This is a genomic window from Falsiroseomonas sp. HC035, assembly GCF_050563525.1.
Classification (GTDB): Bacteria; Pseudomonadota; Alphaproteobacteria; order Acetobacterales; family Acetobacteraceae; genus Falsiroseomonas.
Genome location: NZ_JBNXUN010000004.1, coordinates 1 through 226992 on the forward strand (window position 1 = coordinate 1; position 226992 = coordinate 226992).

The 226992-nt window shown below is 70.0% G+C and carries 203 protein-coding genes, 2 tRNA genes and 2 pseudogenes (1 of these 207 only partly in view); 113 read left to right on the plus strand and 94 right to left on the minus strand.

Annotated features, from left to right (window positions below):
• Positions 1–270: 270 nt before the first annotated feature.
• From ACLF3G_RS10330 to ACLF3G_RS10350, 5 genes and pseudogenes are all read right to left on the minus strand, one after another.
• Positions 271–532: pseudogene (locus tag ACLF3G_RS10330) on the minus strand (IS5/IS1182 family transposase); the annotation flags it as partial.
• A gap of 181 nt (positions 533–713) precedes the next feature.
• Positions 714–1367 (minus strand): hypothetical protein, encoded by a 654-nt coding sequence (locus ACLF3G_RS10335; protein ID WP_430669284.1) that lies wholly within the window; start codon positions 1365–1367, stop codon positions 714–716.
• A 2-nt stretch (positions 1368–1369) separates the two neighbouring features.
• Positions 1370–2530 (minus strand): toll/interleukin-1 receptor domain-containing protein, encoded by a 1161-nt coding sequence (locus ACLF3G_RS10340; protein ID WP_430669285.1) that lies wholly within the window; start codon positions 2528–2530, stop codon positions 1370–1372.
• 17 nt (positions 2531–2547) lie between these two features.
• Positions 2548–3045: a TIR domain-containing protein gene (locus tag ACLF3G_RS10345; RefSeq protein ID WP_430669286.1), complete on the minus strand. Its 498-nt coding sequence runs from the start codon at positions 3043–3045 to the stop codon at positions 2548–2550.
• A gap of 504 nt (positions 3046–3549) precedes the next feature.
• Positions 3550–4194, minus strand: coding sequence for a DUF2726 domain-containing protein (locus ACLF3G_RS10350; RefSeq protein ID WP_430669287.1), 645 nt, complete (start codon positions 4192–4194; stop codon positions 3550–3552).
• 362 nt (positions 4195–4556) lie between these two features.
• Between ACLF3G_RS10350 and ACLF3G_RS10355 the strand changes: the two genes are divergently transcribed.
• Complete coding sequence (locus ACLF3G_RS10355) at positions 4557–4844, plus strand: secondary thiamine-phosphate synthase enzyme YjbQ (protein ID WP_430669681.1); 288 nt, start codon at positions 4557–4559, stop codon at positions 4842–4844.
• A 9-nt stretch (positions 4845–4853) separates the two neighbouring features.
• On the opposite strand, the gene ACLF3G_RS10360 is transcribed toward ACLF3G_RS10355, so the two are convergent.
• Positions 4854–5078, minus strand: coding sequence for a hypothetical protein (locus ACLF3G_RS10360; protein ID WP_430669288.1), 225 nt, complete (start codon positions 5076–5078; stop codon positions 4854–4856).
• 647 nt (positions 5079–5725) lie between these two features.
• Positions 5726–5800, minus strand: a tRNA-Gly gene (locus tag ACLF3G_RS10365).
• A gap of 719 nt (positions 5801–6519) precedes the next feature.
• Between ACLF3G_RS10365 and ACLF3G_RS10370 the strand changes: the two genes are divergently transcribed.
• Complete coding sequence (locus tag ACLF3G_RS10370) at positions 6520–7215, plus strand: response regulator transcription factor (RefSeq protein WP_430669289.1); 696 nt, start codon at positions 6520–6522, stop codon at positions 7213–7215.
• Between the two features lie 105 nt (positions 7216–7320).
• Here the strand turns inward: ACLF3G_RS10370 and hflX are convergent, their stop codons facing one another.
• The gene (gene hflX / locus ACLF3G_RS10375; protein ID WP_430669290.1) at positions 7321–8673 is read right to left on the minus strand and encodes a GTPase HflX; all 1353 of its coding nucleotides are present in this window, start codon (positions 8671–8673) and stop codon (positions 7321–7323) included.
• 486 nt (positions 8674–9159) lie between these two features.
• Between hflX and ACLF3G_RS10380 the strand changes: the two genes are divergently transcribed.
• Positions 9160–10653 carry a hypothetical protein gene (locus ACLF3G_RS10380; RefSeq protein ID WP_430669291.1) on the plus strand — a complete coding sequence of 498 codons (1494 nt, stop codon included), beginning with the start codon at positions 9160–9162 and terminating at the stop codon, positions 10651–10653.
• 20 nt (positions 10654–10673) lie between these two features.
• Here ACLF3G_RS10380 and ACLF3G_RS10385 read toward each other — a convergent pair whose 3' ends face one another.
• Complete coding sequence (locus ACLF3G_RS10385; protein ID WP_430669292.1) at positions 10674–12680, minus strand: Calx-beta domain-containing protein; 2007 nt, start codon at positions 12678–12680, stop codon at positions 10674–10676.
• Positions 12681–12849: 169 nt separating this feature from the next.
• Positions 12850–14685, minus strand: a complete 1836-nt coding sequence (htpG, locus tag ACLF3G_RS10390; RefSeq protein WP_430669293.1) for a molecular chaperone HtpG — start codon at positions 14683–14685, stop codon at positions 12850–12852.
• Between the two features lie 71 nt (positions 14686–14756).
• Between htpG and ACLF3G_RS10395 the strand changes: the two genes are divergently transcribed.
• The 4 genes from ACLF3G_RS10395 (at position 14757) to ACLF3G_RS10410 (ending at position 17737) form a co-directional block, all read left to right on the plus strand.
• Entirely contained in the window at positions 14757–14960 is a 204-nt protein-coding gene (locus ACLF3G_RS10395) for a hypothetical protein (protein ID WP_430669294.1), read from the plus strand.
• Positions 14961–15024: 64 nt separating this feature from the next.
• On the plus strand, positions 15025–15432 hold the full coding sequence (locus ACLF3G_RS10400) for a hypothetical protein (RefSeq protein WP_430669295.1): 408 nt from the start codon (positions 15025–15027) through the stop codon (positions 15430–15432).
• A gap of 32 nt (positions 15433–15464) precedes the next feature.
• Positions 15465–16712, plus strand: coding sequence for a hypothetical protein (locus ACLF3G_RS10405; RefSeq protein ID WP_430669296.1), 1248 nt, complete (start codon positions 15465–15467; stop codon positions 16710–16712).
• A complete protein-coding gene (locus tag ACLF3G_RS10410) occupies positions 16712–17737 on the plus strand; it encodes a nucleotidyltransferase family protein (RefSeq protein WP_430669297.1) in 1026 nt (341 codons plus the stop codon). Before ACLF3G_RS10405 ends, ACLF3G_RS10410 begins: the two co-directional genes overlap by 1 nt.
• 30 nt (positions 17738–17767) lie before the next feature.
• Here ACLF3G_RS10410 and ACLF3G_RS10415 read toward each other — a convergent pair whose 3' ends face one another.
• From ACLF3G_RS10415 to ACLF3G_RS10425, 3 genes are read right to left on the minus strand one after another with little or no spacing between them, the layout of a single operon-like run.
• Complete coding sequence (locus tag ACLF3G_RS10415) at positions 17768–18130, minus strand: DUF6713 family protein (protein WP_430669298.1); 363 nt, start codon at positions 18128–18130, stop codon at positions 17768–17770.
• 9 nt (positions 18131–18139) lie between these two features.
• Positions 18140–21283, minus strand: coding sequence for an efflux RND transporter permease subunit (locus tag ACLF3G_RS10420; RefSeq protein WP_430669299.1), 3144 nt, complete (start codon positions 21281–21283; stop codon positions 18140–18142).
• A gap of 5 nt (positions 21284–21288) precedes the next feature.
• Positions 21289–22434: an efflux RND transporter periplasmic adaptor subunit gene (locus ACLF3G_RS10425; RefSeq protein WP_430669300.1), complete on the minus strand. Its 1146-nt coding sequence runs from the start codon at positions 22432–22434 to the stop codon at positions 21289–21291.
• Between the two features lie 110 nt (positions 22435–22544).
• On the opposite strand from ACLF3G_RS10425, the gene ACLF3G_RS10430 reads away from it, so the two are divergent.
• Together ACLF3G_RS10430 and ACLF3G_RS10435 are read left to right on the plus strand one after the other, a co-directional pair.
• Positions 22545–23138, plus strand: coding sequence for a TetR/AcrR family transcriptional regulator (locus tag ACLF3G_RS10430; RefSeq protein WP_430669301.1), 594 nt, complete (start codon positions 22545–22547; stop codon positions 23136–23138).
• Between the two features lie 18 nt (positions 23139–23156).
• A complete protein-coding gene (locus tag ACLF3G_RS10435; protein ID WP_430669302.1) occupies positions 23157–23579 on the plus strand; it encodes a hypothetical protein in 423 nt (140 codons plus the stop codon).
• A 6-nt stretch (positions 23580–23585) separates the two neighbouring features.
• Here ACLF3G_RS10435 and ACLF3G_RS10440 read toward each other — a convergent pair whose 3' ends face one another.
• The 4 genes from ACLF3G_RS10440 to ACLF3G_RS10455 all read right to left on the minus strand — a co-directional run bounded on the left by ACLF3G_RS10440 (position 23586) and on the right by ACLF3G_RS10455 (position 29018).
• Complete coding sequence (locus ACLF3G_RS10440) at positions 23586–24731, minus strand: glycosyltransferase (protein ID WP_430669303.1); 1146 nt, start codon at positions 24729–24731, stop codon at positions 23586–23588.
• A 61-nt stretch (positions 24732–24792) separates the two neighbouring features.
• Complete coding sequence (locus tag ACLF3G_RS10445; protein ID WP_430669304.1) at positions 24793–25695, minus strand: hypothetical protein; 903 nt, start codon at positions 25693–25695, stop codon at positions 24793–24795.
• 36 nt (positions 25696–25731) lie between these two features.
• The gene (locus tag ACLF3G_RS10450) at positions 25732–27765 is read right to left on the minus strand and encodes a GumC family protein (RefSeq protein WP_430669305.1); all 2034 of its coding nucleotides are present in this window, start codon (positions 27763–27765) and stop codon (positions 25732–25734) included.
• A complete protein-coding gene (locus ACLF3G_RS10455; protein ID WP_430669306.1) occupies positions 27762–29018 on the minus strand; it encodes an O-antigen ligase family protein in 1257 nt (418 codons plus the stop codon). The genes ACLF3G_RS10450 and ACLF3G_RS10455 overlap by 4 nt, the downstream gene beginning before the upstream one ends.
• A 281-nt stretch (positions 29019–29299) precedes the next feature.
• On the opposite strand from ACLF3G_RS10455, the gene ACLF3G_RS10460 reads away from it, so the two are divergent.
• The 11 genes from ACLF3G_RS10460 (at position 29300) to ACLF3G_RS10510 (ending at position 41602) form a co-directional block, all read left to right on the plus strand.
• The gene (locus ACLF3G_RS10460; protein ID WP_430669307.1) at positions 29300–30022 is read left to right on the plus strand and encodes a nucleotidyltransferase family protein; all 723 of its coding nucleotides are present in this window, start codon (positions 29300–29302) and stop codon (positions 30020–30022) included.
• A gap of 57 nt (positions 30023–30079) precedes the next feature.
• Positions 30080–31207, plus strand: a complete 1128-nt coding sequence (locus ACLF3G_RS10465) for a DegT/DnrJ/EryC1/StrS family aminotransferase (protein WP_430669308.1) — start codon at positions 30080–30082, stop codon at positions 31205–31207.
• Positions 31204–31944: a sugar transferase gene (locus ACLF3G_RS10470; RefSeq protein WP_430669309.1), complete on the plus strand. Its 741-nt coding sequence runs from the start codon at positions 31204–31206 to the stop codon at positions 31942–31944. Before ACLF3G_RS10465 ends, ACLF3G_RS10470 begins: the two co-directional genes overlap by 4 nt.
• Before the next feature lie 11 nt (positions 31945–31955).
• Entirely contained in the window at positions 31956–32990 is a 1035-nt protein-coding gene (locus ACLF3G_RS10475; protein WP_430669310.1) for an SDR family NAD(P)-dependent oxidoreductase, read from the plus strand.
• Between the two features lie 178 nt (positions 32991–33168).
• Positions 33169–34506, plus strand: a complete 1338-nt coding sequence (locus ACLF3G_RS10480) for a polysaccharide biosynthesis/export family protein (RefSeq protein ID WP_430669682.1) — start codon at positions 33169–33171, stop codon at positions 34504–34506.
• Positions 34507–34581: 75 nt separating this feature from the next.
• The gene (locus ACLF3G_RS10485; RefSeq protein ID WP_430669311.1) at positions 34582–35424 is read left to right on the plus strand and encodes an AAA family ATPase; all 843 of its coding nucleotides are present in this window, start codon (positions 34582–34584) and stop codon (positions 35422–35424) included.
• Complete coding sequence (locus ACLF3G_RS10490; RefSeq protein WP_430669312.1) at positions 35421–36794, plus strand: lipopolysaccharide biosynthesis protein; 1374 nt, start codon at positions 35421–35423, stop codon at positions 36792–36794. The genes ACLF3G_RS10485 and ACLF3G_RS10490 overlap by 4 nt, the downstream gene beginning before the upstream one ends.
• Positions 36791–38320: a hypothetical protein gene (locus ACLF3G_RS10495; RefSeq protein WP_430669313.1), complete on the plus strand. Its 1530-nt coding sequence runs from the start codon at positions 36791–36793 to the stop codon at positions 38318–38320. Before ACLF3G_RS10490 ends, ACLF3G_RS10495 begins: the two co-directional genes overlap by 4 nt.
• 327 nt (positions 38321–38647) lie before the next feature.
• Positions 38648–40702, plus strand: coding sequence for a glycosyltransferase family 2 protein (locus tag ACLF3G_RS10500; protein WP_430669314.1), 2055 nt, complete (start codon positions 38648–38650; stop codon positions 40700–40702).
• A gap of 271 nt (positions 40703–40973) precedes the next feature.
• Positions 40974–41153 carry a methyltransferase gene (locus tag ACLF3G_RS10505; protein WP_430669683.1) on the plus strand — a complete coding sequence of 60 codons (180 nt, stop codon included), beginning with the start codon at positions 40974–40976 and terminating at the stop codon, positions 41151–41153.
• The gene (locus ACLF3G_RS10510; protein ID WP_430669315.1) at positions 41153–41602 is read left to right on the plus strand and encodes a hypothetical protein; all 450 of its coding nucleotides are present in this window, start codon (positions 41153–41155) and stop codon (positions 41600–41602) included. The genes ACLF3G_RS10505 and ACLF3G_RS10510 overlap by 1 nt, the downstream gene beginning before the upstream one ends.
• Positions 41603–41738: 136 nt before the next feature.
• Here ACLF3G_RS10510 and ACLF3G_RS10515 read toward each other — a convergent pair whose 3' ends face one another.
• Together ACLF3G_RS10515 and ACLF3G_RS10520 are read right to left on the minus strand one after the other, a co-directional pair.
• The gene (locus tag ACLF3G_RS10515; protein ID WP_430669316.1) at positions 41739–42446 is read right to left on the minus strand and encodes a hypothetical protein; all 708 of its coding nucleotides are present in this window, start codon (positions 42444–42446) and stop codon (positions 41739–41741) included.
• Positions 42446–42658, minus strand: a complete 213-nt coding sequence (locus tag ACLF3G_RS10520; protein ID WP_430669317.1) for a hypothetical protein — start codon at positions 42656–42658, stop codon at positions 42446–42448. The genes ACLF3G_RS10515 and ACLF3G_RS10520 overlap by 1 nt, the downstream gene beginning before the upstream one ends.
• A 54-nt stretch (positions 42659–42712) precedes the next feature.
• Between ACLF3G_RS10520 and ACLF3G_RS10525 the strand changes: the two genes are divergently transcribed.
• From ACLF3G_RS10525 to ACLF3G_RS10535, 3 genes are read left to right on the plus strand one after another with little or no spacing between them, the layout of a single operon-like run.
• On the plus strand, positions 42713–43858 hold the full coding sequence (locus ACLF3G_RS10525; protein WP_430669318.1) for an efflux RND transporter periplasmic adaptor subunit: 1146 nt from the start codon (positions 42713–42715) through the stop codon (positions 43856–43858).
• Complete coding sequence (locus ACLF3G_RS10530; RefSeq protein WP_430669319.1) at positions 43855–44985, plus strand: ABC transporter permease; 1131 nt, start codon at positions 43855–43857, stop codon at positions 44983–44985. The genes ACLF3G_RS10525 and ACLF3G_RS10530 overlap by 4 nt, the downstream gene beginning before the upstream one ends.
• Positions 44985–45710, plus strand: a complete 726-nt coding sequence (locus tag ACLF3G_RS10535) for an ABC transporter ATP-binding protein (RefSeq protein ID WP_430669320.1) — start codon at positions 44985–44987, stop codon at positions 45708–45710. The genes ACLF3G_RS10530 and ACLF3G_RS10535 overlap by 1 nt, the downstream gene beginning before the upstream one ends.
• Positions 45711–45723: 13 nt before the next feature.
• Here the strand turns inward: ACLF3G_RS10535 and ACLF3G_RS10540 are convergent, their stop codons facing one another.
• Complete coding sequence (locus ACLF3G_RS10540) at positions 45724–46359, minus strand: MBL fold metallo-hydrolase (RefSeq protein ID WP_430669321.1); 636 nt, start codon at positions 46357–46359, stop codon at positions 45724–45726.
• 260 nt (positions 46360–46619) lie between these two features.
• Here ACLF3G_RS10540 and ACLF3G_RS10545 point away from each other — a divergent pair, with 260 nt between their 5' ends.
• Positions 46620–49343, plus strand: a complete 2724-nt coding sequence (locus tag ACLF3G_RS10545; protein WP_430669322.1) for an HAD-IC family P-type ATPase — start codon at positions 46620–46622, stop codon at positions 49341–49343.
• Here the strand turns inward: ACLF3G_RS10545 and ACLF3G_RS10550 are convergent.
• Entirely contained in the window at positions 49333–50373 is a 1041-nt protein-coding gene (locus tag ACLF3G_RS10550; RefSeq protein ID WP_430669323.1) for a 5-methyltetrahydropteroyltriglutamate--homocysteine methyltransferase, read from the minus strand. The genes ACLF3G_RS10545 and ACLF3G_RS10550 overlap by 11 nt on opposite strands.
• A 173-nt stretch (positions 50374–50546) precedes the next feature.
• On the opposite strand from ACLF3G_RS10550, the gene ACLF3G_RS10555 reads away from it, so the two are divergent.
• The 4 genes from ACLF3G_RS10555 (at position 50547) to ACLF3G_RS10570 (ending at position 54213) form a co-directional block, all read left to right on the plus strand.
• The gene (locus ACLF3G_RS10555; protein WP_430669324.1) at positions 50547–51233 is read left to right on the plus strand and encodes a polysaccharide deacetylase family protein; all 687 of its coding nucleotides are present in this window, start codon (positions 50547–50549) and stop codon (positions 51231–51233) included.
• Positions 51218–52204 carry a Bug family tripartite tricarboxylate transporter substrate binding protein gene (locus ACLF3G_RS10560; protein WP_430669325.1) on the plus strand — a complete coding sequence of 329 codons (987 nt, stop codon included), beginning with the start codon at positions 51218–51220 and terminating at the stop codon, positions 52202–52204. Before ACLF3G_RS10555 ends, ACLF3G_RS10560 begins: the two co-directional genes overlap by 16 nt.
• An 83-nt stretch (positions 52205–52287) precedes the next feature.
• Positions 52288–53193, plus strand: coding sequence for a dioxygenase (locus tag ACLF3G_RS10565; protein WP_430669326.1), 906 nt, complete (start codon positions 52288–52290; stop codon positions 53191–53193).
• A 60-nt stretch (positions 53194–53253) separates the two neighbouring features.
• Positions 53254–54213, plus strand: coding sequence for a tripartite tricarboxylate transporter substrate binding protein (locus ACLF3G_RS10570; protein ID WP_430669327.1), 960 nt, complete (start codon positions 53254–53256; stop codon positions 54211–54213).
• Between the two features lie 63 nt (positions 54214–54276).
• Here the strand turns inward: ACLF3G_RS10570 and ACLF3G_RS10575 are convergent, their stop codons facing one another.
• From ACLF3G_RS10575 to ACLF3G_RS10600, 6 genes are all read right to left on the minus strand, one after another.
• A complete protein-coding gene (locus ACLF3G_RS10575; RefSeq protein ID WP_430669328.1) occupies positions 54277–55128 on the minus strand; it encodes a hypothetical protein in 852 nt (283 codons plus the stop codon).
• Between the two features lie 86 nt (positions 55129–55214).
• A complete protein-coding gene (locus ACLF3G_RS10580; RefSeq protein ID WP_430669329.1) occupies positions 55215–56426 on the minus strand; it encodes a pyridoxal phosphate-dependent aminotransferase in 1212 nt (403 codons plus the stop codon).
• A gap of 1 nt (position 56427) precedes the next feature.
• Positions 56428–57429, minus strand: coding sequence for a Bug family tripartite tricarboxylate transporter substrate binding protein (locus ACLF3G_RS10585; RefSeq protein ID WP_430669330.1), 1002 nt, complete (start codon positions 57427–57429; stop codon positions 56428–56430).
• A gap of 12 nt (positions 57430–57441) precedes the next feature.
• The gene (locus ACLF3G_RS10590) at positions 57442–58425 is read right to left on the minus strand and encodes a Bug family tripartite tricarboxylate transporter substrate binding protein (RefSeq protein WP_430669331.1); all 984 of its coding nucleotides are present in this window, start codon (positions 58423–58425) and stop codon (positions 57442–57444) included.
• A 108-nt stretch (positions 58426–58533) separates the two neighbouring features.
• Complete coding sequence (locus tag ACLF3G_RS10595; protein ID WP_430669332.1) at positions 58534–60636, minus strand: hydantoinase/oxoprolinase family protein; 2103 nt, start codon at positions 60634–60636, stop codon at positions 58534–58536.
• Entirely contained in the window at positions 60633–62276 is a 1644-nt protein-coding gene (locus tag ACLF3G_RS10600) for a hydantoinase B/oxoprolinase family protein (protein ID WP_430669333.1), read from the minus strand. Before ACLF3G_RS10600 ends, ACLF3G_RS10595 begins: the two co-directional genes overlap by 4 nt.
• 91 nt (positions 62277–62367) lie before the next feature.
• Between ACLF3G_RS10600 and ACLF3G_RS10605 the strand changes: the two genes are divergently transcribed.
• Positions 62368–63258, plus strand: a complete 891-nt coding sequence (locus ACLF3G_RS10605; protein WP_430669334.1) for a LysR substrate-binding domain-containing protein — start codon at positions 62368–62370, stop codon at positions 63256–63258.
• Between the two features lie 97 nt (positions 63259–63355).
• Positions 63356–65029 (plus strand): hypothetical protein, encoded by a 1674-nt coding sequence (locus ACLF3G_RS10610; protein ID WP_430669335.1) that lies wholly within the window; start codon positions 63356–63358, stop codon positions 65027–65029.
• A 15-nt stretch (positions 65030–65044) separates the two neighbouring features.
• On the opposite strand, the gene ACLF3G_RS10615 is transcribed toward ACLF3G_RS10610, so the two are convergent.
• Positions 65045–65890 (minus strand): oxygenase MpaB family protein, encoded by an 846-nt coding sequence (locus ACLF3G_RS10615; RefSeq protein WP_430669336.1) that lies wholly within the window; start codon positions 65888–65890, stop codon positions 65045–65047.
• Between the two features lie 78 nt (positions 65891–65968).
• On the opposite strand from ACLF3G_RS10615, the gene ACLF3G_RS10620 reads away from it, so the two are divergent.
• From ACLF3G_RS10620 to infA, 3 genes are all read left to right on the plus strand, one after another.
• Positions 65969–67543, plus strand: coding sequence for a D-aminopeptidase (locus ACLF3G_RS10620; RefSeq protein ID WP_430669337.1), 1575 nt, complete (start codon positions 65969–65971; stop codon positions 67541–67543).
• A 224-nt stretch (positions 67544–67767) separates the two neighbouring features.
• Complete coding sequence (locus ACLF3G_RS10625) at positions 67768–68703, plus strand: SMP-30/gluconolactonase/LRE family protein (RefSeq protein WP_430669684.1); 936 nt, start codon at positions 67768–67770, stop codon at positions 68701–68703.
• A gap of 99 nt (positions 68704–68802) precedes the next feature.
• Positions 68803–69006, plus strand: coding sequence for a translation initiation factor IF-1 (gene infA, locus ACLF3G_RS10630; protein WP_430669685.1), 204 nt, complete (start codon positions 68803–68805; stop codon positions 69004–69006).
• A 149-nt stretch (positions 69007–69155) separates the two neighbouring features.
• Here the strand turns inward: infA and ACLF3G_RS10635 are convergent, their stop codons facing one another.
• The 3 genes from ACLF3G_RS10635 to ACLF3G_RS10645 all read right to left on the minus strand — a co-directional run bounded on the left by ACLF3G_RS10635 (position 69156) and on the right by ACLF3G_RS10645 (position 74310).
• Positions 69156–70886 (minus strand): ATP-binding protein, encoded by a 1731-nt coding sequence (locus tag ACLF3G_RS10635; RefSeq protein ID WP_430669338.1) that lies wholly within the window; start codon positions 70884–70886, stop codon positions 69156–69158.
• A complete protein-coding gene (locus tag ACLF3G_RS10640) occupies positions 70883–72397 on the minus strand; it encodes an ATPase domain-containing protein (protein WP_430669339.1) in 1515 nt (504 codons plus the stop codon). Before ACLF3G_RS10640 ends, ACLF3G_RS10635 begins: the two co-directional genes overlap by 4 nt.
• 293 nt (positions 72398–72690) lie before the next feature.
• Positions 72691–74310, minus strand: a complete 1620-nt coding sequence (locus tag ACLF3G_RS10645) for a peptide chain release factor 3 (RefSeq protein ID WP_430669340.1) — start codon at positions 74308–74310, stop codon at positions 72691–72693.
• Positions 74311–74517: 207 nt separating this feature from the next.
• Between ACLF3G_RS10645 and ACLF3G_RS10650 the strand changes: the two genes are divergently transcribed.
• Complete coding sequence (locus tag ACLF3G_RS10650) at positions 74518–74955, plus strand: DUF6481 family protein (protein ID WP_430669341.1); 438 nt, start codon at positions 74518–74520, stop codon at positions 74953–74955.
• 1 nt (position 74956) lies between these two features.
• Here the strand turns inward: ACLF3G_RS10650 and ACLF3G_RS10655 are convergent, their stop codons facing one another.
• From ACLF3G_RS10655 to ACLF3G_RS10680, 6 genes are all read right to left on the minus strand, one after another.
• Positions 74957–75697, minus strand: a complete 741-nt coding sequence (locus tag ACLF3G_RS10655) for a maleate cis-trans isomerase family protein (RefSeq protein WP_430669342.1) — start codon at positions 75695–75697, stop codon at positions 74957–74959.
• Positions 75694–76842 carry an FAD-dependent oxidoreductase gene (locus ACLF3G_RS10660; protein ID WP_430669343.1) on the minus strand — a complete coding sequence of 383 codons (1149 nt, stop codon included), beginning with the start codon at positions 76840–76842 and terminating at the stop codon, positions 75694–75696. The genes ACLF3G_RS10655 and ACLF3G_RS10660 overlap by 4 nt, the downstream gene beginning before the upstream one ends.
• The gene (locus ACLF3G_RS10665) at positions 76835–78094 is read right to left on the minus strand and encodes an MmgE/PrpD family protein (RefSeq protein WP_430669344.1); all 1260 of its coding nucleotides are present in this window, start codon (positions 78092–78094) and stop codon (positions 76835–76837) included. The genes ACLF3G_RS10660 and ACLF3G_RS10665 overlap by 8 nt, the downstream gene beginning before the upstream one ends.
• Entirely contained in the window at positions 78091–79068 is a 978-nt protein-coding gene (locus tag ACLF3G_RS10670) for a Bug family tripartite tricarboxylate transporter substrate binding protein (protein WP_430669345.1), read from the minus strand. The genes ACLF3G_RS10665 and ACLF3G_RS10670 overlap by 4 nt, the downstream gene beginning before the upstream one ends.
• A gap of 20 nt (positions 79069–79088) precedes the next feature.
• The gene (locus ACLF3G_RS10675) at positions 79089–79895 is read right to left on the minus strand and encodes an enoyl-CoA hydratase (protein ID WP_430669346.1); all 807 of its coding nucleotides are present in this window, start codon (positions 79893–79895) and stop codon (positions 79089–79091) included.
• Positions 79896–80032: 137 nt separating this feature from the next.
• Positions 80033–81250, minus strand: a complete 1218-nt coding sequence (locus ACLF3G_RS10680) for a CaiB/BaiF CoA transferase family protein (RefSeq protein ID WP_430669347.1) — start codon at positions 81248–81250, stop codon at positions 80033–80035.
• 114 nt (positions 81251–81364) lie between these two features.
• Here ACLF3G_RS10680 and ACLF3G_RS10685 point away from each other — a divergent pair, with 114 nt between their 5' ends.
• The 3 genes from ACLF3G_RS10685 to ACLF3G_RS10695 all read left to right on the plus strand — a co-directional run bounded on the left by ACLF3G_RS10685 (position 81365) and on the right by ACLF3G_RS10695 (position 85333).
• Complete coding sequence (locus tag ACLF3G_RS10685) at positions 81365–82087, plus strand: FCD domain-containing protein (protein ID WP_430669348.1); 723 nt, start codon at positions 81365–81367, stop codon at positions 82085–82087.
• Positions 82088–82180: 93 nt separating this feature from the next.
• On the plus strand, positions 82181–83203 hold the full coding sequence (locus ACLF3G_RS10690) for a TAXI family TRAP transporter solute-binding subunit (protein ID WP_430669349.1): 1023 nt from the start codon (positions 82181–82183) through the stop codon (positions 83201–83203).
• A gap of 99 nt (positions 83204–83302) precedes the next feature.
• Positions 83303–85333, plus strand: coding sequence for a TRAP transporter permease (locus ACLF3G_RS10695; RefSeq protein ID WP_430669350.1), 2031 nt, complete (start codon positions 83303–83305; stop codon positions 85331–85333).
• Between the two features lie 6 nt (positions 85334–85339).
• Here ACLF3G_RS10695 and ACLF3G_RS10700 read toward each other — a convergent pair whose 3' ends face one another.
• The 4 genes from ACLF3G_RS10700 to ACLF3G_RS10715 form a co-directional block, all read right to left on the minus strand.
• Complete coding sequence (locus ACLF3G_RS10700) at positions 85340–86098, minus strand: prephenate dehydrogenase/arogenate dehydrogenase family protein (RefSeq protein WP_430669351.1); 759 nt, start codon at positions 86096–86098, stop codon at positions 85340–85342.
• A gap of 178 nt (positions 86099–86276) precedes the next feature.
• Positions 86277–86432 carry a hypothetical protein gene (locus ACLF3G_RS10705; protein WP_430669352.1) on the minus strand — a complete coding sequence of 52 codons (156 nt, stop codon included), beginning with the start codon at positions 86430–86432 and terminating at the stop codon, positions 86277–86279.
• A gap of 146 nt (positions 86433–86578) precedes the next feature.
• Entirely contained in the window at positions 86579–87301 is a 723-nt protein-coding gene (locus ACLF3G_RS10710; RefSeq protein ID WP_430669353.1) for an SDR family oxidoreductase, read from the minus strand.
• The gene (locus ACLF3G_RS10715) at positions 87298–88143 is read right to left on the minus strand and encodes an alpha/beta hydrolase (RefSeq protein ID WP_430669354.1); all 846 of its coding nucleotides are present in this window, start codon (positions 88141–88143) and stop codon (positions 87298–87300) included. The genes ACLF3G_RS10710 and ACLF3G_RS10715 overlap by 4 nt, the downstream gene beginning before the upstream one ends.
• Positions 88144–88200: 57 nt before the next feature.
• Between ACLF3G_RS10715 and ACLF3G_RS10720 the strand changes: the two genes are divergently transcribed.
• Positions 88201–89916 (plus strand): cation:proton antiporter, encoded by a 1716-nt coding sequence (locus ACLF3G_RS10720; RefSeq protein ID WP_430669355.1) that lies wholly within the window; start codon positions 88201–88203, stop codon positions 89914–89916.
• Between the two features lie 96 nt (positions 89917–90012).
• On the opposite strand, the gene ACLF3G_RS10725 is transcribed toward ACLF3G_RS10720, so the two are convergent.
• Complete coding sequence (locus ACLF3G_RS10725) at positions 90013–90930, minus strand: hypothetical protein (RefSeq protein WP_430669356.1); 918 nt, start codon at positions 90928–90930, stop codon at positions 90013–90015.
• Positions 90931–90997: 67 nt separating this feature from the next.
• Between ACLF3G_RS10725 and ACLF3G_RS10730 the strand changes: the two genes are divergently transcribed.
• From ACLF3G_RS10730 to ACLF3G_RS10755, 6 genes are all read left to right on the plus strand, one after another.
• Positions 90998–91564, plus strand: a complete 567-nt coding sequence (locus tag ACLF3G_RS10730; protein ID WP_430669357.1) for a TetR/AcrR family transcriptional regulator — start codon at positions 90998–91000, stop codon at positions 91562–91564.
• Positions 91561–92601: an efflux RND transporter periplasmic adaptor subunit gene (locus ACLF3G_RS10735; protein WP_430669358.1), complete on the plus strand. Its 1041-nt coding sequence runs from the start codon at positions 91561–91563 to the stop codon at positions 92599–92601. Before ACLF3G_RS10730 ends, ACLF3G_RS10735 begins: the two co-directional genes overlap by 4 nt.
• Positions 92598–92756, plus strand: a complete 159-nt coding sequence (locus ACLF3G_RS10740; protein WP_430669359.1) for a hypothetical protein — start codon at positions 92598–92600, stop codon at positions 92754–92756. The genes ACLF3G_RS10735 and ACLF3G_RS10740 overlap by 4 nt, the downstream gene beginning before the upstream one ends.
• Positions 92749–93966, plus strand: a complete 1218-nt coding sequence (gene devC, locus ACLF3G_RS10745; protein ID WP_430669360.1) for an ABC transporter permease DevC — start codon at positions 92749–92751, stop codon at positions 93964–93966. The genes ACLF3G_RS10740 and devC overlap by 8 nt, the downstream gene beginning before the upstream one ends.
• Before the next feature lie 136 nt (positions 93967–94102).
• Entirely contained in the window at positions 94103–94792 is a 690-nt protein-coding gene (locus ACLF3G_RS10750) for an ATP-binding cassette domain-containing protein (RefSeq protein ID WP_430669361.1), read from the plus strand.
• Between the two features lie 14 nt (positions 94793–94806).
• Positions 94807–95856, plus strand: coding sequence for a maleylacetate reductase (locus ACLF3G_RS10755; RefSeq protein WP_430669362.1), 1050 nt, complete (start codon positions 94807–94809; stop codon positions 95854–95856).
• 4 nt (positions 95857–95860) lie between these two features.
• Here ACLF3G_RS10755 and ACLF3G_RS10760 read toward each other — a convergent pair whose 3' ends face one another.
• The 4 genes from ACLF3G_RS10760 to ACLF3G_RS10775 are packed head-to-tail and all read right to left on the minus strand — an operon-like array spanning position 95861 to position 100047.
• Positions 95861–96718, minus strand: coding sequence for a phosphotransferase family protein (locus tag ACLF3G_RS10760; protein WP_430669363.1), 858 nt, complete (start codon positions 96716–96718; stop codon positions 95861–95863).
• Positions 96718–97848 (minus strand): peptide chain release factor 2, encoded by a 1131-nt coding sequence (gene prfB / locus ACLF3G_RS10765; RefSeq protein ID WP_430669364.1) that lies wholly within the window; start codon positions 97846–97848, stop codon positions 96718–96720. The genes ACLF3G_RS10760 and prfB overlap by 1 nt, the downstream gene beginning before the upstream one ends.
• Positions 97849–97896: 48 nt before the next feature.
• Positions 97897–99072, minus strand: a complete 1176-nt coding sequence (gene coaBC, locus ACLF3G_RS10770) for a bifunctional phosphopantothenoylcysteine decarboxylase/phosphopantothenate--cysteine ligase CoaBC (RefSeq protein WP_430669365.1) — start codon at positions 99070–99072, stop codon at positions 97897–97899.
• A 33-nt stretch (positions 99073–99105) separates the two neighbouring features.
• Positions 99106–100047 carry an SMP-30/gluconolactonase/LRE family protein gene (locus ACLF3G_RS10775; protein WP_430669366.1) on the minus strand — a complete coding sequence of 314 codons (942 nt, stop codon included), beginning with the start codon at positions 100045–100047 and terminating at the stop codon, positions 99106–99108.
• Between the two features lie 87 nt (positions 100048–100134).
• Between ACLF3G_RS10775 and ACLF3G_RS10780 the strand changes: the two genes are divergently transcribed.
• From ACLF3G_RS10780 to ACLF3G_RS10815, 8 genes are read left to right on the plus strand one after another with little or no spacing between them, the layout of a single operon-like run.
• Positions 100135–101160, plus strand: coding sequence for an NAD-dependent epimerase/dehydratase family protein (locus tag ACLF3G_RS10780; protein WP_430669367.1), 1026 nt, complete (start codon positions 100135–100137; stop codon positions 101158–101160).
• The gene (locus ACLF3G_RS10785; protein ID WP_430669368.1) at positions 101147–101788 is read left to right on the plus strand and encodes a TetR family transcriptional regulator; all 642 of its coding nucleotides are present in this window, start codon (positions 101147–101149) and stop codon (positions 101786–101788) included. Before ACLF3G_RS10780 ends, ACLF3G_RS10785 begins: the two co-directional genes overlap by 14 nt.
• A gap of 56 nt (positions 101789–101844) precedes the next feature.
• Positions 101845–102885, plus strand: a complete 1041-nt coding sequence (locus ACLF3G_RS10790; protein WP_430669369.1) for a dihydrodipicolinate synthase family protein — start codon at positions 101845–101847, stop codon at positions 102883–102885.
• 14 nt (positions 102886–102899) lie between these two features.
• Positions 102900–104054: a Gfo/Idh/MocA family protein gene (locus ACLF3G_RS10795; protein ID WP_430669370.1), complete on the plus strand. Its 1155-nt coding sequence runs from the start codon at positions 102900–102902 to the stop codon at positions 104052–104054.
• Positions 104055–104057: 3 nt separating this feature from the next.
• Complete coding sequence (locus tag ACLF3G_RS10800; RefSeq protein WP_430669371.1) at positions 104058–105203, plus strand: dihydrodipicolinate synthase family protein; 1146 nt, start codon at positions 104058–104060, stop codon at positions 105201–105203.
• Positions 105203–106009: a sugar phosphate isomerase/epimerase family protein gene (locus ACLF3G_RS10805; RefSeq protein WP_430669372.1), complete on the plus strand. Its 807-nt coding sequence runs from the start codon at positions 105203–105205 to the stop codon at positions 106007–106009. Before ACLF3G_RS10800 ends, ACLF3G_RS10805 begins: the two co-directional genes overlap by 1 nt.
• Before the next feature lie 19 nt (positions 106010–106028).
• Complete coding sequence (locus ACLF3G_RS10810; RefSeq protein ID WP_430669373.1) at positions 106029–107012, plus strand: Bug family tripartite tricarboxylate transporter substrate binding protein; 984 nt, start codon at positions 106029–106031, stop codon at positions 107010–107012.
• A 57-nt stretch (positions 107013–107069) separates the two neighbouring features.
• Positions 107070–107636 (plus strand): DUF2585 domain-containing protein, encoded by a 567-nt coding sequence (locus tag ACLF3G_RS10815; protein WP_430669374.1) that lies wholly within the window; start codon positions 107070–107072, stop codon positions 107634–107636.
• Positions 107637–107642: 6 nt separating this feature from the next.
• On the opposite strand, the gene ACLF3G_RS10820 is transcribed toward ACLF3G_RS10815, so the two are convergent.
• Genes ACLF3G_RS10820 through ACLF3G_RS10830 form a run of 3 tightly spaced genes read right to left on the minus strand, consistent with a single transcriptional unit; the run spans position 107643 to position 111101 of the window.
• Positions 107643–108839: an amidohydrolase gene (locus tag ACLF3G_RS10820; protein ID WP_430669375.1), complete on the minus strand. Its 1197-nt coding sequence runs from the start codon at positions 108837–108839 to the stop codon at positions 107643–107645.
• Between the two features lie 22 nt (positions 108840–108861).
• Positions 108862–110289 carry a mandelate racemase gene (locus ACLF3G_RS10825; RefSeq protein ID WP_430669376.1) on the minus strand — a complete coding sequence of 476 codons (1428 nt, stop codon included), beginning with the start codon at positions 110287–110289 and terminating at the stop codon, positions 108862–108864.
• Positions 110286–111101 (minus strand): sugar phosphate isomerase/epimerase family protein, encoded by an 816-nt coding sequence (locus ACLF3G_RS10830; protein ID WP_430669377.1) that lies wholly within the window; start codon positions 111099–111101, stop codon positions 110286–110288. Before ACLF3G_RS10830 ends, ACLF3G_RS10825 begins: the two co-directional genes overlap by 4 nt.
• Positions 111102–111195: 94 nt before the next feature.
• On the opposite strand from ACLF3G_RS10830, the gene ACLF3G_RS10835 reads away from it, so the two are divergent.
• The 4 genes from ACLF3G_RS10835 to ACLF3G_RS10850 all read left to right on the plus strand — a co-directional run bounded on the left by ACLF3G_RS10835 (position 111196) and on the right by ACLF3G_RS10850 (position 115118).
• Positions 111196–112005, plus strand: a complete 810-nt coding sequence (locus tag ACLF3G_RS10835) for a GNAT family N-acetyltransferase (protein ID WP_430669378.1) — start codon at positions 111196–111198, stop codon at positions 112003–112005.
• A gap of 76 nt (positions 112006–112081) precedes the next feature.
• A complete protein-coding gene (locus ACLF3G_RS10840; RefSeq protein WP_430669379.1) occupies positions 112082–113089 on the plus strand; it encodes a Bug family tripartite tricarboxylate transporter substrate binding protein in 1008 nt (335 codons plus the stop codon).
• Positions 113086–113613 carry a tripartite tricarboxylate transporter TctB family protein gene (locus ACLF3G_RS10845; protein ID WP_430669380.1) on the plus strand — a complete coding sequence of 176 codons (528 nt, stop codon included), beginning with the start codon at positions 113086–113088 and terminating at the stop codon, positions 113611–113613. The genes ACLF3G_RS10840 and ACLF3G_RS10845 overlap by 4 nt, the downstream gene beginning before the upstream one ends.
• 14 nt (positions 113614–113627) lie before the next feature.
• Positions 113628–115118: a tripartite tricarboxylate transporter permease gene (locus ACLF3G_RS10850; RefSeq protein ID WP_430669381.1), complete on the plus strand. Its 1491-nt coding sequence runs from the start codon at positions 113628–113630 to the stop codon at positions 115116–115118.
• An 11-nt stretch (positions 115119–115129) separates the two neighbouring features.
• On the opposite strand, the gene ACLF3G_RS10855 is transcribed toward ACLF3G_RS10850, so the two are convergent.
• On the minus strand, positions 115130–116179 hold the full coding sequence (locus ACLF3G_RS10855; RefSeq protein ID WP_430669382.1) for a hypothetical protein: 1050 nt from the start codon (positions 116177–116179) through the stop codon (positions 115130–115132).
• Positions 116180–116321: 142 nt separating this feature from the next.
• On the opposite strand from ACLF3G_RS10855, the gene ACLF3G_RS10860 reads away from it, so the two are divergent.
• Positions 116322–117557, plus strand: coding sequence for an argininosuccinate synthase (locus ACLF3G_RS10860; protein WP_430669383.1), 1236 nt, complete (start codon positions 116322–116324; stop codon positions 117555–117557).
• A gap of 9 nt (positions 117558–117566) precedes the next feature.
• Here ACLF3G_RS10860 and ACLF3G_RS10865 read toward each other — a convergent pair whose 3' ends face one another.
• Positions 117567–119057, minus strand: a complete 1491-nt coding sequence (locus ACLF3G_RS10865; protein WP_430669384.1) for a phospholipase D-like domain-containing protein — start codon at positions 119055–119057, stop codon at positions 117567–117569.
• Between the two features lie 110 nt (positions 119058–119167).
• Positions 119168–120850 carry a stimulus-sensing domain-containing protein gene (locus ACLF3G_RS10870; protein WP_430669385.1) on the minus strand — a complete coding sequence of 561 codons (1683 nt, stop codon included), beginning with the start codon at positions 120848–120850 and terminating at the stop codon, positions 119168–119170.
• A 125-nt stretch (positions 120851–120975) separates the two neighbouring features.
• On the opposite strand from ACLF3G_RS10870, the gene ACLF3G_RS10875 reads away from it, so the two are divergent.
• The gene (locus tag ACLF3G_RS10875; RefSeq protein ID WP_430669386.1) at positions 120976–122595 is read left to right on the plus strand and encodes a long-chain-fatty-acid--CoA ligase; all 1620 of its coding nucleotides are present in this window, start codon (positions 120976–120978) and stop codon (positions 122593–122595) included.
• A 10-nt stretch (positions 122596–122605) separates the two neighbouring features.
• Positions 122606–123523: a patatin-like phospholipase family protein gene (locus ACLF3G_RS10880; RefSeq protein WP_430669387.1), complete on the plus strand. Its 918-nt coding sequence runs from the start codon at positions 122606–122608 to the stop codon at positions 123521–123523.
• A 2-nt stretch (positions 123524–123525) separates the two neighbouring features.
• Here ACLF3G_RS10880 and ACLF3G_RS10885 read toward each other — a convergent pair whose 3' ends face one another.
• Complete coding sequence (locus ACLF3G_RS10885) at positions 123526–124227, minus strand: response regulator transcription factor (protein ID WP_430669388.1); 702 nt, start codon at positions 124225–124227, stop codon at positions 123526–123528.
• 92 nt (positions 124228–124319) lie between these two features.
• On the opposite strand from ACLF3G_RS10885, the gene ACLF3G_RS10890 reads away from it, so the two are divergent.
• Positions 124320–125054, plus strand: coding sequence for a HugZ family protein (locus tag ACLF3G_RS10890; RefSeq protein ID WP_430669389.1), 735 nt, complete (start codon positions 124320–124322; stop codon positions 125052–125054).
• 126 nt (positions 125055–125180) lie between these two features.
• Complete coding sequence (locus ACLF3G_RS10895; RefSeq protein ID WP_430669390.1) at positions 125181–126776, plus strand: phosphoenolpyruvate carboxykinase; 1596 nt, start codon at positions 125181–125183, stop codon at positions 126774–126776.
• Between the two features lie 53 nt (positions 126777–126829).
• Here ACLF3G_RS10895 and ACLF3G_RS10900 read toward each other — a convergent pair whose 3' ends face one another.
• Positions 126830–128011: an oxygenase MpaB family protein gene (locus tag ACLF3G_RS10900; RefSeq protein ID WP_430669391.1), complete on the minus strand. Its 1182-nt coding sequence runs from the start codon at positions 128009–128011 to the stop codon at positions 126830–126832.
• Between the two features lie 116 nt (positions 128012–128127).
• On the opposite strand from ACLF3G_RS10900, the gene ACLF3G_RS10905 reads away from it, so the two are divergent.
• A complete protein-coding gene (locus tag ACLF3G_RS10905; RefSeq protein WP_430669392.1) occupies positions 128128–128895 on the plus strand; it encodes an SDR family oxidoreductase in 768 nt (255 codons plus the stop codon).
• An 82-nt stretch (positions 128896–128977) separates the two neighbouring features.
• Complete coding sequence (locus ACLF3G_RS10910; RefSeq protein ID WP_430669393.1) at positions 128978–129874, plus strand: class I SAM-dependent methyltransferase; 897 nt, start codon at positions 128978–128980, stop codon at positions 129872–129874.
• A gap of 15 nt (positions 129875–129889) precedes the next feature.
• On the opposite strand, the gene ACLF3G_RS10915 is transcribed toward ACLF3G_RS10910, so the two are convergent.
• Positions 129890–130321, minus strand: coding sequence for an Rrf2 family transcriptional regulator (locus ACLF3G_RS10915; protein ID WP_430669394.1), 432 nt, complete (start codon positions 130319–130321; stop codon positions 129890–129892).
• 83 nt (positions 130322–130404) lie between these two features.
• Between ACLF3G_RS10915 and ACLF3G_RS10920 the strand changes: the two genes are divergently transcribed.
• A complete protein-coding gene (locus tag ACLF3G_RS10920) occupies positions 130405–130557 on the plus strand; it encodes a hypothetical protein (protein ID WP_430669395.1) in 153 nt (50 codons plus the stop codon).
• Entirely contained in the window at positions 130554–130949 is a 396-nt protein-coding gene (locus tag ACLF3G_RS10925) for a group III truncated hemoglobin (protein WP_430669396.1), read from the plus strand. Before ACLF3G_RS10920 ends, ACLF3G_RS10925 begins: the two co-directional genes overlap by 4 nt.
• A gap of 3 nt (positions 130950–130952) precedes the next feature.
• Here ACLF3G_RS10925 and ACLF3G_RS10930 read toward each other — a convergent pair whose 3' ends face one another.
• The 3 genes from ACLF3G_RS10930 to ACLF3G_RS10940 all read right to left on the minus strand — a co-directional run bounded on the left by ACLF3G_RS10930 (position 130953) and on the right by ACLF3G_RS10940 (position 135355).
• Positions 130953–132158, minus strand: a complete 1206-nt coding sequence (locus ACLF3G_RS10930; RefSeq protein ID WP_430669397.1) for an MFS transporter — start codon at positions 132156–132158, stop codon at positions 130953–130955.
• Positions 132159–132273: 115 nt separating this feature from the next.
• Positions 132274–135090, minus strand: coding sequence for a DNA polymerase I (gene polA / locus ACLF3G_RS10935; RefSeq protein WP_430669686.1), 2817 nt, complete (start codon positions 135088–135090; stop codon positions 132274–132276).
• 28 nt (positions 135091–135118) lie between these two features.
• A complete protein-coding gene (locus ACLF3G_RS10940; RefSeq protein ID WP_430669398.1) occupies positions 135119–135355 on the minus strand; it encodes a zinc-finger domain-containing protein in 237 nt (78 codons plus the stop codon).
• Positions 135356–135441: 86 nt separating this feature from the next.
• Here ACLF3G_RS10940 and ACLF3G_RS10945 point away from each other — a divergent pair, with 86 nt between their 5' ends.
• Positions 135442–136437, plus strand: a complete 996-nt coding sequence (locus ACLF3G_RS10945; RefSeq protein ID WP_430669399.1) for an alpha/beta fold hydrolase — start codon at positions 135442–135444, stop codon at positions 136435–136437.
• A gap of 31 nt (positions 136438–136468) precedes the next feature.
• Positions 136469–137080: a glutathione S-transferase family protein gene (locus tag ACLF3G_RS10950; RefSeq protein ID WP_430669400.1), complete on the plus strand. Its 612-nt coding sequence runs from the start codon at positions 136469–136471 to the stop codon at positions 137078–137080.
• Here the strand turns inward: ACLF3G_RS10950 and ACLF3G_RS10955 are convergent.
• A complete protein-coding gene (locus tag ACLF3G_RS10955; protein ID WP_430669401.1) occupies positions 137067–138245 on the minus strand; it encodes an enolase C-terminal domain-like protein in 1179 nt (392 codons plus the stop codon). The genes ACLF3G_RS10950 and ACLF3G_RS10955 overlap by 14 nt on opposite strands.
• Positions 138246–138325: 80 nt before the next feature.
• Here ACLF3G_RS10955 and ACLF3G_RS10960 point away from each other — a divergent pair, with 80 nt between their 5' ends.
• Both ACLF3G_RS10960 and ACLF3G_RS10965 read left to right on the plus strand, forming a co-directional pair.
• Positions 138326–139102: an enoyl-CoA hydratase gene (locus tag ACLF3G_RS10960; protein WP_430669402.1), complete on the plus strand. Its 777-nt coding sequence runs from the start codon at positions 138326–138328 to the stop codon at positions 139100–139102.
• Positions 139103–139146: 44 nt separating this feature from the next.
• A complete protein-coding gene (locus ACLF3G_RS10965) occupies positions 139147–140118 on the plus strand; it encodes a Bug family tripartite tricarboxylate transporter substrate binding protein (RefSeq protein ID WP_430669403.1) in 972 nt (323 codons plus the stop codon).
• Positions 140119–140172: 54 nt separating this feature from the next.
• Here ACLF3G_RS10965 and ACLF3G_RS10970 read toward each other — a convergent pair whose 3' ends face one another.
• Genes ACLF3G_RS10970 through ACLF3G_RS10980 form a run of 3 tightly spaced genes read right to left on the minus strand, consistent with a single transcriptional unit; the run spans position 140173 to position 142312 of the window.
• On the minus strand, positions 140173–141153 hold the full coding sequence (locus ACLF3G_RS10970) for a hydroxyacid dehydrogenase (protein WP_430669404.1): 981 nt from the start codon (positions 141151–141153) through the stop codon (positions 140173–140175).
• Positions 141154–141163: 10 nt separating this feature from the next.
• Positions 141164–141757 carry a thiamine pyrophosphate-dependent enzyme gene (locus tag ACLF3G_RS10975; RefSeq protein WP_430669405.1) on the minus strand — a complete coding sequence of 198 codons (594 nt, stop codon included), beginning with the start codon at positions 141755–141757 and terminating at the stop codon, positions 141164–141166.
• Between the two features lie 3 nt (positions 141758–141760).
• A complete protein-coding gene (locus ACLF3G_RS10980; protein WP_430669406.1) occupies positions 141761–142312 on the minus strand; it encodes a thiamine pyrophosphate-binding protein in 552 nt (183 codons plus the stop codon).
• Between the two features lie 73 nt (positions 142313–142385).
• On the opposite strand from ACLF3G_RS10980, the gene ACLF3G_RS10985 reads away from it, so the two are divergent.
• Together ACLF3G_RS10985 and eutC are read left to right on the plus strand one after the other, a co-directional pair.
• Positions 142386–143747 (plus strand): ethanolamine ammonia-lyase subunit EutB, encoded by a 1362-nt coding sequence (locus tag ACLF3G_RS10985; RefSeq protein WP_430669407.1) that lies wholly within the window; start codon positions 142386–142388, stop codon positions 143745–143747.
• Positions 143744–144469 (plus strand): ethanolamine ammonia-lyase subunit EutC, encoded by a 726-nt coding sequence (eutC, locus tag ACLF3G_RS10990; protein WP_430669408.1) that lies wholly within the window; start codon positions 143744–143746, stop codon positions 144467–144469. Before ACLF3G_RS10985 ends, eutC begins: the two co-directional genes overlap by 4 nt.
• Positions 144470–144557: 88 nt before the next feature.
• On the opposite strand, the gene ACLF3G_RS10995 is transcribed toward eutC, so the two are convergent.
• Together ACLF3G_RS10995 and ACLF3G_RS11000 are read right to left on the minus strand one after the other, a co-directional pair.
• A complete protein-coding gene (locus tag ACLF3G_RS10995; protein ID WP_430669409.1) occupies positions 144558–145916 on the minus strand; it encodes an amidase in 1359 nt (452 codons plus the stop codon).
• A gap of 62 nt (positions 145917–145978) precedes the next feature.
• A complete protein-coding gene (locus tag ACLF3G_RS11000; RefSeq protein ID WP_430669410.1) occupies positions 145979–146131 on the minus strand; it encodes a hypothetical protein in 153 nt (50 codons plus the stop codon).
• Positions 146132–146280: 149 nt separating this feature from the next.
• Here ACLF3G_RS11000 and ACLF3G_RS11005 point away from each other — a divergent pair, with 149 nt between their 5' ends.
• The 17 genes from ACLF3G_RS11005 to ACLF3G_RS11085 all read left to right on the plus strand — a co-directional run bounded on the left by ACLF3G_RS11005 (position 146281) and on the right by ACLF3G_RS11085 (position 165019).
• Positions 146281–147288, plus strand: coding sequence for a TRAP transporter substrate-binding protein (locus ACLF3G_RS11005; protein WP_430669411.1), 1008 nt, complete (start codon positions 146281–146283; stop codon positions 147286–147288).
• A 75-nt stretch (positions 147289–147363) separates the two neighbouring features.
• Positions 147364–147879, plus strand: coding sequence for a TRAP transporter small permease (locus tag ACLF3G_RS11010; RefSeq protein WP_430669412.1), 516 nt, complete (start codon positions 147364–147366; stop codon positions 147877–147879).
• 6 nt (positions 147880–147885) lie between these two features.
• Complete coding sequence (locus ACLF3G_RS11015; RefSeq protein ID WP_430669413.1) at positions 147886–149184, plus strand: TRAP transporter large permease; 1299 nt, start codon at positions 147886–147888, stop codon at positions 149182–149184.
• 4 nt (positions 149185–149188) lie between these two features.
• Positions 149189–150055, plus strand: a complete 867-nt coding sequence (locus tag ACLF3G_RS11020) for an SMP-30/gluconolactonase/LRE family protein (protein WP_430669414.1) — start codon at positions 149189–149191, stop codon at positions 150053–150055.
• An 11-nt stretch (positions 150056–150066) separates the two neighbouring features.
• Positions 150067–150909 (plus strand): NAD-dependent epimerase/dehydratase family protein, encoded by an 843-nt coding sequence (locus tag ACLF3G_RS11025; protein WP_430669415.1) that lies wholly within the window; start codon positions 150067–150069, stop codon positions 150907–150909.
• A complete protein-coding gene (locus ACLF3G_RS11030; RefSeq protein ID WP_430669416.1) occupies positions 150906–151748 on the plus strand; it encodes an aldose epimerase in 843 nt (280 codons plus the stop codon). Before ACLF3G_RS11025 ends, ACLF3G_RS11030 begins: the two co-directional genes overlap by 4 nt.
• A gap of 41 nt (positions 151749–151789) precedes the next feature.
• Positions 151790–152941 (plus strand): FAD-dependent oxidoreductase, encoded by a 1152-nt coding sequence (locus tag ACLF3G_RS11035; protein ID WP_430669417.1) that lies wholly within the window; start codon positions 151790–151792, stop codon positions 152939–152941.
• A complete protein-coding gene (locus tag ACLF3G_RS11040; RefSeq protein ID WP_430669418.1) occupies positions 152938–154569 on the plus strand; it encodes an acyl-CoA dehydrogenase family protein in 1632 nt (543 codons plus the stop codon). Before ACLF3G_RS11035 ends, ACLF3G_RS11040 begins: the two co-directional genes overlap by 4 nt.
• A 57-nt stretch (positions 154570–154626) precedes the next feature.
• The gene (crtI, locus tag ACLF3G_RS11045) at positions 154627–156222 is read left to right on the plus strand and encodes a phytoene desaturase family protein (RefSeq protein ID WP_430669419.1); all 1596 of its coding nucleotides are present in this window, start codon (positions 154627–154629) and stop codon (positions 156220–156222) included.
• Positions 156223–156500: 278 nt separating this feature from the next.
• Positions 156501–158087 (plus strand): phytoene desaturase family protein, encoded by a 1587-nt coding sequence (locus ACLF3G_RS11050; RefSeq protein WP_430669420.1) that lies wholly within the window; start codon positions 156501–156503, stop codon positions 158085–158087.
• Between the two features lie 16 nt (positions 158088–158103).
• A complete protein-coding gene (locus ACLF3G_RS11055) occupies positions 158104–158922 on the plus strand; it encodes a lysophospholipid acyltransferase family protein (protein WP_430669687.1) in 819 nt (272 codons plus the stop codon).
• Between the two features lie 3 nt (positions 158923–158925).
• Positions 158926–160026 carry a glycosyltransferase gene (locus tag ACLF3G_RS11060; protein WP_430669421.1) on the plus strand — a complete coding sequence of 367 codons (1101 nt, stop codon included), beginning with the start codon at positions 158926–158928 and terminating at the stop codon, positions 160024–160026.
• Between the two features lie 33 nt (positions 160027–160059).
• Positions 160060–161670: a squalene/phytoene synthase family protein gene (locus ACLF3G_RS11065; RefSeq protein WP_430669422.1), complete on the plus strand. Its 1611-nt coding sequence runs from the start codon at positions 160060–160062 to the stop codon at positions 161668–161670.
• Positions 161667–162905, plus strand: coding sequence for a hydroxysqualene dehydroxylase (locus ACLF3G_RS11070; RefSeq protein ID WP_430669423.1), 1239 nt, complete (start codon positions 161667–161669; stop codon positions 162903–162905). Before ACLF3G_RS11065 ends, ACLF3G_RS11070 begins: the two co-directional genes overlap by 4 nt.
• Positions 162902–164248, plus strand: coding sequence for an aldehyde dehydrogenase family protein (locus ACLF3G_RS11075; protein WP_430669424.1), 1347 nt, complete (start codon positions 162902–162904; stop codon positions 164246–164248). The genes ACLF3G_RS11070 and ACLF3G_RS11075 overlap by 4 nt, the downstream gene beginning before the upstream one ends.
• An 18-nt stretch (positions 164249–164266) precedes the next feature.
• Entirely contained in the window at positions 164267–164908 is a 642-nt protein-coding gene (locus tag ACLF3G_RS11080) for a GNAT family N-acetyltransferase (RefSeq protein ID WP_430669425.1), read from the plus strand.
• 29 nt (positions 164909–164937) lie between these two features.
• Positions 164938–165019, plus strand: a tRNA-Leu gene (locus tag ACLF3G_RS11085).
• Positions 165020–165195: 176 nt separating this feature from the next.
• Here the strand turns inward: ACLF3G_RS11085 and ACLF3G_RS11090 are convergent.
• From ACLF3G_RS11090 to ACLF3G_RS11125, 8 genes are all read right to left on the minus strand, one after another.
• Positions 165196–166119, minus strand: a complete 924-nt coding sequence (locus ACLF3G_RS11090) for an SAM-dependent methyltransferase (protein WP_430669426.1) — start codon at positions 166117–166119, stop codon at positions 165196–165198.
• 11 nt (positions 166120–166130) lie between these two features.
• Positions 166131–166493, minus strand: a complete 363-nt coding sequence (locus ACLF3G_RS11095; RefSeq protein WP_430669427.1) for a DUF423 domain-containing protein — start codon at positions 166491–166493, stop codon at positions 166131–166133.
• A gap of 10 nt (positions 166494–166503) precedes the next feature.
• Positions 166504–167217 (minus strand): endonuclease V, encoded by a 714-nt coding sequence (locus tag ACLF3G_RS11100; protein ID WP_430669428.1) that lies wholly within the window; start codon positions 167215–167217, stop codon positions 166504–166506.
• Positions 167177–167941, minus strand: coding sequence for a vanadium-dependent haloperoxidase (locus tag ACLF3G_RS11105; protein WP_430669429.1), 765 nt, complete (start codon positions 167939–167941; stop codon positions 167177–167179). The genes ACLF3G_RS11100 and ACLF3G_RS11105 overlap by 41 nt, the downstream gene beginning before the upstream one ends.
• A gap of 125 nt (positions 167942–168066) precedes the next feature.
• Positions 168067–168444 carry a hypothetical protein gene (locus tag ACLF3G_RS11110; RefSeq protein WP_430669430.1) on the minus strand — a complete coding sequence of 126 codons (378 nt, stop codon included), beginning with the start codon at positions 168442–168444 and terminating at the stop codon, positions 168067–168069.
• A gap of 136 nt (positions 168445–168580) precedes the next feature.
• On the minus strand, positions 168581–169741 hold the full coding sequence (locus tag ACLF3G_RS11115) for a hypothetical protein (RefSeq protein ID WP_430669431.1): 1161 nt from the start codon (positions 169739–169741) through the stop codon (positions 168581–168583).
• Positions 169742–169803: 62 nt separating this feature from the next.
• A complete protein-coding gene (locus tag ACLF3G_RS11120; protein WP_430669432.1) occupies positions 169804–170790 on the minus strand; it encodes a metal ABC transporter solute-binding protein, Zn/Mn family in 987 nt (328 codons plus the stop codon).
• 73 nt (positions 170791–170863) lie between these two features.
• Positions 170864–171616 carry a hypothetical protein gene (locus tag ACLF3G_RS11125; protein ID WP_430669433.1) on the minus strand — a complete coding sequence of 251 codons (753 nt, stop codon included), beginning with the start codon at positions 171614–171616 and terminating at the stop codon, positions 170864–170866.
• A gap of 117 nt (positions 171617–171733) precedes the next feature.
• Between ACLF3G_RS11125 and pip the strand changes: the two genes are divergently transcribed.
• Positions 171734–172684 (plus strand): prolyl aminopeptidase, encoded by a 951-nt coding sequence (gene pip, locus ACLF3G_RS11130; protein ID WP_430669434.1) that lies wholly within the window; start codon positions 171734–171736, stop codon positions 172682–172684.
• A gap of 99 nt (positions 172685–172783) precedes the next feature.
• Here the strand turns inward: pip and ACLF3G_RS11135 are convergent, their stop codons facing one another.
• The gene (locus ACLF3G_RS11135) at positions 172784–173425 is read right to left on the minus strand and encodes an HAD-IA family hydrolase (RefSeq protein WP_430669435.1); all 642 of its coding nucleotides are present in this window, start codon (positions 173423–173425) and stop codon (positions 172784–172786) included.
• Positions 173422–175101 (minus strand): glycosyltransferase, encoded by a 1680-nt coding sequence (locus ACLF3G_RS11140; protein WP_430669436.1) that lies wholly within the window; start codon positions 175099–175101, stop codon positions 173422–173424. The genes ACLF3G_RS11135 and ACLF3G_RS11140 overlap by 4 nt, the downstream gene beginning before the upstream one ends.
• 150 nt (positions 175102–175251) lie before the next feature.
• On the opposite strand from ACLF3G_RS11140, the gene zapE reads away from it, so the two are divergent.
• The 8 genes and pseudogenes from zapE to ACLF3G_RS11180 all read left to right on the plus strand — a co-directional run bounded on the left by zapE (position 175252) and on the right by ACLF3G_RS11180 (position 185003).
• Positions 175252–176415 (plus strand): cell division protein ZapE, encoded by a 1164-nt coding sequence (gene zapE / locus ACLF3G_RS11145; RefSeq protein WP_430669437.1) that lies wholly within the window; start codon positions 175252–175254, stop codon positions 176413–176415.
• A 130-nt stretch (positions 176416–176545) separates the two neighbouring features.
• Complete coding sequence (locus tag ACLF3G_RS11150; RefSeq protein WP_430669438.1) at positions 176546–177031, plus strand: hypothetical protein; 486 nt, start codon at positions 176546–176548, stop codon at positions 177029–177031.
• A gap of 200 nt (positions 177032–177231) precedes the next feature.
• A complete protein-coding gene (gene mdh, locus ACLF3G_RS11155; protein WP_430669439.1) occupies positions 177232–178185 on the plus strand; it encodes a malate dehydrogenase in 954 nt (317 codons plus the stop codon).
• Between the two features lie 77 nt (positions 178186–178262).
• Positions 178263–179459 (plus strand): annotated as a pseudogene (sucC, locus tag ACLF3G_RS11160) (ADP-forming succinate--CoA ligase subunit beta); the annotation flags it as partial.
• Positions 179460–179463: 4 nt separating this feature from the next.
• Complete coding sequence (sucD, locus tag ACLF3G_RS11165) at positions 179464–180360, plus strand: succinate--CoA ligase subunit alpha (RefSeq protein WP_430669440.1); 897 nt, start codon at positions 179464–179466, stop codon at positions 180358–180360.
• Positions 180361–180494: 134 nt separating this feature from the next.
• Complete coding sequence (locus ACLF3G_RS11170; RefSeq protein WP_430669441.1) at positions 180495–183389, plus strand: 2-oxoglutarate dehydrogenase E1 component; 2895 nt, start codon at positions 180495–180497, stop codon at positions 183387–183389.
• A 29-nt stretch (positions 183390–183418) separates the two neighbouring features.
• Positions 183419–184660 (plus strand): 2-oxoglutarate dehydrogenase complex dihydrolipoyllysine-residue succinyltransferase, encoded by a 1242-nt coding sequence (gene odhB, locus ACLF3G_RS11175; protein WP_430669442.1) that lies wholly within the window; start codon positions 183419–183421, stop codon positions 184658–184660.
• A 22-nt stretch (positions 184661–184682) separates the two neighbouring features.
• The gene (locus ACLF3G_RS11180) at positions 184683–185003 is read left to right on the plus strand and encodes a hypothetical protein (RefSeq protein ID WP_430669443.1); all 321 of its coding nucleotides are present in this window, start codon (positions 184683–184685) and stop codon (positions 185001–185003) included.
• A 55-nt stretch (positions 185004–185058) separates the two neighbouring features.
• Here ACLF3G_RS11180 and ACLF3G_RS11185 read toward each other — a convergent pair whose 3' ends face one another.
• Positions 185059–186033 (minus strand): Bug family tripartite tricarboxylate transporter substrate binding protein, encoded by a 975-nt coding sequence (locus tag ACLF3G_RS11185; RefSeq protein WP_430669444.1) that lies wholly within the window; start codon positions 186031–186033, stop codon positions 185059–185061.
• A 51-nt stretch (positions 186034–186084) separates the two neighbouring features.
• Here ACLF3G_RS11185 and ACLF3G_RS11190 point away from each other — a divergent pair, with 51 nt between their 5' ends.
• Positions 186085–186531, plus strand: a complete 447-nt coding sequence (locus tag ACLF3G_RS11190; RefSeq protein WP_430669445.1) for a DUF3237 domain-containing protein — start codon at positions 186085–186087, stop codon at positions 186529–186531.
• 12 nt (positions 186532–186543) lie between these two features.
• On the opposite strand, the gene ACLF3G_RS11195 is transcribed toward ACLF3G_RS11190, so the two are convergent.
• Together ACLF3G_RS11195 and ACLF3G_RS11200 are read right to left on the minus strand one after the other, a co-directional pair.
• Complete coding sequence (locus ACLF3G_RS11195) at positions 186544–187758, minus strand: calcium-binding protein (protein WP_430669446.1); 1215 nt, start codon at positions 187756–187758, stop codon at positions 186544–186546.
• 102 nt (positions 187759–187860) lie between these two features.
• Positions 187861–188736: an AraC family transcriptional regulator gene (locus tag ACLF3G_RS11200; RefSeq protein ID WP_430669447.1), complete on the minus strand. Its 876-nt coding sequence runs from the start codon at positions 188734–188736 to the stop codon at positions 187861–187863.
• Positions 188737–188911: 175 nt separating this feature from the next.
• On the opposite strand from ACLF3G_RS11200, the gene lpdA reads away from it, so the two are divergent.
• The 4 genes from lpdA to ACLF3G_RS11220 all read left to right on the plus strand — a co-directional run bounded on the left by lpdA (position 188912) and on the right by ACLF3G_RS11220 (position 192508).
• Positions 188912–190303: a dihydrolipoyl dehydrogenase gene (gene lpdA, locus ACLF3G_RS11205; protein WP_430669448.1), complete on the plus strand. Its 1392-nt coding sequence runs from the start codon at positions 188912–188914 to the stop codon at positions 190301–190303.
• Between the two features lie 62 nt (positions 190304–190365).
• Entirely contained in the window at positions 190366–191538 is a 1173-nt protein-coding gene (locus ACLF3G_RS11210) for a DNA adenine methylase (RefSeq protein WP_430669449.1), read from the plus strand.
• 47 nt (positions 191539–191585) lie between these two features.
• On the plus strand, positions 191586–191879 hold the full coding sequence (locus ACLF3G_RS11215) for a hypothetical protein (protein ID WP_430669450.1): 294 nt from the start codon (positions 191586–191588) through the stop codon (positions 191877–191879).
• An 89-nt stretch (positions 191880–191968) separates the two neighbouring features.
• Complete coding sequence (locus tag ACLF3G_RS11220) at positions 191969–192508, plus strand: DUF4142 domain-containing protein (RefSeq protein ID WP_430669451.1); 540 nt, start codon at positions 191969–191971, stop codon at positions 192506–192508.
• A gap of 36 nt (positions 192509–192544) precedes the next feature.
• Here ACLF3G_RS11220 and ACLF3G_RS11225 read toward each other — a convergent pair whose 3' ends face one another.
• The 3 genes from ACLF3G_RS11225 to ACLF3G_RS11235 are packed head-to-tail and all read right to left on the minus strand — an operon-like array spanning position 192545 to position 195623.
• Entirely contained in the window at positions 192545–192916 is a 372-nt protein-coding gene (locus tag ACLF3G_RS11225) for a hypothetical protein (protein ID WP_430669452.1), read from the minus strand.
• 44 nt (positions 192917–192960) lie between these two features.
• On the minus strand, positions 192961–194124 hold the full coding sequence (locus ACLF3G_RS11230) for a pyridoxal phosphate-dependent aminotransferase (RefSeq protein WP_430669453.1): 1164 nt from the start codon (positions 194122–194124) through the stop codon (positions 192961–192963).
• Entirely contained in the window at positions 194124–195623 is a 1500-nt protein-coding gene (locus ACLF3G_RS11235; RefSeq protein WP_430669454.1) for a gamma-glutamyltransferase, read from the minus strand. The genes ACLF3G_RS11230 and ACLF3G_RS11235 overlap by 1 nt, the downstream gene beginning before the upstream one ends.
• Here ACLF3G_RS11235 and ACLF3G_RS11240 point away from each other — a divergent pair.
• The 5 genes from ACLF3G_RS11240 (at position 195589) to ACLF3G_RS11260 (ending at position 202367) form a co-directional block, all read left to right on the plus strand.
• Complete coding sequence (locus ACLF3G_RS11240) at positions 195589–196974, plus strand: M48 family metalloprotease (RefSeq protein WP_430669455.1); 1386 nt, start codon at positions 195589–195591, stop codon at positions 196972–196974. The two genes, ACLF3G_RS11235 and ACLF3G_RS11240, sit on opposite strands and share 35 nt — an antisense overlap.
• A gap of 8 nt (positions 196975–196982) precedes the next feature.
• A complete protein-coding gene (locus ACLF3G_RS11245) occupies positions 196983–197720 on the plus strand; it encodes a DsbA family protein (protein WP_430669456.1) in 738 nt (245 codons plus the stop codon).
• An 80-nt stretch (positions 197721–197800) separates the two neighbouring features.
• Positions 197801–198964, plus strand: coding sequence for an acetylornithine deacetylase (gene argE / locus ACLF3G_RS11250; RefSeq protein ID WP_430669457.1), 1164 nt, complete (start codon positions 197801–197803; stop codon positions 198962–198964).
• On the plus strand, positions 198961–199908 hold the full coding sequence (locus ACLF3G_RS11255) for a peptidase M14 (RefSeq protein ID WP_430669458.1): 948 nt from the start codon (positions 198961–198963) through the stop codon (positions 199906–199908). Before argE ends, ACLF3G_RS11255 begins: the two co-directional genes overlap by 4 nt.
• A gap of 227 nt (positions 199909–200135) precedes the next feature.
• Positions 200136–202367, plus strand: coding sequence for a hypothetical protein (locus ACLF3G_RS11260; RefSeq protein ID WP_430669459.1), 2232 nt, complete (start codon positions 200136–200138; stop codon positions 202365–202367).
• 17 nt (positions 202368–202384) lie between these two features.
• Here ACLF3G_RS11260 and ACLF3G_RS11265 read toward each other — a convergent pair whose 3' ends face one another.
• The 6 genes from ACLF3G_RS11265 to ACLF3G_RS11290 all read right to left on the minus strand — a co-directional run bounded on the left by ACLF3G_RS11265 (position 202385) and on the right by ACLF3G_RS11290 (position 209537).
• Positions 202385–202594: a hypothetical protein gene (locus tag ACLF3G_RS11265; protein WP_430669460.1), complete on the minus strand. Its 210-nt coding sequence runs from the start codon at positions 202592–202594 to the stop codon at positions 202385–202387.
• Positions 202595–202598: 4 nt separating this feature from the next.
• Positions 202599–203828 carry a multidrug effflux MFS transporter gene (locus ACLF3G_RS11270; protein WP_430669461.1) on the minus strand — a complete coding sequence of 410 codons (1230 nt, stop codon included), beginning with the start codon at positions 203826–203828 and terminating at the stop codon, positions 202599–202601.
• 66 nt (positions 203829–203894) lie between these two features.
• Positions 203895–205730 carry an ABC transporter ATP-binding protein/permease gene (locus ACLF3G_RS11275; RefSeq protein ID WP_430669462.1) on the minus strand — a complete coding sequence of 612 codons (1836 nt, stop codon included), beginning with the start codon at positions 205728–205730 and terminating at the stop codon, positions 203895–203897.
• A 51-nt stretch (positions 205731–205781) separates the two neighbouring features.
• A complete protein-coding gene (locus ACLF3G_RS11280) occupies positions 205782–207722 on the minus strand; it encodes an AsmA family protein (RefSeq protein WP_430669463.1) in 1941 nt (646 codons plus the stop codon).
• A 232-nt stretch (positions 207723–207954) separates the two neighbouring features.
• On the minus strand, positions 207955–208638 hold the full coding sequence (locus tag ACLF3G_RS11285) for a cysteine hydrolase family protein (RefSeq protein WP_430669464.1): 684 nt from the start codon (positions 208636–208638) through the stop codon (positions 207955–207957).
• Positions 208635–209537, minus strand: a complete 903-nt coding sequence (locus ACLF3G_RS11290) for a polysaccharide deacetylase family protein (protein WP_430669465.1) — start codon at positions 209535–209537, stop codon at positions 208635–208637. Before ACLF3G_RS11290 ends, ACLF3G_RS11285 begins: the two co-directional genes overlap by 4 nt.
• Before the next feature lie 70 nt (positions 209538–209607).
• Here ACLF3G_RS11290 and ACLF3G_RS11295 point away from each other — a divergent pair, with 70 nt between their 5' ends.
• A complete protein-coding gene (locus tag ACLF3G_RS11295; RefSeq protein ID WP_430669466.1) occupies positions 209608–210663 on the plus strand; it encodes a TRAP transporter substrate-binding protein in 1056 nt (351 codons plus the stop codon).
• 145 nt (positions 210664–210808) lie between these two features.
• On the opposite strand, the gene ACLF3G_RS11300 is transcribed toward ACLF3G_RS11295, so the two are convergent.
• Complete coding sequence (locus ACLF3G_RS11300; RefSeq protein ID WP_430669467.1) at positions 210809–212080, minus strand: hydantoinase/carbamoylase family amidase; 1272 nt, start codon at positions 212078–212080, stop codon at positions 210809–210811.
• A gap of 11 nt (positions 212081–212091) precedes the next feature.
• Here ACLF3G_RS11300 and ACLF3G_RS11305 point away from each other — a divergent pair, with 11 nt between their 5' ends.
• Positions 212092–213609, plus strand: a complete 1518-nt coding sequence (locus ACLF3G_RS11305) for an amidohydrolase family protein (RefSeq protein WP_430669468.1) — start codon at positions 212092–212094, stop codon at positions 213607–213609.
• Between the two features lie 44 nt (positions 213610–213653).
• Here ACLF3G_RS11305 and ACLF3G_RS11310 read toward each other — a convergent pair whose 3' ends face one another.
• The 3 genes from ACLF3G_RS11310 to ACLF3G_RS11320 form a co-directional block, all read right to left on the minus strand.
• Positions 213654–214964 (minus strand): TRAP transporter large permease, encoded by a 1311-nt coding sequence (locus ACLF3G_RS11310; protein WP_430669469.1) that lies wholly within the window; start codon positions 214962–214964, stop codon positions 213654–213656.
• Entirely contained in the window at positions 214961–215590 is a 630-nt protein-coding gene (locus ACLF3G_RS11315) for a TRAP transporter small permease subunit (protein ID WP_430669470.1), read from the minus strand. Before ACLF3G_RS11315 ends, ACLF3G_RS11310 begins: the two co-directional genes overlap by 4 nt.
• A gap of 61 nt (positions 215591–215651) precedes the next feature.
• Positions 215652–215774 carry a hypothetical protein gene (locus ACLF3G_RS11320; protein ID WP_430669471.1) on the minus strand — a complete coding sequence of 41 codons (123 nt, stop codon included), beginning with the start codon at positions 215772–215774 and terminating at the stop codon, positions 215652–215654.
• Between the two features lie 223 nt (positions 215775–215997).
• Between ACLF3G_RS11320 and ACLF3G_RS11325 the strand changes: the two genes are divergently transcribed.
• Entirely contained in the window at positions 215998–217044 is a 1047-nt protein-coding gene (locus ACLF3G_RS11325) for an Ldh family oxidoreductase (protein WP_430669472.1), read from the plus strand.
• On the opposite strand, the gene ACLF3G_RS11330 is transcribed toward ACLF3G_RS11325, so the two are convergent.
• On the minus strand, positions 217041–217670 hold the full coding sequence (locus tag ACLF3G_RS11330; protein WP_430669473.1) for a hypothetical protein: 630 nt from the start codon (positions 217668–217670) through the stop codon (positions 217041–217043). The two genes, ACLF3G_RS11325 and ACLF3G_RS11330, sit on opposite strands and share 4 nt — an antisense overlap.
• A 110-nt stretch (positions 217671–217780) precedes the next feature.
• On the opposite strand from ACLF3G_RS11330, the gene ACLF3G_RS11335 reads away from it, so the two are divergent.
• Positions 217781–218143 (plus strand): MmcQ/YjbR family DNA-binding protein, encoded by a 363-nt coding sequence (locus tag ACLF3G_RS11335; RefSeq protein ID WP_430669474.1) that lies wholly within the window; start codon positions 217781–217783, stop codon positions 218141–218143.
• Position 218144: 1 nt separating this feature from the next.
• On the opposite strand, the gene ACLF3G_RS11340 is transcribed toward ACLF3G_RS11335, so the two are convergent.
• Positions 218145–221147, minus strand: coding sequence for an ATP-binding protein (locus ACLF3G_RS11340; RefSeq protein WP_430669475.1), 3003 nt, complete (start codon positions 221145–221147; stop codon positions 218145–218147).
• A 223-nt stretch (positions 221148–221370) separates the two neighbouring features.
• On the opposite strand from ACLF3G_RS11340, the gene pgi reads away from it, so the two are divergent.
• Positions 221371–223005 (plus strand): glucose-6-phosphate isomerase, encoded by a 1635-nt coding sequence (gene pgi / locus ACLF3G_RS11345; RefSeq protein WP_430669476.1) that lies wholly within the window; start codon positions 221371–221373, stop codon positions 223003–223005.
• Between the two features lie 38 nt (positions 223006–223043).
• Here pgi and ACLF3G_RS11350 read toward each other — a convergent pair whose 3' ends face one another.
• Both ACLF3G_RS11350 and ACLF3G_RS11355 read right to left on the minus strand, forming a co-directional pair.
• Entirely contained in the window at positions 223044–223718 is a 675-nt protein-coding gene (locus ACLF3G_RS11350) for a flagellar hook assembly protein FlgD (RefSeq protein WP_430669477.1), read from the minus strand.
• A gap of 14 nt (positions 223719–223732) precedes the next feature.
• A complete protein-coding gene (locus tag ACLF3G_RS11355) occupies positions 223733–225478 on the minus strand; it encodes a flagellar hook-length control protein FliK (protein ID WP_430669478.1) in 1746 nt (581 codons plus the stop codon).
• 246 nt (positions 225479–225724) lie between these two features.
• On the opposite strand from ACLF3G_RS11355, the gene ACLF3G_RS11360 reads away from it, so the two are divergent.
• A protein-coding gene (locus ACLF3G_RS11360; protein WP_430669479.1) for a flagellar hook protein FlgE crosses the window boundary here: on the plus strand, positions 225725–226992 show its 5' portion. Its footprint extends 100 nt past the window's final position; only the first 1268 of its 1368 coding nucleotides appear in the window; it begins with the start codon at positions 225725–225727; the stop codon falls past the right edge of the window.

Here is a 226992-nt window from a genome sequence, read left to right on the forward strand (position 1 = left end):
GACAGTCGTGACGCCGGCAGCGCCTGGATTGGCCTCGGCCACCACGCGCGCTGATCCGACGCTAGTGAAAGCTTTGGCCAGGGCGTCTCGGAAGCAGCGCATGTTTGATTAGGGGCAGTACACGTGCATCAGCGAAATGGCAGCCGCAGAGGAGATCGAGCGCGTCTATCTCGGCACGCTGCTGCGCCTGACGCCTGACGCTGTTGGCGCCGGACCTCGTCGAGGCAATCGTCGATGGGCGGCAGCCAGGGCATCCATCCGCTGCAATCAGTCGAACACCGGGATGTGCGGCTTGATGCCTTGCTCCTCGACGAGCCAGCCGAGCTTCGCTGCCCAGCTATAGATGGTGTCGGCGAATAGGCATTCGGGCCAGAGGCCGAAGGTTTTGGCGGTGCGGGTCAGCATGGTCTGGGCCGCGCCGACCTCGGCCGGGCGCACCCCTGGCTTCGACGTCGATGATAACGGCGTGCGTGACGTCGATCAGGTAGTTGTCGCTGCAGGCGTAGTAGGCCAGCTCACCCGCCGCCGCCGTTTAGGGCGCGGTAGGGTCGGTGGACGAGAGTTTAGGATGGTCGGCGAATCGAAGATGCAGTACCGCGTCGCCCGTCGGCCAGACGCGCGCTCAAGCGGCGCCTAGCTCTTCATGCCGCCTGGTACGCGCGCGCCTGCGCCCGAACCTCTTCCTCGTGACGAAGAACCGAACTCGCGCCTGCTCAGGGTGCCTGCAGACTCCAGAGACGCTGCTCGGGCGCGTTAGGTTGGGCGGAAGGATGAGAATAGCGCCCTTCCTGCACTGGGACACCGAGGTGGCGGTGAAATAGGGCGACGTAGTCCAAGTCGCTCGACAGATCAGCCGGAGGGGACCCGATCCGCTCGGCGACCTTGAGTGTTGCTCCACCCGTCGAGATGACGGGAATGACGGCTGCATTCGGTTGTAGACGAGAGAACAATTCATACTCATCGACGATTCCGCCCATGCCGCCGATGAAGACAGCCGACGAGAAACGATGCTCGGTGAACATCCGCTTGCGCATCGCCAGCAGGCTATTCTCGCGGTCGCCTCCAACGTCATCGCTGAACGTGACGTTCTGGAACCGCTTATTGTCCTCCGGGAAGTCGTCCTTGAAGTGGCGTGATTGGTACAGGCGAACCCAGCCCCCGTAGTCAATCCCCATGTCGGCCGCAACCACCCAGATCATCGGCGTAATGGCAGGTTGGCCACCCCAGACGAGTAGGCGGCGGCCCAAGGTGACGTAAACGAGCGCCGCAACAGCGGCTTGAATCGCAACCGTGTCCGCAGTGGCGGCGTATTCAGGACCGCGCCTCGGGTCGGGCACGCCCGCCGACAGAAAGATCGCGTCCGCCATGCTCAACCCTCCCACGCAGCGAGCGCCCAGCCCGCCTCGGAAACCTTGACAGCGCGCACGACACTGATGTTTTCGTCAAGCCATTTCAGGTGCGCGCTCCATGCTTCGCGGATGCCAACATGGTCATAGACTAGGATCGGTCTTTCCCTCTGGTCGGCTCGCCGCGCCTTCTCCGCGACGTCGTTCAGGGTCTCCGCGGTCGGAACGCCGACCACGGGGTAGGCCCAGATCTTGCGATCATCGAGCAGGCGCACCGCCACCGCACGATGCGCGCCGATGCCCTCGACGTGAGCGCCGATGCGCTCGACATCCGCGCGCAGCTTGCCCGTGATCGACATATATCGAGAAGCGATGCTGCGACTGCGTAAGCTTTCGACTGCTAGCATGATCTGGTCGGCGGTCGCGGCGACGATCGGACCGTCCGGTCCTTCCAACTCCTCGGGATCGAGATAAATGGTCTCGGCCAAGTCGGTCAGCTTGCTCGGCGTGTGTTCGGGCCACACCACGCGCAGGACGTGAATCTCCTTTGCGCGCGCCCGCCCGATCTCTTGACGCGTCCATTTGCTTGCAAAGTAGGTCGGGGTGTCGAGCATGACCATGACATCGGAGTCGCACAATCGCTGCCACAAAACATCCTGGAACGGATCCCCCGGCCGGATGTCATGGGTGTCAAGGAACACGTCGAACCCCCGCCCTGTCATGAGGTCGTGGAGTTGCAGCGCCGCGGCCCGAGACTCGACGCGCCGGTAGCTCACGAATACGCGGCGCTGCCGTCGGAGCAGGCCCACGCATTCGAGCAAGGCGGCCGCTAGCTCCGTCATCTCGACATCATCAGCGCGACGACGCAGGCCGTTCAGCCCCGCGAGGAAGTCCGGCACCGATGTGGAGAAATCTGCCGAAGCCGCAATTGTCGGAATAACGGGCACGCTCGCGCGTATCAACTCCCGCGCCGCGCCGCTATCAACGATATGCGCGCCTCCGAAAAAGGCTGCCCCTGTGGCGGCGCGGATGTCGCGTCCGCAGAGCCCAGCGGCGTTACGCACTACGACGTCCTGCCCAACGGTGAGCCCGAATGCGCTCACCAACTCGGTGAGCGTTTGTGTCAGCCGGGCCCTCTCGTCGGGGGTCGCGTCCCCAAGGATCGCGAGTTCGTAAAGGCTCACCCCGCTGCTCCCTCGGTTCAGGCGGTTTTACGAATCCGGATCGCTTCCTCAATCCACGCTTCGATATTAGTAGCGATCGAGGCGTACACCGCTTTGCTGTCCGACCCAGACGGCGTCTTGAGCGGCGCGACGTCGGCGAGTGTGCGCTGGCTGTCCTTGAAGGTAACCTTCGTCAAAGGGTTCGGCCCCGCCATTGAGCTCTGGCCCTTCGAGTCCAGCAGCCTGTCGACGCGTATGGCGAGAACGCCCTTGCCGTCGTTCCAGCCCTTCGACAGTTCGTGAATGACCCATGGCCGACTCGCCGTTTGCGCCCCCACCAAGGTAATAACGCAGCTCTTGCCGTGCATGTTGTCGTCGATCCAGCGCTCGATGGCCGCGTCACCCTTTCGCTTGACCTCTTCCCACGCGTTCGCAGTGCAGAGCGATTGACCCTCCAGACTGCCCATGTTGCGGACCTGTTGCGTCCGCCAAAAGTCACCGTCGAAGTGGAAGCTGAAAAATACGCGCCGTGCCACCTTGTAGTCTCCTCTCTCGTCTAGCTGTGATTATGTGGTTAGCTCAAGTTCAAGTACCGCGACAGATCAGAAGATATCCCTGAAAGCGAGTGATTTTCTGAAAACTCTGCCCTGCATCGCACCGCAGTCACATGGACGCACCACAATCATGCCATCATACGGCTCCAGCGCAAAGCGGCCGGGGCATGCCGAGGGCAAGTCGAAGCCCAGCGGGTCAAAGAACATGCGCGCGTACCGGTCCGAGCCGTCGTACAGCCTTGCAACAAGCCGACTCTGGTCGGGCAAACTGCGTTGTGACGAGCACCTCGTGAAGAGGAACCAAGCACCTCAGCCGCCAGCGTCGCGAACGCGCAGACGAAAAAGCCCCAAGCATAAATTCTTAATCCCGCTCTTTCACATCCATCTGCATCAACTGCTCTATGGTGTTTAGTTCCGCATAAGTACTAGTTATGGAGCTGGGAGCTCAACCTAAAGTCAGCCTTGTTGACGCCGTACGAAGGCCCATTATTTTTGCTTCAGTGCGTTTGAAATCGTTCGAAACATGCCTTCATCTGTGCAATTGCCGTCAAATTCGATATATTTTATTCCAGCCCTCGTCACAGCTGCACATTTGATGGAGTCCCTCGACTCTGCATCGCCTTGATAATGGCCCGAACCTTGATATTCCACAACAATTACTGGCTTGCCATTGTCGTCGGCGATCAAGATATCGCACCTTTTACTGTTTATTGACTGGTGGGCGCGATTGCTGATCCATTCGCGATGGGAGTAGACTTTAAGAACTTCTCCCAGACTAACCTGGGGGAAAACGTGCCAGTTCTGTCGGCCCACGCTGCCTAACGCCCTTTTAGCCGCTCGAAACAATCTGAATTCCCCTCGGTTCATTACTGGCCTTGTCGAGAACTCGACATCCGGGTCGTGGACAGCTTTAATCTGGTTCTCGGGTTTTCTAATACTATTCTCCGCTCTTCGCTGCGCGGTTTCCTCCAGCTGTTGCAGTTCGTACTCAAGTTCGCGGACTCTAGCGCTGGCTGTCTGAAGGTTTGCCTCGGCTTTGGCCTTCAACTTCTGAGACTGCAAAAACTTCCAGCAAAACACTGCTGCAGCTAATGCTGAGCCCAGCAAAGGAAGTGATAGAAGCCAATCCATGATACAGCCCGAGCGTCCTTGTCGACATCGTGAGGAGTAGCAGCGTCGGTGACCTTCGGTTGCACTCCTCAGTGGAAAATGTCTTCAATTAGCTTTCATTAATGCAGTAGAGGATGGTGAACGCGAATGATGCCTTTCACGTCTAAAAAGCCCTTACTTCGGTCGACTACAGCAGTGCGCCGGCTCCGACGGCATCGCCCTTCGGGCCGCGCATTCAGTGGGCCGCGGCTGCATCGCATCGGGATCACGACGCGCGGGCGCGGTCTCGTGGCCATCACCGATCAGGTTACTGGGTGGACAAGGCAGCAAGGTAACGTCACCGGCCTGCTGACCCTCTGTGCCGGCAGGCCTCGGCATCGCTACTGGTCCAGGAAAATGCCTCACCGGACGTCCGGGCTGACCTGGAAGATTTCTTGCAACGCCTCGTGCCCGATGGTGGCAATGGCCGATACCGATACGGGGACGAGGGGCCTGATGACATGCTGGCCCATATCCGCGCGGAGCTGACGCAGACCCAGCTCTCGACCCCGGTTGCCGAGGGCCCGCCCGTGCTGGGGACTTGGCAGCGCATCTATCTCTGGGAGCACAGGACCAGGTCGCATCAGCGGGAAGTGGTCCTGCATCTGCTCGGAGAGCTGGCGCAGGAGTAAGGCGTGGCCTCAGGTGGGTTGCTTCGCCCTCGCGCGGGGTCGCCTTGTGGCGATGATCTCCACCAGCGTCACCGGCCGGAAATCCCAGGCATCGACACCGACATCGGTCTGCCGCGGCAGCGGTGCCAGGCGGCCATGGCTGTGGCTATGCAGGTTGCGCCAGCCGCGGCTCATGTTGCGCCAGGTGCGGAAAGGGTAGTGGCAGAGAACCAGACCGACGCCGTCCAATTCCATCTCGACATAGGGCCGGACGCTGGAACACCCAGCTTAAGCCATCGTTGTCGGTGGATTATTGTTGCCGGTGATGAGATGCTTGCGGCCATCAGTCGGCCGAGCAGATTCGCCATCGCGGCCGCCGGCACACCGAGGGCAAAATCGCCAAGGTGCCAGACGTCGTCCTCGGCTCTCACGGTCGCGTTCCAACGCTCAAGCATGGCCGCGTCCATCGCCGCTACCGATGTGAAGGGTCGGCGATAGAAGCTATGAGCCCCGGCATGACCAAAGTGGGTGTCGCTGGTGAAGTAGACCGCCATGGCGCCCTCCGATCTGGCCGCCTTACGGATGGCAATGGGCCAGGCTGCCACTGGACGGTTTTAGCCGGAAGGTTGGACTGGAGGTTTGCGCTTCCAGAACCGACCGGTAGGCGATCGGAAGTTCAAGCTATGCCCGCCAACTATCGAGCAATAGTTAGCATTTTCAGTCGGTTAAACCTTGTCGGAAAATCGGGCTACCCTCAAGGTTTGGAGAGACTGCGCCGTTCGGAGAGAGATTCCTGACCTTGTTCGGCCATCGCACCATCAAGGTCCGCCTGAAAAACCACAGGAAACCTGCGCCTCACGGCACTGGACATCGGGACGGAGAATGGTTGGGTTGAGGCCGACTGGAGCGGGCGAAGGGATTCGAACCCTCGACCCCAACCTTGGCAAGGTTGTGCTCTACCCCTGAGCTACGCCCGCGCTCCGGGGAGGTCTTTAGCACGATGCTTTTCGAATGCAAGAGCAGCTCCGACCTGAACTGTCCTGCGACCACAGGATCGCTCTGCTCATCAATAGGTAGTGGTGGCCGGAGGCTGGCGTGTCTGGGCCGAGCCCGTTGGCGGCTGCGTGAGGCTTGTGCCGGAATGGTGCCGCTGGCCCTGGGGGATCCCCTCGGGCCTGGCCCGCACATCGCCGATCGGCAAGGTCCACATGCATCCGGACGGCATTCTGCGGAGCGGGACGAGACTCGGCCCGCGGGGGAACGGTGGGTCTGGTGGCAGGATCGCCTCCGGCGCGGGAGGGCCAGAAGCCCTGGCGTGACTAGGACTGGTCGGCTGCCAGACTGCGGCGCGCGTCTGGGCCGGCGGACGTGAGCCGCATAACCGGCCAGGCCCATGGCAGCGCCCGGGTCTCCACGCCCAATCATGTCTCAAGGCCATTCGCACAGGTGCCTCAGCCACCTCGAGGGGGCAGGGCAGGGGAGGCGGTCCGTGAATGGCGCACCATCGGTCGCGCAAGGCATTGTGACAAAAATGTGAAGGACCACGAAGTCAATGGCATTGTGAGTCGGAAGTATAAGAGGGACAATAATTGGGCATTTCGACCAAATAATCATGCTGCAAACATAAAATAAATCGAAGTTTACTTCTGATCAGGGATCATCTCCTGATCGTCGCGCGTCCCTCGGGGGAGTGGTCATGCAGGAAAATGGCAAGGTTGCGCTGGTTGGAAGCTTTCCGCTGGTCCTGGAGGGGCTGAAGCACATTCTTGCTGAAGCCGGTTTCACTGTTTGTCTCTGCGCTAAAAACCTGGATGAAATTTCAGAGGAGGAAACCGAGTTCGAGGCAGATCTTCTGCTGGCAGCTCTGCCTGCCGGCGAGCTGCACGAGCATTCGGGCAAGTTGTTCAAGATCCGTGCCCGACATCCCAAGATAAAGTGTGTCTTCCTCGTTGATGCCATCGCGGAGGAGGACCCGATGCTCGCCTGGCCGCTGATCGACGGTCTCATCCTGCGCACCATCGAAGTGAAGGCTCTTACCAAAGCCATTGAGGTCGTCCTGCTGGGTGAACGGGTTGTCTCGGGAGCCTGTCGCGAGCCCAAGATTGCCGCACACCAGTTCGCCGCAGAACCGCAAGCCGGAAGCGCATTTCAACTGAGGCAGCCTTCACCGCGGGAGACGCAGCTCTCGCCCCGGGAAATGCAGGTGCTCTGCCACCTGAGCGGCGGCAACTCCAACAAGCTGATCGCGAGGCAGATCGGGATCAGCGAGGCGACGGTGAAAGCGCACATGAAAGCCATCCTGCGCAAGCTGAGCGCCAGGAACCGGACGGAGGCGGCAGTCTGGGCCAAGTCGCACGGACTGGCCGTGAACGGACATGTGGGCAGCGCCTGACGGACCGTGCATGGCGCCTTGCCCCTTCCGGCGCACTCGATCCGGCCCTGACGAGGCGCGACCCGGGCCGCCTGCCCGGTCAGTTGCCGCGGCGCACGGCAGGTCTCATGGGGCGGCGAGGCTCCGCCGCAGCCGCGCGATGGCGCCCGGCAGTCCGCGGATCGTCAGGACCCGCCCGGTCTCGTCATATTCCTCCGACAGCACGCGCACGCTTTCATACACTTCGCTGATCAGCCCTTGCCTCGCATAGGGCAGCACCAGCACATCCTCCACCATCGCCGCCTCGAAGAAGTCGATGATCGTGTCGCGCAGCGCGCTCACATCCTCGGCCGCGTGGGCCGAGAGCAGGATCGCGTCCGGATGCTTCCCGGCCAGAAGTGCGCGGCGCTCGGGATCGACCCGATCCATCTTGTTCAGCACCAGGCGTGACGGCACCGCATCGGCGCCGATCTCGCGCAGCACGCTGCGGCTGACCTCCAGCTGCGCCTCGTAGGTCGGGTCGGAGGCATCGACCACGAATAGCAGCAGGGATGCTTCCAGCGCCTCCGCCAGCGTCGAGCGAAAGGACGCGACCAGATCGTGCGGCAATTGCTTGATGAAGCCCACCGTGTCGGATACCAGCACGCGCGGTCGCGTCTCCGGCTGCAGGATCCGCACCGTGGTGTCGAGCGTGGCGAACAGCTTGTCCTCCACAAGCACCTCGCTGCCCGTCAGGGCCCGCATCAGCGACGACTTGCCCGCATTGGTGTAGCCGACCAGCGCCACCCGCAGCTGGTCGCGCCGCGCGGAGCGACGCTGGTCGCTGTCGCGCTGTACTGCTTCAAGCTGGTCCTTCAGCTCCGCCAGCCGGTCGCGGATCTTGCGGCGGTCGAGGTCCAGTGTGCTTTCGCCGGCACCTGGGCCCTGCCGCCGCTCGCCGCCGCCCGAGGATTCCCGCAGGCGAGGGGCGACGTATTTCAGCCGCGCCATCTCCACTTGCAGCCTGGCTTCGCGCGTGTTGGCGTGCCGGTGGAAGATCTCGACGATGACGCCGGTGCGGTCGAGCACTTGGGCGCCGGTGGCGCGTTCCAGGTTGCGGATCTGGCTCGGCGACAGCTCATGGTTGACGATGACGAACTCCGGCCTGGGTCCGGCTTCCGCCTCCGGCTCCGCCCTGGGTGCTGCCGCGCCGGCACCATCGAAGCGCTCTCGCGCCTTGGCTTTCGGCGGCGGCGCCATGGAACCGACGAGACCGGTGCCGCCCGTCAGCGCGGCGAGTTCGGCCAGCTTGCCGCTGCCGAGCAGGGAGCCGGCGCCCGTTCCCTCGCGCCGCTGCGCGACCGTTCCCACCACCTCGTAGCCCAGCGTCTTCACCAGGCGCCCCAGCTCTTCCAGGCTGGCTGCGTGCGCCACGTCATCGACCTCCGGCGTCTGGATGCCAACGAGGATGGCGCGGGGAATCGGCGGCTTGGTTTCCATGGCGCCGCACTAGCATAGATCGGGCGCGATCCCTGCGTCGCCTCATGTCGCGATCGTCCGGGACCGGCACGCCAGGTCTGTCATGTTGATGGCCGAACGCGGCGGTGGACATCATGAATGGCGGCCGCCAGGCGGGCCAGCCTGAGCGGGCACGCTGCTCGTCCTGCACCGGCCAGTGTCCACAGCCCGAGCTTGAACCACCATCTGCTGCGCTGCTGGCGCCCGGTATTTCGACATAGCCATCCTTTCTGCAATCGAGCAGCGATGGCTGGACATATGTTTAGTATGTCTAATTGAATTGCATTCTATATTGATCTCGCAGGGGTTACATAGATTTTTCTGGATTGCCGTGAATATGTGAGGTCGATACTGCTGGCTAATCGACCCACATGGAGGACTAAGAATACAATAACCGAACTGTTTCGAATGACCGAGGACTATGGCTATACTTCGCTTCGCCTGACCGACCTAGGTGCAGGCACAACCGTGGACGCCAGGGGCGCCACGTGGATCGTCGACAACAGCCGCAACGACAACCCGACTTCAGGCATGCAGGCCGACGAGGGCAGCGGTCCGATCAACCTCTATCCGTTTCGGGTTGATGGCGCGGGGCAGGGCCTTACGATCCTCGGCGGAACCTTCAACGGCCAGGTGCCGCAGAACTCCGACTGGGAGGACACGTACGTCAACTCCGCAGCGCTGCGCATCTCCTACGCCCCCGACGCCACCATCCAGGGCACACGGGTCGATGGCGCGTGGGACGCGCTGCGCGTTTCGGATGCCTCGCCCAACTTCACGATCAACCAGGCCTGGGTCAGCAACATCCGCGACGACGCCTTCGAGAACGACAGCGGCTACAGCGGGACCATCAAGGACAGCCTGTTCGACGGTGTCTTCGTCGGCGTCAGCCTTGGCGATGGCGACAAGATCGATGGATCGAGCAACACCGTGACCTTCGATGGCGTGCTGATGCGCAGCAAGGCTTATCTGTACCAGGGCGAGATGACGCACGGCTCGCCCATCAAGACCAATTCCGGCGCCTTCGACACGACGCCCCAGCTGCGCTTCATCGACACCGTGATGGCAATCGACACGCCGGATCACCGCGGCTGGACCCGGCTGGAAAACGCCTGGGAAGACTCCGTCGAATCGCGCGGCAACGTCTTCCTGAACCTTTCGGACACGCCGCTGCCGAGCGACTATCCGAGGCCGACCCAGGGCTGGACGATCCTGGAGGGCCAGGCAGCGCGGAACTACTGGGAACAGGCCCGGAGCGAATGGATCAGCGAATTCGGCGATGGCTCGGACGCCGATCCGGATGATGCGGCCCAGCCGATTCCGGAGGAAGCCGCGCCCGCCGACCCGGACCCGGTCGAGCCGATTGAGGAGGAAGCGGCGCCCGCCGATCCCGGCCCGACCGAGCCAACCCCCGTTACCTCGGCTCCCGTCACCCCGGCTCCCCTCCAGCCGGCGCCCGCGGACCGTGCGACCTTCTCCGGCACGGATTTCAAGGGGTCGAGCGGCGATGACGTCGTCATCGGCAACGACCTGGGCAACGTGATCCAGGGCCGCAACGGCAACGACACGATCAATGGCGGTGCCGGCGACGACATGATCGAGGCCGGCAACGGCGCGGATGTGGTGTGGGGTGGCGAAGGCCGGGACACCTTCTTCTTCGCCCGTGGCGGCGACATGGATGGCTCCGGCGTCGTCGACATCTTCATGGACTTCGAATCAGGCAGCGACGTCTTTGACCTCAGCCTGGTCGATGCCAATGGGCGCATGTCCGGGGACCAGGCCTTCGCCTTCATCGGCGAGGCGGCTTTCAAGGATGGAAACCCGGGGCAGCTTCGCGCCGCCTACGACCGCGCCGGAAATGTGACGGTTGTCGGGTTGAACACGGACCGTGACGCGGCGCCGGAGCACTGGTTCAAGGTTTCCGGCCAGCACGACTTCTCGGCCGCCGACTTCATCCTGTAACGGCCCCGGCCGACCGTCCTTCAGGCGATCAGGAAATCGCTGAATAGGTTACCTGGAGCGATCTCGATCAGGCGCCCATCCATCTTGTGGCTGGCGCCGAAATCGGCAACGTAGATATGGGTCGCGCCACTGCCGTCACTGGCTGGCGCGACCTCGATGTCCTTCACGCTCGTGCGGATGGTGCCTGCGGCCACATCCGTCTGCGTGTTCCGGTAGTCCTGAAGCAGGGTGAGCATTTCCACCGTGTCACCCTGCCGGTCCACCACCCAGATGTTCGAGCTGAACCCGCCGCCGACCAGGAACACGTCGTACTCCGGCACGTAGGCCAGCGCCTCGGGGTCGATGATGCGGCTGTCGCTGAAGGTGAAGGAATCGACCAGCGCTGCGGTCCTGCCGGCGTGATCGACGCTGACTTCCTGCAGCGTGCGCGACAGCCCATTGACGATGAAGAGATTATGCGTAACCGGATCGACCGCCACGTCCTCGGGGTCGTCGGCGCCCAAGCTCCCGGCGTTGAAGGACCAGATCCGTCGCGAGGGATCCGTCAGGTTGGTGACATGGATGGCTGAGTTGTCGTCATCCGATACGTACATCACGCCACGACCCGCATCGATCGCGAGGCCGGTGGGCTCGTCCGTATAGCGCGGGGTGTAACTTCTGAGTGGCGCACCGCCGTCCAGGTCAAAGCTGTAGATGCTGACGGGGTTGAATGTGGGCTCCTCCTCGATCTCCGCATCGGAGAGGATCAGCTTCCCAGTCAGGGAATTGTAGGCAATGCCGGAGGGGTCGGGGATGCCGTACTGCCAGAGGTTGTGGATGGCGACGACGGATGGCGCTGGATCCGTGAGGGTGAGGGAGGCCATCCCGTCCTCCACCGCCAGGGCCGTGCCAGTTCCCGCGATCGTCGCGGATTCGATGCGAAGGGAGAAGGTCTCGGCGGATTCCAGGATGCCATCGGCTGCCACGGTGACGCCGACATAAGCGGTCGTCGCGCCAGCGGCGATGGTGACCTGCAGGTTCGAGAAACCCGTGAAATCCGTGCCGGCCTGCGCGCTGCCGTTCACGGTGCTGACGGACAGCACGACATCCTGGTACCAGGGCTGCGACAGGGTCAGCGTGAAATACACCTGGCCCATGTCTTCCGTCTGCGGCCCCGGCACCGCCGCTGCGACCGATGCGGTCGGCGCGGTGAGGACCTGCATCTGGCCCGCGGTGACGGTGGTGCCGGAGGCGAAGGTGGTCAGCGTGATGGCTGCCTGCCCGCCAATGCCGTCCGGGTCCCATTTCAGCGCCGGCGTGCTGCCGGAGGTGAAGATGAATTGTCCATGACCCGAGGCCGTGGCGGCCGTGCCGGCCACGAAGTAGCCGGCGGCGAGCTGGCCGCCGCTGAGACCTGCACCCTCCGTCAATCCGAAGACGCCTGCATAGATGCCGATACGATCGATGGCTTCGAAGTCGTACACCACGTCGGCAAGGCCATTGTTCAGCCCGAGGACGAAGGTGTCCGAGCCGGCTCCGCCATACAGGTAGTCCCGGTCGGCGCCCCCGATCAGGATGTCGTCGCCGTCGAAGCCGTAAAGCGTGTCCACGCCGGCGCCACCGGACAGGACGTTGGATCCCGCGTTGCCCCTGAGCGCGTTGCCGAGCGCATTGCCGACGCCATCCAGGTCATCCGTGCCCAGAAGCTCCAGGCGTTCGACGAAGGCGCCGAGGCTGTAGCTGATCGAGGACTGCACGGTATCGATGCCGCCGCTGTCCACGCCGGGCGAATTTTCCTCGATCACCAGGTCGCCGACGCTGTCGACGACATAGACATCATTGCCAGACCCGCCCAGCATCGTATCCACGCCGGTGCCGCCGTCGAGGCGATCGTTGCCTCCACCACCACTCAGCAAATCGTTGCCACCGCGCCCGTAGAGCCGGTCGTTGCCGCCGAAGCCGGAGATCGAATCATAACCTCCGGTGCCCAGCAGGTCCTCCGCATTGGCGGTGCCGTTGATGATATTGGGCGTGCTGGCCATGCTCATTTCAGCCTCCGGCAGGTCGGGCTTGGCGATGGCCGTGCCTGCGCCGATCCGGTTGCATGAGACAGGCTCGACCGCCCATCTGCCAAGGGCGGATAGGTGCTACTTCCTTCGGGCTACGACCTGCTTCGACCTGTCGCAGCAGCCCGGCGCGTGGCGCCGGGCACCGTCGTCAGCCCGCTCCTGCAGCAAGGGCCGCTGCCACCTGGCGTGCAAAGCCGGCTGGGTCGCGCGGGCTGTCGCCGTCCTGCACCCTGGCCAGGTCGAGCAGCAGCCCGGCCTTCTCCTTCAGCGCGGTCTCCGTCGCCGCATGCTCAGCGAGGCTGCGGATCCAGGGGTGGCGCGGGTTGATCTCGAGGACCGGCAGGCCGGCGCCGGACTCGCGCCCGGCGCGCCGCAGCATGCGCTGCATCTGCAGGTCGGGGCCGTACTGCGCCGCGGCCAGCACCGCCGCGCTGTCCACCAGCCGATCCGTCGCGCGCACCTCCGACACGTCCTCGCGCAGCGCATCCTTCAGCAGGCCCAGCAGCATGGCGACATCCGCGGCCTCACCCTCCGGCGCCTGTCCCGCGACCTTCGAGAGATCGACGCTGCCCTGGGTGATGCTGCGGATCGGCGTGCCGTCGAACGCGCCCAGCCGCTCGGGCCAGAAGGCATCGATGCCGTCGGACAGCAGCAGGACCTCCACACCCTTCGCGCGGAAACCCTCGAGCTGCGGCGAGTTTGCCAGGGCCGCGGCATCGTCGCCGACCAGGACGTAGATCGCCTCCTGCCCCTCCTTCATCCGCGCCAGGTAGTCCGACAGGCTCGTCCAGCCCTCCACGGCGGAGGACCGGAAGCGCAGCAGCGCCGCGATGTCCTTCGCGTGCTCGCCATCCTCCCAGACGCCTTCCTTCAGCACCGCGCCGAAGGCGTCCCAGAACACAGCATAGCTCTCGGCGTCCTGGGCCTTGGCCTTCAACTCCGACAGCACGCGCGCGGTCACCGCCTTGCGGATGCGGGCCAGCAGCGGCGTCGCCTGCAGCATCTCCCGGCTTACGTTGAGCGGCAGGTCCTCGGTGTCGACCACGCCCTTCACGAAGCGCAGCCAGGGCGGCAGCAGGCTCGCCTCATCGGTGATGAACATGCGCCGGACATGCAGCCGCACGCGGCTTTCACGCTCGCCCTCCACCGCCTCGAACGGCTTCATGCCGGGGATGAACAGCAGCGCGGAGAAATCCAGGGCGCCCTCCGCGCGCCAGTGCAGCGTGGCCCAGGGCTTGTCGAAGGCGTGCGCGACGTGACGGTAGAATTCCTCGTACTGCGGCTCCGTCACCTCCGCCTTCGGCCGCCGCCACAACGCGGTTCCCTCATTCGCCGGCTCGTCCACGCCGTCGCGGGCGACGGTGATGGGGATGGTGATGTGGTCGGCCCATTTGCGGATGATGGCCTGCAGGCGATGCGCCTCCAGGAACTCCCCGGCATCCGGCTTCATGTGCAGCACGATGTCGGTGCCGGCCTCCGCACGGGCGCCGGGTGCCAGGGTGTATTCGCCCTTGCCCTCGGAGGCCCAGACCCAGGCTTCCTCGCGCCCCGCACGGCGCGAGGTGACCTCGATGCGGTCGGCGACCATGAAGGCGCTGTAGAAGCCGACGCCGAACTGGCCGATCAGGCTCGGCTTGTCGCCGGGTGGCGCCTCGGCAAGCGACTTCGCGAAAGCGAGGGTGCCGGACCGCGCAATGGTCCCGAGATGCTGGGCCAGATCGGCCTTGTCCATGCCGATGCCGGGGTCGGAGATGGTCAGCGTCCGCGCCGCCTGGTCCGGCACCACCCGCACGCGAACTTCGGCCGGCAGGCCCAGGTCGTTGTCGGACAGCGCCTCGAACCTGCGGCGGTCCACCGCATCGGCGGCATTGGCCACCAGTTCGCGCAGGAAGATTTCGCGCTCCGAATACAGCGCATGCACCACCAGATCGAGCAGGCGCCCCACCTCGGCGCCGAATTCATGCCGCTCCACCGTCTCGCTCACCGCTTGCTCCCTCGCTACCGGAACCGATGGCGCGATATGCGGGAGGCGAAAGCGGCATTCAACTGCCAGCCGTGACCGGCACCCCGCAAAGCTGGCGCATCGCCCCCCGGGCGGACGTCTCGGCACGCCTTTGGCAGGTGATCGCCCGCGCCGCCGCCTTCGGCGCCCTCCGGCACCGCAGGGATCGGCATTCTCTACCCCGCAGCCTCTGCGCCGGGAGGCAGGAGGCCGAGCGCATCGTCGCGGCCTTCGGCGGCGACCTGCGTACCGACTGACGCGTGCCGCTCCGAAGGAGTAGCCCCTTGTTGTCCTGGCTCCCGGGCTGACCTTTTGCGAGAGTTGAAACTGCCAACCGGCTTCACCCCTGGTGCGGAGTTCCTCATGAGCCACAGTCCTCACAGCGACGACAAGCAACCGGAGACAACCCCGGCTGGTGTCGATGAGGATCGTCGCGCCTTCCTCGACAAATGCGGCAAGTTCGCAGTGGTGACGCCCCCTGCGATCGCCCTGCTGCTGTCCACATCACTGACATCCAACGCCATTGCGGCAAGTGGTGGTGGTGGTGGTCGCGGCGGCGGGCTCGGCCTGCCTGGTGCCGTCGGCGGCGGCCGCGGCAATGGCAATGGCAACGGCAACGGCAACGGCAACCGGGGCAACGGGCACGGAAACAACAGTAACGGCAACGGTAACGGTAACGGTAACGGCAATGCTGGCAATGGCCGCGGCGCCGGCCGCGGCGGGACCTAGAGGGAGCCACCGCCGCGATCCTGGCCGATCCAATGGTCGATCACCAGCGGGAAACCGCCCGGAACTTGGGCGGGAGCGAAGCGGCGGAAGCGGTGGGCAATCCAGTGCTCGACGACGCACCTCCCGGCGTCGCTGCCTGGGCGCTGGACGACCGGCAGGGCGCGCCGCGACCCGGGCGCCTGGGACCTGGGCGCCTGGTCAGGGCCCCCGGAATGCGTTTCGGCGTCATGGCCGGGCGGAACATCCTGTTCAGCGCCGCGGATCAGAAGCTGTTCGAGATCAATGATGCTGCCGCCCATCTCTGGCGCTGCGTCGAGGATGGGCTGGGCCAGCAGGACATCCTGGATGAACTCGCCGCAGCGGGCCTGGAGCCCGGGGCGGCGCGGCGGCATCTCGACGCCGCGATCCACGAATGGACCAGGCTCGACTTCATCCGGCAGGTGCCCGAGCCCTCGCCCGGTCGGATGCGCTGCCAGGACCTGCTCGTGGCGGGCGTCGCGACCCGCATACGCCATGCACCCGCGCCCGGGCCGGATCTGGCGCCGATCTTCGCGCACCTCGAAGGTCCGGGCCCGGTGCCCGATGTGACCTTGGACGTCATCGGGCAGGACGGCGACGTGCAACTGTTCCGCGACGGAGACCTGCTGCTGTCCTGCCCGCGGGAGGAGGCGGCCACGGCGCTGAAGGCCCAGGTGATGAACGAGGTGCTTGGAAGGGGCACCTACGAACTCGCCCTTCATGCGGCGGCGCTGCTGCGAGGTGACCGGATGCTGCTGTTCAGCGGCAGGCCGGGCGCCGGCAAGACGACGCTTGCCCTGGCACTGGCCGGTCCAGGCTTCGGTTTCGCAGGCGACGACCTGGTCCTGCTGGCCGCGGATGGCCGGGCGACGGGCGTGCCCTTCGCCCCTGCGGTCAAGCCTGGCGCCTGGGACCTGCTCGCCGACCTCCGCCCCGACATCGGGGATGCCCCGGTGTTCCGGCGCCCGGACCGGAAGCGCGTGCGCTACCCCCTGCCGCAGGCGTTGGTGCCAGGCCGGCCCCACCCTGTCGGATGGCTCATGCAGCTCGATCGTCGGCCGGGGGCCAAGGCCGGCCTCACGCCGGTCGATTCACCCACCGGCCTGCGCTGGATGTTGCAGGACGCCTATGCGGAAGGCCGCGTGCTGACACCGGCCGGCTTCGAAGCGCTGCGCCTGGCCCTGCGACAGGCGCAATGCCACCGCCTGACCTACTCCCGCCTTGAGGATGCGGTGGAGCTGCTGCACGAGACCTGCCGCTGATGCGGGGCGGCAGCGCCCTGGAGGCCCTGGTCGCCTGCCTGCGTGGCACCCCCCCGGAGAACCCGGACTGGATGGCGGTGATCGCCCTGGCGAACCGGACGCTGCTGACGCCGGCGCTGCATGATGCGCTGCGCCGTGCCGGCCGCCTGGATGCGCTGCCGGAGGAGGGTCGCGCCTACCTGGCGTTCCTGCATGGACGCAACCTGAAGCGGAACCTCCGCCTGCGGGCGCAGTTGCGGGAGGCTCTGGCCGCGTTGAACCAGCAGGGCATCGAGCCGACGCTTCTGAAAGGCGCGATCCGGCTGTTCCGTGACGCGGAGGACAGCCTCGGCAACCGCATCACGCGCGATCTCGACCTGGCCGTCGAGGAGGCCGAAATCGAGGCGGCGCGGGCCTGCCTGCTGCGCCTCGGCTACCGCGACGCCATCGGCACGCGCGGAATGGAGCGGCCGCAGGATGTGGGCATGCTGGAGCTGCGGCACCGTCCCAGCAGCCTCAGCGCCGGCTATCTGCGGTGGCAGCACCAGGACCGGCCCCGGCTCGAGGACCGTGAAGGGGTCCGTGCCAGGGTCCCCTCGGCAACGTCCCGCGCGCTGCACTGGATCGTGCATGACCTGATCAAGGAGGGCGACTACTGGCGCGGGCGGATCGACCTTCGCCACCTGCATGACCTGGCCGAACTTGCCAGGACGGAACCCGACCTGGATTGGCGCCGCCTGCGCGACATGATGCCCGGCCGGCTTGGCCGCAACGTCGTCGAGACCCAGTTGCGAACGCTGCATGGGCTGTTCGGCACGAACATACCCACCGACCTGCGCGGCGGTGGCATCGCCCGCCTGCAGCACCAGCGGCGGATGTTCAGCGCGCGGCATCCGGTGGCGGGCGCGCCGTTGCGCCTCGCCGGCAACCTGGCCTGGGGCGTGCGGCAGCTCATCCTTGCCCGGCGCGCCAGGCAACACCTGCCCGCCGAGCTGATGCGCAAGGTGCTCAGGATCCTGGCCGGCGGCGCGGGCTCGAAGCTTTGAGAGGCGGCAGGGTGCGCAGGTCCGGTGGGCTCATGCCACGGCGCCGAGCACATAGGCCACGCCCAGAATCCCGGTCAGCAGGATCAGCCCCCAGGAGGAAGGGTTGTTGAACTCGTAGGCGGGATGCGTCCGGAAACCCCAGTGCAGGCCGACATGCGCCACGGCGAAGATGGCAAGCCCAAGCCGGAAGCCGTCCCGCGTCGCATCCGCCTCACCGTAGTGGAGGACGGCGAGGATCAGCGGTAGATGGCTCCAGATGAACAGCTGCGCGCCCACCCGGTCCGGCAGGAAGCGGGTCAGCGGCAGCACGCGCCATTCGTGCCGCTTCACCGCATCGAGTTCATGCGCCAGGAAGGCGGCCAGCAGGGCGTGGTAGAGAAGATCGAGGCTCATTGGAGGGCCTCACCCGGCCGACTGAGGCAGCGCCACGGCGAAGGCACTTGCCGGCCGGACCACCGCATCCGGCCCTGCGGGCAGGGCGGCAGCCACCGGCACCCGCCGCTGCATCAGCTGGAATATCGCCGGGGTGAACCAGAAGGCCAGCAGCGGCGAGAGCAGCACGCCGCCCGCGATCGCCATGGCGAAGGGCGGCCAGAAGCCGCCGCCGCCCAGGATCAGCGGCAGGAAGCCGCCGAAGGTGGTGATTGCCGTCGACAGGATGTGCCGGCCCGCGCCCACCACGACCTCGGCCATCGCCGCCTGGTCGCCCTGCGCCACGGCCTCATCCTCCTGCAAGGCGGAGATGACGATCAGCGCCGCGTTGATCGACACGCCGATGGATCCGATAAGACCTATGATCGCGTTGATGCCAAAGGGAAAGTTGAAGACCGCGAGCGCCAGCAGCGACAGCCCCGCCGACAGGCCCGCCACCATGAAGGCGATCAGCGTCAGGCGGAAGGAATTGAAGGTCAGCACCACCACCGCGATGGACAGCACCACGATCAGCCCGAGCGGCGCGATCAGCGCCTGCACCGTGGCAGCGCGCGCATCGGCGTCGCCGCCGGTTTCCATGCGTATGCCCTCGGGCATTTGGAAGCCTTCCGCCTCCAGGCTGCGCAGCACGGCGCCCAGCGCCTCCTGCGGCAATACGCCGGGCATCAGGAAGGCCTGCACGGTGTTCACCCGCTCGCCATTGCGGCGCGTCACCGCACTTTCCGCCGGCGCCAGCCGAAGCGTGCCGAGGGCCGAAAGTGCCACGCCGGGAAACAGCCCCTGCGCTGACAGCGTCGCGGCGGTCGGCGGCAGCATCGGCATGTCCGCGATGGCGGTCGGGTCGCCGCGCAGCCCCGCGCCGAGCCGGACGCGCACCGGCAATTCCTCCGTGCCCTCCAGCAGCGAGCCGCCGACCACACCCTCCAGCGCGGCTTCCAGCTGCCGTGCCACCTGCGCGAGGTCGAGGCCGAGCAGCCGCGCACGGCCCTCGTCGATGTCGAGCATCAGCTTCGGCGCGCCGCCGCCGATCGTCGTCCGCGCGACCGTCACCTGCGGCTGCGCCGCGACGCGGGCCCGCAGCGCGTCGCCCACCTCGCGCAGCGTGGCGATATCCTGCCCGACCAGGCGCAGCTCCACCGGCGCATCCACCGGCGGCCCCTGGACCAGGCCGCGCAGCAGCAGTTGCGCCTCCGCGAAAGCCGGCGGCAGGCTGGACTGCAACGCGCGGATCAGCCGGTCCGTCGCGGCGGGCGAGGCCGTGGTGATCAGCGCCTGCGCGAAGCCGGGCGCCTGGTCGCGGTTGCCGACGATGTTGTAGTAGAAGGCCGGCGCGGACCGGCCGAGCACCCAGGTGACGGAGGCGATGTCGGGTTCGGCGCGCAGCCTCTCGTCGATTTCGCGCACCGTCGCGGCGGTCTGTTCCAGGGCGGCGCCGACCGTCAGTTCCACATCGATGGTGAACTGGTCCCGGTCCACGCCCGGGAAGAACTGCGCCGTCAGCGTCGGCAGCGCGACGAAGCCGAGCACCGGCAGGACCAGGGAAAGCGCGATGGCGCGGATCGGGTTGGCAATCGCAAGCCGTACGCTGCCGCGGAACAGCCGCAGCAGCGGTCCCTCCCGCCGCGGTGTGCCATCCGCGCTGCGCAGCCACCAACCGGCGATCGCCGGCGTGATCGTCATCGCCACGACGAAGGACCAAGCCAGCATCACAACGACCGCGATGGCGATGGAGCCGACGAAATCGCCGGCTGGTCCCGGCAGCAGGATCAGCGGCAGAAAGGACAGGATGGTCGTCACCGTCGAGGCCAGCAGCGGCATGGCCAGCCGGCGGACGGAGGTTGCGACGGCGTCCATCCGCGCCAGGCCACGACGCAGCCGCGCCCCGATGTCATCCACCATCACGATGGCCGCGTCGACCAGCAGGCCGAGCGCCACGATCAGCCCGGTGACCGACATCTGGTGGATCGGCACGCCGAGCGCCTTCAGCGTGGCGATCGAGACCAGCGTGACGATGGGCAGCGCCAGAGCGACGATCAGCGCGGAACGCCAGCCAAGCGTCAGGAACAGCACCAGGACGACCAGGGCGACTCCCTGCGCCATGTTGATGGCGATCTCGCGCAGCCGCTCGGCCGTGTAGCGGCTCTGGTCGAAGACGATCTCGACGCCGAGGCCCATCGGCATCGCCGCGCCGTAGCGTTCCGCCGTCGCATGCATCCGCGCCATCCAGCGATCCACCTGCAGGCCTTCCTCGAGCTTCGCCGAGACCAGGATCGCGGGCTGTCCGCGATGGATCGCGGCTTCCGCCGCCGGCACGCGCGCACCGCGCGTCACGCTGGCGATGTCGCCCAGCAGCACCGCGCGCCCGGCCGCATCCTCCCGCACCACGACGCGGCGCAGGCGGTCGAGGCCGGTGATCTCCCCCGTGATGCCGAGCAGCAGGTCGCTGGAGGCGCCGCGCAGCCGGCCGGCCTGCATCTTCGCATCCGCGGCGCGGATCGCGGCGGAGATGGCATCCGCCGTCAGGCCAAGCGACGCGGCCTTCGCCGGATCGACGCTAACCAGCACCTCCTCCTCCGGCGCGCCGTGCAGGTCCACAAGTTTGGTGCCGGGCACGGCGCGCAGCGCGTCCGCCAGCGCCTCCGCCTCCCGCGCCGCGCGGGACAGCGAATGGCCGGTGGGTGCGACGATGGCGAAGATCGCGGCATAGCCGCCGGCGCCGTCGCTGTTGAATTCCGGTTCCTGGACACCCGGCGGAAAGTCGCGGCGCACATCGGCGAGCGCGTCGCGGATTTCCGCCCAGACCTGTTCGATGCGCGCGGCCGGCACTGTGTCCGCCAGGTCGACCAGTACCACGGAGACGCTGGTGGCGGAGGTCGAGGACAGCTCCGCGATCTCGGGGATCGTCCGCAGCCGCGTCTCGATCTTGGCGGTGACCAGCGCTTCCACCCGTCCCGGATCGGCGCCGGGGTAGACCGTGGTGATGGAGGCGAAGATGTTCGTGATCGTCGGGTCTTCCTGCCGCCCGATGGTCACGAAGGCCGAGACGCCGGAGACGATCAGGACGAACAGCGCCAGCACGACGAGGCGCGGCTGGCGAAAGAACAGGGTCTCCATCGCCGTCACTCCGCCAGCACCGCGACGACCTGGCCGGGAGCGACCCGGGCCGGTGCGCGGGAGACGATCCTGGCGCCCGGGGCCAGCACGCCGCGCAGGAAGACGCGGTCGCCCGCCATGTGGATGACCTCGACCGCCGCCGGCGCCACCGTCTCGCCGGCCGGGCCGCTGGCGATCGTCAGCACAGTCCAGCTGCCGCGGCCGCCTTCGCGCATGGCGGCCACCGGCGCCCAGAATCCGGGCTCCGCCACTTCCTCCTCCAGCAGCAGGCTGCCGGTCTGGCCGAAGGCGAGGCGCGCATCCTCCGGCAACGCGACCACGACGCCGCGGGTGCGGGTTGTGAGGTCAAGGTCCGACCGCAGGCGCAGGACCTGCCCTGCCATCCGTCGCCCCTCGATCTCCACCGCGACGCCGGCGCCGGGCGCGAGCTGGCCCGCGAGCCCGACCGGCAGCCCGACGCGGAGCTGCGGCGCCGCCTGTTCGAACAAGGTGAGGACCGGCGCGCCGGCTCCGATGTTCTGCCCAGGATCCACCAGCCGCCCGCCGACCACGGCATCGAAGGGGGCGGCGATGGTGGACTTGGCGATCTGGATATCGACGCCCGCGATCTGCGAATCCAGCGCCGCCATCCGCGCCGCCAGCCGCACCACGGCCAGCCGGGAATCGTCACGCGCGGATTCGGAGCGGAACCCGCTGCGGGCCAACTGCTCGTCCCGCGTCCGCGTCAGCCGCGCCAGTTCCACATCGGCGGCCAGCGCTGCGCGTTCGGCCAACAGGACGGCGCGCTGCGCCTCCAGCGCGGCGGTGTCCAGCCGGCCCAGCGGGGCGCCGCGACGCACCTCGTCCCCCTCCCGCGCCAGGATCTCCACGATGCGGCCGCTTAGCTCGAAGCCGAGGTCGATCCGGCCCGGCGCCTCGATCTGGCCGATGAAGCGGCGGGTGACCGCATAGCCCGCCTGTGGCGCCACCCGCGTGACCGCGACCGGCGTGAGCGGCGCCGCGGGCGGCGGGGGGACAGCGGCCGCGCGCTGCGCCAGCAGGTCGCCCCCGCCAATGACCGCGGCTGCCGAAAGGCCGAGGACGGCGCCGGTCAGGACGAGGCGCCGGATCACAAGACCGGTGTTGACAAGGCTGGTCCCGAGGCCCGGCATGGCGAAACTCCGACGACTATGTTAGAAGTTATAACATAAGTGGGGAGGTCGATGCCAATGGCAATTGCTGACCTGGCGTTATTCGCGGATGAGGATCAGGAGGGCGCCGCATGAAGAAAGCGCACTACCACCACGGCGACCTGCGGGCGGCCCTGATCGAAGCCGCGACGCTTCTGGTGGAGCAGAAGGGTCCGGACCGCCTGACGATGTCGGATGCCTCGCGCGCCGCCGGAGTCTCGACCGCCGCGCCCTACCGCTATTTCGCCGATGGTGACGCGCTGTTGGACGCCATCGCCTCGGAGGGCATGGAGCGTCACAAGGCGGCCATGCAGGAGGCCAGCGATGCGCATCCGCCGGGCAGCGAGGAAGCGGTCGCGGCGATTGGTGTGGCCTATATCCGGTTCGCGACGCGCGAGAGCGGCGTCTTCAAGCTGATGTTCAGCCTGACCCGCACCCATGGCCACAATCCGGGGCTGATGCAGAAGGGGCGGGAGACCTTCGGCGTGCTGCTGCGCCACCTGTCGCATCGCTACGGCGCGCCCATCGATGATCCTTCGATCCTCGACCGCGGCCTGAAGCTGTGGACCTTCGTGCACGGCCTGTCGTTCCTGCTGATCGACGACAAGGTCAGCGCGATGGACATCCCGCTCGACCTGCCCGCCATGGTCGCCGACGCCGCGCGCCGCTTCATGCGCGACCCCTGAGCGCGCCTAAGCCCAGGAATGGCCGCCCGCCAGCGCCGCACGACACAGCCACCAGGTCAGCGCGGCCATGCGGCGGCGGCGACCCAGGCTGCGGCCGTCGCCGCGAAGGGCGGCACCGCCCGGTCCGCGACCCAGCCCACCACCGGCACCGCCTGCATCGGATTGCGCGGGCGACACCACTGGCTGATCGAGGTGACATGCGAAGGAATTGGATTGGCTGACCGCCTGGCGGGGGCGATCGATGCGCGGCTCGCCGCCGGCAACGACGACTACGCGGCGCAACGGCGCGCCCGAAGGCAGCTTCCTCGGCTGGATGCGCCGCACCGGCCGGCTGGGCAGGCAGCACAAGGTGCCGCGCGTGATCGCGTATGCGGCGGGCTTGACCAAGCCGTGCGGGAACCGGCGGGGTTTACGCCTGCCGCGCTGAGCGGATCGCGGTAGCCAGTCTCAGCGGCCTGAAAGAACTTCTGCATAGAGGCCGGCGTAGCGATCGACGGTGCGATCGAGCGAGAACTCCCGCCGGACCAGCGCCGCGGCACACTGGCCCATCGCCAGCGCGGCCTCGCGGTTGTCCAGCAGTTCCAGGATCGCCGCCGCGAGTTGCCGTGGGTCGCCGGGCGGTACGAGCAGGCCGGTGTTGCCGTGGTCCACCACATCCGTGCATCCGGGCATCCGCGTCGCGACCAGGGGCAAGCCGGCCAGCGCCGCCTCCAGCAGGGCGCGCGGAACCCCTTCGCGGTATTGCGTGGGAAACGCGAACACATCCGCGAGGCCGAGCAGCCGGGGCACATCAGCTCGCCTTCCCGTCGCGATGACGTAGGGCGCATGCGCGTCGATCTCGGCCTGCGACACGGCAAGCCGTCCCTCGCCCTCGCGCGGTCCGACCAGGAGGAAGCGGACCTCCGGCCGGGTCGCGTGAACCAGCGCCGCCGCGTCCAGCAGGGTGGGGATGCCCTTCTGGCGGGTCAGGCGCGTGACGGTCATGACGACCGGCGACGTCCCAATGCCGAGATCCGCGCGCAGCGTGAGGCCGCAATCGCCGCATGCGGAAGCCGGCTCGGCGGCTGTGACATCGACGCCGGAGCCGGGGATCAGCCGGCTCCGCCCGGCACCGACCATGCCGCGACTTTCGAAATACGCCCGGTCCACGCTGTTCTGGAACACCGTCGCCGCCGTCCAGCGCGTGGCGATCTGGTTCAACGCGCAGTACACGGGGCGTAGTGCAAGCGCCACCGGGTTGTTCGACGAGTACAGCCAGCCCATGCCGTTGATGGTCCGGATGACCTTGGCGCGGGCCTGGCGGCGCGCGGCGAGGGGCACGAGGATGTTCGGCTTGGTGTCGAAGGACTGGATGACATCCGGCCGCACCTCCTCGAACAGATCCGCAAGGCTGGCAAGGCTCCGCAGATCCGCGAGCGGGTTGGCGGAGCGGTCGAAGCGGAAGCGGTGATAGGCGAGCCCGGCCCGGGCGAAGGGCTCCGGCCGCCCGGTTCCGGCCGCCGACACGTGGAAGCCGTTGCGGCGTAGGGCAAGGAGGAACGGGATGCGAAGCTCGTGATCCTCTCCCCCGACCAGCAGCAGGTGCGCGGTCATGGCCGCGGTTCCCGGTCAACGCTCTCGGGCAGGCCGCACGCGGGTCGGGCCGCGACGTGCATCAGCGCCCCGCGAGACGCGCGAAGTAGGCGGCGAACACGCCGCGCAGGTTCGGGTGCTCGCCGCCATCTGCCATGGAGAGACTGGGACAGGCGTGCCGCGGCTGCGAACCCCAAGTGTAGGTCATGTCGAAGGGCCGGCGTGCCGGCGGTACCAACTCGTCCCAGACCGCCAGCATCGATTCCATCTCCGCCTCCGTCGGCAGGCGCTGATAGCCAGGCTGGCTTGTGGTGCAGGTCTGCCCGAAGGCCTGGAAGACCGGCACGAGCCTCTCGGGCTCGACCCCGGCGGCAAGCGCCTGCGTGATCCGCGCGCGCATCGCAGGCAGGTCGCAGCCGCGCCCGATGTTCCGGCGGTTGCACGGGTAGGGATTGATGCCGATGTAGTCCGCCGCGTCCTTCAACTGCTCCAGCTCGCCCGGATACCTGTAGGTGTTCAGCACCACGATGAAGGTACGGGCGCCCGGATGCGCGGCGCGGATCAACTCGCTCCGCTCCGCGATGCGTCGCGGTGCCTCCGGGCATAGCGAGGGATGTGGTTCGTCGGCGATGAAATAGATTCCGCTGAACCTTGGATGGCGCCGCACCGAGGCGACGGCGGCCAGCACCGCGGCATCGTCCATGCGCCAGGTGCATTCATTGCGCCGCCCGTTGAAGCCGCTGCGCAGCCAGAGCACGCCCTTCATGCCGTTGGGAAGCCGATCCAGCCCCGACCTTGAGCTGACATCGGCCAGATTGAATCCGACGGCCAGCGCGGGCGGATAAGCCCCGCGAAGGCTGACAACATAATGCTGCGGCGTGGCGCTGGACTGCGCCGCAGCGGATCCTGCCACCAGCGCCAGGGCCATCGTCACGGCGAGGGCCAACCCATTTCGCACCGCACGGAATCCGACCCTGGGCTTCAAGATATTCCTCCTCCTGCCAACAATCCTGCGATGCATTCAGGCACCGGCGACGCCACGATCCGAAGCGTCGGAAAGCCGAGGTTGCCCGGTCTCTCCATTTTCCATGCCGGAGGGGTAGGTCGCGTAAAGCCTCAGGTCGACCTCCGTGAGCACACTGCTCACCGACGCGGACCTGGATGCGGGATGCGCCACCTTGCGGATCTCGCGCATCGCCGCACGCGCCGTCTCGACTTCCGTCCACCCCCATCGCAGCGTCAGGATCACGTGGTCCGCGAGCGCGACGAGGACCCGCGCTTCCGGGTTGCCGAGCAGCGGCGCACCGTCGATGACAATGCAGTCGTAGCGACGGCGCAACGCCTCCAGCAGCGCGCGCATCCCCTCATCCGCCATCAGCAGCAGCGGATCGACCGGGCCGGCCGACAGCGGCAGGTAGTCGATGCCGAACTCGCCGTTCCGATGTATCGCCGTCTCCGCGGGCACTCCCTTCAGGACCTCCAGCGCACCGGGTCCGGTCGCGCCGCCGAGCAGACGTCCGACTTCGGGTGATGGCAGGTCCAGGTCGATCACCAGGACGCGGCGCCGCAGCAGGGCGGCATAGGACGCGAAACTTACCGCCAGCGCGGTCTTGCCGTCCTGCTTCACGCTCGATGTGAACAGGATCACCTTGCCGCCGCGCTGGTCCGTCGGGAATCCCAGCACCGTCATCGTCACGGATCGGATCGCCCGGGTGTAGGGAGCGAAGGGTTCCAGCGCCAGGGTACGCAGGGGCACGAGCGTTCCCGTGCGACGAACCCGTGGAACCACGCCGATGCAGCGCGCTCCCAGGGCGGCTTCCGCCGTGCGTTCGGTGCGCAGCCGCCGGTCGATCCGCTCGAGCACGATGGCGAGCAGCCCGCCGCCAATGGCGCCCACGAGCAACGCTGGCGGCAGGAAGAAGATTGGATCGGGTGAGCTCGGCTGGCTCGGTGCATTGGCCAGCGAGACGATCTTCGCCTCGGGCAGGATCGTCCCGTCACGCAGCTCGGCCTCCTGCTTCAGAAGCGATTCGAAGCTCTCTGCCGCGGCCCCTGCCTCAAGCCGCAATTCGCGCAGCCGCGCCTCGGCACTCCGCGCACCCGCGCTTGCCTCCTGCAGGACCGCAAGCCGGCGAACCAGGTACTGCACGCGCGATTCAAGGATTGCGGAATCTTCATTTCCGGCCGGAACAGCAACGGCGGCCGGCTGCGTGCCGATCGGCAGCCGCGCGACGAAGGCGACCGGACCCTCCAGCGCGCCGAGTTGCCGGCTTGCCTGGAGGCCCGAGCTCGCGATCGCGAGCTGGCGGTTGGCTTCCGCGATCTGGGTATCGATCTGGTCCGCGCGGTCGGCGTCGGAGACACCATGCTCCACACGGAATTGCGCCAGCGTCGCAGCCGCCCGGCCCAGATCCGCGCGGGCGAGCACCATGCGACGCTGCACCGCTTCCCGCGCCTGCTCACGACTGGCCATCTGAAGCTGGAAGTTGTGTTCAAGGAACAGCGCCGCGCTACGATTGGCGATGGCCGCCGCGACGTTCGGATCCGTCCAGGTGAAGGTCACGGACAGGATGCGCGACTGCCGTTCCTTGAAGGACCGCAGCCCGCGCTCCAACTCCTTCAGGGTCGGCAGGCGCAGATCCTGCGCTGCATCAGTCGTGGCGGATGTGTCGGGCGTTGAACCGCGCAGCCAGGGATCCAGCGTCGCTGCCACCCTCTCCGCGAGATCCGTGAGGAGCGGCCGCGCGAAGCTCGCATCATCGGGCTGGATCGGATCCTCATCCAGGCTGGCATGCAAGCGCCTGATGTGGCTGGCCGTCGACAGAAGCTCTACCCAGGTCTGTACCGCGGCATCGTCGATGCGCGCCGCACGGGCCGCCACCTGTTCGTCAAGCACGATCTGGACCTTCGCCGTGTAGACCGGCGAAAACAGCGAACCGAGCGCCAGGCCCATCAGCGCCGCCATGGTCATGCAGGCGCCCACGACCCACCAGCGCCGGCGCAGGATGTTCAGGAGCAAGACGATTGGCGGGGAGGCGCCGAAGCCCTGGTTCATGTCGATACTTCCGTTCGCAGAGGCAGGAGCCGCAGACCCGATGCAGCGACGAGCCGATTGGCCTCCAGCAGGCAGGCCGCCACGCCAAACCAGAAAATCGGCTGGCGCACGACGTAGTGGAATAGTCCGAAAGCGGTCAGGGCACCGATCAGCGCCAGCATTCCGGCTAGACGGGTGCGCCAGGCGCCGAGTGCGGCGCTGCCAACCAGCCAGATGAAGGCCGCGAGTGCCACCAGGCCACCCTGGACGAAAAGATCGAGAAAGGTGTTATGGGCTTCGAACTTCTCAGGCGGCGGGCGCTTGTACGACTTGCTGGTCAGCTGCGGACCCGGGCCAAAGCCGATCAATCCGGACTGGTAGCCGCGGTCGAGCGCCTCGATCCACAGCTGCAGCCGCGTCTCGCCCTGCTCATTGTCATTGTACAGGCTCGCCGAGGTATCTTCGATGCGTTCCAGCGCTGCGGCTGCGAAGGGTGCGAAGGCCGCGGCTGCGAGCGGTATCGAGAGAAGCGCGAACAGCACGGTGGCGCCGCGCAGCACAAGGCCCGAGCGGAGGGTACGGAACCACACGAAGGCGGTGAGTGCGACCCAGGCGGAGGCGCCGATGAGAAGGGCGACCACATAGGAATCGCTCCGCGTCAGGACGCCGGCGAGGCCCGCCACCGCCGCACAGGCCAGGCCGCCAACGCGCTCCGTTGGCGATGGCGCGGTCTCCGCCAGATGAAGCGCCATGAAGGTGAGCACCACCACGAAGAAGCCGAGCTGGTTGGGGTTCTCCGACCACCCGCGAAAGCGGTCGTAGAACCAGTTGTCGACGCCAGGCACGAGGTTCAGTCCGAAGCCGCTCAGGAGCTGGATGATCACGATGCCCGTGCTCAGGCCTACGAAGATCCAGATGGCGCCTCTCCGCCGCCGTCCATCCTGCAGCTCCAGCATGAGCATGAGGCCGATCGCCATCATCAGCAGATAGGCGGTGATGTCGTGCAGCATGCCGCTGACGTCCTGGAACAGATCGCGCGCAAGGCCGCTCACGAGCGCCACCGAGAGTGCCAGTGCCAGGATCGTCCAGAATGTCACGAGACGTCCGAGGGCCTGATTGGCAGCAGGCCGCCCACCGACCAGTTGCGCCGTCGTCGCAAGCACGAGCCAGGCGCTCAGAAATAGCTCGCCCGGACCGAGCGGCAGCCCTGGCACGCGGAACTGCGTCGCGGTCGAGAGGGCAAGACCCAGGCCGAGCAGGATATCGCGGGGCAAGGCGGTCCTCTCCAAGGCGCTGCCGCAGGCATCGCAGACGAGCCAAGGGTCGCACCGCGGGCCCGCCTTCGTAAATCGCCTTCCGACCATCCTCTGGAGTAGGCAGCGGGGTACCCCTTCGGAGAAGGCGGCGATGTCTTGACGGCATCGGGCCGAAGGACGCTGGCCCAATGGGGGCATATCCTTCCTGACCGCTTACAGCGACCGCATTTGGCGCGAAGATCACGGTGTCGCCCGATATCGGCGGAACGCCACGAAACTCCCGTACGGAGCATGCAATAATGAAGGCGGTCATTCAATGCGGGGGCAAAGGTACGCGTCTCCGGCCCTACACGATGGTGCTGCCCAAGCCGCTGATGCCGGTGGGCGCCAAGCCGGTACTGGAGCTGCTGCTGAACTGGCTGCGTCGCAACAACATTCGCGACGTCTACATCACCACCGGCTACCTCGGGCACCTGATCAAGAGCTTCTGCCAGGATGGCGCGCAGTGGAACCTGCGGATCCGCTACACCGAGGAGAGGGAGCCCCTGGGGACCATCGGCCCGTTGTGCATGTTGAAGGAACAGCTCGACGAGCCCTTCATGGTGATCAACGGTGATGTGCTCACCAATCTCAGCCTCGCCAGCTTCGCTGATTGTCACCGTCGGCAGGGCAACATCGTTACGGTGGCGACGTCGCTGCGCCGGACGAAGACGGATTTCGGCGTCATCGAGCAGACCAACGGGCGGATCACCAGCTTCAAGGAAAAGCCAGTGCTGACCAACCTGGTCAGCATGGGCGTCTACTGCATGGAACCGCAGGCCCTGTCCTACATCCCCGACGGCGTGCCGTTCGGCTTCGACGACCTGATCCTGTGTCTGCTGGCCGAGCAGGTGCGGACCGGGACGTTCCTGCATGACGGGCTATGGCTCGATATCGGTCGCATCGAGGATTTCCAAACCGCACAGAACCTGGCCTGGGATGAACAGCCGCCAGCCTTCGAGGAAGTGGCGCTCGTCGCCTGACCCAGTCATCGCGGGTCCACGGCCCGGTACGGCCGAAATGCACGGGAGGATACGCAGGTGTTGCTTGTGGCCCAGCCGGAGCTTGGCGACGCGGAGAAGCGCGCGCTGTGCGAGACGATCGACAGTGGATGGATTACGATGGGTGCGCGCGTGCGGCGGTTCGAGGAGAACTTCGCGGCGCGGCACGGCGCCGCCGATGCGGTTGCCGTCGGCTCCTGTACCGCGGCACTGCACCTGATCCTGGCGGCGCTCGATATCGGGCCGGGCGATGAGGTCGTGGTGCCCTCCCTGACCTTCGTGGCCACCGCGAACAGCGTTCTCTACGTCGGCGCCACCCCGGTCTTCGCCGACATCACGGCGCTGGATCACCCGATCCTTTCCATCGCGGATGTCGAAGCCAAAATCACGCCACGCACGCGTGCTGTCATCCTGGTCCATTTCGCCGGCCGCCTGGCCGACCGGCAAGCCTGGCAGGACCTCGCGGCGCGCCACGGCGTTCACTTGGTCGAGGATGCGGCGCATGTCATCGGCATCGAGGGTGTCGGTACCTATGGCGCGGCCGCCGCTTTCAGCTTCTATGGCAACAAAAACATGACGACGGCCGAGGGCGGGATGATCCTGTCCCGTTCGCCGGAACTTCTGGAGCGCACGCGCCGGCTGCGAGGCCATGGCATGACTAGCGGCACCTTCGAGCGCCTGAATGCGCGCACGGCGGACTATGACGTGACGATGCTCGGCTTCAACTACCGGATGGACGAGCTTCGCGCTGCAATCGGCCTGGTCCAGCTGGAGCGACTCGATAGTTGGAACGCCAGGCGACGCGTGCTGCGTGATGCCTATGCTGCGGCGCTTGCACGGGATTGCCCGGAGATCCTCATGCCGTTCATGGATGACGGCGCCTCGGCGCACCACATCATGCCGGTCCTGCTTCCCAAGGGGCTGTCCCGGAAGACCGTCTCGATCTTCCTGCGCGAGGCCGGTGTGCAGACCACGGTCCACTACCCGCCGGTTCACCATCTGTCTTTCTATCTCGACCGTTTTCCTGGCGTGAGCCTGCCCATCACGGAGGAATTCTGCGACCGCGAGATCACGCTACCGCTGCATCCGGCCATGGAGATCACGGATGTCGCGACCGTCGTGACCGCACTGAGCAAGGCCATCCAGCTTCAGGGAGCGCTGACATGAGCATCCAGCCGTTCCAGACCAGGCGGCCGTCTCTAGGCAGCCGCGCTTTCGACGTCGTTGTCGCCAGTATCGGGCTGCTTTTCCTCAGCCCGTTGCTGCTGCTCGTGACTCTGGCGATCCTGATCGAGAGTGGACGTCCTGTCTTCTTCGCGCAGACGCGCCTGGGGCAGGATGGGCGTCATTTCCGCTTGTTCAAGTTCCGCAAGTTCAAGAAGTGCGCTGTCGAGGCTGGACGGCCGTTGACGGTACGGGGCGATGACCGGATGTCGCCGGTCGGGCGCATCCTCGAGGCCAAGAAGCTCGATGAGCTGCCGCAGCTCTACAACATCCTCAAGGGCGAGATGTCGATTGTCGGCCCGAGGCCGGAGAGTCTCGCCTTCGAGGACTGCTTCGACGATGCGCACCGCGCCGTGCTGGGCTACCGGCCCGGCATCTTCGGGCCGAGCCAGGTGGCGTTCCGGGACGAGGGCGCCCTCTATCCGCCGGGTGCGGAGCCGGCCCGGCTATATCGGCAGGTGCTGTTCCCGACCAAGGCGCGGCTTGACCTAGCCTATTACCCGAACCGCACGCTGCTGTCCGACATTGGATGGATCCTGTGCGGCGTTCTGGCCGTGGTGGGTCTGTACAAGACACAAGTCGGGCCCTCCATGCTTGCGGCCGGCCAATCCTCCGCCATGGGCGCGGCGGGATCGCGCAATGAGCTCGGCGGGGCACCCAGCTTCACCGTGCAGATCTAAGGAGCGTGGGCATGGACGAAGGCGCTGGGCGCATGGCCACCGGCTACCAAGGCATCAATGTCTTGGTCACCGGGGCGGACGGCTTCATCGGATCGCACCTCACCGAGCAACTCGTGCGCAGCGGCGCGAACGTCACGGCCCTTACTCTCTACAACTCCTTCGATTCCTTCGGGTGGCTCGACGATCTTCCGCCGGCAGTTCGTGAGAGCGTCCATGCTGTGCGCGGCGATGTACGGGATGCCGCGCTGATGCGGCGTCTCGCGGTGGGGAAGGACGTGGTGTTCCACCTAGCGGCGTTGATCGCCATTCCCTACTCCTACGCGGCGCCGCAATCCTACGTGGACACCAACGTGCTCGGCACGCTCAATGTTCTCGAAGCCGCGCGCAGCAACGATGTCCTGCGCGTCGTGCACACCTCGACGAGTGAGGTCTATGGCTCGGCGCTGGTCTCGCCCATCGCGGAATCGCATCGGCTCCAGGGCCAGTCGCCCTACTCGGCGTCCAAGATTGGCGCCGACATGATGGCGGAAGCGTTCGCGCGTTCCTTCGGCCTTCCGGTGGCGATCCTGCGGCCCTTCAACACCTTCGGCCCCCGCCAGAGCGAACGGGCGGTGATCGCGACGTTGTTGCGACAGGCGCTCGACCCGAAGGTTGCGACCATCCGTGTCGGCGACCTCTCGACAGTCAGGGACTTCACCTTCGTCGGCGACACGGTGGCCGCCTTCCTGGCGATCGGGGTCGCGCCACAGGTGGAGTTCGGCAGCGCCTACAATGCCGGAAGTGGTTCGGCGGTGACGATTGGCGAGATCGCGCAGCTGGTCATAGAGGTTACCGGAAGCGGCAAGCCGATCGAGACGGAGGCGGAGCGGATGCGCCCCGAGCGTTCCGAGGTGCGGGAGCTTCTTGCCGATGCGGGTCGCTTCTCGGCCGCCACGGGCTGGCATCCGCGGGTTGACCTGCGTGAGGGACTGACGCGGACGGCGGCGTGGTGGCGTCGGCGGCTGGAGGAGGGGCGGGTGCGCCGTGAACGCGACTACGTCACCTGACCGCGTGCGTGGCCAGGCCTTGCCCCAGACAGCGCCAAGGCAGGCGCGAGCCGGAGGTGGTGGAGTGTTTGCAGGACCAAGGTATTGGCACCGTGGGCTGCCTGGTGATGCGCCGCCATCCGCCCTGACTGGCGCCGGATTCCGGCGATTGATGTGGAGGGCGACCTGCGCCGCGGCGATGCTTTGCCTTGTGCATCTGCCGGCTCGGGCCGAGGTCTACCGGTTGCAGACTGGCGACGTGCTCGAAGTTTCTGTGGCAGGTTGGCCTGAACTGCTGCGGCGCGTCGCGGTGCAGCTTGATGGCAGCCTGCCGCTTCCCCTGGCAGGCCGCGTTGCCGCCGCCGGCGCGACGCTCGCCGAGGTCGAGTCGCGCATCCAGACAGCGATCGCCAGCCGCCCGCTACGGACCTACCTGGCGGATGGCCGGGAATTGCTGCGCTTCGTGGACCGGGAGCAGATCTCGGTGTCCATCGCGGAATACCGGCCAGTCTCGATCACCGGCAATGTCGCGCGCCCCGGCGAGCAGCCATTCCGCCCTGGCATGACGGTGCGCCACGTGATGGCGGCGGCCGGCGGGTTCACTCTGCTGCGGCCGGAGGTCGGCACGCATGGCGAGGCGGCGCAACTGCGCGGTGAATACGGCACGGTCTGGGTCACACTTGCGGCGGAAATGGCGCGCGTCTGGCGCATGAAGGCGGAACTGGGCGACGAGGTGGAATTCGACCGCTCCAGCCTGCCGCCCACGCCAGTCGCCGACCGTGTGCTGGAACAGTTGCTGACGCGCGAGGCCGAGTATCGAAGCAATCGCGCCGCCGATCACGAGCGGGAGAAGAGCTACCTCAGCAGTGCCGCAGCCGAAGCCGAGCGCCAGATCGAGTCGCTGACCGCGCAGCAGGCGCGGGAGGAGGAGGGCGTCGAGGCGGATACCTCTGAGTTACAGCGGACGACACAGCTGCTGGCCCGCGGCATGGTCACGCAATCCCGTGTCACGGATGCGCGGCGTGTCCTGCTGTTCTCATCGACTCGGGCCTTGCAGACCTCGGCGCAGCTGGTCTCCGTGCGGCGCCAGCGCGGAGAGCTGCTGCGGGAATTTGAGCGTGCCGACGACCGGCGCCGGATTCGCCTGCTGGCGGAGCTGCAGGAGGCGGTTCCGAAGGTGGCGACGGCCCGCGCCCGGCTGGAAAGCATTGAGGAAAGGCTGCGGTTGCTGGGTGTCGCGGTTCCAACCAGCGAGCCGGGTGAATTGACGATCACGCTGGTGCGGGCCGGCGTCGGCGGCGCTGCCCTGGTCAGGGCCGACTGGGAAACGGAGTTGCAGCCTGGTGACATCGTTGATCTCGGGCGAGGTGGCGGTGCGCCGCCGCTGGCTGGGATCCTGGCCGGCGCGCGGCCGGTGCCGGCGGCGGACAGCCCCACGCCGGAAGCCTCCGCGTCCCGCCCTGATTCGCCACGTCGGCCTGCCTCGGGCCTGGCCGAGTCCGAACGCGCCAGGCTTGCCGTCGGACGGCCGCAGTGAGCGCCCGGCGTTTTCGCATCGCATTTCCCTGCGGCATGGCTTGCCGCCCGGCCCGCATGCTGAGGAGGCGGAATCGTGGCCGGATTTCCTGACATCACCGACGAACATGTCGCGACCATCCCGCACCACCCCGTGCAGCAGGATGCCGCGAGGGACGCATGGCCCGTCGTGGTCGAGTTGTTCGGGCCGGCGGCGGCCGGCAAGACGACCTTCGCGCGGGCCCTGCACCGGGCTCTGGAAGCGGCGGGTCATCAGGCCGAGGTCGTTTCCAGTGCACGGCCCGCCGAACGCCCTGCGTCGCGACCGACATCTTCGCTCGACCGCATGCTGGTCGCGCCGATGAGCCGCGCTGCAAAAGTCTTCGGCGCGCTGGCGGAACTGCGTTGCCCCGATCCAGTCGGCGTGGAGCTGCTGGCGATGTTCCCGCCACGCTCGCGCATCGGGCATCTTCGCAGCCGTCGCTATCTCGCGCGCATGCACCAGACGCTTTCGGCGCGTCGTGCGCCCGGCCGCGTCGTCATCCTGGACCAGGGCTACCTGTCCGCCATCTGCTCCCTTGCGGCCCGCTCCGGGTGCGCCGGTCGTGCCGAGGGCGGGCTGGGCGCCGCGCTGGACCTGGTTCCGCCCGCCGACCTGGTGGTGTGGGTGGAAGCCCCGCGGGAGGTCGTACAGGCGCGGCTCCGCGAACGCCTGGCGCGGCAGTCGGCGGCCGAGCGGCTGTTCGAGCTGGACCTCGCCACGCTCATGGAGCAGGCGCGCCTGACGGACGCGTTGCGCCGCCTGATTGCGCGGCGTGGACGCGCGGTACTGCAGGTCGAGGGGCATCCCGGGCCTGGCCCCGACCAGGACGTGCTGCGCATCGCGGCGGCGGTGCGCGCACGCATCCGACCGGTCCCCGCCGAGGGAGCGCCAACGTGAGCGGGAAGCTGCTGGCGGGCCCGATGCTGCTGCGCCGGGGCATCCCGGACCGGCTCCTGCGCCTGTCCGCCTCCGGCCTCGCCAAGGCCAGTGGCGGATCGCTGGCCGTGCTCGTTGCCGGCGCGGGGCTGAGCTACGTCGCACAGGTCGTGACGGCACGGCTGATCGGGCCGGCGAGCTTTGGCGTCTATGCCTATGTCCTGGCCTGGACCACCCTGCTGGCCTACGCGGCGACGCTGGGCTTCCGTGTCTCGCTGTTGCGGCTGCTGCCAACCTATCGAGCGACCGGGAACTGGTCCCACGCCCGGGGCCTGGCCCGCTTCTCGGCTTGGGCCACGGCGGTTTCGGCCTGCTGCGTCACCGCGGCCGGACTCGCGCTGGTGCCGCTGCTGCTGGGCACCACATCGGAACAGGCGCGCACCTTCCTGATCGGCCTCTGCGTGGTGCCGCTGGTGGCGCTCCAGCTTATCCTGGCGACCTCCGTGCGTGCCTGGGGCGGTGTCGTCGAGGCGCTGGTCCCCGAGCGCATCCTGCGGGACGGCGTCGCGGTGGCGGTACTGGTCCTGGTGTTGGCGGCCGGCTGGATGGCGCCCGGCGCACCGGCCGCAGCGGTGGCCCTGCTGGCAGGCGGGGCCTGCGCCCTCATGGCCAGTTGGCTGATGCTGCGCCGCCGGCGGCCGGGCGAACTTGCCGCTGCCGCGCCGACGCTGACGCCGGGCGCGTGGTTGCGTCCGACGCTGCCGCTGACGGTGCTGATGCTGGCGGATGTGCTGATGGGCCGGGCCGGCACGATGGTCCTCGGGTCGATCGGCGCCATGCATGAGGCCGGGATCTTCACCGTCGCCTACAGCCTGTCGCTGCTGGCCGCGCTGCCCCGGATGGCAATCGCATCGGCCTTCGCGCCGACCGTGGCCGACCTGCATGCGCGGGGCGATCGGCCGCGCCTGCAGGCGCTTTGCACGCGGGCCGCACGGCTTTCGCTGGCGGCCACGCTGCTGGTCGCGCTGCCGCTGATCGCGGCGGCAGGGCCGCTGCTGTCGCTGTTCGGGCCTGCCTTCGCGCCTGGTGCGCCGGCCGTCGTCATCCTGGTCCTGGCCCAGCTCTTCGCCGCGGCCTGTGGACCGCAGCAGCACCTGCTGACGATGACCGGCCACGAGGTTGCGGCGGCCTCCAGCCTGGCCGCGGCGGTCGCGGCGGCGTTCCTGTTCGCCCTGCTGCTCGTCGGCCCGCTGGGTCTTCCTGGTGTTGCCCTGGCTTCGGCGGGAAGCCTGGTGGGGTGGAACCTGTTCATCCTGGTGTTCGCGTGGCGCCGGCTCGGCCTCAGGCCCGGGCTGGCCTTGCCCATGAGGAAGGCGGAGGTCAAGCGATGAACGTGCAGAGCGTCGTTACCGTGGCGGATGCGGCGGAGGACCCGATGACGGACGCGCCGGAGGTGCTTCCGCGGCCGCTCCGCGTGCTGCGCGCCGCGCTCGACCAGCGGGGCATCCGCTACTGCCATTGGAAGAGCAACATCCGCCTCGCACGGGCGCTGACCGGCATGGAAGACGTCGACCTGCTGGTGCATCGGGAGGATGCCGTGGCGTTCCAGGCGGCGCTGGCGGAGGCGGGCTTCCGGCGCACCGGATCGCGCGCCGGCCTCGGCCATCCCGGCGTCTTCCACGCCGTGGCGCTCGATGAAGCCAGCGCCAGCCTCATCCACCTGCACGCCTACCTGCAGATCGTCGGCGGCGACAGCCTGGTGAAGAGCTATCGCCTGCCGGTCGAGCCGATGCTGCTGACCGGATGTCGCCGGCTGCATGGCTGGCCGGTTCCGACGCCGGAGGCGGAACTCGCGGTCTTCGTGCTGCGCGTGGCGCTGAAGCATGCCGACCCGGTCGAGGCAGTCATGGCAAACCGCGGCTACGGCGCCACGGTGGAGGAACTGGCCTGGCTGCGCGACCAGGCCGACGAGCCGCGCGCCATCGCGCTGTTCGAGAGCCTGGTGCCGGGCGCCGGGCCGGAGCTGTTCGGGCGGCTCGTCGAGGCGATCGGTGACCGACATGCCCTCCCGCAGCGCATGCGCCTCGGATTGCACCTCGCCTGGTCCATGCGAGGCCTGCGCAGGCTCGGGCGCATCGCCGAGCTGCGGTCCCGCCTGCACCGGGTGGCGGCCGCCCTGGGTCGTCGCATCTCCGGGCGCCGGGACCTGGTTCTGGAAACCGGCGGCACCATCGTGGCACTGGTGGGCCCGAAGGCCACGGGAAAATCCACGCTGGGCGACGGCATCGCGGAGAGCCTGTTTGGGCAGCTCGACGTCATCCGGATCCATGCCGGCAAGCCACCGGCGACGCTGCTATCCGCGGCCCCGCGGACGCTGCTTCCCCTGGCTCGGCGGATGTTTCCGGGCGACCGGCCCAGCGCCTATGACAGTATCGAGAAGCGCCGCGGGCGAGGCCATTCGCTGCTCTACGTGCTGCGCATGACCCTGTTGGCCCATGACCGGCGCGCGCTGCTGCAACGCAGCCGGCGGGCCGCCGCCGCCGGCGCCATCGTGGTGAGCGACCGCTACCCCTCGGCCACCGAAGGTGCAATCGACAGCAGCTGCTTCGACGCGGCGACCATCGCCGCGTGCCAGTCGCCCCTCAAGCGCTGGCTGATGCGGCAGGAGCACAGGCTGCACGCCACGCTGCCGCGACCCGGCCTCGTGCTGCGCCTCGAGGCGCCGATGGAGACGGCGATCCGGCGCGACGCAGAGCGCTCGAAGCCCGAAGGGCCGGATGCCGCGGCGGTGGTCCGGCGCTGGCAATTGGAGACGCATGCGGAGTTTCCGGGAACCCCCGTGGTTCGCCTGCGCACCGACATGCCGCTCGAGGATTCGCTGCGCCGGGCGGTCACGGAGGTCTGGGCGCATCTCTAGCCGGCTGCCCCTGCGACGGGCGGTGGGGGCGATGCGTCGCCGCGGTGAAGTCCGGTCCTGCCGGTAAGGGTGCCATCCCCGGTGGTACAGCCCCTGGCGCAACATGCCGATAATCCGCATTTTGCCCCGGTCGCGAATTCCTGCTCTATACCCCAGCGTCGGGAGGCAACGCCTCGGTGACAACCAGATCATGCTGGAGTGGCTGCTAGGCTTGCACGATACACCCAACCTCCTCCACCCGGCGCCGATCGGGGGCGCCCTGGCACGGCGGCGCAACCTGCTGCCTGCGCCACCGGACACGGGGGCACGACGATGAGGCGCGGGCCGGTGCTGATCCGCTCCCTGCGCCTGGCGCCACCGCCCGAAGGCGCCTGGCACCGCATCTTCTTTGCGATGGAAGGACTGGAGGAAACCACGGTTCCCTATGTGACGCTGCACGATGCCGCCGGGGTCTCCCTGTGCGGCCACCTGTACCTGCACGCGCTGCCCTCGCGGGATGCTGGGCGGGAGGCGCGGGAGATGGTCTGGTATGTCCCTGGGGAAATCCGCGAGGCACGTCTTTCGGCCCTGGGTCCTACCGCTGGACTGCGTGCGGAGGCGTTCCTGTTGCAGCCGTTGGGCCGCGCCGCGGCCGCAATGCGGCTGTTGCGCCAGGCCCCGCGGCGCGATGTCGTGCGCCTGGCACGCATGGCGCTGACCCGCCCGCGCAACCTGCGCCGGGAAATGCGGCACGTGCTGGCGCTGACCACGAACAGTGCGCAGGTGTCCCGGCAATCCTACGCGACCTGGATCGCACTGTTCGACCAATGGTCCGCGGCGGATTTTCCGGCGAGCCCCGCGCCGCCGCGCATCGCCTACATCGTGCTGGCGCAGGATGCGCAGTCGCCTGCGCTGGCAGCGACGCTGGCGTCTCTCGCGGCGCAGCCGACGCGCCCGGACAGCGCAATCCTATATCCCGGCGCGCTGCTGCGGCCCGCCATCGCGCCGCTGGATGCCGACGTCATTGGCATCCTCCAGGCCGGTGAGGTGCTGCCGCCGCATGCGACGCAACTGTGCGGACAGAAGTTCGGCACAACGGAAATCGCGATCACCGACGAGGATGACGTGGCGCCGGACGGCACGCGCCATGCGCCACGGTTCAAGCCACGCCCGAATCTCGCGCTGATGCTGTCCGGTACCCTGTCGCGGGGCCTGTGGCTGGTTCGGCGCGACACACTGATGCGGCACGCGCCGGAGGTGGCGGAGACGGCGGAGGCGCTGCGCCTGGCCACCTGGCTCGCCCGCTACCGCGCCGACCCGCGGCCATTCAGCCGGCGAATTCCCTACATCCTGGCGCATCGTCGCCCCGATGCGGAGTCGGCGGCACCCGAGGCGCTGGCGGAGATTGTATCGCGGCACCTTCAGGGTGGCGGTCCCGCCATCACGCCCATCGCCGGCGTGCCGCTCAGGTTTCGGCTTGCGCCGGCCGCGCCTGAGAAACGCGTCACGGCCATAGTGCCGTCCACGCTGCGGGCGCACCATTCGCAGGCCTGCATCAGCGCCATCCTGGACGGGACGGATCATGCGGGCTTCGAGCTGCATGTGGTGGTGATGCAGCCCGGTCCGCTGGATGCCTGTCAGCGCGTGGCGGCGGAGGCGCTCGGCCGCCATCCGAATGCGAGGGTCAGTTGGCTCGAGGCGCCGGGCTTCAACTTCTCCACCGCCAACAATCATGTCGCGGCGCGAACGCAGGGCGACCACATCCTGCTGCTGAACGACGACGTCACCCCCATCCGGCGCGACTGGTTGCGCTGGATGTGCGCCTTCCTGCACGATCCGATGGTGGGGATGGTGGGTGCGCGGCTGCTGTATCCGGATGGCAGCGTGCAGCATGGCGGCATCATCATGGGTCTCTCGGGCCTGTGCGAACATGCGCATCGCCACCTGCCGGGAGATGAGCCCGGCTACATGTCGCGTGCTGTTCTGGCGCAGGAGCTTTCGGCCGTCACCGCCGCCTGCATGCTGGTGCGCCGCAGCCTGTTCGAGATGGTCGGCGGCCTCGACGAAAATTATCCTAGCGCCTTCAACGACGTGGATTTTGCGCTGCGGGTGGGCGAGACCGGGCATGGCATCGTCTACGCACCGCAGGCCGAATTGCATCATCATGAACTTCTGACCTACGGCAACCACTATTCGGGCGACCGCGCCGCCTTCCAGGCCGCGGAAAGCCGCAGGGTGCGGCAGCGTTGGGCAGCGGTTTGCGCGGAAGATCCGTTCCACAGCCCCAACCTCAGCCTGGCGCTCGGGCACGAATGGCGGCTCGCGTTTCCCCCGCGCGCCGAGGCGGAGTCGGCAGGGGGGCACCATGAAGGCACGAGCCCACTACCCGCTTCAGTTTCCTGACGCGCGTGGGATCCGGCGGAACCTGAAGGCTGTTCAGGTTTTGAATGGTGTCCTCAGGAAGCGTGACGCAGACTGACTTGAGACAGGGCCGGTTGGCGTGCACTCGCCCTGAAATCAGCCGAAGGTCAACGAGGTGACGGCCACCCGTAGACTCAACATTCCTGCGGACTATCCCTTCCAGACCTTGAACCGCGCGCTTTCTCCGCGTGACACCATGCATGCCGACAGTGATGCGCATTATCTTTCCGTCGGAATCTAGGCGATCTCAATTCTGGAACGCGCTCTCGGCGAAGCTGAACCTCAGAAAATCCTGGACCTGCCATGCGGCTTCGGGCGAGTCACACGAGTTCTGCGCGTGCGGTTTCCGCACGCGTCAATAACCGCATGCGATCTCGATCGCGAAGGGGTGGAATTTGCGCGGCGCAGTTCCAGGGCGATGCCGCGGTCTTAGTGAAGGATTTCAGCCAGCTTCAGCTGCGTGAGCAATACGACCTGATATGGGTGGGATCGCTCATCACCCATCTTCCTCCGCTGCAGACGCGGATGTTTCTTGCAGCGATGCGGCGGCACATGACGGACAATGCGAGGCTTGTCGTTTCATCCCACGGACCGAGCATCATCTCCCGCCTGCGTGCGCAAGGGTACGGGCTTGATACCGAAACAGCCACGGCGCTGATCGATGAGTTCGAGAAGACCGGCTTCGGCTATCGCGACTACCATACCGGCGGCGACGAGTATGGCGTAGCGCTGACGAACGAGCATTACGGCATATCGCTGACGGATGAAGCCTTGTTTCGCAACAACCTGCCGGAATGCGGCCTGCGCATAGTAAGCTACATCCCGCGCGTATGGGACGACCATCACGACATCGTCGTGACCAGGTTGAGCGAAGACGAATGACGTTCGCCCTGGCGGCCATGTCGCCGGGGCCTGGTCCGCACGAGCCGACCCGGCACATCGCAATGCTCTGGCCCCGTACAGGGTCCTGGCCTGCTGCCGGCTCGAGTCGACCGATCCATTGCAGATGAGCGGTCGCTCAGATGTTTGCGACCAGGATCTGTTGAACGCAAAGGCGCGCATCGGCGAGCGCATAATCCGTAGGCTGGCTCGTGGATATCGACGTCACCAGGTCCCGCAGCGGATTACCTGACCAAGCCGCCCGCAGCCGAAGGTCCGACGGAGATATGCGCCAGCGGTCAAGGAGGAAGGCGGGCGCAACATGGTGGGAGTCGAGGCTGTCAGGCTTCGGAGACTGCCGCCGCCGCGCAGGAAGAATCACGTCGCCCCACCAGGCAACAGGCACTTCCTCCACGCCCCCGACAGCGAGCGCATGGCCCGTCACGACCAGCCGGTCGTGCAGCCTGCGATAGGCGCCGGGACTCATCAACTGCCCGATCTCCACGCAGCCGAGGTAGCGCCCCTCGGCCCGTTCCATGCCCAGGTTGAGGAGCGGTACGCGAAGATCATGTGGTTCGGGGAGATGCCAGTTGTGTAGACGCACGGCCATCTCCGGGCATAGATCCTGGATCGGCCGCGTGGCATCGCGCACGGCCCGTAACTCCGCGACGGAAAACCGCGGGAGGCAGAGATGAATACGGAGTGGGCTGAGGCTGGAGGCCACGGCGCCTTGCGCGTCGGACGCGGCCCCGAGAAGCGCGAAGACACCTTGCTCCAGCCTCGGCAGATCGACCAGGTCCTCGAAAACGAGAAGGACGTCGAGGCCTCCTCGCGGCGCCGCAATCATCACCCGATGCCCTCCAGTTCCGCGGAGAATTCGGCCAGATGGCGCCACTCCGCAGGCACGGCAGGGCCGGCATCCTCCGGCAGGGAAAGGTTTGTTCCCCCGGTGGATGTGCAGTCGCGCCGTTCGCGCTGCAGCAGGCCTGACGGCGATCCTCGGTCGTCGGGGCGGGGTTGAGGGTTGCGGTACATCAACGACCAGGGCGCGGCCGTCATGCACGCTTTGCCCCTCAGCCGAACCGCTCCCTCCCTCCGGAAGCATGAACCTCGATGCGTCGCCGCACCGCCTTGCTGCTCGCCGCGCCGGTGCTGCTGGCTATTGCCGTCATCCTGCTGCGCCTGCAACCCATGGACGTGGAAATCGCGCCTGCCGAGACGAACATCCCCGTCACCATCTTCGGCCTTGGCACGGTCGAGGCGCAGACGTTGTCCCGCATCGGCTTCGAGGTGCCCGGCACGCTCACGGACCTTGCCGCGGACCACGGGGATGAAGTGCGCGCCGGCACGGTACTCGCGCGCCTGAACTCGGCCGGCCAGGAGGCCCGCGTCGCGCGCGCCGAGGCCGGTCTGCAATCGGCGCAGGCCGTCGCCGAACGCGCCGAGGCCCAGCGCGAACGTGCGGAAGCCGTGCAGGCGCAGCGGCAATCGACCGCGCGACGCCGCCGTGACCTGGCGCAACGCGGCGCCGGCAGCGCGGAAGCCGCGGAACTGGCGGAAACCGACGCCGTGCTGGCGGCGGCCGACCTGGCCGTGAATCGCGCCGATGCCGCCGTGGCCCGCGCCGCCATTGCCGACGCCCGGGCGAACCTGCTGGCGGAGCGCAACACGCTGGCCCGGCACAGCCTGCTCGCCCCCTATGACGCCCTGGTGGTCAGCCGCCAGCGCGAGCCGGGCACCGCGCTCAGCCCCGGCGAGGTCGTCTTCACGCTGATCCCGCCCGACAGCCTCTGGGCGCTCGCCCATGTGGATGAGGGGCGGGCAGGGGACCTCGCGGTGGGACAACCAGCGCAGGTTACGTTGCGCAGCCGCCCCGGCCAGCCCATGGCGGCGGAGGTGGTGCGGATCGGCCTGGAGGCCGACCGGGTGACGGAGGAGCGCCGGGTCTATCTGCGCTGCCGGTCCTGTCCCTCCCGCCCCATCCTGGGTGAACAGGTCGAGGCACTGATCGAGACAGGGCGCCTGCCGCGCGCGAGGCTGGTGCCGGAAAGCGCAGTGCATGGCTTCGACGGGGCCGGCGGCACCGTTTGGACGGTGGAGCATGGCCGCCTGGCGCAGCGCCACCTGCGCTTTGCCGCGCGCCTCGTGGATGCGCGCCTCGCCATCGTCGAGGGCCTGCCGGAGGGCGCCGAGGTCGCAACCCGCCCCACAGCGTCCTTCCGCATCGGCCGGGCGGCGCGCGCCCTGCCCGCGCCATGAACCTGGCTCTCGCCGACATCCGCCACGGCCTCGGCCGCTTCCTGCTGACCTGCGCCGGGGTCGGGCTGCTGATGGCGGTGGCGCTGTCCATGGTCGGCATCTACCAGGGGCTGGTGCGGGAAGCGCTGGCGCTGACGCGCAGTCTCGGCGCCGAGCTTTGGGTGGTGGAGGCCGGCACGCGCGGCCCCTTCGCAGAAGCCTCCCGCATCCCGGGCGATGTGCGGGAGATTGTGGCCCGCATCCCCGGAGTCGCCGCCGCCGGAAGCCTGGCGCTGCGAACGGTGGAGGCGGAGGGGCCGCGCGGTCGCCTGCGACTGCAGGTGGCGGGCTACGAGCCCGGTCGGCCCGGGGGGCCGGCCACGCTGGCTGCCGGCCGCGGCCTGGGCGGCGCACGGTTCGAACTTGTGGTGGACCAGCGCGCCGGATTGCCACTGGGCGCCACGGTGACACTGGGTCGCGATCGGTACCGCATCGTTGGCCTGACGCGCGGGCTGGTTGCCTCCGGCGGCGACCCGCTGGCTTTCGCCACGCTGCGCGACAGCCAGGACATGCAGTTCCGCCTGTCCCCGCCGGCGACCCGGCGCGCGACGGCGGCGGGCGCGCCACCGGCGGCGACCGACATCGTCAACGCGGTGATCGCCAGGCTGCACCCGGCTGCGGATGCGGATGCCGTGGCAGCGAATTTGCGCCGCTGGAAGCACCTGGCCGCGCTGACGGCGACGGAGCAGGAGGACCTGCTTACAAAATCCGTGGTGCAGCGCGCGCGGCTGCAGCTTGGCATGTTCACCGTGGTGCTGCTGTTCGTGTCCGGCGTGATCATCGCGCTGATCATCTACACGATGACTATGGACAAGCGGCGGGAGATCGCCACGCTGAAGCTGATCGGGGCGCCGGACCTGACGGTCGCCGGACTCGTCCTGCAGCAGGCGATGCTGCTGGGCGCCCTGGGATTCGCCGCGGCCGTGGCCCTGGTCTTCGCCGTGCGGGACAGCTTCCCTCGCGCGGTCGAACTGGGACCGGCGGAGATTGCCACGATGGCCGGCGTCATCGCGACCATCTGCCTGACGGCCAGCCTCGTTTCCATCCGCGCCGCCCTCCGGATTGACCCGCAGCAGGCACTCGGCTGATGCAGGCCACGCCGCCGCTGGTGCAGCTCGAGCGTGTGGCACGGACCTTCGGCCAGGGCGAGGCCGCCGTGCGCGCCCTGTCGGACGTCACGCTGGCGGTCCAGGGTGGGGAGGTCGTCGGGTTGCGCGGCCCGTCCGGCAGCGGCAAGTCGACGCTGCTCAACATCATCGCCTGTATCCTGGAGCCCAGCGCCGGTCGTCTCCTGCTGAGCGGCGAGACGGTATGGGATGGCGCCTACCGCGTGCCGGACCTGCGCCGGCTGCGACGGGACCGCATCGGCTTCATCTTCCAGTTCCACAACCTGCTGCCGTTCCTGAGCGCGGTGGACAATGTCGCGCTGGCGATGACGCTGGCCGGCACGAAGCGGCCCGAAGCACGGGCGCGGGCGCGCGCGCTGCTGGATGAATTGCAGGTTGGGCGGCGTGCCGATGCGATGCCGGCGAACCTTTCGGGTGGCGAGGCGCAGCGTGTCTCCATCGCGCGCGCGCTGGCCAACACGCCGCCGATCATCCTGGCGGACGAGCCGACCGCGGCGCTGGATTCGGAACGCGCCCGCGTGGTGATGGACCTGCTGCGCCAGGTGGCGCGCGAAAGGCGGGCCGCGGTGTTGGTCGTGACCCATGACGAAAAGATCTTCGACCGCTTCGACCGCATGGTCTCCCTGCGCGACGGCCGCATTGAGGAGGACACTGGCAGCGATGCCTTGACCCAGGCAGCACGTTGAGCATGCGGCCCGCTCAGTCCGCCGGCTTGCGCCACGGCGGAAAGCGATTGAGCGGGATCTTGAGGTAGGAGACTCCATTTGCCTCTGGCTCCGGCAACCGGCCGCCCCGCATGTTCACCTGCAACGCCTCCAGCATCAGTGCCGGAAGCGGCAGGCCAACATCGCGCTTACGCCGCCGGCGGAGGAACTCCGCCTCCGTCACGCCGTCATGGACGTGGATGCTGTGGCGCGCTGCCCGGCGTGAACAGGACCTCCGCCTCCATCCCGCCCACCTGGAACCGCTCGCCACCCGCGAACAGACGGTCCCACTGTGAACCGCCAGCGGGAAAATCCGGCAGGTTGTAGATCTCCTTCCAGATACGCTGCACCGTGATGACACCGGTTCCGATTGCAGTGGGGGCCCAAGCCGTTCCTTGAGATGTGGGGCAGCGGAAAGGTGGTCGGCATGCGGGTGGGTATCGAGGATCCATTCGACCTCCAGCGCCCGTTCGCGCACGAAGCCCAGCATCCGGTCGGCGCATTCGGTGGAGGTGGCGCGGGCATTGCGGTCGAAGTCCAGCACCGGGTCGATCACCGCGCAGCATCGCGTCTCCGGATCTGCGCAGACATGGGCGATACTGCTTGTCCCTTCATGGAAGAAGCCGGTCACCTCGGGCCGGTGCTGCTGCGTTATGCCGGTCGTCTCCGTACCCTTGCTGCTGCGCCGAAGCCGACGGTCGGGGGCGTCTTCTCAACACCCCGCACCCGCGGTGGTTCCAACGCCAGCCGGGGCGACCTGTACCAGCTTCCCTATCGCGGGTGTGCGGCTTCAGGGCGCGTGGCGGAGGCACCGCTTGAGGCAAGTCAACGCCGGTGTCGTGGCAGTCGGCCAGGCTGCCGGTCGGCCACAAGCCAGGGGAGAAGCCGCTCTTGTCCATCACCGCCGGCAACAAGCCACCCGGTTCCGCCGACGACACGCCCTGGCATGCCATCCCGGCCGAGGCGGCGCTGGCGCGCCTCAATTCCCGCCCCGAAGGCCTCGGCGCCGCGGAAGCCGCGCAGCGTCTGGCCGAGCACGGGCCGAACCGTTTGCCGGCCGGCGCCCCGCGCAGTGCCCTGCGCCGCTTCCTGGCGCAATTCTCCAACCTGCTGATCCACGTGTTGCTGGCCGCCGCGGCGGTGACGGCGCTGCTCGGGCACGCGCTGGATGCCGTAGTCATCCTCGGCGTCGTCCTGGTGAACGCCGTCGTCGGCTTCGTGCAGGAAGGCCGCGCGGAACAGGCGCTGGAGGCGATCCGCGGCATGCTGACGCCGCACGCCTCCGTGCTGCGCGACGGGCGGCGCCTGACCATCGACGCGGCGGAGGTGGTGCCCGGCGACCTCGTGCTGCTCGAAGCCGGGGACCGGGTGCCGGCCGACCTGCGCCTGATTCGGGCGCGCGGCCTGCGGATCGAGGAAGCCGCCCTGACCGGCGAATCCGTCCCGGTCGAGAAGTCGTTGGAGCCCGCAGCGGCCGGGGCGCCGGTTGGCGACCGCGGCTCGATGGCCTTCTCCGGCACGCTGGTCACAGCCGGAAGCGGCACCGGCCTGGTGGTGCGAACCGGCGCCGCGACGGAACTTGGCCGCATCAGCGGCATGATCGGCGACGTCGAGCAACTCGCCACGCCGCTGCTGCGCCAGATGGACGCCTTCGCGCGGCGCCTGACCTTCGTGATCCTGGGGCTATCGGGCCTGGTCTTCGCGATCGCCCTGCTGCTGCGCGGCTACGGCGCGGAGGACGCCTTCATGGCCGTGGTCGGCATCGCGGTGGCCGCCATTCCGGAGGGGCTGCCCGCCGTGCTGACCATCGCATTGGCCATGGGCGTGCGGCGCATGGCGGCGCGCAACGCCATCATCCGCCGCCTGCCCGCGGTGGAGACGCTGGGCGCCGTCTCCGTCATCTGTTCCGACAAGACCGGCACGTTGACCCGCAACGAAATGGCCGTCGCCGCCGTGGAAATCGCCGCCGGCCGCTTCGGCGTCTCCGGCGAAGGCTATGCGCCGCAGGGCGCGGTGACACGGGATGGCGAGGCTCCGGACTCGGAGACGGCGCCGGTCCTGGCGATGCTGGCCCGCGCCGCCGCGTTGTGCAACGACGCCGCGCTGCGCGATGACGCGGAAGCCGGCTGGCTGGTGGATGGCGACCCCATGGAAGGCGCGCTGCTCGCCTTCGCCGGCCGATCCGGCGAATCGCCGGAGGCGGTGCGCATCCGCCTGCCGCGCCGCGACGAGATTCCCTTCGACGCGCGCCACCGCTTCATGGCGACCCTGCATGGCGGGCACGGCCACGCCTTCGTCTGCGTGAAGGGCGCGCCGGAGCGGCTGCTGGAGATGTGCGACCGACAACAGGGCGCGGCGGGCACGGAGCCGCTGGCCCACGCCGCCTGGCAGGCGCGTGCGGAGGCGCTGGCGGCCGGCGGCATGCGCGTCATCGCGCTCGCCACCCGCGAGTTGCCGCACGGCATGGCGGAATTGCCGCCGGACGCCGTGGAACACGACCTGGTCCTGCTGGGCGTGCTCGGCCTGATCGACCCGCCGCGGGAGGAAGCGGTGGCGGCGGTGGCGGACTGCCAGGCCGCCGGCATCCGTGTGAAGATGATCACCGGCGACCATGCCGCGACGGCCGGCGCCATCGCCCACCAGGTCGGGCTGCGTGGCGCTGCCGCCGTGGTGACGGGGGCGGAGCTGGACGCGCTGGACGATGCGGCGTTGCGCGTCCGGGCGCGCGACAGCGACGTCTTCGCCCGCACCAGCCCCGAGCACAAGCTGCGCCTGGTCGAGGCCTTGCAGGCCGAGGGCGCGGTGGTGGCGATGACCGGCGACGGCGTGAACGACGCGCCGGCGCTGAAGCGCGCCGATGTCGGCGTCGCCATGGGTCGCAAGGGCACCGAGGCGGCCAAGGAAGCGGCCGAGATGGTGCTGGCCGACGACAACTTCGCCACCATCGCCGCCGCCGTGCGCGAGGGTCGCAACGTCTACGACAACGTCCAGAAGGTGATCGCCTGGACCCTGCCCACCAATGGCGGCGAGGCGCTGACCATCATCGCCGCCATCCTGCTCGGCCTGACGCTGCCGATGACGCCGGTGCAGATCCTGTGGATCAACATGGTGACCGCGACGACGCTCGGCCTCGTGCTCGCCTTCGAGCCGGCCGAGGCCGACATCATGCGCCGCCCGCCGCGGCCGCCGCGGGAGCCGTTGCTGTCCGGTTTCGTGGTGTGGCGCGTGGCCTTCGTCTCGGTGCTGTTCACCCTCGGCGCCTTCGGCATCTTCGCCTGGTCGGAGTGGCGCGGCCTGCCGGTCGAGGCGGCGCGCACGGCGGTGGTGAATGCCCTGGTGGTGATGGAGATCGCCTACCTGTTCAGCGTGCGCTTCCAGGCTAGCACGTCCTTCACCTGGCGTGGCGCGCTCGGAACCCGCGCGGTGCTGATCGGAGTCGGCGCCGTGGTGGCGCTGCAACTCGCCTTCACCTACGCGCCGCCGCTGCAACGGCTGTTCGCGACGCGGCCGCTCGACCCGGTGGCGGACGGCCTGCCGATCCTGGCGCTCGGCCTGCTGCTGATGCTGATCCTGGAAGCCGAGAAGGCGATCCGGCGACGCGGCTTCAGCCGGTAAGTTCGCGGCGGACGATGGCGGCGCCCTCCGCCAGCGCCTTCAGCTTGCCGAAGGCGCGCGCGCGCGGCATGTACTTCATGCCGCAATCCGGTGCCGCCACCAGACGTTCCGCCGGCACATGCCGAAGCCCGGCCCGGATCCGCGCCGCCACCGTCTCCGCCGTTTCCACTTCATGGCTGCCAAGGTCCAGCACGCCCAGCATGATGGTCTTGTTCGACAGGTCGGACAGGATGCCGAGGTCGAGCTTGGGCTGTGCCGCCTCGATCGAGATCTGGTCCGCGATCGAATCGGCCAGCTGTGGCAGGAAGGAATAGCCGGAGGGCTTGTCCTGCACGACCGCCGCGTAGCCGAAGCACAGGTGCACAACGGTCGGCCCGGACACGCCCTGGAGTGCGCGGTTGATCGCCCGCACGCCATAGCGCTTCGCCTGTTCAGGTCGCGCCTGCAGCCAGGGCTCGTCGATCTGGACCACATCGGCACCGGCCGCCCGCAGGTCGCGGGCTTCCTCCGCCACCACCTCGGCATAGGCCATCGCGACGGCCTCGTGGTCGAAGTAGTATTCATCCTTCGCCTGCATCGACAGGGTGAAGGGGCCGGGCAGGGTGATCTTGATGCGGCGATCGGTGTTGGCGCGCAGGAACTCCACGTCGCGCACCTCGACCGCATGCCGCCGGCGGATCGGGCCGATGATGCGCGGCACCTTGGTCATCCGGCCGGCGCGGCCCATCACTTCGGCAGGTGTGTCGACATCAACGCCGTCCAGCGCCAGGGCGAAGCGGTTGGAATAGCTTTCCCGCCGCATCTCGCCATCGGTGATGATGTCGATCCCGGCGCGTTCCATATCGCGGATGGCGATCAGCGTCGCATCGTCCTGCGCGCCTTCCAGCACGTCCTCGCCCACCCGCCAGATCTCGCGCATGCGCACGCGCGGCACGACATTCTTGGCCAGCACGGCGTGGTTCACCAACCAGTCGGGCTGCGGATAGCTGCCGACGACGGTGGTCGGCAGCAGGGTCGTGGTCTCGGCCATGGCGCGTTCATCCTTCCCGCTGCCAGCGGATATTGGGGGTCGGGCGGAGGATGGCGTGCCGGGCTGCACACTACAATAGCGGTAAAACAGATTGACAAGCGCATTTTATCGGGAAAATCTACGCCCGGGATGGAGCGGAACATGCGGGTTTGGGGCGATTGAGGCCGGGTGGCATGACAGCACCCGAGGTCACGCTTAGCTTCGACAACGGGCCCGAGCCCGAGGTGACGCCGCATGTCCTGGACGTGCTGGCGCGCCGCCGCATCCAGGCCAGCTTCTTCGTCATCGGCAGCAAGCTGGCCGACCCGGTCCGATACGCCTTGGCGGAGCGGGCCGGGGCGGAGGGCCACTGGATCGGCAACCATAGCTATACACACGCCGGGCCGCTGGGCGATCGCCGCGACCTTGGCCATGCCGAGTCGGAGATCGGCCGCACCCAGGCGCTGCTCGGCCCGCTGTCCCATCCGGACCGGCTGTTCCGCCCGGTGGGCGGCGGCGGCCGGCTCGGCCCGCATCTGCTGAGCGTGGAGGCACGCGACCACCTGCAGGCACATCGCCACACCGTGGTCTTGTGGTCGGCAGTGCCGGGCGACTGGCGCGACCCTGACGGCTGGCCGGACATCGCCCTGGCGCAGTGCCTGGCACAACCGCGTCCGCTGCTGGTGCTGCACGACCTGCCCGGCGGCGCGATGCGCCACCTCGACACTTTCCTGGGCCGTCTTGTGGAGGCCGGGGCCACGTTCCGGCAGGACTTTCCCGAGGACTGCGTGGCGATGCGCCGCGGCATCCCCACCTCACGCCTCCCGGCGACGACGATGCCGGATACGGCACAAGGAGACTTCGCATGGTCCGCAGCATGATCGACCGGCGTTCGCTGGCCCTCGGCACCCTGGCCGGCCTTGGCCTGGCCGCCGGCCCGGCGCGGGCGCAGGCCTGGCCGGCGCGGCCGCTGCGCCTGGTTGTGCCCTTCGCCGCCGGCACGACCACGGACCTGTTTGGCCGGGCGATCGCCAACCACCTGTCGCAGGTGCTCGGCCAGACCGTGGTGGTGGACAACCGCAGCGGCGCCGGCGGCAACATTGGTGTCGCCGCGGTCGCCCGGGAACGGCCTGATGGCTACAACATGGTGCTCGGCACCAGCGGCACGCACGGCGTCAATGCCAGCCTCTACCGCGACCAGGGCTACGACCCGGTGCGCGACTTCACCCCGGTGGTGCCCTTCGTCACCGCCCCGGTGGTGCTGGCGGTGCGGCCCGAACTCGGCGCGTCCGACTTCGCGGGCTTCCTGGAACTTGCCCGCCGGCGCGACCGGCCGCTGACCTTCGCCTCCGCCGGCAACGGCACCACCGGGCATTTGTCCCAGGCGCTGGTCGACCTGCGGGGCGGGGTAAAGACCGTGCACGTGCCGTATCGCAGCGGCGCGCAGGCGGTGACGGACCTGCTGTCCGGTCAGGTGGACGCCATGTTCTACCACTACCTGCCGCTGATGCAGCATGTGCAGGATGGCCGGCTGCGCGTGCTCGGCCTGACCGCGGCGCGGCGCACCACCACGCTGCCGGAGATCCCGACGATGCAGGAACTCGGCCTGCGCGATTTCGTGGTAGAGGGCTGGTGGGCGATCTATCTGCCGGCTGGCGCAGCGCGAGAGGTGGTGGACCGGATCAACGCCGCCACGAATGACTGGCTGCGGCGGCCGGAGTCGCTGGTGACGCTGCGCAACCAGGGGGTGGAGCCGCTGGGCGGCACGCCGGAAGATCTGGCCGAACGGACCCGGACCGAGGTCGCCAAGTGGCGCGACATCATCCGCGAGGCCGGCATCGAGCCCAACTGATCAGGCCCCAACTGATCTGGCCCCAACTGATCTGGCTTTGACCAACAGGATCAATCGATCGCCCGCACGGGCAGGAGGATGCGATGCAGGACCTCGACGTCAACGGGATCACCGACGCGGTCATCGAGCAGATGGCGACCACCCCCGACCCGCGCATGCGGGAGATCATGGAGGCGGCGGTGCGCCACCTGCACGCCTTTGCGCGCGAGGTGAACCTGACACCCGATGAATGGCTGAAGGGCATCGCCTTCATGACCGCCGTCGGCCAGGCCTGCACGCCCTACCGGCAGGAGTTCATCCTGCTGTCCGACGTGCTCGGCCTGTCCCGGCTGGTCAACGTGATGCACGACACCAAGGGCCGCGAGGCCACCGGCACCGAGACCAGCCTGCTCGGCCCGTTCTTCCGCGAGGACGCGCCCAAGGTCGAACTCGGCGGCAGCATCGCCCGCATCGCCGGCGGGCCGGAGATCCAGATCTACGGCCAGGTGACCGACACCGGCGGCCAGGGCGTGCCGGGGGCGGTGATCGATGTCTGGCAGACCGATGCGGAGGGCCAGTACGACCTGCAGGCGCATGATCCCTCCGTGATGGACATGCGCGGCCAGCTGCGCTGCGACGCGGATGGGCGCTTCCACTTCCGCACGGTCCGGCCAATCGGCTACTCGATCCCGATGGACGGTCCGGTGGGCGAGCTGGTGCGCCAGCAGAACCGGCACGGCTTCCGCCCGGCGCACATCCACATCCTGGTCGCCGCCCCCGGGCACCGGGAACTGGTGACGGCGCTATATTTCGGTGACGACGCGCATGTGGACAGCGACACGGTGTTCGGCGTCTCGCAATCCCTGGTGATCACGGCGCGCGACGACCTGCCGGATGCGCCCGTGAAGGGCCTGCCCGGCATCCGCTACGACTTCACCCTGTCGCGCGACGCCGACACGGAAGGCGGGCGGGTCGGGTCCGATCCGTCGAGGCTGATGCCCGCCGGCTGAGCTGCCGCACGCAACCAAGACACGCAAAGTGCCTGAACCAGACTGGGAGGACGACCAACGATGTTCCGACGTGCAATGATGGCCGCTGCGGCCGCGCTGACCCTGGCCGTCCCGGCTGCCGGGCAGGCGCAGGAAGCCTTCCCGACCCGCCCCGTCCAGGTCGTCCTGCCCTATCCGCCCGGCAATGCCATCGACCTGCTGGTTCGGGCGCTGGGCGCGGCGATGACGCCGCATCTCGGCCAGTCCGTGGTGGTGCTGAACCGCGATGGCGCGGCGGGCTCCGTCGGCTCGGCCTCCGTGGCGCGCTCGGCGCCGGATGGCTACACGCTGCTGTTCGTGCCGGCGCTGGTCGCCTCCGTCCTGCCGGTGATCCAGCCGACCTCCGGGTTGCAGGCCAATTCCTTCCGGCCGATCTGCCAGGTCTTCAACAACTCCATGGCGCTGATCGTGAAGCCGGACAGCCCGATCCGCACCCTGAGCGATCTGCAGGCGGCGGCCCGGGCCCGGCCGGGCCAGGTCACCTACGGCACGCTCGGCGTCACCTCCATCCCGCACCTCGCCATGGTGCAATGGGCGCAGACGGCGGGCGTCGAGGTGGAGCACGTGCCCTACCGAGCCGATGCCATGGTGATGACGGAAGTGCTGGCCGGCCGGATCGAGGTCGGCTCCATCGTGCTCGGCTCCGCCGCGGGGCGTGACGACCTGCGCGTGCTGGCCGTCTTCGACACGCAGCGCCACCCGGACTTCCCTAATGCCGCCACCGCCGTCGAACAGGGCTTCGATGTCTCGCCGGCCAGCTTCGGCGGGCTGTTCGCGCCGGCCGCCACGCCGCCGGATCGCATCGCGCGGATCGAGGCCGCCTGCGCCGCCGCCGCCGCGGGAGACAGCTACCGCGCCGCGGCCCGCACCGGCTCGCAGCCGACGAACTTCTACCTCGGCGCCGCCGACTTCACGCGCCGGGTGCAGACCGATGTGGAACAGAAGGCCGGGCTGCTGCGCGGCCTGACCATCAACCGGTAAAGCATTTCCAGGCCCGGCGTCCGCGCCGGGCGACTCGGAAAATGCGCCTCTACCGGGCGGCCATCAGCCGCCCGGCTCGAAGCCCTGCACACCGGAGCGGCTGGCCAGTTCCACGCTCTGCGCGAAGGCATCGCGCCGGGCGAGGTTGGTCGCCGCCAGACTGCGCAGGCGACCGACACCCTGTGGTGTCGTCGCCGGGATTTCGGCCTGCACGGTGAAGGCAGTGCCAAGCGCGTAGCCCGAGACGCCACCGCCCGCCTCAGCCAGCACGAAGCCGCCCGCCGCCCGGCGCAGGCTCACATCCCGCCCCGCCTCCAGCGTTGCGACCACCGGCGCCGTGCCATCCGGCCGGGCCCGTAGCGGCACGCTGGCCGAGGCGACCGCGCGCGTCGTCCCTGGCTGGGGCGCCCGCGCCGCGGCCAGCGCCGCCCGCGTGCCGGGTGCGGCGGCCTCGACCGCCTGTTCGATCCGCGCGCTGCGGGCGGCAATCTGCTCGCGCGTCTGGCGGGCCTGTTCGACATCCCGGCGCAGCCGTCCTTCCGCCGCGCCCAGTCGGCGCGGCAGCTCCTCGGCCGGGAAGGCGCCGGAGCCGGCCTCGGCCCGGATTACCCGCACTTCCGTCCAGCGGCAATACAGCAGCGCATCGAAGGCGATCTGCAACCGCTCCAGCGCCGCATTTTCGCGCGCCAGCTCCGCCGCCAGCTCTTCCGCGGAGGGCGTGCCGGCTCGGCGCGGCGGCGTGCCGAACAGGTCCCCGGCCGAGACGAACACCACCACCTGCGGACCGCAGCTATCCTGTGGATCGGCGGCAGCCGCGCGGGCCGGGCCAGCGGGCGCAAGCGCACCCGGGGCGGCGCAGCCGGCGCCGAGGGCCAGGATGGCGCCGCCGATGACGGCCAGTCTGAACGCGCCCAAGGCTATCTCCTGCCGATTTCCGGCAGGACCGTCGCACTGCCGGGCACAGGCGTCGAGGCCGGCCCGGTTTCACCCGCTTCACGCGCTCAGTGCAGCGCCTCGCAGAAGCCGCGGATGCGACGGCAGGCATCGTCGAGCAGCGCATCGGCGGCGGCGAAGCTGATGCGGAAATGGCCTGGGAACATGAACGCTGAACCCTGCACCGTCGCGACGCCGGCCTCCGACAGCAGTGCCAGCACGAAATCCCAATCATTCCCGATCCGCGTGCCGGCGGCGGTGGTGCGGCCGATGCAGGCGGTCATGTCCGGGAAGGCGTAGAAGGCGCCTTCCGGCAGGTGGCAGCGCAGATGCGGGGTCGCGTTCAGCGCCGCCACCACGCGGTCGCGCCGCGCCTCGTAGACCTGGCGCATCGCCTCCGTCGCCTCCTGCGGCCCCTCCAGCGCCGCCACCGCGGCGGCCTGGGCGATGGAACAGGTGTTGGAGGTGCTCTGGCCCTGCAGCTTGTCCATCGCCTTGATGATGTGGCGCGGCGCGCCGCCGAAGCCGATGCGCCAGCCGGTCATCGCATACGCCTTGGAACAGCCGTTCATCGTCAGCGTGCGGTCGCGTAGCCGCGGTTCCACCTGTGCGAAGGTGGCGAATTGGCGACCGTCGAAGATCAGCTTCTCGTAGATGTCGTCGGTCAGGATGTGGACCTGTGGATGGCGCAGCAGCACGTCGCACAGCCCGCGCAGTTCCTCCGCACTGTAGGTCGCGCCGGTTGGGTTCGACGGCGTGTTGACGATCAGCCACTTCGTGCGCGGCGTGATGGCCGCTTCCAATTGCTCCGGCGCCAGCTTGAAGCCCTGGTTCGGGCCGCAGGGCAGCAGCACCGGCGTGCCATCGGCCAGCCCGACGATATCCGGATAGGACACCCAGCAGGGCGTCGGGATGATGACCTCGTCGCCGGCATTGATGGTGGCGATCAGCGCATCGTAGATCACCTGCTTGCCGCCGGTGCCGACCAGGATTTCGTCCGGCGCGTAGTCCAGCCCGTTGTCGCGCTTGAATTTTACTGCCACGGCGCGGCGCAGGGCCAGCGTGCCGGAGATGTCGGTGTAGCGCGTCTGGTTGGCCTGGATGGCGGCGATGGCCGCGTCCTTGATGTGCTGCGGCGTGTCGAAATCCGGCTCGCCGGAGGAGATCGCCAGCACGTCGCGGCCCTCCGCCTTCAGCGCCTGGGCGCGCTGGCGCATGGCCGTGGTCAGCGACGGCTGGATGCGGTTCAGCCGGTCCGCGATGATCGAGGAAGCGCTCATCTCAGCGCGCCAGGCTCAGCCGCGCGCGGGCGACGATATCCTTGAATTTCGCGAACTCGCCGGCGACGAAGGCGGCCGTCGTGGCGGGCGTGCTGTCGCTGACGGCGTCGATGCCGGCGGTGGCCAGCCGCGCCTTCACATCGGGCATCGCCAGCACCTGGTTCGCAGTCGCGTTCAGCTTCTCCACCACCGCGGCCGGCATGCCCTTCGGGCCGAGCATGACGTTCCAGGTGCTCGCCGCGAAGCCGTCCAGCCCAGCTTCCTGCATCGTCGGCACGTCCGGGAACAATGGGTGGCGCTGCGCCGTGCCCATGCCGATGATGCGGAACAGCCCATCCCGCGCTGCCGCGGCCAGCGAACCCAAGGGCTCCCAGCCATACTGCACCTCGCCCTTGGTCAGCGCCTCCACCAGCGGGGCGCCGCCGCGATAGGGGATGTGCTCGGCGCGCAGCCCGCCGGCGGACAGGTTCATCAACTCCCCAGCCAAATGCCCGACGCTGCCCGACCCCGAACTGCCCCAGCTCGCCTGGCCGGGGTTGGCCCGCAGCGCCGCGATCAGCGATTGCGGATCGCGGTGCGGCGAGGCATTCGGCACCGCGAGCGCGATCGGCGCCCGCCCCAGCACCGCAATGGCGGTGAAGTCCGCGATCGGGTCATAGGGCGTGGTGTCCGGCTGCAAGGCAGGCACGGTGCCGTGCGTGGAGGGCGTGGCCAGCAGGATGGCGTGGCCATCCGCCGGCTGCCGCCGCACATGGTCGCTGCCGATGGTGCCACCGGCACCGGCACGATTTTCCACCACCATGCGCGCGCCGACGCCCAGCAGCGGGGCCATACGGTCCGCCACCAGCCGCGCCAGCAGATCCGCGGACCCGCCGGCGGGGAAGGGGATGGTGAAGCTGATCACCCGATCCGGCCAGCCGGCCCCCTGCGCCCAGGCTTGTGCCCCGACCTGCGCGAAGGGGGTGGCGGCCAGCCCGGCGAGGGCAAAGCGACGGGTGATCATGGCGGAAATCCTTCAGCCCAGGGTGATGTTCTGGCTGCGGATGATCTCGCCCCACTTGGCCAGCTCCTCCGTCCAGTAGCTGTCCAGCTCGGCCGGGGTGCTGCCGATCGGCTCGATCCCCAGCCCGATGATCTTGCGCCGCGTCTCCGCATCCGCCAGCGCCTTCTGCAAGGACGCCGAGAGCCGCGTGACGATGGGCGCCGGCGTGCCGGCCGGCAGCAGCATGATGACATCGGTCGAGGATGCGAAGCCCGGTACCCCGGCCTCCGCCAGTGTCGGCACGTCGGAGGCCAGCTGCGAACGCTCCGCCGTGCTGACGCCGAGCAGCTTCAGCTGGCCGGTCGGGCGGAAGGGCAGGGCGGTGACGAGATCGACGAAGGACATCGCGACCTCCCCGGCCAGCAGGCCCTGCGCCGAGGGGCCGCCGCCACGATACGGCACATGCAGCAGGCGGATGCCGGCCTTGGCCTGCAACAGCTCCGTCGCCAGGTGGCTGCTCGCGCCGATGCCGGCGGAGGAATAGGTCACCTCGCCCGGCTTCGACTTCGCGTAGGCGATCAGTTCCGCCACGTTGCTCACGGGTACCGAGGGATGCACGCACAGCGCCTGCGCGCTGCGCGCCACCAGGCTGAGCCCGGTGAAAGCGGCGCGGTTGTCGTAGGGCAGGCTGCGCATCAGGTGCGGCGCGATGGCGTAGGTGCTGTTGGTGCCGAGCAGGAAGGTGTAGCCATCGGGCCGCGCGCGGGCGACATGGCCATGGCCCACGGTGCCGGAGGCGCCGCCGCGATTCTCCACCACCACCGGCTGGCCGAGGTCGGCCGCCATGGTCTGCGCCAGCAGCCGGCCGAGGGTGTCGGTGGACCCACCCGCCGCCCAGGGGATCACCAGCGTGACCGGACGCGATGGGAACACGTCCTGCGCCGCCGCGATTCGCGACACCGTTGCAAAGGCGGGCAGCGCGAGGCCGGCTGCCAGAAGGGAACGACGCGTCGCCATGGTCCGGTCTCCGTTGTCGCCGCGTGCGGCGTTGATGTTGCCGTGCTGCCTGCGCAGTCCCTGTCGGTGGCGCTTCTTGGTGGCGCCACCTTGTTCAGTATTGCCCGCTCAGGGCAGTTCGACGACCAGATTTCGGAAGGCATCGACCGAAACCCGGGCATCCGGCCCGATGACGCAGGTGGATTCGCGTTCCTCCACCAGCGCCGGGCCGGTGAAGCTGGCGCCGGGGGCCAAGGCGTAGCGGTCATAGACCTGGCAGGGCAGCCACCCCGCGCCCTCGAACAGCACCTCCCGCACGCCACGCCGTGCCTGGGTGGCATCGGTGAAGGAGTCGGTGGCGGTGTTGGCGACCTCGGCGAGCTGGATGTCACGGCCAGGCGCGAGGCAGGCGACGCGCCAGGACAGCGCCTCGATCGGCAGGTCGGTCAACGCGCGGCCGAAGCGCTCCCGGTAGCTGGTGAAGAAGCTTTCCCGGATCGCCGGCAGGTCGGCGGCCGTGAGCTTCATCGCCGGCAGCTTCACGGGAATCTCGAAGCCCTGGCCGACATGGCGCATGTCGGCGGCGGGCAGGGCTGTGATGCGGTCCGGGTCGGCACCGGTCTCCAGCAGCAAGGCGCGGCCTTCCTCGGCCATCTGCGCCAGCAGGCCATTCACGTGGTTCCAGTCCAGCCGCTCCAGCCGCCCGACATGGCTGCGCACCAGGTCGGTCGCGGGCGGCGCCACCAGGAAGCCGAGCGCCGAGGCGACGCCAGCCCCCAGCGGCACCAGCATCCGCTTCATCTTCAACAATCGCGCCAGGTCGTAGGAGTGCACCGGCCCGGCGCCGCCAAAGGCGATCAGCGTGTAGCGGCGCGGATCGCGCCCCTTCTCCGCCAGGTGCATGCGTGTCGCCGCCGCCATCGTCTCGTCCACGATGCGGCGGATGCCGAGCGCCGCCATGTCATGCGTCACGCCGAGGTTCTGGGCGATGCCCGTCTCGATCGCGCGCCGTACCGCGCCGGGGTCCAGCGCCATCTCACCGCCGAGGAAGTACTTCGGATCCAGCCGGCCGAGTACCAGGTCGCCATCCGTCACGGTGGGTTCCGTGCCGCCGCGCCCGTAGCAGATCGGCCCCGGCTTCGCCCCCGCGCTGCGCGGCCCGACCTTCATCAGGCCGGAGGCCGAATCCACGCGGGAGATGCTGCCGCCACCGGCGCCGATCTCGATCATGTCCACCACCGAGACCTTCAGCGGCAGGCCGGAGCCCTTCTGGAAGCGCCGCACGCGGCCCGCCTCGAAGTCGAATTTGCGGTCCGGCGACGCGTTCTCCACCAGGCACATCTTCGCCGTGGTGCCGCCCATGTCGAAGGAGACGACGTGGTTCTCGCCCGTGAGGCGCGCCAGGAAGGACGCCGCCATGGCGCCCGCCGCGGGGCCGGATTCGATCAGGCGGATGGGAAATTCCTTGGCGTCCCGCACCGCCGCGATGCCGCCGCCAGACAGCATCACATGCAGCCGCCCGACGAAGCCGAGCGCGGCGAGATCCGCCTCCAGCTTGTCGAGGTAGCGGCGCATCAGCGGCTGGACATAGGCGTTGGCGCAGGCGGTGCTGGTACGCTCGAACTCGCGGATTTCCGGCGCAACGCGGGAAGACAGCGACAGAGGCAGGCCGGGGTACATCTCTGCCACGATCTCGCCGGCGCGCACCTCGTGCCGGTCCGCGTGGTAGGCGTGCAGGAAGGCGATCGCCAGCGCCTCGATTTTTTCGGCCTCGACCAGCCGCGTGACGGCTTCGCGCACCGCGTCCTCGTCCAGCGGCAGCAGCGTCGTACCATGCACGTCGATGCGTTCCGGAATCTCCAGCCTCCGGTGCCGCGGCACCAGCGTCGGTGGCGCTTCCAGGTACAGGTCGTACAGGTCGTAGCGCGTCTCCCGCCCGATCTCGATGACGTCCCGGAAGCCGGCGGTGGTCAGCAGGCCGACGGTGGCGCCGGTGCGCTCGATGATGGTGTTGGTCACCAGCGTGGTGCCGTGCACGATGCTGTGCAGGTCTGCGGGCTTCAGGCCCGTCTCATCCAGCAGGCGGACCACGCCGGCGATGATCGCCTCGCTGGGATCGTCCGGCGTGGTCAGCCGCTTGCCGGTGGCGACGAGCTTCCTTGCCGGATCATGCAGCACGAAGTCGGTGAAGGTGCCGCCGACATCGACCCCGATGCGTGCCGTGCCGCTCATGCCTCCACCCCGTAGTCGCGCAGCGCGGCTTCCGCCGTGACGTAGCCATCGCGAATATCCGCGCGCACGGCGTCCGGGTCGCGCAGCTTCGGGTCGCCGAAGCCGCCGCCGCCGGGATACAGCAGCGTCACGCGCCGCCCGGTCTCGACTCCGGTGCGCGATTTCGGATGCGGCCTGGTGCCGTCGTCGATCTCGATCACAGCCGGTGCGCCCGGGCCGCCGCCCAACAATCCCTGCGCCGGATGGTCGCGCCGGTCCGACAACAGCGAAAGTCGCACCGCCGCCGGCGTCCGTACCTCGATCTCGGCTTCCTGCCCCAGCCCGCCGCGGAACCGCCCGGCGCCGCCAGAATCGGCCCGAAGCTGCTTTCGCCAGACCAGCAGCGGCGCGACGCTCTCATACGCCTCGATGGAGCCCGCGCCGACATTGGTCGGGAAGGCCGTGGTCGGCAACCCGTCCCGATGCGGGCAGGCGCCCATGCCGCCGCTCGCGAACAGAACCTGGGAGAAGCGGTCGCCATTCTGGTCCAGGCCGGAGAACAGCGCGCGCATCGTCGGCGCCCCGCCGCATTCCGCCATGACGCGATCCGGCAGCACATCCGCCAGTGCCTTGTAGATGGCGCCCGCCAGAAGATGCCCGGTGAGCTGCCTCGCGCTGCACGGGGCAGGGAAGCGCGGGTTGAGGATCGAGCCCTCCGGCGCCGCCACGGTGATGGCGCGGTAGCTGCCCTCGTTGCGCGGCGTGAAGGGGTCCAGCGCACACTTCACCGGATACACCGAATAGGCGTGCGTGTAGTTCATCACGCAGTTGATGCCACGGTCGATCTGCGGCGAAGTGCCGGCGAAGTCGATATGCATCGTCTCGCCGCTCACGGACACGCGGCAGACGATGCGCGTCACCTGCTCGTCGAAGCCATCGGCCTCCAGCACCGACTCGTACGTGCCGTCCGGCACCTCCGCGATGGCGCGGCGCATCGCCAGGTCGGCGCGGCTCTGCAACGCCTCCGACAATCCCTGCAGGTCGGCGAGGCCGGTGTCGTCCAGGAATTCCGCCAGCCGCCGAACCGCCACCTGGTTTGCGACCACCTGCGCCTCCAGGTCGCCCATCACCGGGCCCGGAATGCGCACATTGGCGCTGAGCAACTCCACCAGATCCGCGTTGCGCTCCCCCGCGCGATACAGGCGCGACGGCGGGATTCGGATGCCTTCCTCGTACAGCTCCCGGCAATCCGCCGACCACAGCGCGCCGCCGACATCCGGCGAATGTGCGATGGAGCCGGCGAAGCCGACGATCGTCCCACCATGGAAGATAGGCGACACCGCCGTGAAGTCCGGCAGGTGCCCGGTCGCCAGGAACGGATCGTTGGTGATCACGCAATCACCCGGCTGCCAGGTCTCGATCGGGAAGCGCTGGAGAAAGTGCTTCGTCGTCTTCGGCAGGATGCAGGAGAAGGAGGCGATGCCGCCGGTATTCTCCGAGATCGAATCCCCGTTCCGGTCCATCAGCACCGTCGCGTAGTCGTTGGACTCCCGCACGATGGTCGAGAACGCCGTGCGCAGCAGGCCGGTCGCGGCCTCGTCGGCGATGGAGATCAGGCGGCTCCAATAGACCTCGAGGGTGATCGGATCGAACTCGTCCAAGGCGCGGCCTCCAGCAGGGCGAAGCGAAACGCTAGTCGGCCCGAAACAACGCGTCCAATATCAAACACGTCTCCCACGATAGGCGTTCGATATGGAACTGCGGCACCTGCGCTACTTCGTCGCCCTGGCGGAGGAACTGCACTTCACCCGCGCCGCCCGCCGCCTCGGCATGGCGCAGCCGCCGCTGAGCCAGCAGATCCGGCAGCTCGAGACCGAGCTGGCGACGCCCCTGCTGGAGCGTGGCACGCGGCGCGTCGCCCTCACCGAGGCAGGCCGCATGTTCCTGATCGAGGCGCGCGCCACACTGGCCCAGGCGGCGCGGGCGGAACTGGTGGCGCGGCGCGCCGGGCGCGGCGAGATCGGCGAGCTGCGCATCGGGCTGTTCGCCTCCGCGCCCCTGCTGCCGGTCTTCACCCGCACCGTGCTGGAATTCCGCCGCCGCCTGCCAGATGTCCACTTGGCGCTGCACGAAAGCCCGACCCTGGAACAGGTGGACGCGCTGCGCCGTGGCCAGCTCGATGCCGGCTTCCTGCGCTGCCCCTCGGCGGCTGACATTCCGGCCGACATTGCGGCGGTGGAATTGCTGCGGGAGAAGCTGGTGGCGCTGATGCGGGTGGATCATCCGCTGGCAGCGCGCCCCGGCACGCTGCCGGTCTCGGCGTTGGCGAACGAGAAGCTGATCTTCTTTGCGCAGTCCGTCGGCACCACGCTGCATGCCCAGTTTCTGGCACTGTGCCGCGCCGCCGGCTTCGCCCCGGACATCACCCAGACGGCACGGGAAAACTCGACGCTGATAGGTCTCGTCGCAGCCGGCCTCGGGATCGCGGTCGCGCCGGAATCGCTGGCGCAGATCCAGGTGGCGGGAGTGACGCATCGCCGACTGCGCGACCCCGGCGCCACGACCAGTATCTGGTTGGCGACACCGCAGGCCGGGCCGGCGGCGCTCGCCCGCGCCTTCCTAGAATGTGCCGAGGCGAGCTGAATAACGCGCAGGCTTGCTCCAGATCAAGGAAGTCATGCCATGAGCTAGCAAGATATCGACCTACCTGAATAATTTGAAAAGATATCTGGAGGGGGTCATGGCTTACAAAGTTGGAGATCTCGGGAACGATCTGCTGATCGGCATCGATGGAGAGATTAACAACCTTTTCGGAGATGCTGATGATAGTCTTAGTGCGGTTGATAGGGGTGGCGATGATACCCTCATTGGTGGCGCGGCAGCGCCTGAGAACTGGCTCTATGGGGACGCGGTGTTCCTGAATGTCGCGACGGGGGGTAACGACAGCCTCCGGGGCGGTGATGAACACACCCTGCTCAACCGCCTGTTCGGCGACGGGCTGACCCTGACGATGTCCACCGGCGGAAATGACATCCTGACAGGGGGAGCGTCCGCGCGCGAAAACTTCCTTTTCGGGGATGCCTTCACGCTGACATCCGCCTCCATCGGAGGGGACGACATCATCACAGGCGGAGCGCGATCTGCCGACGATCTTCTGTATGGCGATGCCTACGATATGGAGGCGTCCACGGGTGGCGACGATCTCCTGACGGCCGGGGTGGGGGCCGTCTACAATCACCTCCACGGCGATGCTAGGCAGATGGCGTTGTCCATGGCCGGGGACGACACCCTCATCGGCGGATCGAACTCGCATGACGCCCTGTTCGGCGACGCCGTCGCAATGGCGGGTTCCGTTGGGGGAAACGACATTCTCGCCGCTGGCACGGGTCCATTGGAGATCCTGTTCTTCGGCGACGCCGCGTTGATGGCATCCTCCACGGGTGGAGATGACGCACTGACCGGCGCGGAGAGGTGTGACAGCTACCTCGTCGGTGATGGCGGCACCATGACCCATTCGCAGGGCGGAGATGACACTCTCACGGCCGGCGGAACGGCGCTGGGTCCAACAACATCCAACCGGTTCTTCGGCGATGCTGAGGAAATGTTCGATTCCTCCGGCGGCAATGACGTCCTCACGGCTATCGGCTTCTCAGGTGACAACGAGCTTTACGGAGACGCCGCGCGCATGACGCTGTCGACCGGTGGTGACGACACTCTGACGGGAGGCGCTGCCGACGACTTGAACCTCATCGTTGGTGATGCCGGAGAGATGGCAGGGTCCCAGGGCGGGGACGATGTCCTGATCGGTGCACGTGGTTCCTTCGAGAACTACTTGTACGGCGATGCCTTCCACATGACCTCTTCGACGGGAGGCGACGACAGCCTCTTCGGTTCAGGGTTCGAGGCGATATCCCTTCACGGTGATGCCGCGGTGATGACCAACTCCGCAGGTGGCGACGACCTCCTTGTGGGCGGCGCCAACACAATCTTTGCAAACTGGTTCTACGGCGATGCCGTGCATGGAGAACAGGGTGCCGTGGGCGGCGCCGACCGTCTCGTGAGTGGCGAGAATGCCGAAGACCACATGTGGGGCGATTTCGGCACCCAGGACGGCATCGCAACGGGCGGCGCCGACACGTTCGTGTTCATGCCTCAGAACGGCACCGACTATGTCTACGACTTCAGGAAAGGCGAGGACACCATCGAACTTACCGGATTCGGGTTTCCCCCGATTCCCTCCGCCGTCTGGGCGCGCCTGCCCGCAAAGGTGTTCAGCCATGTCCTGCAGAAGGTCACGGATGTAATGATCGAGACGGTGGGCGCGGACACGATCATCCACTTTGGTGAAAGCAACAGTGTCACGGTTCTCAATGTCGCCAACCTGACCGGATCCGACTTCCACATCATCGCCTGAGCCGCTTCGGAAAGTTCAGGCAAACGCCCAGCGCAGCGTCCGCGCCACGCCGAACGTCCCGGCGCGAACCAGGCCGCGCGGCGGCGGCGGCAGCTTGTGCATGTGGCGCGCCCAATCCGGCAGCAGGTCGATGCCGGCCTGCATGGTCAGGCTGTGCAGCGCCTCCGGGTACCGGCTCGGCTGCGGCCGCGTCAGCACCAGGCGTGCCACCTCCCGCGTCCGCGCATCGCACAGCAGGTCCGGCCGCATCGCCTGGATCAGCGCCCGCGCCGCCGCCCGGCTGCGCGGCACCGGCGCGGCACCCAGCGCCTCCCCGATCCGCGCCATCTCGGCGAAGTAGCGGTCCTGGTCGGCCAGCGTCATGCGGGGCTCGGCGTAGCGGATCCAGGCGTCGAGGAAGCTGGTGGTTTCCGTCACATGCACCCAGGCCAGCAGGCGCGGGTCGTTCGCCTCATAGGGCGTGCCGTCCGGCAGGGTGCCGCGCACCTGGTCGTGGATGCGGCGGATGCGCGCCATCAGCGCTTCCGCATCCGGCTTCGCGCCATAGGTCGTCGTTGCAATGAAGCGCGCGGTGCGGCGCAGCCTTCCATGCATGTCGGCGCGGAAATTCGAATGGTCCCACACCCCGGCGAGAACCGCCGGATGCAGCATCTGCAACAGCAGGGAGGCGATGCCACCGACCATCATGGCGGCGACGTCGCCATGCACGCGCCAGGCAACGGAGCGCGGGCCGAACAGCCCGTCCGCCCGCCGCGCCACCGGCGCCTCGCCACGGGAGGCATCGTTGAACAGGGCGACAACCTGGCGCGCGATCGCCCGCTTCAGCGGCTGCGCCAGGGCGGAGGTGTCAGGATAGGCCATGAGAGGTGAGATGAGGCCGCGAAGGCCGCCGGCAAGCCGCCGTTCCGCAGCCGGCCGGATTGCGGCAGACTGCGCGACATGACCCAGAGCCTCACTGCCCGCCTTGACCGCCTCGCCGCCACCCTGCCGCAAGACCATGCCGGCCCCGGTGGCGCCATCGCCGTGCTGCGGGCAGGAGAGGTGCTGCTGCGCCATGCCTGGGGCTACGCCAACGCGGAGCGCCGCATTCCCTTCACGCCGGCGACGCTTTTCCGCATGTGCTCCGTCACCAAGCAGTTCACCTGCGCCGCGTTGCTCGATTCCTGCCCCGACCCCACCATCCTGGACCCGGCGCTGCGGGCGCGGCTTCCCCTGCTGGAGGGTCCGGCCCCCGGCGCGCTGCACCTGGCGCACAACCAGTCCGGCCTGCGCGACTACTGGGCAGTCGCGATGCTGCACGGCGCGCCCGCCGAATCGGCCTTCGGGGACCTGGAATCGGCCCGCCTCATCGCCGGCACGCGCAGCCTGCACTTCGCCCCCGGCACCCGCTATTCCTACTGCAACCAGAACTTCCGGCTGCTGTCGGATGCGGTGGCGGACCACACCGGGCGCAGCTTCGCCGAACTGCTGCGCACTCAGGTCTTCGACCGCGTCGGCATGGGCTCCGCCATCCTCGCCGCCGATACCCGCGCCATGCCCGATGGCACGGAGGGCTACGAGGGCACCGTCGCCAGCGGCTTCCGCGCGGCGGAAAACCGCGTCCTGTGGACCGGCGATGCCGGTCTCGGCGCCAGCCTGGACGACATGATCGCCTGGGAACGCCACATCGATGCGACGCGGGACGACGCGGGTGGCCTCTACAGGCGCCTCTCCGCGCCTGTCGCCTTCGCGAGTGGCGCCGCCGCGCCCTATGGCTTCGGCCTCGGCCGCGGCATGGAATTCGGCCGCGCCACCACCGGCCATGGCGGCGCTCTGCGCGGCTGGCGCAGCCACCGCATCCACATGGCGGCGGAGCGGCTTTCCGTCGTGGTGCTGTTCAACCACATGGCGGATGCACAGGCCGCGGCGCTGGATGCGCTGGCGGCCGTGCTCGATGCGCCACGCCCCCAACCTTCGGACGAACATCCAGCGCCCGCCTGGCTCGGCGCCTATACGGAGCCCGAGACCGGCCTCGCCGTCCGCATCGACCAGGCGGGACCGGTTTCCGGGCCGGGCCAGCTTCGCCTGCGCTACGGCCATTCGGCGGAACGGCTCCAGATCCAGTCCGATGGCAGTGCAGGCAACGGTCGCACGCGGCTGTACCTGGCCGGCGACGCCCTGCAGATGGACCGCCCGCAGGAGAACCACGCGGCTCGGCTGCAACCCCTGGGCCAGGCCTCGACGGCTCCCGTCGCCGGCCGCTACCGCTGCGAGGAGCTGGATGCGGAGCTGCTGGTGACGGATGCCGGTGGAGTCGCCTATGGCGGATTCTCCGGCTTCCTCGGCCAGGGGCGGATGGAAAAGCTGGAGCCGTTGGGCGGCGACACCTGGGTGCTGCCCTGCCCGCGGGCGCTGGACCACACCCCACCGGGCGATTGGACCCTGGCTTTCCGGCGCAAGGCCGGCGGCGCCACCACCGGCCTCACGCTGGGTTGCTGGCTGGCGCGGCGGCTGGACTACGTGCGAATCGGCTGACCCCGCCGGCCGGCGGCGCGCTGGCGCCCAGCCGCCGCGCCATGCCAGGCTTCGCACGGCCCCCGCAGGGGCCGCGAGTCAGGGAAGGAAACACCATGCTGACCAGCCGACGTGCCCTTCTGGGCACCGCGGGGGGCGCGGCTGCCCTCGCCACGACGAATGCCTTGGCCCAAGGGATGGAGGGCCGGATGGATGGCCGGATGGGTGGCCAGATGCGTGGTCCGATGGGCGCGCCGCACGGCCGCTACCCGGACCCGGCCATCGAAGTCCTCGACCCCTCCTTCAACCGCTACCGCCTGGTGCTTGCCGCCGTGGAACGGCTGGCGACCGGTTTCCGCTGGTCCGAAGGCCCCGCCTGGTCCGGCGCCCAGCGCTGCCTGATCTGGTCCGACATCCCCTCCAACAGGCTGATGCGCTGGCACGAGACCACCGGCCGCGTCGACGTGCTGCGGGAGCCGTCGAACAACAGCAACGGCAACACCTTCGACCGCCAGGGCCGCCTGGTGACCTGCGAGCACCTGACGCGCCGCGTCACCCGCACCGAACATGACGGCCGCATCACCGTCATCGCCGACCGCTACGACGGCAAGCGCCTGAACAGCCCGAACGACGTGGTGGTGAAGTCCGACGGCAGCATCTGGTTCACCGACCCGCCCTTCGGCATCCTGGGCTACTATGAGGGCGAGCAGGCCGAGCCGGAACTGCCGACCAACCTCTACCGCGTCAGCCCCGACGGCGCAGTCAGCGTCGCCACCGGCGATGTCGGGCGGCCGAACGGCCTCGCCTTCTCCCCGGATGAGCGCATCCTGTACGTGGTCGAGGCTGCGGCCACTCCGCGCGTGATCCGCGCCTTCGATGTCGGGGAGGACGGCCGCCTGTCCAACAACCGCATCTTCTACCAGTGCCGCGAAGGCGAGACCCCGGACGGCTTCCGCGTCGACATGGACGGGAACCTGTGGTGCGGCTGGGGCATGGGCACGCCGGAGCTGGATGGTGTGCGGGTCCTGAACAAGGGCGGCATGCCGATCGGGCATATCCACCTGCCGGAACGCTGTGCCAACGTCGCCTTCGGCGGGCGCTTCCGCAACCGCCTGTTCATGCCGGCCAGCCGTTCGCTGTACAGCCTGTATGTCAACACCCAGGGCACCCCCTACGGGTGAGTGCCAAGGGGTGACGCACTGTCGCAAATGATTGTAAATGGAGCCGCGGATGACTATATCCGCGGCTCCCACGAAAAGGCGCTGCAATTGAAAGAAGACATGATGGAGTTCGGCGGCCTCGTCACCGAGCGGCTGCCCAATGCCATGTTCAAGGTGAAGCTGGACAACGACCACGAGATCATCGCCCATACCTGCGGCAAGATGCGCAAGCACCGCATCCGCATCCTGGCCGGTGACCGCGTGAACGTCGAGATGACGCCCTACGACCTGACCAAGGGCCGCGTCACCTTCCGCTTCAAGTAGGCCGCTTCAAGTAGGCCCTCTCAGTTGGCTTGCGGCAGGGCCGGACCCTCCGGCGGCGCGCCCAAGCCCACCGAGGCCACTCGGCCCGAAAGCCTGCATCTCTCGTCCACGGCCCTCGCCTTCGCGAGAGGCCGCGATGCCCGTTGCCATCAGCCGGCGCTCGTACCCACCTGTTCCTTGGCCAGGGCTTTGGCGAGGGATTCGGCCAACTGCGCCTGGCAGTAGGGCTTGGCCAACCGCGGCAGGTCGGCTGGAAGGGTGCCCTCCGCCAGATCGGCGAAGCCGCTCGCCAGCAGCACCGGCAGGCCCGGCCGCAGCTGCCGTGCAGCCAGCGCCAGTTCCAGGCCGGTCATTCCCGGCATCGCGAAATCCGTCAGCAGCAGGCTGACCCGCGGGTCGCTTTCCAGCAGGGCCAGGGCCATCGGCGCATTGTCGGCCGCCACCACCGTATGCCCCAGATCCTCCAGCATGTCGGCTGTGCTGCGGGCGATCAGCGCATCATCGTCCACCAGCAGGATGCGCGATGGCGGCGTGGCACCGATGGGGCCGGCGGCACCCCGCGCCGGCTTCCCCTTGGCAGCCGGGCGCGGGCGCGGTGCGGCCGGCAGCAGGATCTCGGCCATCGTGCCGCTGCCGGGCCGGCTGGTCAGCCGCAGGTCGCCGCCCAGTTGCCGGGCCACGCCATGCACCATGGACAATCCGAGCCCGGTCCCCTGGCCCACCGGCTTCGTCGAGAAGAACGGTTCCACCGCCCGCGCCAGCGTCGCCTCGTCCATCCCTGCCCCGGTGTCCATCACCCGCAGGCGCAGGTAGCGCCGGCCGGCGGAGCCGGCATCGGTCGTGGCACGGTCGAGCGTGATGGTCAGGTGGCCACCGCCCGGCATCGCATCCCGCGCATTCACCGCGAGGTTGAGCAAAGCCAACTCGATCTGGTTGGAGTCGGCCATAGCGGGCGGCAGGCCGCGCGCCGCCTCGATCCGCAACTGCACGCGTGGGCCCAGCGACCGGCGCAGCAACTCGCCCATGCCCTCGACCAGCGCCGCCAGGTCCACGGCCTCGGGCCGCAGGTCCTGGCGCCGGGCGAAGGCCAGCAGCCGGTGGGTCAGCGCGGCGCCACGCTGCGCCCCCTGCTGCGCGCCGTCGAGCAGCCGGGCGATACGCGGGTCGCCTGCCGGCAGCCGCTTCTTCAGCAGCGCCAGGTTGCCAAGCACGGCCATCAGCAGGTTGTTGAAGTCATGTGCCACGCCGCCGGTCAACTGGCCGATTGCCTCGACCTTCTGCGACTGCCGCAGCTGCGCCTCCACCCGCTCGCGCTCCGCCATCTCCTCCCGCAGCGCGAGGGTGCGGGCGGCGACGCGCTCCTCCAGCGTCTCGTTGGCCTGGCGCAGCGCATCCTCCGCCTGCCGCACCTCCTCCAGCCGCGCGCGCGCTTCGTATTGCCGGCGCCGGCCGCGCAGCGCGGCGCGCGCGACGCTGACCAGGGTTGTCGGGTGGAATGGACGCTCGAGGAAGGACACGTTGCCAAGCACGCCCCATAGCTGGGCGGCCGCCGGATTACGCTCCGGGCCGCCGCCGCGACCGGTCAGCAGCACGAAAGGGAAGTCCGACCAGGGCGGCTGTGCCGACAGCCGCGCCGCCAGCGCATTGAGGTCGGCACCGCGAAAGGCTTCCTCCGCCACCACCGCCAGGCCGGCGCCCTGTTCCAGCGCCGCGATCAGGGCCGGCACCCCGCCGACCGTCAGCGACTCGATCCCCGCCTCCTGCAGCAGGGCGCAGGCGAGCGCCGCGTCGCGCCCCATCGGCGCCAGTACCAGCGCGCGTTCGGAGGCGGCAGGACCGTCGGCTTCCGGTGCGGCCAGCCCGGCCTTGCCCCTGCTCACGACACGTCGGGCAGCGACGTGTTGTCCAGCAGCGGGTCGTCCGCGCCGACATAGACCGGCACGCCGCGCAGCACGCCCTGGAAATTTTCCAGCGGCGCGCCGAGCTTGATGCCCTCGGCGCCAATTCGAACCTCGCGGATCGTGTCCTCATGCGCGCTGGCGCGTTTCTTGATGCAGGAGATGGCACGCCGCACCCGGCCTGCCGCCTCGAAATAGCGCAGCAGCACCACGGTATCGGCCAGGTAGGTGACATCCACCGGGCTCTTCATGTCGCCCACCAGCCCGTGCTGCGCCACCGTCAGGAAGGTGCTGGTGCCGCGGCGGTTCAGGTATTGCAGCAACTCGTGGATGTGCAGCACCAGGTCGCGCTCATCCGGCATCGCCGCCTGGTAGCCGTTCAGGCTGTCGATCACCACGGTGCCGATGCCGCCGACATCGACCTTCTGCCGCACGCGGTGGGCGAACTGGCCTGGGGAAAGCTCCGCCGCATCCACCTGCTCGATCACCAGACCGCCGGAGTCGCGCATGGCGGCAAGGTCGATGCCCATGGCGAGCGCACGGTTGAACAGCAGGCCAAGCTCCTCGTCGAAGACGAAGATCGCGGCCTTCTCCCCGCGCTGCACGGCGGAGGAGGCGAACTGCAAGGTGATCAATGACTTGCCAGCGCCGGCCGGTCCAAGAAGCAGGGTGCTGGAGCCGCGCTCGACACCGCCGCCCAGCATCTGGTCCAGCTCCGGGATCCCGCTGCCGAGCGGCGCGCGGTCGTAACTCGTGCGGTGTTCGCCGGCGACCAGGCGAGGATAGACCTGCACGCCTCCGGTCTCGATGTTGAAATCGTGGTAGCCGCCACGGAACGGCTGGCCGCGGTACTTCACCACGCGCATGCGGCGGCGCTCCGCGCCATAGCTCGGCGCCAGCTCCTCCAGTCGAACCACGCCATGCGCCACGCTGTGCACGGTCTTGTCCTGCGCCTCCGTGGTCAGGTCGTCCAGCATCAGCACTGTGGCCTCGTGCCGGGTCAGGTAGTGTTTCAGTGCCAGGATCTGCCGGCGGTAGCGCAGCGAGCTCTGCGCCAGTAGGCGGATCTCGGACAGGCTGTCGAGCACGATCCGGACCGGCTGCACGCGCTCAATCGCCTCGAAGACCTGCCGTGTCGTCTCGCCCAGTTCGAGGTCGGAGGAATAAAGCAGGCTCTGCTGCTGGTCGGCGTCCAGCAGGCTCTCGGGCGGAACCAGCTCCATCACCTCGATCGGCGCCTCCAGCACCCAGCCATGGGAGGCAGCGCCATCGCGCAACTCGTCCTCGGATTCGGAAAGCGTGACATACAGCCCGCGCTCGCCCCGCACCGCGCCCTCCATCAGGAAGCGCAGCGCGATGGTGGTCTTGCCGGTGCCGGGGCTGCCTTCCAGCAGGAACAACCGGCCGCGCGTCAGGCCGCCATGCAGCACGTCGTCCAATCCGGGAATCCCGGTTGGGGCCTTGGCGGGCGTGGTCCTGTCAGTCGACGTCATGAAGCAATCCGGAGGACATCAAGGCCATAACGCAGCAGCGAGGCCGTTGCTCCGAGGCTAGAGGGCGCGAAGTTGCACGCCAAGCAACGCCGATGCACCCGGCCGCGGCCAGGGCAGGACGAGGCCGTGCAGCCTGCATTGCATCATTGCAGATGCCGCAACGCAGGAATCGACCAGCGGCGTGTCCCGCCCTCCGTTCGCAGCCCTGCCGTGCGTTGTATCAGCCGCGGCTTCTCAACCGAACGTTACCAGAGTTGAAGCGATACCGGTTACAGATCGAATGGCGCGCTGGCTCAGCGAGCCATGGCCACCAGCCCGCTCTGCTCCCGCACCGCATCGAAGCGCAGCGCCGGGTATTCCTCCTCCGCCCGCTTGCGGCGCCAGTCGGAGCCGAACAGGGCGACATACTCGCCGTCGTGGTCGGTCGCGGTGTCGCCACGGTTGCCGGTGGCCCATTTCTCGATCGCCGCCTTGTCGCCGCCCGGCGCCGAGATCCAGCGCATGGTCTGCCAGCGCGTCTCGTCGAAACCCGCCGGCACGCCGTATTCGAAGGCGAGGCGGGACTTCAGCACGTCCAGCTGCAACTGCCCGACGACGCCGACCACCGGCGGAGATCCGTCCAGTGGCCGGAACACCTGCACCACGCCTTCCTCCGCCAGCTGGTCCAGCGCGGTACGCAGCTTCTTCGCCAGCATCGGGTCGCCGAGCCGGACGTGCCGCAGGATTTCCGGCGCGAAGCTCGGCACGCCGCGGAAGTTGATGTCCTCGCCCTCTGTCAGCGTATCACCGATACGCAGCGTGCCATGGTTGGCGATGCCCACGACATCGCCGGGCCAGGCCTCCTCCGCCACCTGGCGTTCCTTGGCGAAGAAGAACAGCGGGGCGTTCACCGGCACCTGCTTGCCGGTGCGCACCTGGCGCAGCCGCATGCCCTTGGTCAGCCGGCCGGAACACAGCCGCACGAAGGCCACGCGGTCGCGGTGGTTCGGGTCCATGTTGGCCTGCACCTTGAAGACGAAGCCGGTCAGCTTCTCCTCCGCCGCGTGCACTGGGCGCTTGTCGGACAAGCGGTCGCCGGGCGGCGGGGCGAAGTCGGCCAGGCCTTCCAGCAGGTGGCCGACGCCAAAGTCGCGCAGCGCGCTGCCGAAATACACCGGCGTCAGCGTACCCTCGCGGAAGCGCTCCAGGTCGAAGCTGTTTAGCCCGGCCTCGGCAAGAAGAATATCCTCCGAAAGCTGCGTCGCGCGCTCCTCCCCCACCAGGGCCGCGATGCGCGGATCGTCCGGACCCTCCACGGCGATGCCCGCATCCTCCGTCGCATCCACCGGCATCAGGCGCTTTGCCAGGATGTCGTAGGTGCCCCAGAAGGTGCTGGCGCGCCCGACCGGCCAGGCCACTGGCGCGGCATCCAGTGCCAGGGTCTGCTGGATCTCCTCGATCAGCTCGAACGGGTCGCGCGCCTCGCGGTCCATCTTGTTGACGAAGGTAACGATGGGGATGTCCCGCAGCCGGCACACCTCGAACAGCTTGCGGGTCTGGCTCTCGATGCCCTTGGCGGCGTCCAGCACCATCACTGCGGCGTCCACCGCGGTCAGGGTGCGGTAGGTGTCTTCCGAGAAATCCTCGTGGCCCGGCGTGTCCAGCAGGTTGAACACCATGCCGTCGCGCTCGAAGGTCATCACGCTGGTGGCGACGGAGATGCCGCGGTCCTGCTCGATCTTCATCCAGTCGGACCGGGTGCGCCGGGCATTGCCCTTGGCGCGCACCGCGCCGGCCAGCTGGATGGCGCCGCCCTTCAGCAGCAGCTTCTCCGTCAGCGTGGTCTTGCCCGCGTCCGGGTGGGCGATGATCGCGAAGGTGCGCCGGCGCGCGGCTTCGCGCGCGACGTTCTCAAGGGCCGTGGTGTCGCTCATGCGCGCGGTATAGCCCCCGGTGGGCCGGGATGCGATGGGCGTTCGGCCCGGGCGGTCAGGCCCAGTTCACCCGCAGCGTGTCGTTGGAAGCGGCCCCCCGATCCGGGTCATCGGCATCTGATCGATACGGTCGGGGATGGGTGGGTTGCACGCCACGCGCAGCGATCCCCCCTTTTCGGCCGGGGACGCAAGGTCTACATAGCACCTATGCAGGCACGAAAACTGTTCGACTTCAATGACCGTCGCAACGCGGCGGAAGAGGCCCGGAAGAAGACCGCGGAGAAGTTCCAGGCGCTGAAGTCGCGCCTCGACGATCCGGAGGTCCAGCGCAAGCTCGCCGAGCAGAAGGCCATCGCCGACGCCCGCGCCGCTCGGATCGCCGAACGCGCCGCGGAGAAGGCCGCCGAGGCCGCGCGGATCGCCGCCGAGAAGGCCGCCGCCGAGGCCGCCGCTGCCATCGCCCGCCGCGAGGCCGAGCGCCTGGCCGCCGAGGAAGCCCAGCGTGCCCGCATCGCCGAGATCGACGCGCAGCACCGCGCCGTCAACCTGGACGCGGAAAAGAAGGCCCGCGCCCTGGCCATGGCCGCTGAGCAGAAGGCGAAGCGGGACGCCCGCTACGCCGCGCGGAAGCAGCGCACCAAGTAGCCTACGACTGCCCGGCCAGCTCCGGGCAGCATTCCATCATGGCCGCGCCGGGCGCCCCGCCCAGCGCGCGGCAGGCGGCGAAGGCGCAGGCCAGGTTCGACGAGATCATCGGCACGCCGATGCGCCCTCGCATCCAGGCCATGGCGTCCAGCGTCGGCATCCCGGTGCCGGACAGCAGCACCGTGCAATCCGCGGGCGGCACTAGCCGCGCCAGCCCATCCGCCACCTCCTGCGGCGACATCTCGTAGGCCCGGAAGGTGTCGGAGACCTTGAAGCTGGCCACCAGCTCCACGCCGGTGGCGCGCCAGTAGCGCTCCGCCCGCTCCGTCAGCCAGCCAGGATAGGGCGAAAACAGCAGCAGCTTCGGCCGGCCCAGCACGACCAGCGCCTGCGCGATGGCGCGCGCAGCGAGGATAACGGGGCGGCCGGCCTCGGCGCCCAGCCGGTTCTGCAACGCGGCATCCTCGGCCGGCGGCAGCGCGTAGCTGGGGCCGGTGATGCCGATGATCACGGCATCCAGGGCGAGATCGCCGAAATCCCGCAGTTGCCCGGCCATGGCCGCCGGATAGGCCGCGTTGCGCTGTTCCAGCGTGGTGCCGGGCATCACCGGCAGGCGCGTCGCGTGCAGCGCCACGCGCGGCGGCAGCAGGTCCCGCAGTTCCGGCTCCACCGCCGGGTTGGCGGAGGGTGTCAGCAGGCCGATGCGGTGCGTCGGCAGGAAGCGCGGCTCGGGCCAGGTCATCCGGGGGCTCCCACACGGGCCATGTCCAGCATCGAGGCCTCCCGCGCCCAGACCAGGGCTTGGTCCGGCGTGAGGGCCGCCATGCGGGCCACTTCCGCGGCAGGGTCGGCGGCAACGCGCCCCTCGCTGCGCGGCAGAAGCGCGTCCCGCACCACCCGCAGCCGCGCCGCCGCCCAATCCTGCAACAGCCGGTCGGGCCCGCCTTCCAACACCTTGCCCAGCGTTGCGGCCAGGGTCATCGCGTCATGGATGCCGGCATTCATATTCATGCCGCCCCGCGTGTTGGTCAGGTGCGCGGCATCGCCGGCCAGCAGCACCCGGCCGGCGCAATACGACGTGGCCATCGCCCGCTTCACGCCATAGACATCCTGCCCGGCGATCTCGAGGTTCTGGTGGCCCGGCAGGAAGCGCCCGATGCGGCCGCGCACATGGGCCGGCTCCATCGCCTCGGCCTCCGTCATCTCCGGCGGGATGCGGAAGATCAGCCGCCAGACCTCCGGCATCCGCAGCAGGGAACAGGAGCCCGTCGCATCGTACAGGTAGCCCAGCCCATCCAGACCCGGCACCACCTTCCGCAGGTCGCGCGGCGTCAGGATGCGCAGCACGCGGTGGGCATAGTCGCTGCCCTCCACCCCGATCCCCGCCAGCCCGCGCAGCGTGCCGGAGGCCCCGTCGCAGCCCACGGCGTAGCGGGCGCGGTGCGTGCTGCCATCGGCGGCGTGCAGCGTGACGCCCGCCTCGTCCTGCGCCAGCCCCGTGACGCCGGCCCTGAAGCGGACGCAACCGGGCGGCAAGGCCGCCAGCAGCGCCGGGGTGACATCCTGCTGTTCCCGGTGCCAGCGGAAGGGATGGCCGGTCTCGGCGGCCAGCATGCCGAGGTCCAGCGTCGTCGCCGCCCCGGTCTCCACCTGCCGCCACAGGATGCGGTCCACCCGCACGCCGCCCGGCAGCAGCGGCGCCAGCACGCCGAGCTCCGCCAGCGCATCTAGCGTCGGCGGATGGAAGGTGGAGGCGCGGGAGGCGGCGGACAGCGCCTCGCGCTTCTCCAGCACCCGGACGGCGACGCCGCGCCGGGTCAGCGCCAGGGCCAGCGCCAGGCCGACGGGGCCGGCGCCGGCGACCAGGATGTCGGTCTCCTCAGCCATGCCAAAGGCCCCCGGCGGGCGCGTCCTTCAACAGCGCGGCGATGGCGCGGGCGATGCCCGTCGCATCAAGTGCCGGGGTGGCAAAGCGGCGGAATTTGCCGAGTGTCTCGGCCTCCGACATCGGCCGGTCCGGGTCGCCCACCACGCTGTCCACCCGCGCGCTGGCCGCGCCGATGGTGACGGTGGCGCCGCGGCGGCCGGAGGTTGTCAGCGCCGTGTCCTCCACCAGATCCACCGCCGCCTCCAGCGCCCGCAAGAGCGGGTCGGCCAGTGCCGCCTCGGTGTACGCCGCCGGCCCCAGATCGCCCTGCGCCAGCGCCGCCGCGACCGCCCAGGACAGGCTGAACTGTGCCGAGATGGCGGCCGTCGGCGCACGGTTGCCGGCGTAGCGCAACGCCTCGGCATAGGTGGCGACGGTGATCCGCCCCTGCGTTTCCGGGACGCGGTCGCGCAGGGCCAGCGCGGCGGCGGCGGCGTAATGCGCATGGCGCACGCCGGCGAAGGGCTTCTGGTACGCCTCCTCGATCAGCCAGGTGCCCGGCGGCGCCATCGCCACGGCATCGCCATGGCCGAGCGCGATACGCCGCGCCTCGGCGAAACCCTGCTCCGGCGCATCCATCCCGGCGGCAGCCGCCGCGACGGCCATCTGGCCCATCAGCACAGCATGCGCCGGGTAGCTGTTGCGGCCATCCATCCCGGCGGTGATCGGCGCATACAGCGCGAAGGGGATCTGGCAGGCGGCCAGCCGCACCGCCCGCGCCACCCCGGCCGCATCCAGCCCGGCCAGCCGCGCGGCGCAGGCCGCGGCGCCGAGGCTGTGCCAGGACCCATCGACATGCATCCCCGGCCGGATCCGCCAGGCCTCCCCGGCGCGGGCCGCGACCTCGTAGCCCAGCGCGAAGGCGGCCAGCGCCAGGGCCGGGTCGGCGCCCCGCGCCCGCGCCACCAGGGCCAGCGGCGCCACCGGCAGGGCCGGGCGCCCATGCGCGCGGGCCAAACCTTCATTCGCCTCGTCCCAGCAGGTGGCGGTGGCCAGCACCGCGGCGGCGGCGGCGGGCGCCAGCCGCGCCCCGGCCAGGGCAACCTCCCCCGGAAAGCCGGCCTGCATCGCCTGCGCGAAGCTGGCGACCCGCGGATGCGCGAGGCCCGCCAGCGCGCAGCCAAGGCTGTCCAGCAACAACAGTCGCGCCTTGTCCGCCGCAGCGCCGCGCGGCCCTTTGAAGGCCCAGTCGATGGTCCCGGAAAAGCTCAATCCGCCCGAGCGCCGGACCGCGCCACCGCATCCCGCCACACCTGGCGTTCCCGCGCCATCAACTGCGCCAGGGCAACGCGGCCCTGCGGCATCGCATCCGCCTGCCGCTGCGCCAGCAGCGCCGCCCAGGCCGGGCCCTCTACCACGCGCCGGAACGCCGCCTCCAGCGCCGCCAGCACCGGCTCGTCCAGCTTCGATTGGGCGAAGACGCCGTACCAGGGGCTGGCATCGAAGCCGGGCAGCGTTTCCGCCACCGCCGGCACATCCGGCATGGCGCGGAACCTTGTGGCGGAGGTCACCGCGATGGCCCGCAACGCCCCGCCCGGCCCGACCTGCGGGGCGGAGGTGGCGAGCCCGTCGAAGGCGAAGGGGATGGTGCCCGCCACCATGTCCGTCAGCAGCGGCGCGCTGCCGCGATAGGGCACATGCGTCAGCTCCAGCCCGGCGACGGAGCGCAGCAGTTCCATCGACAGATGCGTGAAGGACCCGGCGCCGTTCGAGCCATAGGGCATCCCGCCTGGCTTCGCCTTCACGGCCGCGATCAACCCGGCCAGTGTGGTGACCTCCGGCAGTGCCCGCGGCGAGACGACCAGCAGGTTGGGCTGCTGCGCCAGCATCGCGATCGGCACGAAATCCGCATCTGGGTCATAGGACAGGCGGGAGAACAGCGCCTTGTTGATGGCGATGATGCCCTGCGTCGCCACCAGCAGGGATGTGCCATCCGGCGCCGCCCGCGCCACCGCTTCCGCCGCCAGGTTGCCGCCGGCGCCGGCGCGGTTCTCCACCACCACCGGCTGGCCGAGGATCGGGGTGAGTTGGTCCGCAACCGCGCGGGCCAGGATATCCGTCAGCCCGCCCGGCGCGAACGGCACCACGAGACGCACCGGGCGCGCCGGGCGCCAGGCGTCCTGGGCGTAGGCAACGAAGGGCGCCGACAATGCGCCCCCCAGGACCAGGCGTCGCGTGGCGCGCATCGGCGGAAAATCCCTTGCGTTCAGCGCCCCTTGAATTGCGGCGGGCGCTTTTCCAGGAAGGCGCGGCGGCCTTCGATGTAATCCTCGCTCGCGAAGCAGGCCTTGACCAGGGTGTCGCAGGCCGCCTCGTCCGCCGCGCCGCGATCCTTCAGCGCCTGGGCAACGATGAACTTCACCGAGCCAACGGTCAGCGGTGCGTTGCCGGCAATTGTCTTCGCATAGTCCGTCACGAAGGATTCCAGCTGGTCATTCGGCACTACGCGGTTCACCAGGCCCATGATGCGGGCATCCTCGGAGGACCACTTCTTGCCGGTGTAGAAGATCTCCTTGGCGAAGGACGGCCCGACCAGGTCCACCAGCCGCCGGATGCCCGCCAGCGGGTAGCCCAGGCCGAGCTTCGCCGCCGGCACGCCGAAGCTGGCCGTCTCGCCGCAGATCCGCATGTCGCAGCACACGGCCAGCGCGGTGCCGCCGCCGATGCAGTGGCCCTGGATCATGGCGATGGTCGGCTTCGGGCAGTTCGACACGGCGTCATAGGCGCGCGCTGTCTGCGCCTGGTAGGCGGCCACCGCCGCTTCCCCGCTGCGCTCCGATTCGAATTTGGAGATGTCGGCGCCGGAGACGAAGGCGCGGCCGCCGGCCCCGGTCAGGACGACGACGCGCACCTCCGGGTCGGCGGTGTAATCGGCCATGATGCGCTCCACGGCCTCCCACATCTCCATGGAGACGGCATTGTGTCGTTCCGGGTTGTTGAAGGTCAGCCAGCCGATGCCGTCCGCCTTGCGGGCCAGCATCTTCTCCGAACCCGTCACGATCATGCCGTCCATTGAATCTCTCCGTCCAACCCGCAAAGCCCTCTCCCCTGACAGGGGGAGAAGGTTGGGCGAGGGGATCCGCGCCGAAGCCGGACGACCCCGCCACCCTCATCCCGACCCTCTCCCTCAGGAAGGGAGAGGAAGAAAACTCAGATCACGTGCCGCGCGCGCAGGTCGGCGATGGTCGCCTCATCCAGGCCCAACTCGGAAAGCACCGCATCGGTGTGCTCGCCGATCGCCGGCGGGTGCGTCACGATGCTGGACGGCGTGCGCGACATGTCGATCGGCTGGCCGACATAGGCGACGTTGCGGTTGCCGCCGTTCAGTGTCTTGGCGATGCCGAGATGCTGCACCTGCGGGTCGGCAAACACCTCGTCCACCTTGTAGATCGGGCCGCAGGGCACGCCCTGGTCGTTCAGCGCCTCAACCCAGAAGGCCGAGGTGTTGGTCAGGGTGACGGCCTCGATGCCCTGGTTCAGCACGTCGCGGTTGTCGCTGCGGGACTTGCCGTCGATGAAGCGCGGATCCTTGACCCATTCCGGCTTGTCGAAGGCCTGGCAGCAGCGTTCCCAGATGCGCTGTCCGGTGGCGGCGATGTTGATGTAGCCGTCGCTGGTCTTGAACACGCCGGTCGGGATGCTGGTCGGGTGGTTGTTGCCGGCCTGCTTCGGCACCTCCCCCTGCATCAGCCAGCGGCTGGCCTGGAAGTCCAGCATGAAGATCTGCGCCTGCAGCAGGCTGGTCTGGATCCACTGCCCCTTGCCCGAGACCTCGCGCTCCAGCAGCGCCACCATGATGCCCTGGGCGGCAAACAGCCCGGCGCAGAGGTCGGCGATCGGGATGCCGACGCGCACCGGCCCCTGGCCCGGCAGGCCGGTGATGGACATCAGCCCGCCCATGCCCTGCGCGATCTGGTCGAAGCCCGGCCGCCCGGCATAGGGCCCATCCTGGCCGAAGCCGGAGATGCTGGCATAGACCAGCCTGGGGTTCACCGCGGACAGCGCCGCATAGTCGATGCCGAGGCGGGTCTTCACGTCCGGCCGGAAGTTCTCGACGACGACATCGGCCTTCTCCGCCAGCTTCTTCAGCAGCGCGACGCCGTCCTTGTCCTTCAGGTTCAGCGTCATGCCGCGCTTGTTGCGGTGCAGGTTCTGGAAGTCGGACCCCATGCGCGGCCCGCCCATCGGGTCGCCCTGGTCGAGGCCTTCCGGCATCTCGATCTTGATGACGTTGGCGCCCCAATCGGCCAGCTGCCGCACGCAGGTGGGTCCGGACCGCACGCGGGTCAGGTCCAGCACGGTGAAGCGCGAGAGCGCGGTCGAAGCTTGCGGGATCGTCTTGTCCTGCAGCATGGGGTCCTGCGGCATGGGGCGGTATCCTCCTTCGCGGTCACCCTACCTAGCACCGGCTTGCGCCAGGGCAAACTGTCGACAGATTGCAGGCGTTGACAGCGGCAACCCCGCCTCGGCAGGCTGCGAACCATGACCGAAGATGTTTCCGCGCTGGAGATCGTACGCACCCGCTCCCTCGCCTCCCTCGTGGGGCAGGAGATCGAGGCGATGATCCTTGCCGGCAACCTGGCGGCCGGGGAACGCCTGAACGAGCAGCAGCTCGCCACCCGCCTCGGCGTCTCCCGCGGCCCGGTGCGGGAGGCGGTGCGGGGCCTGGAACGCTCCGGCCTGGTGGTCTCCGTCCGCAACCAGGGCAGCTATGTCCGCAGCGTCAGCGCGGCGGAGGCGCTGGAGATCTACGATCTGCGCGCCGCGCTCACCGGCCTCGCCTGCGCCCGCCTGGCCGGGGAGGCGACGGCGGTGCAGCGCGACCTGCTCGGAGACCTGGTGCAGCGGATGGATGCGGCGCGGGAGGCCGATGCAGCCGCCGCCTATTATGCCCTGAACCTGGAATTCCACGCCGCGCTGCTGGCGCATGGCGGCGGCCCGCGCGCCCGACGGCTCTACGAGGACCTCGGAAACGAGCTGCACCTGTTCCGCCGCCGCGCGCTGGTCGAGCCCGAGAACATGCGCGAAAGCAACGCCGAGCACGCCGCCATCCTGGCTGCCATCGCCGCTGGCGACCCGGCCGCGGCCCGCGCGGCGGGGGAGGCACATATCGCCGGTGGCAAGCGCCGTTTCCGGGAGACGGATGCCAGCACGCCGGCGGAAGCGCGCGCCGCGCCGAAGCGGCGCCCGCGCCCGGCGGGCTGACGCCCCGCGGTTGCCGCGGTGACGATTCCGCGCCTAGGGTGCGCCGCATCGGCAGACCAGACCGATCGGCAGATCAGACCGGGAGACAAGAAGATGACCGACCACAGGATCACGCGGCGCGGGCTCGGCCTGGCCGCCGCGGGCGCCGCCATGGCCCCCGGACTGTCCTTCGCGCAAGCGCCACAATTCTTCCGCATCGGGACCGGCTCGGCCGGCGGCACCTACTATCCGATCGGCGGCATCATCGCCAACGCGATCTCCTGCTCGCCCGGCGCGCCCTGCAACGTGGCCGGCGCGACCGATGGCGTGCCCGGCATGGTGGCCGTCGCGGTCGCCACGCAGGGCAGCGTGCAGAACGTCAACCTGATCCAGTCCGGCAATGCCGAGGCCGGCTTCACCCAGTCCGACGTGGCGCATTGGTCCTACACGGGCACCGGCCTGTTCGAGGGCCGGCCGAAGGTGGACCGCCTGCGCTTCGTGGCGCACCTGTTCCCCGAGCACATCCACGCCGTGGTGCGCCGCGACAGCGCCATCCGCGGCTTCTCCGACCTGCAGGGCAAGCGCATCGCCATCGGCCTGCAGGCCAGCGGCGCGCGCATCGGCGCGGAGATGATCCTGGAAGCCAACGGCCTGCGCGCCGGCCGCGAGTACACGGCGGAGTTCCTGAACCAGGCGCAGGGCACGGAGCGCATGCAGGACCGCGGCCTGGACGCGACCTTCACCGTGGTCGGCTACCCCGCCGCCGCCTTCACCGAGTTCTGCAGCCGCGCCGGCTGCCGCATCCTGCCGATCAGCGGCACCGAGGCGCAGAAGGTGATTGAGCGCGCGCCCTTCTACGGCACCGGCACGATCCCGCGCACCGCCTATGAGGGCCTGGAGGCCGATGTCCCGACGCTGACCGTGGGCGCCGTGCTGGCGGTGCGCGACAGCGTGCCGGAAGCGACCGTCTACGCCATCACCAAGGCACTGTGGTCGGACACCACCCGCGGCCTGCTCGACCGCGGCCACGCCAAGGGCCGCGAGATCGTCAAGGAAGGCGCGCTGACCGGCCGCGGCGTCGTGCCGTTCCATCCGGGCGCCGAGCGCTACTACCGCGAGAACAACATCCTGCGCTGACGACTTGCCCTCTCCCCCATCCTGGGGGAGAGGGTCGGGTGAGGGCGGCCAGCGGGCCGTCCCTCCATGACCGACTCCAGCGCCACAGAGACCCTGCCGATGAGCGGAACCCCCGCCTCCACCAAGCTCGACCTCGATGCCGCCGCTCGGCTGGAGAAGGAGGTCGACTCGGAACTCCACTTCCGCGACCTGAAGGGCTTCACGGCGCAACTCGTCTCCGTGCTGCTCGTCGCGCTGTCGGTGTTCCACTACTATACCGCGGGCTTCGGCATCCTGACCGAGCACTGGCACAAGGCCATCCACCTGGCCGCCGTGCTCAGCCTGATCTTCCTGGTGTTTCCCGGCGGGCTGATGTCCATCGGCCCGCGCCTCGGCGGCGTGCCGGTGCTGGACTGGATCTTTGCGGGATTGATCATCGCGGCCACGATCTACCTGCCGCTGATCTTCGACGACCTGACCTTCCGCATCGGCAACCCGAGCGACACCGACGTGCTGATGGGCACCATCATGGTGGTGCTGGTGCTGGAGGCGACGCGGCGCGCGATGGGGCCTATCCTGCCCATCATCGTCTGCGTCTTCATCGCCTACGCCCTGTGGGGCAACCTGCTGTCCGGCGTGCTGGCGCATCCGGGCTCCGACTGGGCCGGCTTCGTCAACCACGTGTACCTGACCGGTGAGGGCATCTTCGGCATCCCGGCCAAGGTGGTCGCCACCTTCGTCTTCCACTTCGTGCTGTTCGGCGTGATCGCGACGCGGATGGGCCTCGGCCAGTTCTTCATCGACCTCGCCAGCATCATCGCCGGGCGCTATCCGGGCGGGCCGGCGAAGGTCGCGGTGCTCGCCTCCGCCATGTTCGGCTCCATCAGCGGCTCCTCCATCGCCAACACCGTCACCACCGGGTCGCTGACCATCCCGGCGATGAAGAAGGTCGGCTACAAGCCGCACTTCGCCGGCGCCGTGGAAGCCGCCGCCAGCGCCGGCGGGCAGATCACCCCGCCGATCATGGGCGCCGCCGCCTTCGTCATGATCGAGTTCCTGGAAATTCCGCTGACCACGCTGCTGATCGCGGCCGCGGTGCCGGCGGCGATGCACTTCTGGGGCGTCTTCGTGCAGGTGCATTTCGAGGCCAAGCGCCTCGGCCTGCGCGGCATGACCGAGGCCGAGATTCCGAAGCTGTGGCCGACGGTGCGCGATGGCTGGCCCACGGTGATCCCGCTGATCCTGCTGGTCTGGGTCATCGTCGATGGCTACACGCCCTATCTCGCGGCCTTCGTCGGCATCACCGCCTGCGTCATCGTAGGCTTCATCAATCCCCGCAATCGCCTGACGCTGCGCGACCTGTGGCAAGCGCTGGACATGGGCGCGCGCTACGCGCTCGCGGTCGGCGCGGCGGCGGCGGCGGTCGGCATGGTGGTGGGTGTGGTGACGCTGACCGGCGCCGGCTTCCGCGTCGGCTTCATCGTGACGCAGGCGGCGGCCAGCACGGCGCAGTGGTTCGTGCCGTTGCTCGACATCCTGCCCGCGGGCTTCGGCAGCCTGGCCGGGCTGACGCTGTTCCTGACGCTGCTGTTCGTGGCGCTGATCTGCATCGTCATGGGCGCCGGCATCCCGACCACGGCGCTGTACATCGTGCTGGCCGCCATCGCCGCACCGGCGGTGATCCAGCTCGGCGTGCCGCCTTTGGCCGCGCACCTGTTCATCCTGTACTACGGCATCCTGGCGGACCTCACGCCGCCGGTGTGCGTCGCGGCCTATGCGGCGGCCGGCATCGCCGGGTCCAACCCGTTCCGCACCGGCCTGACGGCATTCCGCCTGGGTACTGCCAAGGCGACCGTGCCCTTCGTCTTCGCCTATGCGCCGGTGATGCTCATCATGGTCGATGACTTCACCCTGGCCAGCTTCCTGTTCGTCACCATCACCTGCGCACTCGGCGTGCTGGTTCTGGGCATCGGGCTGACGGGATACGCCTTCACCCATATGGGGATCGGGTCCCAGGTCGGGCTGGTGCTGGCGGCGCTGATGACGATCTCGCCGAGCGGGCCGCTGACGGCGGTGGGCGTTGCCATCGCCGCGCCGATCCTGGCGTGGAACTTCGTACGCAGCCGGCGGGTGGCGGTGGCGCCCGCCTGAACCGGCTCAACCCGCCGGGTGATCCAGCGTCTCCCGCAGCCCGGCGGTCAGGCCCAGGAAGCGATCCCGCACCGCGGCGGCGTAGGGGTTGCCGCGCTCGATCGCCTCGAAGACGCCCGGCGCATCGTGGCGCACCATCTCCACCGCCTGCATCAGCAGGTCGAAGCTGCGCGTTGTCATGTGGGTCGGCAGCGGCTCCATGCGCACCAGCACGGCGGCGATCAGGTGGGTTAGGCCCTGCGCCACGGCCATCTCCCGGTCGTGCTTTTCCGGCGTGGTCAGGATGACGCGCAGCCGCAGGTGACGGCGGAGGAACGCCGCGACCCGGAAGGCGCTGCGGCCGCGAACCTGGCAGAGCGCCAGCTTCAGCCCGGCGATCCCGGCCCGTGCGCTCTGTGGACCGAACAACGGATGGGTGCCGACGATGTCCACATCGGGGGGCAGCGCCTCCAGCATGATCCGCGCGGGCACCACCTTCACCGAGCCGACATCCACCACCACGGTGCCGGGCCGCAGATGCGGCCGCAGCGCCGCGATGGCCTCGCCCAGCCGGTCCACCGGCACCGCGAGGACCACGATGCGGCAGCGGGCGGCGGTGGCGAGCCCGGTGAAGGTCACGCCCGGTTCCGGGGCCAGGCCAGGCGCCACGTCGTGGACCAGCAGCCTGAAATGCGGGGCCAGGTGCCGCGCCATCAGCCGGCCGAAGGCACCAAAGCCGATCAGTCCCAGGCCGGGGAGGGGTGATCCCTCAGACAACTCCAACATCGTGCGATCTCCGAGGGCGCTTCGACGACTGGAGGTTCTTCGGAAACCGCAACCGCCAGGGACGAGGCGGTTGAGGGAACATGACGCACCCCGCCGCTATGAAAGCGGCGCGTAATACCGGCTGGGGCTGGCGGGCGTGTGGTTCATGGTGGGATCAGGCGGCCGTCGCGGCGTCCTGTCAAGCCGTCTCGGGGTCATCCGGCCCGAGGCCGGCGCCGGGCCTGGCGGCTCCGCAACTGTCCAGCCACAGGCCGAGATAGAGGCCGAACCCCAGCAGCAGGTCGTGGATGACGCCGGTGGCGAAGGCCGGGATGGTCCTTTTCCCTGAAGGCATCCGAACAGGCGCTGAAGACGATCCATGCGACCAGCAGGACAGCCACCGGGATCGCGCCGAGGAAGGCTCCGATGAAGCGCAGGGTGGTGCCGTGGTTGAAGTAGCCGACGTGGTACATGGAAGGCTTCTTGCTGGAACGGTTCCCGCTAAACCGGCGCCAGCCCCACCGTCAGCCCGCCGCACACGTAAAGCACCTGCCCGGTCACGAAGCCGCTGCGCGCATCCAGGAAGAACTGCACGCCATTCGCCACATCTTCCGGCGTGCCCAGCCGCTTCACCGGCACGCCCTCGATGATGGCGCGGGTGCGCGGGCTGTTGTCCGGGTTGGCGCGCTTGAACAACTCCGTCGCGATCGGCCCCGGCCCGATGGCGTTCACCGTGATGCCGTCGGCCGCCAGTTCCAGCGCCCAGGTTCGCGCCAGCCCGATCAGCCCGGCCTTGCTCGCCCCATAGGCGGTCCGCAATTCCTTCCCTAGCGCGGCGCGGGAGGCGATGTTGACGATGCGCCCGAAGCCCGCCGCCCGCATCGCCGGCAGCAGCGCCTGCGCCGCCAGCACGGCGCTGCGCAGGTTCACATCCATGACCGTCGCCAGGTCCTCGACCGAGGTCTCCTCCAGCGAGGCCGGCTTCACCACGCCCACATTGTTCACCAGCCGCGTCGGCGCGTGCTGGTCCGCGACCTCGGCCAGGACCGCCCGGGTGGCGGCAAGGTCGGAGAAATCGCACTCGCGAAACACCTCGCGCGGCAGCGGCGCATCCGGCGGGCGCAGGTCCAGGTTGACCACGCGCCACCCGGCTTCCGCCGCCCGCTGCGCCACGGCGCGGCCGATGCCGCCCGAGCCGCCGGTCACCAGCACGGCTTCGCTCACCTGTAGGTTTCCTCCAGCCAGTTGGTCAGCCGGTCCGCCAGGCCTTCCCAGCCGGCATCCAGCATCATCGCATGCGCCATGCCGTCGAGCAGCGCGAAGGGGGCGGCGTGCCAGGCGGCGGTGCGGACCACGGCATCCGGCGGCACCAGCGGGTCCCGCCTGCCGCCGAACACCACCGCCGGCTTGCAAAGGCCCCAGGCCGGCGCCACCGGCTGCGGCGCCTGGGCCTCCAGCAGCGCCACGCGGCTCTCGACGCCCATCCGGGACAGGTGGTGCAGCGCCAGGATCTCCGGCAGCGCCGGTCCGAACAGGGCACGGCGCAGGATGGCGGCCTCGGCCGGGCTACCCGCCGGTTCCGCCATGCGGGCCACGGCGCGCCACAGCGGCGGGTCGGCCATCGCCAGACGCCAGTTGGCCCAGGCCAGCCCCTCCGGCGGCACCGGCGCCAGCAGCGCCATGCCGGCCACCGCCGGCGCATCCAGCAGCCGCTGCGCCACCAGGCCGCCGAGTGAATGGCCCACCAGCACCACGCGCCGGCGCAGCGCGCCGAGCGCCGCCCGCGCATCCTCGGTGAAGTCGGCGAGGCCCGCCGCCCGGCCCTCCCGCGCCCGGTTGAAGCCGGGCGCGAACACCTCGAACCCCGCTGTGGCCAGCCGGCTGCCGAAACCCTCCGCCCAGACCCAGGCGCCGCAGGCCGCGCCGTGCAGCAGCAGCAGCGCCGGTGCCCCGGCACGGGCGGCCGGAGGCTCCCAGGCCAGCATGGTGCCGCGGGCGAAGTTCAGCTCGAAAGGGTCGGGGGCGCGCATCCCGGCCATGGTGGCAAGGCGCGCGGTCGGCGACAACTGTCAGGCACCGGCATCACGCGCTATCGTCAGGACATGCCGCACGGACCAGACCCCATGCTGGCGACCATCGTCGCCTGCATCCTGCTCGCCTTCATCATGGGCTCCGGCGCACGCCTGCTGCGGCTGCCGGCGCTGATCGGCTACATCGCCGCCGGCATGCTGATCGGCCCCTGGCTGCCCGGCGCGGTAGCCGAACGCGGGATGGTCTCGGCCATGGCGGAAATCGGCGTGGCGCTGCTGCTGTTCAGCATCGGCCTGCATTTCCGGGCGAAGGACCTGCTGGCGGTCTGGCGCGTGGCGGTGCCGGGGGCGGTGGCGCAGATCGCGGTGGCGCTGCTTGTCGGCGCCGTGGTGGGGCATGCGCTGCTCGGGCTGGCGCCGGTGCCGGCGCTGGCCTTCGGCTTGGCGCTCGCCATCTCCTCAACCGCCGTCGCGACCAAATCGCTGGAGGAGCGTGGCAAGCTCGGCGGCGCGGCCGGGCGCATCGCGCTCGGCTGGCTAGTGATGCAGGACCTGGTGGTGGTCTTCGCGCTGGTGCTGCTGCCGGCGCTGGCGGGGCACGGCGAAGGCTCGCTGACGCTGGAACTCGGCAAGGCGGCGCTGTCGCTGGTCGCCTTCGTGCTGCTGATGATGCTGGTCGGCCGGCGCGTGCTGCCCTGGGCGCTGAAGCTGGTGGCGCGCGGCGGGTCGCGGGAGTTGTTCACCCTGGCGGTGCTCGCCGCCGCGTTGGGCGTCGCGGTGCTGGCATCGTCCCTGTTCGGGGTGTCCTTCGCGCTCGGCGCCTTCTTTGCCGGGGTGCTGCTGGGGGAGAGCGATGTCGGCCACCAGGCCGCGGCGGAGGCGACGCCGCTGACCCGCATCTTCTCCGCCATCTTCTTTGTCTCGGTCGGGCTACTGCTGGACCTGTCGCAGGTTTCCGGCCAGCCAGTCGCGGCGCTGGCGGCCACCGTGTCCGTCATGCTGGCGATCGGCGGCAGCGTGCTGGGTTTGCTGCTGCTGATGGGCACGCCGCCGCGCGTCGCGCTGCTGGTCGCCGCCGGGCTGTCGCAGATCGGGGAATTCTCCTTCCTGCTGACCGAAGTCTCCATCCGCCAGGGCCTGCTGCCGGAGACGGTGCGCGGCCCGGTGCTGATGGCCGCCATCGGCAGCATCATCGCCACCCCCCTGCTGCTGAAGGTGGCCGAGGCGCTGGCGCCGCATGTCGAACGCCGCATGGCGCGCCGCACGCCAAAACCTTGCCCCGCCGCGCCGCCCACCCATTTGTCCGCCCCCTGGCCGGTGCTGGCCGACCACGCCATCATCGTCGGCGCCGGCCGGGTCGGTGGCACCATCATCGGCGCGCTGCGCCGCCACCACCTGCCGCTGATCGTGGTGGAGGAGGACCGCGCCGGCGCCGAGCGCCTGATCGCGGAGGGCATCCCCGCCATCTGGGGCGACGCCAGCCGGCCGGAGGTACTGCACGCCGCCGCCCCGGAACGCGCCCGCATCCTGATCCTGGCCCTGCCCGGCGCGCTGGAGGCGCGGGAGGTGCTGCGCCTCGCGCGGCTGTACAACCCCGCCATCCTGACCGTGGTGCGCAGCCACACGGAAACCGAGGCGGTTTGGCTGGAGGCCGAGGCCGGCGTCGGCCTGGTGATGATGGGGGAGCGCGAGATCGCGCTCGGCATGGCGGACTACGCCATGCAGCGGCTCGGCCTCGCTGCCAGCACGGCGCAGGCGACGGTGGACGTGCTGCGGCGGCGGAAGCTGCGGGACGTCAGCGTCGGCTGACAGGATCCGGCCGGTTCGGCTCCCCGCGAAAGGCCGTGGCGGATCCCGGAGCGGATGACGGAGGAGGTCCCGCAATGCGGACCCGCCCGGTGCGACCTACGGCGTCGCAAGCCGAAAGACCCGATCCAGTATGCAGTACCGCAGCAACCGGATTGCGAGGTCCCGTGCTTCCGCGGCCAACCCATTTGGCGGGCCATAGGGCGTGTTGTTGGCGTCGACCACGTAGATGCGCCCCTCATCAAGGTCGCGCAGAACGTCGAGCTCGCCATACTCGAGACCGATGTGCTGTGAAAACAGCACGATCGACCTGAGTTCTCCCGGCGACATCACATCGAGCGGCGAGCAGATGCGAGCCCAGCTGTTGGTGTTGGAGAACCGCGTCGCATGGGGGCGGAACTTGAGGTAGATGAAGGGGATGCGCCCAAGCACGATGGGCACGCGGAAATCGCAGACGTAGTTGCCGACCTGATTGTTGACGACCCGTTCGTAGGCGGTCCCTGGTTTGGCTGCCTCGATCGGAAAGCGCATGATCCGGCCATCATGGGCCGCGTTCTGGCGTGACTTGGCGACCCCCTCCCCGACGTGCGCGAGCGGATCGATCCCAACGCTGTACCCGAAGACCCGTTCGAAGCCGAGCGAGACTGACCGCTTGTCGCAGTTGAAGTGGGTATCGTTGATGATGTGAGCCGATGCCGGAACCGCCGCCCGCAGGTCGGTCGGGATCGCATACCGAGAGTGTGGCGCCCATCTGATCCAGGCTTCGTTGGGAACCGGATCAGCGACCTGATCCGGCCCGGTGACGGAGCGCACGTCGAGGCAGCCCTGGGCGACTTGCCCCAGCACGGACGGTTTGAAGTGATCGAACTGCCCCACGACATTCAGGCGTGGGCGGAAGGCCTTGAACGCCTCAAGGCGCTTGACGAGGCGCGGAAAGTCTTCGGCTTCGGGAGTGCTTCCGTCGGTCACGTTGATCTCGTGCTGCTGATTTTCTTTTGGATTAAAAATTTCTAGCACCAGCCCCGAGCAGGGGAAAGCCGGCTTGGTTCTTGACAAACCGTCCAGCCGGTATAGTTAAATCGTAATGAACGACAGCCCGCCGCTTCCCGAAGCCCGCACCCGTATCCTCGATGCCGCGGAGGCCATCGTGCAGGCGCGCGGCGTGCCGGCGTTGACGCTGGAGGCGGCGGCGCGGGATGCCGGCGTGTCCAAGGGCGGGCTGCTGTACCATTTCGCGTCCAAGGAAGCGCTGCTGACTGGGATGCTCGGCCGGCTGGCCGCCACCATCTCCGCGGATTTCGACGCCACCGTCGCCAACCAGGCGGAAGGTCCGGGCCGCGCCGCCCGCGCCATGCTGGCCTGGGCCTTCGACGAGCCCTCTGCCGCCTGCGCCAACCAGGACCGTGCCGCCGCGGTGTTCCTGGCGGCCTTCCACCACGATCCGGCGCTGCTGGACCCGGTGCGCGCCGTGTTCGCCCGGATGCGCGCGGCGCTGGCCGCCGACGCGCTGCCGCCAGGCGCGGCGCAGGCCATCATGTGCGCGACGGACGGCCTGTTCATGGCCCATCTCTTCGGCCTCTACAGCCTGAACACCGAGGAGTTGGCCGGGGTCCGTGTCGCGCTGGAACGCCTGCTGGAGCCGGTGGCATGACGCGCCGCGGCAAGTTTTTGGGCGCCGTGGCGCTGGTCCTGGTGGCCGCAGGCGGTGGCTATGTCGCCCTCGGCGGCGCGGCGCAGCCCGCCGCCCCGCCGCCGGCCGCCGCACCGGCAGGCCCGGTCGGCGTCGGCGCGCTCGGGCGGGTCGAACCCGCATCGCGCATCCTGCGTCTGTCGCCCGGCAACGGCCAGCAGGGCACCCGGATCGGCCGGCTTCTGGTGGCGGAAGGCGCCACCGTCGCCGCCGGCCAGATCGTCGCCGAGTTCCACGACGCCGCGCTGAAAGACGCAGCCTTCGCCGAGGCCGAGGCGCAGCTCGCCCAGTCCCGCGCCCGCCTGGCCCGCACCCGCGCCGCCGGCCGCCCTTCGGAGGTCGCTGCCCAGCGCGCCCGGGTCGAAGCGCTGCGCGCCGCCGAGGCCTCCGCACGCCGGGAGGCCGAGCGCGCCGAGCGCCTGCAGGCCAGCGGCGCCGGCGCCGAGGCGGTGGCCGAGCGCAACCGCTTCGCCGCCACCCGCGCCCGCGCCGAACGCGCCGAGGCCGAGGCCACGCTCGATACGCTGCTGAGCCCACGCGCCGAGGACCTGGCGCTGGCCGAGGCGGAACTCGCCGCCGCCGAGGCCGCCGTGGCGCGCGCCCGCGCCGAAGCCGGCATGGCCCGGCTGCGCGCCCCCATCGCCGGCACCGTGCTGCGCGTGCTGGCGCGGGAGGGCGAGGGGGTGGGCACCGACGGCGTGCTGGAACTCGCAGACCTGTCCGCCATGGACGTGGTCGCCGAGATCTTCGAGACCGACCTGCCGCGCCTGCGCCCCGGCGCCGCCGCCGAGATCCTGGTGCCCGGCGAAGCGCGCCGCTTCGCGGCGACGGTGCGCGAGATCGGCTGGCAGGTGCGCCGCGTGACGCAGGCGACGACGGACCCGGTGGCGGCGGTGGATGCGCGCACGGTGGAGGTGCGGCTGACCCTCGGTGCCGATGGCGTGGCGGCGCTGGCGCGGCGATCCAACATGCAGGTGCAGGTGGCGATCCGGCCATGAACAAGTTTTCGCGAATCTCCCCTGATTTCAGCGCCGAGCCGCTTCCGCTGCTGCCCTGGGCGCCGGAACGCAACGGCGAGGCCAGCCTGCCTGCGCCGCCACCGCGACCGGGCTTCTGGGCGCGGCTTGCCGCATGGCTGGGCCTGCATGCCTGACGGCGCGCTGCCCCGCGCCGCCACGCTGCGGCGCCCGCCCGGCATCGGCACCGGCACGCTGCTGGCAATTCGTCTGGCCTGGCGGCAGCTGTGGTCGGAGAAGGCCCGCCTCGCTTCCGCGATCGCGGGCGTGATGTTCGCCTGCGTGCTGGTCTTCATGCAGCTTGGCTTCCGCGCCGCGCTGTTCGACAGCGCCACGGCGCTGATCGGCGCCATGCGCGGCGACCTGTTCCTGATGCACCCGCTGACCACGGCCAGCTTCCGCCCCGAACCCTTCCCGCGCGTGCGGGCCTACCAGGCGCTGGCGCTGCCCGAGGTGGAGCGTGCGGTCCCGGTCTACCTGGCGCAGGCCACCTGGCGGAACCCCGAGGATGGCAGCCGCCGCTCCATCCAGCTCATTGGCGTCGATACCGATGCGGGGGTGCTGGAGTTTCCCGGCCTGGCGCCGATCCTGGAGCAGTTGAAGCGCACCGACACCATCGCCTTCGATGCACGATCCCGCCCCGAATTCGGCGCCGTGTCGCGGCTGCTGGAGGAACGCGGGCCGTTCGAGGTGCAGGTCGGCAACCGCGACATGCAGGTGGTCGGCCTGATCGAGATCGGGCCATCTTTCGGTGCCGACGGCAACATCGTGCTGTCCGACGTGAACTTTCGCAGGCTGGTGAAGGAACGCCTGGTCTCTGCCGTGGATCTCGTCGCGATCCGGCTGCGCCCGGGCAGCGACATCGCGGCTACACAGCAGCGGCTGCGGGCGCTGTTGCCGGCGGATGTCATGGTGCTGACCCAGGCCGAGCTGAACGCGCATGAACGGCGGTACTGGGAGGAAGCGACGCCGATCGGTTTCATCTTCGCCTTCGGCAGCCTGATGGGCCTCGTCGTCGGCATGGTCATCGTCTACCAGATCCTGTTTTCCGACATCGCCGGCCACCTGAAGGAATATGCGACGCTGAAGGCGATGGGCTACTCGAACGGCTATCTCGGCCGCGTCGTGCTGGGCGCCGCGCTGATCCTGGCCGTCGCGGGCTTCATGCCCGGCCTCGCCATCTCCGCCTTCCTGTACGACGTCGTCGGCGGCGCCACCTTCCTGCCGCTGGCGATGGACATCGCCCGCGCCACCAGCGTCTTCGCCATGATCTTCACCATGTGCGCGGTGGCCGGCCTGCTGGCGATGCGCAAGCTGCGCGACGCCAACCCGGCGGACATGTTTTGAACATGCGCAATCCTGCAGATCGTGGGCGATTCGCCATCAATCGCCGGCGCCCGCATCCGCAGGCTTGGCTGCGCCGCATGAGCGGCGGCGCCCGTTCGGGCGCTCGCCTGCCTTCGGCAGGCGCAGGTCGCGACTGATGATCCCCGTCCTGCTCTCCAACGTCACCTACGCCTATGGCGAGGGCGACCTTCGCCGCCCGGTGCTGCGCGACGTCGACCTCTCGGTCGAGCCCGGCGAGATCGTGCTGCTCACCGGACCCTCCGGCAGCGGCAAGACCACGCTTCTGACGCTGATCGGCGCGTTGCGCGCAATGCAGGACGGCAGCGCCCGCGTGCTGGGGCAGGAACTGCGCGGCGCCAATGAACGCACCCGCGTGGCGCTGCGCCGGCGCATCGGCTTCATCTTCCAGAACCACAATCTGCTGGGCTTCCTGACGGCGCGGCAGAACGTGGCGATGGCGATGGAACAGGATGGCGCGACCGCCGAGGCCGGCCGCCTGTCCCGCGCCGCCGACATCCTCCGCCAGGTCGGACTGGCAGACCACCTGGACAAGCTGCCCTCGCAGCTTTCCGGCGGCCAGCGCCAGCGCGTCTCCGTCGCGCGCGCGCTGGCCACCGACCCCGGCCTGGTGCTGGCGGACGAGCCCACCGCCGCGCTCGACAAGGCCAGCGGGCAGGAGGTGGTGCACCTGCTGCGCGGCCTTGCGAAATCGCGCGGCGTGCCGATCCTGCTGGTCACCCACGACCCGCGCATCCTGGATATCGCGGATCGCATCGTGGCGATGGAGGATGGGCGCATCGTCGCCGGCGAGACCGCCAAGGCCTGACAGGGACAGCTTCCATGCAGCGCTTCATCTACACCGCCGCGCCGATGCGCGTGATCTTCGGCGACGGCACGCTCGCGGAATTGGGCGAGGAGGTGGCCCGCCTCGGCCTGAAACGCGTCGCCATCCTCGTCACGCCGTCCCAGGCCGCACGCGGCGAGGCGCTGGCCGCGCAAGTCGGCCCGCTGTGTGCCGGCGTCATCGCCCGCGCGGCGATGCATGCGCCGGTGGAGGTGACGGAGGCGGCGCTGGTCGAGCTGGAGGCGATGCGCGCCGATGGCCTCGTCGCCGTCGGCGGCGGCTCCGCCATCGGCCTCGGCAAGGCGCTGGCGCTGCGGACGGACCTGCCGCAGGTGGCGGTGCCGACGACCTATGCGGGATCGGAGATGACACCGATCCTCGGCCAGACCGCGGGTCGCGAAAAGCAGACCATCCGCTCGGCCAAGGTGCTGCCGGAGGTCGTGATCTACGACGTGGCGCTGACGATGGGCCTGCCCCCGGCACTGACCGCGACCAGCGGCCTGAACGCCATGGCCCATGCGGTGGAGGCGCTGTACGCGCCGGATGCCAACCCGGTGACCTCCCTGATGGCGGAGGAGTCGATCCGTGCCCTGGCCGCCGCCTTGCCGGTGCTGGTCGATCGTTCCGCGGACCGGCCCGCGCGGGCGGAGGCGCTGCGCGGCGCCTGGCTCGCCGGGGCCTGCCTCGGCAGCGTCACCGTCTCCCTGCACCACAAGCTGTGCCACGTCCTCGGCGGCAGCTTCGGCCTGCCGCATGCGGAAACCCACGCGGCGGTGCTGCCATATGCCGCCGCCTACAACGCCGCGGCGGCGCCGGAGGCGATGGCGCGGGTGGCGCGGGCGCTGGGGGCGGCGGATGCGGTGGAGGGGCTGTTCGCCCTGTCCGCCCGCATCGGCGCGCCGCGCAGCCTGGCCGCGCTGGGCCTGCGGGAAGCGGACCTCGACCAGGCGGCGGAGATCGCCGCGGGCAACCCCTACGCCAATCCGCGGCCGGTGACGCGGCAGGGCATCCGGGACCTGCTCGGCACCGCCTTCCTCGGGCGCTGAGGGTTCAGCGCATCGCCGCCGCCCAGGCCCGCACATTCTCCAGCAGCCCGAAGCGCGCGACCTGCGCCTCGGTCGCCTCGCCCAGCTCCATCAGTCGTTGCAGGCCGGTCAGCAGCTGGATCCGGCGGCGGTCGAGCCGGCGGCCTGTCAACATCTCGTAGCGCGGCAGGATGCGGCGGGTCACGTCGGGGTCGATGAAGTTCTGCGCCACGAAATCCCGGTGCAGTGCCCCGAAGCCGCTGCCGGCGAAGTCGAACACGCCGTGCAGGCGGCTCGCCGCGTGGTCGAAGGCGAGGTTCCAGCCATGCGTGTCGAAATGCCCGAACACGGTGCCGCCTGGGTCGGCCGGCAGCGCCGCGCACGCGGCCGCGATCCGCTCCGCGAAGGTTTGCAGTCCGGGCGGCAGGCGCGGCCAGGCGTCGCGCAGGATGCTCTCGGGCGAGGGCCAGTCCCACATCGCCTCGGCGCCGGCCTGCCGCAGCGGGGCCGGGTCCAGCCCGTGCAGTTCCGCCGCGAAGCGGGCCAGATCCTCCGCCAGCCGGTCGCGCGCCGGCTCCGGCAATGCGGCGTAGTGCGGGGCCAGCAGCGTCTCGCCTGGCAGCCTGCGGTGCCAGGCAAAGGCGGGCGGGCCGGGATGGAACTGCGTGCGCGGCACCGGCAACGTGAGGGCCGGGGCCAGCACCGCCAGCAGCCGCGCCTCCCGCGCCAGCTGGTCATGGCCGCGTTCGAATCGGGGAAAGCGAAAGATCAACGCGCCGTCGACATCTATGGCGAGGCTTTCCCAGCCATCCGCCAGTTCGGTGAAGCGGGCGCCCGCAAGGTCTGGGAAAGCGGCGAGGATCGCGTCCCGCGCCGCCTGCATCAATCCGCCTTGGCGCTGGCGTCCGATCGCGTGGTGCCGACGCGCAGCGCCAGGGCGGCGGCCATGAAGTCGTCGATCTCGCCATCCAACACGGCGGCGGGGTTGCCCTTCTCCACGCCGGTCCGCAGGTCCTTCACCATCTGGTAGGGTTGCAGGACATAGCTGCGAATCTGGTGGCCCCAGCCGATATCGGTTTTTCCCGCCTCGACCGCGTCGCTGATCGCCTCCCGCTTGCGCAACTCCAGCTCGTACAGCCGCGCCTTCAGCATCTCCATCGCGATGGCGCGGTTCTTGTGCTGGCTGCGGTCCTGGGTCGAGGCGGCGACCACGCCGGTCGGAATATGGGTGAAGCGCACGCCCGATTCCGTCTTGTTGACGTGCTGCCCGCCGGCGCCTGACGCGCGAAACGTGTCGGTCTTGAGGTCGGCCGGGTTGATCTCGATCTCGATCCGGTCGTCGATCACCGGATAGACATAGACGCTGGCGAAGCTGGTCTGCCGGCGCGCCGCCGCATCGAAGGGGCTGATGCGGACCAGGCGGTGCACGCCGGTTTCCGTCTTCAGCCAGCCAAAGGCATTGGGGCCGGAGACCTGGATGGTGGCGGACTTGATGCCGGCCTGCTCGCCGTCTGACTGCTCGGTCAGCGACAGCTTGTAGCCGCGCTTCTCCGCCCAGCGGGTGTACATGCGCAGCAGCATCTCGGCCCAGTCCTGGGCCTCCGTGCCGCCGGCGCCGGCGTTCACTTCCAGATAGGCGTCGTTCTGGTCGGCCTCGCCGGCCAGCAGGCTTTCCGTCTCGCGGTGCTTCAACTCGGCCGCGTAGCGCTTCATGTCCTCGACGGCGGCATCGGCGATGGCGGCATCGCCCTCGGCCTCCGCCATCTCGATCATCTCGATGGCATCCGCCGCGTCGCGTTCCAGCTTCTGCACGCCCTCGATCTGGGCGGCCAGGCGGTTGCGTTCCCGCATCAGGGCCTGGGCGGCATCCGCCTTGGTCCAGAGGTCCGGGTCCTCCGACTTCGCGTTCAACTCCTCCAGCCGCCGCACCGCCTCATCCCAGTCGAGATGGGCGCGGAGCAGGGCGAGGCCCTCGGCGATCTGGGTCTTCAGGTTCTCGGCATCGGCGCGCATGGCGGGTTCACTAGTGCCCGGCCGGGCGGCTGTCGAGACTTGGGCGCCCTATGCCAGCGCCTGGGCGATCCGTGCCGCCAGGCGCCGCGCCACCTCCTCCTTCGGCAGGCGTGGCCAATCCTCCACCCCCGCCGCCGTCACCAGGTGCACGGCATTCTCCGAGCCGCCCATCACGTCGCCGGAGACATCGTTCGCCACGATCCAGTCGCAGGCCTTGCGCAGGCGCTTCTGCTGCGCGTGAGCCACCACATCCTGGGTTTCCGCGGCAAAGCCCACCACCAGCCCCGGGCGCTGCGCGGGGTGCTGCGCGACGGTCGCCAGGATGTCCGGGTTCAGCACCAAAGCGAGGCCCGGCGGCGGAGCGCCCGGCACCTTCTTGATCTTCTGCGCCCCGACATCGGCCGGCCGGAAGTCCGCCACCGCGGCGGCGAACACCGCGGCATCCGCCGGCAGCGCCGCCTGCACCGCCGCCAGCATGTCCCGCGCGCTTTCCACCCGCACCACCGCCACCCCCGCCGGATCCGGCACCGCGACCGGGCCGCTGACCAGCGTGACGCGCGCGCCAAGGGCGGCCAGCGCCGCGGCGATCGCATGGCCCTGCCGCCCACTGCTGCGGTTGGCGATGTAGCGCACCGGGTCGATGGCTTCCTGCGTTGGCCCGCTGGTCACCACCACATGCCGTCCGGCCAGCGGGCCATCGGCCAGCGTCGCCTGGATCGCGGCGAACAGCGTCGCGGGTTCGGCCAGCCGGCCGGGGCCGCTTTCCGGCTCCGCCATCGCACCCTCCTCCGGCCCCACCACCCGCACGCCGCGCCCGGCCAGGGCTCGCAGGTTCGCAACCGTTGCCGGATGCGCCCACATCGCCGGGTTCATGGCCGGCGCCACCAGCACCGGCGCGCGCGTCGCCAGCAGCACGGTAGAGGCCAAATCATCCGCCAGCCCCGCCGCCATCTTCGCCAGCAGATCGGCCGAGGCTGGCGCCACCACCACCAGGTCCGGCCAGCGCGCCAGGCGGATATGGCCGATCTCGGCCTCGGCCGCCCAGAGGTCGTCATGCACCCGAGCGCCCGAGATGCCGGCCAGCGCCTCCTTCGTCACGAAGCGGGCGCCGCCGGCGGTCAGGATGGGGGTCACGGCATGGCCGGCGCGACGCGCCAGCCGCACCAGTTCCAGCGCCTTGTAGGCGGCGACGCTGCCGGAGACGATGAGGAGCAGGTTGGCCATGCCGGAAGCGTAACCCGTGCGGGTGCGGCGGGCCTACCCCCCCGGGGCGCCCTGGGTGTTGACGTACAGGCTGTACAGCGAGTGCGCCGCGGCCATGAACAGCCGGTTGCGGTGCCGTCCGCCGAAGCAGACATTGGCGCAGCGTTCCGGCAGGTCGATGAAGCCGATCGGCACGCCGGCTGCGTTGAACACCTTCACGCCATCCATCCCCGGCCCACCCATGCCCCAGCCACACCAGAGGTTGCCCCCGGTGTCGACGCGGAAACCATCCGGCGTCTCGCCCGTCTCGCACCGCACGAAGACCCGGCGGTTGCGGAGCGTGCTGCCGGCGCAGTCATAGGCCAGGATGTTGCGCGGCTCCGACCGGCTTTCGATGACATAGAGGATGGATTCATCCGGGCTGAACGCCAGGCCGTTCGGGTGGTCCACATCGTCCGCGACCAGCGTGATGGCGCCGGACTGCCCATCCACGCGGTAGACATTGGTGTGTGGCAACTCGGGCGTGTGCTTCTCGCCCTCGTAGAAGCCGCCGATGCCGAAGGGCGGGTCGGTGAACCAGATGCTGCCGTCCGACTTCACCACCACGTCGTTCGGGCTGTTCAGCCGCTTGCCCTCGAAGCTGTCGGCGATGATGGTAATGGCGCCGTCATATTCGTGGCGTATCACCCGGCGGCCGCCATGCTCGCAGGCGACGATGCGGCCCTGGCGGTCCCGCGTATGGCCGTTGGCGTTGCCGGACGGCTTGCGGAAGTGGCTGACGCCGCCGGTTTCCTCGTCCCAGCGCAGCACCCGGTTGTTCGGGATGTCGGACCATAGCAGGCAGCGCTGGTCGCCGAGCCAGACCGGGCCTTCGCCCCAGCGGCTGCCGGTCCATAGCCTTTCCACCGAGGACAGCGGCAGGCGCAGCTTGTTGAAGGCGGGGTCCAGCGTGCGGATCGCGGGGTCGGGGTAGCGCAGGCTTTCCTGCCAGGTCATCGGGCTTCCTCCTTGTGCCGGCCGGGCCTCTCTTGGCGCCGGGCGGGCCGGCGGCCATGCTGGCGCGATTGGGGCAGGAGGGAAACCATGGGTCCATGGCCGGCACGCATCGCCGACGAGACGGTGCTGGAGGAGGTGATGTCCCGCCCCGACCCGGCGCTGGTGGCCGACCTGGCGCGCGCCCCCGGGGACCTGCTGGTGCTCGGCGCCGCCGGCAAGATGGGACCGACGCTGTGCCGCCTGGCGAAGCGGGCGGACCCGACGCGGCGCGTCGTCGCCGTGGCGCGCTGGTCCGAAGCCGGGCTGCGCGAACGCATGGAGGGCTGGGGAATCGAGTGCCTGGCCGCCGATTTGATGGACGATGCCGCGCTGGCCGCGCTGCCGGATGCGCCCAATGTCGTGTTCATGGCCGCCCGGAAGTTCGGCAGCACGGGCAACGAGGCGCTGACCTGGGCGATGAACGTGCAGCTTCCGGCCCGCGTCGCGGCGCGCTGGGCCGCGTCCCGCATCGTGTTCTTCTCCACCGGCAACGTGTTGCCGATGTGGCCGGTGAACGGCCCAATGCCGGATGAGGCCGCGGCACCTTCCCCGATCGGCGACTACGCCGCGAGCTGCCTCGGCCGGGAACGCGCCTTCCAGCACGCAGCGGCATCCCGCGGCACCGCCTGCTTCGGCATCCGGCTGAACTACGCCATCGATTTGCGCTACGGCGTGCTGCATGACGTCGCGACCAAGGTCGCCACCGGCACGCCGGTGCCGCTCGCCATGGGCCACGCCAACGTCATCTGGCAGGGCGACGCCAATGCCTGGACGCTGCGCGCCCTGGCACGGGCCGATGACACCTGCCCGGTGCTGAATGTGACGGGGCCGGAAACCGTGTCCATCCGCTGGATGGCGCAGCAATTCGGGCAGCTTCTGGGCCGCGAGGTGAGCTTCGCCGGGGAGGAAGCGCCGACCGCCCTGCTGTCCAATGCCGGGCGCGCCTTCGCCACCTTCGGCTACCCTACCGTGCCGCTGCTGACCCTGGTGGGCTGGGTCGCGGATTGGGTGGCCGGCGGTGGCCGCGCACTCGGCAAGGCCACGAAGTTCGAGGTCCGGGATGGGCGTTTCTAGCCCCGCGCACCAGCTTTCGGCCCGCGCCAAGGCCACCCGCCAGCGCATCCTGGACGCCGCGCTGGTGGAGTTTGCCGAAAAGGGCATGGCCGGCAGCCGCGTGGACGAGATCGCGGCGCGGGCCGGTGCCAACAAGCGCATGCTCTACGCCTATTTCGGCAGCAAGGAAGAACTCTGGCTGACCGTGCTGGAACAGGCATACGCCGCCAAGCGCGCGGAGGAGCGGGAGCTTTCGGTGGACAGCCTGCCGCCGGCCGAGGCGATGGCCAGCCTGGTCGCGTTCAACCTGCGCTACACCAGCCGCCACCCGGAATTCGTGGCCCTGCTGAACCAGGAAAACCTGCACCGCGCCGCCTATCTGCAACGCTCTGAACATGTGCCCGCGCTGTATTCGCCGATGCTCGCCGCGCTGACCACGGTGCTGCGGCGCGGCGCGGCGGCCGGCGTTTTCCGGGACGGCGTGGATGCGATGCAACTCTACATCTCCATCCTGGCGCTGGGCCATTTCTACGTCGCGAACCGCCACACGCTGTCCACCATCTTCGGCACCAAGCTCGACACCGAAGCCGCGATCGCAGCGCGGGAGGCGCACATCGCCGATGTCGTGCTGGGATTTTTGCGCCCTTGACCTGAACCCAGCCTGGCGACAAAGTAACCGTCTGGTTACCGGGTGGAGGAAACGAAGTGGGGCTGCGCTGGCAGGACTGGCCCGAGGGCCTTGGCGCCCGGCTGCGCGCCGGCTGTGCCATCCCGGCGCATCCGCTGGCGCTGACCCACCGGCGGGAGTTGGACCCGCTGCGGCAACGCGCTTTGTCCCGCTATTACCTGGCGGCCGGCGCCAGGGGCCTCGCCGTCGGCGTCCACACCACCCAGTTCGCCATCCGCCAGGTCGGCCTGTTCGAGACGGTGCTATCCCTGGCCGCGGAGGTCGCCTCCCAGCAGGCGATGCCACCAATCCTGGTCGCCGGCGCCATCGGCCGCACGGAACAGGCGGTGCGGGAGGCAAGGATTGCCCGCGGCCTCGGCTACCACGCCGTGCTGCTGAGCCTCGCCGCCTGGAAGGGCGCCTCCGAGGATGAGATGGTCGCGCATTGCGCGGCGGTGGCGGCGGAAATGCCGGTGTTCGGCTTTTATCTGCAACCCGCCGTCGGCGGCGTGCCCCTGCCGGCCAGCTTCTGGAAGCGCTTCGCCGCCATCGAGAACGTCGTCGCCATCAAGATGGCGCCCTTCGACCGCTACGCGACGCTCGACGTGCTGCGCGGCGTGCTGGAAGCCGGCGCGGTGGACCGCGTTGCCCTCTATACCGGCAACGACGACCACATCGTGGCCGACCTGCTGACGCCCTTCGCGCTGGCTGGCGCGGAAAAGCCGCTGCGCATCCTCGGCGGCCTGCTCGGGCATTGGAGCGTCTGGACCAAGGCGGCCGTCGATCTGCATGCACGCTGCCGCGGCGCCGACGTGACGCCCGAGCTGCTGGCGCTGGACGCGCAGGTGACGGAGATGAACGCCGCCGTCTTCGACGTGGCGCATGACTTCCACGGCGTCATCGCCGGCTGCCATGAGGTGCTTCGACGGCAGGGGTTGCTGGACGGCATCTGGTGCCTCGACCCGGCCGAGGGTCTCTCGCCCGGGCAGGCCGACCTGCTGACCGCGGTGGCCGCACGCTATCCGCATCTGACGGACGACGCCTTCGTCCGCGCGAACCTCAACACCTGGCTGTCCTGAAGGAATTATTAAGCATGGCGGAACGCCGCATCGGCCTCATCATGAACGGCGTCACCGGCCGGATGGGCATGAACCAGCACCTGATCCGCTCTATCGCCGCGATCCGGAGAGACGGCGGCGTGAAGCTGGCGAATGGCGACCGGGTGATGCCCGACCCGATCCTGGTCGGCCGCAACCGGGAGAAGCTGGAGGCGCTGGCGAAGGCCCATGGCATCGCACGCGTTTCAACGGACCTCGATGCCTGCCTGGCCGATCCGAACGACACCTTGTTCTTCGATGCGGCGACGACGCAGATGCGCGCCGGCCTGCTGACCAAGGCGATCAACGCCGGCAAGGACATCTATTGCGAGAAGCCCACCTCGGACAACCTCGCGGAGGCGATGGCGGTCGCGCGGCTGGCGAAGCAGAAGGGCATCAAGGCCGGCGTGGTGCAGGACAAGCTGTTCCTGCCCGGGCTGCGCAAGCTGAAGATGGCGATTGACAGCGGCTTCTTCGGCCGCATCCTCAGCGTAAAGGGCGAGTTCGGCTACTGGGTGTTCGAGGGCGATCTGCAGCCGGCGCAGCGCCCGTCCTGGAACTACAAGAAGGACGAGGGCGGCGGCATCATCCTCGATATGCTCTGCCACTGGCGCTACGTGCTGGACAACCTGTTCGGCAATGTCGAGAGCGTGTCCTGCCTGGGTGCTACGCATATCCCGACCCGCATCGATGAATCCGGCAAGCCCTACAACGCGGACAGCGACGATGCGGCCTATGCCACCTTCCAGCTCGAAGGCGGCGTCATCGCGCACATCAACTCGAGCTGGGTGACGCGCGTGCGCCGGGACGACCTGGTGACCTTCCAGGTCGACGGCACGCATGGCAGCGCCGTGGCCGGATTGCAGAAGTGTTGGACGCAGTCCCGTGTCAACACGCCGAAGCCGGTATGGAGCCCCGACACGCCGCAGCCGATCAACTTCTACGAGGGCTGGCAGGAGATCCCCGACACCGAGCCGATGCCGAACGGTTTCCGCGTGCAGTGGGAGCTGTTCTTCAAGTACCTGGCAGGTGAGGTGGACACCTATCCCTGGGACCTGCTGGCCGGCGCCAAGGGCGTGCAGCTGGCCGAGGCCGGCCTGCAATCCTGGGCCGAGCGCCGCTGGATCGATCTGCCGAAGCTGGAGGTCTGAGCAATGCCGAGCATCAAGCTGCCGGAAGGCGACTACACGCTGCAGGGCCCGCGCGACTTCCCGAAGGCGACGCCGCCGTTCCCGCGCGTGGCGCTGGCCGCCGCGCATGTCGTGGCGGACACGCTGGCCGAGCAGGACCCATGGCTCGATGCGAAGATCGACTGGGACCGCACCATCGCCTTCCGCAAATACTTGTGGTCGCTCGGCCTTGGCGTGGCGGAGGCGATGGACACGGCGCAGCGCGGCATGGGGCTGGACTGGATCGCGGCGCAGGAACTCATCCGGCGTTCACTGGACGCGATGCAGGACCACCCCGGCGCTGTGATGGCGAGCGGTGCCGGCACGGACCACCTGGCCCCCGGCCCCGATGTCACCGTCGATGACGTGATCCGCGCCTATGAGGAACAGTGCGAAGCTGTGGAGGCGATGGGCGGCCGCATCATCCTGATGGCATCCCGCGCGCTGGCCAAGGCGGCGAAGTCGCCGGCGGATTACGAGCGGGTCTATGACCGCATCCTGACCCAGGTGAAGCAGCCCGTCGTCATCCACTGGCTGGGCGAGATGTTCGACCCGGCGCTGGAAGGCTACTGGGGCAATCACGACCACATGGCAGCGATGGACACCGCGCTGGCCGTGATCCACGCGCATGCCGACAAGGTCGACGGCGTGAAAGTCTCGCTGCTGGACGACAAGAAGGAGATCTCCATGCGCCGGCGCCTGCCGAAGGGCGTGCGCATGTACACCGGCGACGACTTCAACTACGCCGAACTCATCGCCGGCGACGAGCATGGTTACTCCGACGCGCTGCTCGGCATCTTCGACCCGATCGCGCCGGCGGTGGGCGGCGCGCTGGCCAGCCTGTCGAAGAACGACCTGACCACCTTCCACGACATCCTGGCACCGACCGTGCCGCTGTCACGCCACATCTTCAAGGCGCCGACGCGCTTCTACAAGACTGGCGTGGTGTTCATGGCGTGGCTGAACGGCCACCAGGACCACTTCGTCATGGTCGGCGGCCAGCAATCCACCCGCAGCATCCGCCATTTCTCCGAGCTGTTCCGCCTGGCCGACAAGGCCGGCCTGCTGCGCGACCCGGATATGGCGGTGGCGCGGATGCGCACCCTGCTCGCGCTGCACGGTGCCGCCTGATGCGGATGTCGCTCAACACCGTCACGGTGAAGGAGAAGTGGGGGCTCGCCGAGTGCATCGAGGGCTGCGCCCGGCACGGCATCCCCGGCATTTCCCCTTGGCGCGACGTGCTCGGCGCCATGGGCGTCGAGCATGCGGCGCGCCAGATCCGCGACGCCGGCCTGACCGTAACCGGCCTCTGCCGCGGCGGCATGTTTCCCGCCAATGACCAGGCCGGCCGCGACGCCGCGATCGAGGACAACCGCCGCGCCATCGCCGAGGCGCATGCCATCGGCGCGAAGTGCCTCGTCGTGCTCGGCGGCGGCCTGCCGCCCGGCAGCAAGGATTTGCCCGCAGCGCGCGAGATGCTGCGCGAGGGGCTGGCAAAGATCCTGCCGGATGCGCGCGCCGCCGGCGTGACCCTGGCGCTCGAGCCGCTGCATCCGATGACCTGCGCGGATCGCTCCGTGCTGTCCACGCTCGGCCAGGCGCTCGATCTCTGCGACGAACTCGGCGAGGGTACCGGCATCGCACTCGACGTCTATCATGTCTGGTGGGACCCGGACCTCGCGGACCAAATCGCCCGCACCGCCGGCCGCATCGCCGGCTTCCATGTCTGCGACTGGAAGGTGCCGACCACCGACACGGTATTCGACCGCGGCATCCCCGGCGAGGGCGTCATCGACATTCCCGCGATCCGCCGGATGGTGGAAGCGCAGGGCTATGACAGCTTCGCGGAAGTTGAAATCCTGTCGAAGCACTGGTGGCAGCAGGACCCGGACGAGGTCCTGGCCCTGCTCAAGCAACGTCACGTCGACGCCGTCTGAACCAACGGGGAGAAGAAGAATGTCCGCGAACCGCATCACCCGACGAAGCATTATGGCCGCCGCGCTTGCCGCACCGGCCGTCGCCCGCGCGCAGGGCGCTGCCTGGACGCCGACGCGCCCGCTGCGCTTCGTCGTGCCCTTTCCGCCGGGTGGTGCGACCGATGTGGTGGCGCGCGTGCTGGCGGACCGCATGCAGGCGGTGCTTGGCCAGCCCGTCACGGTGGAAAACCGCACCGGCGCCGGCGGCAACGTGGGCGTTGAGAACGTGGTGCGCAGCGCACCGGATGGCTATTCCATCCTGATGGGCACGACGGGCACGCTGACCATCAACCCGCACCTCTACACCAACATGGGCTTCAACCCGGCGACCGACCTGACACCGATCGGCATGGCCTTCGCCACCGACCACGTGCTGATCGTCAACCCCACTGTCCCGGCGCAGAACCTGCAGGAATTCCTGGCGCTGCTGCGGGAACGGCCCGGCGCGCTGTCCTACGGCTCCGGCGGCAACGGCTCCTCCACCCATCTGGTGCCGGAGCTGTTCAAGATGGTGGCCGGCGTGCAGATGCAGCACGTGCCGTATCGCGGCAGCGCACCGGCACTGAACGATACAGTTGCCGGCAACGTGCAGGTGATGCTGGACCAGTTGCCCTCCGCGCTGGCGCAGGTGCAGGGCGGCCGCGTGCGGGCGCTTGCCGTCACCGGCCCGAAGCGCAGCAGCCTGCTGCCGAACCTGCCGACCTTCGCCGAGGCTGGCCTCGCCGACGCACAGGCGACCTCCTGGGGTGCGGTGATGGGCCCGGCCGGCATGCCGGCCAACGTCACGGAGCGTCTCAGCGCCGTGATCCGGGACGTGCTGGCGGAACCCGCCGTGCAGCAGCGCCTGGCGGCCGCCGGGGCCGATGCAGTGTCCTCCACCCCCACCGAACTCGCCACCACGATGCGAGACGAGACCGCGAAGTGGGGCCGCGTGGTGCGGGAGGCGCGCATCACCGTGAACTGAAGTCTTGACGGCGGCCGCAGCCGGGCGAAGCTGCGGCCGCACCTGAAGGCGTCGTTCATGCGTTCCCTGCCTCGCTGGGCCTGGCTTGCCATCCTGCTCGGCCTGCTTGCCGCGACCGCGCTCATCCTGCTGGCGATGGGGCGGGAGCCGATCTGCAAATGCGGCAGCATTAAGCTGTGGCATGGCGAGGTCGTCAGCGCCGAGAATTCCCAGCACATCACGGACTGGTACACGCCGTCGCACATCGTGCACGGCCTGCTGTTCTACGGCGCGCTGCACCTGCTGGCTGGGCGCTTCGGCCTGCTGCCGCGCGCCGTGATCGCGACGGTGATCGAGGCGGCGTGGGAGATCGTCGAGAATACCGAGATGGTGATCCAGCGCTACCGCGAGGCGACCATCGCGCTGGACTACTTCGGCGACAGCGTTCTGAACTCCGTCAGCGATATCGCCGCGATGTGGCTGGGCTTCGCGCTGGCGGCGCGGCTGCCGGTCTGGGCCAGCGTGGCGCTGGCCTTGGCGCTCGAGATCGGCGTCGCGCTGGTGATCCGCGACAACCTGACCCTCAACGTCCTGATGCTGCTCTGGCCGCTGGATTCCGTCGCGGAGTGGCAGGCGGCGCGGTAGCCAGCGCTATTCCTCCGCCCAGTTCAGCTCCTGCTGCACCAGACTTGCCCAGTAGGCGGCGCCGAGGCCCAGGATCTCGTCGTTGAAATCGTATTGCGGCGTGTGGACGTTGTGGAAGCTGCCATCGGCCTTCATGCCGTTGCCGATGCGCATGAACACGCCGGGCTTCTCCTGCAGCATGAAGGCGAAATCCTCGCCGCCCGTGCTCAGGCCGACCTCGCCCACCCGGTCCTGGCCTACCACCGCCGCGGCGGCGGCGATGGCGACAGGCAGCTTCGCCGCCGCGTTCACCGTGGGCGGGCAGAGCGGCACGTAGGTCAGTGTCGCGGTGCACCCCTGCGCCGCGGCCAGCGTCTCGGCCAGCGTCTGCAGGCGCGCACGGATGATCGCCTGGGCACCGGTCTCGAAATAGCGCGCGGTGCCGCGCACCACGATCTTGGACGGCATGACGTTGGGCGAGTCGAAGCTGCCGCCCGAAACATGGCCGACGGACAGCGCGGCACTGGCGGTGGGCTTCAGGTTGCGCGGCAGGATGGACTGTACCGCCAGCAGGAAGTGCCCGAGCACCACGGTGGCATCGGTGGCGAGGTGCGGCGCGGCGCCGCCATGCCCGCCGGTGCCCTGGAACTCCACGCCCCAGAAATCCGCTCCCGCCAGCATCGGCCCCGGCCGCGTGGCGAAGCTGCCCACCGCAAGGCCCGGCGAATTGTGCAGGCCATAGACGGCATCGACAGGAAAGCGCTCGAACAGCCCGTCGCGGATCATCGCCGGCGCGCCGGTGCCGGCTTCCTCGGCCGGCTGAAAGATGAATTGCACGGTCCCGGCAAAATCCGGCCGGCCGGCCAGGTAGCGCGCGGCGCCGAGCAGCATGGTGGTGTGCCCGTCATGCCCGCAGGCATGCATCTTGCCCGGCACGGTGGAGGCATGCGCGAAGTCGTTCTCCTCCTGGATGAACAGCGCATCCATGTCGGCGCGCAACCCGATGGCGCGCTGTCCGGGGCGGCTGCCCTTCAGCGTGCCGACCACGCCTGTGCCGCCGATGCCCTCCGTCACCTCGATGCCCCATTCGCGCAGCTTGCCGGCGACCAGGGCGGCGGTGCGGTGCTCCTCAAAGCGGGTCTCGGGATGCCGGTGGATATCCTGGCGAATCTCCCGCAACTCGGGCTCATAGACCTTGATCGCGTCGAGGATGTCCTGCCGCATCGATGATCTCCGTTCGGTCGTTTCAGCCAGGCCAGGCCGCATTCGGCATCGGCGCCATCGCCGCGAAATCCGGCTCCAGCGTCGCGCCCAGGCCCGGCGTCTCCAGGCTGCCGATATCCAGCATTCCGTCCCGGATGGCCAGCCGCGGCCCCTTCGCGGTATCCGCATACAGCCTTGGATGCGCCTCCAGAAAACGATACGCCTCCGCCTTCGGACGCCCCGCGAAGCCATCCACGAAATGATGCCCGTTGCGTTCGACATGTGGCAGGCCGAGCAGCGCGACCAGCGCCAGATCCTGCTGCACGCAGACGCCGGCCAGCGTGGTCAGGTCCTCCGCCGACATGAAGTAGCGGTCGCCGCCTTCTTCCGCATTCCAGGCGCGGCAGCGCGCCAGGTTGATGAAGGACCGCCAAACGCCTTTGCAGGCCTTGGAGGAGACGCCTGCATAGCCCAGCGCACGGCCCGTCACGAAGGCATCCAGCGGCCCGTCGCTTTCATCGATGATTACGGGGCGCTCCGCCGCCAGTGCCGCCATGCCGGTGTCCAGCGCGCGGGCCCGCTTCACCGGCTGCTCGATGTAGAGGATGGATTGGCACAGCCGCGCCAGCCGCGGTTCCGCCTGCATCGCCCGCCACAGGGCCAGCGCGCCCTCGGCATCCTCGTACTGCTCATTGCCGTCGAGGCTGGCGTGGTAGCCATCCGGCTGGCGATCCAGCACGCTGGCGATCCGCGACAGGCGGTCCACATCCTGCGCGATGTTGCCGCCGACCTTCAGCTTCCAGTAGCGGTGGCGGTAGATTCGAGAAATCTCCTCCAGTGTCTCCGGCAGCCCGTCATTCACCCGCGTATCCTGGTCCGACGCCGTGATTGGATCGACCAGGCCCACCGTGTGCCGCGCATGCAACCGCATCAGCGGCGCCTGGCCGGCCAGCATCGCGCCGAAATCGAAGGCCGCAAGATCCGGCGCCACGCCATGCGTCGTCATGCCGCCGATATTCGCGCGCATCCCGGTCCAGAAGCTGACGCCCTTCGCCTTCAGGGCCGCATCGAGCATGGCGCGGTCCAGCAGCGCGCGGCCGTAGCTCGCGACCAGCGGGTTCAGCGCCTCCGCGGCCGCCGCCCGGGTCACCGCCGCATAGCTGTTCGCGAAATGACCGAAGGCGGTATCCGCGCCCGCACCGCGCGTCGCTTCCGTCGCAAGCTCCAGCGCACGCCGCAACTGCTGTTCGTTCTGCGCGTCGGACAGCCTCGGGTCCTTGTCGAACCACTTGGCCGCCAGCGTTTCCGCCGAGATGCCCCAGGCTTCCGTGCCGTCCTCCAGCCGGATGCGCGCGCGCACCACCGCCTGCCGGCCCTGCGTCACGGTGATGACACCGAAGCGGAAGGGCAGGCGCAGCGTGAACGGCCATTCGAAACGCTGCGTCTCGACCAGGGTGAACCGCATGCTCATGGCTCCAGGATGCCGCGCAGATAGCCGATGGCGCGCGCCGCGCTCGTCGGTCCATCGGGATGGTAGTCGAAGGGTTCCACCGCGCAGAAGCCGGCATAGCGCGTCTCGTGCAGCGCGGCGAACACCGGTGCGAAGCGATCGGTACCTTGCCCCGGCCCGCGGCGGTTGCGGTCGTTCAGGTGGACATGCGCGATCCATTCCATCGGCACGAAGCGGCGCAGCAGATCCGCCGCCGGCTCGGCCTCGCCATTCCCGGCGGCGCTGACATCCAGCATGGTCTTCAACCCCGGCGAGGCGATGCGGGAGACGATCGCCACGGCCTCCGCCACCGTGCGCGCCCAGTTGGTCTGCGCGGCATCGAGCGGCTCAAGGCAGTAGGTCATCGCATGTTGCGCCGCCCAGGCGCCGGCCAGCGCCAGCGCCTCCTCCGCCCGCACCGCATCGCCATCCGCCGCGACGTGGCGCTGCTTCGGCGAGCCATGCACCAGCAGCGTCGCGCCGAGATCCGCGGCCAAGCCCACCAGGCGCTGCATTACATCCAGCGTGCGCGCGCGCAGCGCCGCGTCGGCGTTCGTGATGGAAAGCCCCGCCGGCGCCAGCAGCAGCCAGTGCAGCGATGTGATCGGCGCGCCTTCCTCCCGCGCGATGCGGCGGAGTTCGGCGCGGCGCGCGGCGGGCAGCAGGTGCGGCGCCTCCGCATCCAGGGTGAAGGGCGCGACCTCAAGCCCGTCATAGCCCAGCGCCGCGGCCAGCCGCGCCTGCTCCGCGAAGGGCAGCGCCGCGACCACCTCGTTGCACAGCGAAATCCGCATCGGCGCAGGGTCTCCAGGACCAGCATCTCTTGCGCGGAACACGGTACCAGCGCAACCGCTTGACCGTGCGGAAGCCGCGCGCAAGCCTGTGCCGATGCTGAGCTTCCGCGCCGCCACGAGAGCGGATCTTCCGCGCGCCGCCGCGCTGTCGGCCCTGGTCGGCTGGAACCAGGTGGAAGCCGACTGGTCCGTGTTCCTGGAACACGGCGAGGTGCGCCTGCTGGAGGATGCGGCGGAAGGCCTCGCCGCCAGTGCCGCGCTGCTGCCCTATGGCGCGGATCTCGCCTGGATCTCGATGGTTCTGGTGCGCCCGGACCAGCGGCGGCGCGGTTTGGCTAGCGCCCTGCTCCGCTGGGCGATGCAGGCGCGGCCCGGCATCCGCGGCCTGGCGCTGGATGCGACGCCGGCGGGGCGGCAGGTCTACGGGTTGCTCGGCTTCGCGGATGTCTTCGGCTTTGCCCGCTGGTCGCTGCCCGAGGCGCTGCCGCCGCAGGCCATCCCGGTGCGGCCGATGAGGGAGGCCGACTGGCCCATGGTGCTGGCATTGGACACCATGGCCTTCGGCGCGCCACGCCTGGCGCTGCTGCGCAACTTCGCCGGCCGTGCGCCTGCGCTGGTGGCGGAGGGCGGCTTCGTGCTGGCCCGGGACGGGCTGCGCACGCCGCAGATCGGCCCGGTGGTGGCGCAGGACGAAGCCACCGCCACCGCCCTGGTCGCCGCCGCACGCTCCGCGCTGGGCCGCCCCGCGGTGCTCGACGTGCCGGATGCCGCGACCGGCCTCGCCGCGCTGCTGGCCGCGCATGGCGGCGCGCCGCAACGGCCCTTCACCCGCATGGCACTCGGCACGATGCCACCCGGGCAGCCGGCGCAGAACTTTGTGCTCGCCGGGCCGGAGTTCGGTTGACGAAGCCCCGGAAGGGGTCCCACCATCGCCGGTAACCGGTGGGTTACCACCAATGCAGGGGAGGTCAGGACAGGCCATGTCGATCACACGCAGGACGCTTCTGGCAGCGAGTGCCGCCGGCCTCGCCGCACCCGCGCTGGCACAGGGCGCCGGCTGGCGGCCGGACCGGCCCGTGACCCTCATCGTCCCCTGGGCCGCCGGCGGATCGACCGACCAGATGGCGCGCATCGTGGCGACGGAGCTGGAAGCCGCCCTCGGCCAGCGCTTCGTCGTGGTGAACCAGCCGGGCGCCTCGGGCTCCATCGGCACGCGCAACGCGCTGGAGGCGGCGAAGGACGGCATGACCTGGGCCGCCGGCGCCGCCGTCGATGTCGGCTGCTACAAGGTGCTGGGCCTGCTCGACACTCAGTTGCAGGACTGGAACCTGTACTTCGCGGTGGCCAACGTGAACGTGCTGGTCGCCAACCCATCCGCCAACATCCGCGACTTCGGCGCAGCGATGGAAGCGTTCAAGGCGCGCGGCGCCAGCACCTCCGTCGCCACCGCGGGCGTGTCCTCCGCCGGCCACAACATGATGGAGGCGGTGCGCGCCGCCTCGCAGATCCAGTACCGTCACGCGACCTATGATGGCGGCAACCCGGCGATGATCGCGACCGTCAGCGGCGAGACGCCGATGGGCGCCGTGCTGCTGGTGGAAGCAGCCGAGATGATCCGCGCCCGCCGTCTGGTCCCGCTCGCGGTGCAGTCCGAACAGCCGGTGACGCTGCAGGGCGTGGGCGAGATCCCCTCCGTGCGCCGCTGGCTGCCGAACATCCCGGCGCCGCTGAACTATTTCGGCATCTGGACGCCGAAGGGCGTGCCGGAGAACGTCATCAACACGATGAACCAGGTGTGGCAGGAAAAGATCGCCAACAGCCAGCGCCTGAAGGACTATTCGAACCAGCGCGCCGCCGTCTTCGCACCGCTGCATGGCCAGAACGCCCATGACGAGGCCTGGAAGATGGTCCGCCAGACCGCCTGGCTGTACTTCGATGGCGGCAAGGCGCAGGTCAGCCCGGACACGTTGGGCATCGCCCGGCTTTGAGTGAGGACGCGCCTGCCACGAGCGAGCGCGCGCCGCTGCCGCCGCGGGTGGATCTGTACACCGCGGCGGTGCTGCTGGCGCTCGGGCTGGGCGTGGTGGCGCTGGCCTGGCGGATGCCGACCTTCGTGGAGCAGTCCGGCACCGGCCTGACCGCACCGGGCATCGTGCCCGGTTTCCACGGCATGGTGGTGGCGCTGCTGTCCGTGCTGCTCGGCCTGCGCGCCATTCGCCAGGGCGCGCTGAAGCGTGGCACCGCCCAGGCCGGCGCCTGGAGCCGGGAGGATGCGCGGCAGCTTGGCACCGCGGCGCTGCTCGGCGTGCTGTATGCCGGTGTGCTGGTGGGCCGCGTGCCGTTCTGGCTGGCCGCCAGCCTGTTCGTCTTCGCCTTCACCGCCGCCTTCGAATGGCAGGATGGCCCCGTCGGCCGCACCCGGCGCCTCATCGAGGCCGCTCTGCTCGGCCTCGCCACCGGCGGCCTGGTGACGCTGGTGTTCGAGCAATTGTTCCTCGTGAGGCTGCCCTGAACAATCCCATCACGATGCTGGGCGACGGCTTCGCCCATGTGCTCGCCGGCGGCGCCATCTTCCATGCCTTCTGGGCGGTGCTGATCGGCATCGTCGTCGGCGCCCTGCCGGGGCTGACGGCGACGATGGGCGTGGCGCTGCTGACCACGCTGACCTTCACCATGGGGCCGCAGGTCGCCATGCTGGTGCTGGTCTGCGTCTATGTCGGCGCCATCTACGGCGGCTCACGCTCCGCGATCCTGCTGAACATCCCGGGCACGCCGGCCTCCGCGGCCTCCACGCTGGATGGGTTTCCGCTGGCGAAGCAGGGGCTCGCCGGGCGGGCCATGGGCATCTCCACGCTGGGGTCCTGGTGTGGCACGCTGTTCGGCACGCTGATCCTGGCGATGTTCGCGCCCAGCTTCGGCGAATTCGCGCTGCAATTCGGCAGCTACGAGATGTTCTGGGTGGCGCTGTTCGGCATCGTCATCGCCGGCAGCCTGTCCGGTGGCGACCCGCTGAAGGGCTACATCGCCGGCTTCCTGGGCCTGCTGGTGGCGACCATCGGGCAGGAGACCAACCACGCCTATCCCCGCTTCGCCTTCGGCAACGCGGACCTTGCCGGCGGGCTCGGCCTGTTGCCGGTGCTGGTCGGCGTGTTCGGCGTGGCGGAGGTGCTGAACGCCATGCGCGGCCCGGCCGTGAAGGCGGTATCCGCCAAGATCGACAGCGTCATCCCGCGCATCCGCGACGTGACGCAGTACTGGCGCACCATCCTGCGCTCCGGCGCGCTCGGTACCTTCATCGGCGCCATGCCCGGCCTGGGCGAGGACATCGCCGCCTGGACCAGCTACGCCGCCGCCAAGCGCGCGTCCAAGGAAAAGGAGCTGTTCGGCAAGGGCAGCGTCGAGGGCCTGATGGCCGCCGAGACGGGCGAGAGCGCCTGTGTCCCCGGCGCCATCATTCCGGTCCTGACACTGGCCGTGCCGGGTTCCGCGCCGGCGGCCGTGCTGATGGCGGCGATGATGATCCATGGGCTCAATCCCGGGCCGATGCTGGCGATCACCGCGCCGGAATTCATCTACCAGATCGTCGCGATGCTGGTGATCGCCGACATGGTGAAGCTGGTCTATGGCCTGATCCTGGTGAAGCCGCTGCTGTGGGTGCTGCTGATCCCGCGGTCGCGCCTCATGCCCATCGTCTTCGTGCTGTGCACGGTGGGAGCATTTGCCATCACCTCCCGCCTGTTCGACATCTGGGTGATGCTTGGCGCCGGGCTGGTCGGTTTCATCCTGCGCGAGCTGCGCTTCCCGATGGCGCCGCTGGTGCTGGGCATCGTGCTGGGCGAATTGCTGGACAAGAACCTGCTGCGGGGCCTGGTGCTGACCGGCGGCGACGTCTCGCCCTTCTTCACCCGGCCGATCAGCATGGCGCTGTGCGTGCTGACGCTGCTGGCGGTGGCCTGGGCGATCCCGGGCTTCGTGCCGCGGGTGATGGGCCTGTTCGGCCGGCGGCGGACCGCCTGATCAGCACCTGATCAGCAGGTGCTGGCGCGACCTTCGGCGAAGTCCAGCAGACAGGCGGCGTAGCGCAGGGTGAAGCGCCAGTCGCCGCCGGCGCCGTGGCCGGAAAGCCCCTGCGGCCGGTCCAGCAGCAGCAGCGCCGCGGTGCGTGGCGCCAGCCTGGCGAAGGCGGCGGCGCGGCCGGACGGGTTGGGCGCGTATTCGTCCCCGGCGAAGGTTGCGACGACAACGCGGGTCGTCGGCGCGTTCGCGGCGGCGACGACCCGGGAAAGGTCATCCAGCGCCCAGGCATGGGCTGGGCTGCCGGTCGGGCCATGCGCGGCGGGGGCGATGGCGATGACGGCATCGGCGCGCACTGTGGACCCCATCGGCGCATCCAGCGCCGCCAACGCGTCCCATGCGCCGCGCGACTGGCCAGCTGCGATCACCCGCGCATAGCCCCGTGCGCGCAACTCGGCCAATGCCAGGCGCATGCGGGCGGCGCCAGCCTCGGTCTCGTCCGTTTCCGGGTCGCGATCCAGGCGCAGAACGTCGTAGCCGGCATTGTTGAAGGCGCGGGCATGCGGCTGCGGCTGGCTGCCGCGGCTGTCGGCGCCGCCTGCGGCACGGCCATGCGCCCAGAGATAGGCGCCGCGCGCCGCCTGCGGCCCCTGCCACAGGAACCGCCGATCCGGCATCAGGGACCAGCCGGGCCCACCGGCCAGCGCGGCCCGCGGCGTTTCGGGGGCCGGCCGGGCCGCCTCCGGCCAGACGATGTCGAGGTCGCGTGCGTAGACCCGGCATTGCGTGCCGCCATGGCTGGCACAGTTGTGCAGCGCCCGGTCGACGCTCGCCTGCGGATCATCGGCGATGGCCGCGGCCCAGCCCCAGGCGCCGCCGGCCGACAGTGCGAAGGCGCGCGGCGTGGGTTGCAGCAGGAAGCGCCGGTAATCCGCCCGACCTTCCGGTGACAGGTGCGGCACCCTGGCGGCATCCAGCAGCGGCAGGCTTTCCGCCCGCGCGGCCGGACCGAGCGCCAGGATGACGAGCAGGCTCAGCACGATGCGGGGGATGGGCATCAACATGTCGTGAGCAATGGAACCAGAGGACAAGAAGCTTGTCCAGCACGATTCGCGTCCGACCCGCTTGCCCCGGCGCGGCTTCGGCGGCATGGTCCGCCGCCTTTCGGGCCGGCCGACCGGCCCCGGCCGACCAGGGGATTCTCGGATGCGCGTCAAGGACGTGAAGAAGGTCGTGCTTGCCTATTCCGGCGGGCTCGACACCAGCGTGATCCTGAAGTGGTTGCAGACCACCTATCAGTGCGAGGTGGTGACCTTCACCGCCGACCTCGGGCAGGGCGAGGAACTCGGCCCGGCGCGCGACAAGGCGCTGCTGCTCGGCATCAAGCCCGAGAACATCTTCATCGACGACCTGCGCGAGACCTTCGTGAAGGACTTCGTCTTCCCGATGTTCCGCGCCAATGCGCTGTACGAGGGGATGTACCTGCTCGGCACCTCGATCGCCCGGCCGCTGATCTCCCAGCGCCAGATCGAGATCGCGGAACAGGTCGGCGCCGATGCCGTGGCGCATGGCGCGACCGGCAAGGGCAACGACCAGGTGCGCTTCGAACTCAGCTACTACGCGCTGAAGCCGGACATCAAGATCATCGCGCCGTGGCGGGAATGGGAGCTGACCAGCCGGACCGCGCTGATCGCCTTCGCCGAACAGCACCAGATCCCGATCGCCAAGGACAAGCGCGGCGAAAGCCCGTTCAGCGTCGACGCCAACCTGCTGCATTCATCCTCCGAGGGAAAAATCCTGGAGGAGCCCTGGGACGCGCCGGACGAGATGGTGTGGCAGCGCACCGTCAGCCCGATGGACGCACCCGACCGCGTCACGGAAATCACCATCGAGTTCGAGCGCGGCGACGCCGTCGGCATCAACGGTGAGCGCATGTCGCCGGCGACGCTGCTGACGAAGCTGAACGCGCTGGGCCGCGAGAACGGCATCGGCCGGCTCGACCTGGTGGAGAACCGCTTCGTCGGCATGAAGTCGCGTGGCTGCTACGAGACGCCGGGCGGTACCATCCTGCACACCGCGCATCGTGCGATGGAAAGCATCACGCTGGACCGCGAGGCCTGCCACCTCAAGGACAGCCTGATGCCGCGCTATGCGGAGATCATCTACAACGGCTTCTGGTTCGCGCCCGAGCGCCGGATGATGCAGGCGCTGATCGACGAGAGCCAGGCAAGCGTCACCGGTACCGTCCGGCTCAAGCTGTACAAGGGCAACACCATCGTCACCGGGCGGCAGTCGCCGCACAGCCTGTATTCCATGAAGCACGTTACCTTCGAGGACGACCAGGGCGCCTACGACCAGTTCGATGCGCAGGGCTTCATCAAGCTGAACGCGCTGCGGCTGCGGCTTGGCGCGATGGCGGGCCGGCGCGGCGGCGCGTTGTAGACCCCGCGTTCAACCCTGCTTCGGCGGCCGCAGGCGCCAGCGCTTGCGGAGCCGCCGGAACAGGCCGCGCTTGGCCAGCGGCTCGAACATCTCGTCCGGCCCCTCGGGGTCCAGTACCTCGTTGTCCGCGAGCCAGGCCTCCACGCTGCTGAGGTCTGGCGTCTCGTAGGGTTGCAGCGTACGGCCGGGGCGACGCAGGGCCTCGATGGCGCCGATCAGCGAGCCCCGCGCCGCGATCTCCCGCGCTACCTCCTCCGGCGTGCTGCCCAGGTGCTCGGCCAGCAGTCCGTCGCGCACGCCCCGGATCTGGTCCTCGACGCCCGGGTTCAGCGCCGCGTCCAGCACCACGTCGCATTCCGTGTCGAGGCGCAGGGACCGGTTGTTCATGTTGGAGGATCCGACGCGCAGCACGCGGTCATCCACCACCAGCACCTTCGCATGCACATAGATCGGCTGCCCGCCGGCGGTCATGGGATGGTAGATGCGGAATCGCCCCTGCGGGTCGTGCCGGCGCAGCGCCTCTCGCAGCCGGGCGCGGGCCGAATCCATTGCGATCGGCTCCAGCCAGCCCTGCGCCGAGACCGGGTTGACCAGCACGATCTCCGGCCCCTCCGGCTCCTCCAGCCGCCGCGCGATCGCCTCGGCGATGCGGCGGGAGGCGAAGTACTGGCTCTCGGCATAGATGCAAGCCCGCGCATCGGCGATGAGGTCGAGGTAGAGGCGCTCGATCTCATGGATTCCCGTGACATCCGGCATCTCCGGCTGGGTGCGGGCGATGCCGATCCGGACGTCGCGGAACTGCGCATGCAGCGCCTTCGGCCAGCAGTCGCTGCGCACGGTGGCCGGAGCCAGGGTCATGCCGCTGGCCAGCCGCCAGCGTTCCCGCGCCAATTCGCCGACGGCGGCGGCAACCGGGCCTTCCAGCGCTGTGGTCGCATCGTGCCAGGGGCCGTGCAGGCTGCCGCCGGGGCGGACGCGGCGCGGTTCCTCGTCCAGATGCTCGCGCGTGTCCCAACGGTCGCCCGTCATGTCGATGCCGCCGCAGAAGGCCAGGCAATCGTCGATCACCACGATTTTCTGGTGGTGCGACCCGCCGGCCGGATGTGCGCCATCGAAGCGGGAGGTGATGCGCTTGTGCGCCTTCCAGCGCAGCAGCGTCAGGATGGTGGTGCCGCGGAACAGCGCCTTGATGGCGCCGAGGTCCCAGTGCAGCAGGAAGATCTCGAGCTCCGGTCGCCGCCTCACGAGCCAGATGATGAAATCGCCGAGGCCATTCGGCGCATCCTTCGAATCGACACCCGGCGTCAGGTCGATGCGTGCATCGAAGTCCCAGCCGATCAGCATGATGCGCCGCTGCGCCGCCATCATCGCCGCACGCGCGGAGGCGAAATACTCCGCGGCATCGATGATGACGGTGGCACGGGTGGCCTGTTCCACCCGCCAGACATTGGAGCCGGGGCGCAGAGCGGTTTCGGAGGTCGGCACGGCGGGAGGTGGCATGGCGTGCATCGCTCCATTGGATCGCGGTGCGCCATGCGGTCAAGCCTGCTGTTGCAACCCCGCGATGGGTTGATCCGCAACGCTGCAAATGCCCTCACGCACAGATCAAATCAGCCTGCCGGCAGTCGCACGATGAAGCGCGCACCCAGGACCGCGCCGCCGGCATCGCGCCGGTTCTCGGCCGCGATCCGGCCGCGCAGCCCTTCCACGATCTGCTTCGAGATGGACAGGCCGAGGCCCGAATGCTGGCCGAACAACTCGCTGCTGGGACGCTCCGAATAGAAGCGGTCGAAGATGCTTTCGAGCTTGGCGTCCGGGATGCCCGGGCCTTCATCCTCGATGACGAACTCCACCATCTGCCCGGTGCGCCGCGCCCGCAGCGTCACCTTGCCGCCCTTCGGGCTGAAGGAGATGGCATTGCCTATCAGGTTGCGGAATACCTGCACCAGACGCCCCTCGACGCCGCGCACGATGAGGCCGGAGGCCGGCGCCTCGATCTCCAGCCGCGGGTCCTCCTCCTCCCGCGTCGCCGCCTGCAATTCGCCGAGCGCGCCGAGGATGGGCGCGACATCCACCGGCTGCGCGATGGTGCGTGACAATTCCGCGTCGACTCTTGAACTATCCGCGATGTCGTTGATCAGCCGGTCCATCCGCACCGCGTCGTCGGAGATGATGGCCAGCAGCCTGCGCTGCTTCACCGGGTCCTCGATGCGCCGCAGCGTCTCGATCGCGCTGCGCACGCTGGTCAGCGGGTTGCGCAACTCGTGCGCCACATCCGCCGCGAAGCGCTCATTCGCGTCGATGCGCGCCCACAGCGCGCGCGCCGCCGTCTGCAGGTCGCGCGCCAGCACGCCGATCTCATCCTCCCGCTTCAGCAGCGGCGCCGGCACGCTGCCGCCGCGGCCCTCGCCCTCGCGCATCGCGGCGGCGGAGCGCGCCAGTTGCAGGATCGGCGTGGCAATGGTGCGCGACAGGTACAGCGACAGCAGCACCGTCAGCACCAGCGCGATGGCGAACAGCACGAGCACGGAGACGCGGATGTCGAGCAGCCGCTGGTCCACCTCCCGCGCCTCCCGCGTCAGCAGCACGATGCCGACGGAGGCCGCGCCGCGCCGCGCAGGCTCCGCGACGGAGACCAGCAGGCGGCCATCCGCGGTGCGGCGGATATACGGACGCACGCCGCCTTCCAGCGCCAGGCGCAACTCCTCCCGCCGATCGGTACCGCTGCTGCCGCCGAATTCCGGCTGCCAGTCGAAGGACGGCGCATTGGGGTTCACATCCACCAGCATGCCGGTGCCGCCGCTGCCGCGCGGCAGCACCGCCAGCACCCGTTCATAGATGCCGGCGACGGTGCCGGCGAAGGCACCGCGCGGCTCCGGCGGGGTCAGCGGCTCCGTCACGATGGCGCCGCCAGGGCCCTCCCGCACCCGGCTGTCGGCCACCAGCAGGCCGGTGTTGTCGAACAGCCTGGCCTGGGTGTTGGGAGAAGGCTCCACCAGCCGCCGCAGCAGCGGCCGCGCTGCCTCCGGCACCAGGATTGTGCGGTCGTCGCTGGGGCGGGAGGCTGCCTCTCCGATGGCCGCCGCGTAGATGCGCGCCTGGGTGCGCAGCGCCTCCACCTCCGCCGCCAGCAGGCCGTTCTGGTACTGGTCCAGGTACAGAAGTGCCGCGGCCAGAAGCGCAGGCGGCAGCACGTTCATCAGCAGGATGCGGCGCAGCAGCGGCGACATCCAGCGCCGCCGCCGCGGCTCCGTCTTCACGGCAGGGGAGGGTGCGCCACCCGCATCCGGCATCTTGTCTCAAAATTCCCATCGGTTGGCTGCCGTAGGGTAACGCGGAATGGCACAGGGAGGCCATGCCGGTTGCAAGCCGCGTCGGAACAGCCAAGACTCGCCGCAAACCAGGGAAACGACCGAAAATGCTCGGATTGATGCAGGACTGGCCGCTGCGGCTTCACCGGCTGATCGACCATGCCGCCCGCCACCACGGCGCCCGCCCCATCGTCAGCCGCAGCGTGGAGGGTCCGGTCCATCGCACCGACTATGCCGCCATCCACCGCCGGTCCCTGGCCCTGGCGCAGCGCCTGGCGCGCGAAGGCGTGAAGCCCGGCGATCGGGTGGCGACGATGGCCTGGAACACCTGGCGCCATATCGAGGCCTGGTACGGCATCACCGGCGCCGGCGCTATCTACCACACGCTGAACCCGCGCCTGTTCCCCGACCAGATCGCCTGGATCCTGAACCACGCCGAAAGCCGCCTGATGTTCTGCGACCTCAGCTTTCTCAAATTGCTGGAAGGTCTGGCGCCGAAGCTGCCGCACATCTTGCGGTTCATCGTGCTGACGGGGCCGGAGACGATGCCGGAGACCAGCCTGCCCGGCGCGGTGGATTACGAATCCTGGCTGGCCGAGGCGGATGGCGACTTCGAATGGGTGGCGGGGGAGGAAAATGCGGCCGCCGGCCTCTGCTACACCTCCGGCACCACCGGGGAGCCGAAGGGCGTGCTGTATTCGCACCGTTCCAACGTCATCCACGCGCTCGCCTGCAACGCCCCGGACATGCTGGGGCTTTCGGCCACGGACCGGGTGATGCCGGTGGTGCCGATGTTCCACGCCAATGGCTGGTGCCTGCCCTTCATCGCGCCGCTGTCCGGTGCTTCCCTCGTGCTGCCCGGGCCGAAGCTGGACGGTGAATCGTTGCAAAGCCTGATGCAGGCGGAGGGCGTCACCTTTACTGCCGCGGTGCCGACGGTCTGGCTCGGCCTGCTGCAGTACCTGGAGGCGTCTTCTGCACCGCTGTCCACGCTGAAGCGCGTGGTGATCGGCGGCTCCGCCTGCCCGCGCGCCCTCACTGCCGCCTTCGAGCGCCGCGGCGTGCATGTGGTGCATGCCTGGGGCATGACGGAGACCAGCCCGATCGGGACCATCTGCGGCGTCAAGCCGGAAGTGGCAGGCCGCGACGCCGAAGGCACGCTAGACCTGCAGGAGACCCAGGGTTTCCCGCCCTTCACGGTGGACATGCGGATCGTCGGCGACGACGGCGCGGAAAAGCCCTGGGATGGCACCACCTTCGGCAACCTCCAGGTGCGGGGCCCCACCGTGACGCGCGGCTACTTCAAGGCGGAGCGTGACGCGCTGACGCCGGATGGCTGGTTCGAAACAGGGGATGTCGCGACCATCGACCCCGCCGGCTACATGCATATCACCGACCGCACCAAGGACGTGATCAAGTCCGGCGGCGAGTGGATCTCCTCCATCGAGTTGGAGAACCTCGCCATGGGCCACCCGGACGTGGCCGAGGCTGCGGTGGTGGCGGCACGCCACCCGAAATGGGACGAACGGCCGCTGCTGGTGGTGGTGCCGAAGGCGGGGCGGGAGGTATCCCGCGACAGCCTGCTGGCCCACCTGGCGCCGCAGGTCGCGAAATGGTGGCTGCCGGACGACGTGGTGGTGGTGGCTGAGATCCCGCATACCGCGACCGGCAAGATCCTGAAGACCAAGCTGCGGGAGCAGTTCGCAGGCTATTTCGGGGTGCCGTAGGACCACCCGGATGACCCGCCCACGCATCGGCCTCGCCCTCGGCAGCGGCGCCGCGCGCGGCTGGTCGCATATCGGCGTGATCGAGGCGCTGGGCGAGGCCGGCATCGTGCCGGACATCATCGCCGGCACCTCCATCGGCGCGCTGGTCGGCGCTGCGCAGGTCGCGGGACGCCTGCCTGCGTTGCGGGACTGGGTGGCGGCCGCGACCTGGCGGGACATCGTCGGCCTGCTGGATGTCCGCCTGACCGGCGGCGGGTTGATCGAGGGCGACGACCTGCTCGAGTTCCTCCACGGCCTCGGCATCGACGCGCCGATCGAGAGCTACCCCACCCGCTTCGCTGCCATCGCCACGGACCTCGCCACGGGGCGGGAGGTCTGGCTGCAATCAGGCCCGATGGCGGCCGCGGTGCGCGCCTCCGCCGCGCTGCCTGGCCTGTTCAGCCCGGCGCGGGTGGAGGGGCGGTGGCTGGTGGATGGCGGGCTGTGCAACCCGGTGCCGGTCTCCGCTTGCCGCGCTCTGGGGGCGGAGGTGATCCTGGCAGTCAACCTCAACGGCGACCTGCTCGGCCGCCGCTTCCAGGTTGAGCCGGAGCCGCCACCCGCCACACCGGCCGTTCCCGCCGAAGGCTTCGTCGAGGCGCTGCGCCACCTGCCCGTGACGCTGCGCGGTCAGGCCGCCACCATCGGCGCCCGGCTGTTCCCGCCGGCACCGGCGACACCGGGCTATTTCGACGTGCTGGCCAATTCCATCAACATCATGCAGGACCAGATCACCCGCACCCGCCTGGCCGGGGAGCCGCCGCACGCCATGCTGCTGCCGCGCCTGCGTGACATGGGGCTGATGGAGTTCCAGCGCGGGCGGGAGGCGATCGCCGAAGGCCGCGCCTGCGTCGAACAGGCGCTGCCGACGATCCGCCGCTACCTGTAGGGTCAGGCTTCCTTGTAGCGATAGCCCAGCCCGTACAGCGTCTCGATCTGCTGGAAGTCGTCATCCACCTGCCGGAACTTCTTCCGCACCCGCTTCACGTGGCTGTCGATGGTGCGGTCATCCACATAGATGTTCTCGCCATAGGCACCGTCGATGAGCTGGTCGCGGTTCTTCACCATGCCGGGCCGCACCGCCAGCGCCTTCACCAGCAGGAATTCCGTCACCGTCAGCTGCACCTGCTGGCCCTTCCACATGCAGGTGTGCTTCGTCTCATCCAGCACCAGGTCGCCGCGGGCGATGATGCCGCCTGCGGGGGTGCCGCTGCCCTCGGCGCGGCCGGCCTCGTTGCGGCGCAGCAGGGCGCGGATGCGCTCCAACAGCAGGCGCTGGCTGAACGGTTTGGTGATGTAGTCGTCGGCGCCGAGCCGCAGGCCCATCAGCTCATCCAGCTCGTCATCCTTGCTGGTCAGGAAGATCACCGGCATGGCGCTGCGCTGGCGCAGGCGCTGCAACAGCTCCATCCCGTCCATGCGCGGCATCTTGATGTCGAGCACGGCGAGGTCCGCCGGCTTGGCCATCAGGCCCTGCAAGGCGCTTTCGCCATCCGTGAAGGTGCGAACGGTGAAGCCTTCCTGTTCCAGGGTCATGGACACGCTGGTCAGGATGTTGCGGTCGTCGTCCACCAGGGCGATGGTATGCGGCACGGGTGCGGACCTCCTTGAGGGGCGGAAACGGCGCCAGACGGATAGACTGAAGTGCAATTGTGGCAAAGCCACGGTCACGCAGCCGTGCTGCCATGATGGGGGGCCGAGTGACGGAACAGCCAGGGTTCGAGGCGCGCAAACTGCTGCGCGCCGCCGCCTCCGCCACCCTTGCGACAACGACCGGCGCCCAGCCCTTCGCCAGCCTGGTCACGCCCGCCTACCTGCCGGACCTGACGACGCTGCTGCTGCTGTCCGACCTGTCCGAGCACACCCGCCACCTGAAGGCAGAGCCACGCTGCGCCCTGATGGCGCAGGGTGCGCCGGACGGCGCCAACCCGCAGACCGCGCCGCGCGTGACGCTGACCGGTCTGGCGGAGCCGGTCCCGGCGGCGGAGGTCGCGGTGCTGAAGCCGCGCTGGCTGGCCCGACACCCCTATGCCGCCCTCTACGCCGATTTCGGCGACTTCCACCTGTGGCGCATCACCCCCGCCGCGGCCCTTCTGGTCGGCGGCTTTGCGCGTGCCACGCGGCTGCGGCAGGAGGCGCTGCTGCCGGACGCCGCGGCAGTGGCGGCGCTGGCCGCGACCGAGGCCGGCATACTCGGCCATGTGAATGAGGACCACGCAGATGCGCTCGCCGCCATAGCCACCTTACTACTCGGCCAGCCGGCAGGAGATTGGCGGATGGTGGCGGTGGACCCGGATGGCTGCGACCTGACCTCCGGCGACCGCGTGGCACGCCTGCCCTGGCCCACCCCGGTCGCCGACGCCAACGGGGTGCGTATGGCCCTGGTCCAGGCGGCGCGGGATGCAAGAACAAGAAAGTAACCAGCCGGTTCGCGTTGCTTGTGACAGCTTACCCGCCCTAATTTCGCCGCCAGCGGCGCCCAGAGGGGACGACGATGATGTGGCGGGCGCGTTAGGCGTCGAACCACATCCATTTGGAGGATAGTCATGACGTCCGAGGTATCCGCCCTGGCCGGGACCGGTGTTGCCGGCCCCGCCACCATCCACGCCAACCTGACCGCACCGGGCCTCTATGCCCATGCGCTGCGGCGGGGCGAGGGGCGGCTTTCGGCGGACGGCGCCTTCATGGCCGTCACCGGCCAGCACACCGGCCGGTCCGTCCAGGACAAGTTCGTGGTGGACGACCCCTCGGTGCATGATGCGATCTGGTGGGGCAAGGTCAACCGGCCCCTGGCGCCCGAGAAGTTCGCCGCCTTCGCCGGAAAGGTCCGCACCTGGCTCGGCGAGAAGCCGGAACTGTTCACGCAGGACCTGTATGCCGGCGCCGATCCCGCACACCGCATCAAGGTGCGCCTGGTCACCACCAATGCCTGGCACGCGATGTTCGCGCGCAACATGTTCATCCGCCCGCCGCGCGAGGAACTGGCCGGTTTCAAGCCGGACTACACCATCCTGCACGCCCCGGAATACGAGGCCGACCCGGCCGTCGATGGCTGCCGCACCAGCACGCTGATCGCGCTGTCCTTCGCCGCGCGCACCATCTGCATCGCCGGCACCAGCTATGCGGGCGAGATCAAGAAATCCATCTTCACCGTGATGAACTGGATCCTGCCGGACCGCGGCGTGCTGCCGATGCACTGCTCCGCCAACCTCGGCAAGGATGGCGATACCGCGCTGTTCTTCGGCCTGTCCGGCACCGGCAAGACCACGCTGTCCTCCGACCCCGAGCGCAGCCTGATCGGTGACGACGAGCATGGCTGGTCGGACACCGGCGTCTTCAACTTCGAGGGCGGCTGCTACGCCAAGGTCATCAAGCTGTCGCGGGAAGCCGAGCCGCAGATCTGGGACGCCAGCCACCGCTTCGGCGCGGTGCTGGAGAACGTGGTCGGCGACGACTACGGCAGCCTCGACCTCGACGACAACGGCCTGACCGAGAACACCCGCGCCTGCTACCCGATCGAGTTCATCCCGAACACGGTGCAGGGTGGCGTCGCCGGGCTGCCGAAGAACGTGGTGATGCTGACGGCGGACGCCTTCGGCGTGCTGCCGCCGATCGCCAAGCTGTCCGCCGCCCAGGCGATGTACCACTTCCTGTCCGGCTACACCGCGCGCGTTGCCGGCACGGAAAAGGGCCTGGGCAAGGAGCCGCAGGCGACGTTCAGCACCTGCTTCGGCGCCCCGTTCCTGCCGCGCCACCCGGAAGTCTATGGCCGCATGCTGGCCGAGCGCATCGCCCGCGACGGCGCCGAGGTGTGGCTTGTGAACACCGGCTGGACCGGCGGCGCCTACGGCACCGGCAATCGGATGAGCATCCAGCACACCCGCGCGCTGCTGCGCGCCGCGCTGGACGGATCGTTGGCCAAGGTGGAGTTCCAGCGCGACCCGTACTTCGGCCTGATGATCCCGAAGTCCGTTCCGGGCATCCCGGCCGAGGTTCTAAACCCGCGCGACAGCTGGGCCGACAAGGACGCCTATGATCGCCAGGCGAAGCAACTTGTCTCCCTGTTCGAGCAGAACTTCGAGAGCTTCGCCGGCGCCGTCAGCGACGATGTGAAGGCTGCGGCAATCCGCACGGCCGCCTGAACCGACAATCGGGTGGGCCCTTCGAATGGCCCACCCGATCCGGCCGGCAGGGCTCAGCCCGCCGCATCCCGCCCGGCATCGCGATCCTTTTCCGCGTGCAGCGTGCCGGGCAGGCGGTAGCTGATCATACCGCGCTCGACGAAGGACAGGTCCAGCATGCGGCGGAATTGCCCCGCGCGCCGGCGCTGTTCCTGTCCAGGCAGCAGCTTCCGCAACAGCCGGTCCGCGCCGTTGCGCAGGCGCAGGAAGGGCAGCACGCCGAAGGTCGAGGCCTTCGGGTAGTTCAGCTGGTCCGCCATCTCGTCGCCGATCAGCGCACGAGAGACGCGATAGACATAGCGCGAGAGCCTGCGCCGCGCCGCGGGCTCCGTGATGCCCGCGACCAGCGGTGCGGAATTGATCAGGCTGTTGGCCAGCATGATCGCCTCCATCTGCGGCTTCGGCTCGCACATCCGCCCGATCGCGACCAGGTGCAGCGCCTCCGCCTCCGTCGCCGCCTGCAAGTCCGGCGGCACGCCCATCAGGTGGCCGGCATAGCGCCAGACCAGCATGATGCTCTCGGCTTCCTCCGCGGAGAAGCGCAGCCCGAGCTGGCGTCCACGATGCAGCAGCAGGCCGGAAAAGGCGGCGGTAGCGAAGCCGATATGCGCCGCATGCAGCGGCACCCCCCAGGCCGGTTCCTCCCACTCCGGCGATCGGCTCAGCAACTGTCGGATGCGGGCATGCATCAGCCGGATGCGGACCGAAAGCTTCCAGCCCTCTCCCTGCCGGTCCAGCCCGCCCGGCATGAAGATCTCGACCAGGTGGCGGTTGTTCTGCTGCAACCGCCGAACCCCCTGATCCGTCACCCGGCCAGTGATGGCGAAGGATTTGCTGATCAGCGTCGCGAAGCCCTCGATCAGCACGGCACCGACGAATGCGCCGATCAGCATCTCCGAATTGCCATGGAAGGCCCGATGGCCCGCGCGCGTTGCTGCCGGATGGTACCAGTCCGGCACGCGCTCGGCCTCCGCGAAGAAGGCGCGCATCTGTTCCGGTGCCTCGGCCAGCGCCCCGCCGCCGCCCTCGATCCCCAACTCGATCCAGCGGCGCCCGACGCTGGACTCGACCGAGGCCAGGGCGGCATCGGCCAGCGGATCACCCTTGCCGGTGAAGCGGAGATAGGTTTCGGCCAGCGCCGGGTCATGATGGCCTGCGAGGGCGAAGCCCGCCACGTAATCCTGCGGGATGATCATGACTGCGGGATCCAAACGTTGCGACATCGTGCCACAGCCTGCCGGGCCGCGGATAGACGGCTGGACGAATGCCGTCGGCCGAGGCCAGATGCCCGGCACGATTGGGGGAGACACGCGTGAACACGGCGCATGCACAGAAATTCGACCTGTCCGGGCGCGTCGCGCTCATCACCGGCGCCTCGCGCGGCCTCGGCGCCGCCATGGCGCGCGGCCTGGCGCAGGCGGGGGCGGAGGTGATCCTCAACGGCCGCAATGTGGAAACCCTGGAGGCGCAGGCCGAATCGCTGCGCGCCGAGGGCCTTGCCTGCCGCACCAGCGCCTTCGACGTGACGGATGGCGCGGCGGTGGAGGCCGCGGTCGGCTCGCTCGGCCCCATCGACATCCTGATGCACAACGCCGGCAACCAGCACCGCGCCCCGATCGAGGAAACCACGGAGGAAGGTTGGTACAGCGTCATCGACACGCATCTGACGGCGCTGTGGCGCCTGTCGCGCGTCGTCGTGCCGGGGATGAAGGAACGCCGCCGCGGCAAGGTCATCGCCACCGGCAGCCTGGCCAGTGATCTCGGCCGCGCCACCATCACGCCCTATGCCTCGGCCAAGGGCGGGCTGAAGATGTTCATCCGGGCGCTGGCGGTGGAACTCGGCCCCTGGAACATCCAGTGCAATGCGATCGGGCCGGGCTGGTTCGACACGGAGCTCAACAAGGCGCTGCTGACCAACCCGGACTGGCTTGCCATGGTGCAGCGGCGTTGCCCGGCGGGGCGCTATGCGCAGCCGGAGGAGATTGCCGGCACCGCGGTCTTCCTTGCGTCACCCGCATCGGATTTTGTATCCGGCCAGTTGTTGTTCGTGGATGGTGGCGTCACGGCCAGCATGAGTTGACTGAAACGAACGTGATCCGATGCGGACCGGCCGGCGCGTTGCGCCGTGCTAGGGATGCCGCGTGGATTCACGAGGGTTTCGCATGCGGCACAACGGCGTGCAGGTGGCGCATCTGGCGGAGGCGGCGCTGCGCCACGCCATTCCGTTCCGCAAGGCGCTGCGCCGCCTGAAGCGGCGGCTACAGCCCTACGACGACAACGCCAGCAATTCCCACTACTGCATCACCAACGGGCTGGAACAGATTGTTGCCCTGCGTCGCGCCGGCTTCGACGTGCGCGGCAAATCCGTGCTGGAATTCGGCACCGGCTGGCTGCCGCTGATTCCGCTGCTGTTCCACCTGGCCGGCGCTGCGCGCCTGACGCTGACCGATATCGACCGGCTGATGGACGACCAGACCATCGCCCGCGCCCGCGCGATCGTCCGCGGCCGCATGGATGACATCGCCGCCGCGCTGGGCCAGCCACGGGACGCGCTGCTCGCGCGGCTCGATGTGCCGATGGCGTACGAGTACCTGGTGCCCTGGGACGCCGCGGCGCATCCGGCCGGAAGCATGGACCTGGTGATCTCCCGCGCCACCTTCGAGCATGTGCCGGAGGCGCAGATCGCCTTCTTCCTGCGCCAGTTCCACCGCATCCTGCGGCCCGGCGGCATGACCACGCATCTGGTGGACAATTCCGACCACTGGCAGCACCGCGATCCCGCCCTCAGCCGCATCAACTTCCTGCGCTTCGAGGATGGCGACCCGGTCTGGAAGCTCGGCCAGTTCAACCCGCAGGCCTTCCAGAACCGCCTGCGGCACGATGACTACATTCGCCTGCTTGAGGATGCCGGCTTCGAGCTGCGTGCCGCGCTTGGCGAGCCGGATCCGAAGTGCCTGGCCGACCTGGCGACGCTGCCACTGGCGGCGCGCTTCCGGGGCCGCCCGCCGCGCGACCTGGCCGTGCTGATCTCGCTGTTCGTTGCCCAGAAGCCCGCATAGGGCCAGCAGCCGCTATCAGGCCGCGATCCCGAGCGCCTCGCGCAGCGTCCCCTGGGGCTGTGCGAGGTCCTGGATCGTGGTGCCATCCAGCACGGCGAGGAACGCCGCCCGTGCCGCATGCAATGCGTGTTTCAGGCGGCAGGCCGGCAGGATGGCGCAGTCGCCGCCGGCGAAGCAGGGCACGAGCGCCAGATCGGGTTCGATCCGCCGCACCACATCCCCGGCGGTGATCTCCGAGGCCGGCCGGGCCAACGCCAGTCCGCCGCCGCGGCCGCGCGAGGTGCTGACATGGCCCGCCTGCCCGAGCAGATGCGCCACCTTCATCAGGTGGTTCTCCGAGATGCCATAGGCCTTGGCCACCTCCCCGATCGTCGCGCGGCGGTCGGGCTGCAGCGCCAGGTAGATGAGCATGCGGAGCGAGTAGTCGGTGAGGGTGGTGAGGCGCATGGCTGGAAGATGCATCATCCGTATTGCTTTGCAAGCGGCCAAGGCCCATAAGATGTATGAGCGATCCATCTTAGGAGGCCGCGATGAGCCCCGTCAGCCTGTTCCTTCTCCCCGGCAACCTCGCCAGCGACGCGCTGCATATCCGTGACAGGGACAGCCGGGTCATGCTGCGCACGCTGGTCAACATGTTGGTGTGGAACCTGGTCGCCGTCCTGGCCGTGCTGCCCTTCCTGTGAGCGGCGCGACCCCCATCACCGAGGCGGACATCGCGCGGTTGGTAGACCGCTTCTACGCCCGTGTGCGCCACGACCCGGCGCTCGGCCCGGTGTTCCACGCCGCGATCGGGAAGGACGCCGGGGACTGGTCGGCGCATCTGGAAAAGCTGCGCCGGTTCTGGTCGGCGGTCATGCTGCGCAGCGGCGCCTATCACGGCGACCCCTTCACCGCGCATTTGCGCCTGCCCGGCCTGACGCCGGACCTGTTCGAGCAATGGCTCGCGTTGTTCGACGCCACCTGCCGCGACAGCTTTCCACCGGAGACGGCGCTGGCGTTCAGCGAGCGGGCGCACCGGATCGCGCGCAGCCTGCGCATGGGCCTGTTCGAACGGCTTCCGGCGCGCCGGGCGTAGGTCTCATCCTCGGCGAGCCCGCGCCAGCTCCTGCGCCAGCGCCATGGTGGCGGTCGCCAGCATGAACATGCCGCCAACCAGGAACACCGCCTCCGGCCGGCCCGAATCGACAAGCCAGCCGAACATCGGCGGCGCGATCATGCCGCCGATATTGAAGCCGGTGGAGACCACGCCGAACACCGCGCCGGCCTGGCCGGGCGGGGCCGCGGCGCGCACCATCATGTCGCGGGACGGCATGCACAGGCCGCTCAGGACACCGGCCATTCCGAGCACCAGCACCACCAGCAGCGCCGGCATCGGCAGCAGCGCGACGCCGATGGTCAGCACCCCCGCGGCGCCAAAGCCCGCCATGGCGACCAGCCCGTGCCGCGTGAAGCGATCCGCCAGCGCCCCACCGATCAGCACGCCGCCCGCCGACCCGGCCAGCAGCAGGGTCAGCGCGGTGGAGGCCATGGCCAGCCCCATGCTGCCGGAGGCGACCAGGGCGGCGATGGCGAAGGCGTTCATGCCGCCGAAGGACAGCGAGATCAGCACGAAGAAGCCGGTCAGCGAGATCACCGTGCCGTTCAGTACCCGTGTCGGCTGCCCTGCCACCGGCTTGGCCCTTGCCGCCTTGACCGGGTCCGCAGGGCAGGTCAGCCACAGCCAGGCGGCCGCGGCCCATCCGATGGCCCCCGCCACTACCAGCGCCCCGGCCAGGCCCAGCCCGGCCGCGAGACCCAGCATCAGGAAGGGCGCCACCGCGCCGCCCGCGAACCCCGCGAAGGTGTGCAGCGAAAAGGCGCGCCCCATGCGTGGCGCCGCGATCTCCGTGTTCAGGATCGCGTAGTCGGAGGGGTGGTAGACGGCGTTGGCCAGCCCGGCCATGGCGCCGGCCAGCAGCAGGGCCGGATAGCTCAAGGTGGCGCCCAGCAGCATGAAGGCCGCGCCGCCCAGCACCAGTCCCGCCGTCAGCACCCGCCGCGGCCCGATCCGGTCCACCAGGAAGCCCATCGGTGCCTGGGTCAGGGCGGAGACGATGCTGAACAGCGTGATCGCCAGCCCGAGTTCCACGAATCCCACGCCAAGCTGCGCCTGCAACAGGGGAAACAGGGGCGGCAGCACCAGGATGTGCAGGTGCGACACGGCATGGGCGGCCGCGATGGCGCCCAGCGTGCGGCGTTCCGGCGCCGTCCAGCCAGAGGATGCCGTGTCGGCGGTGATGCTCATGCCGAGTGCCTGCCAGCACGACCTGCGCCCGCCGAGGGCGGGCGAGCGCCCGACTGGGCGCAGCGCCGCACGGCGCGAAGTAGCTCCAACCGGCCACGATCCGCAGGATTTGCCCTCAATGCGCTTCCGCCCAGGAAGCGCCATGCCCGATCTCGACCCCGAGCGGCACGGACAGGCTGGCGACGTTCTCCATGATGCTTTTCACCAAAGCGCTGGTCGCCGCCACCTCGGCCTCCGGTACCTCGAAGACCAGTTCGTCATGCACCTGCAGCAGCATCCGCGCGCCGAGCCCGGCCTCGGCCAGCGCGCGGGGCAGGCGGACCATGGCGCGCTTGATGACCTCCGCCGCGCCGCCCTGGAACGGCGCGTTGATCGCGGCACGCTCCGCCCCGCCACGGCGCACCGGGTCCTTGGAGGCGATGTCGGCGATCCAAAGCTTGCGGCCGAAGGGGGTCTGCACGTAGCCGGTGGTGCGCGCATCCTCCTTCAGCTTTTCCATGCAGGCGCGGATGCCCGGGTACTGCGCGAAATAGGCGTCGATGATCGCCTTGGCCTCGCCCGGCGAGATGCCGAGCCGCGCCGCCAGCCCGAAGGCCGACATGCCGTAGATGATGCCGAAATTGATCGTCTTCGCCCGCCGCCTGGCTTCCTTGTCCACAGCATCCGGAGGCAGATGAAAAATGTCGGCCGCGGTGCGGGAATGGATGTCCTGGCCGGTGGCGAAGGCTTCCTTCAGCGCCGGCACGTCGGCCACATGCGCCAGGATGCGCAGCTCGATCTGACTGTAGTCGGCGGCCATCAGCACATGCCCCGGCTCCGCCACGAAGGCGCGCCGGATGCGCGCGCCTTCCTCGGTCCGCACCGGGATGTTCTGCAGATTGGGATCGGAGGAGGAGAGCCGACCGGTCGAGGTGAGCGCCATGGCGAAGTCGGTATGCACCCGCCCCTGCGCATCAGCCGCCTGGGCCAGCGCATCGACATAGGTGGATTTCAGCTTGGAGATCTGGCGCCAATCCAGCACCCGGCGTGGCAGGGCGTGGCCCTGGGCGGCCAATTCCTCCAGCACGCTCGCATCCGTGCCCCAGGCGCCCGTCAGCTTGCTCCGCCGTCCGCCAGGCAGCTTCTGCTCGTCGAACAGGATTTCGCCGAGTTGCTTCGGCGAGCCGACGTTGAACGGCTTGCCCGCCAGCTCATGGATTTCGCGCTCATACCGCGCCAGTTTCTCCGTGAAGTCGGCGCCAATCCGCGAAAGTTCGCCGGCGTCGATCTTGATGCCGGCGAGTTCCATGTCGCGTAGCACCGGCACCATCCGGCGCTCCACCTGCTCGTACAGCGCCAGCGCCCGCGCCGGACGCAGTTCCGGCCGCAGAGCGTGCCACAGGCGCAGCGTCACATCCGCATCCTCGGCGGCATAGGCGGTGGCCTTGTCCAGCGCGACGCGGCCGAAGGGGATGCGGTTGCGGCCGGTGCCGGTGCAGCTGTCGTAGCTGATGCACTCATGGCCGAGATGGGTCTTCGCTAGCTCGTCCATGCCGTGGCCGTGCTTGCCGGCGCGCAGCGCGTAGGACATCAGCATGGTGTCATCCACCGGCGCCACGGCGATGCCGCCATTCTCCGCCCGGGTGAGCACCTCCAGGTCGTACTTCGCGTTGTGCAGCACCTTGAGGACGGAGGGATCCTCCAGCAGGTCCCGCAATTCCGCCATCGCCGCATCCGGGTCGCATTGCACCGGCTGGGCATTGTCCATCAGGTCGCCGCCACCCTCATGCCGCAGCGGCACATAGCAGGCGCGGCCCGGGGCGGTGGCGATGGAAAACCCGACCAGGCGGGCCTTCAGCGCATTCAGATTGTCGGTTTCGGTATCGAAGCCGATCACGCCGGCGGCACGGGCCTCCGCCACCCACTCCCGCAACTGCTCCAGCGTCGTGACCGTCTCGTAGCCGCCGAAGGGCAGCGCCTCCGCCGGCGCGGCCGGCATCGGCGCGGCGGAGGGGAAGGGCGGCCGGCGGCCATTGGTGACCGCGCCGGCATCGCCCATGCCAAGCCGCGCCAGCAGGCTTCGAAACCCGTTATCCCGTAAAAACTTCTCCAGCGTCGCCGGCTGCGGCGCGCGCGCCAGCATCTTCTCGATCGGGCAGGGCAGGGGGGCGTTGGCGTCCAGCTGCACCAGGCGACGGCTGATGCGCGCCTTCTCCGCATTCAGCTCCAGCACCTCCCGCCGCTTCGGCTGCTTGATCTTCCCGGTGTTCGCCAGAAGGCCTTCCAGGTCGCCATATTCGTTGATGAGCTGCGCCGCGGTCTTGATGCCGATGCCCGGCACGCCCGGCACATTGTCGGTGCTGTCGCCGGCCAGCGCCTGCACCTCCACCACCTTGTCCGGCGTCACGCCGAACTTCTCGAACACCTCCGGCTCGCGGATCGGCTTTTGCTTGATCGGGTCCAGCATCTGCACGCCCGGCCCGACCAGCTGCATCAGGTCCTTGTCGGAGGAAACGATGGAGACGGTGCCACCTTCCTCGACGAAGCAGCGGGCATAGGTCGCAATCAGGTCGTCCGCCTCGAACCCCGGCAGTTCCACCTGGCAGACACCCAGCGCCTCCGTCGCCTCCCGGATCAAGGCGAATTGCGGGACGAGTTCAGGCGGCGGCTCGGGGCGGTGCGCCTTGTAGTCGGGGTAGATGTCATTGCGGAAGGTGGTGCGCGCGCTGTCGAACACCACGGCGATGTGGCTGGCGGCATGGCGCGACAGGAACTGCGACAGCATCTGGGTGAAGCCGAACACGGCATTCACATGCACCCCGTCCGGCCGAGTCATCGGCGGCAGGGCATGGTAGGCGCGGAAGATGTAGCCCGAGCCATCCACCAGGATCAGGCGTTTCTCCCCCGGCGCGACCGGCGGCACCGCCTCGGCCACCGCCTCCGGCACGGGCATCGGGGCGAGGACCGGGGCTTCGCTCATCTCAATGCCCGTGGTCGTCGCCGGCGCCCTCGGCCAGGACGTAGGTGCGGGAGCAATAGGGGCAGGTCACCTGCCGGTCCTCGATCCGCAGATAGACCAGCGGATGGCCGAGCGCGCCGCCGCCGCCATCGCAGCCGACGGTGCGGGCGGTGGCGGGCAGCGTGTCCATCGGCGTCACGCCGGGCAGGGCCACCGGGGTGTAGCCGGTCTGTCGCGCGTCGCGCATGGCGGTCCTCATGTTTGGCGGCGGGAACATAGGGGGTCCGGGGGTGATGGACCAGCCCGGGCTGGCGCAGTAGGGGGCCGGCGCGGTAGGGAAATCGTATGCGACCCCTGGTGCTGATCCTCGCCCTGCTGCTGGCCGGCTGCACCCCGGTCGTGATCCCGGCCGGGCCCCGCATCGCCGCGCCATCGCTGGTCGAGGATGCGGTGGTCGCCGCCGATGGCGCACGCCTGCCGCTGCGCGCCTTCGCGCCGAAGGATGCGCCACGCTCGATGCTGCTGGCGCTGCACGGCTTCAACGACCATTCCGGCAACTTCCTGAAGGACAGCATCGGCCCGCTCACCGAGGGGGGGCTGCTGGTCTATGCCTACGACCAGCGCGGCTTCGGCCGGTCCCCCAACCGCGGCTACTGGCCCGGCGCGGAAACGCTGGCCGCCGATGCCGCCACCGCCGCCCGCCTGCTGCGCGCCCGCCACCCGGACCTGCCGCTGTTCGTGATGGGGGAGAGCATGGGCGGTGCCGTCGCCATCCTGGCCGGCAGCAGCGCGGAGCCGCCACCCGTCGATGGCTACATCCTGCTGGCACCGGCGCTATGGGGCCGGCAGTCCATGAACGCCCTGATGCGCGGCGGCCTTTGGGTCGCGGCGCGGACCATGCCGATCGTCGGCTTCCAGGGCGGCGTCGGCGGCATCGTCGCCAGCGACAATGAGGCGGCGCTGCGCCGGCTGGGGCGGGACCCGCTGGTGGTGCGCAGCACGCGGGTGGATGCCGCGATCGGCCTGATCGACCTGATGGACGAGGCCGTTGCAGCCCTGCCCGCCTGCTGCCGCACGGCGGAGGGGGCGCCGGCGCCGGTGCTGCTGCTGTACGGTGCCAAGGACATGCTGATCCCGGCGCGCTCCGTCCGCACCGCGCTGAACGCCCTGCCGGCCGGAAGCCCGATCCGCATCGGCATCCATGAGGAGGGTTTTCACCTGCTGCTGACCGACAGCAACCGGGACGCGGTGGTGCGGGACATCCTGGCCTTCGTCGCGGACCCGGCCGTGCCGCTGCCCTCCGGTGCCGATGCCTTCGCACCGGAATGGCTTTCGCGCTAGCCTGCGGATTGTTCCTTCTCCGAAAGTTTTCATGCGACTCCACGGCATGCGGGTGTCCGGCAATTGCTGGAAGCCGGCGCAGATCCTGGCCCTGACCGGCCACGCCTTCGAATGGGTGGAGACGGATGGAAATTCCGGCGCGACCCGAAGCCCGGATTTCCTGGCCATCAACCCCAACGGCAAGGTGCCGGTGCTGGTGCTGGATGACGGCACGGTCCTGGTCGAGAGCAACGCCATGCTGCTGCACTTCGCCGAGGGCACGCCCTGGCTGCCGCCGCCCGGCTTGGCGCGGACACGGGTGCATGAATGGCTGTTCTTCGAGCAGTACAGCCACGAGCCCTACATCGCCGTCGCCCGCAACATCATCGCCTGGCGGCGGGAGGCCCATCTGCACGCCGACCGCCTGGCCGAGTGCGCCCACCGCGGCGCCCAGGCGCTGGATGTGATGGAACGCCGCCTGGCGGCGCATCCCTGGCTGGTCGGCGAGGCGCCGACCATCGCCGACCTGGCGCTGTTCGCCTACACCCACCGGGCGGAGGAGGGGGGCTTCGACCTCGCCCGCTGGCCCGGCGTGCGGGACTGGGTCGCCCGGGTGCAGGCGATCCCCGGCATCACCACGCTGCCGCGGGCTACAGCGACTTGAACACTTGGTACAGCTTGTTCTTGGCCTCGAAGCCGATGCCGGGGATGTCCGGCATCGCCACGCGCCCCTCCACCACCGGCACATCGTCGGCGAAGCCGCCGAAGGGCGCGAAGACCTCCGGGTAGCTTTCATTGCCGCCGAGGCCGAGGCCCACCGCGATGTTCAGCGCGAACTGGTGCCCGCCATGCGGCACGCAGCGGCGGCGGGACCAGCCATGGGCGGCCAGCATGTCCAGCGTCCGCAGGTATTCGCACAGCCCGTAGGACAGCGCCGGGTCCATCTGCAAAATGTCGCGGTCCGGCCGCAGCCCGCCATGGCGGATCAGGTTGCGCGCATCCAGCATGGAGAACAGGTTCTCGCCGGTCGCGATCGGCGGGCCGTAATGCTCGGCCAGCGTCGCGTGGGTCGCGTAGTCCAGCGGGTCCAGCGGTTCCTCGTACCAGCGCAGCTTCATCGGCGCGAGCGCTTCGGCATAAGCCAGCGCCGCCGGCAGGTCGAAGCGACCGTTCACGTCCACCGCCAGCTTGGCGCCATCGCCGCCGAGCAGCCCCAGCACCGCCTCGATCCGCGCGCGATCCTCGGCCAGGGCATCGGCGAGGGAGGTGCCGGGGGCGCCGCCGATCTTCATCTTCACGGTCGCATAGCCCATGCCGAGGTAGCGCTTCATCTCCTCGACCAGCGCGTCCACCCCCTTGCCGGGGTAGTAGTAGCCGCCCGCGGCGTAGACCCAGGCCGCCTCATCCGCCACGCCGCCATTGTAGCGGTCCGCCAGCAGCCGCCACAGCGGCTTGTCCTCCAGCTTGGCCGCGGCATCCCACAGCGCCATATCCAGCACGCCGACGGCGACGCTGCGCTCGCCATGGCCGCCCGGCTTCTCGTTCTTCATCATCGCCGCCCAGGCGCCCTGCGGGTTCAGCTTTCCGTCCGGCGCGGTGATCTGCGCCTCGGAGGCTTCCGTCAGGCGCGGCACGAAGCGTTCCGCCAGCAGGCCGGGCTGGGCGTAGCGGCCGTTGGAGTTGAAGCCGTAGCCCGTGGCGCGCTTGCCACCTTCACCCTCGACCGTCACCGCCACGATGGAGGCGGTCATCTTCGAGAAGTCGATATAGGCGTTGGCAATGTCGCTCGCGATCGGGGCAATGCCCTGCTTCACGCTGACGATACGCATTTTATGGACCTCCATCCGGCTGCCCGCCTTGTCGCCCCGCACCGGACCGCTGCACAAGAGGGGGGAGGAGGAACCAACCCATGCCCGATATCCTGCACGAGACCCGCGGCCCGGTCGCCTGGACCACGCTGAACCGCCCGGAACAGCGCAACGCCATGACCTTCCCGATGTACGAAGGCCTGTTCGAACAGGCCGCCGCGGTGGCCGCGGATCCGGCGATCCGCTGCTGGGTCATCACCGGCGCCGGCGGCAAGGCCTTCGCCGCGGGCACCGACATCAGCCAGTTCCAGAACTTCAGCACCGGCCAGGACGCGCTGGACTACGAAAGCCGCATCGACCGCGTGCTGTCCGCCATCGAGGATTGCCCGAAGCCCGTCATCGCCGCCGTGGCCGGCGCCTGCGTCGGCGGCGGCCTGGGCATCGCCGGCGTCTGCGACCTGCGCATCGCCAGCGCCAATGCCCGCTTCGGCGTGCCGGTGGCGCGCACCCTGGGCAACACCTTGTCCACCATGAACATCTCCCGCTTCGCGGCGCTGATCGGCCCGGCGAAGCTGAAGGACCTGGTGTTCACCGCGCGGCTGATGGACGCGCCGGAAGCGCTCGCCGCCGGCTTCATCTCGGAGATGCTGGAGACGCCGGAGGCGCTGGCCGAGCGGGCGATGAAACTGGCGGAGGATGTCGCCGGCATGGCGCCGCTGACGCTGACCGCGACCAAGCTCGCGCTGAAGCGCCTGCGGCTCGCCAATGGCAGCATCGACGGCGACGACCTGGTGACGATGTGCTTCGGCAGCAACGATTTCCGCGAAGGGGTGCAGGCCTTCCTCGCCAAGCGGAAGCCGGTCTGGACGGGCACCTGACACCCCGGCATCCTGCCGCCACAACAAAAAACCGGAGGATCCCCATGTTGAATCGACGTGGCCTGCTGGCCGCGGCGGGCGCTGCCGCCCTGCCGCTGCCGGGCTTGGCGCAAGGCGCCTACCCCACCCGCACCGTCTCCCTGCTGGTCGGCTTCGCACCGGGCGGCGGCACGGACATCATCGCCCGCCTGCTGCAACCGGCGTTGCAGGAGGAATTCGGCCAGCCCATCGCCATCGACAACCGCGCCGGCGGGTCCGGCACCATCGCCGCGACGCAGAACGCCCGCGGCCGGCCGGATGGCTACCAGATGCTGATGACCACGGTCAGCGCCTCCGCCGTCGTGCCGCCGACCATGAAGCCGCCGCCCTTCGACATCATCACGGACCAGACGGCGGTGGTGCTGGCCGGCACGGTGCCGCTGGTGGCGGTGGTGCCGCTATCTTCCCCGGCGCAGGACTTTGCTGGCTTCATCGCGCATGCCAAGGCGAATCCGGGCAAGCTGAACTACTCCTCCTCCGGCGTCGCGACGCAGCAGCACCTGGCCGCCGCCGCGCTGTCCTTCGCCGCCGGCCTCGACATGACCCACATCCCGTTCCGCGGCACCGGCCAGGCGGTGAACGAGGTGCTGGCCGGGCGCATCGACATCGCCATCGACACGCTGCCCACCTACCTGCCGCATATCCGTGCGGGTCGGGTGCGCGCGCTCGCGACGACGCTGAAGGAACGCGTGCCGACGCTGCCGGACGTGCCGACCATCGCCGAAAGCGGCTTTCCCGATTTCGATGCCGCCGTCTGGTACATGGTGATGGGCCCGCCCGGCCTGCCGGCGCCGATCGCGGAACGCTGGGTCGCCGCCGTGAACAAGGCGCTGTCCGACCCGGGCCTGCGCCAGCGCGTGGCCGAGGCCGGCTTCATCCCGGGCGGCGGCACCAGCGCCGACGCGGCCGCCCTGCTGCGGCGGGACGCGGCGAAGTACGCCGAGGTCATCCGCCGCGCCAACATCCAGTTCGACTGACTTCTGAGCCCTCTCCCCCCACTGGGGGGGGAGAGGGTTGGGTGAGGGCGGGCCTCAGTTCCGCCGCGGCAGGACCTCCGCATTCACCACGATCTCCGGGTCCAGCGTCCCGGCGAAGCACGCCAACACCGCGCCCGCGCTGTCCAGCGCCATCCGCCGCAGCCCTTGCGCCGTGCTCGCAGCGACATGCGGCGTCATCACCAGGTTGGGCGCGGACAGCAGGCTGAGCGGCGTCTCCACCGGCTCCTCCTCGAACACGTCGATCCCGGCGGCGGACAAATGCCCGGCGCGCAGCGAGGCCTCCAGCGCCGACTGGTCCAGCACCGTGCCGCGCGCCGTGTTCACCAGCACCGCGCCCGGTTTCATCCGCGCCAGGAACTGCGCATCCACCATGTGCCGCGTCTGCGGGTTGGACGGCACGTGCAGCGTGACGATGTCCGCCTGCCCGGCGGCCTCCGCCGCGTCGTCCACCGGCGTGAAGCCGAGCCCGGCGATGGTGCCCTTGGCGACGTTCGGATCACGCACCAGCACCTTCATGTCGAAGGCCGCGCACAGCTTCGCCACGCGCGTGCCGATGCGCCCGAAGCCCACCACCAGCACCGTGCGTCCGGCCAGGTCGAAGGTCGGCAGGCTGGGCTGGCCGCCCCAGACCGGCTTGGGCTGATGCATGTTGCCGTCATAGCCGGACAGCTTGCGGGCGCAGGCCAGCATCAGCATCAGCGCGTGTTCGGCCACCGAGACCGCATTGGCATCCGGCGTGATGGTCAGCGGAATGCCGCGTTCCGTCAGCGCCGCCACATCCACCTGGTCGTACCCCACGCCATGCCGCGCCAGGATTTTCAACTGTGTGCAATGCGCCAGCAGCGGCCGGTCGATCTTCGCGGTGCGGACGATCAGCGCATCCGCATGCGGCAGCCGTGCGGCGAGCGAGTCCGGCGAGAGGTCCATCAGCACCTCCACCGTCACCCCCTCCGTCGCCCGCATTTTTGCCAAGGCATCGTCGTGGATGGGGCGGAGGCAGATTACATGCGGCATTTTTCCGGACTCACAATTGGTGGTGGGCGGCGGGGCCGAGCACGGCCTCGCGGAAGCGCGCCTGCAGGATGGCGCCATCACGCGGCGGCAGCACCAGCGGCAGGTTGCCGACCGCGATCTTGACCACGGCGAACAGCGGCCCGCCGCCGGCATGGACCCGGTCCCGCAGCGCCGGCACCTCCGCGAGGTCGCGCAGCGTGCGCGTCTCGGCGATGCCGGCGCCGCGCGCCATGGCGGCGAGGTCCACGCCATGCTTCGTCGCCGTCTCCTGCCCGCCGGTCTCGCTGTAATGCTCGTTGTCCAGCACCACGACGGACAGGTTGGCCGGCTTCTGCACAGCGATGGTGGCGACCGCGCCGATGCCCATCAGCATCTCGCCATCGCCGGTGATCACCAGCACCTTCTGCGAGGGCTGCGCCAGCGCCAGGCCCAAGCCCATCATCGCCGCGCCGCCCATGCCGCCCCACAGCGGCAGGTTGCGCGGATGGTCGCCGATGGCGGTGATGTCCCAGGCGGAGGCGCCGAGGCCCGCGATCACCAGCAGGTCGCCGCGATCCGCCAGCAGGGCGCGCACCACGTCGCGCCGATCCGGAAGCTGTGCCATGGGTCAGTCCTTGCCGAAGGTCTTGGCGCCGATCAGGCGCTGGCCCAGCAGCGTCGCCGCCGGCCGGAAGGTGTTGAAGGCGAGCCGCAGCGTCGCATCCACCGTCTCCGCCACGTCCTCGGCCTTGTCGGCGCGATGCACCAGCGTGCCCATCGCCTCCAGCACCGTCTGCGTCGCATGGCCCATCGGCACCTGCGCCGGGTTGAACTCCGCGAAATCGCCGCGCATCGTCACGATCATCGGCAGCGGCGTGCGGTGCAGCGTGGACAGCGACAGCATGTTGATGCAGTTGCCGACGCCCGAGGACTGCATCAGCAGCACGCCCTTCACGCCGCCGAGCCAGGCGCCGCAGACCATCGCGACGCCTTCCTCCTCGGTCGTCAGCGTCACCACCGTCATCTCGTTGTCGGCAAGGCATCGGCGGATCAGCCGGCTGTGCCCGGCATCCGGCACCAGGGCCACCTGCGTGATGCCATTGGCCTTGAGCGCATCGTAGATCTGGTCGGGCCAGGCCGCCGCCGCGTCCGGCCGCATTTCCAGTTTTTCGCGATCCATGCCGATGCTCACTCCCGGGGATGATTCATGGCATCCTCCCCCCGGCAGATCGGGCTGGCAAGGAGAGGGCGGCATGGGTTTTTCCGCGACGGTGGGCGGCACGCGGCACGTCTTCGCCGATCTGCGCGCCCTCATGGCCTGCGCCACGCCCTTCCGGTCCGGCGATGCCCTGGCCGGCGTGGCGGCCGAGACCGCCGCGCAGCGCGTCGCCGCACAGCGCGCCCTGGCCGACCTGTCGCTGCGCCATTTCCTGTCCGAATCGGTGGTGCCCTATGAGGATGACGAGGTCACGCGACTCATCGTCGACGGCCATGAGCAGGCCGCCTTCGCCCCGGTCTCCCACCTGACCGTGGGCGGCTTCCGGGACTGGCTGCTGGCCGCCGACCCCGCCGCTGTCACCGCGCTCGCCCCTGGCCTGACGCCCGAAATGGTTGCGGCAGTATCGAAAATCTGCCGCCTGCAGGACCTGGTGGCGATCGCGGGGAAGTGCCGCGTCGTCACGAAGTTCCGCAACACGCTCGGCCTGCCCGGCACCCTGTCCATCCGCCTGCAACCGAACGACCCGGTGGACGACCCGAAGGGCATCGCGGCCCAGGTGCTGGACGGGCTGCTGCTCGGCGCCGGGGATGCCGTGATCGGCGTGAATCCTGCGACCGACAATGTCGACAACCTGTGTCGCGTGCTCGGCCTGCTCGATGCGGTGCGCGACCGCTACGCCATCCCGACGCAGACCTGCGTGCTGGCGCATGTCACCACCACGCTGCTGGCCATGCGACGCGGCGCGCCGGTGGACCTGGTGTTCCAATCCATCGGCGGCACGCAGGGCGTGAACGAAAGCTTCGGCGTCTCGCTGGCCCTGCTGGCGGAGGCGCATGCGGCGGCCCTCGCGCTGAAGCGCGGCACGCTCGGCGACAACTGCATGTATTTCGAAACCGGCCAGGGCAGCGCGCTGTCCGCCGATGCGCATAACGGCGTGGACCAGCAGACGCTGGAATGCCGCGCCTATGCGGTCGCGCGCCGCTTCCGCCCGCTGCTGGTCAACAGCGTGGTCGGCTTCATCGGCCCAGAGTACCTGTTCGACGGCAAGCAGATCATCCGCGCAGGTCTCGAGGACCACATGTGTGGGAAACTGCTCGGCCTGCCGATGGGCGTCGATGTGTGCTACACCAACCATGCGGAGGCCGACCAGGACGACATGGAGGCGCTGCTGACCCTGCTCGGCGTCGCCGGCGTCACCTATGTCATGGGCGTGCCGGGGGCGGACGATACCATGCTCGCCTACCAATCCACCTCCTTCCACGATGGCCTCTATGTCCGCGCCGCGCTCGGCAAGCAGCCGGCGCCGGAATTCGCTGGCTGGCTGCACGGCATGGGCCTCGCGGAACGCACGCCGGACCGGCTGCCGCAGGGCATGGCGACGGCGGGCCTGCTGTGAGCCAGCCCGTCCTCTGGTCCGACCTGCGCCGCTACACCGCCGCGCGCGTCGGCCTCGGCCGCGCCGGCAACGGGCTGCCCACCGCCGCGCATCTCGATTTCCAGGAAGCCCACGCCCAGGCCCGCGACGCCGTCTGGTCCGCGCTGGATGCGCCCGCCCTGCAGGCGCGCATCGGGGGCACCGTGGTGGCCAGCGCGGCGGCGGACCGGCGGGCGTATCTGCTGCGCCCCGACCGCGGCCGCCGCCTGGCTCCCGGCGAGGCGGCCAGGCTGGCGCCGATGCCCGGCTGCTTCGCCATCGTCATTGCGGACGGCCTGTGTGCCACCGGCGTCCAGGCGCAGGCGCCGGCGCTGGTGGCGATCCTGGTGGAGGGGCTGCGCGCCGCCGGCTGGCAGGTCGCGCCGCCGGTTATCGCGACCCAGGCGCGCGTCGCGCTGGGCGACGAGGTGGGGCACGCGCTGGGCGCCGCGATGGTCGCCGTGCTGATCGGCGAGCGTCCCGGCCTTTCGGCGCTCGACAGCATGGGCATCTACCTGACCCACGCGCCGCGCCCCGGCCGCAGCGACGCGGACCGCAACTGCATCAGCAACATCCGGCCCGGCGGCCTGTCCCCCCGCGATGCCGCCGCCAAGCTGCTGTGGCTGGTCGCCGCGGCGCGGCGGCTCGGCCTCACGGGGGTCGGGCTGAAGGATGAACAGCCCCGGGCGCTGGAGGCGCCCTGACCTCAGCGAGGCGCTGGAGGCGCCCTGACCTCAGCGAGGCGCTGGAGGCGTGCTGAACTCGTCCAGGCGCTGGAGGCGCCGGGCCGACTCATGCCGCCAGAGCCGCCTCCACCGCCGCCGCCACCGCGAACAGCCGCGCATCTCCGCCATGCTCGCCCATCAACTGGAAGCCGACCGGCGCATCTCCCGGCCGGTGGCAGGGCAGGCTGATGGCGCAGCGGTCGAGGAAGTTCCCGACGCTGGTGTTGCGCAGCAGCAGCAGGTTGATGCGGCCATACTCCGCCTCATCCTTCACCGCCGAGATCGCCGGCGGAACCAGCGGGCAGGTGGGGGACACCACCGCATCGAAGCCCGCCGTCCGCGCCGCGAAACCCGCGATGATGCGGGCGCGGTCCCGGAGCAGGGCGATGTAGTCCGCTGCCGGCATCTGCCCGCCGCGCAGGATGCGCGCCAGGATGCGCGGGTCGTAGCGGTCGCGCGCCCGCTCGATCAGCCCGCGATGCCAGGCGAAGGCCTCACTGGCCACGAAGCCGCCGGTGGCGTTGGCCTGCGGTATCTCGGCCAGTTCCGGTACCGTCAGCTTTTCCACCCGCGCGCCGGCGGCGGAAAGCCGGGACAGGGCGCGCTCGAAGGCCTCCGTCACGCCGGGATCCCAGCCATCGCAGACATAGCCCTGCAACACACCGAGTCGGAGCCCGGTCACCGACCCCACCGGCTGCGGCGGCGCCGGATCATCCCCCGCCATGACCCTGTCCAGCACCTCGCAGCAGCCGACGGAACGCGCGAGCGGCCCGAGGCTGTCCAGCGTGGAAGATAGCGGCAGTGTCCCCGCCAGCGGCACCCGCGCAGCGGTCGGCTTCCAGCCGACGATGCCGCACAGCGCCGCCGGAATCCGGCAGGACCCGCCGGTGTCCGAGCCCAGGCCTGCGAAGCCCATGCCATCTGCCGTCGCGACCGCGGCACCGGAGGAGGACCCGCCCGGCAGCCTCCCGGTTTCGCGGTCCCAAGGGCTGCGTGGCGTGCCGAAATGCGGGTTCACGCCGAGGCCGGAGAAGGCGAATTCGACCATGTTGGTGCGCCCCAGCACGACGAAGCCCGCTCGTTGCAGCCGCGCCACGGAAGGTGCCGTTGCCTGGGCGGGCGCGACATCGGCCAGCGCGACGGACCCGCCGAGGGTCTGCTGGCCGGCTTCATCGTACAGGTCCTTGATGCTGATCGGGATGCCGGCCCAGGGGCTGGGCGCCAGGCCGGCGGCGCGCAGCCGGTCCATGGCGCGGGCGGTGGCGCGCGCGGCATCGCCGTGGACCGTGATGAAGGCGCGGGCGCCTTCGCCGGCCGGGTCGGCAATGCGGGCCAGCGCGGCCTCGGTCAGGGCCTCCGCGGTGGTGTGCCCGGCGGCGAGGGCCTCGGCGGCTTCGGCAAGAGTCTGGGGCATGAGGGCGGGCATCCGGCGACGTGACACCGGATGCTGCGGTCACCCGCCGGATCGGGCAAGCCGGGGCGGGCTGGTCAGGCCCCGCCCGGCGGAACCTGGTCGTTGGCCGGCGGCACGGTCAGGATCAGTTCCAGCGCCGAGGGGTAGATCAGGTAGCCGATCATCCGGGCCGGCAGCAACCGGACACCACCAGTCTCGACTTCCTCAACCAGCATATCCCGGTCCATGCTCGCACTCCCCTGCGCATGGAGTGTCAGCGCCGTGGGCAGGGGTTCGTTCCAGCCGGATGAATTGACAAAGCCGCGCGGCACCGGTTGTATGATGTCGTATAACCCGCAGCCAGAAGGCCGCGGGACGGGGAAGGAGAGGGATCCACATGAAAGCGATGCGCGCGATTCGCGCCGAGATCAGCCTTGCGCTCCGCGCCGGGGCGATCGCCGCCGCGGCCCTGCTGCCATGGGCCGCCAGCCCGAGTGTCGCCCAGGAATGGCGCGGCTGGAACATCCACGCCGGCGACTATCCCAACGGCCGCGGCATGGACCGGTTCGGCGAGCTGGTGGCGCAGCGCACCAACAACCGCATCCGCATGCGCACCTACCATTCTGCGCAGCTCGGCCAGCAGGACGAGGCGATCCAGCAGATGCGGCTGGGCTCGATCGACTTCGGCAACTTCAACCTGAGCCCCTTCAACAACCTGGCGCCCTCTACCAACGTGGTGACGCTGCCCTTCCTGTTCCGCAACGTGGCGCACAGCCATGCCGCGATCGACGGCGTGGCCGGGGAGGAGATCGCCAAGGACCTCGAGGCGATCGGGATCATCGCGCTGGCCTGGTACGATGGCGGCGCCCGCAGCATGTACACCACGCGCCCGGTGCGCACGCCGGCCGACCTGCGCGGCATGAAGATCCGCGTGCAGACCAGCGACCTTTGGATCGACCTGGTGCGCGCGCTCGGCGCCAATCCCACGCCGCTGCCGTTCGGCGAGGTGTTCACCAGCCTGCAATCGGGCGTCATCGACGGCGCCGAGAACAACTTCCCGTCCTACGAAAGCACCCGCCACTTCGAAGTTGCGCGCTTCTACAGCACGACGGAGCACTCCAACGTGCCGGAAGTGCTCGCCGTGTCCCGCCAGCGCTGGCAGCGGCTGAACGAGGCGGAGCGCAACATCCTGCGCGACGCCGCACGCGAATCGGCCACCTTCCAGCGCCAGCTCTGGGCCGAGCGCGAGCAGGTGTCCCGCCAGCGGGTCATCGCCGGTGGTGCCACGGTGATCGAGATCACCGATCGCACGCCGTGGTCGCAGTTGATGGAGCCGGTCTACGCCAAGTACGCGGCGACGCCGCGCCTCGCCGGCATGGTGCAGGCGATCCGCGCCCTGCCGTGACGTGATCCGGGCGGGCGGCCGTTGCGCCGCCCGCCTTCCCCTGCCGAGTCCCATGCAGCCAGGATGCCGCGCGCCATGGCGATGTTTTCCCGCGTGCTCGATATCTTCTCCCACATCGTCGTCGTCGTCGCCGGCATCGCGCTCGTCGGGCTGGTCGTGATGATGGGCTGGATGGTGTTCGGCCGCTACGTGCTGAACGACACGCCGACCTGGATCGAGCGGGGTGCGACCCTCGCCATCCTGGCGATCGCCCTGCCGGTCGCCGCCGTCGGCGTGCGGGAACGCTTCCACCTTTCGGTGCTCGGCTTCCGCGAGGCGCTGCCGATGCAGGCGCAGCGCTGGATCGCGGTGGGCTGCGACACCGTCGTCGGCATCTTCGGCTTCTGCATGATGGTCTATTCGCAGGAGCTGGTGGACATGGTCTGGAACTTCCGCATCCCGCTGCTCGGCATCAGCCAGGGTTGGACCTACGTGCCGCTGCAGGTCTGCGGCGGCCTGGTGACGCTGTTCGCCATCGAGCAGGTGCTGCTCGACGTGCTGAACAAGGACGGGCCCGAACAGCGCGGCATCAAGGCCGCCTTCCTGGAGTAGTCGCGCGTGGAATACGGCCTGCTGCTGATCTTTGGCATCTTCGTCCTGGGTGTGGTCTCGGGCGTCCCGGTCGCCTTCGTGCTCGGCATCGCCGCGCTGACCGGCTTCTGGTACGAGGGCATCAACCCCGCCGTCGCCTTCCAGCAGATGGCCAGTGGCATGAGCATCTTTGCGCTTCTTGCCATTCCGTTCTTCGTCTTCGCGGGTGAGCTCATGCTGCACGGCGGCATCGCGCGGCGGCTGGTGGCGCTGGCCTCGGGCGCCGTCGGCTGGATGCGCGGCGGGCTGGGCATGGTCGATGTCTCGACCTCCATGCTGTTCGGCGGCATCTCCGGCTCCGCGGTGGCCGATACCTCCGCCACCGGCGTCATCCTGATCCCGGCGATGAAGGCCAAGGGCTATGGCGTGGACTACGCGGTCTCGGTGACCGTCACCTCCTCCATCGCCGGCATCCTGATCCCGCCCAGCCACAACATGATCCTGTACAGCCTTGCGGCGGGCGGCGGCATCTCCGTCACGGCGCTGTTCATCGCAGGCATCGTGCCGGGCCTGATGATGTGCGGGTTCCTCGCGGTCGCGGCCTATGTGATGGCGGTGCGCCGCGGCTATCCAGCGGAGCCCTGGGCCGGCTTCCGCCACCTGTTCTGGACCTTCATCGACGCGCTGCCGGGGCTGTTCACCGCCATCATCATCCTGGGCGGCGTGCTGTCCGGCATCTTCACTGTGACGGAAAGCGCCGCCTTCGGCACCATCTGGGCGCTGCTGGTCACCATCCTGGTGTATCGCAACCTGAGCTGGAACGCCTTCACGGTCGCCGTCGCCGCGGCGGTGCGCACCTCCGCCGTCGTGTTCCTGCTGGTCGGCACCGCCACCGCCTTCGCCTACCTGCTGGCGCTGTACCGCCTGCCGGACCTGCTGACGGAGGGGATGCTCTCGATCAGCTCCAACCCCATCGTCATCATGCTGATGATCAATGTCTGCCTGCTGCTGCTCGGCTGCGTCATGGACATGGCGGCGCTGATCCTGATCACCACGCCGATCTTCCTGCCCGTGGTGGTGGCGATCGGCGTCGACCCGGTGCAGTTCGGCATGATCATGATGATGAATCTGGGCCTTGGCCTGACCACGCCGCCGGTTGGTGCCGTGCTGTTCGTCGGCTGCGCCATCGGCAAGATCCCGATCGAGGCGGTGATGAAGACCATCTGGCCCTTCTACGGCGCCATCCTGCTGGCCCTGATGCTGACCACCTACTGGCCCGCCGTGTCGCTGACCCTGCCGCGGCTGCTGCTGGGCTATGAGGGCTAGCGCGATGTTCACGCTTGCCGCCGATCTCCGCGCCGAGGTCGGCGAGGGCCCGACCTGGGACGATCGCCGCCACGTGCTGTGGCTGGTCGATATCCTGGCCCCCTGCGTCATCCGCTTCGATGCCACCGATGGCAGCGTCCGCCGCATTCCGGTGCCGGAAGTCTGCGGCAGCCTCGCGCTGTGCCGGTCCGGCGACCTGCTGGTGGCGCAGCGCGCCAGCATCATCCGGCTGGACCCGGACAGCGGCGCCATCACGCCCTTCGCCAGCATCCCGGAGGAGCCGGCGCATAACCGCCTGAACGACGGCAAGGTCGGACCCGATGGCGCGTTCTGGGTCGGCAGCATGGATGACCGGCCGGAAAAGCAGGCGACGGCCATGCTGTGGCGCGTCACCCCCGATGGCCAGGCGGAGCGGCGGCGCGAGGGGCTGACCGTCTCGAACGGCCTCGCCTGGTCGCCCGATGGCCGCACCATGTGGCATTCCGACAGCCGCAGCGCCCGCATCGACACCTGCGACTTCGACCCCGCCACCGGTGCCACCGGCCCCTGGCGCACCGTCATCACCATGACGGACGCCACCGGGCGGCCCGATGGCGCCGCCTGCGATGCGGCGGGCAACTATTGGTCCGCCGGAGTTTCCGCCGGCCGCATCAACGTCATCTCCCCCGCGGGCGAGATCCTGCGCCACTTCGCCTTTCCCGTACCGGCCCCAACCATGCCCTGCTTCGGCGGGCCGGGCCTGTCCACGCTGTTCGTCACCAGCCTGCGCCGCGGCCGCGAAACGGCGGTGGCTGAGCATCCGACCCTGGGTGGGCTGTTCCGCGCCGAAGGCCTGGGCCAGGGTGCGCCGGTGCATCGCTTCGCCGACTGAGGATTCCTGGCATGACCGAAACCAAACCCATCCTGCTGACCGGCGCCTCCGGCAATCTCGGCCGCATGCTGACGCGCGAATTGTCGGCAGCCGGCTTCACCCTGCGCCTCACCGACATCGTCCCTTTCCCGGATGAACTGCCCGCCGGCGCCCGCTTCGTGAAGGCCGACCTGTCCGAGGCGCTGGCCGTGGTGCGCCAGGCGGAAGGCTGCGGCACCATCCTGCATTTCGGCGGCGTGAGTGTGGAAAAGCCGTTCGAGGAAGTCGCCGGCCCCAACCTGCACGGGCTGTACCACATCTACGAGGCGGCCCGGATGTTCGGCGCCCGCGTGGTCTTCGCCAGCTCCAACCACTCCATCGGCTTCCACGAACGCCCGCAGGGCAACCAGGCCAAGCTGGACGCCGACTGCGCCTTCCGGCCGGATGGCTATTACGGCCTGTCCAAGGTGTATGGCGAGCTGATGGGCCGCATGTACTGGGACAAGCACGGCGTCGAGAACGTCAACATCCGCATCGGCTCCTGTTTTCCGAAGCCAATCAACAAGCGGATGCTGGCCACCTGGCTTTCCTACGCCGACCTCGCCCGCCTCATCACCCGCACCATCGTCGCCGAGCGCACCGGGCATTGCGTGATCTGGGGCGCGTCGAAGAACCCCGACAGCTTCTGGGGCGCCGACCACCGCGACCGGCTGGGCTGGCAGCCGGAGGACACCGCCGAGGACTTCCGCACCGAGGTCGGCCACATCGTCTCCGACGACCCGGTGGAGGAACGCTACCAGGGCGGCGGCTACTGCTCGATCGAATACTCCCGGAAGGGCGGTTTTTCGCCCCGCGACCAGTTCGACCCGGAATGATCGGGCTGGCGGCCGGCGACTGGGCGGCGACGATCCTGGAAGATGAGGGCGCCGCACTCGGCACCCTGACCTGGCGCGGCCGGGACATCGTGGCGCCGGTGCCGGCGGGCGAAAGCCCGAACCGCGGCCTGCACAGCGCCTTCCTGATGGCGCCCTGGACCAACCGGCTCGATGGCGGCCGCATCACCGTGAATGGCACCGAATACCGCATGCCGATCAACCGGCCGCCGGAGGGCAACGCGCTGCACGGCTTCGTTCGGGACCAGGCCTGGAAGATCGTATCCCAGGCAACGGATCGCGCCGTGCTGTCCTGCGTGGTGGACCACCCACCCTTCCGCTGCGGCGCCTGGCTGACCGTGGCGCTGACGGATCAGGGCCTGTCCCTGACGCTGGCGCTGACCAACACCGGCAGCCAGCCCACCCCGATGGGCATGGGCTGGCACCCCTTCTTCACCCGACCCCTCGGCACCCGCCTGCGCTTCGCCGCCACCACCACCTTCAGCCGCGACGCCCGCGGCCTGGCTCAGTCGCCGCGCCCTTCCGCCGGGCTGGCGGGTGGGGAGGCCGTGCTGGTCGGCCACGACACCCACTTCGCCGGATGGGACGGTCTGGCCGAGATCGCCTGGCCGGGCGGCCCCAATTTGGTCCTGCGCGCCACCGGCGACTGGTCCCGCCACCTGCAGATCTATGCGCCAAGCGTCGCGGAGGTGCTCTGCGTCGAACCGGTGAGCCATGTGCCGGACGCCGTGAACCGCCCGGACCTCGCCGCCCATGGCCCGATGCATGTGCTGGCGCCGGGCCAGGCGCTGCAGGGCACGGCAACCCTGCACCTGGGATAACCCCCCTCCCCAAGCGCCGCCGGCCGGGCGAGAATGGGAGCATGCAAAGCGCGCTCATCCTCGGTGGCGGTGTCATGGGCCTGTCGGCCGCCTGGGCGCTGTACCGGGCCGGGTACGCCGTGCGGGTGGTGGAACAGGACCCGGTGCCGAACCCCCGCGGCAGTTCGGTGGACGACCATCGCCTGATCCGCCACGCGTATGGCGCCGCGCGCGGCTACATGCGGATGATCGACCCCGCCCATGCCGCCTGGAGCCTGCTGTTCCAGGAAGCCGGGGAGGTGGCCTACGTCCCGACCGGGGTGCTCGCCCTGGCGAACGCGCCAAACGCCTGGATCTCTGACAGCCGCGCGGCCCTGCGCGCCGATGGCCACGCGGTGGAGGACCTGGACGCCGCCACCATCGCCGCTCGCTACCCCTACCTGTCCGCCGAGGGTCTGGCGGACGCCTTCCACCTGCCCACCGGCGGCGTCCTGCTGGCGCGCCGCATCGTCGAGATGCTGTCCCGCATCCTGGCCCACCGCGGCGTGGACATCCGCCGTGGCCATGCCGTTGCGGTCGATCCGGCCCGCGCCGGACTGTTGCTGGGTGACGGCACACGGTTGCAGGCCGACCTGCTGGTTGTCGCCGCCGGCCCCTGGGCACCACGCCTGCTGCCCTCCCTCGCCACGCGGGTCCGCCCGACGCGGCAGATCCTGGTCCGCCTGGCGCCGCCACCCGAACACGAAGCCGCCTGGCGGCAGGCTCCGATGCTGCTGGACCTCGCCGAGGATGGCGGCTTCTACGCCGTCCCGCCGGTCGCCGGCACGCCGCTGAAGATCGGCGACCACCGCTTCGCCCCCACCGGCGACCCCGACGCGCCGCGCGAGGCCACCGCCGCCGAAGCCGCGGAAATCCTGGACTTCGCCCGGCCGCGCATCCTCGGGCTTGATCGTTATCGCGTATTGTCCGCCGCCGCCTGCTACTACGATGTGGAGGCGGAGGAGCGATTCGTGGTGGAGCGTCTGGGCGACATGGCCTTCGTGATGTCCGGCTTCTCCGGGCACGGCTTCAAGTTCGGCGCGCTGCTCGGTCTGGCCCTGGCGCGCGCCGCGGGCGACGCCTCGCTGGCCGATGCGCTGCCCGGCTGGGCCGCCGGCGCCAAGCCGCCACCGGCGGGCCTGCTGGCCGACCTGCAACAGGAAAACGCGGCATGAACCTGCCCACACCAGCCGAGGACCTGGTTCTCGGCCTCACCCAGGTCATCGGCCTGCCCGGCCTGACCGAGGCTGCCGGCAGCCCGTTGCCCGCCGCCGATATTGCTGCCCTGATCGAGGAGGCGGCGCGCTTCACCTTGGAAAAGATGGCGCCCGGCTGGCAGGACGCCGACCGCCACGGCGCCCGCTATGCCAACGGTACCGTCACGGTGCCGCCGCACTACAACCAGTTGATGCGGGATTGGATCGACAGCGGCTGGCAGGGCGTCTCGGCCCCTGAGGAACATGGCGGGCAAGGCCTGCCGCATGCGCTGTGGGTGGCGGTGACGGAACTCGCCTCCGCCGCCGACATGGCCTTCTTCCTCGGCCCGGTGCTGACCGCCGGCGCCATCGACCTGCTGGTGACGCATGCGACGCCGGACCAGGCGGCGCGCTGGCTGCCCAAGCTGGTCTCCGGCACCTGGACCGGCACCATGTGCCTGACCGAGCCTCAGGCCGGCTCCGACCTCGCCGCGCTGCGCACCAGGGCGGAGCCGCTGGACGAGGGCCGCTACGCCCTGCACGGCCAGAAGATCTACATCACCTGGGGCGAGCATGACCTGACGGAGAACATCCTCCACCTTGTCCTGGCCCGCCTGCCCGGCGCGCCGGAAGGCTCCAAGGGCATCTCCCTGTTCGCCGCGCCGCGCATCACCGAGGCGGGCCAGCGCAACGCGCTGCGCTGCGGCGGCATCGAGCGGAAGCTGGGCATCCACGCCTCGCCCACCTGCACCATGCTGTTCGAGGGTGCCGAGGCGGAGCTGGTGGGCGAGCCCGGCCGCGGGCTCAACGCCATGTTCGCCATGATGAACGCCGCCCGCCTCGCCGTCGGCGTGCAGGGGGTGGGGCAGGGTGCCCGCGCCCTGGAACGCGCCGAGGCGTTCGCCCTGCAACGCGTGCAGAACGGCCGCCCCATCGCACAGCACGCCGATGTCGCCCGCATGCTGGCGGAAATGCGCGCCGTCACCCTCGCCGGCCGCCTGCTGGCACTGGAGGCTGCGGCGGCGCTCGATGCACATCACCTGCTGGGCGACGAGGAAGGCGCCACGCGCCTGGCGCTGCTGACCCCCATCGTGAAGGCCTGGTGCACCGACCGTGGCGTCGAGACCGCCAATACCGGCATCCAGGTGCATGGCGGCATGGGCTTCGTCGAGGAAACCGGCGCCGCCCAGATCCTCCGCGATGCCCGCATCGCGCCGATCTACGAAGGCACCAACGGCATCCAGGCCATCGACCTGCTGGTCCGCAAGGTCGCCCGCGATGAGGGCGATGCGATGCGGGTTCTGCTCGCCGAGGTTTCGGCCAGCGACCGCCGCCTGGCCCCGGCCGCGGAACGCCTGGGCGACGTCACGGAAATCCTGCTCGGCCTTCAGGCGAAGGACCCCGACCGCGCGCAATCCCTCGCTGCCCCCTACCTCGATGCCTGCGGATGGCTGCTGGGCGGCTGGATGCTGGCCCGCGCCGCCGCGGCGTCCCCCGCACACGCCCCGTTGGCCGCCTTCTACCTGGCCCGACTGCTGCCGCGCGCGGAGGCCCGCTGCCTGGAAATCGAGCAGGGCGCCCTGGTGCCCGTGCCGTCCGTGCTTTAACCGCATCGACATGCCTCTTGCAGCATTCCGACGCGCACGCATCTGCTGCGGACTGACATGACCGCTCCTCTCGCCTCCCCCGCCCTTCACCGGTCACGCCCGAAGGTTGCCATCATTGGCGCCGGACCGGGTGGCCTTGCCGCAGCCATGCTGCTCGCCGCCTCCGGCGCACGGGTCACCGTGTACGAGAAGGACGAGGTGGTGGGCGGGCGAACCCGCACCCTGACCTCGGCGGAGGGCTACAGCTTCGACCTGGGCCCGACCTTCTTCCTGTACCCGCGCATCCTGAAGGAGATCTTCGCCCGCTGCGGCGCGGACCTGGAACGCGAGGTGGATATGCGGCGGCTGGAGCCGCAGTATCGCCTGCTGTTCGAAAAGGGCGGCGACGTCACGAAGCTCGACGCCAGCGCCGACCTGGACCGGATGGAGGCGGAAATCGCCCGCATCTCGCCGGGCGACGCCAAGGGCCTGCGCCCCTTCATGCTGGAAAACCGCGCCAAGCTGGAGGCCTTCCGGCCCGTCCTGGAACGCGCCTTCTCCACCGCCGCGGACATGATGCGGCCGGACATGCTCAAGGCGCTGCCGCTGATGAAGCCCTGGTCCACCGTGGACAAGGACCTGGCGCGGCACTTCAAGGACCCCCGCGTCCGCCTCGCCTTCTCCTTCCAGACCAAATACCTGGGCATGAGCCCGTTCAAATGCCCGGCGCTGTTCACCATCCTGTCGTTCCTGGAATATGAACACGGCGTCTTCCACCCGATCGGTGGCTGCGGCGCGGTGTCCACCGCCATGGCGCGCGTCGCCGAACGGCTCGGCGCCGATATCCGCCTGAACACCCCGATCGAGGCCATCGCCTTCCAGGGCAAGCGCGCCAAGGGCGTCGAGATCGGCGGCACGCGGCACGACGCGGACGCCGTGGTGGTGAACGCGGACTTCGCCCACGCCATCCCGAAGCTGATCCCCGACCAGCTCCGCAAGGGCTGGAAGGACAAGAAGATCGGACAGGCGCGCTATTCCTGCTCCACCTTCATGCTCTACCTCGGCCTCGACCGCGAGTTGCCCGGCGTCGCCCACCACAACGTCATCCTGTCCGAGCAGTACCGGCAGAACATCGGCGAGATCGAGACCGGGGTGATCCCGGAAATCCCATCCCTGTATGTCCAGCACGCCGGCGCCACCGACCCGACCATGGCGCCCGCCGGCCACTCCGCGCTCTACGTCCTGGTCCCGGTGCCGAACCTGATCCACCAGCCGGACTGGGCCGCGCAGAGCGCCCGCTTCCGCGAGATCGCCCTCGACCGCCTCAAGGTCCTCGGCCTCGGCGACCTGCGGCCGCACATCAAGTACGAGCGCATCGTCGCCCCGCAGGATTGGGAGAGCGACTTTGCCGTGGGCTACGGCGCCACCTTCAACCTGTCGCACGAACTGCCGCAGATGCTGCTGTTCCGCCCCGGCAACCGCTTCCGCGACGTCGAAGGCGTGTACCTGGTGGGCGGTGGCACCCACCCCGGCAGCGGCCTGCCCGTGATCTACGAAGGCGCCCGCATCACCACCGGCCTGCTCGCCGCCGACCTCGGCCTCTCGGCCGCCCCCAGCCGCCCGACCGCCGACAGCGGCTTCCGCGCGGCAACCCCGGTGGCGGCGGAGACTTAATCAGCTTCTGCGGGTGGCCTTGCAGGGGGCGCTGCCCCCTGCACCCCCGCCAAAGGGACAGTGGTCCCTTTGGAAACCCATTCAGGGGTGGAAGGGAGGAGGGGCATCGCGGGACCGCCGGTTCAACGGTCCCTCCAGGCCCCTCCTCCCTTCCACCCCTCATAAAAGGGTTCGAAGGGGCCGCTGCTCCTTCGCGGGAGGGTGCAGGGAGGGCAGCGCCCTCCCTGCGAGCCACCCGCGGAACCTGCTAAGACTTCGACGACACGGAGGACGCACGCATGGCAGACCGGGTGGTGGTGGTGGGTGGCGGCCTGGGTGGGCTGGCGGCGGCTGCGGTGGCGGCGGCGCGTGGGCACAAGGTGACGCTGCTCGACAAGAATCCGTGGCTGGGCGGCAAGGCGGCGGTGTTGAACCTGCCGGCGCCGGATGGGTCGGGTGAGTTCCGCTTCGACATGGGGCCGACCATCCTGACCGTGCCGCGCGTGTTGCGGCGAATTTTCGCGGAGGCGGGGCGCGACCAGTCGAAGGACCTGCCGTTGATCCGGCTGGACCCGCAGTGGCGGTGTTTTTTCGAGGATGGCACGCAGATCGACCTGATGGCCGACGTTGCGACCATGCAGTCGGAGATCGAGAAGTTCGCGCCTGGCCGCGGCCTGGGCGAGGGCTACCGCAAGTTCCAGGAGGAATCGCGCCACCTGCATGGTGTGTCCGAGAAATTCTTCTTCTGGCGGCCGGTCGAGGGGGTCTCCGACACCATCGACATGAAGGCGAACCTCAACCCGAACACGCTGCGCGACGTGCTGTCGCTCAAGATGGGCAAGACGGCAGCGAAGATCATCCGCGGCCATGTGCCGGATGAGCGGCTGGCGCAGATGCTGGACCATTACTGCCAGTATATCGGCTCCTCGCCTTATCTGGCGCCGGCGGTGGTGTGCTCGATCGGCGACATGCAGGCCAGCGAGGGCGTCTGGTACCCGGTGGGCGGCACCCGCGCGGTGGCGGAGGGCCTGGCGAAGCTGGCCGCCGACCTTGGCGCGGAGCTGCGCACCGACAGCGAGGTCACCGGCTTCGACATCGAGAACGGCGCCATCAAGGGCGTGCGGGTGGGCAGCGAGCGGATTGCCTGCGACGCCGTGATCTCCAACATGGATGCGGTCCGCACCTACAAGGAACTGGTGGGCGGCGAGCCCGGCCGGAAATACGCCAAGAAGAACTTCGAGCCGGCCTGTTCCGGCGTGGTGCTCTATCTCGGCCTGAACAAGCGCTACGAGCATCTCGGTCACCACGACTTCGTCTTCTCCCGCGATGCGGAGGAGGAGTTCGACGCGATCTACAAGAAGGGCATCCCGGCCCCCGACCCCACCGCCTACCTGGCGGCGCCGTCCGGCACCGATCCCTCGGTCGCGCCGGAGGGTGGCGAGGCGTTGTACGTCCTGGTCCACACGCCCTATCTGCGGCCGAGTCATGACTGGTCGAAGATGCTGCCGCAGTATCGCCAGACCATCCTCGACAAGCTGAAGCGGACCGCGGGGATGGAGGATATCGAGGGGCGCATCGTGGTGGAGCGCCACCTGACGCCGGTCGATATCCATGAGCGCTACAAGGTGCTGGATGGCGCCATCTATGGGCTCGCCAGCCATGGCAGCTTCATGGGCGCCTTCAAGCCGGGCAACCGGTCCAAGCTGGTGAAGGGCCTGTATCTGTGCGGCGGTGCGGCGCATCCGGGGCCAGGCATGCCGATGGTGATGATGTCCGGCTGGATCGCGGCAGACGCGCTGGATCGCGACCGCGGCGGCCGTGGCATGGATGCGGCGGCGAAGGAGGCCGGGCGGCGCGAATCCGAACTGGCCACCGCCGCGGAATAGCCGTGCCGTGAACCATATGACGCCGCCGGCCAGGGTTGCCGCGGGGGACGACCCCGTCGCGCTGTACGACCCGCGCCGGATGGCGTTCTTCCACTATATGTTTGGCCGGTTCTTCCGGAAGCACATGCGCGCCGCGCGGGTGGCGCTTTGGGGCGTGCCGCAGCACTACGGCGACCGGCCGCTGGTGGTCTTCGCCAACCATCCGGGCTGGTGGGACGGCGTCGCCTTCATGCTGCTTTCGCAGCGGCTGTTCCCCGGCCGGCGCATGTTCATCCCGATGGATGCCGGCGCGCTGACCCGCTACCGCTTCATGACCCGCATCGGCGTCTTTGGCGTGGAGAACGCGACGCCGCGCGGAGCCGTCGCCTTCCTGCGCACCGCCCGCCTGGTGCTGGGCGCGCCGGACCGCATGCTGTGGATGAATGCGCCCGGCCGCTTCAGTGACCCGCGCGAACGCCCGGTGCCGATCGCGTTGGGCATGACCCGCCTGCCGGAGATGGCGCCGGAGGCGCTGTTCGTGCCACTGGCGCTGGACTACCCCTTCTGGTCCGAGCGCAAGCCGGAAATGCTGTGCGCCTTCGGCCAACCGATCAGCGGAGAAACGCTGGCGGCTCTGCCGCGCGAAAGCCGCGTCGCGGTGCTGTCCGACGCGCTGGCAATGACCATGGACCGCCTGGCGCAGGATGCCATCACCCGCGATCCCGCGCGGTTCGAGACGCTGTTGCAGGGCCCGGAGGGCATGGGCGGAATCTATGAGTTGTGGCGGCGCTTGCGTTCCGCGATGAAGGGCCAAACATTCGATCCACGACACGATCCCAGGGGAGGGGCGGGCTAGGCGATGGATATGGAATTCACCTGGGCCTGGATTGCGCTTGCCCTCGCCATGTTCCCCGCCACCATGGGCGTCGTGAACCTGTTCCTGGTCCGCCCGCCGCGCGGCACGCCGCCGGACGGCACCCTGGTCTCCATCCTGATCCCGGCCCGCAACGAGGCCGTCAACATCGCGGCCTGCCTGGATGCGGCGCTGGCCTCTCGCGGCGTCGCGGTGGAGGTCGTGGTGATGGACGACGGCTCCACGGACGAGACCGCCGCCATCGTCAGGGCCTATGCCACCCGCGATGCGCGCGTGCGGCTGGAGGCGGCGCCGCCCTTGCCGGCCGGCTGGACCGGCAAGGTGCATGCCTGCGCCCGGCTGGCGGAGGCCGCGCGCGGCACGCATTTCCTGTTCATCGATGCCGACGTCCGCCTGGCGCCGGAGGCCGCGGCGAGCATGGCCGGCCACGCCGCACGCACCGGCACCGCCATGGTCACCGGCGTGCCGAAGCAGCTCATCGGCTCGCTGGGCGAGGCGCTGACCGTGCCGATGATCAATTTCCTCCTGATCTGCTACCTGCCCGGCGGCGGCCGCGCCTTCACCCGGCGCTCCGGCATGGCGGCGGCCTGCGGCCAGCTCATGCTGGTGGAGCGCGCGGCCTATCTTGCCGCCGGCGGGCATGAGGGTGTGAAGGGCGTCATGCACGACGCCCTCGCGCTGTCCCGCCGCATGCGCGAGCACGGGCTGGCGACCGAGATCGTGGAGGGCGCCGGGCTCGCCACCTGCCGCATGTACAGCGACTTCGGCCAGAGCTGGGCCGGCTTCATCAAGAATGCGCGGGAGGGCATGGCGACCCCGGTCGGCCTGCCGATCTGGACCGTCATGCTGGCGGGCGCGCATCTCTGGCCGTTCTTCTTCCTGCCGCGCTCGGCCGCGCTGCTGGCCCTCGCGCTCGGCTTCGCGCTGCGTGCCGCGGTGACCCTGCGGGTGCGGGAGCCCTGGTGGACCATTCCGCTGCATCCGCTGACGGTCGCGGTGGCGCTCGCGATCCAGTGGACGGCGTTGGTGCGCGGGCTGCTGGGCAAGCCGGCCGGCTGGAAGGGCCGGGCCTATGAGCCCGTGTAGCCGCCACGCCATGACCGGCGGTTCGGCCTGAGGATGGATTCCGCCGGGCTCCCCGCCGGTCCGCCGAACCGCACTGAAACGACGGAGAATTTCCCGGTCGCCTCGCGCCTGCTGCCGGCCGCGCTGCGCCCCAAGGTGCTGGCCTTCTACCGCTTCGCCCGCATGGCGGACGACATCGCCGATGCGCCCGCGCTGACCCCGCCGGAAAAGCTGGCTCGGCTGGACCACATGGAACGGCTTCTCGACGATCCGGCCGGCCCCTTGGCCGAAGTCGGCACCGGCGAGGCCCGCACCCTGCTGTCCGCCTTCCGCCAGGACGCCGTGCAGTCCCGCTACGCTGATTGGCCGGCGCTGGAGGATTACTGCGCGCGCTCCGCCGAGCCTGTTGGCCGCCTGCTGCTGCGCCTGCATGGGGAGGCGGATGCCGGAGCGCTCCGCGCCTCCGACGCGCTGTGTACCGCCCTGCAGATCCTGAACCACCTGCAGGACCTGGTGCCGGACCGCGCGGCGATGGACCGCATCTACCTGCCGCAGCCCTGGATGGCGCTGGCCGGTGGCGAGGGCGCATTCTTTGCTCCCAAAAACCCGCAGCGCCGCGCCGTGCTGGATGCGGCGCTGGACCGGGTTGAGGCGGGGCTGGAGGTCGCGGCACCTCTGCCGCGCCTGCTGCAGTCCCGGCTGCGCCTGCAGGCGGCCGTCACGCTGGACCTCGCCTGGCGGCTGCTCGCACGCCTGCGGGCGGCGGACCCGGTGGCGGGGCGCGTCGCGCTGACGAAGGCCGATTTCGCCGCGGCCTTCGCCGGCCTCGCCCGCCCGCCGCGCAGCGACGCCGCCGTGGTCCGCGCCCGCGTCGCCCGCGCCGGCAGCAGCTTCGGCCGCGGCATGGCGGTGCTGAAGGGCGAGCGCCGCCGCGGCCTCTATGCCGTCTATGGATTCTGCCGAGCGGTGGATGACATCGCCGACGGCGCCATGCCGGAGGCCGAGAAGCGCCGCCTGCTGGAATCCTGGCGCCGCAAGCTGGATGCGCCGGATTGCGCGCTGTCCGCCGAACTCGCCTGGGCCCGGCAGCAATATGCGCTGCCGCGCGCCGAATGCGCCGCGATGATCGACGGCATGGAAACCGACGCCACCGCCGCGCTGCGCCTGCCCGACGAGGCCGCGCTCGCCCAGTACTGCCGCCGCGTCGCCGGCAGCGTCGGCGCCATGGCGGTGCGGATCTTCGGCGCACCGGACGCCGAGGCCTTTGGCCTGGCGCTCGGCCGCACCTTCCAACTCGTGAACATCGTGCGCGACGTCGATGAGGACGTGGCGATCGATCGCGTCTATGTCCCGGCCAGCCTGCTCGCGCGCCACGGCGTCGAAGGCCGGGACGCCGCCGCCCTGGTCGCGCATCCCGGCTTCGCCCGCTGCTGCGCCGACCTTGCGGCGCAGGCGGCGGAGGGCTTCGCGCAGGCGGAGCGGGAATTGCGGGGGCATGATCCGAAGGCGATGAAGCCGGCGCGCGTCATGATGTGGGGCTATCGCCGCCTGCTGGACCGCATGATCGCGCGCGGCTTTGCCCATCCCCGCACCCGCCTGCGCCTGACCCGCGGCGAGAAGTTCCGGATGGCCTGGCTGGCGATGAAGCCCGCGGGATTGCCATGACGGTCCATGTCATAGGTGCCGGCGTCGCCGGCCTCGCAGCCGCGCTGGCCCTGGCCCGCGCCGGGCAGCGCGTGGCGTTGCACGAGGCGACACCAGCCCCCGGCGGCCGCGCCCGAGCCCTGCCGGATGGTACGGACAATGGTACCCATGCGCTGCTCGGCGCCAACCGCGCCGCGCTGCGCTTCCTGACCGCGATCGGTGCACGGGAGGCCTGGGTGGAGCCGGAGCCGCTCGGCCTGCCGGTGCTGGACCTGGAGGAAGGCACGGCGCGCCGCGTCGCGCTGTCGCCGCTCGGCTGGGGCGATGCGGCGCGGCGGCCGGACGGCATGAGCCTCGGCGGGCTGTTCGCCCTGCTGCGCCTTGCTATCCCGGGCCCGGATCGTAGCGTCGCCGCCGCCTTCGCCGCGCACCCCCGGCTGCTGCGCGCCCTGGTCGAGCCGCTGACCGTCGCCGCGCTGAACACGCCGGTGGAGGAAGCCTCCGCCCGGCTGCTCGGCGCGGTGCTGCGACGGCTTGGCGGCAAGGGTGCGGCACGGCTGCTGGTGGCGCGCCAGGGGCTGGGGCCGGACCTGGTGGCGCCGGCGCTGGCGACGCTCGGCTGCCACGGCGCCAGCCTGCGCGCCGGCGCGCGGCTGCGGGCGCTGGTGCAGGCGGAGGGCCGGGTGACGGCGTTGGATTTCGGCGACACCATTATTGCCCTCCTCCCCGGCGATGCCGTGGTGCTGGCCGTGCCGCCGTGGGAGGCCGCGCGGCTGCTGCCCGGCCTGCCCGTGCCGCAGCGCCACGCCCCGATTCTCAACGTGCATTTCAACCGGGTGGAGGAGGGGCCGGTGCGCTTCCTCGGCCTGCTCGGCGGCCTGTCGCAATGGGTTCTCGTGCGGCCCACCGGCGTCTCCGTCACCGTCAGCGCCGCCGATGCCGCCGTCGGCCTGACGGATGCCGAGGCCGCGGCGCGGATCTGGCCGGAGGTCCGCCAGGCCGCGTTGCGCTTCCGCCTGCCCGGCGCCTGGCCGGAGGCCCCGCCGCTGGCCCGCGCCGTGCGCGAACGACGGGCCACGCCACGGCACGGTCTGAACCCGCCCCCCGCGCCGCCGCGCCGCCCGCTGGCCAACCTTGTCCTGGCTGGCGACTGGACCCTCGCCGCACTGCCCGCGACGATCGAGGCGGCGGTGCGGTCCGGCGAGGCCGCCGCCGCCGTGCTCGGCCGCGCGCTGCGCCAGCGGGTGGTGGCGTGACACCAGCCGAGGCGCTCGCCCATCTCCGCGCCGCCGAGGCCCGCGACGGCGCCCTGGCTCCGGACCGCCGCCGCGCCCTGCTGGACGAACTCGGGAAAACCCTGCTGAGGCGGGCGGAGGACATCGCCGCGGCGCTGGATGCCGATTACGGCGGCCGGTCTCGGCTGGAGACGCTGCTGGCCGACGTGCTCTGCACCGTCGACGCCGCACGCTATTCCCGCCGCCACCTGCGCGCCTGGGCGAAGCCACGCCGCGCCGCGGTGCCCTATCCCTTCTGGCCCGCCCGGGCGTGGGAGGAGGCGGTGCCCAAGGGCATCGTCGGCATCATGGCGCCGTGGAACTACCCGGTGCAGCTGGCCCTGGTGCCGGTGGTGGATGCCCTCGCCGCCGGCAACCGCGTCGCCATGAAACCCTCCGAGGCCGTGCCGCGCACGGCGGCGCTGCTGGCGGAGGTGCTGGCCACGGCGCTCGGCCCCGATGTCGCCGTGACGGTGCAGGGCGGGCCGGAGGTCGCGGCGGAATTCGCGGCACAGCCCTGGGACCACCTGATGTTCACCGGGGGCACCGAGACCGGCCGCAAGGTGGCGCTGGCGGCCGCGCGCAACCTGGTGCCGCTGACCCTGGAACTCGGCGGCAAATGTCCGGCGGTGGTGCTGCCGGGCGCGGATCTGGCGGTGGCGGCGCGGGACATCCTGGCCGGCAAGGCGGTGAATGCCGGGCAGACCTGCATCGCACCCGACACCGTGCTGCTGGTCGGCCACACGCAGGAGGCCTTTGCCGCCGCCTGCCGCGCTAGCGGCATCGGCCTGCCCGAATCGGGCATCGCCACGGCGGCCCAGGCCGCTCGGCTGGATCGCCTGACCGAGGGCGTGCGGCTGGACCGGCTGGCCTCGGACGGCCCGGGACGCCAGCGCGCCCTGTCCCTCGCCTATCCGGAGCCTGGCGACGCCCTGCTGGCGGAGGAGATCTTCGGCCCGGTCCTGGCTGTTCAACCATTGATTGATGTTTCGGCAGCCATTGCCTGGATCGCGGCGCGCCCTGCTCCACTTGCGATCTACCTGTTCGGCGCCACTCGCGGGGAGGTGGACCTGTTTGCATCCGGCACACGCTCCGGCGCCATCGTCACTGGCCGCACAGTTGAATACGCCGCGTTCCCCTCCCTCGGATTCGGCGGTGTCGGCGGCTCAGGATATGGGCGATATCATGGGCATGCGGGATTCCTCGCATTTTCGAGCCAACGCGCCCGCGTCGATCACGGTCGCGTGAGTCTTGCACGTATATTTGATCCACCACGAAAGAAACTCGCGGTGCGGTTGATCGAGAGACTGGTAAGATTGCCTTAACGCAGGCAAAGTTTGTTCATGAACGCAGTTGGCGACCCTGTCCGGGAGGTTCACACGCACAGGCTGTGCCTGCGCCTGCCGTTCCCCGAGGATGCCGAAGCCCTGGCCGGCCTGATGGGCCCCGCCATCAGCGCCCGCCTCGCCTCCTGGCCCGTCCACCTGCTGCCGGCCGCCGCCGCGTCCCGGCTCAGCGAGGCGCGCGCTGCCGCCATGGCGGGCCTCGCGCTGCCCATGGTCATCACCCGCCGTGAAGGCAGCCCGCGCGGCCAGGTGCTCGGCTGGATCAGCGCCAGCCGCGCCGAAGCCGACCGCAGCCGCGCCGTGTTGACCTACTGGCTCGGCGATGATTTCCAGGGTGAGGGCCTGATGCGCGAGGCCGCCCCGGCCGCCGCATCCGCCGTGTTCGAGCATCTGGGCGTGGCCGAGATCCGTGCCGCCGTGCAGCCGGACAACCACGCCTCCCGCGCCGTGCTGATCGGCCTCGGCATGCGCCCGCTCGGCTCCGGCCGCATCTGGTGTGCGGCCCGGGGGCGGGAGGAGGAGTGCGAGTGGTGGAGCCTGCTGCGCCCGATCATGGAATCGCACCTGCAATCCGACATGGATCAGGCTGAGCCACCGCCGGCCCGCACCGCCCAATCGGTGTCGCAGGCGGTTCCCTGACCCTTCACGAGACGGCATACTCGCGCCAGGCGGGCGTGCCGGAATGGTAGACGGAAGGGTCTTAAAAACCCTCGGCCTTGGGCCATGCGGGTTCGATCCCCGCCGCCCGCATGTCTTCGGTGCCCTCGAGCGCCGGGCGCGGCTTCAGGCCGCTTGGCTCGCCGCATAGGCGGCGGGCCGCAATTCGCGGCCTCGGCCGGTTGTGCCGGCCGCATGTTGTGGTGCCTTCAGGCGCCTCGGCGGCCGCTCGCCGCCGCAGGTTCCGGCGGCGATCGGCAGCTGGTTGGTTAACGGCGGCTGGTCTGGTCCAGCAGCGCGAAGGTCAATTCGTGCTTGTTGTGCGCGCCGTGGAACAGCACCGCGCCGGGGATGGCGGCGAAGGCCTCGGCGGTGGCGTGGTCGGTCTCGCCCTGGAATTTCAGCGTGCAGACATAGTTGCGCGCGGCTCCGGCGGCGATCCAGCGTTGCACCAGGGCCAGCAGGCGGCTCGGGTAGCAGATCACGTCGCTGAACAGCCAATCCACCGGGGGCTCGGTGCGCGGGTCCAGGCCGAAGGCGCTTTCGGCGCGCATCGTCACGCCGGGCAGTGCCGCCACCGCCGCATCCAGCGGCGCCTTGTCCACAGCCACCACCCGCGCGCCCAGCTTCGCCAGCACCCAGCTCCACCCCCCCGGCGCGGCGCCGAGGTCGAGGCAGGTCTGGCCTGGCCCGGGATAGCGCCCGAGCCGGGTCAGCGCCTCCCACAGCTTGAGGTAGGCACGGGAAGGCGGGCCCTCGCGATCCTCGACGAAGGCGACCGCACCAAGCACGAACGGGCTGGTCTTGGTCGCGCTCGCCAGCAGCCGGTCCGGCGCCAGCAGCGTCCAGGCGCCGAGATGCCCGGCGGGCGCCGGTTCCGGGAAGACCAGCGGGCGCGCCTTCACCGGCGGCAGGCGTTCCGTGATCAGCGCGCTGCGCCGATGGTGGCTGGCGGCATAGCCGGCCCAGTTGCGCTGGATGGCGCGCAGCGCATCGGCGGCCTGCTTCACCGATTCGACACGAAATTCCTGCGGCTCGGTCCAGCACTCCAGCGCCCAGGCCGATGGCGCCGGCGGATCGGGCGACAGCGCCAGCCTGCCATGCCAGGCCTCGATCCTGCGGCGCGATCGGGCAAATTCCTCCGCCAGCTCCGCCTCGAACCCCTCGGCCGCCAGGTAGGCGCTGGCGATCATCGCGCTGGCAATCACCGCTCCGGCGCCAGCGCCGCCGCCGCCGCCAGCAACCCCCAGCCGACCAGCAGCAGCATGCCGCCGAGCGGTGTCACCGGCCCGGGCGAGGTTTCGGTCAGCACCCGGACATAGACGCCGCCGCAGAAGGCGAGCGTCCCGGCAACGAAGCAGCCGGCGGCCAAGTGCACCAGCGGCCCGCGCCGCCGATCCGCCAGCAGCCCGCAGCCGAGCAGCGCCAGCGCATGCCAGGCCTGCAGCGAGGCGCCGGTATTGGCCAGGCTCGCCACCTCCGGCGGCAGTCCATGGCTCGCATAGGCGGCCATCGCCACCGCAACCAGCCCCGAAAGGGCGCCGAGAACCATCCACAACCGTGCCATGGCGCGCGGCTTAACCCGCGGCGGCGCGGGCCGCCAGCCGGACCCTTGTGGCGGCCTCATGCGCCAGCCGCGTCGGCTCCGGCAAGCGCCGGCCGCGGCCGGTGGCGATCACCCAGCGAAGCGCCGTCTCCAGCGAGACTCGATGGCCGACGGACACATAGATGGGATTGGCGCCTCGCCGGGTCCGCAGCGCGACGCCCACCGGCCGCCCCTGCCAGACCAGCGGCGCCTGCGCCCCCGCCTCCTCGCCCAGATCGCCCTGCACGGTCCCCACCAGGATCGACTTCGCGACGCCGATGGTCGGCACGTCCAGCACCACGCCGAGATGACTGGCGACGCCGAGGCCGCGCGGATGCGCCAGCCCATGCCCATCCACGAAAATCAGGTCCGGCTTCACCGCCAGCGCCCGGAACGCTTCGGCGAGCACCGGCACCTCCCGGAATCCGAGCAGCCCGGGGATGTAGGGCAGGCCGCCGCTGCCGGTGGCGCCGGCCTCCGCGGTCTGCGCCAGGCTCGCCGCGTCCAGCGTCACCAGGCCAGCGTGGACGGTCCGCGTCGGGTCGAAGCGCAGGGTGCTGGCATCCGCCCCGCCCAGCACCCGCACCGGCCCCAGCGCATCCCGCGCCACCACCTGCGCCGCCAGTTCGGGCTGCCGGCGGCGCGCCTCGGCGGCGGGTGACGCCTCAAGGGCCGCCGAGCGAGGCCCCGTCGTTGAACAACTCATGCACGGTCCTGCCGATGGTGAGGCCGAGCGGCACGCCGCCGATGTCGTCCGCGGCGTTGCGCGGCAGCCCGTCGAAGCGCCAATGCACGCCAAGATAGACGCGGCTGATGGCATTCTCCCACACCGCCCGGGCGTAGCTGTTGAACGGCCGCTCGACCCGCGTGCGCACCGAGCCATCCGCATCCACGGCGCGACCGTCCAGCTCGTCCGAGACGAAGCTGAACGCCTCCTCCTCCACGGGCCCACCATCCGCCGCATCGAGGATGGTGGCGACCGTCAGCGCCGGGCCGCCGAGCCGCAGCCGAAGCACCTGGAACATCGCCGCCCCGAAGGCTGCGTGGCCGGAGGGGTAGGCCGGAAACGGTGGCGTGGTCGGGGCACCGCCGGGCCGGTTGGTCTGCGGCGCGCCATAGGGCGCCCGGAAGGGGTCGGCATAGCCCTGCACCTCGTCGCGGATGCCGGCCACGGGCCGCCAGAGGTTCTGCTGGTACTTGTAGTGCCAGGCATCGATCCCGGCATCCGCCATGGCGACGTTGATCTCGGCGAACATCACCGCCGTCTGCATCAGGGTCAGGTTCCGCGCCAGCGCGATCTTCCGGGCGATCTGGTTGTAAAGCCGTGGCGGCACGCCAAGGCCCTGCGCCCCGTCATAGCCCCAGTAGACGCCGATGACGCTCTGCTCCGCGGTGCGGCTGCGGCGCTCCAGCGCGCCGAATTCCTTCACCGACCATGAAGCGCGTCGCGTGGCCCCAATGGGAGGTGAGGAAGCCCTGGCCCGGGTTGTAGGGATCGACCCGGTGCGTGCCATGGGCCGCGAGGCTCGGCGGCGGGTCGGGCAGGTTGGCGTCGTCATTCGCCCGGAACTGGAGGATCGCATCGGCGACCGAGGCGCCGAAGTCGAAGCCTCCCAAAGGTGCCGAGCGCCTCGGTGAAGTCATCGGCATAGGCAGGATACATCGCGGTCAGCGACCGGACGGCGGCGCCGTCGATCGCATCCTCCAGCACGATGCTTCCCGGGTTGCCGATGACCGGTTCGCCCTGCTTCACCAGGGAGGCCGCCGGCGGCCGGCGCAGGAAGGCGATGGTGTCGTGGATCGCGAGAGGCACGATCGCCATGGCGCGGGAGGTATGGGTAGGGTCCGCCTGCTGGGTGTTGGCGTAGCCCTGGGAATGGTCGCGCCGCGATGCCTCGAGCAGCACGGAATTCCAGTACATCACTTGGTTCATGTCCGTCTCTCCTTGCGGCGAGGCAAGGACTAGACAGCCCGGCCGGCGGAACACGTTTCCGCCGGCTTCGGCAGGTTGCGGCGCGGCCGGCCCTTATTTCAACGCACTTTATGCCGTCGTGCCCGCAGATCTGGCGTCACAATCCGCGCCAGCCCAGCCGGAACAGCACTGCGTGCGAAATGCCCAGCCCCGCCGCATCCTCGCGCGCATACCGCCCATACTGGTAGCCGGCATCGACCTTGAAGTTGTAGGGCAGGTCGGTGCCGATGGAGGCTTCGAGATAGTTCTCCGTCGGCAGCGTCTCGACGCTGCGCTTCCGCTGATCGCGCTGCCAGGCGACCGTGCCGCGCCATTCGCCGATGCGGTGCTGCACGCCGAGCGTGGTGAAGGTGCGACGCTCGCGCAGCGCGGTCTCCAGCACCGTCTCGATCTCGTCGCCGGTACTGGGGTCGAAGCCGAGCAGAGTGACCTCCGTGCGCGGCCGGGCGGCGGCGTTGCGGTACTGCACGCCCTCGGCGAAGAACATGGTGCGCTGGCTGGGCGACCAGCGCTGTTCGTAGCGCAGCCCGGCGGCATAGCCCCATTCGCGCGCGGTGCCGTCATTACCCGCGCCGCGCGTCAGAACGCCCAGGTGGTAGGACAGGCCCGGCGCCCAGGCGAAGCCATCGCCATCGAGCGCGACCGCGAAATTGTCCGCCTGGCCCGTATTGGCCGGGCCGCCTTGCTGGCGGGTGTTGCGGTTGAAGCGCTCGTAGCGCTCGTCGCAGCAGCGCCGGCGGGTCGCGAAGGTGGAGGACAGCGCCGTGCGGTCCAGGGTGAAGATGGCGGCGGAGACGTCGTGCTCGCCCAGCACCGGGTCGGACAGGAAGGTATAGGTCGCACCGCCGCCGAGGCTGTCGGTGATGGCATAGACCTCGTGCGCCCGGATGCCCGTCAGGATGCCCGGGAAGTCGTGGTGGCCGCGGCCGAAGGGCGCGACGAAGCGGCCGGCCTGGAGGGTCAGATCCTCGGTCGGCCGCCATTCCGCGAACAGCGCCTCGAGGAAGGCGGATTGGCGGCGAAAGCCGGTGACGCCGCCATCCGGCGACCCACCCAGCGCATCGCCCTCGCCGATCGGCTCGAAGGCCAGTACGCCCTGGATCGAGAAGCCCGGTGCCAGGTGCAGCCCGGCCGCCACCTCGCCGTACAGGAAGCCGCTGGTGCCGCGGCGTTCGCGGTCGGTCGCGCGGGTGGTGCCGACGGCGGTGAAGCCGAGATCGACCTCGGTCGCCAGATGCGGCTGGAAGCCGGCATCCAAGCGGACCTCCTGCGCGCCGGCCGCCAAGGGAAGCGTTGCGGCGAATGCGAGAAGGGCGGACCTCACGCCGCGTCGCCGCGCATCGCCGGAACCAGGACGCCGATGTTGTGGCGGAACATCGCCTCGTATGTGGGCGCGAGGCCGGAGGGCTCGGACAGCGCATCGGCGTAGAGCCGGCCGCGGACCACCACCCCGGCCTCCCGCGCCAGGCGCTCCAGCGTCGCCGGGTTGCCCATGTTCTCCAGGAACACCGCGGTGATGCCCTCGGCGCGGATCTGGCGGATCAGGCGGGCAACATCGGCGGCGCTGGGCTCGGCCTCGGTTGAAATGCCCTGCGGCGCCAGGAACGTCACGCCATAGGTGGCGCCGAAATAGCCGAAGGCGTCGTGGCTGGTCACGACCTTGCGGCGCGCCTCCGGCACCGCCGCGACCTCGGCGCGCACCCAGGCGTCCAGCGCCTCCAGCCGGGCGACGTAGGCCGCCGCATTGGCCTGGATCGCCGCGGCCTCGGCCGGCACGGCGGCCGCCAGCGCGGCGGCGATGGTGCGGGCATAGGCGATGCCGAAGCGCAGATCCTGCCAGGCATGCGGGTCCGGCACCTGGCGCGGCGCCACGGAATGGTTGTGCCGCCGCGCGGCGCCGCCATGGTCGTGGCCGTGCGCGTGCGCATCCATTTGCCGCGGCGTGATGCCCTGGGTCGCGGTCGCCACCGGGCCGGCATACCCGGCGGCACGGATCATCCGGTCCATCCAGCCATCGAAGCCGAGCCCGTTCCGCACCACCAGCGCCGCGCCACGCAGCGCCTGTGCATCCGACGGGCGGGGGGAGAAGCTGTGCGCATCCGCGTTCGGCCCGGCCAGCGTGCGCAGCCGGACCCGGTCGCCGGCGATCTGCGTGACCATGTCGCCCAGGATGGAAAAGGACGCGACGACCGACGGCGCGGCCTGTGTCTGGGCCCCGGTCTGAGCCCGTGTCTGGGCCCCAGTCTGGGCCGGGGCCAGGCCGGGCAGCAGCAAACCGGGCAGGGCGAGGAGGGAGCGCCGACGCATGGCGACTTGCCTTTGCAACGTTATAATATAACCATAGGTGGTCAAGCCGAAGCGGGCAAGGGTGCCGTGTCGCTCAGCCCCGCCCGATCCATCGCCGCAGCCGCGCGAACAGGCCCTCGCCACGCTTCTCGATCCGCTGGTGCGTCACATGCGGTCGGCGGGACGGCGGCGGCAGGGCGGAAGCCACGGTATGCCGCCCGGCATCCTCCGCCGCGATCAGCCGAAGCTCCAGCGCCACCACCTGCGCCACCGCATCCGGAGGGTCCGTCGCCGCAAGCTGTTCGGCGGTGTTGCCGGCATCGCCCCAGGCCTCGGCGCGGCGCAGCGCATCGATCACCCGCACCGTCTGTTCCGAATCCAGCGTCGGCCCGCCGCGCCACAGCGCCACGGCATCCAGCCGCCAGGCCCGCGCGAGGTCCGGCCGGCCGAGATCGTCCGCCACCCAGGCAGCGTGCAGCGTCGCCTCCGCCGCGGCATGCAGCGCGCCGGTCTCCTCCAGCACCAGCGCCCAGGCCAGGAAGCGGCGGGCGAGGGGCGGGGTGCCGGATTCCGCCAGCAGGGCGCGGAACGGCGCGGCGCGCACTGCCTCCGCTGCGGCCGGATGCGCGCGGGTGATGTCGGGCGCCGCATAGCCGCAACCCGGGCATTGCTGCAGCCAGCGCGCCATGGTGGAGCGCACCGGCTCCCCCGGACGCAGGTCGAGGTCCGGCGCCTGTTCGGGCGGCGCGGGGCGAAAAGCGGGGTGCCGGCTTTCCGTGCCACACACCCCGCAGCGCAGGGCGCCGGCGGTGGCGGAACGGGAGCCGGCCGAGGGGGTCTCGGCCATGTCCTGCAAACTAGGCACGAAACGGCCCGGGGCGAAGGGTGCGCGGCCGCAATTCCGCACCGGTTCCGTCAACAACCCTTATGGACTCGGGGCGCCCCGCCGCCGTAGAGGGGAAAAATGCCACGCGGCGACCTTTATCCCGATATTGCGCCTTTCGAGACCGGGCTGCTGCCGCTGTCAGCCGGCCATGTCATGTACTGGGAGCAGGTCGGCAATCCGCGCGGCCAGCCGGCGCTGTTCCTGCATGGCGGCCCGGGCGCCGGCGCCGGCGCCATCCATCGCCGCTTCTTCGACCCGCACCATTGGCGCGTGGTGATCTTCGACCAGCGCGGCGCCGGCCGGTCCCGCCCGCTCGGTGACCTGCGGGACAACACGACGCCGCACCTGGTCGAGGATATCGAGGCGCTGCGCCGCTTCCTCGGCATCGAGCGCTGGCTGCTGTTCGGCGGGTCCTGGGGCAGCACCCTGGCGCTGGCCTACGCCCAGGCGCACCCGGACCGCGTCACCGGCTGCGTGCTGCGCGGCGTCTTCCTCGGCCGCCGCACGGAAGTGGACTGGTTCCTGTACGGTCTGCGCCGCGTCTTCCCCGATGCCTGGGCCGCCTTTGCCGAACACGTCCCGCCGGAGGAGCGCGGCGACCTGCTGACCGCCTACCTCAGCCGCCTGTGCGACCCTGACCCGATGGTCCACCAGCCGGCGGCGCGCGCCTGGAGCCTGTATGAGGGCTCCTGTTCAACCCTGCTGCCGAGCCCGGAGACGGTGGCGAGCTTCGCACAGGACCGCACCGCGCTCGGCCTGGCGCGGATCGAGGCGCATTACTTCCGCCACGACCTGTTCCTGCCGCCCGAGGGCCTGCTCGGCAACATGCACCGCATCGCCCACATCCCGGCCGAGATCGTGCAGGGCCGCTACGACATGGTCTGCCCCTGCGACACCGCCTTCGACCTGGCGGCGGCCTGGGCGCGGGCGCGGCTGACGGTGATCCCGGATGCCGGCCATTCGGCGCTGGAGCCGGGTGTGCGGACGGCGCTGGTCAGCGCGGTGGAGCGGTTCCGGCGGCGGAGCTAGAGCGTGATCGCCGAAGGCTGGAACGGCCGGAGGCGTGAGTCAGGCGAGCAAACAAAAGGTTCGATCATGCTCCGCGCTTCTAGCAGCGCGGCTCAGGGTCTAGCCGGCGCTTCCGAGATAGGCCGCCACTTCCGAAAGCTGCCGGATCGCCGGCACGTGGCGCGGGCGCCAGGCGGCATCGCCCTCCGGCAGCAGCGCCAGCACCGGCATGCCGGCGGCCAGCGCGGCGACGACACCGGCCTCGCTATCCTCGATGACAAGGCACGCGTCCGGTGGGATCGCCAGCGCATCGGCGGCATGCAGGAACAAGCCCGGGTCCGGCTTCCAGGACCCGACCTCATAGGCGCTGAAGATGCGGTCGCCGAAATGCGGCCGCAGCCCGGTCAGCTCCAGGTTCAGCTCGATCTTGGCGCGCGGTGCGTTGGAGGCGACACAGAAGGGCAGGGTCAGCGCGCGTACCAGCGCCGCCGCACCGGCAATCTCCCGCAGCCCGGCACGCAGGGCGAGGGCGGTACGATCCCGTAGCCTCGCCTCGAAATCCGCGGGCAGCGCGTGGCCGAGCAGGCCGCCGACCTCGGCCAGCGTGGTGGCGAGGCGGCGACCACGGAACCGGGCCAGCGCCGCCTCCGCGGTCAGGGCCAGGCCCAGTTCGGCCAGCGCCTCGGCGAACACCGCGGCGCCGAGCGGCTCGCTGTCCACCAGCGTGCCGTCGCAGTCGAAGATCAGGGCACGGACGGTCATGGCGCGGGCGCCTCCCGCACCACATCCACCTTCACCAGCCACGCGATCGCCCGGTGCATGCGCGCCGCCTGGCCTGGCGGCAGCGTGGCCACCATTGCGGCGGCGGTGGCGGGCCCGTCCTCCAACGCGCCGAGCGCCTCGGCGAAGCTGTCAGCCCCCGGCAGCAGGTCCCCCCGCGCCGCCACGCCCGGGATGGCCGCGAGCGCCAGCACCCGCGCCAGCGCCGCCTTTGCATCGGACGGGCCCGGCGCCAGCATCAGCCGCGTCTCCGGCGCCAGCCGCCGCGTCGGGTAGTCGGCGAACAGGGCGCTCGGGTCGGGGCGGCGCGGCACCGGATCCTCGCCGCGCAGCGGGGTGGCGCGTTCGCCCCGGCCATCGGCGCGCAGCCGCGCCAGCTCCGTCCAAAGCAGGTGGTACTGCGCCATCACGGCGGCCCAGTCGAACCGCGCCAGCGCCTGCGCGCGGGCGGCGGTCGCCATCCGGGCGCGCAGGGTCTCGTCGCGGATCAGCGCGGCGAAGGCGGCCTCGGCGGCGCCGACATCCACCGCGGTGAACTGCGCGATGCCGCCGATGTAGTGGTCGTAGCTGTCCTGCCCGCCCTCAAGCCGCGCGGCGAGGTCCGGCATCGGCCCGGCCATCAGGGTCGGGATGCGGAAGCCGGTGACGCCGTGCTCGATGGTGTCGCGCAGCCCGTCCCAATCCGAGGCCACGACGGGCAGCCCGGCCGCCATCGCCTCCACCGGCGCCAGGCCGAAGCTTTCCTGCACGTTGTCGGACAGCAGGGCGAACAGGTCCGCCGCGGCGCGCAGCGTGGTGCCGGACTCCGGCCGTTCCACCAGCCGGATGACGAGGTCGGGCGCCAGCGCCCGCGCCATCTCGGTGAAGGCGCGCCGCTGCGTCTCGTCCGCGAACCAGCCTGACAGGATCAGCACCACGCGCGTCCCGGGCGTCGCCGAGGCTGCGCGGGCGATCCCCAGGAACATTGGCAGGGGATGCGCCTTGGCGTGGAAGGACAGCCGCCCGTGATGCAGCACCGCCACGTCCCGAGGCCCGATCCCGAGCCTGGCGCGCCATTCCGCCCGCGCCCGCGGGTCCGGCGCCAGCGCCTCCGCATCGACGCCGAGCGGGATCACCGGCAGCGCCGGCCCCTCCGGCCGCGTCGCGCCGACGCGCCGGGCGAGCCAGGCGGCCTCCCCGGCCCAAAGCCGCCGCACGGCGCCGCGCACGGCGGTGGAGGTGCAGACCAGCGCATCCCAGGGCTGCACCGGCGCCGTCAGCAGGCCTGCGATGGACTCCATCGCCGCCTCCGAGGCAATGGTGTGGGTGATGCCGACCAGGGAGAACTCGGCCGCCGCCGCCACCCGCCGGCGCCGCCAGCCATGCCCGCCGAGACTCGGCCCCGGCAGCATGAGGCAGCCGGTTTCCGCCAGCCGGCGATACTCGGCCTCCTCCAGCGTCTCCACCGGCACCCGCGCGCCCAGGGACGCGACCTGGCGCCGAAAGGCCCCGGCGTGCCCGGGCCGGGTGGTCAGCGCAACCAGCCGGTCGAAATCCGCATGCCTGACCAGCCCGCGGAGGAACCCGGCCCCGGCTGCCTGCCGGCCCATCACCTGTGGTCGCGATTCATCGAAGCCGTCCGGGGCGTACAGCAGCGCGGCGGCGGCGGGGCGGGGCATCGTGGCGTGAGGCTGCGGGCCGCCTGGGCCTTCGTCAACCGTACGACGCCGGCGGGGCACCAATGCCGGCGACGCCGGCGGGGCACTTATGCCGGCGACACCGGCGGGCCACCGTTGCCGGCGGCGGCGCGAAGCGGTATCGCGCGACGCATGGATGATCGGCCGATCGGGACTGGCGGAGGCCCGCTGCCCACCTACCGCGCCCGAGTCGTGGCCGGTGCGCTGGCGGCCGACCAGGCGCAGGCGCGCGCGGTGGAAGTGCTGCAGGATTTGTGGCGCCGCACCCGCGGCTACGACCCGGATCCGGAACAGCCGGAGAAGGGCGGCTTCTTCGCCCGCTTCACCCGCCGCAAGCCCGTCGCTGCCGAGGAAGCCCCCGCCGGCACGCCGATGGGCCTGTACCTGGTGGGGGAGGTGGGCCGCGGCAAATCCATGCTGATGGATCTGTTCTTCGAAACCGCCGACGTCGCCCGCAAGCAGCGCATCCACTTTCATCAGTTCATGCAGGATGTGCACCGCCGCATCCACGCCTGGAAGCAGGCGAACGGCGACACCGCGGACCCCATCCCGCCGCTGGCCGATGCCATCACCGAACAGGCCGCGCTGCTGTGCTTCGACGAATTCCAGGTGCACGACATCGCCGATGCGATGATCCTCGGTCGGCTGTTCCAGGCGCTGTTCGCCCGCGGCACGGTGGTGGTCGCCACCTCCAACACCGCGCCGGCGGACCTGTTCAAGGGCCGCCCCGGCCGCGACGCCTTCCTGCCCTTCATCGGCCTGATCTCCCGCCGGCTGGAGGTGCTGACGCTGGAGGCGGCGCGGGACTACCGGCGCGACCGTATCCGCGCCCTGCCGACCTGGCACGTGCCTGCCGATGAACGCGCCACCCGCGCCCTGGATACCGCCTTCGAGGAGCTGACCGGCTCGGCGCATGGCAAGCCTACACGCCTGACCCTCCTCGGCCGCAGCCTGGAAGTGCCGCAGGCCGCGAACGGGGTCGCCCGGTTCGACTTCGAGGCGCTGTGCGGCCGCCCGCTCGGCCCGGCCGATTATCTGGCGGTGGCGACGCATTTCCATACGCTGGTGCTGGATGGCATTCCGCGGCTCGGGCCCGAGAACTTCGATCGTGCAAGACGATTCATTACTCTGGTGGACGCCCTGTACGAGCACCGCGTGAAGCTATTGGCGAGTGCCGATGCGGTTCCGGACCGGCTTCATGAAGAAGGCCATAATGCTGCCATGTTCTACAGGACTGCGAGTCGCCTGAACGAGATGCAGAGCCAGGATTGGCTGGAACTTCCGCACCTGACGTAACAGTCCTCAAGATCCGTTGACAGGTCACGGTGCCGTCAGTCTAGTGATTGGCGGGGGGAGCCTGTTCCAGGGTCCCGGGGGGTTTCACGGGCCCGCGGAATCGGGCCGGTGTCGGGGAGATTTTGATCGCATGCGGACCGTCCTGTTTGCCCTGTTGTCTTTTCTTGTCCTCGCGCCGCAGGCGGCAGACGCCGCCAGGCAGAATGACCGAACGACGCAGGCCAGCAGATCTCAGTCCGCCGCGCAGCCCGCCACCCGCAACGCGACCCGCGCCGCGCCCAGGACGGTGACGCGCGCCAGCGCCCAGCGCGGCCGGGCCACACCGCCGCGCGCCGCCGCGGTGGCCCGCAGCGGCCGGCCAACGGCCCGCGCCGCGCGCAGCGGGGTCCGCAACGGGCAGGTCGCGGTCCGCCGCAACGACGTGCGGGCGCAGCGCCGTGGCACCGTGGTGCGCGGCGCCGCCGCGGCCACCATTTCCCGCAGCGTCGGCAACCGCAACCTTGGCTGGCAGGCCGGCCTTCCGGCGATGACCATGGAACAGCGCGACTGCCCGGTCGGCACCTTCGCGACCCTGGCACGCGGGCATGACGACGTGATCCGCTGCATGCCTCTCTGAGCGCCCACCCGGCCGCGCAGATGCGGCCGGCTTCAGTCTACAAAGGCCGCGCAAGCGCGGCCCGCCTTGCCCATAAGGTGGTGCGGGAGTAGGAAGCGGCGGGGCGCGCCGGGAACGGCGCGGCCTTGAAAATCCCGCGAAGCTCCTCATGAGCCCCACTCGGCTCACCCGTTTGGCCCCCCTTTGGCAAGGACCGCTGCATGGCCCGCAAGAAGATCGCGCTCATCGGCGCCGGCAACATCGGCGGCACGCTCGCCCACCTGATCGGCCTCAAGGAACTCGGCGACGTCGTGATGTTCGACGTCTTCCCGGGCGTCGCCGCGGGCAAGGCGCTGGACATCATGCAGTCCGGTCCGGTGGACGGCTTCGATTCGGAGATGAAGGGCACCGGCGACTACGCCGACATCGCGGGCGCCGATGTCGTCATCGTCACCGCCGGCTTCCCGCGCATGCCGGGCATGAGCCGCGACGACCTGCTGACCAAGAATGCCGGCGTGATCGGCCAGGTGGCGGAGGGCATCAAGACGCATGCCCCCAACGCCTTCGTCATCTGCATCACCAATCCGCTGGACGTCATGGTGTGGGTGCTGCAGCAGCGCAGCGGCCTGCCGCCGGAGAAGGTGGTCGGCATGGCCGGCGTACTGGATTCCAGCCGCTTCCGCCTGTTCCTGGCGCAGGAATTCGGCGTGTCGGTGGAGGATGTGACGGCCTTCGTGCTGGGCGGCCATGGCGACACCATGGTGCCGCTGACCCGCTATTCCACCGTGGCCGGCGTGCCGGTGCCCGACCTGATCAAGATGGGCTGGACGACGCAGGAAAAGATCGACTCCATCGTGGCGCGCACCGCCAATGGCGGCGGCGAGATCGTCAAGCTGCTGGAGAAGGGATCCGCCTTCTACGCGCCGGCGGCGTCCGCCATCGCCATGGCGGAAAGCTACCTGCTGGACAAGAGGCGCGTGCTGCCCTGCGCCGTGATGCTGAACGGCGAATACGGCCAGGACCAGTTCTACGTCGGCGTCCCTGTCGTGATCGGCGCCGGTGGTGTGGAGCGCATCATGGAGGTGCAGTTCACGCCGGAGGAGAAGGCCGCCTTCGACAAGTCCTGCGACGCGGTGAAGAAGCTGATCGCGGATTTCAAGGCGCTCGGCGTCTGACACCGCCCGCCGGTGGCCCCGTGCCTTGAAGGCATCGCGCCGCCGGCCGTTTTTCGCGCCCTGCCTGCCGGAGACATCGGATGAACATCCACGAATACCAGGCCAAGGAATTGCTGCGCCGCTACGGCGTGGCGGTGCTGGAAGGCCACGTCGCCTGGACGGCGGATGAGGCGGCGGAGGCGGCGAAGAAGCTGCCCGGGCCGGTCTATGTCGTGAAGTCGCAGATCCACGCCGGCGGCCGCGGCGCCGGCCGCTTCACCAACGACCCGAACGGCAAGGGCGGCGTCCGCGTCGTCAAGTCGGTCGAGGATGTGCGCGCCGCCGCGGATGCCATGATCGGCAAGGTGCTGGTCACCAAGCAGACCGGCGAGGCGGGCAAGCTTGTATCACGCGTCTTCGTGGAAGATGGCTGCGACATCAAGCGGGAGCTGTATCTCGGCCTGCTGATCGACCGCGAGACCTCGCGCGTCACCATCATGGCCTCCACTGAAGGCGGCATGGAGATCGAGGAGGTGGCGCATGACCACCCCGAGAAGATCCTGAAGGTTGCCATCGACCCCGCCTCCGGCATCTTCCCCTACCACGCGCGCAAGCTGGCCTTCGGCCTCGGCCTGGAAGGCAAGCAGGTCAGCGCCTTCGCGAAGTTCGTAACCAGCCTCTACGGCGCCTTCATCGAACTCGACTGCGCCATCGTCGAGATCAACCCGCTGGTCGTCACCGGCAAGGGCGACATCGTGGCGCTGGACGCCAAGGTGTCCTTCGACGACAGCGCGCTGTTCCGCCACAAGGACCTGGAAGCGCTCCGTGACGACAGCGAGATGGATCCGAAGGAATTGGATGCCATCAACAACGACCTGAACTACGTGGCGCTCGATGGCGAGATCGGCTGCATGGTGAACGGCGCCGGCCTCGCCATGGCGACGATGGACATCATCAAGCTGTACGGGTCGTCGCCGGCGAACTTCCTCGACGTCGGCGGCACCGCGAATGCGGCACGCGTGACGGAGGCGTTCCGGATCATCACCTCCGACGTCAACGTCAAGGCGATCCTGGTCAACATCTTCGGCGGCATCGCCAAGTGCGACATGATCGCCAACGGCATCGTCGAGGCTTCGAAGAACCTGAAGCTGTCGGTGCCGCTGGTGGTGCGGCTCGAGGGCACGAATGTGGATCTCGGCAAGAAGATCCTGGCCGAATCGGGGCTCGCCATCATCGCGGCCGACAACCTCGCGGATGCGGCCCAGAAGGTCGTGGCCGCGGTCAAGGGAGCCTGAGACCATGGCCGTTCTGATCGACGCCAACACCCGCGTCATGACCCAGGGCTTCACCGGCGCCCAGGGCACCTTCCATGCGAGCCAGGGCATCGCCTATGGCAGCACCTATATCGGCGGCACGACGCCGGGCAAGGGCGGCACCACGCACCCGGAACTCAACCTGCCAGTGTTCAACACGGTGGTGGAATGCCGCGACGCGACCGGGGCCAATGCCTCCGTCATCTACGTGCCGGCGCCCTTCGCCGCCGATGCCATCCTCGAGGCGATCGACGCCGAGATCCCCCTGATCATCTGCATCACGGAGGGCATTCCGGTGCTCGACATGGTGAAGGTCAAGCGCGCGCTCGATGGCTCGAAGTCCCGCCTGGTCGGACCGAACTGCCCGGGCGTGATCACGCCGGATGCCTGCAAGATCGGCATCATGCCGGGTCACATCCACCGCCGCGGCTCGGTCGGGATCGTCTCCCGCTCCGGCACCCTGACCTATGAGGCGGTGGCGCAGACCACGGCGGCCGGGCTTGGCCAGTCCACCTGCGTCGGCATCGGCGGCGACCCGGTGAAGGGCATGGATTTCATCGATGTCCTCAAGCTGTTCCTGGCCGATGACGAGACCCAGTCCATCATCATGATCGGCGAGATCGGCGGCCAGTCGGAGGTGATCGGCGCCGAATATTTGGCCGAGCACAATTTCGGCGCGGGCAAGCCGAACAAGCCGGTGGTCGGCTTCATCGCCGGCGCCACGGCGCCCCCCGGTCGCCGCATGGGCCATGCCGGCGCGGTGATCTCGGGTGGCAACGACACGGCGGAAGCCAAGATGGCGGCGATGGCCAAGGCGGGCATCCATGTCGCGGACAGCCCCTCCGCGCTGGGTTCGACGATGGTCAAGGCGCTGAAGAAGTAACGGAAGGGTCACCGTGCTCATGGCAGGCTCCCGTTCCGGGGGCCTGACGATGGCGCTACGAAGGGCCTATCTAGTGGCGTGACGCAGAAGGCGGAGCCCGGATCGGCATAGGCCCGGGCGCCATGGAGACGAAAATGGCCGGAGTGGATGTCCTCGCGAGTGCGATGTCGGGCGCGAATGCGGCCTACCTCGCCGACCTTTATGCCAGGTGGACGGAAAAGCCGGACAGCGTCGATCCCTCCTTCGCCGAGCTGTTCGGCGCGCTGAACGACGAGGCACGGTCGGTCCTGACCGACGCCACCGGCGCCAGCTGGGCACCCCGCCTCCGCGGCGCCTTCGGCCCGGACCCGGAAGCGCCGCCGGCGCCGAAGAAGGGCGATAAGCCCGCCGCCGCATCCGCCGGCAACACGGTGGACAAGGCCGCGGCGCAGCGGGCGGTGCTGGATTCGATCCGTGCCCTGATGCTGATCCGCAGCTACCGCGTCCGCGGCCACCTGGAAGCGCAACTCGACCCGCTCGGCCTGCAGCAGCTCAAGCCGCACCCCGAATTGTCGCCGGCGACCTACGGCTTCACCGATGCCGACATGGACCGGCCGATCTTCCTGGATTTCGTGCTCGGCCGTGAATACGCAACGCTGCGGGAAATCCTGGCGATCTGCCGCGCCAGCTATTGCGGCTCGATCGGCGTCGAATTCATGCACATCCAGGACCCGGACCAGAAGTCCTGGATCCAGCGCCGGATCGAAGGCGCTCCCTGGGTCAAGGCCTTCGACGGCCAGGCCAAGCGCCAGATCCTGCAGCAGCTGACGGAAGCCGAGGGCTTCGAGGCCTTCTGCGCCCGCAAATATGCCACCACCAAGCGCTTCGGCCTGGAAGGCGGTGAGTCCACGATCCCCGCGATCCAGTCGGTCATCGAGGTCGGTGCCGCCGGCGGCGTGAACGAGGTGTCGATCGGCATGGCCCATCGTGGCCGGCTGAACGTGCTGGTGAACGTGGTGAAGAAGCCCTTCGCCGCGGTGTTCAGCGAGTTCAAGGGCAATGCCGCGACGCCCGAGGACGTGCAGGGCTCGGGCGACGTGAAGTACCACCTCGGCACCTCGACCGACATCGAGGTGGCCGGGCGCATGGTGCACCTGTCCTTGCAGCCGAACCCCTCGCACCTCGAAGCCGTGGACCCGGTGGTGGTCGGCAAGGTGCGCGCGCGGCAGGACATGGCGGGCGATACCAAGGGCCGCCGTTCCGTGCTCGGTATCCTGCTGCATGGCGACGCCGCCTTCGCCGGCCAGGGCCTTGTGTATGAGACGCTGGCGATGAGCCAGCTCATCGGCTACCGCACCGGCGGCACCATCCATATCGTCACCAACAACCAGATCGGCTTCACCACCGTCCCGGCGCATGCCTATTCCGGCCTGTACTGCACGGATGTGGCCAAAAGCATCCAGGTGCCGATCCTGCATGTGAACGGCGACGATGCGGAAGCGGTGGTGTTCTGCGCCCGCATGGCGGCCGAGTTCCGCATGCAGTTCGGCGCCGACTTCGTGCTCGACATCGTCTGCTACCGCCGCCACGGCCATAACGAGACGGACGAGCCGGCCTTCACGCAGCCGATCATGTACGGCCGCATCAAGGAGATGAAGACCACCCGCACTCTCTATGCCGAGAAGCTGGCCCGCGAGGGCAGCGTCCCGGCCGAGGAATCCAAGGCGGTGCTGGATGCCTTCAACGCCAAGCTGGAGGAAGCCTTCCAGGCGGCGTCCTCCTTCAAGCCGAACAAGGCGGATTGGCTCGAAGGCCACTGGTCCGGCCTCAAGGCCGTGACGGTGGGCGAGGATGTCGAGCGGCTGCACGACACCGCCGTGGGCCTGGACGAGTTGCGCGAGGTCGGCGCCGCACTCGGCCGCGTGCCGCCCGATTTCGGCGCCAACCCCAAGATCGTCCGCCAGCTCGAGGCCAAGAAGATCGCCATCGACACCGGCGAGGGCATCGACTGGGCGACCGGCGAGGCGCTCGGCTTCGGCACGCTGCTGTTGGAGGGCCATCGCGTGCGCCTGTCCGGCGAGGATGTGCAGCGCGGCACCTTCAGCCAGCGCCACGCCCATCTGGTGGACCAGAAGACGCAGGCCGAATACGTGCCGCTGAACAACATCCGCGCCGGCCAGCCGAAGTTCGAGGCGTTCAACAGCCTGCTGTCCGAGATGGGCGTGCTCGGCTTTGAGTACGGCTACACCCTGGCGGACCCCCGCACCCTGGTGCTGTGGGAAGCGCAGTTCGGCGACTTCGCGAACGGCGCGCAGGTCATCATCGACCAGTTCATCGCCAGCGCCGAGACCAAGTGGCTGCGCATGTCCGGCCTCGTGATGCTGCTGCCGCATGGCTACGAAGGGCAGGGGCCGGAGCATTCCTCCGCCCGCCTGGAACGCTGGCTTCAGCTGTGCGCGGAGCGCAACATGCGCGTCGGCAACCTGACGACGCCGGCCAACTACTTCCACGCGCTGCGCCGCCAGTTGAAGGCGAACTACCGCAAGCCGCTGGTGCTGATGACGCCGAAGTCGCTGCTGCGCCACAAGCTGGCGGTCTCGCCGCTGGCCGATTTTGGGCCGGGCAGCGCCTTCCAGTACATCATCCCGGAAATCGACGCGCTGGTGCCGGAAGACCAGGTCAAGCGTGTCGTGCTCTGCACCGGCAAGGTCTACTACGACCTGCTGGCGGAACGGCGGGAGAAGGGCGTGAAGGACGTGGCGATCATCCGCGTCGAGCAGCTGTATCCCTTCGCGAAGAAGACGCTGGCGAAGATGCTGGCGCCGTATCGCAACGCGGAACTGGTGTGGTGCCAGGAGGAGCCCGAGAACATGGGCGCCTGGAGCTTCATCGACCGCAAGATCGAAGGCGTCCTGAAGGATGTCGAGATGAAGTCGAAGCGCCCCGCCTATGTCGGCCGCGCGGAGGCGGCGAGCCCGGCGACGGGTCTCGCCAAGGTTCACCAGCAGCAGCAGGAAGCCCTGGTGCGCGAAGCGCTCGGATTGTCCTGAGCGGTTTCCCCAGGCAGAAGGCAGGACATATGACCGAGATCGTGGTGCCCCCGCTGGGCGAAAGTGTTTCCAGCGCAACCATCGCCCGCTGGCTGAAGAAGGCCGGCGAGCAGGTGGCGGTCGATGAGCCTCTGGTGGAGCTGGAGACGGACAAGGTCACGGTCGAGGTCAACGCATCCGTCGCCGGCGTGATCGAGAGCATCGCCGCCGAGGAAGGTGCCGAGGTCGGCCCGGGCGCCGTGCTGGGCGTGATCGCGGAGGGCGGCACCGCCGCGGCCAAGCCCGCTGCCGGCACGCCGAGCAAACCCGCGCCGGCGCCCGCCGCCCCGGCCCAGCCGAAGGCGGAGGCGCCGCAGGCGGCCCCCGGCCCGGTGTCGCGCCCGGCGGAGGGTGCCTCGCACGGCCCCGCCGCGAACAAGGCGATGGCCGATGCCGGCGTGACCGCGGATCAGGTCGGCAGCGGGACCGGCAAGGATGGCCGCGTTACCAAGGGCGACGTGCTGGCCTTCCTCGCCAAGCCCGCCGCCGCACCCGCGCCGGCCGCCGCGCCGAAGGCTGCGCGCGCCCTGGATTCCGGCGAGGAGCGGGTGAAGATGACCCGCCTGCGCCAGACCATCGCGCGCCGGCTGAAGGAGGCGCAGAACACCGCCGCCATGCTGACCACCTTCAACGAGGTGGACATGGGCGCGGCGATGGCGCTGCGCACCGAATACAAGGAGGCCTTCGAGAAGAAGCACGGCGTGAAGCTCGGCTTCATGTCCTTCTTCGTGAAGGCCTGCGTCGCGGCGCTGAAGGAATTCCCGGCGGTGAACGCCGAGATCGACGGCGACGAGATCATCTACAAGCACGCGGTCCATATGGGCATCGCGGTCGGCGGTCCCTCCGGCCTGGTGGTGCCCGTGGTGCGCAACGCGGACCAGATGGGCTTCGCGGAGATCGAGAAGACCATCGGCAGCTACGGCCGCAAGGCCCGCGACGGCGCCTTGAAGCTGGATGACCTGACCGGCGGCAGCTTCACCATCACCAATGGCGGCATCTACGGGTCGCTGATGTCGACGCCGATCCTGAACCCGCCGCAATCCGGCATCCTGGGCATGCACAAGATCCAGGACCGGCCGATGGCAGTCGGCGGGAAAGTGGAAATCCGGCCGATGATGTACATCGCGCTGAGCTACGACCACCGCATCGTCGACGGGAAGGAGGCCGTGTCCTTCCTGGTGCGCGTCAAGGAAAGCATCGAGGACCCGCGCCGCCTGATGCTCGACCTCTGATCGCGACAGGCGGGGACCGGCGGTGCTGATCCTCGCCTTCGGCTTCCTGGCGCTTTGCGCCGCGCTGGAATATCGGGCGCGGGGGGAGGCGCCGCTGCGGCCGGACCCGAGCACGGACCGCATCTGGCGCGCGCTCGGCACAATCTGCGGCCTGCTTGCGGCCTTCGGGCCGATGGTGATGATGGCGCGGGTCGACGTGGCGCAGGGCGCCGGTGCCTACCTGCTCGGCGCTGCCTTCGCCTTTGCCGGCGGCTTCACCCCGGAACGCTGGTGGGGCATGACCTCCACCGCCGCCGGGGTTTTCGGCCTCGGGCTGCTGGCCGGGGCGCTGATTGGGGCTTAGGGCGTGATCGCCGAGGCTGGAACGGCCGCAGGCGCGAATCACGCGGATGCAGCCCCTATTCGATGGCGCGGAAGCCGGTGGCCCGCACCACCTCCGCCCAGCGCAGCGTTTCCTCCCGCATCAGGGTCGCGAAGGCCTCCCGTCCCCGCCCGGCGGGCCGGAACCCGGCTTCCGTCATCCGGTCCCGCAGGCGCGGTGCGGCAAGGGCGCGCAGCACGCCGTCCTCCAGCGCCGCCAACACCGGCGCCGGGGTCGCGGCCGGCGCCACCAGCCCGAACCAGGCGAAGAAGGACAGCCCCGGCCGACCCAACTCGGCGAAGCTCGGAACCTCCGGCAGCAGCAGCGAGCGTTCCGGGCCGGTGACCGCCAGGGCCCGCAGCCGCCCGGCGCGGACATGCGGTGCGACCAGCGCGATGCTGCCGAACATGCCCTGCACGTCGCCGCCGAGGATCGCCGTCATCGCATCGCCGGTGGCGCGGAAATGCACCGCCTCGTGCCGGAAGCCGGCCTCGGCCGCCAGCATGGCGCCGCCGAAATGGCCGGGCGTGCCGGCGCCGAAGGTGCCGAGGAAGGTGGTAGGGCGTGCCCTGGCCCAGGCGATGTAGGCCCCGAGGTCCGCGGCCGGCAGGCTGGCCGGCGCCACCAGGGCGAAGTCCACCGCCGCGACTTCCGCCACCGCGGCGAAGTCGCGTGCCGGATCGTAGGGCAGGCGCGCATAGGTGCTCGGCGCCATGGCCAGCTGCCCGACCTCGCCGAACAGCAGCGTGGTGCCATCGGGCGCCGCCCGCGCCACCTCCTGCGCCGCGATCGCGCCCGCGGCGCCAGGCTTGTTGTCCACCACGACGCCGGCCGGCCAGGCCTCCCGCAGCCCCTCCGCCAGCAGCCGGCCAACAACGTCCGGGCCGCTGCCGGGCGGGAAGCCGAGCACCAGGCGCACCGGCCGGTCCGGCACCGCGGCGCGCGCGTCGAAGGGAAGCAGGGCAGCGCCGGCCAGCAGGGCGCGGCGCGGCAGGCCATGGCTTGATTTCATCGACGGTCTTCCCTGATTGTTATGCAGCATAATGCACAGCCAGGGTGTCGGATGAAATCAGAATTCGTGGCGGAGGTGCGTGCCGAGGTCGGCCCGCCCCTCCTGTTCGGCCCTGGTCCGATTGGCGAGCGCCGCATCGTCCCGATCCTTGGCGGCCGCATCGAGGGGCCGCGCCTGTCCGGCGAGATCCTGCCCGGCGGCGCCGATTTCCAACTGATCCGCCCCGATGGCGTGGCCGAGATCGAGGCGCGCTACACGCTGCGCCTGCTGGATGGCGCCCTGGTCCAGGTCACCAACCGTGGCCTGCGCCACGCGGCGCCGGAGGACATGGCAAGGCTTCTGCGCGGCGAGGCGGTGCCGCCGGAGCGTGTGTATTTCCGCACCGCGCCGGCCTTCGAGACCTCGGCGCCGGCCCACACCTGGCTGACGCGCAGCCTGTTCATCGGCCTCGGCACCCGGCTGCCGGATGCGGTGCTGATCCGCATCCTGGCCGTGTAGTCCGCACGCGCCTCAGGTGAACCAGAACAGCCCTTCGAAGGCATAGCCCACCGGCAGGTCGGCGCGCGTCTTGCCGGTCCAGGTCACGGAGGTCTCGATCAGGCCGTTGCCGTCGAGGTCGGCATGCATCGTCACGCCCTGGTATCCCACGGCCCCGGCCTGGTCGACCCAGGTCGCGACGCTGGTACCCGGACGCCAGCCCCAGACGGAGAGTTGTTCCCCATCCTCCCAATCGGTGATGGTGGACCAGGTGATAGTGCCGCCGCGGCCATCAAGGAAGAAGACGTCGCCATCGGCACCGCCAGTGATGAAGTTGGACCCGGTCCCGCCATCCACCACATCAGCCCCCTGACCGGCTTCCACCGCATCGTCGCCGCCCAGCGCGTTGATGAAGTCGGCGAAGACCGTGCCCTGCACCGCCTCGCCCGCGCCACTTCCCAGGAAGCTCAGCACCAGGTGTTCCACCGGGCCGGAGTAGGTCACGGCAATCGGGGCGCTGGACTGGTTGCTGCCCAGGTCCGTGCGCGCGAAGCTTGGCGTGAAACCTGGTGCGCCCCCGACCAGGCTGGACAGCGCCGTGATGTCGCCGCTGCCGAAGCGGATGTTCTCCACCCCTTTCAGGGCGTTGGCACCCACGTCATCGACCAGCAGGGTCCACGCCCCCGCCGTGTAGGCGGTGACCGCGCCGACCGCTGGGTCCAGAAGTGCGACGTCCGTGCCCTCGCCACCGATCAGCACGTTGCTGCCGGCGCCGCCCTCCAGCGTGTCGTTGCCCGCATCGCCCAGCAGGACGTCCCCGCCACCCATCCCGCGCAGCAGGTCCGCGCCATCCCCGCCGCGCAGGATGTCGGCGTGGCGGTTGCCGGTGATGGTGTCGTTGGAGCCGAGGACGTTGATGGCGAGCGACTGGTTCGGGGTGTCCGAAAAGAAGGACAGGTCCAGTCCCGTGACCCGCAGAAGGATCTCCGTGGAGGGATTGTTCAGGACACTGTTCACGTCCTCGACAAAGATCCGGATCGCCCTGGCCACGCCGAACGCGCCGAAGGGCAGGTCACCACTGAGGAAGACGCTGCCGGCCGGTTCCACATCCAGCGAATAGCCGACATTGTTGCCGCCGAGCACCTTGTTCTGGGACAAGGTGCGGCTTTGCAGCAACCAGCCGGTCAGGCTCGGGTCTGTCATGTCCAGGCCCCGGCCCATACGGTCGAAGGCAACTACGGTCGTCATGCACGCGATCCCTGTCAGAAGTGAACAAACACCTAACCCGCGTGCATTTCGAATCAAGACCGAAATGTCGAAGGCCTTGTTAAGCCGGCACAAGCGCCGCGATCACGAGGCCGCCCTGTCCCGCAGCGGCAGCATCACCGCCGTCATCCACTCCGCCGGTGGCAGGCTGCGGCAATCGTTCAGGTAGTCCTCCCGCGGCGGCTGGTCGGCCGGCTCCTCGCCGCTCGCCGGCAACCAGTCCCGGTACAGCCAGGTGTAGGCCTGCTCCAGCTCGGCGTAGGGGCCCTTGAAGACCAGTACGGCGACCCGGCTGGCGGGCAGGTCCAGGATGCGGACGCCGTCGCTACCCTCCACCCCCGCCGGGACTGTCACGCAGGCGTCCGAGAGCAACTCCCGCTCCGGCACGGTCGCGGGGTCGTTGTGATACAGGCCGAGGAACCGCGTCTCCGGCCCGACCAGGCGCCGGGCAACGGCCCAGGCCATCAAGCGGTCGAAGACCGTGCCCATCCCGGCATAGGGGCCACGGTGCGCCAACGCGGCCAGGCGCAGCGCAGGTTCGTGCCGGATCTCGATGTCGAACATGCCGATCTCCTGCGGGGTGGATGTTGGGGCGGGCAGGGCGGCACCAATGCCACCCGAATCGCGGTAGGCGGCGGGCGGGGTGCCGTAGGCGGCGCGGAAGGCGCGGGTGAAGGCGGCCGCCGAGCCGTAGCCGCTGCGCTTCGCCACCAGGGCCACCGGCAACCCGTCCCGCACCAGCAGGCCCGCGGCGCGCGAGAGCCTTTCGCGCGCCAGCGTCTCGGCCGGAGTCTCGCCGGTAATCTCGCGGTAGATGCGGTGGAAATGATAGGGGCTGAAGGCGGCGGCGGCGGCCAGCTCCTCCAGCCCAGGGTTGCGTGCCGGATCGGCCGCGATCAGCGCGATGGCGCGGCCGATGCGGCGGCCATAGTCATGTTGGGTCAGCAGCCTGGTGGCCATGCGGCGGGATTCTCCGATGCCCCGATCCTGCCAGAGGCGCGCTTGATCGCGCTTGCGCATTTGTCGCGGTTTCAGCGTCCCGCCGCGGAGCGGTTTCAGCGTCCCGCCGCGGAGCGGTTTCAGCGTCACGCCGGTCGGGCTATGGTCCGCCCGTCATTCGCAGGATCACTCCCTCATGTCCGAGAGCTTCGACCTCATCGTCATCGGCGCCGGCCCCGGCGGCTATGTCTGCGCCATCCGCGCGGCACAACTCGGCATGAAGGTGGCGTGTGTTGAAAAGCGCGCGACGCTCGGCGGCACCTGCCTGAATGTCGGCTGCATACCTTCCAAGGCGCTGCTGCATTCCTCCGAGCATTACGAGGAAACCAAGCACAAGCTGGCCGACCATGGCGTGATGGTGGAAGGCGTGAAGATCGACCTGGCCCGCATGCTGGCCCGGAAGGGAGAGGTCGTCTCCGCCAACGTCAAGGGCGTCGAGTTCCTGTTCAAGAAGAACAAGGTCACCTGGCTGAAGGGCGAGGCGACCATCCCCGCCCCCGGCAAGGTCACCGTCGCAGGCACCACCTACGAGACGAAGAACATCGTCATCGCCACCGGCAGCGAGAGCATCCCGCTACCGGGCGTGGAGGTGGATGAGAAGCAGGTGGTCACTTCCACCGGCGGGCTGGAGCTGGAGAAGGTGCCCGGCCACTTGGTGGTGATTGGCGGCGGCTATATCGGGCTCGAACTCGGCAGCGTCTGGCGGCGGCTCGGCGCCGAGGTGACGGTGGTCGAATTCCTTGACCGCCTGGTGCCGACCATGGACCAGGAAGTCGGCAAGCTGTTCGAGCGCGTGCTCGGCAAGCAGGGCATCAAGACGAAGCTGAAGACCAAGGTCACCGGCGCTGCCAAATCCGCCGATGGCGTGACGCTGACGCTGGAGCCCGCCGCCGGCGGCGCGGCGGAAACGCTGAAGGCCGATGTCGTGCTGGTCGCCATCGGCCGCCGCGCCTTCACCGGCGGGCTCGGCTTGGCCGAGATCGGCGTCGCGATGGATGAGCGCGGCCGCGTGGTGACCGATGGCCACTACGCCACCAACATCCCCGGCCTCTACGCCCTGGGCGACGTCATCACCGGCCCGATGCTGGCCCACAAGGCGGAGGAGGAGGGCGTGGCGCTGGCCGAGATCCTCGCCGGGCAGCATGGCCATGTGAACTACAACGCGATTCCCGGCGTGGTCTACACCTGGCCCGAGGTCGCCAGCATCGGCGAGACCGAGGAACAGCTGAAGGCGCGCGGCGCCAGCTACAATGTCGGGAAATTCCCCTTCACCGCGAATGGCCGTGCTCGCGCGATGGGCGACACCGACGGCTTCGTGAAGATCCTCGCGGACAAGGCGACGGACCGGGTGCTCGGCGCCCACATCATCGGCCCGGATGCCGGCACGCTGATCGCCGAGATCGCCATCGCCATGGAATTCGGCGCGAGTTCGGAGGATGTGGCGCGTACCTGCCACGCGCACCCGTCCCTGAATGAATCGGTCAAGGAAGCCGCGCTCGCCGTCACCGGAAGAGCCTTGCATATCTAGCTGTCCGCAAGCGGCGGGCGGCGGCATCCGCCGCCTTGCCTTCGCGCCTTGGACTGTCGTGCATGGTGAAGCGGGCGGCCTGGGCGCGGGCCGCGTTCGCGGCCTCGGCGCGCTGTAGGGCGCGCCATCCGCGCAATGTCGCCGGAAGGTTCGAGGGTCCTGGCCTGATCAAGTACCTCGGATCGAAGCGCGGGTTGCTGCCGCACATCCTGCGGGCGGTGGGGGCCGCGGCCGGGGATGGCGCGGTGGTGGCGGACCTTTTTTCCGGCTCCGCCCGCGTCGCCCACGCGCTGAAGGCCGCGGGCTGGCGCGTCATCGCCAATGACGAGCTGCGCTTCGCCGAGACCCTGGCCCGCGGCCTGGTGCAGGCCGATGCTGGACGATGGGCGGCGCGTGCCGCGAAGATCCTCGCGGACCTGTCCCACCTGCCGCCCGCTGCCGGCTGGTTCACCGCCACCTACGCCGTCGAGGCCCAATTCCTGCACCCCGCCAACGCTGCCCGGATCGAGGCGATACGGGAGGCGATCCTGCGCCTGGACCCGGAGCCGGAGTTGGAGGCGATCCTGCTGAGCGCCCTGGTCCAGGCCGCGGACCGGGTGGACAGCAGCGCCGGCCACCAGATGGCCTTCCTGCGCAACTTGGCGCCACGGGCGATGAAGGTGCTGGAGCTTCGCGTGCCGGAGCTGCTGCCCCGCCCCGATTCCGGCCCCTGCCTCGCGGTGTCCGAGGACGCCGTGGCGCTGGCGGGGGCGATCGACTGCGACGTCGCCTACCTCGACCCGCCCTACGACCAGCACGCCTACCTGTCCAACTACCACCTGTGGGAAACGCTGGTGCGCTGGGACCGGCCGGAGGTCTATGGACGCGCCCGCAAGCGGGTGGATTGCCGCACCCGCCGCAGCGCCTTCAACAGCCGCGCCGCCATCGCCCCCGCCTTCGCCCGCATGGTCGCGGCCCTGCGCGCGCCGACCCTGGTGGTCTCCTTCGGCGCGGAGGGGTTCCTGGCACGGGCGGAGCTGGAACGGATGCTGGCGGGTCGCGGCTACCTGCATGTGCTGGAGGTGCCGCACCGCCGCTACGCCGGCACCCGGCTCGGCATCCACAATGGCCGCGGCGAGAAGGTCGGCACGCCGGGCCCGGCCGGCACCATGGAACGCCTCTACGTCACCAGCGACCGCCGCCTGGACCTGCCGGGCGACCAGGGCTACGGCGCGGTCCTGCTGCCGGGAAGCTGATCCGGCTGCTGTTGCTTCGGGGCAGGGGCGGAGCCATCTGGGGCGTCATGATGGAATACCGTCCCTCCCTCCCCCGCAAATGCGCGGGATGGTCGCTCATCGCGCTGGCCCCGGTCGGCGGCTTGCTGCCTGTGCTGCCCGGCGTGGTGTTCCTGGCGCTCGGCCTGTTCATCATGCGCCACCAGTACATGTGGGCGCATCGGGGCCTTGCCTGGACCGAATCGCGCTGGCCCGACACCGTCGCAAAGGTCGAGGTGATGGAAACCCGGCTGATCCTGCGCACGCGGGCAGCCTGGCAGCGGACCAAGGCGCTGGGCCGTCGCCTGCTGCGCCAAGGTTGAAAAAGATTGTCACCAATCCGGGTGTGACGGGCAACCCGCACCCGCTTCGCGACGTTTCCTCGCCGAACCCGAGCCAAGGATACATCGCAATGAACCGTCGCCTCCTGATCCTGTCTGGCGCCCTGCTGCTGCCGGCGCTGCCCGCCCTGGCGCAGCAGCAGCGCCCGACCGGCGTGCTGGACTTCCTGAGCGGCACCGGCGTCGGCGCCAACGCCTTTGTCGAGCGTGCCACCATCGGCGACAACTTCGAGATCCAGTCGAGCCAGATCCTGCTTGAGAAAAGCACCCACCCGCAGATCCGCGAGTTCGCGCAGGACATGATCACGGCGCATACCGCGATGTCCGCCGAACTGCGCGCTTTGCCCGAGGCGACCACGCGCCAGCCGGCCAGCGGCGACGACCGCATGCAGGCCAAGCTGGCCAGCCTGCGCGGCTACGAGGGCGATGACCTCAACCGCTGGTACGTGCAGATGCAGGTCGAGGCGCATCGGGAGGCGCTGACGATCTACGAATCCTACGCCGAGAACGGCGAGGTCGGTGCGCTCAAGGCCTTCGCGCAGAAGCACCTGCCGATGATCCGCATGCACCTGCAGCGGGCCGAGGCGCTTCAGGCTCCTCGCCCGGGCTGAGCAACCGGCCCCCTGCCGCCGCTGTGGCAGGGGGCCTCAACCCGGCACCGGTACGCCCGCCACCAGGTGGATCATCCCGCCTGGCGCCGCGATCCAGAACCCCTCGAACCCCTCCGGCAGCCGCTCGATCGAGTCGCGCCGCTGGACCCCGTGATAGGCCAGCCACTCGGCCGCCGCCGGCAGGTCCTCCGCCTGGATCTGCAACCAGGTCTCGCCCTGGCTCAGCGCCTCCACCCGGTCCACCCACAGCCGCATCGCGCCGAAGCGGAAGACAGTTGTGTGGGCTTCCTCGGCCAGGACCTCCAGCCCGATGACATCACGGTAGAACAACACCAGGCGCTCCTGCTCGCCGGGCGGCATCTTCATCGCGATGTTGGGGCCGGGGTGGAAGGCAGGGCGTGGCGGCATGAGGTGCTCCTTCGGGAAGCCCCCACCATGCCAAGCGAAACAGCTCAGCGGTTCAGCCAGGCCTTCAAACGTCCGGGAGCCTGCACCATCGCCGCCTCCTCCCCGCAATAGCTGAAGCGCAGGAAGCGGTGGCCGCGGTCGCGGTCGAAATCGACGCCGGGTGTCGCGGCGATGCCGGCGCCCTCCAGCATCCGGGCGGCGAAGTCCAGGCTGTCGTTGCTGAGATGCCCGATGTCGCACCACAGGTAGAAGGCGCCGTCCGCCTGCGCGATCCGGTCGAAGCCGGCCGCTGGCAGTCCCTGCAGCAGCGCGGCGCGGGCGCGGCGATAGGCGTCCTTGTTCGCCTCCAGCTCAGGCGCACAGTCGAAGGCGGCCTCGGCCGCGATCTGGGCGATGTGCGGCGCGCTGATGAACATGTTCTGCGCCAGGCGTTCCACCGGCCGGCACAGATCCTCCGGCAGCAGCAGCCAGCCGATGCGCCAGCCGGTCATGCAGAAATACTTCGAGAAGCTGTTCACCACGATGGCGCTGTCGCTGTAGGCCGCCGCCGTGCTCTCCGCCACGCTGCCCCAGGACAGGCCGTGGTAGATCTCGTCCGAGACCAGCCGCACCCCACGCGCCTGGCACCAGCGCGCGATCGCCGCCAGTTCCTCCGGCGACAGCATGGTGCCGGCCGGGTTGCAGGGGCTGGCGACGATCAGCCCATCCGGCAGCGGGTCGAGCCGCTCCAGCATCGCCACCGTCGGCTGGAACCGCGTCGCGGCATCGCAGGGCAGCAATTGCGGCACCATGCCGAGCGCGGTCAGGATGTTGGCGTAGGGCGGGTAGAACGGCGCCGCCATCGCCACCCGGTCGCCGGCATCGAAGGCCGTGAGGAAGGCAAGCGGAAACGCGCCGGACGCCCCCACCGTCACCGCGATGCGCGCCGGCGCGACCCGCACGCCGTAGTGGTCGAAGTAATGCCGGGCGATGCGGGCACGCAGGGAGGCGAGGCCGAAGGCTTCCGTGTAGCCCATCGGGTCACCGGCGCTCAGCGCGCGGATCGCGGCCTCCGCCGCGCCGCGTGGGGCGCCGTTGCCGGGCTGGCCGACTTCCATCCGCAGCACGCTGCCCGGCGGCAGGACAGCGGCGCGCGCATTGGCCGCCGCGATCACGTCCATCACCAGGAAGGGCGGTGCCTCCGCTCCTCGGCCCGTCTTGAGCGGCATCAGCGGTCCGTGGCACCCGCGGCGAGGCCGGCGCCGCGCGGGTCCGTCACTGCCTGGCAGGTGCTGGCATCGCCGGGCAGGTAGCGCGGGCAGGACAGAAGCTGGGTCCGGGCGGGTTCCGCCGCCGCGCCCACGGCGCTGGCCGCATCCGCACCGCCGAGCACGCGCGCCAGCGGCAGCGCCACCGCCATCGGCGCCGCCTGCTGGCCGCTGCCGGCGGCGGCGGCGCGGAAGGCGCGCAGGTTCGGGCTGTGCACCAGGCCCGCCGAAAGCAGCGCCGGCTGCACCTGGCCGATGCCCGGCGCGGCGCCGAGCAGGATGCCGGTGCCCGGCGCCACGCGCCCGGTGCCGAACAGGTTGTTCATGGTGAAGGCGCAGGTCACCGCCATGCCGTCCCGGTCCAGCACCACCAGTCCGGTGGAGGCGGGCAGCACCGCGCCGCCGGCCGCCGGCAGGTCCGCGGCGGCCAGGACCAGCGCCGGATCGCCGCCGCGCTGCCGCCAGGCGGCCGCCACCGAAGCGCCACGGCTGGCCGCGACATCCGCCGCGGCACCGCCCTGCAACGCGGCAAAGGCCCCCGCCGCGGCGAGGCCACCATCCGCCGGCGGCGGCAGGAAGGACACCAGGTCGTTGCCGGCGCGGCCCTGCACCGGCGGCAGCACGCGCGGCACAGCCTCCCGCATCTCCGGCACCGTCAGGCCGCCGCCGGCCGCGGCGGAGCTTTCCTCCAACCGCCGCGCCAGCCCGCCCTGGTGCAGATCGCCGACCCCGGCGGTGCGCAGGGTGGCGAGGGTGGTGCCGAGATCCGGCTGGGTGATGCGCGCACCGGCCTGCAACGGCTGCCCGCCCGGGCCGGCGAAGACGGCGGCCGCCGCCGGGTCGGCAAACAGGGGTGTGGACACCGCGGCAATGTCGGCGGCCAGCGCCCGGCTGACCTCCGTGCCGAAGCGGGCGGCCTGCTCGGCCGGGGCAATCAGCTCCTCGAACGGGCGGCGGCCGGCTCGGGCGTGCAGGGCGAACAACCCGCGGGCCAGCATCGGCACGGCGGCGGGGCGGTCGGCGCCCGGCGGCACGGCGGCGCGCGGACCGGGCGGGAAGACGATCGCCTCCACCTCGTTGCGGTTCGGCGCGTACAGCAGGCAGGCACCGCCACCGCCGAGCCCGGCGCGGGAGGGCAGGGTGACGGACAGCATCAGTCCGGCCGCGACCGCGGCATCGGCGGCGGTTCCGCCCGCTGACAGCACGTTGCGGGCGGCGAGCGCCGCGCGCGGTTCCTCCGCCGCCACGCCGCCGAGGAAGCCGCGGACGAAGCCCTCCTGGCCCACCTGCGGCGTCCCGCCACCGCCGCCATCGGTGGTGCCGCAGGCGCCCAGCGCCAGGGCCGGCAGCAGCGCCAGGGCCAGCAGGCGGCGACCACGCCGTTCGGGGTGGGCCGGGCCGGCCGATCGCGCTAGGCTTGCCACCATGTCGCGTTCCCTGGCTTCCAAGCTGGTCGTCATCCTGGTCGTCCTCGCCTTCTTCGCCGCGCTGGCCGCCCCTGGATCGGCCGCGGCGCAATCGGCGTCGCAGCGCGTCGTCACCATCCGGGATGCGGAGACCGAGAACCTGGTCCGCCGCCTGTCGCATCCGCTGTTCCGCACGGCGGGCGTCGATCCCGGACTGGTTCGGATCACGCTGATCCAGAACCGGGCCATAAACGCCTTCGTCAGCACCGGCAACCGGCTGTTCATCCACACCGGCCTGATCCAGCAGGGCGGCTCGGTGCGCGAGCTGATCGGCGTGCTGGCGCATGAGACCGGCCACATCGCCGGCGGCCATTTGGCGCGGATGCCGGAGGAGATGCGCATGGCCATGCTGCGCGCCATCGGCGGCATGCTGCTGGGCGGGGTCGCCGCCGCCGCGTCCGGCGACTCCGGGGCGCTGGCGGCCGGAATGCTGGGCGGCCAAGCCTCCGCGATGGGCGAATTCTATGCTTTCACCCGGGCGCAGGAACAATCCGCTGACCAGGCGGCGGTGACCTACCTGGACCGCCTCGGCTGGTCCTCCCGCGGCCTCGAATCGCTGCTGATCAAGCTGCTGGACCAGGAACTGCTCGCGGTCGGGCGCCAGGACCCGTACTTCCGCACCCATCCGCTGTCCCGCGACCGGCTGGAATTCGCTCGCCAGCACATCAGCCAGTCCCGTCACGCCGATGCGCCGACGCCACCGGGCTTCGAGGACAGCTTCGCCATGGTTCGCGCCAAGCTGGACGGCTTCATCGATGCGCCGGCCAGCACCTGGCGCCGCTACCCGCCTACGGACCTGTCCACCCCGGCCCGCTACGCCCGCGCCATCGCCCAGTTCCGCTCCGGCCGCATCGCCAACGCCGTGGCGATGGTCGACGCGCTGATCGCGGAGGCGCCGCGCAGTCCCTGGCTGCACGAGCTCAAGGGCCAGATCCTGTTCGAGGGCCAGCGCCCGGCGGAGGCGCTGGCGCCCTATGCCCAGGCCAGCGCGCTCGCCCCCGACGAGGCGATGATCCGCCTGAGCCACGCCCGCGTGCTGATCGAACTGGGCCAACCCGCGATGCTGCGCCAGGCACTTGGCGAGTTGGAGGCGACCATGCGGACCGAACGCGACAGCCCCTTCGTCTGGCGCCAGGTGGCGATCGCGCAGGGCCGGCTCGGCAACATGCCGCAGGCCGACCTGGCGCTGGCGGAGGAAGCGCTGCTGCTTGGCGATGCGCGCAGCGCCCGCACCCTGGCCACCCGTGCCGAGGCCGCGCTGCCTGCCGGTCCGCAACGGCTGCGGGCGCAGGACCTGCGCAACGCCGCCGCGCCCGAAAACCTGCCGCAGGGTCGCGGCCGATGAGGATTGCCGTGAGACACACCCTGCGAATCCTGGCGCTGGTCCTGGCCTGCGCGCTTCCGGTGGCCGCCCTGGCCCAGGGCTTCACCGAGGCCCAGCGCGCCGAGATCGTGGAGGTCCTGCGCCGCGCCCTGCGCGACGACCCCTCGATCCTGCGCGACGCCATCGGCGGGCTGGAGGCGGCGGAGCAGGAAGCCAGGGTCGCGGCGCAGCGGGACGCCCTGACGGCGCAGGCGGCGGCCCTGTTCCAGGATCCGGCCGACCCGGTGAAGGGCAATCCGCGCGGCGACGTGACGATGGTGGAGTTCTTTGACGCCCGCTGCGGCTACTGCAAGCAGTTGCACCCGACGATGGAGGCTCTGATCCGCCGCGACCCCAATCTGCGCGTGGTGATGAAGGACCTGCCGATCCTTGGCCCGACCAGCGTGCTCGCCTCCCGCGCTTTGCTCGCCGCGCATCGGCAGGGCCGCTACGGGTCGCTGTACGACGCGCTGATGGGGTTGCGGGTCGAACCGACCGAGGCCGTGATCCGCCAGCAGGCCGAGCGCGCCGGGCTCGACTGGCCGCGGCTGCGGCGGGACATGGACGACCCTGCGGTGCAGGCGCGCATCGAGACCAACCTGCGGCTCGCGCAGACGCTTGGGATCGAGGGCACGCCGGCCCTGGTGGTCGGCACCACCCTGGTGCCGGGCGCGGTGGATTTGCCGGCGCTGGAGCGGCTGGTGGCGGAGGCGCGCGCCGCGCGGTAGCCCCGCTGGCCCCAGGCGGGGGACCCCGAGTTGCCCCCACTGGTCCGCCGTATAGACTGGCGACCAAGGGAGATCGGGGGATGGCGGGGGAATCCGACGTGGTCGGGATGCTGGCGCGGCTGGTGGCGTTCGACACCACCAGCGCGCGCAGCAACCTCGACCTGGTGCGATGGGTCGATTTCGAGCTGGCCGCGCAGGGCGTGGCGAGCCGGCTGGTGTTCGACGAGCAGCGCCAGAAGGCCGCATTGCATGCCGTGGTCGGCCCGCTGGTGGCGGGCGGCGTCGCGCTCTCGGCGCATTCCGACTGCGTGCCGGTGGCGGGCCAGGCCTGGGCGGCCGATCCCTTCGCGCTGCGCCAGGCGCATGGCCGGCTGACCGGGCGCGGCACCGTGGACATGAAGGGCTTCTGGGCCTGCGTCATGGCCGCGGTGCCCGGCCTGCTGGCCAAGCCATTGCGCCGGCCGGTGCACCTGTGCCTTTCCTTCGACGAGGAAACCACCTTCGCCGGCGCCCCGCTGCTGGTGGACAGCCTGCCGCAATCCGGCCCGCCTCCAGCCTTCTGCGTGGTGGGCGAGCCCAGTTCCATGGCGCCGGTGGTGGCGCACAAGGGCTATGCCTCCTGGGAGGTCGAGGTGACCGGGCTGACCGGCCATTCCTCCCAGACCCACCGCACCGCCAATGCGCTCGAGGCGGCGGCGGAGGCAGTGGCCTTCCTGAAGCAGGCCGCGCGCCGCTTCGCCGTGGAAGGCCGCCGAGCGGCAGGCTTCGAGCCACCCTGGACCACGGTGCACACTGGCACCTTCCGTGCCGGCAGCATCCTGAACATCGTCCCCGATCTTGCCGAATTCGTCTTCGAGGTCCGCAGCGTGCCGGGCGACCGGGCGGCGGATGTGGTGGCGTCGCTGCGGAGCTACGCGGCGGACGTGCTGCTGCCTGAACTGCGCGCCGCCGCACCGCAGGCGGAATTCCGCATCCGCACGCGCTGCCACGCCCCGCCGCTCGAGCTGCCCGAAGCCTCCCCGCTGTTCGACCTGGCGCGGGACTGCGGCGCGGTGGGGCAGGCGGCGCGGGTGCCCTTCGCGACCGAGGCCGGCGTGTTCCAGGACGCCGGCATCGCCAGCATCGTCTGCGGCCCCGGCGACGTGGCGCAGGCGCACCAGCCCGAGGAATGGATCGCCGAATCCGAGCTGGCGGCCTGCATGGGCTTTCTCGACCGCCTCGGCGACCGGCAGGCGGCCGGATGAGGCTGGACGGCCTGCCGCCGCTCGATGTGCGCCTGCCGCGACCGGATCTCGGCCCCTGGCGAGCCGGCAATGCCGGCATCCCCGGCGTCTGGAGCTTCGCCGCCGCGGAACCTGGACCGCACCTGCTGGTCACCGGCGTGGTGCATGGCAACGAGATTTCGGGCGCGCTGCTGCTGACCCGCTGGCTGCGCGACGGCGTGCGGCCGCGCGCCGGGCGGCTGACGCTGGCCTTCGCCAACCTGGCGGCACTCGACCGCTTCGACCCGGCCGACCCCACCGCCAGCCGCTTTGTGGACGAGGACATGAACCGGCTCTGGGCGCCGACCATGCTCGGCGGACTGCGGCGATCGGCGGAACTCGACCGGGCGCGGGCGCTGCTGCCGCTGGTCTGCCAGGCGGATGTGCTGCTCGACCTGCATTCCATGCTGTGGCCGTCGGACCCGCTGTTCCTGGCCGGGCCGGGGCCGGCGGCACGGGCGCTCGGCCGGGCGCTGGGCACGCCTGGACTGGTGGTGGCGGATGAGGGCCACGCGGCGGGGATGCGGATGATCGACCACGCTCACTTCCGGGAAGGCGCGCGCGCCCTGCTGCTGGAGGCCGGGCCGCATTGGCAGCCCGAGACCCTGGCGCAGATGGAAGCCACCGCCGCCCGCCTGCTGCGCCACCTCGGCATGGCGGAGGAAGGCGCGGCGCTGCCGCCGGATGCGGCACGACCGGATGGGCGGGTGGCGCGGGTGACCCGCACCGTGACGGCGGCGACCACCGGCTTCACCTTCCTGCGCGACTTCCGCGGCGGCGAGGTGGTGGCGCGGCGCAACACGCTGATCGCCCTGGATGGCGAGGCGGAGGTGCGGACCCCGCATGACGACTGCCTGCTGGTGATGCCGAGCCCGCAGGCGATGCGGGGACACACGGCGGTGCGGCTGGCGCGCTTCGAAGCTTAGCTGCGGCGATCGCGCCTTCAACATAGGCTTCCAACGCTCATCAACTCGGCGCCAGCAGCATCCTTGGCTGCAGGATGACGGGTGCATGCCGATGCCCGGCGACATAGGGTTCGGACAGTAGAGCGTAGTCATGGATGCGCCATTCTTCTTGCGGATCTAATTCAGAGCCATAGCTGGAAAGATCCGATCCGGTCACGACGCAAGTTGTGACTGAGAGGAGCTTCCGAATGTCGTTCGAATTGTTTCGCACTGCGTCGAATCCAGCCCCCACCGCGACGTTTCTGAGGGAAGATCGGGAGACCATCCTGCGCTTCGGCACGCAGTTGCTCGATGCCGGGGAGGCTGCCAGGCGCGCGGCCCTGATTGCGGCGACGCTGCCGATGCCTGCCAACCCGCTCGCGACCGTCCCGCGCCCTTCGCCGCGCGATCCCGCTGCGGCCGAGGCGACGCTGGTGGAGGAGGACGAACCGTTCCTCGTCGAGGAGCCGGAGACGGGCACGGCCAGCACAAAGGGCGGGCGCCGCAAATCCGCCGCCTCCACCAATCCGCGCCGCAACGTCATCGAGGGTGCGCTGGCCGGCGCGGCCCTGCCGGAAAGCCCGCGGACCATCATCGCCGCCGGCACGCTCGACGAGGGCGGGTTCCGCGCCGTCAGCTTCAGCGCCGGGGCGACCCTGGCGGCCACCAGTCTGGCCGGCGCCATGCTGTCCGTCGCCGTGGCGCAGACGCCGCAGGAAACGGCGCGGCTGGAGATGGCCGGAAGCTTCCTCGCCACCTGGAAGGCGACGCAGGATTTTCTGGCCGAGGGCGTCCAGGGGCGGATGGCGCAGGGCAGCGCGCTGATGCCGCTGGAGGAGATCGCGCTTGCCGCGCCGGCGCGGGGCGCCCCGGTGGTGCTGACGGTCGCCGGCAGCGAATTCGCGCCGGGGGCAGGCGCACCGGGCCTTGCGGCTCCTGCCACCCGGCCGGAGGAGGTGTTCGAATTCAGCCCACGGCGGCCCACGGCGGGCGAGGCTCTGCAGGTCGATTCCCTGGCCCGCGACCGCGATCCGGTCACGGGACGCAGTGCCGATCCGGCCCCGGCCATCGCGGAGCCTCAGGGCGCCGCACCCGCGGTTGGCACGCAGACGCAGGGCGTGATGGCACCGGCCGTCGCAGTGGCGCCGCCGGTGGTGGCCAACGTGGTGGACCAGCCCGCGCCGACAGTCCTGGCGCCGGTCGCATATGAGCGGTCAGGCTTCGCCCAGGCCAGGGATTTGCCGGGGGGTGGGCTGGATCGGCCCGCCGACCCGGCGTTCAACCTGCCGATCCCGGAGACGATGCCGGCCGTCGTGGTCGTGGCCCGGCCCCGGCCCGAGGCCTCCCCGCCGAAGCCGCCGCCCGCTGTAACTGAGGCGCCAGGGACGGCCCCCGCCCGACCTGAGGCCGCCGAGCAGGACGCGAAGCCGACGGCGGCGGTGCCGGTCGTGCCTGACGCCCGGGAAAAGATCGGTGACAAGCCCGATCCTGCGGATACGGTGACGGAGGTGCTGGATGGCAGCCCCCCGGGTCTTGACCAGGCGCCCGGCCAGCAGCCCGACGCTCCGGCCACGGTGCCGGTCCCGGATGTGGTGACGGAGGTGCTGGACGGCGGCCCGCCGGGTCTTGATCGAGCGCCTGGCCAGCAGCCGGAGGCTCCGGGCCCGGTACTGATTCCGGACGTGGTGGGGGAGGTGCTGGATGGCGGCCCGCCGGGTCTTGACCGGGCGCCCGGCCAGCAGCCGGAGGCTCCGGGCCCGGTACTGGTTCCGGGCGTGGTGGGGGAGGTGCTGGACGGCGGCCCGCCGGGTCTTGACCTGGCGCCGGGCCAGCAGCCCGACGCTGCGGGCCCGGTACTGGTTCCGGGCGTGGTGGGGGAGGTGCTGGATGGCGGCCCGCCGGGTCTTGACCTGGCGCCCGGCCAGCAGCCCGACGCTGCGGGCCCGGTACTGATTCCGGGCGTGGTGGGGGAGGTGCTGGATGGCGGCCCACCGGGTCTTGACCTGGCGCCCGGTCAGCAGCCCGACGCTCCCGTCACGGCGCCGATCCCAGGCGTGGTGGCGGAGGTGCTGGATGGCAAGCCCGGTAAGGGCCAGCCGCCCGGCCAGCAACCTGGGGCTTCGGACCCAGCGCTGATCGTGGTCGCCAGTCCCGATGTGCCGGCGGATGGCCCGGGCCGACCGCACCAGCCTGGGGCGCAGTCTTCCGACGCGAAGCCGATCCAAGCCGTGGCACCCGCCCTTCCGGACCCCGGGCCGGCGACGGAGGTGGCCGACCTGCTGGTTGTGCCGGGACCAGGCCCCGCCGATTTCCTCGACGGATTCGACACGGATCTGCTGGCGCCCCCGCCGGAGGCGAGCCTTCCACTCCCGCTCGACCCCGCGCCGGAGATCGACTTCGGGCTCCCCAATCCGGTGCTGGGCAACGATTGGCTGCTGTAGAACGCGGTCGGCGCGTTCTACCGGTTGGCCGCCTTGTTGCTGCCGACGTTCTCGTGCCACTCCACCGGCAGCCCGTCCCAGGCCGCCAGCGGCTTGCCCGGCCACTTCCTGCGCACGAACACCCGGAAGCCCTCGGCCGTGGCCTCGACATAGCCGGATTTGCCATCCGTCAGGCGCAGGTGCTGCGCCAGCGCCTCGGCCTGTTCCTGCATGTAGCTGTCCGTCATCCCCTCATCCTCCCCCCGCCCGCCGTGCGCCGCGCAGCGCCATCAGGCACGCCACGCCCACCGCTGCCATGGTGAGCGAAGTGCCGATGCCGCTGCCGTATTCCACCAGCCCGACGATGAAGGTCATCAGCGCGCCGAACCCCATCTGCAACGCGCCCACAAGGGCGGAGGCGGTGCCGGCCAGTTGCGGCTTGGCGCTCAGCGCGCCGGCGATGGCGTTGGGCTGCGTCATGCCGTTGCCGACCGCGACGGCGGCCATCGGCGCGAAGAACACCAGGATATGCGGTGGGAAAACCAGCACCGCCACCGCCGCGCCCAGCGCGCCCACCGTGGCGATGACGGTGCCGAGCCCCAGCATCCGCAGGATGCCGAGGCGCTTCGAGAGCACCCCTGCCAGCCAGTTTCCCGCCGCGAAGAAGATGGAAATCGTGGCAAACGCCAGCGCGAACTGCACCGGCGTGTAGCCCATCCCCTGCACCACGACGTAGGGCGCACCGCCGAGGAAGGCGAAGAAGATGCCGGTCGCGCAGGCCGTCAGCGCGGTGTAGGCCCGAAACGCCGGGATCGCCCACAGGCTGCGATAGGCCTGCCAGATCGCGTACAGGCCGGGCAGCTTCTGCGGCACGGCCAGCGTCTCCGGCAGCCGCAGCCAGGCGACCAGTGCCAGCGGCACCACCACGCCGAGGCAGGCCCACATGCTGGCGCGCCAGCCGAAGCTTTCCTGCAGCAGGCTGCCCAGGATCGGCGCCAGCATCGGCGCGATGGTCATGCCCATGGTGACGTAGCCGAGCACGCTGGCCGCCTCGTCGCGCGGCCACACATCGCGGATCACGGCGCGGGTCAGCACCACCCCGGCGCAGGCACCGATGGACTGGATCACGCGCGCCACCACCAGCGCGCCGATGCCGCCCGCCAATGCCGCCGCCAGGCTCGCCACCGCATACAGCGCCAGCCCGCCCATCAGCAGCGGCCGCCGCCCGAAGCGGTCCGACAGCGGGCCATAGACCAACTGCCCCGCGCCCACCCCCAGCAGGTACAACGTCACCGTCAGCTGGACATTGGCCGTGGAGGCGCCGAGATCCCGCCCCATCGCCGGCAGCGACGGCACCAGCACCTGCATGGTGAAGGGGCCGATGGCGATGATCGCGACCAGCAGCCAGATCGGCGGGCGCGCCTGGCCGGAGGGCGGCAGCGGCGCGGTGGCGCCGCGCGGGGGGGCTGAATGCTTGGTCACCCGATCGAGTGTAGGCCGCCGGCAGGGGCGTGCGACAGCCCGGCAGACGCCCGCACCGGACAACCCTCACCCGTGCGTGGTGCTGGGGGCATCCGCCGGATAGCCCTGGCGCAGCCAGTCCACCACCTTCAGCGGCCGTCGCTTCGGGGCACGGGCGGCCTGGCGGCGGGCATAGACCTCGTTCAGCAGCACCTCCCCACCCGTCGAGCGGTCCAGAGTCAGGCGACGGTTGAACGCCTCGGCGGAGCCGGGATGCTGGCCGATCAGCACCAGCGCCGCCTGCGGCAGCCGCGTCACCACCAGCCGTAGCAGCGCGTCGGCGGAAATCGGGTCCAGCGCATCCGTCGCGTCGCCCAGCACCACCCAGTCCGGCCGCAGCAGCAGCAACCGCGCGAAGGCGAGCCGTTGCAGGTCGGCGCCGTTCAGCACCTCCGCCCAATCCTCCGACTGGTCGAGGCGTTCGCCAAGCCTCGCCAGCCCGACATCGGCCAGCGCCGCGCGGATCGCGACGTCGTCCGGATCGGCCGCCGTCCCAGGCAGCGCGAGCGCGCGCCGCAGCGTGCCCTGCGGCAGGAACACCCGGCGGCCGATGGCGATCATCAGCGCGTCGGCCGGCAGGTCCACTTGGCCATAGCCCCAGGGCCAGATGCCGGCGACGACGCGGAAGAAGGCCGCCGCGGCCACCGGGTCGCCATCCACCAGCACGTGCTCGCCTGGTTCCACCCGCAGCGACAGGTTGTTCAGCAGCGCCGTGCCGTCCGGCTCCGCCACCCACAAATCCGAGACGCCGAGCCAGGCGCCGGGCGCGCGGTCCATGTTGATGGCGGTCTCGCCGGCCCGCGCCGCCTCCAGCGCCACCACCTGCACCGCTTCCTCCAGCGCCAGGACCCGTTCCACGGAGGCGCGCCACTCGGCGATGCGCGGCAGGTTGTCCACCGGCCAGGACAGCGCCGCCGTCACCTGCTGGAAGGCCTGCGCCGACTGCATCAGCCGGCCCAGCGTCAGCGTGCCCTCCAGGAAGCGCGGCGTGCCGACCAGGATCGGGAACACCGCGGCGAGCGCGACATAGCCGGATGAGAAGGCGATCAGCCGGGCGAGCCCGACCGACTGGTCCTTCCAGGCCAGGGCGATGGTCTCGAACCCCGCTGTCAGGCGCGCGCGCTCGGCGTGTTCCGCGCGGGCCAGCGCGATCGGCTCGGCGCTTTCGCGGGCGCGGACCAGGTCGTAGCGGAAATTGGCTTCCTTGGTCTGGCGCACATCGGTGGTCCGCACCAGCGGCCGGCCGAGCACGAAGGCGACCACGGCACCGATGCCGGCATACAGGAAGGCGAGCAGCACCAGGTGGCCCGGCACCGCGATGCCAGCCACGGTGATCCAGCCGGACAGCGACCACAGGATGCCGACGAAGGTCACCAGCAGCAGCACGCAGTAGAACAGCGTGCTGGCGAGATCGACCGCGGCTTCCGTCATCACGCGGATATCCTCGGCGATGCGTCCATCCGGGTTGGCGTGGTCGCCGGGGATCAGGCCGGCCTGGAAATGCCGCGAATCCTCCATCCAGCGGCCGACGACGCGGCCGGTCAGCCAGCGCCGCCAATCCAGCTGCAGATGCCGGCGCACCGCCAGGTGGCCCATGTTGGCGGCCATGGTGCCGCACAGGATCAGCACGAAGATGCCGATCTGCGCCATGGCGTGTTCGGTCGAGCGCCGCTCCAGCGCATCGAACAGATCGGCGCTCCAGACATTCAGCCGCAGCACCAGGCCGATCTGGCAGACCACCAGCAGGCCCAGCAGGCCGGTCAGCAGCCGCGGCCGCCAGCGTCCCTTCTCGGTCCAGTAGGGTGTGGCCAGGCGAGCGAAGTCACGGAAGAACTTTCGGCTGACGGGCACGGCGTCGCTCATGGCCTGGTCGTCGCTTTGCTGGATCGGGTGAGGTGGGTTGGTAAGGATCAGCTAACGGGCTGGCGGCGCGCCGCGGCGGACCATCGCCTCACAGCGATCGTCCTCGCCGGTGCCGAACTGGATGGTCGGCAGCAGCCCGGCGACCGGCGCGAGCAGTGCCGCCAGCCCGGCCACAGCGCCGCCCCGCGCCACCAGCTCGCCCAGTTCCGGCCCGACGGACGGGTTGCGGAAGCTGCCGGCGACCAGGATCGAGGTCGGCAGGGTACCGATGGTGAAGCTCTTGGAGGAGCTGCGCAGGCGTATGTCCAGCCGCTCCCGCGCCAGGCTCACGCTGCCGGTCGCCGCCACCAGCACGTCCTCGGTATCCAGCAGCACCGTGCGCAGGTTCAGCACGCCGCGTTGCAGCACCAGGTCGCCCACGAAGCACTGCACCGCCGTGCGCCCAGGCACCCCGAGCGAGGACAGCACCGCATTCGCCAGCCGCAGCCCGGACAGATCCACCAGCAGGGCGGAGAGGTTGCCGCCGGACATGCCCAGCGTCAGCGTGCCGTTGCCGGCGCCGAGGATCGTGGCGAAGGAATTGCCGGTGCCGGTGAGGCGCGCCCGGCCGTTGATGGTGCCGGCCCCCTCGAAGGTCCGGGTCGCCTGCATCAGGCGGGACAGGTCGAGGCGCTGGAACTGCACATCGGCCTCGGCCCGCATGCGGCCCTCCTCGGCCGGCGTCAGGGTGACGTTGCCGGCGATCTGGCCGCGCCCGACACCGAGCGTCAGCGGCCGCAGATGCACCACGCCGTCCTTCACCTCCAGCTCCGTGCGCAGGCTGTCGAAGGGCACGTTGCGCCCGATGACGCTGTCGGCGCGGTAGCTGATGCGGATGTCGGTCGATTGCAGCTTCGGCAGGTTGATCGGCTCATCCGGCAGCACGCGCGCCTGCGCCTCGTTGCGGGCCAGGGCACGGCGCTGTTCCGGCGTCTGGCCGGGGGTTGCCACGCGACCGGGTTCCTCGCCGATGAAGCCGCCGAGGTCGGCGAGATCGACGCGGCGCGAATGCAGTTCACCCACGACATCGACACGCGATTCAATCGTGCCCACGGTCAGCGTGCCGGCGATATCGGTCTGGCCGACGCGGCCGGCGATCTCGCGGAAGCGGAAGCGGCCGTCGACCTGGTCGAGCTGGCCTGCGACCTCGTAGTTCGCCGTGCGCGGAATCGGCACGCCGGTCAGCTTGTCCAGCAGCGCCATGTCGGGGCCGCGCAGCACCAGGCGCAGCTCCGCGCCGCCCAGCGCCAGCGGGTCGCGCAGCGTGCCCTCCAGCGAGAGTTCCGTCGGGCCGTTGGCGAGTTGCACGGCGATTGGCCACGGCCGGTCCGCCTGCAACGCCAGCACGGCGCCGCCGAGCGCCTCGCCGGTGATCGGCTGGTCGGCATAGGTGCCGGTGATGGTGGCGGCGAGGCGTGGCGCCGCGCCGCCCTCGTCACGCGTGGCAATCGCCAGGCGCAGATCGGCCTGGAGATGCGGCAGCACGATGTGGGCGCGGCCCTCGACGATCCGCAGGATGCCGATCTGCAAGGCCGCGGGCTGGCCCGGTTCGGGCAGGGCGACGTCGAGGGTGTAGTTGTTGCTACGGTCGTCGCGCGACGCAGCCTCGACCACCGGCTGCTGGAGTTCGACCTCCGGCACCACCAGCGCGTTGCGGCGCCAGGATTCCATCAGGTCCACCTGCGCCACCAGCCGCGCCGCCTGCGCGAAAGGCGCATCGGCCGCGAAGCCATCCGGATTGGCGATGCGCACATCCTCGGCCGTCAGCACGCTGATGCGGCCGGGCCGCAGGTGCAGGTGCCCGATGGTGACGGTGCGGCCGATGGCGGCGGAGGCGCGGCGTTCGGCAAGCGGGATGAACCAGTCCCACGACCAGAAGGCCACCAGCAGCAACAGCAGGACCAACGGCGCGCCCACCCAGGCGAGCCAACGCGGCAGATGCAGACGAGCCACGTAATTCTCCTGATGCCCGGCGGCGGAAGATGCGGGGCACTGATTCTAGATTCGCAATGATGTTCTTCCGACGGCGCAACTGCCGCGAAGCGGTGGCAGGGCGCTGACGCAGCCGGCACGACATCGCGCGGCAGGCCTTCTACTTAAGCTCTATTTTCAAATACAAAACGAAATAGAGCGTTGCATCCGGCGGATCACGGATGATTGTTGGAATGCGTAACTGCCCCTGGGGTCAGTCCGGCGCCCGCAGTTGCGGAACCACCGCCTCCCACACCGGCAGGATCGCGGCACTCGGCATCACGTCGTAGCGCGAACGCTGCACCAGCAGGGATGCCGCGTGCAGGTCCGGGTCATGGTTGGCGACCGCATCCTCCACCACCACCGGGTAGTAGTCGTAGAAGCCCGCGTCGCGCGCGGTGGATTCGATGCAGCCCTGGGTGATGAAGCCGCAGCAGACCACGGTGCGGATGCGGTTGGTGCGCAGCAGCATGTCGAGGTTGGTGCCGACGAAGGCGGAGCTGCGCCATTTCTGCACCACGATGTCGCGCCCGGCCGGCTGCAATTCCGGCACGAATTCGGCGCCCCAGCTTCCCGCGAGGCACACTTCCGGCTCCTCCGTGATGCCGTTGCGCACTGTCAGGAAGCGCAGCCAGGCGGGGGAGGTGGAGCGGCCGTGGGACAGCTTCTGGTTCTGGATGAAGAACACCTGCACCCCGGCAGCGCGGGCGGCGTCCACCAGCCGGGCGCAGGCGCGGATGGCGGCGGGGAAGCTGCTCATGTCCTTGCCGGCGCGGGCGAAGATGCCGCCTTCCGCGCAGAAATCATTCTGCGGATCTATGACCACCAGCGCGGTATGCGCGGGGTCGACCAGTTCCGTCGTCTCGGTGAAGACCTGCTGGTTGTCGATGGTGATCATGGCGCGGACTCCCCTGGCTTCGGCAGGACCTTGTGCAGGTGCTCGGCGATGTCGCGGCGGCGCGCAACCCAGACAGCGTCGCCGCGGGACTTCAGCGCGCGCAGGATGCCCTCCACCGCGCGGAAGCGGGCCGGGCGGCCGCAGATGCGCAGGTGCAGCCCGATATTCAGCAGCTTCGGCACGCCGCGCTCACCTTCCTCGATCAGCTGGTCCATCGCCGACTCGGCATAGGCCACGAACTGGTCCGGCAGGACGAAGCCGTTCGGGTGGAAGAATTTCATGTCGTTGCAGTCGAGCGCGTAGGGCAACACCAGCATCCCCGCGTCCCAGTAGGGCAGGTCGTCGTCGAAGGCGTTGCTGTCGTACAGGTAGCCATGCTTCGCCAGCAGCAAGCGCGTCCAGGGCGACGCACTGCCGCGGCAGAAGAAGCCCACCGGCCGCGCGCCGGTCGCGGCCTCGATCGCGGCGCCGGCGCGGAGCAGGCCGGCTTCCTCCTCCGCCTCGGTCGCGTAATCCGCATGCGGGCGCCAGACCCAGCCATGATTCGCCGCCTCATGCCCGCGCCGCGCCACCTCCGCCGCCAGCGCCGGCGTGCGTTCCACCGCGCGGCCGCACATGAAGAAACTGGCCTTCACGCCATACCTGTCGAACGCCTCCAGGAATCGTGGCAGCCCGGCGCGCAGGCCGTAGCCAAAAATCTGTTCCTGGCCGATGTCGCGGCGACCCGGCGGCACGATGCTGATGACCTCGCCGATGCGCTCATTCTCCGCATCGCCGGCCTCGACCGCCATTTCCGCCCCTTCCTCGTAGTTCACCACGATGGAAACGGCGAGGCGCGCGTCGCCTGGCCAGGCGATGCGGGGTGGCGCGAAGCCGTAGCCGACCAGGTCGCGGCGCATGATGGGGGATCCTCGGTTTTGGCCCGGATGTTGCAAGCTCCGTGCCGCATAAACCGCCAGGAGAACGCCCATGCCCAGCCTTCCACGCCGCCTCGCAGGCGGACTGTTTGCTGCCGCCCTCGCGCTGGGCGCCTCCGCCCAGGCGCAGACGCAGATCCCGCTTCGCGTCGCCGGCAACTTCAGCCAGAACACCAAGCATGTGGATGGCGTGGAGCGGCCGTTCTTCGCTGGCCTCGCCGCCGCCGCCAGCACGCCTCTGGCCGTCACCTACAACCCGCTCGACGTGCTCGGCATCCAGGCGGCGGACAGTCTGCGCCTGCTGCGTTCCGGCGCGTTCGACGTGATGAGCGTGCAGATCGGCATGGTCGCGCGCGACGATCCCTTCTTCGAGGGGCTGGACCTGATCGGCGTCTCCACCAGCGTGCCGGAACTGCGCCGCGCCGTGGAATCCTACCGCGCCGCCTTCGATGAGCGCCTGCAGCAGCGCTTCGGCACGCGGGTGATGACGCTGTGGCCCTTCGGCCCGCAGATCATCTACTGCAACGCGCCGATCAATTCCGTCCGCGACCTGCGCGGGCTGAAGGTGCGGTCCTTCACGCCGACCATGTCCGCGCTGTTGCAGCACCTTGGCGCCACGCCGGTGACGTTGCAGTTCAGCGAGGTGTATCCGGCGCTGCAACGCGGCGTGACGAGCTGCGCCATCACCTCCGCCACATCCGGCAATACGGGCAACTGGCCGGAAGTCACCACGCATATCCTGCCGCTGGGGCTTTCGGGCGCCGTGCAGGGCCACTTCATGACCATGGCCGCCTGGCGCCGCTTCTCCCCGGAACAGCAGACGGCGCTGACGCGGGAGTTCCGCCGGATGGAGGATGCGATGTGGGACATCGCGACCAACTCCAACGGCGATGCGCTGTCCTGCTCCACCGGCGGGCCCTGCACCGAACACAAGCCGTTCCGCAACACGCTGGTCACGGTGAACGAGGCCGATGCGCAGCTGGTGCGCGAAGCCGTCGGCGCCGTGATCCTGCCGACCTGGCGCGACACCTGCAACCGCGTCTGGGCGCAGTGCACGCAGACCTGGAACGGCACGGTTGGTGCCGCGCGCGGCTTCACCATCAATTAAAGCCAGCCCGCAAGCGCCGGGCGGCCACATGGGCGGCCTTGGCTCGTCATGCCGAGGGCATGCCTGCGGCATGACGCATCAGCGGCGGCGGCCATTCGGCCGCTCGGCCGGCGAGAGATGCCGACCGGCTTTCGCGGTGGAGCGACTAGCCGAAGCGTTCCACCGCGCCGGCCGCGATGCGGAAGGCGGCGGCGAAATCCTCCATCTCCATCGCCTCATCCGGATTGTGGCTGCCGCCGTCGTTGCGGATGAACAGCATGGCGGATGCCACGCCCTGGCCCGCGAAGGTCACGCAATCATGCCCGCCGCCGGAGGCGATGTTCATGCTGGCGATGCCGGCCTCCGCGGCTGCCGCCCCCAGCGCCGCGCGCAGCCGCGGGTCCATCAGCGCCGGCGGCACATGCAGGGCAGGGCCGTAATCCATGGTCACGCCATGCCGCGCCTTCGCCTCGGCGGCGGCCGTGGCGAGCCAGGACTCGGCGCGCGCCAGCGTCGCCACATCCTCGGACCGGATATCCAGCGTGAAGCGCACCTCCCCGGGCACGCGGGTCGGTGCATGGCGCGTGGCGTCGGTAAAGAATTCTCCAATGGTGCAGACCAGGTCGGCGCCAGCCGCCTCCTGCGCCGTCCAGAAGGCATCGAGACCAGCGACCAGCGTGGCGGCGGCGATCACCGCATCGCGCCGGGTGCGGCGCGGCGCGCCTCCTGCATGGGCATCCTGCCCGATTGCGCGGCAGTTGCGGTGGCGCAGCGAACCGCGGATGCCGGTGACGATCCCGGCCGGCAGGCCCGCCTCCACCAGCACCGGGCCCTGTTCGATATGCGGCTCCAGGAACCAGGCGATGCGATCGGCGCGCAGGCTGGCGCGGCCCTGGCGGATGAAGTCAGGGTCGAATCCTTCCTCGGACATGTGGTCGGCCAGCGTCCGGCCGCTGTCGCTGCGCCGCAGCGTGTCCGGCGCCTCGCGCGGCAGCAGCCCGAAGGCCGCGCGGCTGCCGAGGTAGTTGGCCGGGAACCACACCATCTCCTCCGCCCGGATCGCCAGCACCGTCAGGTCCCGTGGCAGGCGGCGGCCGAGGTGGCGCAGTCGCGCGGCCACCGCCAGCCCCATGGCGACGCCGGCCGCGCCATCGAAATTGCCGCCATGCGGCACGCTGTCCACATGGCTGCCGATGATTCCGGCGGGCAGGGCGCGGTCTGTGCCGGGCAGCGTCATGGACAGGGTGCCGATCGGGTCCACCGAGACCTCCAGCCCCAGCCCCTCCGCCGCCTCCCGCGCCAGAAGGTGCGCCAGCCGCTCCCCGGCGCCGTAGGACGCGCGGGTGACGCCCGGGGCATCAAGGCTGCCGGCGCGGATCGCATCAAGATAGCCGGCGGCAAGGTCGAGCGCGCGGGTCTCGGCGGCGGATTCAGTCATGGAGAACTCCGATGCGTGATGCCACCTGCCTCCTGACGGCGGAGGCGCTGATCGTCGGTGCCACGGACAGCGTGGCGCGGGAAGGCCATGGCGTGCTGGTGGGCGCGGATGGCCGCATCGCCGCCATCGGCCCCGCGGCAGACCTCGCCGCCGCCGCGCCGGCCGCGCAGCGCCTGCGCCTGGAAGGCTGCGCGCTGCTGCCGGGCCTGGTGAACGCGCACCAGCACGGGCGCGGGTTGACGCAGTTGCAACTCGGCTTCCCCGACATGATCCTGGAAGCTTGGCAGACCACAAAGCGGCGGCGCGGCTGGCTGGACCCGGCGGCGATGGTGCCGCTGGCGGCGATGCAGATGCTGGCCTCCGGCGTCACCGCCACCATCCACGCCAACACCACCTGGGGCGAGGCCGGGCGGCAGCCGGGCGACCTCGCCCGCACCATCGCCGCCTATGACGCGGCCGGGCTGCGCGCGCTGGTTGGCATCGGCGCGCAGGATCGCGCCAGCCTGGTTTTTCCGGCCGAGGACCAGCCCGGCTTCCTGGCCGCGCTGCCCGAGGCCTTGCAGGCGCTGGTCGGCCCGCCCGACCCGCCGCTCTACGCCACCACGGCGGAGGAGGCGGCGGCGCTGTACGACCGCCTTGCGGCAGCCCTGCCCAGCCATGGCCGCATCCGCCTGGCCTTCGCGCCCGCCGGCCCGCAATGGGTCAGCGACCCGCTGTTCACCGGGCTTGCCCAGGCCGCGCGGGCGCGGGGCGTGCCGATCCACATGCATGCGCTGGAAAGCGTGGCGCAGGCCGCCGCCGCGCGAGGGCTGTACCCCGAGGGCACGCTGGCACGGCTGGAACGCCTCGGCGTGCTCGGCCCGGCGACCTCGCTCGCCCATGCGGCGCATCTGACGGCGGGGGACATCGCGGTCGCCGCCCGCACCGGCACGATGCTGGTGCGCAACCCCGCGAGCAACCTGCGCCTCGGCTGCGGCATCGCGCCGCTGGCGGCCTATTGGGCAGCCGGCGTGCGCGTCGCCATCGGCACGGACTGCCAGACGATGGATGACGACGAGGATCTGTGGAAGGAACTGCGCCTGGCGGCGAGGCTGTCCACCGAGCCGTCCTGGCACGGCGCCGGGCCGCCCGACGCGGCGACGCTGTTCGGCATGGCGACGACACAGGGCGCGGCGGCAATGGGCCTGCACGGGCAGGTCGGCACGCTGGCGCCGGGGCTCGCCGCGGATGTCATCGCCGTCGACCTGCGTCGGGTGCAGGGCGCCTACGCCGACCCGTCCGTGCCGTTGCTCGACCTGATCCTGGCGCGAGCGGATGCGCGCGACGTGCGACTGACCATGGTGGATGGCCGCGTGCTGTACCGCGACGGCTACTTTCCACACATGGACCCGCAGGCGGTCGCCGCCGCGGTCGCCGCCGCCGCGACCCGCGCCCGCGAACCCTGGACGGCGGAGCGGGAGGCGGCGGTGGCCGGGCTGGTCGGGGCGGTGCGCGACCACTACGCGATGCGGACCTCGGAAATTTCCTGACGCGTTTTCCGAGTCGTCAGGCAAGCGCCTGACTTGAAAATGCATCAGTCGAACGCCAGCCCCGGCAGCCACAGCGCAATGCCGGGGAACGCGATCAGCAGCAGCACCAGCAGCACCATGATGCCCAGGAACGGCAGCGTGCCCTGGATCACCTCGCCCACGGTGCCGCTCGTCCGCACCCCCTGCACCACATACAGGTTCATCCCCACTGGCGGCGTGATCAGCGCGATCTCGCACATCACGACCAGGAAGATGCCGAACCACACCGGGTCGATGCCCAACGCGACGACGATGGGGAAGACGATGGGGATGGTGCCCACCATCATCGACAGCGTCTCCAGGAAGCAGCCGAGCACCAGGTAGAACACGAACAGCACGAACAGGATGCCGATCGGCCCGACCTCGAGCGAGGTGACGAAGGCCGACAGCGCCTGCGGCACGCCGAGGATGCCGAGCACGAAGTTCAGGTAGAAGGCCGCCGCCACGATCAGCAGGATCATGGAACTGACCGTCACCGTCGTCTCAAAGCAGGCGTGCAGCATGGAGACCTTGAAGCGCCCGTAGCAGAAGGACAGCAGGAAGGCCGCCACCACGCCCACCGCCGCGCTTTCGGTCGGCGTCGCCCAGCCGGCATAGATGCTGCCCATCACCGCGACGAACAGCCCGACCGGCGCCGCCAGACCGCGCAGCGCGCGGATGCGGGCGCCGAGCGGCAGGCGCGGCTCGCTTTCCCCGGCCAGCGCCGGGCGCCACAGGCACAGCACCGCGATCAGCCCCATGAACATCCCGGTCAGCAGCAGCCCCGGCACCACGCCCGCCGCATACAGCCGGCCGACGGAGGTGTTCGTCATCGCGCCATAGATGATCATGTTGATCGAGGGCGGGATCAGGATGCCGAGCGTCGCCCCCGCCGCGATGGTGCCGAGCACCAGGCGCTGGTCGTAGCGCCGGTTCGCGAAGGTCGGCATCGCGACGGTGCCGATCGTGGCCGCCGTCGCGACGGAAGAACCCGAGACGGCGGCGAACAGCGCGCAGGCGCCGATATTGGTGTGCAGCAGCCCGCCCGGCAGCGGCCCCAGCCAAGCGGCCAGTGCCTTGTACATCCGGTCCGTCGCCCCGCCCTTCACCAGCAATTCGCCGAGCAGCACGAACAGCGGCACCGCCAGCAGCGTGAAACTGTCCGTCGCCCCCCACAACTGCGTCCCGAGCGCATTGATGACCGGCGCGCCGAGATAAAGATCCGCGCCGAGCAGCGCCACGGCCGCCATCGCCACGCCGACGTGCAGCCCGGCGAACAGCATGGCGAGCATCAGCGCAAAGCCGATGGCCGCCTCGGTCACCCCGAAGCCGGTCATCGCAGCGCCTCCTTGCCGGTCTCGACCGCGATTTCCTCATCCACCGTCGGCGGGCCGTACCAGGCATTCACCTCCCGCACCCGGCCGCGTGCCAGCAGGGATGCGGCGTGCAGCGCGAGCAGCACGGCGACAACGGCGAACAGGGCGAGCCCCGCGAACCAAACGCCCTGCGGAATCCAAAGCTGCACCTGCAACGGGCTGGTGGAGACGGACATGAACTCGATGCTGTCGGACATCTCCGCCCAACCGCGGCTGGCTGCGAAGGCCGCGAGGGCGGCAATGGCGAGCGCCGCCACCACATGCGCTACCGCCCGCGGCCAGGCGGGCAGGCGCGACAGGAACAGGTCGATCCGCGTGTGGCGCCGGACCACCAGCGTATGGGCGAAGCCGAAGGCGACGAGCCCGGCCAAGGTGTAGCCGCCGATCTCATCCGTGCCTTGCAGCGACACGCCAAGGTAGCGCCGCGCGACGAGGTCCGCGCAGACCAGCAGGCTGTAGCCCAGCAGCCACCAGCCGCAGAGCAGGCTGAAGAAGCGGGTGACGGGCGCGACGCCCGCCGCCACCGGATTGACGGATTTGCCCCCGGCGGGCGCGCCGCCGGTGGAGGAACTGGGAAGGGCGGCCATGGGCACCTTGCTGCGAGGACCTTGATGGCTCTGCAACATCGGTGCCAGCCGGCAGGCGGGCTCAGGCCGCGGCGGCGTCTCCCTCCGCGGCCGCGCTGTCCGTCGTAGCCGGGCGGTCCAGATCCTGCGCGTCCTGCTCCAGCAGAAGCAGTGCCTCGTCGAAGGCCTGGGCCAGATCAGTCATGATCTTCCGCATGGCAGCGATTTGTGACTCAAGAAGTTGCACTGTGCAGTCGGAATGTTCGAGCATGATTGCTCTTGGCGTAGTTTCTGGCGACTTGAAACCCAATATTTTTGCGGATTTGTCCTGACTGCATGGCAGCCTTGCGTCGTTGCCCCCGCATCGACGGGGCGTCGCGCTTCGCGATACCTTGCGGGCCACGCCATCACGCCGGAAACCTCCTGCCATGTCCGAAGCCACACGCCACGACCCGGCGCGCCTGACTGCCTTCGCCGAGGCGTTGTGCCGCGCCGCCGGGCTGAATGCGCCGAAAGCCGATGCCGTCGCGCGCACGCTGGTGGAATCGGACCTGCTCGGCCACGCGACCCACGGCCTGGCGCTGCTGCCGCGCTACCTGGAGGACATGGGCAATGGCGGCATGGCGACGGAGGGGGAGCCGGAGGTGCTGCGCGACCGCGGCGCCTGCGTCACCTGGAACGGCCGCCGCCTGCCAGGGCCGTGGCTGGTGCACCGCGCACTGGACCTGGCGCTGGACCGCGTCGGCACCTACGGCACGGTGACCGTCGCGATCGGCGACAGCCACCACATCGGCTGCCTGGCCGCCTATCTGACGCGGGCGACTGAGCGCGGCTTCATGCTGGTGCTGTCCTCCTCCGCCTCTGCCGCCGCCGCCGTCGCGCCCTTCGGCGCGATCACCGGCGTGCTGGCGCCGGACCCGGTGGCGGCCGGCATCCCGACCGATGCCGAGCCCATCCTGATGGATGTCAGCGCCTCGATCACCACCATCAACATGGCAGGGCGGTTGCAGAAGGAAGGCGGGCAATTCCCGCATGCCTGGGTGCAGGACGCCGAGGGCCGCGCCTCCACCGACCCGGCCGTGCTGACCCGGGGCGGCACATTGCTGCCGGCCGGCGGGCAGGACCATGGCCAGAAGGGCTACGCCTGGGCGCTGATGAACGAGGCGCTGACCCAGGGCCTGTCCGGCTATGGCCGCGCCGACCGGCCGAGCGGCTGGACCGCCTCCGTGCTGCTGCAACTGTATGATCCGGAGGCCTTCGCCGGGATCGACGCCTTCCGCCGGCAGACCAGCCACACCGCCGCCGCCTGCCGCGCGGCAACCCCGCGGCCTGGCGTAGCGCGGGTGCGCCTGCCCGGCGAATCCGGCCTGGCGCATCGCCGCGAGGCGCTGCGGGACGGCGTCATGCTTTCGCCCGCCATCCTCGCGGGGCTTGAGGCCGCAGCGCGGAAGCTGGGCGTCGCTGTCGAAGTCTAGCGGCGCGGGGCGCCGGACAGTCCCGGGATATTCGGCATGCCCTGGGGCATCTGCATGGTCTGGTAGCCGGCGGGCACCTGGAAGCGGGCCGGGTCCTGCGCGCCATAGGTCACCTGCGTCGCCTCCATGCTGCCGGACTGGCCCTGCGCGCTGCCCTGGGCGCGCAGCATCACGCCGTCCGTCGTGATGCAGGCGGTGCCGCGGTCGTTGCCGTCCTCGAAGTTCCACACCGTGCAGCCATGCCCGGCGACGGTGGCGCTGCCGGTGCGGCGGAAGCGGGCGGTGGGGGACATGCCCGTGTGCTTGGCCACCTGGTCCATTGGGATGTTCATCACCATGCGCATCTGCTCCATCACCATGAAGCCGCGCTGCGCCCGGTGGTCGGCCACCATCCAGCCCATGCCGGCCAGGTCCACCCGCATGGTCTGCGCGGCGGCGAGCCAGGACAGCGTCATCCCCGGCAGCGCCGGCTGGCCGGCAGGGCGGGCCTGCGTCTCGGTCACGCGGTAGGCGACGCTGACATCGCGCGTCGGAAACAGCGGCGGGCGATCCTGCGCCGCGGCCGCACCGGCGAGGATCGGCGCGGCCACCGCCAGGGCGGACGCGATCAACTGCGGGCGCTTCATGACTTGGTCCCCTCGGTGTGCTGGCGGGGCAGGCTCCCCCGCCCGCCCGGGCCGGGTCAAGCCGCGCGAAACCTGGCGAAACGCGCCACCTGCCGGGGTAGCCTCGGCGGATGCCACACCCATCCCGCCCGCGCGCCATCGCCCGGCTTCGCCGCATCTGCCTCGCCTTGCCGGAGGCGGCGGAGGTCGAGACCTGGGACCACCCGACCTTCCGCGTCCGCAACCGGATCTTCGCCATGGTGCAGACGGCGGAGGATGGCCCGGCCGTGTGGTTCAAGGCGCCGCCGGGCAGCCAGCAGCTTCTGCTGGAAGCGGCACCGGACCGGTTCTTCCGGCCGCCCTACCTCGGCCACAAGGGCTGGGTCGCGCTGCGGCTGGAAGGGGCAACGGATTGGGCGGAGGCGGCGGCGCTGGTTCGGCGCAGCTACCGGCTGGTGGCACCGAGGCGGCTGGCGGAGCAGGTCGCGGACTAGCCTATTCCGCCGCCTGCCGCTGCTGCACATCCGCCAGCGCGCGCGCCAACTGTGCCTGAGAATAAGGCTTCGCCAGTCGCGGCGGTCCCTCCGCATCGTTCCATGGCCCGGCATGGCCGGTCGCCAGGATCACCGGCAGCCCGGGCATGTCCCGCGCCAGCACCGCGGCGAAGTCGGCGCCGGTCATGCCGGGCATCGCGTGGTCGGTGACCACGGCCGCCGGTGCGGGGCCAGTGGACAGCAGGCCCAGCGCGATCTCCGCCGAAGCGGCAGTCTGCACCTCGTAGCCCAGGTCCGACAGCATCGCCGCCGTGCCCTCCAGCACCAGGGGTTCGTCATCCACCAGCAGCACGCGCCCCTGGCCCCGCGGCAGCGCTGCCTCGCCATCCGCCGAACCGAGCACCGCGGCCGCCGCCTCGGCCGAGACCGGCAGCCACAGCGTCACCACGGTGCCGCGCCCGGGCGTGCTGTCGATCTGCAGGGCGCCACCGGATTGCAGCGCCAGACCATGCACCATGGACAGGCCGAGCCCGGTGCCCTGGCCAGGCCCCTTGGTGGAAAAGAACGGTTCCACGGCGCGCGCCAGCGTCGCCGCATCCATGCCCTGGCCTGGATCGGTGACTGCGATGCACAGGTACTCACCGGCCCCCAATTCCGGAGTGGCACCGGGCCCGGCTTCCCGGGATGCGGAAACCCCGTGCAGGGTCCGCCGGCTGACCCGGACCACGATGCGTCCCCCCTCCGGCATCGCGTCGCGGGCGTTCACCACCAGGTTCATCAGCGCCAGTTCCAGCGCATGCGGGTCCACCATCGCGGCCGGCAGCCCGCCTGGCGTCTCCAGCTTCACCTGCACCCGCGGCCCGGCGGACTGCGCCAGCAATTCGTGCAGACCCGCCAGCAGCCGCTCCAGGTCCACCGCGGCGGGCTTCAGATCCTGCCGCCGGGCAAACGCCAGCAGCCGCTGCGTCAGTTGCGCGCCGCGCTCCGCGCCCAGCGCCGCGGCATCCAGGTGGCGCAGGATCTGCGGCGTCGCGGCCTCCCCCAGCCGCTTGCGCGCCAGGCCGAGATTGCCCAGCACCGTCATCAGCAGGTTGTTGAAGTCGTGCGCCACGCCGCCGGTCAGGCGGCCCAGCATCTCCATCTTCTGCGCCTCCAGCAGTTGCGCCTGCGCCGCCTTCAGGGTTGAGACGTCGCGCGCCTCCGGCACCAGCAGCGACACCAGCCCGTCCTCGTCGCGCACCGGCTTGATGGAGAAGTCGATGGCCAGAGCCTGGCCATCGGCCGCTTGCATCGCAAGTTCGCGCCGGATGAACTGCCCGCCCGCCGCCAGTGCCACGGCATCGCGCACCAGGCCGCGCAGGGCCGCATCCTCCGGCCACCAGGGCGCATCCCAGTAGGGCCGGCCGATCACCTCCTCCGCGCGCACGCCGCCGAGCCGCAGCATCGCCTCGTTCGCCTCCAGCAGCGTGCCGTCCGGCGACAGCAGGCCGATGAATTGGAACGTCGCGTCGAAGATGCCGCGAAACCTTGCCTCGCCCTCCCGCAGCCGGGCGCTGGCATCGGCCAGCGCGCCGGTGCGCTCGGCGACGCGGCGTTCCAGCGTGGCATTGGCCACCTCCAGCGCCTCCGCCTTCAGGCGGCGGTCGGTCACGTCCAGCGCAATGCCGAGCATCCGGCGCGGCTGGCCATCAAGGCCGCGGCGCACCTCCGCCCGCACCCCGACCCAGCGTTCCGCGCCATCGGAAACCTCCCCATCGGCCAGACGGAATTCCGCCTCCAGCGGCATCTCGCCACGCACCGCGGCGGCCAGCGCGGCGGCGAGGCCCAGCCGGTCCTCGGCGCGGACGCCGCGCAGCGCGGCGCGGGCGGTGATCCGGCGGCGCGACCGCAGGCCCCATTCGCCGAAGACATCGCCGACCAGGGCAAGCCGGCCGTCGCGCAGGTCCCAGTCCCACAACCCAATCCGCCCGGCCTGCTGCGCCAGCCGCAGCCGCGCCTCGCCTTCCTGCACGGAGGCCAGCAGTTCCTCGCGCTCCGCCAAAGCCGCGGCCAGCGCGGTGCCGCGTTCCTCCGCCGAATGCCGCGCCGCGCGTTCGCGCCCTTCCGCCCGCAGCGCCGCCAGGCCAAGCAGCGCCCCGAGCGCCGCCGACACGGCGAAGATCAGGCCGTTGCGCAGCAGCCGGCCCCGGAACGGCACCAGCACATGGGCGCGGGAGATGGCGGCGGAGGCCACCACCGGCATCCCCGGCGCCGCCCGCCAGGCCAGCAGGCGCTCGGTCCCCGCCGCGTCCACCTCCTCCCGCACCCCCGCCGCGCCTTCCATCGGGCGCTGCGGGTCGGTAGCCGGATTGCTGGCGGAAAGCGGCCAGCGCATCACCCGCGCGCCATCCAGCCGGTCCAGTTGCAGCAAGGCGCCAGGCCCCAGCGCAAGCCCCTCCATCAACTGGCCGAGTTCCTCCGCCGCGATCGCCGCCACCACCGCGCCCCGGAAACGGCCCGCCTCGTCCTGCAGCGGCCGGCCCCAGGCAAAGAACCAGCCCCCGACGGGCGCGCCATGCAGCAGCCCGGTCAGGTGCCCGGCGGCGCCGGCGCGCAACGGCTCGAAATAGGGCTGGTGCGCGAGCGAGGCGCCGTGCAGCCGGCGGTCCAGGCTGTTCACCACCAGCCGCCCGGCCGCATCCACCACCCAGATGGCGTGCACCTCCGGCACGTCCTGAGCCAGCCGCGCCAGTTCCGCCCAGCGTTCCTCGCGCAGCGCCTCCAACGGCGCATCGGCGGCAAGCTGCGCAACGCGCCCGCTGGTCAATTCGGCGAAGCGCAGCACCCGGTCTGCATGCTGGGCGAGCAGGGCTGCGGTGTTCTCGGCCGCGCTCCACCCCTGGGCGAGGGTGGCGCGGCGATCGGCCAGGGTCGCGGCCAGGAACAGCCAGCCGGCGATCAGCGCGAAGGCCGCCAGGCTGAGCGCCAGCCAGCGTCCGCCGGTGCCGCGCGCCGGCATCCCCATGGAAGGCCTCGCCCTCGACTGGTCCCTCAGCCTTGTCACCGCGTCCCTTCGCAGCCCCCTCGCCGGGCGGTATCCTGGACCTGCCCATGTTTCATGCACGTGTCGCCGGCCGCGCAACAAAGCGCCGGACCTGCGATCCGGCGAGGCCCGGGCGACGACGCTTCGCGCATCATTGCCCACTCGGCGCATTTTGTCGCGCCGGTCGTTCATCGGGGAGGAAGACATGACGCTGGCAGGTGCGGCCTGGGAGGGCTCGTGGGAGAAACTGGCGGCGCTGGCGCGCCAGCCCGGCGCCGGCGCCATCCGGTCCCGGCTCGAGGCCGAGCCGGACCGCGCCCGCCGCCTGTCCTTCCGCGCCGCCGGGCTGCTGCTGGACCTGTCGCGCACCTCGCTCACGCAGCCCGTCCTGGCGGCGCTGCTGGACCTGGCGCGCGCGCGGGGCGTGCCGGCCTTCCGCGATGCCATGGCGGCCGGCGAGCAGGTCAACGGTACCGAACGCCGTGCCGCGCTGCACCTGGCGCTGCGCGCGCCCGCGGGCCGCTTCCGTACCGGTGGCGAGGACGCCTCCGCTTCCGTGCACGCCACGCTCGCCGCCATGTCCGCCTTCGTGCAGGACGTCCATGCCGGCCGCATCCTCGGCGCCGGCGGCGACCGCTTCACCGATGTGGTGAACATCGGCATCGGCGGGTCCGACCTCGGCCCGGCGATGGTGACGCGCGCGCTGTGGCGGGCCGGGATGCCGATGCGGGCGCACTACCTTGCAAATGTCGACGCCCATGCGTGGGAGGCGCTGCGACCCACGCTCGATCCGCGGCGCACGCTGGTGCTGGTGGCATCGAAGACCTTCACGACGCAGGAGACGATGGCCAATGCGCAACTCGTGAAGGCGTGGTTGGCGCAGGCCCTGGGCGAGGACGCGGTGCCGCGGCACCTGGCGGCGCTGTCCACGAACCTGCCCGCCACCGCGGCCTTCGGCGTTCCGCCGGAACATGTCTTCGGATTCGCCGAATGGGTCGGCGGGCGGTTCAGCCTGTGGTCGGCTGTGGGGCTCTCCATCGCGCTGGCCTGCGGGCTGGACGCCTTCACCGGCCTGCTCGCCGGCGCGCGGGAGATGGACGAGCACTTCCTGTCGGCGCCCGAGGCGGAAAACCTGCCGCTGCTGCTGGCGGCGACGGAGGTCTGGCACGTCAACGGCCTCGGCTACCCGAGTCGGGCCGTGCTGCCCTACGACGAACGGCTTTCGCGCTTCGCCGCACATCTGCAACAGGTCGAGATGGAAAGCCTCGGCAAGCGCGTGACGACCGATGGGCAGCCGGTGGGCCACGCGACCGGCCCGGTGGTGTTCGGCGAGCCGGGCACCAACGCGCAGCATTCCTTCCTGCAACTGATCCACCAGGGCACCACCCCGGTGCCCGTGGATTTTGTGCTGGTGGCGCGGCCGGACCACGCGCATCCGGGCAGCCACCGCATCCTGCTCGCCAACGCCCTGGCCCAGGCCGAAGCATTGGCGCATGGCCGGGGGGAGGCGGAGGCGCGGGCGGAGATGGCGAAGGCGGGCCTGGACCCGGCCGAGATCGACCGTCTGGCGCCGCATCGCAGCTTCCCCGGCGACCGCCCCAGCACCAGCATCCTGCTGCCGGCGCTGACACCGGCCACGCTCGGCGCGCTGGTCGCCCTGTACGAGAACAAGGTCGCGTGCCTCGGCGCCTTCTGGGGCATCAACCCCTTCGACCAGTGGGGCGTCGAGCTTGGCAAGCAGTTGGCATCCGGCATCCTGCCGGCATTGGAGGGCAAGGCCGCGGCGGCCGATGCGGCGACCGCCGCGATGATCGCGGAGATCCACCGCCTGCAAGGCTGAGCCTGCACTCAGCCGTCCTGGCCTCAGCCATCCTGGCCTCAGCCACCCTGGCCGAAATCCCGCAGGCGGTCGTAGCCGACCGTCAGCCCGTCCATCCGCAGCATCACCGAGCCGGATTCGCGCACCGCCCCGGTGACCTGCCCGTTGACCGAGAAGGCCAGCGGCGTCGCCGCGCCATCGGCGGCACGGCCGCTCACCGTCACGCGGTACAGCCCATCCGGGCGTTGGCGGTTCCGGCCGTCCAGCCCATCCCAGCGCCAGGTGCTGGCGGCACCGGTCAGCGGCACGTCGCTGGACCGCACCAGCAGGTTGTTGCCGTCGCGCACCTCGATCCGGGCGCTGCGGGCGGCACCGGCGGCGGGCAGGTTCACCTCCGCCCGGCCACCTTGCAACGGCAGCCGGTCCGTCTCCACCGCCACGCGCCGCCCCACCAGCCCTGCCGCCTCGCCGAGCTGGCTGGACTGCTGCAGGGCCAGCAACTGCTGCAGGGTGGCATTGGTGTTGACCTGCTGTTCGACGGTGGAGAATTGCACCAGCTGCTCGGTCAGCTGGTTCGCATCCATCGGCGCAGTCGGGTCCTGGTTCTGCAACTGCGTGGTCAGCAGCTTCAGGAAGGTGTCGAGGTCACCCGACAGCCTGGTGGCGCTGCTGGCGGCATTGCCGCTGCTGGCTGTGCCGGTCGCGAAGCTTGTGGGCTGGATGGTTCCACTCATGGCCGGGGTCTCCGTCAGACGGCGAGATCGATGAGGCCGCGATGCGGGGCGCGTCGCGGGGGCTGGTCGGCGAGGCGCGGGAAGCCACCCGCCTCGCTCTGCCCGCCCGGTCCCCCGCCCGGTCCCCCGCCGGGGCCTGGGTTGTCCTGGCGGGGGTTTGGGTTTCCGGCCCCGGACTGCCCCGGACCGTTCTGGCTGAGTCCGAAGGACAGTGTCGGCGCGCGGTCGCCAAATCCGGCGTCGCCCAGCGCCCGCTCCAGCTCCCGCGCATCGCGTTGCAGCAGGGCCAGCGTTTCGGGCCGCTCGGCGGAGACGCGGATGACGGCCTCGCCGCGGCTGCGCTCGATGGCGACCTCCACCCGGCCGAGTTCCACCGGATCGAGCGTCAGGGTCAGGCTGGAATCCGGCCCGAGCGCCAGAGCCACGGCGAAGGGCGCGACCTGGCGGGCAGGCCAGGCCACGGGAACCGGGACGCCCGCGCGCGGCGCCGCGGCTGCCGGCGTGCGGCCGGACAGGTCGATGCCAGGTTGCTCGAGGCCCAACTGGACAGGCCCCGGCTGGCCAGGGCTTCGCTCGGCCGGGCCGGGCTCGGCAGCGGCCACCGCAGGCGCAGGCCGATCCACGGCTGGACGCGGGTCCGTCGCCAGGTCTGGCTCGGCCGAGGCGACGGGCATGCCGTCTTCTGAGGAGACCGTGCCGAGACTGGTCGGCAGCGCTTCCCCCTTATCCCCGGATGACGTGTCGCCGGACTCGGTCGACTGCGGCGCGGCGGGCGCCTCCTCGGGGTCGGACGAGGGCGGAGGGCCCAGGGTCGGCTGCGGCGTGGACGCCGATCGGACGGCCAGGGCCAAACGCCCGTCCGCCGCCGGGTCGCGACCAGGCAGCGCCGCGGCCTGGCCGCCTGGTTGCGGCGAGGCCGCCATGGCCAAGCCGGCGGCCGGCGCGCCGTCGGCCTGGCCGGGCGCAGCCGGGGTCGGTGCCCCTGGCGATGTCGCGAGGCCGTCCGCCGCGCGAGACTGCTCCGGCCCGCCCGGCGCTGCCGGATGGGCTGCCGGATGGGCTGCCGGATGGGCTGCAGGCGTTGCGGCCGGAGGCAGCGGCCCCGAAAGCGGCGTCGGCGGCGCGCTTCCAGCGTCGGGCGCCTCGTACGGGGTCGGCGCCAGGCCTGCGAGCGGCAGGTCGCCGCTCGCCGCAGCCTCGGGCGCCGCGACATCGGCAACCAGACCCGTTGTGGCGGACACCGCGGCATCTGGACCCAGTGGCGTCGTACTGCCTCCCGCCACGGCTGGCCCTGACGCAGCCGGCTTCGCGACGGATGCAGGCGGCGACAAGGGCAGCGACAGCGCGGGCGTCGCGGCCGGCGTTCCGGCGGGTGGCTGATCCGCCGGAACCGGCTCCACCAGCGGTGGCACCGCCGGCATGAAGAAGACCAGCCCCGCGGGCGTCGGCGCGACCAGGTTCGGCTCGGCGACCATGGCCGCCTCCGGCATCGCCGTCGCCTCCGTCCCGGCCGTGCCGGTCGTGAGCGCTCCAGCCCCTTCATCCCCCACGGGTGCGGCGACAGGTTCCGGAAGCGATCGGGGCATCGCCGAAACTGCCGCCTCGGCCAGGTCCGCGCCTGGCGTCCCGGCGCTCGCCAGGTCCTGCGCCTGCACCGCGAGGCCAAGCAGCGCCGCGAAGCCCTGGGGTGCGGCACCCGCTGCGGCCGGGGCGGGGCCCGCGTTCGCCGTCGGCGGCGGAATGGCGGCCAGGATGTCCATGCTAAGGCGTCTTCCTCGGGCGGCATTCGCCACGGCTCCTGCAAGGCAACGGCCATGCCAGGCCCGCCCAGGACTCGCCCGGAAGAATCGGGTCGTCGGCCGGCAGAACCTGCCGCCAGCCGGCAGCCTCGGCCGCCGATCAGGCGGTCCAGGCTGGCACGGCGGTTGCGATCACCCCGTCCGGCATCGGCTCGACCGAGGCCCGACGCCACCTCTCGCGCTCCTCCGCCACGGAAGGCCACACGCATGTCGCTGCTCGGCTCCATGACCACCGCCATCAGCGGGCTGACCGCCCAGGCCCGTGCCCTCGGCCATGTCTCCGATAACGTCGCGAACAGCCAGACCACAGGCTTCAAGCGGGTGGACACCAACTTCACCAGCTGGCTCACCCGCTCCACCAACCGGCTGCACATGCCGGGTTCGGTGGAGGCGCGGCCGGACTACACCAATACGGTGCAGGGCACGGTGGAGCAGACCGAGAACCCGCTCGCCATGGCGATCGCCGGGCAGGGGTTCTTCTCCGTCGCCCAGGCACGCGGCGGCACCGGCGACGACGTGCTGTTCGACGATCGCCGCTTCTACACCCGCGCCGGCGACTTCGCGATGGATCGCGACGGCTACATGGTGAACGGCGCCGGCTACTACCTGGAGGGCTGGCAGATCCAGCCCAACGGCGAACCCGACCGCACTGCGCTGAACCCGATCCGCATCAGCGAACTGGTCTACAACCCGCAGCCGACGACGCGCATCGACCTGGCCGCCAACCTGCCCTACAACGTGCCCAGCGTCGCCACCGTGCCGGCCGCGGCGCCCTGGGCGCCGACCGAGCCGCCGGTCAGCAGCGTCATCCAGATCTTCGACGACCTCGGCAACCAGCAGCAGGTGACGCTGGATTGGTGGCGGCTGGATACCGACACCTGGCGCCTGCGCATCACCCCGGCCGGAGATACCGAGAACCCGGTGGATGGCCGTTTCGCGGATATCGAGTTCGGCGGGCAGATCGCCGCCGGTCCGCCGCCGATCGACGCGCCTGCCGGCACGATTTCCTCCATCACCGCACTTGCCGCCACCACCGGCACGGTGCCGCCGCCGATCGCGGCCGGCGATGCGGCCTCGTTGAGCTTCACCGCGGATTACGGCTTCGGTCAGCAGACCCTGAACCTGCGCCTCGGCGGCTTCGGCGAACCCACCGGGCTGACCAACTTCTCCGGCACCGAATACAGCGTGCGCGACCTGTCGCAGGACGGCGTGCCGCTCGGCGCCTATTCCGGTGTGACGGTGCGAGAGAATGGCGATGTCGCGGTGAACTACGACAACGGCCAGACCCGCATCGTGGCCCGGGTGCCGGTGGTGGCTTTCAACGACCCCGACAAGTTGCAGCGCCTGGATGGCCAGGCCTTCCTGCGCACCGTCGAAAGCGGCGAGGCGCGGGTGACGGATGCGTCCTCCAACGGCGTCGGCAAGCTGGTGACGGGCTCAATCGAACGTTCGAACGTCGATATCGCCGCCGAATT

Excerpts from the sequence above, each read along its gene's own strand:
- ACLF3G_RS11255 (WP_430669458.1), top strand. The coding sequence starts at position 198,961 with ATGAGGCTGGACGGCCTGCCGCCGCTCGATGTGCGCCTGCCGCGACCG.
- ACLF3G_RS10410 (WP_430669297.1), top strand. The coding sequence starts at position 16,712 with ATGCGGGGCGGCAGCGCCCTGGAGGCCCTGGTCGCCTGCCTGCGTGGC.
- ACLF3G_RS10970 (WP_430669404.1), bottom strand. The coding sequence starts at position 141,153 with ATGCCGCATGTAATCTGCCTCCGCCCCATCCACGACGATGCCTTGGCA.
- ACLF3G_RS10875 (WP_430669386.1), top strand. The coding sequence starts at position 120,976 with ATGCTCGGATTGATGCAGGACTGGCCGCTGCGGCTTCACCGGCTGATC.
- ACLF3G_RS10480 (WP_430669682.1), top strand. The coding sequence starts at position 33,169 with ATGCTTTGCCTTGTGCATCTGCCGGCTCGGGCCGAGGTCTACCGGTTG.
- ACLF3G_RS11195 (WP_430669446.1), bottom strand. The coding sequence starts at position 187,758 with ATGACGACCGTAGTTGCCTTCGACCGTATGGGCCGGGGCCTGGACATG.
- ACLF3G_RS11080 (WP_430669425.1), top strand. The coding sequence starts at position 164,267 with ATGAACGCAGTTGGCGACCCTGTCCGGGAGGTTCACACGCACAGGCTG.
- ACLF3G_RS10335 (WP_430669284.1), bottom strand. The coding sequence starts at position 1,367 with ATGGCGGACGCGATCTTTCTGTCGGCGGGCGTGCCCGACCCGAGGCGC.
- ACLF3G_RS10610 (WP_430669335.1), top strand. The coding sequence starts at position 63,356 with ATGGCTTACAAAGTTGGAGATCTCGGGAACGATCTGCTGATCGGCATC.
- ACLF3G_RS11040 (WP_430669418.1), top strand. The coding sequence starts at position 152,938 with ATGAACCTGCCCACACCAGCCGAGGACCTGGTTCTCGGCCTCACCCAG.
- ACLF3G_RS11030 (WP_430669416.1), top strand. The coding sequence starts at position 150,906 with ATGATCGGGCTGGCGGCCGGCGACTGGGCGGCGACGATCCTGGAAGAT.
- ACLF3G_RS11060 (WP_430669421.1), top strand. The coding sequence starts at position 158,926 with ATGGATATGGAATTCACCTGGGCCTGGATTGCGCTTGCCCTCGCCATG.
- ACLF3G_RS10430 (WP_430669301.1), top strand. The coding sequence starts at position 22,545 with ATGAAGAAAGCGCACTACCACCACGGCGACCTGCGGGCGGCCCTGATC.
- ACLF3G_RS10705 (WP_430669352.1), bottom strand. The coding sequence starts at position 86,432 with ATGCCTTCAGGGAAAAGGACCATCCCGGCCTTCGCCACCGGCGTCATC.
- ACLF3G_RS11010 (WP_430669412.1), top strand. The coding sequence starts at position 147,364 with ATGGCGATGTTTTCCCGCGTGCTCGATATCTTCTCCCACATCGTCGTC.
- ACLF3G_RS10585 (WP_430669330.1), bottom strand. The coding sequence starts at position 57,429 with ATGATCACCCGTCGCTTTGCCCTCGCCGGGCTGGCCGCCACCCCCTTC.
- ACLF3G_RS11315 (WP_430669470.1), bottom strand. The coding sequence starts at position 215,590 with ATGGCCGCCCTTCCCAGTTCCTCCACCGGCGGCGCGCCCGCCGGGGGC.
- ACLF3G_RS10840 (WP_430669379.1), top strand. The coding sequence starts at position 112,082 with ATGTCGATCACACGCAGGACGCTTCTGGCAGCGAGTGCCGCCGGCCTC.
- ACLF3G_RS10740 (WP_430669359.1), top strand. The coding sequence starts at position 92,598 with ATGAACAAGTTTTCGCGAATCTCCCCTGATTTCAGCGCCGAGCCGCTT.
- ACLF3G_RS10895 (WP_430669390.1), top strand. The coding sequence starts at position 125,181 with ATGACGTCCGAGGTATCCGCCCTGGCCGGGACCGGTGTTGCCGGCCCC.
- ACLF3G_RS10475 (WP_430669310.1), top strand. The coding sequence starts at position 31,956 with ATGGACGAAGGCGCTGGGCGCATGGCCACCGGCTACCAAGGCATCAAT.
- ACLF3G_RS10625 (WP_430669684.1), top strand. The coding sequence starts at position 67,768 with ATGGGCGCGCCGCACGGCCGCTACCCGGACCCGGCCATCGAAGTCCTC.
- ACLF3G_RS10760 (WP_430669363.1), bottom strand. The coding sequence starts at position 96,718 with ATGCAGGCGGCGCGGGACGCGATCCTCGCCGCTTTCCCAGACCTTGCG.
- ACLF3G_RS11210 (WP_430669449.1), top strand. The coding sequence starts at position 190,366 with ATGGTGAAGCGGGCGGCCTGGGCGCGGGCCGCGTTCGCGGCCTCGGCG.
- ACLF3G_RS10830 (WP_430669377.1), bottom strand. The coding sequence starts at position 111,101 with ATGCGGATTTCGCTGTGCAACGAGGTGGTCGCGGCGCTGCCCTTCGCG.
- ACLF3G_RS10350 (WP_430669287.1), bottom strand. The coding sequence starts at position 4,194 with ATGGATTGGCTTCTATCACTTCCTTTGCTGGGCTCAGCATTAGCTGCA.
- ACLF3G_RS11120 (WP_430669432.1), bottom strand. The coding sequence starts at position 170,790 with ATGCGTCGGCGCTCCCTCCTCGCCCTGCCCGGTTTGCTGCTGCCCGGC.
- ACLF3G_RS10920 (WP_430669395.1), top strand. The coding sequence starts at position 130,405 with ATGAGCCCCGTCAGCCTGTTCCTTCTCCCCGGCAACCTCGCCAGCGAC.
- sucD (WP_430669440.1), top strand. The coding sequence starts at position 179,464 with ATGGCCGTTCTGATCGACGCCAACACCCGCGTCATGACCCAGGGCTTC.
- ACLF3G_RS10425 (WP_430669300.1), bottom strand. The coding sequence starts at position 22,434 with ATGCCGGGCCTCGGGACCAGCCTTGTCAACACCGGTCTTGTGATCCGG.
- ACLF3G_RS10735 (WP_430669358.1), top strand. The coding sequence starts at position 91,561 with ATGACGCGCCGCGGCAAGTTTTTGGGCGCCGTGGCGCTGGTCCTGGTG.
- ACLF3G_RS11235 (WP_430669454.1), bottom strand. The coding sequence starts at position 195,623 with ATGACGACCAGCTTGGAAGCCAGGGAACGCGACATGGTGGCAAGCCTA.
- ACLF3G_RS11185 (WP_430669444.1), bottom strand. The coding sequence starts at position 186,033 with ATGAAATCAAGCCATGGCCTGCCGCGCCGCGCCCTGCTGGCCGGCGCT.
- ACLF3G_RS10650 (WP_430669341.1), top strand. The coding sequence starts at position 74,518 with ATGCAGGCACGAAAACTGTTCGACTTCAATGACCGTCGCAACGCGGCG.
- ACLF3G_RS10930 (WP_430669397.1), bottom strand. The coding sequence starts at position 132,158 with ATGAGCATCACCGCCGACACGGCATCCTCTGGCTGGACGGCGCCGGAA.
- ACLF3G_RS11070 (WP_430669423.1), top strand. The coding sequence starts at position 161,667 with ATGACGGTCCATGTCATAGGTGCCGGCGTCGCCGGCCTCGCAGCCGCG.
- ACLF3G_RS10470 (WP_430669309.1), top strand. The coding sequence starts at position 31,204 with ATGAGCATCCAGCCGTTCCAGACCAGGCGGCCGTCTCTAGGCAGCCGC.
- ACLF3G_RS10550 (WP_430669323.1), bottom strand. The coding sequence starts at position 50,373 with ATGGCCGAGACCACGACCCTGCTGCCGACCACCGTCGTCGGCAGCTAT.
- ACLF3G_RS11290 (WP_430669465.1), bottom strand. The coding sequence starts at position 209,537 with ATGCGCCGCGACCTGGTCGGCTACGGCTTCGCGCCACCCCGCATCGCC.
- ACLF3G_RS10755 (WP_430669362.1), top strand. The coding sequence starts at position 94,807 with ATGCAGCGCTTCATCTACACCGCCGCGCCGATGCGCGTGATCTTCGGC.
- ACLF3G_RS10915 (WP_430669394.1), bottom strand. The coding sequence starts at position 130,321 with ATGCGCCTCACCACCCTCACCGACTACTCGCTCCGCATGCTCATCTAC.
- ACLF3G_RS10690 (WP_430669349.1), top strand. The coding sequence starts at position 82,181 with ATGACCGACCACAGGATCACGCGGCGCGGGCTCGGCCTGGCCGCCGCG.
- ACLF3G_RS10495 (WP_430669313.1), top strand. The coding sequence starts at position 36,791 with ATGAACGTGCAGAGCGTCGTTACCGTGGCGGATGCGGCGGAGGACCCG.
- ACLF3G_RS10535 (WP_430669320.1), top strand. The coding sequence starts at position 44,985 with ATGCAGGCCACGCCGCCGCTGGTGCAGCTCGAGCGTGTGGCACGGACC.
- mdh (WP_430669439.1), top strand. The coding sequence starts at position 177,232 with ATGGCCCGCAAGAAGATCGCGCTCATCGGCGCCGGCAACATCGGCGGC.
- ACLF3G_RS11200 (WP_430669447.1), bottom strand. The coding sequence starts at position 188,736 with ATGGCCACCAGGCTGCTGACCCAACATGACTATGGCCGCCGCATCGGC.
- ACLF3G_RS11055 (WP_430669687.1), top strand. The coding sequence starts at position 158,104 with ATGACGCCGCCGGCCAGGGTTGCCGCGGGGGACGACCCCGTCGCGCTG.
- lpdA (WP_430669448.1), top strand. The coding sequence starts at position 188,912 with ATGTCCGAGAGCTTCGACCTCATCGTCATCGGCGCCGGCCCCGGCGGC.
- ACLF3G_RS10655 (WP_430669342.1), bottom strand. The coding sequence starts at position 75,697 with ATGACCTGGCCCGAGCCGCGCTTCCTGCCGACGCACCGCATCGGCCTG.
- ACLF3G_RS10530 (WP_430669319.1), top strand. The coding sequence starts at position 43,855 with ATGAACCTGGCTCTCGCCGACATCCGCCACGGCCTCGGCCGCTTCCTG.
- ACLF3G_RS10675 (WP_430669346.1), bottom strand. The coding sequence starts at position 79,895 with ATGGACGGCATGATCGTGACGGGTTCGGAGAAGATGCTGGCCCGCAAG.
- ACLF3G_RS11150 (WP_430669438.1), top strand. The coding sequence starts at position 176,546 with ATGCGGACCGTCCTGTTTGCCCTGTTGTCTTTTCTTGTCCTCGCGCCG.
- ACLF3G_RS10590 (WP_430669331.1), bottom strand. The coding sequence starts at position 58,425 with ATGGCGACGCGTCGTTCCCTTCTGGCAGCCGGCCTCGCGCTGCCCGCC.
- ACLF3G_RS10910 (WP_430669393.1), top strand. The coding sequence starts at position 128,978 with ATGCGGCACAACGGCGTGCAGGTGGCGCATCTGGCGGAGGCGGCGCTG.
- ACLF3G_RS10750 (WP_430669361.1), top strand. The coding sequence starts at position 94,103 with ATGATCCCCGTCCTGCTCTCCAACGTCACCTACGCCTATGGCGAGGGC.
- ACLF3G_RS11000 (WP_430669410.1), bottom strand. The coding sequence starts at position 146,131 with ATGGACCGGGATATGCTGGTTGAGGAAGTCGAGACTGGTGGTGTCCGG.
- ACLF3G_RS10960 (WP_430669402.1), top strand. The coding sequence starts at position 138,326 with ATGCCCGATATCCTGCACGAGACCCGCGGCCCGGTCGCCTGGACCACG.
- ACLF3G_RS10855 (WP_430669382.1), bottom strand. The coding sequence starts at position 116,179 with ATGTTGATGCCCATCCCCCGCATCGTGCTGAGCCTGCTCGTCATCCTG.
- ACLF3G_RS11335 (WP_430669474.1), top strand. The coding sequence starts at position 217,781 with ATGCCACACCCATCCCGCCCGCGCGCCATCGCCCGGCTTCGCCGCATC.
- ACLF3G_RS10820 (WP_430669375.1), bottom strand. The coding sequence starts at position 108,839 with ATGCGGCAGGACATCCTCGACGCGATCAAGGTCTATGAGCCCGAGTTG.
- ACLF3G_RS11225 (WP_430669452.1), bottom strand. The coding sequence starts at position 192,916 with ATGCCGCCACGCCCTGCCTTCCACCCCGGCCCCAACATCGCGATGAAG.
- ACLF3G_RS10670 (WP_430669345.1), bottom strand. The coding sequence starts at position 79,068 with ATGCGCGCCACGCGACGCCTGGTCCTGGGGGGCGCATTGTCGGCGCCC.
- ACLF3G_RS11285 (WP_430669464.1), bottom strand. The coding sequence starts at position 208,638 with ATGATCACCATCGACAACCAGCAGGTCTTCACCGAGACGACGGAACTG.
- ACLF3G_RS10835 (WP_430669378.1), top strand. The coding sequence starts at position 111,196 with ATGCTGAGCTTCCGCGCCGCCACGAGAGCGGATCTTCCGCGCGCCGCC.
- ACLF3G_RS11340 (WP_430669475.1), bottom strand. The coding sequence starts at position 221,147 with ATGGGGATGCCGGCGCGCGGCACCGGCGGACGCTGGCTGGCGCTCAGC.
- ACLF3G_RS11305 (WP_430669468.1), top strand. The coding sequence starts at position 212,092 with ATGCGTGATGCCACCTGCCTCCTGACGGCGGAGGCGCTGATCGTCGGT.
- ACLF3G_RS10805 (WP_430669372.1), top strand. The coding sequence starts at position 105,203 with ATGCGGATGTCGCTCAACACCGTCACGGTGAAGGAGAAGTGGGGGCTC.
- ACLF3G_RS10860 (WP_430669383.1), top strand. The coding sequence starts at position 116,322 with ATGCGCGTCAAGGACGTGAAGAAGGTCGTGCTTGCCTATTCCGGCGGG.
- ACLF3G_RS10560 (WP_430669325.1), top strand. The coding sequence starts at position 51,218 with ATGGTCCGCAGCATGATCGACCGGCGTTCGCTGGCCCTCGGCACCCTG.
- ACLF3G_RS10730 (WP_430669357.1), top strand. The coding sequence starts at position 90,998 with ATGAACGACAGCCCGCCGCTTCCCGAAGCCCGCACCCGTATCCTCGAT.
- ACLF3G_RS11220 (WP_430669451.1), top strand. The coding sequence starts at position 191,969 with ATGAACCGTCGCCTCCTGATCCTGTCTGGCGCCCTGCTGCTGCCGGCG.
- ACLF3G_RS10370 (WP_430669289.1), top strand. The coding sequence starts at position 6,520 with ATGCAGGAAAATGGCAAGGTTGCGCTGGTTGGAAGCTTTCCGCTGGTC.
- ACLF3G_RS10405 (WP_430669296.1), top strand. The coding sequence starts at position 15,465 with ATGGTCGATCACCAGCGGGAAACCGCCCGGAACTTGGGCGGGAGCGAA.
- ACLF3G_RS10595 (WP_430669332.1), bottom strand. The coding sequence starts at position 60,636 with ATGAGCGGCACGGCACGCATCGGGGTCGATGTCGGCGGCACCTTCACC.
- ACLF3G_RS10565 (WP_430669326.1), top strand. The coding sequence starts at position 52,288 with ATGCAGGACCTCGACGTCAACGGGATCACCGACGCGGTCATCGAGCAG.
- ACLF3G_RS10555 (WP_430669324.1), top strand. The coding sequence starts at position 50,547 with ATGACAGCACCCGAGGTCACGCTTAGCTTCGACAACGGGCCCGAGCCC.
- hflX (WP_430669290.1), bottom strand. The coding sequence starts at position 8,673 with ATGGAAACCAAGCCGCCGATTCCCCGCGCCATCCTCGTTGGCATCCAG.
- ACLF3G_RS10890 (WP_430669389.1), top strand. The coding sequence starts at position 124,320 with ATGATGGGGGGCCGAGTGACGGAACAGCCAGGGTTCGAGGCGCGCAAA.
- ACLF3G_RS10525 (WP_430669318.1), top strand. The coding sequence starts at position 42,713 with ATGCGTCGCCGCACCGCCTTGCTGCTCGCCGCGCCGGTGCTGCTGGCT.
- crtI (WP_430669419.1), top strand. The coding sequence starts at position 154,627 with ATGACCGCTCCTCTCGCCTCCCCCGCCCTTCACCGGTCACGCCCGAAG.
- ACLF3G_RS11140 (WP_430669436.1), bottom strand. The coding sequence starts at position 175,101 with ATGCCCCGCCCCGCCGCCGCCGCGCTGCTGTACGCCCCGGACGGCTTC.
- ACLF3G_RS10800 (WP_430669371.1), top strand. The coding sequence starts at position 104,058 with ATGCCGAGCATCAAGCTGCCGGAAGGCGACTACACGCTGCAGGGCCCG.
- ACLF3G_RS11090 (WP_430669426.1), bottom strand. The coding sequence starts at position 166,119 with ATGATCGCCAGCGCCTACCTGGCGGCCGAGGGGTTCGAGGCGGAGCTG.
- ACLF3G_RS11050 (WP_430669420.1), top strand. The coding sequence starts at position 156,501 with ATGGCAGACCGGGTGGTGGTGGTGGGTGGCGGCCTGGGTGGGCTGGCG.
- ACLF3G_RS11170 (WP_430669441.1), top strand. The coding sequence starts at position 180,495 with ATGGCCGGAGTGGATGTCCTCGCGAGTGCGATGTCGGGCGCGAATGCG.
- ACLF3G_RS10985 (WP_430669407.1), top strand. The coding sequence starts at position 142,386 with ATGGGTTTTTCCGCGACGGTGGGCGGCACGCGGCACGTCTTCGCCGAT.
- ACLF3G_RS10945 (WP_430669399.1), top strand. The coding sequence starts at position 135,442 with ATGCGACCCCTGGTGCTGATCCTCGCCCTGCTGCTGGCCGGCTGCACC.
- ACLF3G_RS10810 (WP_430669373.1), top strand. The coding sequence starts at position 106,029 with ATGTCCGCGAACCGCATCACCCGACGAAGCATTATGGCCGCCGCGCTT.
- ACLF3G_RS10720 (WP_430669355.1), top strand. The coding sequence starts at position 88,201 with ATGCTGGCGACCATCGTCGCCTGCATCCTGCTCGCCTTCATCATGGGC.
- ACLF3G_RS10640 (WP_430669339.1), bottom strand. The coding sequence starts at position 72,397 with ATGACGTCGACTGACAGGACCACGCCCGCCAAGGCCCCAACCGGGATT.
- ACLF3G_RS11265 (WP_430669460.1), bottom strand. The coding sequence starts at position 202,594 with ATGACGGACAGCTACATGCAGGAACAGGCCGAGGCGCTGGCGCAGCAC.
- ACLF3G_RS10680 (WP_430669347.1), bottom strand. The coding sequence starts at position 81,250 with ATGCCGCAGGACCCCATGCTGCAGGACAAGACGATCCCGCAAGCTTCG.
- ACLF3G_RS10570 (WP_430669327.1), top strand. The coding sequence starts at position 53,254 with ATGTTCCGACGTGCAATGATGGCCGCTGCGGCCGCGCTGACCCTGGCC.
- ACLF3G_RS11230 (WP_430669453.1), bottom strand. The coding sequence starts at position 194,124 with ATGCCGCTCAAGACGGGCCGAGGAGCGGAGGCACCGCCCTTCCTGGTG.
- devC (WP_430669360.1), top strand. The coding sequence starts at position 92,749 with ATGCCTGACGGCGCGCTGCCCCGCGCCGCCACGCTGCGGCGCCCGCCC.
- ACLF3G_RS10940 (WP_430669398.1), bottom strand. The coding sequence starts at position 135,355 with ATGAGGACCGCCATGCGCGACGCGCGACAGACCGGCTACACCCCGGTG.
- ACLF3G_RS10995 (WP_430669409.1), bottom strand. The coding sequence starts at position 145,916 with ATGCCCGCCCTCATGCCCCAGACTCTTGCCGAAGCCGCCGAGGCCCTC.
- ACLF3G_RS10360 (WP_430669288.1), bottom strand. The coding sequence starts at position 5,078 with ATGGAATTGGACGGCGTCGGTCTGGTTCTCTGCCACTACCCTTTCCGC.
- ACLF3G_RS10515 (WP_430669316.1), bottom strand. The coding sequence starts at position 42,446 with ATGATTGCGGCGCCGCGAGGAGGCCTCGACGTCCTTCTCGTTTTCGAG.
- ACLF3G_RS11215 (WP_430669450.1), top strand. The coding sequence starts at position 191,586 with ATGATGGAATACCGTCCCTCCCTCCCCCGCAAATGCGCGGGATGGTCG.
- ACLF3G_RS11125 (WP_430669433.1), bottom strand. The coding sequence starts at position 171,616 with ATGGCCGAGACCCCCTCGGCCGGCTCCCGTTCCGCCACCGCCGGCGCC.
- ACLF3G_RS10695 (WP_430669350.1), top strand. The coding sequence starts at position 83,303 with ATGAGCGGAACCCCCGCCTCCACCAAGCTCGACCTCGATGCCGCCGCT.
- ACLF3G_RS10580 (WP_430669329.1), bottom strand. The coding sequence starts at position 56,426 with ATGAGCGCTTCCTCGATCATCGCGGACCGGCTGAACCGCATCCAGCCG.
- ACLF3G_RS10520 (WP_430669317.1), bottom strand. The coding sequence starts at position 42,658 with ATGACGGCCGCGCCCTGGTCGTTGATGTACCGCAACCCTCAACCCCGC.
- ACLF3G_RS11035 (WP_430669417.1), top strand. The coding sequence starts at position 151,790 with ATGCAAAGCGCGCTCATCCTCGGTGGCGGTGTCATGGGCCTGTCGGCC.
- prfB (WP_430669364.1), bottom strand. The coding sequence starts at position 97,848 with ATGCGCGCCGATGCCGAGAACCTGAAGACCCAGATCGCCGAGGGCCTC.
- ACLF3G_RS10795 (WP_430669370.1), top strand. The coding sequence starts at position 102,900 with ATGGCGGAACGCCGCATCGGCCTCATCATGAACGGCGTCACCGGCCGG.
- ACLF3G_RS11355 (WP_430669478.1), bottom strand. The coding sequence starts at position 225,478 with ATGGACATCCTGGCCGCCATTCCGCCGCCGACGGCGAACGCGGGCCCC.
- ACLF3G_RS10700 (WP_430669351.1), bottom strand. The coding sequence starts at position 86,098 with ATGTTGGAGTTGTCTGAGGGATCACCCCTCCCCGGCCTGGGACTGATC.
- ACLF3G_RS10645 (WP_430669340.1), bottom strand. The coding sequence starts at position 74,310 with ATGAGCGACACCACGGCCCTTGAGAACGTCGCGCGCGAAGCCGCGCGC.
- ACLF3G_RS10815 (WP_430669374.1), top strand. The coding sequence starts at position 107,070 with ATGCGTTCCCTGCCTCGCTGGGCCTGGCTTGCCATCCTGCTCGGCCTG.
- ACLF3G_RS11300 (WP_430669467.1), bottom strand. The coding sequence starts at position 212,080 with ATGACTGAATCCGCCGCCGAGACCCGCGCGCTCGACCTTGCCGCCGGC.
- ACLF3G_RS11310 (WP_430669469.1), bottom strand. The coding sequence starts at position 214,964 with ATGACCGGCTTCGGGGTGACCGAGGCGGCCATCGGCTTTGCGCTGATG.
- zapE (WP_430669437.1), top strand. The coding sequence starts at position 175,252 with ATGGATGATCGGCCGATCGGGACTGGCGGAGGCCCGCTGCCCACCTAC.
- ACLF3G_RS11330 (WP_430669473.1), bottom strand. The coding sequence starts at position 217,670 with ATGAAGCGCCCGCAGTTGATCGCGTCCGCCCTGGCGGTGGCCGCGCCG.
- ACLF3G_RS10615 (WP_430669336.1), bottom strand. The coding sequence starts at position 65,890 with ATGGCCTATCCTGACACCTCCGCCCTGGCGCAGCCGCTGAAGCGGGCG.
- ACLF3G_RS10440 (WP_430669303.1), bottom strand. The coding sequence starts at position 24,731 with ATGACCGCGCACCTGCTGCTGGTCGGGGGAGAGGATCACGAGCTTCGC.
- ACLF3G_RS10880 (WP_430669387.1), top strand. The coding sequence starts at position 122,606 with ATGACCCGCCCACGCATCGGCCTCGCCCTCGGCAGCGGCGCCGCGCGC.
- ACLF3G_RS11005 (WP_430669411.1), top strand. The coding sequence starts at position 146,281 with ATGAAAGCGATGCGCGCGATTCGCGCCGAGATCAGCCTTGCGCTCCGC.
- ACLF3G_RS10975 (WP_430669405.1), bottom strand. The coding sequence starts at position 141,757 with ATGGCACAGCTTCCGGATCGGCGCGACGTGGTGCGCGCCCTGCTGGCG.
- ACLF3G_RS11095 (WP_430669427.1), bottom strand. The coding sequence starts at position 166,493 with ATGGCACGGTTGTGGATGGTTCTCGGCGCCCTTTCGGGGCTGGTTGCG.
- ACLF3G_RS10415 (WP_430669298.1), bottom strand. The coding sequence starts at position 18,130 with ATGAGCCTCGATCTTCTCTACCACGCCCTGCTGGCCGCCTTCCTGGCG.
- pgi (WP_430669476.1), top strand. The coding sequence starts at position 221,371 with ATGACGCTGGCAGGTGCGGCCTGGGAGGGCTCGTGGGAGAAACTGGCG.
- ACLF3G_RS11190 (WP_430669445.1), top strand. The coding sequence starts at position 186,085 with ATGAAATCAGAATTCGTGGCGGAGGTGCGTGCCGAGGTCGGCCCGCCC.
- ACLF3G_RS10785 (WP_430669368.1), top strand. The coding sequence starts at position 101,147 with ATGGGCGTTTCTAGCCCCGCGCACCAGCTTTCGGCCCGCGCCAAGGCC.
- ACLF3G_RS11295 (WP_430669466.1), top strand. The coding sequence starts at position 209,608 with ATGCCCAGCCTTCCACGCCGCCTCGCAGGCGGACTGTTTGCTGCCGCC.
- ACLF3G_RS10950 (WP_430669400.1), top strand. The coding sequence starts at position 136,469 with ATGCGACTCCACGGCATGCGGGTGTCCGGCAATTGCTGGAAGCCGGCG.
- ACLF3G_RS10955 (WP_430669401.1), bottom strand. The coding sequence starts at position 138,245 with ATGCGTATCGTCAGCGTGAAGCAGGGCATTGCCCCGATCGCGAGCGAC.
- ACLF3G_RS10825 (WP_430669376.1), bottom strand. The coding sequence starts at position 110,289 with ATGAGCATGCGGTTCACCCTGGTCGAGACGCAGCGTTTCGAATGGCCG.
- ACLF3G_RS11260 (WP_430669459.1), top strand. The coding sequence starts at position 200,136 with ATGTCGTTCGAATTGTTTCGCACTGCGTCGAATCCAGCCCCCACCGCG.
- ACLF3G_RS11025 (WP_430669415.1), top strand. The coding sequence starts at position 150,067 with ATGACCGAAACCAAACCCATCCTGCTGACCGGCGCCTCCGGCAATCTC.
- polA (WP_430669686.1), bottom strand. The coding sequence starts at position 135,090 with ATGCCCGTGCCGGAGGCGGTGGCCGAGGCGGTGCCGCCGGTCGCGCCG.
- ACLF3G_RS11240 (WP_430669455.1), top strand. The coding sequence starts at position 195,589 with ATGTCGCGTTCCCTGGCTTCCAAGCTGGTCGTCATCCTGGTCGTCCTC.
- ACLF3G_RS10870 (WP_430669385.1), bottom strand. The coding sequence starts at position 120,850 with ATGCCGGATGCGGGTGGCGCACCCTCCCCTGCCGTGAAGACGGAGCCG.
- ACLF3G_RS10685 (WP_430669348.1), top strand. The coding sequence starts at position 81,365 with ATGACCGAAGATGTTTCCGCGCTGGAGATCGTACGCACCCGCTCCCTC.
- ACLF3G_RS10605 (WP_430669334.1), top strand. The coding sequence starts at position 62,368 with ATGGAACTGCGGCACCTGCGCTACTTCGTCGCCCTGGCGGAGGAACTG.
- ACLF3G_RS11320 (WP_430669471.1), bottom strand. The coding sequence starts at position 215,774 with ATGACTGATCTGGCCCAGGCCTTCGACGAGGCACTGCTTCTGCTGGAG.
- ACLF3G_RS10965 (WP_430669403.1), top strand. The coding sequence starts at position 139,147 with ATGTTGAATCGACGTGGCCTGCTGGCCGCGGCGGGCGCTGCCGCCCTG.
- ACLF3G_RS11065 (WP_430669422.1), top strand. The coding sequence starts at position 160,060 with ATGGATTCCGCCGGGCTCCCCGCCGGTCCGCCGAACCGCACTGAAACG.
- ACLF3G_RS11020 (WP_430669414.1), top strand. The coding sequence starts at position 149,189 with ATGTTCACGCTTGCCGCCGATCTCCGCGCCGAGGTCGGCGAGGGCCCG.
- ACLF3G_RS10775 (WP_430669366.1), bottom strand. The coding sequence starts at position 100,047 with ATGACCTGGCAGGAAAGCCTGCGCTACCCCGACCCCGCGATCCGCACG.
- ACLF3G_RS10420 (WP_430669299.1), bottom strand. The coding sequence starts at position 21,283 with ATGGAGACCCTGTTCTTTCGCCAGCCGCGCCTCGTCGTGCTGGCGCTG.
- argE (WP_430669457.1), top strand. The coding sequence starts at position 197,801 with ATGGCGGGGGAATCCGACGTGGTCGGGATGCTGGCGCGGCTGGTGGCG.
- ACLF3G_RS11325 (WP_430669472.1), top strand. The coding sequence starts at position 215,998 with ATGTCCGAAGCCACACGCCACGACCCGGCGCGCCTGACTGCCTTCGCC.
- ACLF3G_RS10620 (WP_430669337.1), top strand. The coding sequence starts at position 65,969 with ATGACCCAGAGCCTCACTGCCCGCCTTGACCGCCTCGCCGCCACCCTG.
- ACLF3G_RS10850 (WP_430669381.1), top strand. The coding sequence starts at position 113,628 with ATGCTGGGCGACGGCTTCGCCCATGTGCTCGCCGGCGGCGCCATCTTC.
- ACLF3G_RS10980 (WP_430669406.1), bottom strand. The coding sequence starts at position 142,312 with ATGGATCGCGAAAAACTGGAAATGCGGCCGGACGCGGCGGCGGCCTGG.
- ACLF3G_RS10450 (WP_430669305.1), bottom strand. The coding sequence starts at position 27,765 with ATGAACCAGGGCTTCGGCGCCTCCCCGCCAATCGTCTTGCTCCTGAAC.
- ACLF3G_RS10900 (WP_430669391.1), bottom strand. The coding sequence starts at position 128,011 with ATGATCATCCCGCAGGATTACGTGGCGGGCTTCGCCCTCGCAGGCCAT.
- odhB (WP_430669442.1), top strand. The coding sequence starts at position 183,419 with ATGACCGAGATCGTGGTGCCCCCGCTGGGCGAAAGTGTTTCCAGCGCA.
- infA (WP_430669685.1), top strand. The coding sequence starts at position 68,803 with ATGATGGAGTTCGGCGGCCTCGTCACCGAGCGGCTGCCCAATGCCATG.
- ACLF3G_RS10385 (WP_430669292.1), bottom strand. The coding sequence starts at position 12,680 with ATGAGCATGGCCAGCACGCCCAATATCATCAACGGCACCGCCAATGCG.
- ACLF3G_RS10660 (WP_430669343.1), bottom strand. The coding sequence starts at position 76,842 with ATGGCTGAGGAGACCGACATCCTGGTCGCCGGCGCCGGCCCCGTCGGC.
- ACLF3G_RS11110 (WP_430669430.1), bottom strand. The coding sequence starts at position 168,444 with ATGAACCAAGTGATGTACTGGAATTCCGTGCTGCTCGAGGCATCGCGG.
- pip (WP_430669434.1), top strand. The coding sequence starts at position 171,734 with ATGCCACGCGGCGACCTTTATCCCGATATTGCGCCTTTCGAGACCGGG.
- ACLF3G_RS10780 (WP_430669367.1), top strand. The coding sequence starts at position 100,135 with ATGGGTCCATGGCCGGCACGCATCGCCGACGAGACGGTGCTGGAGGAG.
- coaBC (WP_430669365.1), bottom strand. The coding sequence starts at position 99,072 with ATGGCCAACCTGCTCCTCATCGTCTCCGGCAGCGTCGCCGCCTACAAG.
- ACLF3G_RS10435 (WP_430669302.1), top strand. The coding sequence starts at position 23,157 with ATGGCCGCCCGCCAGCGCCGCACGACACAGCCACCAGGTCAGCGCGGC.
- ACLF3G_RS11135 (WP_430669435.1), bottom strand. The coding sequence starts at position 173,425 with ATGACCGTCCGTGCCCTGATCTTCGACTGCGACGGCACGCTGGTGGAC.
- ACLF3G_RS11100 (WP_430669428.1), bottom strand. The coding sequence starts at position 167,217 with ATGAGTTGTTCAACGACGGGGCCTCGCTCGGCGGCCCTTGAGGCGTCA.
- ACLF3G_RS10865 (WP_430669384.1), bottom strand. The coding sequence starts at position 119,057 with ATGCCACCTCCCGCCGTGCCGACCTCCGAAACCGCTCTGCGCCCCGGC.
- ACLF3G_RS11275 (WP_430669462.1), bottom strand. The coding sequence starts at position 205,730 with ATGAGCGACGCCGTGCCCGTCAGCCGAAAGTTCTTCCGTGACTTCGCT.
- ACLF3G_RS10460 (WP_430669307.1), top strand. The coding sequence starts at position 29,300 with ATGAAGGCGGTCATTCAATGCGGGGGCAAAGGTACGCGTCTCCGGCCC.
- ACLF3G_RS11350 (WP_430669477.1), bottom strand. The coding sequence starts at position 223,718 with ATGAGTGGAACCATCCAGCCCACAAGCTTCGCGACCGGCACAGCCAGC.